Here is a 191,795-nt window from a genome sequence, read left to right as displayed (position 1 = left end):
TACGTAATGACATGGCAGATCTCTCATTCCACGGCATAAGCAGCTCCACTCAGAAGTACTCATACCTATGTTGTAAGTGTCTACCATGTCCCCGAACAAGTGTTCATGATGTCCTCGGTCTGTACAGGGAGAGGGTTGGGGTGAGGGGAACTGACGCCAATACACCTCACCAGTTACACCATCACACACAGCAACTTAGTCAATCTGCGGTGCATTTAAGGCAATCAGGCGCTTTTCGCTACGTTATCCACCAGCGACATCTCTTCGCTGCTCAGCAGCTTTTCGATATCCACCAGGATCAGCATACGTTCACCGAGCGACCCCAGACCGGTGAGATATTCCGTTGCCAGCGTGACCGCAAACTCGGGGGCCGGGCGGATCTGATCCGCCGTTAACGACAGCACATCAGACACGCCATCCACCACGATCCCCACCACCCGCTGGCCAAAGTTCAGCACGATCACCACGGTGTTTTCATCATAAGAGACGTCCTGCTGGGCAAACTTCACGCGCAGATCGATAATCGGCACGATCACCCCACGCAGATTGGTCACGCCCTTGATAAACGCCGGGGTGTTGGCGATGCGCGTTACCTGATCGTAACCGCGGATCTCCTGAACCTTGAGGATATCAATGCCATACTCTTCGTTACCCAAGGTAAAAATCAGGAACTCCTGACCTACCGTTTCGCCCGCCAGTTTGCTGACGGCTGCCAGTCCTGCCATTTCGATCACCTTTAAATCAGTCGGTTAATAATTATGCGGCAGCGTCCGTCAGACGCTTTTCCCGGTTCAGCGTTTGCAGCGCCGAAACATCTACAATCAGCGCCACGCTGCCATCCCCCAGAATGGTGGCAGCCGAAATACCCGGCACCTTGCGATAATTGCTTTCCAGATTTTTCACCACCACCTGGTGCTGACCGATCAACTGATCGACCAGCAGCGCATAGCGGCGGCCTGCGCTTTGCAAAATCACGACGATGCCCTGGGTGGCTTCGGTTTTGGCACCGTCAACCTCAAACACCCGGTACAGCTCGACCAGAGGCAGATACTCACCGCGTACCTGAAGCACACGCTCCCCACCGGCCAGCGGATGCAAATCCTCGGCCTGCGGTTGCAATGACTCCATCACGGCATTCAATGGCAGAATGAACACTTCCTCATTCACCTTGACCGACATGCCGTCAAGAATGGCCAGCGTCAGCGGCAGTAATATGCGGATTGAGGTGCCCTTCCCTGCCTGGAAATGGATTTCGACATGGCCCCCCATCTCCTGAATATTTCGCTTCACCACGTCCATACCCACTCCGCGCCCGGAGACGTCGGTCACCTGCTCGGCGGTGGAGAAACCCGGGGCAAAGATCAGCATGCCGACCTCTTCATCGCTCATGTTGTCACTCACCGCCAGCCCCTGTGAGGCAGCCTTGGCGAGAATTTTCTGGCGGTTGAGACCAGCACCGTCATCGGTGACTTCAATGCAGATATTGCCGCCCTGATGTTCGGCGGACAGGATCAGATTACCGACTTCGGCCTTACCGGCGGCCAGGCGCGCAGCAGGTTCTTCAATACCGTGATCCAGGCTGTTACGCACCAGGTGCGTCAACGGATCGATAATGCGTTCAATCAGGCTCTTGTCCAGTTCGGTAGAGCTGCCCCGTAGCGTCAACTCCACCTGCTTGTCCAGCTTGCTGGCCAGATCGCGCACCAGGCGTGGGAAACGGCTGAAAACGTACTCCATCGGCATCATGCGGATCGACATCACCGACTCTTGCAGGTCGCGAGCGTTACGCTCCAACTGGCTCATGCTGTTGAGCAGATCGCCGTGGTTGACCGGATCCAGAGAGCCGGAACGTTGGGCCAGCATCGACTGAGTGATCACCAATTCCCCCACCAGATTGATCAGTTGATCGACCTTTTCTACCGCCACGCGGATGCTGGTGGACTCGCTAGCCTTGGCTTTGGGCTTCGGCGCTTCAGCCACCGTCGCGGGTGCGGCAGGTGTGACAACGGCAACGGGTTCCGGCGTACTGATCTTCTCCACGGCCTTCGGCGGCGTTGAAAAGGCAATCTGCTCCGGTTCCAGCACAAAGCACAGCACCGCGCTGATATCCTCCTCACTGGCAGAGGTCAGTAAAGTGACCTCCAGGCTGGTCTCGGTCTGCTGCGGGTTTTCCACCTCGCCCAGATTGCCCAACTCTTCCAGCATCAGAGGAATTTCATTCGGCTTCAGACCGCTCAGGCTGATCCGCATCCCGCCTTCAATCGCAGCCGGAGCAGCGGCATGAACCACCGGTGAGGTTACCGTTACCGCCGCCGCAGGAGCATCCTGCTGTTGCGCTTCCAAAGCCAACTGCCGCAACGCCTGACAAATATACTCAAAGCTCTCGCTATCAGGCTGTTGCGACGTTTTATAGGCGTCCAGTTGCTCCTGCATAATGTCTTTGGTTTCCAGAAACAGGTTGATAATTTCGGTGCTCAGGCTCATTTCCTGACGCCGGGCACCGTCCAGCAAATTCTCCAGCAGGTGGGTCGTTTCCTGCAGTACGCTAAAGCCGAAAGTGGCCGCTCCGCCCTTGATCGAGTGGGCAGCGCGGAAAATCGCGTTCAGTGGTTCAATATCCGGGGCCAGCGGGTCCAGCTCCAACAGATGTTGCTCCATATCGGCCAGCAGCTCGTCTGCCTCATCAAAAAAGGTCTGATAAAAAGCGCTAATGTCCATGCTCACGGGGTCACCTCTGCTGTGAGTCGCTGTTAGTCGGTGAAGTGGCGGAAGGTGCCGCCGGAATAGCCGCTGTCGGCCCGGTGCCTGCGGCTTTCACCGCTGCCGGAGGTTGCTCTGGCGTACCCTGCGTTGCCGGCAGTTCGGCGGTTGGAGCAGGCGGCGACGGCGGTAATTCCGGTGTCGCTATTGCCGGTGGCGTCGCCTGCGGAGCCAGCTGCTTCAGGCCTTCCGGCTGATCGATTTCCGTAGCGCTGCTCTCCGCATTCTCGTGTTCTATCCCCTGCTGGGTTGCTTTGTTCAGCACCAGAATGGTGATCCGTCGGTTAACAGCATCATCACCGCCGTGCTGTTTCAGGTTCATGGTCGAGGCCATCCCAACCACCCGCAATACTTTGCCTTCGGCCAAACCACCAGCGATCAGTTCACGCCGCGAGGCATTGGCACGATCTGCTGACAGCTCCCAGTTGCTGTAGTAGCGCTCACCAGTGGCATAAGGCAGATCGTCGGTATGGCCCGACAGGCTGATTTTGTTCGATAATCCATTAAGGATCGGAGCTATCCCGCGCAGGATATCGCGCATATAGCTTTCCACCTGTGCGCTACCGGTCTTGAACATCGGCCGGTTCTGGCTATCGATAATTTGAATGCGCAATCCTTCGTCCATCATGTTGATCAGCAAATGCGGCCGCAGCGCTTTCAGGCGCGGGTCCGACTCAATCAGCTCATCGAGTTTCTCGCGCAGCTTGTTCAGGCGCAGCTCTTCCGCACGCTTTTCCGGTGAATCCATCTGCTTTTTGACCAACCCTTGCTGCTGGGTTGGATCGTCCCCACCGCCCGGGATTGGGCTGCTTTCCGAGCTGCTCTTGTCGCCGTTGGTCAACGCCACCTTCAGTGGGGTACGGAAATATTCGGCTATCTGCGTCAACTCCTGCGGGCTGGCAATCGCCAGCAGCCACATCACCAGAAAAAACGCCATCATCGCCGTCATAAAATCGGCATAGGCAATTTTCCAGGAGCCGCCGTGATGACCGGCATGATGGGCTTTGCGTTTTCTGACCAGAATAACCGGGTGATTCTGTTTCATGCGTCCTGCTCTTCCGTCGCCTGCTGTGCTGGGGCTTTCACCTTACGCACATGCTCTTCTAACTCAATGAAGGAAGGGCGCTCCGTGGTGTACAACGTTTTACGGCCAAACTCGACCGCGATCTGTGGGGCATAACCATTCAAACTCGACAGCAGGGTAACCTTGATGCACTGCATCATTTTGGTGGTTTCCGCACTCTTCTGGCGCAGCAAAGTAGCCAGCGGGGAGATGAACCCATAGGCCAACAGAATGCCGAGGAATGTGCCCACCATCGCATTGGCGATCAGTGCCCCCAATTCCGCCGCAGGCCGGTCAGCCGAAGCGAGTGCGTGCACTACCCCCATCACGGCGGCCACGATGCCGAAAGCCGGTAATGAATCGCCGACCATCGCCAGGCTCCCTGCGGGTACCTCGCTTTCCTGTTCGAAGGTTTCGATCTCTTCATCCATCAACGCTTCGATCTCAAAGGCGTTCATATTGCCGCTCACCATGAGTCGCAAATAGTCGGTAATAAATTCCACCAAGTGGTTATCGGCAAGAATGCGCGGATAATTAGAGAAAATTTCGCTTTCCTGCGGATTATCGATATCAAACTCAAGCGACAGCATGCCCTGCTGGCGGGATTTGGCCATCAGCCGATACAGCAGCGCCATCAGATCCATATACAGTTCTTTGTTGTATTTTGAGCGGCGCATCAGTTTGGGAAGAGCGCGTAGCGTGGATTTGATCGCTTTACCGTTGTTGCCGACGATAAAGGCCCCCACACCAGCCCCCCCGATGATCAAAAATTCGGCAGGCTGATAGAGTGCGCCGAGGTGGCCCCCGACAATCATATAGCCGCCAAACACGGTTCCCAGAACCACGAGATAACCCAAAATAACTAGCACACGTATTCCTTAAATTCACAATATGGGTGGAAGGTGAGTCAGCGCGGGTGAAATTCGGCAACAGCACGGGTCGCCCAGAGAGCCCGGAGTACCGAGCCCTTGAGTTTCACCAGTCTGTGTTGCTGTATAAGCCTGCAAGCAGGCTCAGACTGCGCGTTTAACCTGCTCTTCCAGCAGTTGTGGAATAATATCGGCCAATTTCGGCGAAAGTTTACGTCTTTTTACTGCGCGGGATGGGGGTTGGCATAAACTGCAGACAAAACTGTTAAGCGGTTGGTGTGCATGGGTGATAAAAGCCCCACCACAGCAGCTGCAGGCGGATAGCTGCAACATACCGCTGTCAACAAAACGCACCAGCGTCCAGGCTCGTGTCAGCGCCAATAACGGGGGTTCGCCTGGCTGCTGCGGACACTGTTCCAAATACAGCCGATAGGCTTTGACCACGGCCTCAACCCCGTGGCACTGACCGCATTTGAGCAGGAACTGATAAGCATTGAAAAACATCGACGAGTGGATGTTTTGCTCCCAGGTCATGAACCAGTCGGTCGAGAATGGCAGCATCCCTTTGGGCGGTGGACTGCCGCGTAATTCTTTGTACAGTTTGATCAATCGCCCACGGCTGAGCTGCGTTTCACTCTCCAACATCTGCAAGCGCGCGCCCAGCGTGATCAGTTCCATGGCGAGTTGAATGTCCTTGGCTTCCTGAACAATACTTTTCTCACTCATCATCAGGCTCTTTTCTTCGTCACACTACCGCCTTTACCCTGTAGTTCTTTGAGTAAATGGCTCGATAGTAAAATGCCGGTGTGGATCTGTTGCAGATCGTCCACGCGAGATTCTTTCGTCAGGTGCTCGATAGTATTGTGGTCGTTGAAACGGAAGTGGCAAACCAGCTGATTAGTTTCTGCCAGTTTTACCATTTGTGGCAACGTGAGTTGCGACAGCGCATCCGCCATTGAGTTATCAATACCCAGACGGAACATTGCTGACGCTTTTTCATCGTTAATCAGACGCTGTGCCAGAAGCAAATATGACAAATTAATGTCATAAATATGTTTAAGTAGTTCAGACGTACCCATATTCCCATCCCGACAGACTATGTTTAAAAACATACGCTGGGTGATAAATTATCGCCCATGACCTGGGTTCATTCCCAAAGTTGGCAAACAAATCCCTGTACGCCAGCCGCGACAACTGCGCGACTATACACATTTCGGGTTGTTACTCAGTATTTTGATACACATGCAATTGCATGTATGGATATACAGCATCCTGCTTCAAAAGTGTGTTTTTCGTAAGACGATTTTTACAAATATAATAAGATTAATCTTAATAACAGCGCAACTCTACCCCCGATCACTTAGCCCACACAACGTAAGCGACCTGCAATTTTAAAAACAATGTGACACACATCACAAAAATAAAAAATATCCAGCTTAAAAAGGCCAAAATCTGACCACTTATTATCCCCCAAGCTGTGCAATAAATGCACTAAAGTAAGAAAAGGTCTTAAAAACCAGGTTTTATAGCCTAAAAATACCCATTTTTAGATCAATTCGAACAAAAGCTTAACTAAAGCCAAATCACAGAGAAAAAATCTGCCACCCTGCCACTAGAGCAGCTTAAAATACTGATTGTCATTTAAAACCAGCTCGTTATGAATAAAATTACTTGCTAAAATCTCCCCGACTGAAAAGTAAGATTTAACTTGGGTAGCTGTTTCAATTTTCGACAGAGCGACTCATGCGGTTAAAGGTGCAGTATTTTGGGTTGAACAAGTTAACAGAAGTAACAATGTGTTTCGTGGCGAGGGAGTCGACAGTGGACAAATCAGAAAAGATAATGCCAACTAGCGTTGCTCGGAAAGGAAAGTCCAAAAATGATTTTTACTTAGCATTTTAATTATTATTTGAGGCATCCGATCTATTATACGGAAAATTCCTAATCCCCATGACGAAGATCAAAAAGTGCATTAGGTCATCCATGCTTTATTGCCTGGCTATTTTTTCAGCGCTGGCGAGATTATGCTTGAGCCTTACACCTCTTCTGCAAAATTTTTGAATGCGCTCATTGAAAATACATCGCGCATCCACTTTACGGCGTTGCCGCCAAAACCACTGCCATTATCATTTTCTTTACTATAGGCAAAGATACACAGCGCCATGCTGGCAAACGTCTACTAAGCTAATAAGGTAAGATTCCCCCTAATTGACGGTTTATCTGTCAAGATATATTGCCCAGATGCTCGGCACATATTATCATTCGGGGGTGCCTCCTCCCCTATCAGGGGTATTTTGGCCAAGCGTGTTCCATTTACTCACTTTTCTTTTATTTTGCCTGACGACATCTCTTCAACTTGTGGCGATTTCTGCGAATATGTGAGATTTTTCTTTCCGCTTTAATACTATTAATAGGCTATGTTTTAACTATGACAAGTACTATCGATTACCTGATGACGTTTCGCAAATGTTCCAGCTTGGACAGTCTGGAAAAAGTCTACGACAAGCTGAATTACTCACTGACGGACGACAATGAAATGAGCAACATGTACCGTGCTGCGGATCATCGCCGTGCGGAACTGGTCTCTGGCAAACTGTTTGACCTGGGTAGGGTGCCAAAGTCACTCTGGGCACAGGTGCTTTAATCCCCCAGACAGTGATGCGCGCATCTTTTTATCTTTTATGGCGGAATTTCTTCCTTGCCCTGGGGTTTAGCGTTGCGCGTGATACAAACCACATTTATTGCGCAGGCATTGCTCTACCCTTTAAGCACACATTCAGGCAACGGGAGTAGAACATGGGTTATCACAACGTTCTGGTTACGGTGGCAGTCGCTGCGGACAGCCACCGGCTGGTAGAGAAAGCCGTCTCTATCGTGCGTCCCTGTGATGGGAAAATCACGCTAGTCAGCATCATTGCCAATGCCGAGATTTTCCCCGCCCCCATGCTGGGTGACCTGCGTGCGTTGATGGAGGAAGAGACGCTGCTGTTTATGGAAGAACTGTGCCTACAGGCAAACTATCCCAATATCGCTACGCGGATCATTCACGGCGAGTTGGGTGACTGCCTGGCCTACGCCAACCAGAAGCAACCCTTTGATCTGGTCATCTGTGGCAACCACAGCGATAGCATGATGAATAAAGTGGCCTGCTCCGCCGCACGCTTTATCAATACCAGCAGCATTGATGTGCTGATCGTTCCGCTATAACGCACAGTCATCACCTCAGTTGACTATTCAAGGTGGGCTTCTTTTTTCTTCGAACAAATTAAGTGAGTCGTAAGCAATACCTGCTCGCCAATAAAACATCGCTTATTCTACAACTTGCCCTTAATATCATCCTCACCATCACTATATGACATCGGAATTATCGTGCCTCTAGCAATATACCCAATCTCGAATATCACTGTTACCTATGGTTGACAACCAGATTTCGGTCGTTATTTTTCATCACGATATAAGGCAGTGTTCAACAAATATTCCGCAACCACAGCTATTACGCCCTATTTTTCAACACGGTTCCCGCTACGCTTTTTACGTTATCGCATAAGTGCGCACATAACGCTATTTTCCACTGCGACAGATTAACTAGACTAGCCAGTACCTGAACGCCTTTCGTTCAACACCGTCGCCAAGGAGTCATCGATGTCTCAGCAAGCGCATAACCGCCGTTTTGTTTTAGCTTCACGCCCGCACGGGGAACCGCAGGCAGACAATTTCCGCCTGGAAACCAGCCCCATCCCACAGCCCGCCGCCGGGCAGTTGTTGCTGCGCACAGTTTATCTTTCATTAGATCCCTATATGCGTGGCCGTATGAGCGATGCGCCCTCTTATGCCCCCCCGGTACAGATAGGCGAAGTGATGGTCGGCGGCACAGTTTCCCGCGTGCAGGCTTCACAGCATCCGGACTTTAACGTTGGAGATTGGGTGCTTGGTTACGACGGGTGGCAAAGCCATGCGCTGTCGGACGGCAGTGGCCTGCGTAATCTGGGAGCCAAACTGGATCACCCTTCCCGGTTCCTTGGCGTATTAGGTATGCCCGGGTTTACCGCCTATATGGGGCTGCTGGATATCGGCCAGCCACAGGCGGGCGAAACCTTGGTGGTCGCGGCAGCCAGCGGAGCCGTAGGTTCCGTGGTAGGCCAGATCGCCAAGCTGAAAGGATGCCGCGTGGTGGGCGTGGCGGGTGGCGCAGAAAAATGCCGCTATGTGGTGGAGGAGCTGGGATTTGATGCCTGTATCGATCACCGCTCGGCCGACTTTGCGGCCCAACTGGCGGCAGCCTGCCCCCAGGGCATCGATATTTACTACGAAAACGTCGGCGGCGCAGTATTCGATGCGGTTATTCCTTTGCTCAATACCAAGGCACGTATTCCCGTTTGTGGCATGATCGCCCACTACAGCGCGACCGAGTTACCACCAGGCCCAGATCGCTTGCCGTTATTACAAGGCCTGATCCTGCGCAAACGCATCAAGATGCAGGGTTTTATCATCTTCGATGATTACGCAGAAAACTTCGGCGAGTTTCTACAACAGATGGGGGAATGGGTCAGCCAGGGCAAGATCAAATTCCGCGAGGACGTAGTCGACGGGTTAGAGAATGCCCCTCAGGCCTTTTTCGGGCTGCTGAAAGGGAAAAACTTCGGCAAGCTGATTATCCGCGTCGCCGAGGAGTGATCCTCTGTTCAGGGCGCGATGCGCCCTGAACCCTTTACGCAGCCTTCAGATCTTGGTTACCGACTGGCAGATCTCCAGTTCAAAGTAGCCATCAGCCACGCAATCATTGAGATAATGCTCATAGCAAACGCCCTCAGACGGCCGATAGCCGCTGGCGGGTAACATCTGCTGGTAAAAATTACGCCAGGGGGTGGCGAAATCCCCATCGGTGATCCGCACCCGGTACACGGCGTACTCCCCTGCGGGCAGGGTTTGTATCACCATGTTTTCACTGCCGGCAGGCAGCACAAAATCATCGGCAACGGTAAACACCACGTCGGCACGCAGCTTTTCCGCTGCGACCTGGTTCGGATCGTCCCAGTAGAGTACCAGCCATTTCCCCACGGGAATGCTTTGCTGTTGTTGCCAGGCCATCAGTTGCTGAAAACCCAGTGGGACTGATTGTGCATAAGGCCCCACAACCCGCACGCCAACGGCCTTTTCTGCCGGTTTTTGCTCAATGCTTACCGCCATTGTCATCACTCCTCTCGCCTATGTCCGGAACAGTAGAGTCAAGCGCCAATTTCGGTTCGTACATCCAGCAATTCAGGGAAAAATGTCAGTTCTAGCGCCTTCTTCAAGAAGCTGACACCGCTGGAGCCGCCGGTACCCGATTTAAAACCAATGATCCGCTCGACCGTTTTCATATGGCGAAAACGCCATAGATGGAAGCTTTCCTCGATATCCACCAGCTTCTCGGCCATTTCGTAGGCCGCCCAGTAGGTTTGCGGATTATCGTAAATCAGTTTGAACACCGGTAACAGCTCTGGATTGCGCTGGTACGGCTGGGTCCAGTCTCGCTCAATGCATGCCTGAGGTACCGCAAGGCCGTGGCGGGAAAGATAGCGGAGGAATTCGTCATACAGACTCGGGGCTTCGAGGATCGCTTTCAGCGCGGCATGTTTTGGCGCATCGTCGCTAAAGACGGCCAGCATGGCGGCATTTTTGTTACCCAACAAAAACTCGATCGAACGATATTGATGAGATTGGAAACCCGACGAATTACCCAGCACGCCACGGAACTCCACATATTCCGACGGAGTCAGCGTTTCCAGCACCGCCCATTGCTCAAACAGCAAACGCTGGATCTGCTTTACCCTGGCCAGGATCTTGAAGCAGTGGCTGAGCTTATCCTGCTGCACCAGTGTCCTGGCCGCCTGCAGTTCATGCAGCATCAGTTTCATCCACAGTTCCGAGGTCTGATGTTGCACCACAAACAGCATCTCATCATGATGCTGCGGGTTGGAAAGTGGCTGCTGACAATCCAGCAGTCGATCCAGGCACAGGTAATCACCATAGCTCATGCGCTTGGAAAAATCGGTAACGATGGCGCTTTCTAGTTCCCGCTGATTCATGTTCTCTCTCCGTGTCGCTCACGCCTTTGGCAAACGTGACGCGCGTTGCTGGTTCGCAAGTGAAGAGAAGACAATAGTCCATTACGGCAACATTAACGTAACAATTAACGAGAGCTGCTTCGCAGATCCGGTGCTGACATCGGATTTAACGGGCGCAGCAGCGCTCCTACTCCAGAGACTCAAAGCACATCCAGCAGCCATTTTTGCGCCGGGGTCAGTCGGCTGGCCGTTTCCTCCTTCAGCCAGCGGCGCTGATCCTGCTGGGCGGTATCTGCACGGTCAATATAGAGAGCGTGCAACACCCGCCGCCGGGTACCGATCCTATTCTGAGTACCTCCATGCCAGGTGTGCGCGTTGTAGATCATCACGCTACCGGCAGGGGCTGCAAAAACAATTTCATCGGGATGTGCCAAGTCGGGATCGGCCAACACATCTTCCGGCAGTTCTGGCCGCAGGTGCGTTCCGGCGATAATCCGCGGCGCGCCATTTTCCGCACTTAGGTCGTCAATCGCCCATATCGCATTGACCAAATGTACTTTGGGAAAATCGGGGCGCGGCTTTTTCCAGTCGGCATGCAGAGGCTGATGGCCGCCACCGTGCAAGGCTTCTCGGGCATTGAGGCTCGAGACTTTGAACTCACCGTTGAAAATATAGCGGCAGGCAGACAGGATCAGCGGATGCGACCACACCTTTTCCCACACCACACCTTTATTCACCATGTTGGCAATGCGCGTTGCCGTCGCTTCCTGATGGTGCTCAATGGCCAGGTTATCCCCTTCTTTCTCCACCAGCTCATCGATAAGATTACGCATCGCCACCAGCCAGTCAGGATCGGCCACGTTGTGCACCACGGTATACCCCAACGTATCAAGCTCCTGCTTCATCTGTGCCGTTAACTCGATGCTGGCTCCTAAAGCCTCCAGGTATATCTCGGATTGACGCTGCATCATGATTTCTCCATTTACTTTTTGATAACATAACGGCAAATTTACTGGAAGCCTGGGCCAAAAACAGGGGGCTTTTACTACGAAATACTGGACACAGATGTACGCCAGCCAAAAATGTGACCTGGGTCATAAATGCGTAAAGCTCCTTGAACGCCAGGAAATAACACCTTAATTGCACTGCCCGCCTGGGTTTATCATCATTCTTAAATGCATCGTTAACCGCCGAAGCGCACTGGAGATCGCGATGTCTGAAACGCTAGTTGCCCTGCTTGAACAGCTGATTTCCCATCAGAATGCGATCCAGGTAAGGTTTCCTGAGCCCACTTTTCCCGCCCCGCCTTTGGCCTTCTGCGTGCCTTTTCCACGGCTTGAAATAGTGCTCGAAGGGGAAGTTGAAGATCAGTGTCTACCTTTGGCAAATAACACGCTCTCCAGCTATCAGGTGCTTTATGTTCCTGCGGGCAAATGGAGTTTTCCCCAATGGACCCAACCAGCCACCACGCTGAGCATCTTGTTCAGTAAGCAAAAGCTGGGTTTCAGCCTGCAAAGATGGGACGGGCAAACGCTGTGTGAAACGCAAAAACAGCACGTTGCGCGGCGTGGGCCCAGAGTCGGCTCATACCTGCTGCTGGCGATGAATGAGGTTTTGCTGCAACCTGATGCATTGACCTCGCAGCTGATCTTTACCGGGTTGGTCAGCCACTGCCTGGAACAGCTCGCAGGCCAGGGGCAAACCGTCAGTAAAAGCCAGGAACTGCTGCTGGCCATACAGGATTACCTTGATGACCACGCCGGGTTGCCGTTAACACGGGAAGGCGTTGCCAAACGATTTCATATTACCCCTAACTATCTGTCCCACCTGTTTCAAAAGTCAGGCCCAGTCGGTTTCAATGAGTACATCACCGGGGTGCGCCTCGAGCGGGCGAAAAATCTATTGCGTGGCTATGATCTGAAGATCAAAGAGATCGCTCATAACTGTGGGTTCGACGACAGTAACTATTTTTGCCGGATATTCAAAAAGCATACCGATCGTTCCCCCTCTGAATATCGCAGGCATTGCCGCAGCCTTTAGTCGCACGCGCGAGCACGTGCTGAATGTATAAGAGGGCTGCACATGTTCGACCTCAGGGGCTGCTCCCCTACGCATCGGGCCTATTGAGGTTTATCACCGGGCGTAACGCCCGGTGATAACGTAGATTAGAACCACTTGCCAAAGCGGCGGATGTAGAAACGCTTCATCAATTGCGCCACCACACAGTAGCTGACCAGCGTGGCCACCAGCCAAGGGAAATACTCCCACGGCAGCGGTTGCAACCCGACCCATGCCCCAAGCGGCGAGAATGGAATATAGATACCGAGTGCCATAATAATCCCGGTGGTCAACAACACCGGCAGCGCCGCGGTGCTCTGAATGAACGGGATCTTCTGGGTACGGAGCATATGCACTACCAGCGTCTGAGACAGCAGTCCTTCTATAAACCAGCCGGACTGGAACAGAGCTTGATGCTCTACGCTATTGGCGGCAAACACAAACCACATCAACGCATAGGTAGTGATGTCGAAAATCGAAGACGTCGGCCCAATCCACAGCATAAAGCGACCAATGTTCTTGGCATCCCATTTGCGGGGTTTACGCAGGAACTCTTTGTCCATCTTGTCCCACGGCAGGGAAAGCTGGGAGATATCGTACATCAGGTTCTGTAACAGCAGGTGGATCGCCAGCATCGGCAGGAACGGAATAAACGCACTGGCCACCAGCACCGAGAACACGTTGCCGAAGTTGGAGCTGGCGGTCATGTTCAGATACTTGATGATATTGCCGAAGGTTTCACGCCCTTTGATCACCCCTTCTTCCAGCACCATCAGGTTCTTTTCCAACAGGATGATATCGGCGGATTCCTTGGCAATGTCGGTACCGGTATCGACAGAAATGCCCACGTCGGCATCGCGTAACGCCGGGGCGTCGTTAATGCCATCCCCCAGGAAGCCCACGGTGTGGCCATTAGCCTGCAACATTTTCAGCACGCGTGATTTTTGTAGCGGCGTCAGCTTGGTGAATACCGTACGTTGCTCAACCTCACGCATCAGATGGGCATCGTCCATCTGTTCAATCTCCAGGCCGGAGAGCGGCGTTCCCGGTTCCAGGCCAACGTCACGGCAGATTTTACAGGTGATTACCGGGTTGTCACCGGTCAGCACTTTCACCGCCACGCCATTTTCCTGCAGGGCAGCAATCGCTTCACGAGCGCTCTCTTTTGGCGGATCGAGGAAGGTCAGCAGGCCTTCGATCACCAGGTCGCGTTCATCCACAATGCTCAATGGCAGAGAGCAACCTTCCAGACCCAGATCTCGCGTTGCCAGCACCAGCACGCGGAAACCATTTTCATTGTACTGGCAGGCCAACGCCTGCAAATCGGCACGGCGAGCCTCGTCAAGCGTCAACACCTCTTGCCCGACACGGACGTGAGTGGCAATCTCCAACATCTCTTCAACTGCACCTTTGCAAATCAGCAGTTGGCGCTGTTGTTCATCCTGTACCACTATCGACAAGCGACGACGTATAAAATCAAACGGCAGCTCATCAACCTTGCTATAGCGCCCCAACGCCTCAACGCCTGGCTGGCCCTGGCCAAAACGGATCACCGCCTGATCCATCAGGTTCTTCATGCCGCTCTGATGGAAGCTGTTCAACCAGGCTAAATGCAGCACGTGGTTATCCTTGCTTCCATTCACATCCAGATGGTGTTCCAGAATGATGCGATCCTGCGTCAGGGTGCCGGTTTTATCGGTACAAAGCACGTCCATCGCGCCAAAGTTCTGGATCGCATTCAGCCGTTTGACCACCACCTTGCGGCGCGCCATGGCAATTGCGCCTTTCGCCAGGTTCGAGCTGACGATCATCGGCAGCATTTCCGGCGTCAGCCCCACGGCGACCGCCAAGGCAAACAGCGCCGCCTCCGTCCAGTCGCCTTTGGTAAAACCGTTAATCAGCAAGACGATCGGCACCATCACCAACATAAAGCGGATCAGCAACCAGCTAACGCTGTTTACTCCACGGTCAAAGGCAGTTTGCGAACGGGAACCGACGATCGACTTAGCCAGGGAGCCAAAGTAGGTGCGGCCACCGGTCGCGACCACCACCGCCGTCGCCGTTCCGCTGGCCACGTTGGTGCCCATCAGGCAGATATTGGCCAACTCCAGCAGTTCGCTTTCACTGGAGGCATCAATCTCGCTGGACTTTTGGCTCACGCCGGCCAAGGCATCGTATTTTTCGATCGGAATAGCTTCGCCGGTCAAGATGGCCTGGCTGATAAACAGATCGCGTGAGCTGAGCAAACGGAGGTCCGCAGGTATCATGTCCCCAGCGGAGAGCTTGATAATATCGCCCGGAACCAACTCACGAATGGGAATTTCCACCGCTAACGCCTGGGTGCTGAAATTACTGCGGCGCAGCACCGTTGCCGTGGTACGCACCATCGATTTGAGTGATTCGGCCGCTTTATTGGTGCGGTATTCCTGCCAGAAGCGCAGCAACCCGCTCAACGTAACCATAATCAGGATAATGATGACGCCGGTAAGATCGGTTTCCTCACCGTTTTGCATGGGCAGCCAGTAATCGGTAAAGAAACTGATCCCTGCCAGCACCATCAACACAAAGATAAACGGGTTGTTAAACGCGCTGACTAACTGTACCAGTGCATGCGGTGCCTTCTCATGGGCAACCTGATTACTACCGAAATACTGCAAACGCTCCTGGGCATCTTCCTGAGTTAATCCGATGCGGTTACAGTTTAAATTAGCCAACGTTTGATCGAGGCTGTTCTTTGCCTCGAGAGCAATGGCATACGGCTCGCGCTGTTTATCACGGCGACGGCTATTTTCTTTAATATGGGTCATGACGCTATTCTCTTTTTTTACTTTGCACACAGGGTTACCCCGCCCGTAATAACGGGTGAACATGCACAAAGTGGAATTTATTTGGTTTACTTCATTAACGTAATGTTTATTCCATTAATATACCTTTGGATTTCAAGTTTTAGCTAGGCGACAAGCTTACTCCTCCCCAGGAGCTTACTTTTGGGTAAGTGACTGGGGGTGAGTAGCTGCTGGAAACAACGCTACAGCTTGAAAGACGACGGGTATACGCAGAATAATAAAATCTCTGGGGGGTGCTTGCATAACACATCCTTATCACCTTATCGGTGAAGGTTATTTATCGTTAAACGGGTAATTCTGACGCCACGCGCCAATGCACGGCACTCACGCTGCGTTCTAAACTAATACGGCAGACAATGCCCTCAATCTCTTTTTGCGCGGCCGGATTAGCCACAATTTCCGCACAGACTTCCAACTGACCAGGAATGGCAATATCGGCGCTACGCAGCGATTGCAGACGTAATGCCACGCCGTTCAATGCCTGTAGGATCAGGGTACGAACCAGGATTTCATCCTGCTCCCCGCAGGTGACCTGGACGCGATAACGCAGCTCCAGATCCACCGCCTGCTGCTGGGGTTGCAGGTTAATGCGCTGCGCCGCTTCACGCAGCAGGATATTGGCACACAGGATCACCAGGGTGGCGCAGACAGCTTCCCAATGCTGCCCCAGGCCACATAGCACGCCGATAGCCGCAGAGCACCACAAGGTGGCCGCCGTATTCAGGCCGCGGATATTCAGCCCTTCCCGCATAATCACGCCAGCACCAAGAAAACCGATACCGGAAACGATCTGCGCCGCAATACGCCCCGCGCTGGAAGGCTCGGTGTCAAAAGAGCTCAGGATAAAAACGGCGGCTCCGGTCGCAACCAAAGAATTGGTACGTAAGCCCGCCATACGCTGACGCCATTGACGCTCGGCACCAATAACGGCACCCAGGCCCATTGCCAGGAATAAATTCAGGATAAAAGGAGTCATAGCCATGATCTTCCCCTTAATTAATCATTGAGGTTGAATCATGTGCCGTTAAGCACACGCGAAATCGCGCCGATAATTAATCAGCGGGTCAGCGTTTGGGTGCCCGGAGGGAAAAGGCCGTGGTGATGGTTAAATACCATAATCATATCCGAATCAATACGCCCAATGCGCGAGCGCCTCGGGGACAACAATCATGTTCGGGTTTGCACAGCTCGGAATAACGAGAGAGGGGTGCTGCCCGCCGTGTTCGGCAAGCAACAAATCACAGGAGATTGGTCAACTTGCCTTTATTATTTCGCTACTACTGCAACTGTCCAATTGGTTTTCTCCACGGTAATTTTGGCTGGAGTATAATGACATGAGGTTGTGAAGTAAAGGTTATATTATTAAACGAAGACTAAACCGAATATTCCCCTTAAATAAATACTGTTATAGGTACAATAATAGTCGGCCGAAGCAGCGCCTCTTCGTAGTGAGCAACGTGGGTTAATTTGTAGGGTGACCCAAGACGCAGCACGAGTGATCCGGTTGAGCGATTTAGTTTAGCTGTTGCTGTAACCAGTTCAGTAACGCTGCCACCTCAGACGTTAAACCGGCGGCTTGTGGCCACGCCAGATAGATATCGCTATCGTTCAAATGCAGCGCGGCTGCCAAAGGTACCAAGCGCCCTGCTGCAATCGCATCCTGCGCCAACACGGCCTTCACCAACGCAATACCAAACCCCTGCTCGGCTGCACGCAGCAGTAACCCCGCGTCGTTGAACAGCGCCAACTGCTGCCCACCACCCATTCTCCCTGCGGCACTAAACCAGCTATGCCAGGGAGTAACGTCATGCTCAAGCAGCGGGATCTGTGGATCTCCAGCATCAAATGCCTCCTGCCACTGCCTGGCCAGCTCCGGGGTCGCTACCGGCAGCACGACTCCTGAAGCGATACGCTGAGCCTGAACGCCTGACCATTGGCCATCACCAATGCGGATCGCGGCATCGAATCCTTTACGGCCGAGATCCTGAATCGCCAGCGAGGCGTCAATATCCAACCGGATCCCAGGGCAAGCACGATGAAACTCAGCCAACCTGGGCAACAACCAGTAATGCGCAAAGGAAGGCAGCACGCTGATGCGCAACATCTGGCTGACCGCTACCCGTCTGGCTCGGTCAACGCCTTGTTGCAAAGCGAGTAAAGCAGGCTCAGTTGCCGCCAGCAGTTCGCGCCCTGCAGCATTCAGCCGTACCCCACGCCCGAAGCGGTCAAAGAGTGGGTAGCCAATAGCCTGTTCGAGCTGCTGAATTTGTTGGCTAACGGCACCGTGAGTCAGGCTGACGCGTTGCGCCGTGGCACGCAAATTCTCCAACCGCGCAGCGATCACAAAGGTTGGCAAAATATGCAGGGGAAGACGCTCATTCATTGCTGGTTAGCCTTACTATCCAAAAGGGTCATTTTTTATCGATATTAGCACTAATCAGGATCGCCTATAGTGCAAACCTACTGGCCCCTAATCCAAGGCATGACCATGCACCCACGTTTGCAGCAGGATCTCGACGATTTACCCCGCATACTTGACCATACCAACCAATTGGCGCAGGGCTTCCTTGCCAGCTTGAGCCAGCGCCCGGTATGCCCCCCCTTGGCCGCACAGCAGTTGCAAACCGATGACGATCGGCTGGCCGAAGAGGGTTGCGGGGCGTTAGCGGCGTTAGAAGCGTTTTGGCAACGCTATGAGGCTGGCCTTTCCGGCAGTGCCGGGCCGCGTTACTTTGGTTTTGTTACCGGCGGTAGCACCCCTGCGGCGCTGGCTGCCGACTGGTTGGTTAGCACTGCCGACCAGAATAGCCAACTGAGCCACGATACCGTGGCGGCCGCGATCGAGCTGGCGACAATTGAGCAACTGAAAACCTTGCTGCAACTGCCCGCCGACTTCAGCGGTAGCTTTGTCAGCGGTGCAACCATGGCCAACTTCACCGGGATCGCCATCGGCCGCCAGTGGTTAGGGCAACAGCGCGGGATCGATGTGGCACAGTCTGGATTGGCCGCCTTGGGGCCGATTCAGGTCCTTTCCGCCAATGCGCATGCCAGCAGCGTGAAAGCGCTCAGCATGCTCGGTATTGGGCGTGATGCTTTAAAGCCTATCGCCAGCCAGGCTGATTGCGAAGCTATTGATATCGATGCGCTGGAGCGTCACCTTGCCGCCACGCCAGATATCCCAACGATAGTGCTCGCCAGCGCAGGCACGGTAAACACCGGCGTTTTTGACGATCTACCCCGCCTGCTGGCACTACGGGCACGCTATCCCTTCTGGTTGCATGTCGATGCCGCCTTTGGTGGGATCGCGGCCTGTTCTCACCGCCTAGCCCATCTGCTGGACGGTTGGCACCAAGCGGACTCAATCACCGTAGATGCCCATAAATGGCTGAATGTCCCTTATGACAGCGCCATTCAATTTACCCGTCACCTGGCATTGCAGATGCAGGTGTTCCAGAATCACTCGACCTATCTGGAGGCCCCCACGTTGCGCCCAGACAACTATTTGCACCTGACGCCCGAGAACTCGCGGCGTTTTCGCGCCCTGCCCTTGTGGATGGCATTGAAAGCCTACGGCAGCAGCGGTATGCGAGAGATCGTCGAGCGTAACGTGACGTTGGCGCGACGTTTAGGTGACGGATTGGCGGCCAGTGAAGGCTTCCGCGTGCTGGCCCCAGTGGAGCTGAACATCGTATGCTTTGCGCTGAAGGGCGTTACAGGCGATGCCACCGCCGCACGCAACCGCTTCATCGAACGCTTGGATCGGCACGGCATGGTGCGCTGTACGCCCACCAGCTACGCGGGCCAACCGGGTATTCGGGCAGCCCTGGTGAATTGGATGACTGAAGAGCAGGATATTACTTTGGCGCTGGCATCAATGCAGGCCTGTCGGGCAGAGGTCTGAAAGTGGCGAGGCTTCGCTTCTGCTGGCCGTCGGTTGTGATATTCAACGGCGATAGCCAGGCGGTAAACGCCTCGCGCAATACCGGCCATTCACCATCGATGATGGATAGCCAGTCCGTGTCGCGGTTGCGCCCCTTTCTGGTCATCGCCTGACGAAAAGTCCCCTCAAAGGTGAAGCCCATACGCAGTGCAGCCTCACGAGAGGCGGCATTCAGACGATCGCATTTCCATTCGCAACGGCGAAAGCCCAAGTCGTCAAAAGCGTGCTTGAGCATCAGAAAGATGGCTTCACTCCCCATCGCTCTGCGCTTCATCAAAGGTGACCAGTTGATCATCCCCAACTCGACCACCCCGTTGGGTTGGTCGATGTTCAAGAAAGCACAGGTGCCGACCGCTTTACCGGTAGTCGCATCGATCACCACCAGGGTGTTTCTACCCTGGGTTGCCAGCTGTTGCTGCAAATACTGCTGGAAAACAGGCAGCTCCATGGGGCGTTCACTAGACAGATAGGTCCAGTCGCGCCCGTCTTCCGCCAGTTGATAGGCATGAAATAACTCATCAGCACGGCGCGCGATATCCATCGGCTGCAAGCAGCAGAAACGCCCTTGGAGACTCTGTTTTCCCGGTTCACCCGCAGGTTGCCAGCCCTCAAGCGCTGTACCAATGGGTTGCCCAAACTGATTGTGATCCACCCGTCCTCCTGATTGTGAGTTGAAATCGCATCTAGCAGCATTTCGTTGTCTCTGCGCAGTAAGATACGTCAGGAAAATCGATATGTCGCGGATAAGTTATTCACTGACGAATAATTAACAAATGAAATAATTTAACATTGTTATTGAATTAACGACCACTTGGTTAGCAGAACTACTTATTTTGACTTGATTCCGATCATAAGCTCCTTCCTCAAGCGCATGAAAGTAACTAAGAATCGTTACCATTTGAGCCAATACATTGATACAATCAATTGAATAAGCATACTTAATGACGTTTAGTGATGAATCAGCAGCTACACTATCGGTTACAAAACCGCCAACTCTGGCGTCATTACGAGCTATAAGAGGCTCTTAAGAATCATCTGATTAGCGGGAAATAGTACCACGATGAAAATAGCTAACCATAGCAGCAAATTTAAGGCTGATTACCCGGCGTCCACTGATAATTTCCAGCCGCAAAATCGCCACAGCATAATAAGTCGACTTAAGCTAAACTGATGCTTTTGGTAGATTAAAAAATATAATTCGAAAAGACGTTGAGTCATGCCGGTTTTATTGATAGAAAGTTGCATTCATAAGATGTGATTTTTTTATAACTTTTAGCCTTTTATCTTCGGGCTTTTGTTTTTATAACCGCGTGGAAACGGACTTAAGTGGGAGGCTCTATGCCAATAATCATTATGGATTCATGCAGTTACACTAGATTAGGATTAACCGACTACCTGACGTCGCACGGGATGAAAAAGCGTCAGATTAGCGCTGTCCATCATATCGACGGCCTGCATGAGAAGTGCGCAAAACTTAAGCCTAATATGGTATTCCTGAATGAAGACTGCTTCATTCATGAAGCGGATGCGACAGAAAGAATAAAACGCGTGATATCTCTTAATCCCGATACTTTATTCTTTATTTTCATGGCCATCACCAACGTACATTTCGACGATTATTTATACGTCCGCAAGAACGTGATCATCTCGTCAAAATCGATTAAACCGCAAACCATGAGTCAGTTGCTCAACCACTACCTCGAAAGAAAGCTGGTTCGCCCGGAAAAAAGCTCGCTGGATCAGACACCTGTCACACTAAGCCAAACCGAGTCAAACATGCTGCGCATGTGGATGTCCGGCCAAGGCACCATCCAGATCTCCGATCAAATGCAGATCAAGGTGAAAACCGTCTCTTCCCACAAGGGAAACATCAAAAGAAAGATCAAAACCCACAACAAGCAGATCATCTACCATGTTGTCCGCCTGACCGACACGCTTACCAGCGGCATTTTCGTCAACAGCCGTTGATTAAAGCGACAGCAGAACACGTTGGTTTAGAGTACGACAGAAAAACGCCCGTTTTCAGCGGCATGCTGCCGCTACGGGTATTTTGGCAAGTTTTCAACACCGCGTAACTGTGCGGCCAGGTTTCAGCCCACCAACCAGACCGGCGGCAAGCTGTTAATTGCGGCAAAGATTTAATCCTGTTCAGCGCTACGCAGTTCTACAAAGGTGCCATCGCGGCTATCGATCTCATTGAAGAACCACACGCCCGCCGGGTAATCTTCCAGTGACACCAGATACATCGTGCCTTCATTAAACACTTCAACTTCCAGCACTACCCCTTCCCGACGAGGGCCGCCGTCGGTCTTTACCGTCACCAGATCGTTAACTTTCATGCTCTACCTCGTTATTCATTCCGGATATCAGTCTATTACAGCTGACGAAAAGAACCCACCATTGCGTAATTCGTTGCCCCTCTGAGCCATCTTACGACGATGACTATTAAAGCTTAGCAGAATGTCAGGCTGATCTTTCAGAGCTCCTGGCACACCACCGTGAACGGTTTTTCCGCCCACTGGCTCAAATCACAGACACAAAAAAACCCGCCTTGGCGGGTTTTTGTTAATCAGCGAGATGCCGATTAGATAGCGGTAACGTTAGCCGCTGACGGACCTTTAGCACCGTTCTCGATAGAGAACTGTACGTTCTGGCCTTCAGCCAGGGTCTTGAAGCCTTGATCCTGAATTGCAGAGAAGTGTACGAACACGTCTTTGCTGCCGTCTGCAGGAGTGATGAAACCAAAACCTTTAGACTCGTTGAACCACTTCACTTGACCTTTGATCATGTTAGACATGTTGAATTCCTTCAATAAAAAATTTAAGCCACCATGGGCATGAAATAGCCGGTCATCAGTTACTTATGGAGGCACTAGAAAGGAAATTCGTCAGTGAAGAGCTATCAAGGATAACGCTTTAAATTTGAACTACTTTACTCAAAATGTCGTGCATAAATAGGTCTGTACCACAGGCCGAGAATCATTAACTCATGTCGGGGGTATAATAGCAACTCTTTTTATCTCGTGAGGCTGGAAAGGGAGATCGAACGCACATAATTTGCTCCCCGCTGGCGAAATTATCGGCGTTATCTTGCGGATTTCACTGACAATGGTGGCAACGCCGCGCCACAATATTTACAAAACTTCGCCTCGGCTTCATGCCCGCCACGGTCGCATTGTGCACAATGGCGCTGTTCCCGATAGCGCTGCATCTCCTGCGACATGTAGGCGGTCAGGATCCCCGTAGGCACCGCAATAATCGAATACCCTACCAGGATCAGCACCGAAGCCAGCATCCGCCCTAATGGCGTGTGGGGCACAATATCGCCGTAGCCCACGGTGGTTAACGTGACTACCGCCCAGTACATCGATGCACCAAGGCTGGTAAATCCACCACTGCCGCCTTCCACCGCGTACATCAAGCCACCAAATACGCACAGCATCACGCCGACAAAGCCAAAGAACAGGGTCAGCTTATGGCGCGCCAGCTTGATACTGCGCCAGACAATGCTCATCTCACTCATGTAGCGCAACAGTTTTAACACCCGCAATACGCGCAGGATCCGCAGTACACGCAGCAGAGCGATATACTCCACCGCCATATGCGGAAATATCCAGATAATATACATCGGCAACATCGTCAGCAGATCGACGATGCCGAAAAAGCTGATGGCATAGCGCTCTTTACTCGGGGTGCACCACAGCCGCAACAGATACTCCACAGTAAAAAGGGTGGTGAAAAAGACCTCCGCCAAAAACAGCTGATAAAGCACTTGAGCATTGGGGGTATACAGCGAACTGCCGCCGGGTTCGATAAACAGCAACAGCACACTAAGCAGCGCCGTGCTCACCCAGAATAACTGCATCCTGCGTCCAGTACGGCTTTGATTGCTGAACAACAGCTGATAGCTACGCTGGCGCAGGGTCTGTTTTCGCACTTTGTTGGTCATAATCCAATGTCTGGTCAATAGGTTTGCGCTCATACTAAATCCGAACCTGCGCACCACCAAATTTAACCCATGACTGGATCATGAGAAAACGGGCGCCAAGCCGCAAAATGACCCTGCGTCATATTTCCATCACAAAAATGTCACAATCCAGCCATATGATGGCTAGCGATTATCCGCTCCGGGTTAACACCAAGGATTTCGCCTATGAACACCGTAAAAGCCATTAATCACCAGCAGGCAGAGACGCTGATCCGTTCAGGATCGGCGAAAAAGATTGAGCTGGCCTATGACATTGACAGCGACGATTTTTTCCAGCTCGCCAGCCTGTGGTGCGATCAGGGTGCCAAGATTTCCAAAGGCAAAAAGCACTTTATCGTCTCGCTGAAAGGTTTTCGTATTCCGCCAAACGACTGATCCTCTGCCCCCTCTGCGGCGGTATCTCTGCTTGTCTAGACAAAACCGCCCTTTCGCACACATGCCAACTCTGTTATCCCTATATGATAATCCAGCCGGGAATACCCCGAATACGCAGATTGATCAAGGAGAACGGCATGTCAGCCAACGCACAACTACCTGAAAACATGAAGGTCATCGAAATCAGCCAGCCGGGCGAACCAGAAGTTCTGGTGAGTGCGGAGCGCCCTTTGCCGGTATTGGCCCAGGGTGAAATACTGGTGAAAGTCGCTGCCGCCGGCGTCAACCGCCCAGATGTTATGCAACGCCGTGGGCAATATGCCCCACCTCCGGGCGCCTCGGACATTCCCGGGTTGGAAATTGCTGGCACGGTGGTGGCCGTTGGCGTTGGGGTACAACGCTATGCCCCTGGTGATGCCGTATGTGCGCTGATCGCCGGTGGGGGCTATGCCGAGTACTGCAAGGTGCATGAAAGCAATGCGCTGCCGGTCCCTCAAGGCTTCAGCATGATAGAAGCCGCCGCCATGCCAGAAACCTTCTTCACCGTTTGGGTCAACGTATTTCAACGTGGCCACCTGCGGGCCGGGGAAACCGTGCTGATCCACGGTGGCACGTCTGGCATTGGCACGGTTGCTACCCTGTTGGCCAAAGCCTTCTGCGCCTATGTCATCACTACCGTTGGCTCTGAAGAGAAGCGTGAGGCCAGCCTGGCGTTGGGTGCCGACGTCGCCATCAACTATCGCACCGAAGATTTTGTCGAGCTGACCAAAACCGCTACCAATGGGAAAGGGGCCGATGTCATCGTCGATCTGATCGCGGGGGATTACGTGGAGAAGAACTACCGTGCCGCCGCAATGGACGGGCGTATCGTTCAGATCGGCACGCAAAACGGCGTAGTGAAAGAACTGAACCTGATGCCATTGCTGCTTAAACGCCTGACCCATACCGGCTCAACGCTGCGGGCGCGCAGTGTGGAAGATAAAGCCCAGATCGCTGCCGAACTGGAGCTGAAAGTGTGGCCGTTGCTGGAACGCGGGGAGTTAAAACCACAGATTTTCCAGACGTTCCCATTGGAACAAGCCGCGCAGGCCCATGCCTTGATGGAGTCCAGTGCGCATATCGGTAAAATTATGCTGACGCTGTAATGGCAACCCTCCGGCCAGAAACCGGAGGGTTAGGCTGTGTCCCTCAATTGACCGTGGTGCCTTGCAACGCGTCCAAATGACCTCCAGCGGCACTCACGTGCAATTAAGGGACACCGCCTCATATCAGCCGAACAGTTTACCTTTCAGCAAATCCATCCCGGCGCTCATCAGATCGCCGCCCTGCGGTTCCTGACCATTGGGTGACAGTTTGTCAGTGATCATCGGCAAATACTGGGCAATCAGGGCAGAGGCCTGCGCCGGATCGATACCCAATTTGCCAGCCAGTTGTGCAATGGCATCGGTACTTAACGCCTGCTCAACGTGTTCACCACTGATTGGCTGATTTTCACCCGTCCCGATCCAGGAGGCGACCACGTCCGCCAAATTTCCCTGGCGGAATTTGTCCAGGATGGCCGGCAAGCCCCCTTGCTGTTCAACCCACTGCAAAATGGCGCTGTAATCCATTCCTTTGCCACCGCTCAATGCCCCGACTAACCCATCCAGTAATCCCATCGCTATCCCCTTTTCAAACGCTGTACGTTTGTCGCATTTAAAAGAAAAGGGCCGCCGCAGCGACCCTCTGTTGATCGAACCCGGCTTAGCTTCTGATCTTTCTGTAAACAAAAAGCACCACCAGAGCACCGATAACGGCAACCACAAAGCTGCCCAGGTTAAAGCCATCAACCCGGCCCATACCGAAGAAGGTACTGATATAGCCGCCGACAACCGCACCCACCACACCCAGGATCACGGTCATGATAAAGCCGCCGCCGTCTTTACCCGGCATGATCCACTTGGCCAGAATACCGGCGATTAACCCAAAAACGATCCAGGAAATGATACCCATTTTGACTCTCCCTCATTGACCCGTTGTCTAAACTTGCTGGCAATGCCATTATCAAGACGTTCTCCGTCAGCGACCACCCGCTGACAGAATTAACGCCTCTGTACCTTACTACTATAGTCAAAAATCAGCGGGTTACCTACCTCTTGTAGTCTGAAAAACGGCGCATGAAAATTGTGCAATTTTCATCCAGCTGTCATATTGTGTGGCAATAATCAGCTATACTAAATAATGCTCAACTGAACTTCGACCGAGGATAGCGCCATGAGCAACCCCCCTTTCATGCTGTTTTTGGTTTTGGTTTATACCTTGGCCGCCGTGTGGGATGGTTCCGCTGCGCAGTTGTTTATGTGAAAGCCGTCGGCCAAGCAGTCATTAACCATTCCTGACCAAGGCGTTCTTATTCTCTTTCGGCGCTCCTCGGCCCCGCAATCAAGCGGGCGCAGCATACAGCGCTCCTTAGGTCGAACATCTTCACCCCCCTACAAATTCAGCAACCTTGCAGGGCATGGGATCCAAGAGGAAGAACTATGTTGATTCAACCCTATCTGTTTTTTACCGGTAACTGTGAGCAAGCGGTGAATTTTTATGCTCAGCAGCTAAACGGCAATATAGAAATCATGATGCGTTACAAAGATATCCCGACAGAAGAGCAGCAGAATGGGCCGCCCAATGCCGATCCTGACGCGATTATGCATGCCAGGCTGGTGATCGGGGATAACGTGATTATGGCATCGGATGGGTGCCCGGCCGACCCTACTGGCCCGGCACATAGCGGTTATTCACTGTCGATCCGCAGTGAGAACGTCGAGCAAGGTCGCGAGGTATTTAACCGGCTAGCCCTGGGTGGCAGCATCACCATGCCTTTCCAACCCACCTTCTGGGCCAAGGGCTTTGGCATGCTGACCGATAAGTTCGGTGTCAACTGGATGGTCAACGTCGAGTAGCCACATGATGCAGTGCCTTGCTGTGAGGGTAGGCACTGCCCAGCGCTAACGATGCCAGCTAGAAGCCACCAGAGAGAACAAGACAAACAACACCAGCAACAAAACCAGAGCCAACCGCCAGAACGGTGTTTTACGCCGCTGGTAAGCGATAATCATCAACCCGGCCAGCGCCAGGAGCGTTAACGGGTAATATACCGCCAGCATCAGTAAAACCTGCATAATAGCGTCAGATAGTGCTGCCATGCGCCTCCCCGGCACCAATTTATGCTGAACATATCCTGGAAATATAACGGGACATGCAAGATGGAAATAGAAGGGTTAAGATTGTTCGCAATACCCGTCCCCAACTGATTCCATGACAGGAATGCTATGCCAGCACCCCAGCTCCCGCCCCAAAAACAGCCATTACCCGGGAAAAACAAAAACTCGCCGTTACTCTATCAGGCTGGCGTGTTTGTTATTATCGTCGTGCTTACCCTGATCATGTTCAACGCCTGGCAAATCTGGAACGCTCATCATCGCAACCTGCAAATTGCCGAAAATGACTCGCAGAATCTGGCCCGATCGCTGGCACAGCATGCCGAAGATACCTTTGCGCAGGTAGACAGTAACCTGGTCGATCTTAGCGAACGCATTGAAACCGATGGCTTAGGCCAATCCCAGCGTTTACGCCTGCAAAAAATCATGCAGAGCCAGGCCAGTAACTTTCCGCAACTGCATGGCAGTTTTGTCTATGATGCCCAGGGCAACTGGATCCTGACGTCCAACGGTAAACCCCTCAGCCATACCAATAATGCCGACCGGGCGTACTTTAAATACCACGTCACTCATAACAATAATACGATTTATATCGGCGAGGTGATCCGCAGCCGCTCGACCGGCGATTTGGTTATCCCGGTGTCACGCCGCCTGAACCATGCGGACGGCAGCTTTGCCGGCGTGGTCATTTCGACGCTGTATGTCGATTATTTCCGCCAGTTTTACAACACATTTGCCCTTAACAACGACGCCTCACTCAGCCTGATACTGGCCGACGGCTCCATTTTGTACCGCCGCCCTTACAATGAGGATGCCATCGGGAAAAACATCTCCCATAGCATTTTGTTCCGCGAAGTTCTGCCGCATTCACCCTTTGGCAACGTCACCATGGTCTCACAGTTTGACAATGTAGAAAGGGTTTATGGCTATTCGCAGGTGGAGCGTTATCCGCTGGTGATCACCGCCGGGCTGTCGAAAAAAGACGTTCTGGCCGACTGGCGTAACGATGCGTCACTTTTTGCACTCGGTGGAGGAGTCCTGCTGTCCATACTGCTGGCCCTGGGGTTGGTGTTGATACGTCAGATTAACCAAAGCGTACAAACCGAAGTCGAACTGGTACGCACCCGTGATCAACTGACGCTGATGAACCACACGTTGGAAGAACTGGCTTTGCTAGATGGCTTGACCGGCCTGGCCAATCGCCGTCAGTTTGATATCGCGCTAAAAAACGAAATGACACGGGCGGCGCGCAACGATCGCAACGTAGCCCTGTTGATGCTGGATATTGATTATTTTAAACAGTTTAACGATATCTACGGCCACGTGGCTGGGGATCAGTGTTTGCAGCAGTTGGGCCGCATGCTGCAAGGCATGGTCAACCGCCCTGGCGATCTGATGGCGCGTTACGGCGGTGAGGAGCTGGCAATTATTCTGCCGGATACCGATCTTCAAGGCGCAATCGCCTTTGCCGAACGGGTTCTGGAGGGCATCCGGCAGTTGAAGATCGCCCACACAGGCAGCCCGCTGGGGATTATCACCGCCAGCATTGGTGCCAGTGCTAAAGTCCCGCATCCGTATAACGATACGCCGCTGAGCCTGGTCAACCTGGCGGATAACGCCCTGTATACGGCGAAAAAAAGCGGTAAGAACCGGGTTTGCAGCCTCTAGGCTCAGACTTGTTGCGCAACCATGGTTTCACCCTGCTGTTGAGTGAGCTGGTAATGCCTAACGGCACAATGCTCGGCAATCAAATCCGCCAGTAACGGAGAATGGCTGGTCACCCACAGCTGGCTGTAACGGCTGGCTTCAGCAATTAGTTGTGCCAACGCGGGCAACAAATCTGGGTGCAGACTGTTTTCCGGCTCGTTCAATGCCATAAAGGCCGGAGGTCTTGGGCTGAGCATAGCCACCGCCAGGCACAGAAAGCGCAGCGTACCGTCGGAGAGTTCTGCCGCTTCAAGCGGCCGCAGGATCCCCTCACGATGCATCAACAGTTCAAAACGCCCCTGCGGTGCCTGTACCTCAAACTCAGAATCAGGGAATGCCCGCCGCAGAATGCCGCACAATAAATTACCATTGCCAATCTCGATGATGGTCCTGAATGCCGCCGCCAGATTACTACCATCGTGCGCCAGCACCGGGGCACGAATACCAACCTGTGGGACACGCAGCGGTGAACCAGGCCAAACCGCAAACTCATGGTAAAAACGCCATTGCCGCAGAATTTCCCTGGCCTGTGATAACTCGGGATAGAGATGCGGATCGGACAACTGACCAAATACCGATTCTTCCGCATATAACGCTCCGGCGTAAGCCGCCCTTTCCCCCTGAATATCGGTGAGAAATGCGGTTTGATTAACGCGTTCCAACAGACGCATCGAATTCCGACGCCTATGCCCACTCAGCCACAGCGACTCCTGCTTGACCAGTGGATCCAGCGTAAATAGGCTTGGCTCGGAACTATTATCGGGAGGGGGAAAACCAAGCTGGATTTCATAATCAAAATCCTCCAGGGTGGCCGAAAGGATCATCCGTTTGGGATCGCCGCGTTTATCGCCCAGGCGTGCTCCACCCGCCCACATCGCATTTTGTATGCCCCCCTCTTCTGCCAAGGCGAGCGAAAGCCGCCCACTGGCTGCTTCATGGATTAATCGCACGGCTTTGTACAGATTGGATTTACCACAGCCGTTTGGGCCGCTGATCACATTTACACGGCCAAGAGTAAGCTGCACATTACGGATGGAACGAAAACCATTGAGGGTAAGCTGTTGAATAGTCATGGGTAGATCATTTCAGCAAATAATGGGGCATCTTAACATGATGCCCCCGACGATCCAGCCTTAGTGCACCGTGTTGAAATCCCCTTCCTGGCGCGCCACCAGCGTTAGAATGCTATACAGCGCCACGGCCTGCTGATGCTGGTTAAGCACCTGTACATCCCAGACCACCACGCCATGCGGACGATCCTCAGCAGTTTTTTGCGGCTTGCGGATTTTCTTTTTACAGGTCAACCTCACCTGAATGGTGTCGCCAATTTTCACCGGCTCGATAAAACGCAGGTTTTCCATGCCGTAGTTGGCAATCACCGGCCCGACGCCCGGATCGACAAACAGTCCGGCGGCGGCAGAAACCACAAAGTAACCGTGGGCCACTCGCTCACCAAACAGTGACTCTGCCGCGCCGATCTTGTCCATATGCGCGTAGAAATGGTCGCCGCTCAGGCAGGCAAAGTTGACGAGGTCGGCTTCGGTAATGGTACGGCGGGCGGTCAGCAAGCTTTCGCCAATCTGCAACTGCTCAAAGTATTTGCGGAACGGGTGTACCTGTTCCTCCACCACGTCGGCACCCCGGACCCATTCACGGCTGATGGCCGCCAGCATCGACGGGCTGCCCTGGATCGCCGTGCGCTGCATATAGTGTTTTACCGCCCGTAACCCACCAAGCTCTTCCCCGCCGCCAGCTCGCCCTGGCCCGCCATGCACCAGCAAAGGCAATGGTGAGCCGTGGCCGGTCGATTCCGTAGCCGCATGGCGATCCAGCACCAACATACGGCCATGGGCGCAGGCGGTTGCTCGAATAAACTGTGAAGCCAACTCCGCATCAGCCGTCACCAACGATCCGGCCAGGCTACCTTGCCCCAGTAACGCCAATTCAATGGCCTGTTCGGTAGTTTGATAAGGCATCAGCGTCGCCACCGGGCCAAACGCCTCGGTACCATGTACGGCCTGATGGCGGAACGGATCGGCACAGTACAGCAGAGTGATCGGATAAAAAGCGCCTGATTGCGCGCCATCGCCTACCACTTCTAACTTATCCAGCGTTGCGCCGCAGAGTGGTTCACAGCCATTGCGCAGCAGGAATTCCACCTTTTGCTGCACGTCGTCGCGCTGTTCCTGATTGACCAACGCCCCCATCCGCACCTGCTCCAGCTGTGGATCGCCAATCTTTACGCCAGCCAGGCGCTGCAACAGCGCTTGCTGTACCTCGGCAATGCGGGCCGCCGGAACGATAATGCGCCGGATAGCGGTACACTTTTGCCCCGCCTTGCTGGTCATTTCGCGGCTGACCTCTTTGATAAACAGCGCAAACTCTGTCATTTCTGGCGTCACATCCTCCCCTAGCACGCAGCAGTTAAGCGAATCGGCTTCCATGGTAAAGGCGATGGATTTTTCCAGCAGGCGCGGGTGGGAACGCAGTTTCTGCCCAGTTTGCGCCGAGCCGGTAAAGGTGACCGCATCCTGATAATCGAGGTGATCGAATATATCGCCCACGCCGCCGCAGATCAGTTGCAACGCCCCTTCAGGTACCAACCCGCTGTCGATAATCAGCTTCACCATCGCCTGGGTTAGCTGTGCCGAAGCGGTGGCGGGTTTGATGATGGCCGGCATGCCCGCCAGCCAGGTAGGTGCCAGCTTCTCCAGCATTCCCCAGCAGGGGAAGTTAAAGGCGTTGATATGCAGTGCGACACCGGGGCGAGAGGTCAGCACATGGCGTGCGGCAAACTGCGACTGCTTGGAAAGTGGGATCAGCTCATCTTCCGGCCACAGCGTGTCGTCCGGCAGTTCGCGCCCTGCCAATCCCGCATAGGAGAACAGCGTGGAGATACCGCCTTCTATATCCACCCAGCTGTCATTACGCGTAGCACCGGTTTGATAGGAGATCTGATATAGCGCTTCTTTATTAGCCAGCAGGTGTTTAGCCACCGCTTTCATCATCTGAGCGCGCTGCTGAAACGTCATCTTTGCCAGCGCCGTGCCGCCCAGCTTGCGGGCATAGCTCAGGCTGGCGGCCAACGGCAGCCCGTCGGAGCAGACCTGATACAAAGGCTCGCCGGTAACGGCATGCTGGATCTCGCGGGCTTGACCCTGGCCGTACACCCAAGCGCCAGAAAGGTAACTGGTTAACTGCTGCATTTGCTCCTCCGGAATTCATAAATAGACACCATTAAGATTAATGATGTATCACATAAATCCCACTCCGCGCCAGGTTAAAATTTAACAAAAGCAAAACAAAATCATCAAACCGCTGAGTTAACACCCGCGTTATCGATAAACACTAAAAATAAATAACAAACAAAATCAATGTTATAACAAAATACATTGTGATACTCATCGCAAAACCACAGTATTTGCATTTGATCTTGTTGTTATCAACTTGTAGCTTTACGGTTAGTTAAAGTGATTCACATTTTTGGTATTAATGTGAAAAACATGAATCACCAAGAGGCAAGCATGACAACTGACGCACAATTTCAGCAGCACTTTGACGACAAGATCGCCGCCGATATCTCCATCGAAGCCAAAGACTGGATGCCGGATGCCTATCGCCGCAATCTGATCCGGCAAATCGGCCAGCATGCGCATTCCGAGGTGGTCGGCATGTTGCCAGAAGCCAATTGGCTGACCCGCGCCCCTTCCCTGCGGCGCAAAGCGGTGTTACTGGCGAAAGTCCAGGATGAGGCTGGGCACGGCCTTTATCTGTACAGCGCGGCGGAAACCCTCGGCTGCACCCGACAGGATATCTACCAAAAGATGCTCGCCGGTCAGATGAAATACTCCTCCATCTTCAACTACCCAACGCTGAACTGGGCTGACATTGGCGTGATCGGCTGGCTGGTCGACGGTGCCGCCATCGTCAATCAGGTAGCCCTGTGCCGTGCCTCTTACGGCCCCTATGCCAGAGCGATGGTGAAAATCTGTAAAGAAGAGAGCTTCCACCAGCGTCAGGGCTATGAAGCCGTGATGGTGATGGCCCAGGGCAGCGAAGCGCAAAAGGCCATGCTACAGGACGCCATCAACCGTTTCTGGTGGCCAGCGCTGATGATGTTTGGCCCCAACGATAGCGATTCCCCCCACAGCGCGCAGAGCATGGCCTGGAAGATCAAACGCCACAGCAATGACGAGCTGCGGCAGAAGTTTATCGACAACACCGTACCGCAGTTGGAAGCCCTGGGCATGACCGCCCCCGATGCCGATTTGGCATGGGATGAGGCCAGCGGACATTACCGCTTTGGCGAGATCGACTGGGCAGAGCTGCACGAAGTGATCCAGGGACGTGGGCAGTGCAACCACGAACGTCTGCAAGCCAAGCGTAAAGCCTGGGACGACGGCAGTTGGGTGCGGGATGGTGCCATGGCACATGCCAGCAAACGCGCGGCAAATGCAGCTTAATCGAGGAGAGAAAAATGACTCACGCCGAATGGCCGTTGTATGAAGTGTTTATCCGCAGCAAGCAGGGTTTGGCCCATCGTCACGTGGGCAGCCTGCATGCAGCAGACGATCAGATGGCGCTGGAAAACGCCCGCGATGCCTACACCCGCCGCAGTGAGGGCTGTTCGATCTGGGTGGTGCAATCCTGCCACCTGATCGCCTCTCAAGCGGAGGATCGGGCGGCATTCTTCGATCCTTCCGACGATAAAATCTACCGTCATCCCACGTTCTACACCATCCCCGACGGCATCAAGAACATGTAGAGGCAGGCCATGACGATGAATAACGCAGCAACAATCAGCTATGCCCTGCGCTTGGGCGATACACCGCTCATTCTGGCACAGCGCCTGTGCGCTTGGTGTGGCCATGCTCCTGAGCTGGAGATCGACCTGGCACTGGCCAATATTGGCCTCGATCTGCTGGGTCAGGCACGTAATTTCCTGGCCTATGCCGCCGAGCTTTCCGGCCCGCAACACAGCGAAGACAGCCTGGCCTTTGGCCGCGACGAACGTGAATTTCACAACCTGCTGTTGGCAGAACAGCCCAACGGCGGCTTTAACGACACGCTGGTACGCCAGTTCCTGCTCGATACCTACCACGTGCTGCTGCACCGGGAATTGAGCCGCAGCAAAGACAGCCAACTGGCTGCCATTGCCGCCAAATCGCTGAAGGAAGCAGATTATCACCTGCGCTTCAGCCACGGCTGGATGATCCGCCTGGGTGACGGCAGTGAAATCAGCCACCAGAAGATCCAACAGTCATTAAACGATCTGTGGCGCTTCACCGCCGAGCTGTTCCACGCCGATGAGATTGAACTGCAACTGGCCGAACAGGGTATTGCCGTCGATCCGCGCCAATTGCAGGCACAGTGGCAAGTCATGGTGAACGACACGCTGCAACAGGCCACGCTCGCGCTGCCTACCGAGCAGGCATTTCGCCACGGCGGTAAGCAAGGGCGGCACACTGAACACCTCGGCCCGATGCTGGCAGAGATGCAGTTTCTGCCACGCGCTTACCCGAACTGTAGCTGGTAGAGGCAATGATGAATATCACCCGACTGCAACCAGCCGAGATCCCGCAGATCTGGCACTGCTTACAGCAGATCAGCGATCCCGAACTGCCGGTACTGTCCATTACCGATCTGGGCATGGTACGTGACGTGGAGCGCGACGGTGCAGGCTGGCACATCACCTTTACCCCAACCTATTCCGGCTGCCCGGCGACCGAGTACCTGCTCAACGCCATTGAACAGACGCTGAACGAGGCGGGTTTCAGCCCGGTGAAGATCACCATCAGCCTCAGCCCGGCCTGGACCACCGACTGGATGAATGCGGACGCTCGCCAACGCCTGCGTGAATACGGCGTGGCGCCACCGCAGGGGCAAACCTGTGAGAAGCCTTTAGCCCATGGCCCGGTGCAGTGCCCCCGTTGCGGCAGCGAGCACACGGAAAAGATCAGCGAGTTCGGTTCCACCGCCTGCAAAGCGCTTTACCGCTGCTGCGAATGCCGGGAACCGTTCGACTATTTCAAATGTATTTAGGAGCACTGAAAACCATGACGGTCTTTCATCGCCTGAATGTCGCAGCCATCGAGCGCGAAACGCCGGACGCCGTAGCCATCACGCTGCGCGTCCCGGACGAACTGAAATCCCATTACGGCTATACCCCCGGCCAGCACCTGACGCTCAAGGCGCGGGTCAACGGCGAAGAACTGCGTCGCTGCTATTCCATCTGTAGCGCACCGCAGGACGGCGTATTGCAAATCGGCATCAAGGCGATCCATCAGGGGCGTTTCTCTTCGTTTATCAACCAAAGCCTGCAGGTGGGTGACGAGTTGGAAGTGATGCTGCCGCAGGGCCGCTTTGGTTATCAGCCGCAGGCACAAACCCAGGGCAACTATCTGGCGATCGCCGCTGGCTCCGGCATCACGCCGATGCTATCGATCATCAAGGCGACGTTGCAATTGGAACCCAACAGCCAGTTCACGCTGATTTATGGCAACCGCACCAGCCGCTCGGTGATGTTTAAAGAAGCCCTCTCGGATCTGAAAAACCGTTATCCACAGCGCTTCCAGCCGCTGTATCTCTTTAGCCAGGAAAATCTCGACAGCCCGCTGCTCAGTGGCCGCATCGATCGTGACCACCTGACCGCGCTGGGTAACACGTTGGTGGACTTCAACGAGTTCGACCACGCCTTTATCTGCGGCCCGGAAGCGATGATGGACGACGCGCATACCGTGCTGGAGCTGGCCGGTATGCCAGCCGGGCGTATTCACAGCGAGCGTTTCAACACCAGCGGCATCGTCGCCCGCCTTGCCAATGCAGGCAGCCGCAACGCGACTCAGGTAGAGATCCGGCTTGATGGCCGCAGCCTCAAAATCGACGTCGGCAGCGAGGATGACAGCATTCTGGATGCCGCATTACGTCAAGGGGCCGATTTGCCCTACGCCTGCAAAGGCGGCGTCTGCGCCACCTGCAAATGCAAACTGAAGGCCGGTGAGGTGGATATGGCGATCAACTACAGCCTGGAGCCGGATCAACTGGCGGCAGGCTATGTCTTGAGCTGCCAGTCCTGGCCACGCGGTGAAGGCGTGGTGCTGGATTTTGACGTTTAGGAGCCGACGATGGAAACCCCTTGGATCCTGCGCGAACAGCAGCAACGCGTGGTCACACTGACGCTGCACCGCCCCGATGCCCGCAATGCGTTGAGCACTGCCTGCCTGGAGCAGTTGGTTTATCAACTGGAACAGGCCGACAGCGATGCCGACGTCGGTGCGGTGGTGATCGCCGGTACCGCCCGGTTCTTCGCTGCCGGTGCCGATCTGCGCGAATTACAGCAGCAGGATGTCGCCGCTACCCAGCTCGATCACCGCCCTTTGCTATGGCAGCGGTTGGCTCAGTTCAGCAAACCCTTGCTGGCGGCGGTCAACGGTTACGCGCTCGGTGCTGGCTGTGAGCTCGCTCTGGCCTGCGACATTACCCTTTGCGGCGAAAGCGCCCGCTTCGGCCTGCCGGAAATCACTTTAGGCCTGATCCCCGGCGCCGGTGGTACCCAACGCCTGATCCGCAGCGTGGGCAAGTCCCGCGCCTATCAAATGGTGCTGACCGGTGAAGCCATCGACGCCCGCTGCGCACTGCAAGCCGGGCTGGTAAGCGAGGTTTGTGTCGACGCATTAACGCTGGAGCGTACTCAACAACTGGCCCACCGCATCAGCCAACAGGCACCGCTGGCGCTGCGCGCGGCCAAACAGGCACTAAAACAGGCACAGGAAACCAGCCTCAGCCAAGGCTTGCAGATGGAACGCCAGCAGTTCGTCACTCTGGCCGCTACCGAAGATCGCCGGGAAGGCATTGCCGCCTTCTTCGAAAAACGCACACCGAACTATCAAGGGCGCTGATTTATGGAAAACGCATTAATTCTTAGCCACATCGAAGCCGGGGTGTTGACCATTACCCTGAACCGCCCCGATCGGCTCAACAGCTTTAACGATGAAATGCACCACCAGCTCAGCGAGGCGCTGACCGTAGCCGAGCGCGATGACAACGTGCGTTGCGTGCTGATCACCGGTGCCGGGCGCGGCTTCTGCGCCGGGCAGGACCTGAACGATCGTAACGTGAGTGTGGATCAGGCTCCCCCGGATCTTGGGCTGTCCGTAGAACGTTTTTACAACCCGCTGATCCGCCGCCTGAGCGCCCTACCCAAGCCGATTGTCTGCGCGGTCAACGGCGTTGCTGCCGGAGCGGGTGCCGCGCTGGCAATGGCCTGCGACATCGTGGTGGCCGCCGACAACGCCAGCTTCATCCAATCCTTCTGCAAACTGGGCCTGGTGCCAGACTCCGGCGGCAGTTGGTATCTGCCACGCCTGGCCGGACATGCGCGAGCCATGGGTATGGCGCTGCTGGGGGACAAAATCAGCGCTCAGCAGGCATTGGAGTGGGGAATGATCTGGCAGGTCGTGGCTGCCACCGAGCTAGCCGACCACACCCAAAGCATGGCCAAACAGCTTGCCACTCAACCTACCTACGGCCTGGGGCTAATCAAAAAGGCCATGTACAGCTCGGCCAGCAATACGCTCGACCAGCAGCTCGATTTAGAACGTGATTTGCAACGCCTGGGTGGGCGTAGTGCCGACTATCGCGAGGGCGTCAGCGCATTCTTCGCCAAACGCCCACCGAACTTCAGCGGGAAGCAGTCTTGAACGGGATACAACCATGAGAGAAAAGATGGCGGTAAATGCCATAACCACCTCCGCAACGGTGGCCGTGATTGGTGCCGGAACCATGGGGATCGGCATTGCTCAGGTGGCCGCCGCGGCAGGGCATCAGGTCAAGCTGTTCGATATCGCCCTGCCCGCCGCCTCCCGCGCACTTGAGCAGCTCGGGCAACGCCTGCGCAAGCGGGTCGAGGCAGGTAAAGCCGATGCCCACAGCACTGAAACCCTGCTGGGTCATATTCAGTTGACCCGTTCGTTGAGCGATCTGGCCGACTGCAGCCTGGTGATCGAAGCGGTGGCAGAAAAGTTGCCGATCAAACAGAGCCTGTTTCGCGATCTGGAGGCGATATGCTCTAGCGATACGCTGTTTGCCAGCAATACCTCGTCACTCTCTATTACCGCCATCGCCAGTGCGCTGCAGCATCCGCAGCGCATGGCGGGCCTGCACTTCTTCAACCCGGCTCCGCTAATGAAACTGGTGGAGATCGTCGGTGGTTTGGAAACCAGCCCGGAAACGCTGAGCAGCCTGCAAACCTTGGCTCAGCAGTGGGGTAAGCACAGCGTCGTGTGCCGTTCTACGCCAGGCTTTATCGTCAACCGCGTAGCCCGGCCTTTCTACGGTGAAACCCTACGCGCTCTGGAAGAACAGATTGCCGATCCGGCCACCCTGGACGCCGTACTGCGTGATGCTGGTGGCTTCGCCATGGGGCCACTGCAACTGACGGATCTGATCGGTCAAGACGTCAACTATGCCGTCACCGAATCGGTCTATCACGCCTTTTATCAGGACAGCCGCTTTACTCCTTCGCTGGTGCAACAGGAACTGGTGGCTGCCGGGCATTTGGGCCGCAAGAGTGGCCGGGGTTTCTACCGTTATGAAAGTGAGCAGACCGTACCGTCAGCAACTTTTGCTTCCGCGGTAACGGCGGACTTGCCTCAGTCCGTCACGTTGCACGGCGGCTGGTCGGCCATCGGCGAGTTTGCACAGTTGCTGACGGGAAATGCGGCGGCGATCAAACATCCTGGCCAGACCAGTCCGTTTGCCCGGATCGATGAAGTTACATTTATGTTAACAAATGGTAAAACAGCAAGCCAAGTCGCCGAAGAAATCGGATCGCCCGTGGTTCTGTTCGACCTGTCCGTCAACTATCAGCACGCCCCCGTTATTGCCATCAGCAGCGCCGAGCAGAACACGGTGCCGCACACGGCCAAGGTCATCCGCCTGCTGCAATCGCTGGGTAAACAGGTGATCCACCTGCCGGACTACCCGGGCCTGCTGGTGATGCGCACCGTCGCCATGCTGGCTAATGAAGCCCTGGACGTGGTGAACAAAGGCGTGGCCAACGCCGCCGATACCGACGATGCCATGCGGTTTGGCGTCAACTACCCACAAGGTCCGCTGGCCTGGGGCAGCAAGCTCGGCTGGCAACAGATCCTCACCACGCTGGAAAACCTGCAGCGTTATTACGCAGAACCCCGCTATCGCCCAATGCCGCTGCTGCGCCGTTATGCCGCCAATTATTCAGGAGCCCAATGCTGATGAATGCCAACACTCCCCGCGCGCTGGCCCAGCGCTGCGCCGAACAGATGTTTAGCCAAGATACTTGTGCACAGGCAATGGATATGCGCATTGATGCCGTGGATGCTGGCATGGCCAAAGTCAGCATGACTGTCGGCCCGCAGATGCTCAATGGCCACCAGACCTGTCACGGTGGCCAACTGTTCAGCCTCGCGGATACCGCCTTTGCTTATGCCTGCAACAGCCAAGGGTTGGCGGCGGTCGCTTCTGGTTGCACCATCGATTTTATCCGCCCAGCGCTGGCTGGCGACCGTCTAACCGCCTGCGCTGAAGTGCGCCATCAGGGTAAAACCACCGGGTTGTACGACGTTGAGATCGTTAACCAACTAGGGAAAACCGTTGCCTGGTTCCGTGGCCGCGCCCATCGGTTGGGCCATCGCATTTTAGGAGAGCAGCCATGAATCAGGCCTTTATTTGCGATGGCGTCCGCACGCCGATAGGCCGTTACGGCGGCGCGCTGGCAAACGTGCGGGCCGACGATTTAGCCGCCCTGCCGCTGCGTGCTCTGCTGGAGCGCCACCCCAACGTGGACTGGTCGCGGGTGGATGACGTGATCCTCGGCTGCGCCAATCAGGCAGGGGAAGACAACCGCAATCTGGCCCGTATGGCGGCGCTGCTGGCCGGACTGCCACAAAACGTCTCCGGCACCACCATCAACCGGCTATGCGGTTCGGGGTTGGATGCGTTGGCGATGGCGGCCCGCAGCATCAAGGCCGGAGAAGCCAGCCTGGTCCTGGCCGGAGGAGCCGAATCCATGACCCGTGCCCCGCTGGTCATGGGCAAGGCGGACAGCGCCTTTAGCCGTCAGGCACAGATGTTTGATACCACCATCGGTTGGCGGTTTGTTAACCCGCTGATGCATAAGGCTTTCGGTACCGACTCGATGCCGGAAACCGCCGAAAACGTCGCGGCGCAGTTTGGCATCAGCCGTGCCGATCAGGATGCCTTTGCTCTACGCAGCCAGCAGCGCACCGCCCTGGCACAACAGCGGGGGATCCTGGCACAGGAAATTATTCCGGTGAGCCTCAGCGGCAAGAAAGGAGTCATTACTCAGTTCAGCGAAGACGAACACCCACGCGCAGAAACCACGCTGGAGCAGTTACAGAAACTGAAAACACCGTTCCGTCAGCCGGGTTGTATCACCGCCGGGAATGCTTCTGGCGTCAACGACGGTGCGGCGGCGCTGATTGTCGCTTCCGAAGCCATGGCCTTGCAGCAAGGTCTGACGCCACGGGCACGCATTGTCGCCACCGCCACCTGCGGCGTGGAACCGAGATTGATGGGGATCGGCCCGCTGCCCGCGACCCGCAAAGTTCTGGAAATCGCCGGGTTAAGCCTGGCGCAGATGGACGTCATTGAACTTAACGAAGCATTCGCCGCACAGGCGTTGGCGGTGTTGCGCCAGCTTGGTCTGCCGGATGATGCCGAACAGGTCAATCCCAACGGAGGTGCCATCGCTCTTGGCCATCCATTGGGCATGAGCGGTGCGCGCCTGGCGCTGGCCGCCCTGTTTGAGCTGGAACGTCGCGCTGGCCGCTACGCACTGTGCACCATGTGCATTGGCGTCGGTCAGGGCATTGCCATGATTATTGAGCGTGTCTAACACCTGCGAGGCTAAAAAGATGACTACAAATCCACGGCCCATCGACGCGATTGAATTTGCTTCACGCGACGAAATCGAAGCATTACAACTGGAACGCCTGCAATGGACCCTACACCATGCCTACAACAACGTACCGATGTATCAACGCAAGTTCGATCAGGCCGGCGTTCACCCGAGCGATCTGAAGCAACTGAGCGATCTGGCGTTATTCCCTTACACCACCAAGCAGGATCTGCGTGACAACTACCCGTTCGACACCTTTGCCGTGCCGATGGAACAGGTAGTACGCATTCATGCTTCGTCTGGCACCACAGGCCGCCCAACGGTAGTAGGTTATACCCAGCGGGATATCGATAACTGGGCCGATATTGTCGCCCGTTGCCTGCGCTCTGCCGGTGCCACGGCCAAAGACAAAATCCACGTTGCTTACGGTTATGGCCTGTTTACCGGCGGGCTGGGTGCGCACTATGGCGCAGAACGCCTGGGTGCGACGGTGATCCCGGTGTCCGGCGGCCAGACGGAGAAGCAGGTGCAGCTGATACTGGATTTCAAACCCGACGTGATCATGGTGACCCCGTCCTACTGCCTGACGTTGATAGACGAACTCGAACGAAAAATGGGGGGCGATGCGCGCAACTGCTCCCTGCGTTTGGGCGTGTTCGGTGCAGAACCCTGGACAGAGTCCCTACGTCATGAGATCGAGTCACGCATGGGGATCAAGGCGCTGGATATCTACGGCCTTTCCGAAGTGATGGGGCCAGGCGTAGCGATGGAGTGTGCCGAAAGTGGCGGCGGGCCGACCATCTGGGAAGACCACTTCCTGCCGGAGATCATCAACCCGGAGACTGGTACGATACAGACTGACGGCGAGCATGGCGAACTGGTTTTCACCACGCTGACCAAAGAGGCTCTACCGGTGATCCGCTATCGCACGCGCGACCTAACCCACCTAATGCCAGGGGATGCCCGCAACATGCGCCGGATGGGCAAAATCACCGGCCGTTCCGACGATATGCTGATCATTCGCGGCGTGAACGTATTCCCTTCACAGGTTGAAGAACAGATTATGCAGTTCGAGCATCTGTCGCCGCATTATCAGCTGCAGGTGAGCCGTGCCGGGCATCTGGATACCTTGGCCGTGCGGGTGGAGCTGAAAGAGTCGGCGTTGACGCTCAACCACCAGCAGCGTTGCGATATTTGCCACCAGCTGCGTCACCATATCAAATCGATTGTCGGGGTCAGCACCGACGTCAGCATTGCCAACTGTGGCGATATTCCTCGCTCGGAAGGCAAGGCCCAGCGGGTGATCGATCTGCGACCACGTTAAGTTTTGTCCCCTCACCCTAACCCTCTCCCACAGGGAGAGGGAACCGATCGAGTGTGCATGAAATTAGAGTGATTCACCTTAGATTGGGAGGCGATCACGTTTGCGGAGGTTACCTCTTTACTTCCAAACGAGCGGGGGCAATCAGCTCGCTCTCCCTGTAGGGGGACCGATCGAGTTTGCTTAGATTACTTCTTTACCTCCAAACGAGCAGGGGCTATCAGCTCCCTCTCCCTGTGGGAGAGGGTTGGGGTGAGGGGCAAGCCGTCGTCGTTTATGCTAATGTCGTGTCTCAGCAAAGGCTTACCCAGGGAAAAATATGGAACATAAACTGGACGACTTTATCCGCCATGCATTAAGCGCCCAACCGATCAGCGGCACCTCGCTGATCATCTCACTCTACGGCGATGCACTGAGCCATCGCGGTGGTGAGATTTGGCTGGGCAGCTTAAGCGCACTGTTGGAAGCCCTGGGCTTCGGCGATCGTTTTGTCCGTACCTCAGTGTTTCGTTTGCAAAAAGAGGGTTGGCTGGACGTAGAAAAGATTGGGCGGCGCAGTTATTACCGTGTTACCGAACAGGGGATGCGCCAGTTTCGCCATGCAGAGTCCAAAATCTACCTCAGTGAACAGCCGCAATGGGATGGCAAGTGGGAGCTACTGCTGTTGGAAAGTGCGGAAAAAACCGAGCGTGCACGCCTGAAAAAAGAGCTGGGCTGGCTGGGCTTTGGCCAGATCGCCAACAACCTGATGGCCGCCCCTACCCATGCGCAAACCGACGTCACCGCCCTGCTTGGCGAGCTCAACGCCAGTGAACAGGTGATCTACTTCCGTGCCGACTATCCCTACAACCGTTCCGAACAAACGCTGCGGCAAATGGTCGCCAACTGCTGGTCGTTAAGCGAGGTGGCCGGTTACTACCATGAGTTTATCGTCTCCTTCCGCCCGTTGATGGCCCTGCTACGCGAAGCCGACGAGCAGGAACTGACGCCACTGCGATGCTTTCAGATTAAGCTATTATTAATCCACTTTTTCCGCCGCGTGGTGTTGAAAGATCCTCTGCTGCCGGATGCCCTGTTACCCGCTCAATGGGAAGGCCAAATAGCCCGCAACCTGTGCATCAATATCTATCAGCGAGTGGATCGCGCCGCGACGGAATATGTCAGCGCCTTGGCAGAAACCTCCATCGGCACCTTACCTGCACCCAGTGCCGGTTACTATCGCCGCTTTGGCGGACTGCCGCGCGATCCCACTACATTTTAAGGAGTTTGCGCTATGCCCGTGTATCAGATTGACGGTTTGACGCCGGTGGTCGATCCCAGCAGCTATGTTCACCCCACTGCGGTACTGATTGGCGACGTGATTATCGGCAAAGGCGTCTACATCGGCCCCAATGCCAGCTTGCGCGGCGACTTTGGACGCATTGTGGTCGAAGACGGTGCCAACGTGCAGGATAACTGCGTGATGCACGGCTTCCCGCAGCAAGACACGGTGGTGGAACAAGATGGGCATATCGGCCACAGCGCCATACTGCACGGCTGCCGGGTGCGCCGTAACGCGATGATCGGCATGAATGCCGTCATCATGGACGGTGCGATCATTGGTGAGAACTCCATCGTCGGCGCGGGTTCCTTCGTCAAGGCCGCCGCAGAGATTGCTGCCAACCAACTGGTGATCGGCAGCCCGGCAAGGGTGATCCGCGAGCTGACCGAACAGGAATTAGCCTGGAAACGCACTGGTACACTCCAGTATCAGGAGTTGGTCTTACGCTGCAAAAACAGCCTGAAAGAAGTGGCCCCTCTCACTGAACCAGAGCCAGGGCGCCAACGCCTAAACTTCGGCGACCACATCATTCCCAAAAGCCAGCTTTAGTTGTTGGCCGGGCCGCAGCCCGGCAACATTACTCCATACCCTGCACCGGTGCTTCAGTTGCAACCGATGCTTGCCCTCGTCGACTGTAGAAATAGATGGCTACCAACAGCGCGGTGAACGGGATGCCAAACCACAGCGTCATTCTAAAGAAGTCCGTGAACAACGTGGTTATCATCAAGCCGGCCATCAGCAACGCCCCCGCCAAGGTAAAGTAAGGATAACCCCACATGCGAAACTTGAGATGCGTCTGCGTATGCTGGCGGCGGAAGAACAGGTGGGTAACAAAGATCATCAACCAGGTGAAACAGGCACCGTACACCGAGATCGACATCATCACCGCGAACGATTTCTCTGGAGCGGCAATACTCAGCACGATAGAGACAATAATCCCCACGCAGGAGAGCGCCAACGCGTTGACCGGAATACCCCGTTTGCTAAGCCGCCCCAGCGCCGCCGGAGCCTGCCCGGCACGGGACAGCGAAAACATCATCCGGGTGGTGATATACAGCTGGCTGTTCATGGCAGACAGTGCCGCAATCAGTACCACAAAGTTAAAGATCCCGGCGGCAGCTGGCAGATGGATCACGTTCATCGCCACCAGGAACGGGCTTTCACCGGTGCCAGACTGCCGCCACGGCACGATGGCCAGCATCAGCGCTATCGACATCATATAGAAGATAAACAGCCGCAAAATGGTGCCTTTAAACGCGCTTTTCACGGCAACCACCGGGTTTTTCGCTTCCCCTGCGGCAACCGCGATCATCTCAATACTCAGATAGCTGAATATCGATACGATCACCGCAAACCACATGCCTTTCACCCCAAACGGGAAAAAGCCGCCGTTGTCGGTGAAGTTACGGATGCCGAAGGTCGGGTTAGCGGAAAACGCCAGGATACCGATACCAATCATGATAAAGGCTGAAATGGCCACCACCTTGACGGTAGAGAGGGCGTACTCCACCTGGCCAAAAGACTTGACCCCAACTACGTTGACAACGATCACCGCCGCCGAGAATAACAGCACCCACGGCCAGATTGGCGTGCCTGGGAACCAGAACTGCATATACATGCCGATGGCGGTCACTTCGGTGCCCACCGCCAACACCACGCAAGACCAATAGGAATAGCGCACCAGAAAGCCAAACAACGGGCTGAGATAGAACTCGGCATAGTCACCGAACGATCCTGGGGTTGGGTGCTCAGAGGTCATTTCCGCCAGGCATCCCATCAGCAGTAGCGCAATCACCCCGCCGATAAAATAGCTCAGCAGTACGCTTGGCCCAGCCATCTGGATCGCGTAAGCACTCCCCAGAAACAGGCCGGTACCGATGGCCCCACCGATCGCCAGCATCGACATTTGTCCGGCGGTCAGGTGCTTTTTCAGCCCATCCTGCCGCTGGGCGATAGCGTCAAAACGTTTCGCATCTTTCATGGTTGCTCACCTTTTCTATGCGGTACGGGTAACGTCAAGGATGGCGGCGGCCACATAGTCCAGGTTTTGCTGGTTCAGGCCAGGCAGACACATCCTGCCGGGCGCCACCAGATAAATGGAATATTGCTGCCGCAGTTGGCCGAGCTGGCGTTCATTCAACCCGGTGTAGCTGAACATGCCCTTTTGATCGCGAATGCGGGTGTAGTCCAGCGTGGTACCGCCCTGCTCCAGGCCAGCAGCCAGGCCAACGCGCATCTGTTTGATGCGTTGACGCATGGTGGTCAACTCACTGGCCCACAGTTGGTATAGCTGCGGGTCTGCCAGCAGGGTTTCCACAATCTGGCTACCGTGAGTCGGCGGGCAGGAATAACTGCGACGGATCAGCGTCTTCAATGCGCCCTTCACGTTCACCGCAGCCTCAGCGGTAGCACAGCGCACCGATAGCCCCCCTAAACGCTGGCCATACAGCGCCACATTCTTGGAAAAGGAGTTGCTGACCAGAAAATCCACGTCGGTTTTCAACATCGCCCGCAGCGCGAAACAGTCTTCGTCCAGCCCGTCGCCAAACCCTTGATAAGCGATGTCAAAGAAAGGCAGCAGCCGACGCCGTTGCACCACCTCGATCACCGCTTGCCATTGCGCTGGGCTGAGATCGGTACCGGTGGGGTTATGGCAGCAAGGATGCAGTAGCACCACCGCCCCTTCCGGCAAGGCAGAGAGCGTGTCGAGCATGGCTGCAAAACGCAGTTCACCAGACGCATCATCAAAATACGGGTAGGTATTCACCTTCAAGCCAGCCCCTTCGAAGATCGCCCAGTGGTTGGCCCAGGTCGGATCGGAGACCCAGATTTCGCGGCGCGCCAGATAGTGATAAATAAAATCGGCACCCAGCTTCAGCGCGCCAGAGCCACCTACGCTTTGCACTGTGGCAATACGGTCCACCGGTTCACCAAACAGCAGCGTCTGGATCTGGCGGGCAAACAGTGCAGAACCTTCGATTGGCGGATAAGTATGTGGCCGCTGTTGTTCCAGTAATCGCTGTTCGGCAATATGTACGGCCTGCATCAGGGGAATATTACCCTGATGATCGTAATACAGACCAATACCCAAGTTAACCTTTTGCGGATTAGCATCCTGCATATAGGCTTCCATCAGTGACATAATTGGATCGGGCGTTGACGGGGTAATATGATCGAACATAGATTATCCTTAACTCATTATGTAATGAATCAGCAGGTGAATATTATTTTATGAGAATTAATTACGCTGTAGCGCTAACGGTGATTTCTATTTTCATCCCCGGCACCACTAACTTATCAACAATCACCGTGGAGCGGTTGGGATACGGATAATTAAAATACTGTTGGTAGATTTTATCGAGCAGCTTAACGTCATTAACATCGGTAAGATAAACAATAACCTGTAATACATTATCACTATGGCTATTGGCAGCTTTCAGCGTGGTAGCTAAATTATCAAACGTCAGCGTAATCTGTTTTTCCGGGTCGCCAGTTTCAATAGTGCCATCCTGGCGGACCGGGCCATGGGCGGTGAATAACATCCCGCCACCTTTGGTTGCCCAGGAAAAAGGTTGCCCGATCTCTGGCAGGCCGGTTTCAATGACTGTGCGCATCAAGGTACTCTCCATCGGTAAGCAGGAAACGGTGCAGAGCGCCATCGGCAGCAAAGACCGCATCCAGCACGCTGTAATGATTAGCACCGGGGAGAGCATAGCGGCTAACCGGCAGCCCCTCTTCCCGCAATGCGGAATAATAATATAGCGATTGCCCAATCAGCTCCGGCAGCTCTGCCGCGCCGTAAAATAGCACCATCGGTTTCAAAGATGGCGGCATATTACGCGCCGGGCTTAAGGCCTCTATCTGCTGAGTGGTCAGCTTTAGCTGCTGGTTTACGTAGCTCGCCAGTAGCGGCTGCAACTCAAAAATACCGCTGATGGGAAACACCGCCTGCACCAGCGGATGGTGTTGCCAATACGCCGCCAGATGCCCACCAGCAGAATGACCGGTGAGATAAACCGGCTTATCGCCACGCGGCTTCAGCCGACGCTCGATGGCATCCAGCGCCGCCCCTATTTGCTGGCAAATATCGGCCAGGTTAGCCGCCGGTGCCAAGGTATATTCCACCAGCACCACATCAAAACCCAATGACAATGGCGTACTGGCAATAAAGGCAAAATCCTGTTTATCACAAAATTGCCAATAGCCGCCGTGAATAAATATTATCGTGCCTTTATATTCTTCAGTTGAATAAAGCCAGTCAAAAACTTCACGCGGCGCATCCCCATAAGCCATATTCAACTCATGACGTTGCTGTTGGTAAACTCGCTGACTGCGGGATTGGAATGAGAGCAAGATCTCGTTTTCATCAGCCACCGTCGTAGCGTTATCGTAACTGCCCGCTAGAAGTTTCATATATTAAACTTTGTTTATTATTTAAGATGTGAGTTAACTATTAGCAACATGTTAAAATATTGTCAAGACAGCTGATGCGGCAATGCGTGATCGGCGATATAAATTTATTTTTTCGGACAATAAGTTTCACTGGTTAAACATTTCGAGGTTATTTTAAAGTTTCATCCATGAAACTCGAAAATAAATTGATGGTAAAGAAATAAGTGGGCACAGCATACGCCGCCCCTACGGGCGAGCCGGTTGTATTTGCGCAATTTGGCTGAGGTGCTGATAGGCGTAATCCCAAAAGGTACGCACCTTCAGCGGCATGTATTGCACGTTATTCGCCACCAGTTGCACCGGCAATGGCAGGGGCTCGTAGGCGGCCAACAACCGCACCAGCGTACCATTGGCCAGATCGTCCGCCACCTGATAAGACAGTAGCCGGGCAATCCCCTTTCCTGCCCGCACTGCCAACAGTTGAGTTTCCACCTCGTTCAACAACAAGCGCGGCGTCAAACGTACTCGCTCACCGTTTTCGTTAGGCCCAAAGCGCCATTCTCCTGACGTCGGACGTAGAGTGCCGACAATAGTGTCATGATCGCTCAACTGCGCCGGTTCCAGCGGCTCCCCGCGTTGCGCCAGATAGGCTGGGCTAGCCACGGTGACGCGTGTCACCTCTCCGAGCTTACGCGCCACCTTGGAGGAATCTTGTAAATGCCCGATGCGCACCGCCACGTCCAGCCCTTCATCGATCAGCTCCAGATTGCGGTCATTTAACTGCATGTCGATCTGGATTTGCGGGTAACGTTCGAGAAAAGCCATCACCATCGGTGCCACGTGCTTGCGCCCGAACTGCACCGGCGAAGTAATACGCAGCAACCCGCTCAGTTGAGCCTCTGCGGTATCCATTACCGCGTCTTGATAGTCATGCAACAGAGCACGCGCGCGTTCGGCTAAGCGCAACCCGGCCTCCGTGGGTGCCAGACGCCGGGTCGTGCGTTCCACCAACCGCGCACCAAACCGCTGCTCCAAAGAAGCGATAGCTCGGGTCACCGCCGGAGCGGAACGGCGCAGCTTGCGGGCCGCACCGGCCAAACTCCCTTGTTGGATCACCGCCACAAAAATCGCCAACTCATCCAAACGATCCATAGACTATTCCGCCAAGTGAAATTATCAATTGCCATCTTCCCGGATACCCATCATCTGGCGCAAGAGTATTCTGATCAGGAAGACTAGATAAGGAGACTCACTATGCAAACGTTGAAACTGTACGGCAACCCGGCCTCTGGCCATTGCCACCGCGTCGAGCTGCTGCTGCGGATGCTCGAGCTGCCTTATGAGTATTGCGAAGCCCCAGCAACGGTGCGCCAAAGCGAGGCGTTCCTGCGGCTTAATCCCGTTGGGCAGATCCCGGTATTACTGGCCGATGGGCAGGTATTGACCGACAGCAACGCCATCATGGTGTACCTGGTGAAACGCTATGCGCCAGATAGCCACTGGTTGCCAGAAGATCCGTTGGCGGCCGCCCAGGTGCAAGCCTGGCTTTCCAAAGCGGCCGGAGAGGTGCGCTATGGCCCCGCATCCTGTCGGATGGTGGTGCAATTTTCTGCGCCAGAGAACTACCAGTCTGCACAAGCCATCAGTGCACGCTTTTTAGCCCAATTAGAGCAACACTTGGCAGAACGCGAGTTTTTGGCAACGTCTTTGCCGACGATTGCCGATCTGGCCTGTTACAGCTACGTGGCGGTCGCCCCAGAAGGTGGGCTTTCCCTCAAGACCTTCTCGGCAATCCAGCGCTGGTTAGAACGTATTGCCGCTCTGCCCGGGTTCTTCCGTATGCCTGCGTTACCCCTGCCTGACCAGGCTGTAGGCCAATAACATGTCTCCCTCCATGTTTCACCCCGATGAGCAGTTGGCTCAGGATCTGGCCGGTTTTGATGCGGTGAGCGGGAATATCTACACCGCCATGCCTGAGCAACATCGCGAGTTCTTCGCTCATCTGCCCTACCTGTTTGTTGCCACTCTGGATGAGCGGCAGTGGCCGGTTGCTACGTTGTTCAGTGGCCCCGCCGGTTTTTTGCGATCGCCGGATGAAACACATTTGCGGATCGTTTCGCCACGCCGTGCGGACGATCCTGCTCAGGCAGCACTCTATCCCGGCCAGCCCGTCGGCGCATTAGGATTAGATTTCAGTAACCGCAGGCGCAACCGGGTTAACGGCGTCATTATCCGCACGGACAAAAACCGCGTGGAGATTGCGGTGCAACAAAGCTTTGGCAACTGCCCGCAGTACATTCAACGGCGAGAGCTGTTCGCCGAGCCGAGCGTTGCCGCACCCATTGAGCCGTTGAGTTCGTTAGATGATCAGGCCCGGCAGTTGATCCAACAGGCGGATACCTGCTTTGTGGCCAGCTATGCTCACGGTGATTTAGCGCAAGGTGGCGTGGATATCTCGCATCGCGGTGGTAAACCGGGGTTCATCCATCTGGCTGGCGAAACCCTGTGGATGCCGGATTTTCGCGGTAACCGCTATATGAACACGCTGGGTAATCTGTTGGCTCAGCCACGGGCTGCACTACTGTTTATCGATTTTACACACGGGGACATTCTGCATTTGCAGGGGAAAACCCAGATTTTATGGCAGGCAGAAAATGCAGCCGTCGAAGGTGCCGAGCGCTACTGGCGGTTTGATATCACCAGTGCGTGGCGTTTTCGCCAGGCACTGGGCTGGCGCGGCAGAAACGTTGAGTTCTCTCCGGCAACGTTACGCACGGGTATTTGGCAAAATCACGTAGAAAGCTAAGCGGGCGCAGTATGCGGCGCCCATCCCCATTCAGCAACATTGCCACGCTGTCATCAATCTGCACAGCAGGATCTATTTTTGCTAGCTAGCGCCATTTTAAATAAATCCACGCTGGGTTACAGTGAAAGTGGAGAAGCCCTCCAGTGTACAGTTTGACTCAAAGGAGCTTGAGTATGTTTCCAGAATACCGTGAGTTAATATCGCACCTGAAATCAAGCCACCCCCGCTTCCAGTCATTGTTTGATAAGCACAACCAACTCGACCACCAAATCTCCAGGTTAGAAGGACCGGCAGGCAACGGCTACTCTGACGAGGTAGTCCGCTTGAAAAAAGAGAAGCTACATATCAAGGATGAGTTACACAAAATACTAAAGGCAGAGGAAGCCGCAGCCAAGTAGCGCACGTCGATCCCCGCGCTACTGCGGGGATCACCGCTGCTTTTAGCTAAACGTCACGTATCGCCTTACCGTGCTCATCAAACACCAGAATATTCTCGCAGTAGGTACCGATGCTTACCTCTTCACCGGTGGCAAGCTTCAGCTGATAAGGAACCTTCATTTGTAAGGTGCCGTATTGCTTAGAGCCAAGCAATACCACCGTGGAGTCACCGTGCATTTCGGTAAGCTCGTTTCTCACCTTCAGGCAGAGCTCGGCACTATCGGTTAAGGAGAAATGTTCGGGCCGGATACCTAATGTCAATGCCGTGCCTTCTGCCAAATCAGCATTCGCCAGCTGCGGAATAAAAAGGCTGTACCCATTGATTTTCACCCGGCCGCTATGTTCATAGGTGACGGCAAACAGATTTATTTTCGGCGCACCAATAAATCCGGCGACAAAGATATTGGCCGGATGGTTATAGACTTCTTCCGGCGTTCCCACCTGCTCTATTCTTCCCTGGTTCAAAATGACGATTCGATCGGCCAGCGTCATGGCTTCCGTTTGATCGTGGGTCACATAGATGGTGGTTTTACCTAGATTGTCATGCAGTTTGCCGATCTCCTGCCGCATCTGGATACGCAACGCGGCATCGAGGTTGGATAGCGGTTCATCAAACAAAAACACGTTAGCGCAGCTGACTATCGAACGCCCGATCGCAACACGCTGGCGCTGGCCACCGGATAAGTGCTGTGGCAAACGTTCCAGGTAATTATCAAGTTGCAAGATCGCGGACGCATTGGCGATCCGCGCGGCGATCTCCGGCTTCGGTGTTTTGATGTTTTTCAAGCCAAACGCCAGATTTTCACGCACGGTCATATGGGGATACAGAGCATAAGACTGGAACACCATCGATACGCCACGCTCCCCGGCATTCATATGGGTAACGTCCTTATTGTCTATCTTTATTTCACCCCCGCTAACTTCTTCAAGGCCAGCAATCATTCTAAGTAACGTAGACTTTCCGCAACCAGAAGGGCCGACCAGCACAATAAACTCCCTGGAGGCAACCTCAAGATTTACGCTATTAATCGTTTTGATATTTCCGTAAGACTTTTCGACATTTTTGAGAGAAACGCTCGCCATTATCTGCTCCAACATTGCGCTGTCATCTATTCAGCTTATCCACGGATAATTTTAATTAACCATGATATCTACAGGCGTTAAATTACGGCAAAGATAAACGCCAAAGAATAAGCCGTTTGACTATAACTTTATCGCCGCAGGCGATGACTAATCGGTAATAAATTGAATAAGTTTGGTCAACTGCGTGATTTTTTGCTCCAACAACTGAATATCCCCGCGGGTTTCAATATTTAACCGTAGCAGGGGTTCAGTATTGGAGGCGCGCAGGTTAAAGCGCCAGTGATCAAACTCCATGCTCAGGCCGTCAGTTGCCGTGCTCCGCAGCACGTTATCGGCATAAAACTGTTTGATTTGCCGGATGCTGGCATCAGTATCCTCAACGGTAAAGTTTAGTTCCCCCGAAACAGGGAAGTGCGCTTTGCTGGCTTCAATCAAGGAAAATAGCGATGTTGCCTTGCGCGACAGTAATTCGATCACCAGCAGCCAGGGGATCATACCGCTATCACAGTAACCAAAATTGCGGAAATAGTGGTGGGCACTCATTTCGCCACCGTAAACGGCATCATGCTGGCGCATGGTGTCTTTGATAAATGCATGGCCCGTCTTTGATTCGATCGCGGTGCCATTCAGCGCCTGCACAATCGCTTGGGTATTCCAGACCAGTCTAGGGTCGTGGATGATTATACCGCTGTTGTCAGCACGCAGGAACGTTTCCGCCAGTAAGCCGACAATGTAATAACCTTCAATAAAGTTGCCTAGATGATCGAAGAAAAAGCAGCGATCAAAATCCCCATCCCAGGCAATACCTAAATCCGCCTGGTGCTCAAGCACCGCCTGGCGAGTGACGTCCTGGTTCTCAGGCAGCATAGGATTTGGGATCCCGTTTGGAAAAGTGCTATCTGGCTGATGGTTGATTTTAATCATGCGGATCGGTAGCTGGCGTTTTGCCATTGCCGCTTCGAGCGCATCCAGAGTCGGGCCCGCTGCGCCGTTGCCAGCATTGACCACAATCTTCAACGGCGTTAACACGCCAGGATTGATGTAGCTTAATAAGTGCTCAATGTAGTGTTCACGGTTAGACTGAACGGAAAGCTGCCCAGGGGTGGCTGACGGCGTAAATTGATTTTCATGGGCCAGTTGCTGGATATCATACAGTCCGTTATCCCCGCTGACGGGCCGAGAATCCTGTTTAACCAGCTTCATGCCGTTGTAGTCAATCGGATTATGGCTGGCGGTAACCTGAATGCCGCCATCGACGCCATAAAAGCGGGTGGCGAAGTAAACTTCTTCGGTGCCCACCATGCCGATATCAATCACATCGGCCCCGCCACTCATCAGCCCTTCTGCCAGCGCCTGCTTCAAAGCGGCACTAGTTGCCCGAGCATCTCCACCTACCACCACTTTCTGTGGCTTTAGCCACTGGCAGTAAGCCCGGCCAATGCGCCAGGCGATCTCTTCATTGAGTTCCGTACCCAACTTGCCCCGAATATCGTAAGCTTTAAAACAGGTTAACTTTTCCATTTCCTTTCCATGTGGTTATGCCGAATCCCGGACAATAAGTTCATAATCGAGAAAGATATCTTCGGTTATTTGCCCCGCAATCAACGCCCGGGCGGCATGACGCCCTTTGGCGACAATAGGTTGGCGGATGGTGGTCAGCGCGATCGGTGGATCCTGAATATCAATATCGTCAAACCCGGTGATCGCAATCTGTCCAGGAACCGTAATATGCTGACTCTGGCAGTAGTGGTAAACGCCGAAGGCAAAGCGATCGGACAGACAGATGATGGCCGAAATACCCGGTTCGCGGGTAAGCAGTACCTTGGCCGCCTCTTCTCCCCCGGTTTCGTCATGCAGTTGTTCCACAACGTGGCTGGTGGTTAAATCAATACCGGCATCGGACAGCGCCTTGATGCATGCGCTAACACGCCCAAAGGCGACGCCGTTGTCAAATTCGCTGGAGAATTCAGCCAGTGATGACAGCACGCCTGCTTGCTTTTTCACCGGGAAAGCAACAATGCCGAATTTTTTATGCCCAGCCGCCAGCAGATGCTGGCAAATGGCCTTCATAGCGGCAGCGTCATCAATGGAAACACAGGTGAAGTCCTGCAGTTTGATATCGGTGGTGACCACCGGCAAGCCGCTGGTTAATGCCGCCTGCACAATCTCATCATTGCTATAGGTGGCATTTAAAATATAGCCATCGACGACGGCGCTTAGCATGCGTTTTTTAAATTCGTTATTCACTCTTAGTGGCATCAGCGCGATGTTAATTCCATTCTTCTCACACTCCTCGGCAATGCCACGCATCAACGCAATGTCATGACGATCGGAGAAAACATAACTCAAATTATCGTTAAAAATGACCCCAAGCGTACCGCTCTTACCGGTACGTAAAAAGCGCCCGGCCCCTGTCGGGCCATGGTAATTAATGGATTCTGCGTAGGCTAAAATTTTCTCTCGCAGTTCTGGGGAGACCTTTTCGGGCCGATTAAACACATTCGAGACGGTGGTATGCGTAACGTTTAGCGCCTCAGCAATGGTTTTAAGTGTTTCGCGTTTTTTACCAGTGGTCATGTCAAAAGCTCCGGGAAGATAAAGTTACCAAGTTGCCCATACTATATCCCAATCCGCCGTAGGAAATGATTGGTCCTCACCACCAGGAAAGGTATGTTACCTCACTTTTAACGTTAAAATTGCAACGCACGTCACCATTTTAACGTTAAAATAAAAATAATGAGATGTGAGAGCACTCACAGAATCCCTGCATCTTCGCTGCTATTTTAACGTTAAAAATTGGCCTACCAGCCTTTCTTCCTACTGACGAATAGTTCACAGGTAATCAAGCCATGCTAAAGAAAATCAACCATACCCTGCTCTCTCTGGCGATTGCCGCCAGTTGCATAGTGCTTACGGGCTGTGATGACAAAGCGGTGTCGGGTGATAATGAAAAACAGGAAATAACCCTGTGGATCGCACCAAATAACGTCCAGGAAGCATTCTGGAGCGAAGTCGTTGGCGAATGGAATCAACAAGCCGACAAAAAGAAAGTGGTCTTTTCCACCATCCCGGCGGCAGGCAGCTCAGAAGAGGCGATCATGAACGCCATAGCCTCTGACCGCGCACCGGATATTTCGGAGAATATTTTCACCGGCTTCGGTACTCAGCTGGCTGATTTGGGCCAAATCGTCGATCTCTCCTCGCTCGATGGCTATGAATCCTTAATTCATGCCCGGCAGATGGGCGATATCATGAAGAACTGGGGCTATAACGGCAAAAATTACATTCTGCCGATTTACATGAATCCGGTGCTGTTCTGGTGGCGCGGCGATTTATTAGTGGAACAGGGCTTTAGCGGTATCCCGAAAACCTATGACGAGGTATACGCCCTCAGTGAAAAATATACCATCGAGAACCAACGTTATGCGGTGCAAGCAACATCTGGCCGCAACTGGTGGGACCGCTGGTTTGATTTTATCGCCCTCTATTACGCTCAGAGTGGCGGTAAGCCTTATATCGCCGACAAGCAAGCCACCTATGACAACCAGGCTGGGCGCGACGTCATCGGTTTCTTAAATACGCTGTTTGAAAAAAAATGGACGGTCTACGACTTTGGCCAGGATGACCCATTGGTGACAGGCAAAGTTATGGGCGCAGTCCGCGGCCCCTGGGATATCAGCCGCTATCAGCAACAGTATCCGGAAATCCTCAAGCAGATAAAGATTGGCCCGATGCTGGTCAAAGATAAACAGGAAATGCCTTACACCTTTGCCGATGGTAAAGGGCTGGTCCTGTTCAGCCATTCCAAGGTCAAACCCGAAGCGTGGGAGTTTATCCAGTGGGTGTTCAGCCAGCCCAAGTTCGATAAGCGCTGGGTTGAACTGACGGGTATGCCACCGGCCAGAGCGGATTTGCTTACCAACCCACTGTTTACCCAATATTACCAGGATAACCCTTACGCTGCTGCCTACGCCAAATATGTCAACGTGGCAATACCGCCTGCATCCAGCAGTGAAACGGTGGAAATTCAACGCAGTATGACGCAAATGCTGGAGAAAACCGTGTTTAAAACCGTAACGCCGGATGAAGCTTTGCGGCAATCCGCGCAGGAGGTGAACGCGCTGTTAAAGCCCTAATTACTACATCTTATTGATTTCTCGTTTTATGCTTCATCTGAGGGTGGCCGTTAGTTATGATTTTTCCAAAGCTTAAAGATAAACATGTAGGCGGTATTCTGGCGGCCTCCTATCTGGGATATACCAGTATATTCTGGCTGTACCCCTTTGTTTGGCTCGCAGTGTTATCGCTGACTGAATGGCGTTTTGTGGGCATTCCTTCGTTCAACGGCGTGCAAAACTTTATTATGGTGCTGCAAGATCCGTTGTTCTGGAAATCGATGTTAAACGTACTGCGTTTTTTAATGTACTACCTGCCGGTCGTATTCATTTCTTCGCTACTGTTTGCGTTTGGCTTACAGAAATTGAAGTATGGCAGAACCTTTGTTGGCCTGAGTTTTTTATTAGCCAACGTCTCTTCCGGCGTGGCCTATTCCATCGTATTCTCCAAGATCTTTAGCCAGAATGGGCCGTTGAACACCTTTCTGAATGAATGGTTCGGCTTTTCTCTGCCCTGGCTCACCAGCCCGGACTTCGCCATGTTGTCCATCTCGCTGGTGGTGACCTGGAAGTTTGTCGGCTATTACGGGCTGATACTCTTTTCTGGTCTGAACAGCATCCCCAAAGAAATTTACTCGGCAGCGGAACTGGATAACACCCGGCCGCTCAAGCGATTGTTCCGTATCACATTACCGCTGATCAACCCGCAATTGATTATGGTGCTGGTATTAGCCATTACGGTCTCTTTTGCGATCTTTACCGAACCCTATCTGATTACCGGCGGTGGCCCATTAAACAGCACCACGACGCCGATGATCGTGATGTATGAGGCCGCATTCATGAAAATGCAACCCAGCTGGGCAGCCACCATGTCTATTTTTATCGCACTGATTAGCTTCACCCTGATCCTGATCGTCAGAAAGCTGCTGGAAAGAAAGGTGGAAATCGTTTAAATGAAAAAATCTATCAACAGCCTGATTATTCATCTGGTTATGTTCTTTTTGGCGCTCTCGTGGCTTTACCCTTATATCTGGATGGTGCTTTCCTCCTTCAAACCAACCGCCGATATTTATACCAGCGGGATGTTTGAAGGGGCTTATTCACTCGATAACTATCGTTTTCTGTTTGAAAGCACCGGGCGGATAGAGAAACCCTTTTTAAAAACCTTGCTTAACTCGTTGTTTATTTCTACTACGGTGACGGTAGCGGTTACCCTCAGTTCAATGTTTATCGGTTTTGCGCTGGCTAAAATGCAGTTTACCGGCCAACGGTTATTTAAAAACCTACTGTTTTTACAAATGGTGTTCCCGGCATTTATGTTTATCATCCCGCAATTTGTTCTGGTACGAGAGTTGGGGCTGTTAAACACTTACAGCGCCATGATTGTGCCGTTCCTGATGAGTGCCTGGGGGATCTTTATGATTTCACAAAGCTTTCAGGGTACGCCTAACGACTATATTCATGCAGCCAAGATCGATAACGCCAGTCTGTGGCAAATTATGATCTACCTGATGATGCCGCTGAACAAGGCAATTATCGCCATCGTGGCGCTGTTCACCTTCGTCGGTACCTGGGACAACTTCCTGTGGCCACTGATCGTTATCCAGGACGAAAGCAAAATGCCGCTGTCAGTGTTGTTGGCCACCTTCAGTAAATCCTATGGCGTCTATGTTGGGCCAGTGATCGCCGGTGCCGTGCTCCAGACCATCCCGATCGTCGTGCTGTTTATCTTATTCCGTAAGTACTTTATGCAGGGCATGTCCCTGTCGCTGAAATAAGGGACTCGTGCAATGACTGATCAAGCGTGGTGGCGTGAAGCCGTATTCTATCAGGTTTATCTACCCAGTTTCCAGGACGGCAACGGAGATGGGATAGGCGATCTTCATGGGCTGATTGATCGGCTGGATTACCTGCAGGAACTGGGGATTGGCGGGTTATGGATCACCCCTTTCTACCCTTCCCCTCTGGTGGATAACGGTTATGACATTAGCGATTATCTTAATATCGCTCCGCAGTATGGCACGCTGGCGGTTTTCGAGCGGTTAATCGCCGAAGCTCATCGGCGTAATATTCGGGTGATCATTGATATGGTGCTTAACCACGTCTCTACCGAGCATCCGTGGTTTAAAGACGCGCTGAATAATCCGCACAGCCAATATCGTGACTATTTTATTTTCACTCGCCAACCCAATAACTGGCAGTCGTTTTTTGGTGGATCGGCATGGGAGCCTGAAGCTACTGGCGGTGAATACTATTACCACAAGTTTGCCATTGAGCAGGCCGACCTGAACTGGGCGAACCCGGCAGTCGCAGAGCTTGCCAAGGGCGTACTGGACTTCTGGCAAGCCTTGGGGGTGGATGGTTTCCGGCTGGACGTGATCAACTTCCTGTCATGCAGCACCCGGCGAACAGATAACCCTACGCTGGAAAACGGTGAACAGCAGCACCTGTACGATATTAATCAGCCCGGTATCGAGTCATGCCTCGCTGATTTAATCGCGCATGCGCGGGCCAAAAGCCCCTGCTTTATTGTCGGAGAGGTGGGCAGTGACAAGCTCGAGGAACTGGCACGCTATAAGTCCGCCGACTTATGCGATGTGGTTTTCAATTTTAACCTAGGCAGCCTGCCCGCCTTCGATTTGCCGCAGATCGTTGAGCAGTTGAAGCTGATGAACGACCTGCCAGGCAATGTGCCGACACTGTTTTTCTCTAGCCACGATATGCCCAGGATGATCAGCCGCTTCGGCGAGTTCGCTGGCAACATTGCCAGGGCGCGAGCGGTGGCTTGCCTGCAATTAATGGCCCATGGTGTGCCGTTTATTTATAACGGCGAAGAGCTGGGCATGCAGGACTATGTCGCCACCGAAGCGGGTGCCATTTACGACATTCAGGGCAGGACACAGTATCAACAGAAGCTGGCTGCATGTGGCAACCCGGAGGAAGCACTTCAGTTTGCGTTAACCAAAAGCCGTGATAATTCACGCTCGCCCATGCAATGGTCTGCAGCCCCCTTTGCCGGTTTTAGTACCCACCAGCCGTGGATGCCGGTCAATGAAAACTATCGCCAGATCAATGTGGCGGCTGCGCAAAATGCGTGCCATTCCCTTTGGCATGATTATCAACAACTCATTGCCCTGCGCGCTCAATATCCCGTGTTTCACTACGGCGTCTATGAGCAATTGAGGCAAGTCAAAGACACCCTGATATTCAGCCGCCGTTATCGCCAACAGCGCGCCACCGTAACCATCAATTTTGCGGGGAATTATTTATTGCAGGTACCGCCCCACGGGAAGGTTTTATTTGATACACGCACAGTGCCCGGCCAATTGACTCACAATGATATCGTAATTTTTATCGAGGACAGTAATGATTAGATTTTCTGGTAACCCATTAATTACCCCCCAGGACATAACGCCAAGTCGTCCGGGATTTAAGGTTGAATGCGCTTTCAATGCGGGCGTCACCCGGCTTGGCGATGAAACCATTATGTTGGTCCGCATTGCGGAAAGCGTGATCCCCAAGAACGAAGGCACCACCGTGGTACCTTGGCTGCAAGAAACCCCCGCGGGCTGGCAGGTGACTACCCGGGAGTTTTGGCATAACGACCCTGCCTATGATTTTAGCGATCCACGGCTGATCACCTACAAAGCAGATCCGGCGATCGTCTATCTGACTTCACTCTCTCATCTGCGGGTGGCGAGAAGCGGCAATGGCGTGGATTTTGTCGTTGATACCCAGCCGCTGATCTTCCCGGCCAACGGCTATGAAACCTTTGGCTGTGAGGATGCCCGTATCACCGAGATCGAGGGGGCTTTTTATATTAACTATTCCGCCGTCTCCTCCAAGGGTATCTGCACGGCGCTGGCGGTAACCAAGGACTTCACCACTGTTGAACGCCTGGGATTGATTTTTTGCCCGGATAACCGTGACGTTTGCCTGTTCCCGGAAAAAGTGGGCGGCAAGTACATGGCTCTGCATCGCCCGGCGCCTAAACACTTTGGTAAACCCGAGATTTGGCTGGCCAGCTCCAACGATTTGCTGCACTGGGGACAGCACCAACATCTGCTGGGCACATCGCAAGATCCTTGGGATGCGTTAAAGCTGGGTGGCGGCGCACCCATGCTGAAAACAACAAAAGGCTGGCTGCAAATTTACCATGGGGTAGACGTGGATCAACGTTATGCCCTGGGTGCCATGCTGCTCGATTTGGACGATCCTACCCGTATTCTCGCCAAATCGCCGGTTCCCTTGTTGCAACCGCAAGCGCCTTACGAGCTTTACGGCTTCTTTGATAACGTCGTCTTTACCTGCGGTGCGTTAATTGAGAATGATACCCTGCGGGTCTACTACGGCGCCGCTGACGAAAGCATGTGCCTGGCTGAAATGCCTCTGGCCCAACTATGGCAACACCTGTCGGTGTAATGAGGGAAAATACGAAATGAAGACTAATTCTCCGGCCAGCGTGGCACAACTTATTGCCGACTATCACCAGCGAACGTCGGGTATCACCTTCACCACTGACCGGCTCGAATTCACCGGTGTAGGTGACAAGGATGTTTACAACATTACCGCTCCCTTTACCTCTGCCGGGCTGCAAGTCATCGCCGGACGGGTTGAGGCCAGGGACTCTGAGCACTCGACCATTGTTTTCTTCCAAGAGCAGCAAGGAAAATGGGCTCCGGTGGAAAATGCACCCACGTTCCCGTTACAGGATCCCTTTTACTGCTTTATCGCTGGTGAACTCATATTTGGTGGCGTCGAGATCAACCCCCATCCCGAGCACCCAGGGCAGCTTATCTGGCACACCGTGTTTTATCGCGGGCGTGACATCCTGTCATTAAACCGTTTTGCTTGCGGCCCTTCAGGCATGAAAGATATCCGCCTATGCCAGATCCAGCCAGGGCGCATCGGGGTATTTACCCGGCCACAGGGCAACATCGGCGGCAGGGGAACCATCGGATACGTTGAAATAAGCTGCCTGGAGGAACTCACGCCAGACACTATCGCCAATGCGCAACTACTCGATCGACAGTTCAACAGCGACGAATGGGGCGGCGTCAACGAAACGCATTTACTGAGCGACGGCACTATCGGCTTACTGGCCCATATTGCCTGTTTTGATCAACAACAAAGGAGGCACTACTACCCGGGCGTCTTTATCTTCAATCCGGACACTAAAAACTACAGTCCCATAAAAATAATCGCAGCAAGAGGTAATCTGCTACCAGGCGATGCTAAACGCCCTGACTTGGTAGATGTCATTTTCCCAGGCGGCCTTATCGCATTAGCCGATAATCGTTGGCGGTTATATGTCGGTGCCAGCGACGCACAAGCGCACTGGATTGATATTGAGGATCCTTTTATCGGGATTTAATTCGCAAGCAATCGAAATTGCGCTTTTAACTGGCTTAATGGAAAAACTAATATTAATAATATTGGATGGTATTGCTATTGCCAAAAACCAGGCAATACCACCAGTTTAGAAGGGATTATAATGAAATACTCTAAAATTTTTTCTCTGCTGTTGCTGGTTGGTCTCAGCTCTACCGTTCATGCGGAGAGCACACTAATTAAAGGTAAGACCTCAAGTGCTGAAAGTCGCCCTATTTTCGCCGGCGACAAGATTAGAATAATTAAAGAAAATGGCGAGACGGTGGAAACGGTAGTAGAACTCAGCGATGATAGCGTAGGCATTATTCGTCTACCAAAGGATGAACGTTCTTATTTCCACGGTAACTGGTTGGCAGAGTATAAAATAGAGCATTTCCGCAATGAAGGCCGCAGCACCAACTCTCGTCCGGTGCATGAAATAGTCTTCGCAGATGGGCGGGTCAACTTTGGTGACACCGGCTGGAACACCGGTTTCATACTCAAGCAGGTGCACTTTACCAACGACTCACGCAATGACAGCCAGCATAAAGTCGATTTTCGCATGATAGAAATGGAAATTCGCCCGGCATGGGCGAAAAGTATAGATAAACACTGGTTTATGCTGGAAGGGATCTACCTGGGTAAAACCGGCTATGAGAAGAACCGTACCACCGGCAGCAACAACAATATTGGCGGTGATGGTTATGGCTTCCGCCCATACTACCGTTATCAGGTATCGGACAACTTCAGCGTCAACACCGATATTAAAATGCTGGTAGAAGACAAGGATGCCCGCGGTGCCGATAGCGGACGTTTCCAGTTTTATGAAGCGTTAGTGAATTTTAACTATCACATAGCGGATCGGGTGAACGTCGGATTTGAAGTGTTCCGCAAAGAGGGCCAGGACTTCAACCACGATGGCGACAAGACGGCGAACGTGCTGGAACAGGAATTTCGCCCATGGGTTGCCTGGAGTATGGGTAAAAGTAACTTCCTGCTTAAGATGGAGCCTCAATTACGCCGCATTGGCGGGCGTGATGGCTACAAGGAAACCTCAAGAAGCGAGAAATATATCTTTAACTACAGCTACCCGATCACCGATAGATTTTATGCCGTGGCCGAGTACTTTTACCGGGTAGAGCACGACAAAAAATTCTGGGATCACAACGTTCGCGACCCGAATGCATATAAAAATACTGAGACCAATTTCGGCAAACTGGGTGTGAACTATGTTTTCTAAGTTGAAAGCAATAACTCAATAAAAATAAGGTAACAACATGAAATTATTAAATACCCTGGTTTGCATCATCGGATTAACCACATTTTCTGCCGCTGCCGCCCTGGTTAACCAAACGCATCTGGATGCACTGTACCAAAAGATCACCCTAGCCAATAAAACGGAATTGGGTCTGATCCATATCTATAGCGAATACCCGGATTACCGCTGGGTTAAAGATCCCATCGAGGGCGTATCGGCAATCGATGATGTCGCACGGGCTGCGGTCTTTTATCAGCGTCAGTATCAATCAAATGGCTCTGCGGCAGACCTGGAAAAGGTTAAATCACTGGTTCAATTCATTCTCCACCAGCGAGCGGATAACGGCTATTTCTATAACTTTATCTACCCCGACCATTCCATTAATAGAACCTACAAAACCAGCGTAGCAGAGCCCAACTGGTGGACATGGCGTGCCCTATGGGCATTGACTGAGGTTTACCCAACCCTGGCAAAGACGGATGCAACGCTGGCAAAAAATGTGCATGAAACCATTTTCGCCACCACCGATGTCATTTATAAAGACTTTAACTTCAAGCAGACACGCGGTGAAAAAGACGGTATCGCGGTCGCTGAGTGGTTGCCGCAGACCGCAGGCGATCAGACGGGCGTATTGTTGATGGGCCTGAGCAATGCCTACTCGCGGGGCTCCAAGCCAGAAATTGAAAAAATGATGCGCGCATTAGCGGCGGGCATCATGCTGATGCAGGTTAAGGATACCTCCTCACCGGTAAACGGCGCGTTTTTAAGCTGGCAAAATATGTGGCACGGCTACGGTAACAGCCAGGCTTATGCTCTGCTTACGGCGGGCGAGAAGTTAGGCGACCGGGATATGATCAAGGCCGCGTTTAACGAACTGGATCATTTCCAACCCGCGCTCATCAAAAAAGGGCTGGCAAACTGGTTCACCGTTCAACAGAAAGGTGAAAAAGTCACCGTGATCGAGGAACAAAAGTTTGCCCAGATAGCCTATATCATCCGCCCGATGGTGTTTGCCAACGTCAAGGCCTGGCAAATATCACGTGATACCGCTTACCTGCAGCAAGCCGTTGATTTATCCCTGTGGCTGTTTAAGCAGAACCCGGCAAAAGCGCAAATGTACTTCCCTGCCACGGGGATCGCATTTGACGGAATAGATTCCCCCGCCAAGGTGAATAAAAACTCGGGGGCAGAGTCCACCATTGAAGCCTTGCTCACACTGCAAATCGTGGAATCCATCCCTGAGGCTAAACGTCTGCTGGATGCCGCGTTAACAAAACTGGATATTGAGCGTTAATCCCAACCGACTGACCATGGGGCGCTGCATACGGCGCCCCAACGGCCAAACATGCGCGAACCTTACCAAACCACATTCTAAAAATACGGGTCTGCTTCCGCTTAGATTTTCTATGTGGGCGTTTGATCACAGACAAACTTAAGCGTAAGTGATTGAATAGTAGCGCAGAGCAAGGTTTTAATCCGCATAGCGGGTAGCCTTGAGACGGTTTGTAAGGCCGTCCCGTTCGCCACCCCGTTATCTCTGCGTGAAACGCTTGCTATAGAGCCCCCTTTTGCGGCATGTTGACGCTATCAGCCCCAGCCGAATGTTCCAGTGACCCTTAGAGCAACGCAATGATTAAATGGCCGTGGAAAGCAAATCAAGCGCAGGCGGAAACGTTTGCCGACTGGCAGGAAGCTCTGTCCATCCCCCTGCTCTCACCGTTGGATGAGCAAGAGCAGCGGCGTTTGGTAGCGGTTGCCAGCCAGATTTTGCAAAATAAACGCATCGTGCCTTTACAAGGGTTGGAACTGACATCCCTGATGCAGGCGCGTATTGCTCTGCTGTTTGCATTGCCGGTGATGGAGCTGGGGGCAGAATGCCTGGACGGTTTTAACGAAGTCCTGCTCTACCCAACCCCCTTCGTGGTGGAAGATGAATGGCAAGATGATATTGGTCTGGTGCATTCCGGGCCGGTGGTACAAGCGGGCCAAAGCTGGGAGCAGGGACCTATCGTGCTCAACTGGCTAGACGTGCAAGACTCCTTCGACCTTTCCGGCTTCAACCTGGTGATCCATGAGGCGGTGCACAAGCTGGATATGCGTAATGGCGGCACCGCTACCGGCGTGCCCCCAATCCCGCTGCGCGATATCGCCGCTTGGGAATACGATTTACACGCCGCGATGGAAAACCTGCAGGATGAAATCGATATGGTGGGTGAAGAAGCTGCCAGCATGGATGCCTACGCCGCCAGCGATCCGGCAGAGTGCTTTGCCGTGCTTTCCGAGTATTTCTTTAGCGCCCCAGAGCTGCTGGCCAACCGCTTCCCCGCGTTGTACGAGCACTTCTGCCGCTTCTACAAACAAAACCCGCTGGCCCGTTTGCAGCGTTGGTATGCAGACAGCGAGCCACAACGGGACTGAGTTTGCTCAGATGATGAGCTGTCGCACCCCCAGAATCAATTTTGCGTTGACACGATCTGAACGGCTGGATATGATGCGCCCCGTTCACACAATTCCTCTGTAGTTCAGTCGGTAGAACGGCGGACTGTTAATCCGTATGTCACTGGTTCGAGTCCAGTCAGAGGAGCCATATTTAGAAAAGCCCGCTTAGGCAACTAAGCGGGCTTTTTGCTATCTCTGAAGCAATGCCACCCCGAATCGAATCGCCGATGACGTGGGCAAGCTGGCACCGTCTGGAAGTCTGAAGACATGCATCATGGTGCAATCTTGCGTTCACCGTGGTGCATGATAGTGTGCCTAATAGTATAAATATAGATAAATCAATAAATTGAAAACTGGCATGATTCCTGCGTGATCGCCTTGCAGTTATTTTACGACAAGGAGAAAACGTTATGTCAACACACACTGTGGTAAATGCACAGCGTCGTCAATTCTTAAAACTCTCGGGAGCTCTAGCTGGCACCGTCACATTGGCAGGCCTTAGCCACCCTACATTGGCAGAAAAACTACCCGCAAGTGATTCCTTCGCTGTTCCTACTGCCGATAAACCCATTCGTATTAACTTTAACGAAAATGCGCTCGGCATGTCACCCAAGGCACAGGCTGCCGCGCGTGATGCCGTCACCAAAGCCAATCGTTATGCCAAAGAAGAAATAATCACCCTAAGGCACAAGCTAGCCAATCAGTATCAGATACCAGAAACTGGCATTTTACTGACAGCGGGTTCTTCAGAAGGTATACGTGCGTCGATAGAAGCGTATGCCACACCGGACTCACAGTTGGTGATCCCGGAGCTGACTTACGGCGACGGTGAACATTTCGCCGTCATTGCGGGTATGAAAATCACGAAAGTACCGATGCTTGATGGGTGGCAATTTGATATCAATGGATTAAAACAAGCCGTGGAAAAGCATAAAGGCCCATCGCTAGTCTATTTGGTCAATCCCAACAATCCGACTGCAACGATTACTCCGGCCGATCTGATCGAACCCTGGATTAATAGCAAACCGGCTAACACGATATTTATTGTTGATGAAGCCTATGCGGAATTTGTTAACGACTCCCGTTTTCGTTCAGTTTCACCATTGGTAAAACAGGGTGCCGATAATGTGATTCTGTTGAAAACCTTTTCGAAGATTTTTGCCATGGCCGGAATGCGTGTCGGTTATGTGGTAACACACCCGACAGTGATTGCCCGTCTTGAAAATTATGTTGCAGGAGAAAAGATCAACTTCTGTGGGGTAGATGCCGCTTTAGCTTCAATGGATGATCAAGCCTTCATCCGCTACAGCAAAAAAAGCAATGATACCTCGCGACAAATTTTGCTACAGGCCCTGGATACGCTGCAAATCCCTTACCTGCCTTCCGAGGGAAATTTTGTATTTCATAAGTTGGATGTATCACTGAAAGACTATCAGCAGCACATGAAAGATGCAGGGATTCTAATTGGTCGGGCATTCCCACCTGCGCAAAGCTGGTGCCGAATTTCGCTAGGGACACCTCAGGAAATGGCGTTTGTTGCAAAAACCATGCTCGACTTCCGTTCCAGAGGCTGGATATAACGAATGGCCCAGAAGCAATCAGGTTATTGCTCCTGGGCCAGATCCCCCCTCTGCGACGGATTCTGGGGCCCCAGGTTCACTGGTTTTTCTGACCATGGATATGTGTATAACTCAATGACCTTTACCATATATCATTTTTATAACCGTTAAACTTCAAACGTAATAATTCATCATAATCACAAATAAATACTTCAACACTAGCCGTTTAAAATAGTTGTCTTTTTAGACAGTGCATAGTAATTCTCCCTATCTGGAAATTCATATTTTTCAAATCCAAGCCCCACCAGCGAATCTATCCTTCCTTTAGCTAACGGAATAGCCTTTGTGATTACTCTTTCAACACCAAATTCTTCAAAGAAATTTTCTGCACACAAGAGGAAAATTTCATTTAGGTATTCTTCATTTTCATAGCATGACAATATATCTAATCTCAAAACCCCTGTATTAACCTTATAAGCACCAACCGATCCAAACATTTCTATAGTTCCTACCGCAAGGTTTTTTTCTTTATTCACTATTGAAAATCTTACAAACTCCTCACGATCATAACAACCAAGCCAACCTATTATTGAATTTTTCATTTCTTCTATCGTCTTAAAATTGAAGTTACCAGAACACATATCCGAATTGAAATGAGGTCTAGAGTTCACATCCGAATAGCATTTCAACAAACTTTCTGCATCATCTATTGAAATAAGGCGTATAATAAAATTAGATGTTTCATACGTTTTACATTCTTTGTATGGATTGTTCATTGTTAACTCCTTTGTATTGTCAAATTTATAATATACCTGATAATTTTCAAGATACATGTGACTTTGTTGAATAAATCGGCGTTAAAAGTTGACTACTGCGTCACCTGATGATGGGCTTTGTTGTTGATGCTTTTCCACTATTTAGATAACCAAATGTAAATAAATTGTTTCCCCCAGCCTGCCCGGCGTTCCAATAATAAAACCATGTTAATTGGAACGAGTGTATGACATGTCTTATCGAATCAGCCTGCTGGATAAAAGCCCGGTTGCAGCAACGGAAACCGCGTCTGATGCCTTGCAGCGCACGCTGTACCTGGCAAAACAGGCCGAAACCTGGGGTTATCATCGTTTCTGGATTGCTGAACACCACAATACTCCTCACCTCGCCAGCCCTTCACCGGAACTGGTGATTGCCTGGATCCTTGGCCAGACTCGCCATATCCGCGTGGGTTCAGGCGGCGTAATGCTACAGCACTACAGCCCGTATAAGGTGGCTGAAAACTTCAACCTGCTGGCCTCGTTGGCACCTGGCCGTATCGATCTTGGCGTGGGTAAGGCCCCGGGCGGATTGCCATTGGCAACTCAAGCGCTGCAACAAGGTCTTCATCAGCAAGAGAAAGGCTCGTTTGCCGACCAGCTTGCGCAGCTTGATAACTGGCTCTCTTTGCCCGCCACAGACGAAGGAGATGAAGCCGTGCGAGCCACCCCCACCCCGTCGCATATTGCAGACCGTTTCCTGCTAGGAGCCAGCAACGAGAGCGCTTTGCTGGCGGCACAGCTGGGCTGGAATTTCGTTTTCGCGGCTCATCTTAATGGCGATAAGTCCCTGATGAGGGAAGTCCTTACTACCTGGCGAAACCACAGCCAGCGCGACACGCTGGTGGCCGTGCAGGTGATTGTGGCCGCGAGCGAAGCTGAGGCAACCGCGCTGGCGGCTCAGGTGGAGATATGGGGGGTTGAGCTTGAGAATGGTCAGCGTGTGACCGTGGCCAGCGAAGCTCAGGCCCAGGCCTTTGCACGCCAGGCGGGTAGCCCAGCCCGACTGATTGAACAACGTACCCGCTCGCTGATTAAAGGCACCGCCACAACCGTCCGTGCAGAGCTTTCCGCCTTGCAGCAAACGTTTGGAATTGACGAATTCATCATTGATGCACCGATCGCCGAGGGAGCGGCGCGGATCGCTTCATTACGCCTGCTCGCAGAAGGTATTGCGAACTACGCCACCGAAAATGAATCCGCCTAAAGGGTAAAAGATGACATTTGGACAGCAACTCATTGACTGGCGGCGCGAACTGCATCGCAACCCGGAACTTTCCGGACAGGAAATCGCCACCACCGCGCGGCTGCGCCACTGGCTCGAATCCGCCGGGCTGCGTCTACTGCCGTATGATCTCGCTACGGGTGTTGTGGCCGAGGTCGGCCAAGGCGAGAACGTCATCGCCTTACGTGCGGATATTGACGCCTTACCGATTGAGGAAGCGACAGGAGCCCCTTTCAGTTCTCGCAATAAGGGGGTTATGCATGCCTGCGGACATGATGTTCACAGCAGCGTGATCCTGGGGGCGGCATTGCTGCTGAAAGCACGTGAAGCGCAGCTTACTGGCCGGGTACGGTTGCTGTTTCAACCTGCGGAAGAAAACTTCACTGGTGCCAGGATGTTGATACAGGCTGGCGTTCTGCAGGGCGTGAGCGCCATTTTTGGCATGCATAATGAACCCGGCCTGCCGGTCGGAACCTTCGCCACCAGAGGGGGGCCTTTTTATGCCAACGTCGATCGCTTCGTGATTGGCGTGAAAGGCAAAGGAGCCCATGCGGCCCGCCCTCATGAGGGCGTAGATGCGATAGTACTGGCCAGCCAACTGGTGACGGCGTTTCAGAACATCACCAGCCGCAACATTAATACGCTGGAGTCCGCCATTGTCAGCGTAACCCGAATTCAAGGCGGTAATACCTGGAACGTGTTACCCGAAAAGGTTGAGCTAGAGGGCACGATACGCACGCACTCTGCCGATGTTCAGCGCCAGGTTGAAGGGCATATCCGGCAGATTGCAGCCGGGTTGGCTGCCGCTTTCGGCGCAGAGATTGAGGTGGTGTGGTTTGCCGGACCGACCATGCTGATCAACGACGAAAAATGGGCAGCCTTTGCAACCGAAGTCGCTCAGGCTGAAGGGTATAAAACCCAGACCGCCGCCTTGCATATGGGGGGCGAGGATTTTGCCGCCTATCTGCACCAGATCCCCGGGGCGTTTGTCAGCATCGGCAGCGCCAGTGAATACGGCCTGCATCACCCGGCATTTAGCCCTGATGAAGCCTTGATTGAAGATGCCGCACGCTATTTTTCGGCGTTGGCCGAAAGAGCGCTGCAAGCTATCTGACAGAGTAAATCAATATCAAGGGGATCTATATCCCTTGGAAAATCTATTGTCTGAAAATGAGGGGTAAACATGTCTTTAAAACGACAACTGCGCCTGGGTTCAATATTACACGGCGCGTCTGGCAATATGTCCGCATGGCGACACCCGGCAGCACAGGCAGATGCCAGCATTAATTTTGACTTTGTGAAAAATACGGCCATCAAGGCCGAAGAGGGAAAGCTTGATTTCCTGTTTGTGGCTGACGGCCTTTACATTAATGAGAAATCCATACCACATTTTTTAAATCGCTTTGAGCCACTGACGGTATTATCTGCACTCGCCGCCATTACCAGCCGTTTGGGATTGGTGGGCACCGTATCGACTTCCTACAGTGACCCCTTCACCGTGGCTCGTCAATTTTCCAGCCTGGACCATCTGAGCAATGGCAGAGCTGGCTGGAACGTAGTGACCTCACCGCTGGAAGGGTCGGCGAAGAACTTTTCCCGCGAAAAGCATCCTGAGCATGCATTGCGTTACCGCATTGCCGATGAATACCTGGATGTGGTGAAAGGACTTTGGGATTCTTGGGAAGAAGATGCATTTACTCGCGATAAAGCCACAGGCCAATATTTTGATCCTGCTAAATTACACACGCTGGATCACCACGGTGATTTTTTCCAGGTGGCTGGTCCACTGAATATTGGCCGCACGCCACAAGGTCGCCCCATTATATTTCAGGCTGGCGCTTCGGATGATGGAAAGAAATTAGCGGCGCACCATGCTGATGCTATTTTCACCCACCATGAAACGCTGGAGGCGGCACAGGAGTTTTATCGTGACGTAAAAAGCCAGCTTGAACGCTTTGGCCGCAGCCCGGAGGAACTGCATATTTTCCAGGGTGTCAGCCTGATTGTCGGAAAAAATGCCGAGGATGTTGAACGCCAGTATCAGGTGACCGCAGCCCTGGTTTCCATCAAAGACGCGCTCAACTACCTTGGCCGTTATTTTGAGCACCACGATTTCAGCCAATACCCTCTGGATGCGCCCTTCCCCGATGTGGGTGAACTCGGGCAAAACAGCTTTCGCAGCACCACCGATGAAATCAAGCGTAATGCCCGCGAACGTGGCCTGACGTTGCGCCAGGTAGCGCTGGAAGCCGCAACTCCCCGCCCACGCTTTCACGGTACGGCGCAACAGGTTGCCGATGGCCTGCAACACTGGTTCGAAACCTTTGCAGCAGACGGTTTTATTATCCAGGGCGGTACGCCAGATACCTTCCCGCGTTTTGTCGATGAAGTGGTGCCCGTACTGCAAGCGCGCGGCCTTTTCCGTACGGAATACCCGGGCACGACATTGCGTGAAAGTCTGGGTCTGACTTCGCCGGCCAACCAGTTCGCACCGCAATAAACCAATAACGATAAAAGAGACAACGCTATGCAGAAAACCCTATTACTCCTGGCGCTGGCGCTTAGCCCTGCCGCCTGGGCACAAAGTGTGACGATTAACGGCGCGGGCGTCAGCCTAGAGGCGAACAAAGCGCCGATCAATACCAAGATCAATCCGCAGGCGGTGGCCCAATTGCCGCAGGGTTATCACTTTGCCGTCCCTGGTAAATTCACCGTCGCGGTGTCAGCGCTCAATTCGCCGCCGCTGACTGTGTTTGCCGAAGATAACAAAACGCTATTGGGCAGCGAGGTCGATATCGCCCGCCTGGTAGCGGATAGCCTGGGGCTGGAACTTAACGTCGTTCCGACTTCCTGGGAGGATTGGCCACTTGGCGTTTATTCCGGCAAATATGATGCCGCTATCAGCAATATTACCGTTACCAAGGAGCGCAAAGAGAGGTTCGACTTCGCCACTTACCGTAAAGATTCCCTCGGGTTCTACGTTAAGTCCGATAGCCCGATCAAGTCCATTGAGAAGGCAGAAGACATTGCCGGGCTGCGCATTATCGTCGGTTCTGGCACCAACCAGGAAGCCATTCTTCTGGCCTGGGATCAGGCAAATCAGCAGAAAGGGTTGAAGCCTTTTACCCCAATTTATACCAAAGATGACGCAGCCCAAACGCTGGCACTGCAGTCTGGGCGCGCCGATGCCTTCTTTGGCCCGAACGTGACTGGAGCCTGGAAGGCGGCACTCACTGGCAAAACCCGTCTGGCCGGGAGTGTGGACGGTGGCTGGCCAAAAGCGGCACATATCGCCGTGACGCTGAAAAAAGGCAGCGGCCTGGTAGCACCGGTACAAACCGCGCTGAATGGCGTTATCCACAATGGGGATTATGAAAAAGTGCTTAACCGCTGGGGAGAAGGCATTGAGCGCCTTTCGGCCTCCGAGATCAACCCGGCAGGATTAGGCGATTAAGGGGGCCACATGAGTGACGTATTTCGTGATGTTTCGCCTGAAGCCAAAGAGTTGCAACCGATTATCAACGGATTATTCGGCGAATATGCCGCCCGCTATGGCGACTATTTCTCCCGCGATGCCGAAGTGGAGCTGGTGCAATGGTATCTGCCGCCGCAGGGGTTGTTTCTGGTGCTGGAGCGTGATGGCGAAATCATTGCGACCGGTGCTTACAAACCTTTTGACCCGCATACCGCAGAGCTGAAACGTATCTGGACACATCCGTCACTGCGTCAACAGGGCCTGGCGGGCCGTGTGGTACGGGAACTGGAACGTCGTGCCTTGCTGGCGGGTTATAGCCGCGTCTATCTCACCACCGGATTTCGCCAGCCGGAAGCCGTGCAGCTTTATCTGGGGCAAGGATACGAACCGCAGTTCGACATTCACCGCGACCATGAAGAGTACAGCGTACCGCCCTATGACGGCCGCCTGCGTTTTATCAAAACGCTGACCTTCGCCAGTCAAAGCAATATTGCCTGAGGAACCCACCGATGAATTCATCTTCCAGCATTAAAGTGGTTCCGGCGCGTTATCCGCTTCGCACCGCTGGGGCCGTCGTGGCGCTGTTTGTATTGGCGATCGTCGTCCAGTCGATCGCCTTCAACCCTCGCTGGGAATGGGCGGTTTTTGCCCGCTGGTTCTTTGATCCGGTGATCCTCTCGGGGGTAGCGCAGACCTTGCTGCTGACGCTGCTAGGCACCGTACTCAGCCTGATCATCGGTGGTGCGCTCGCGCTGTCGAGGCTATCGTCCTCCTGGCTGTTAAACAGCCTGGCATGGGGCTATATCTGGCTGTTCCGTTCTCTACCGCTGATCGTGGTGCTGATTATTCTGTACAACTTTTCTTACCTGTACGAGCGGCTTTCCATCGGCATTCCCTTTACCGATATTGCTTTCGGCAGCTTTGCCACCATCAACGTGCTCGGCCAGTTTTCCACCGCGGTGGTGGGGTTAACGCTGGTACAAAGTGCCTATACGGCAGAGATCATTCGCGGTGGTTTTCTGGGTGTCGATCACGGTCAATATGAGGCCGCAGCTGCGCTAGGCTTACCCGCCTGGCGGCGTACCCTGCGTATTATTCTACCTCAGGCGCTGCGTACCATTCTGCCTGCCGGTTTCAACGAAATTATCAGCCTCGCCAAAGGGACCGCGATGGTTTACGTCTTAGCCATGCCTGAGCTGTTTTATACCATCCAGATGATTTACAACCGCACTCAGGAAGTGATCCCCCTATTGATGGTGGGTGCCGTCTGGTATCTGGCAATCACCAGCGTGTTATCGCTGCTGCAACACGTCGTCGAGCGCTGGTTGGCACGCAGCGAACGCCGCTCCGCCGTTAATCAGGAAGCGGGCAAACAGAACCCATCGCATCAGACTGCCCCATCTGCACCGGAGGTGATCCATGTCCCCATCGCATAACACCCAAGGCCATATCTCCATTACCGGCGTCAGCAAGGTTTTTGGCCGTCATAAGGCGCTGGATAACGTTTCTCTGGAAATTCCACCCGGGTCGGTAACGGTGATCCTCGGGCCGTCCGGCTCAGGAAAGTCGACGCTGTTACGCACCATTAACCATCTGGAGCGCGTTGATGAAGGCTTTATTCAGATTGATGGCGACTACATCGGCTACCGTCTGTCGGGCGATAAGCTTTATGAACTGAAGGAGAAAGAGATCCTGCGTCAGCGCATCAACGTAGGGTATGTGTTTCAGAACTTCAATCTGTTCCCGCACCTCACCGTGCTGGAAAACCTGATTGAAGCCCCAATCGCTCATGGTCATCTGAACCGCCAGGACGCCATTAAGCAAGCGCTTGAACTGTTAGATGTGGTGGGCCTGCGCGATAAAGCCGATTCCTGGCCGCGTCATCTGTCTGGCGGCCAACAGCAACGCATTGCGATTGCACGTGCACTGGCACTGCGCCCGCGCGTCATGCTGTTTGACGAACCCACCTCTGCACTGGACCCGGAGCTGGTGGGGGAAGTGCTTGACGTTATCAAGAAGCTTGCCCGCTCCGGTACCACGCTGGTGGTGGTAACGCACGAGATTGGTTTTGCCCGGGAGGTAGCCGATCAGGTGGTGTTTATGGTTGATGGCAAGATCGTTGAACAAGGCCACAGCGAGGCGGTGCTCAAACGCCCGCAGCACCCTCGCACCCGTCAATTCTTATCTAAAGTCCTTTAAGGGAAAAAATGAAATATACATTTCTGGCGCTGGTCTGGTTCAGTTCCGTCGCCTTGGCACAAGGGAATATCGATCTGGTTGCCAATGAACAACCGCTCCGCACAGCTAAAAATCCGCAGGCCATCAGTAAGATCCCAGCAGATTACCGCTTCGTAGAGCCAGGGACGCTGACGGTAGCCATCTCCGCGCTCAATTCACCACCGCTAGCGCTGTTGGCCAGCGACAATAAAACGCGCATCGGCAGCGATCCGGACGTTGCGCGGCTACTCGCCGACAGCCTGGGGCTAAAGCTGAAGTTGATCCCAACCGCTTGGGAAGACTGGCCACTGGGGATCACTTCTGGCCGCTATGACGTTGCGCTAGTCAACATTGCCGTCACGGAACAGCGCAAGACCAAATTTGATTTTGCCACTTATCGCGCTGACTCACTGGCGTTCTCGGTCAAATCGACCAGCGATATTCAATCTATCAGTAAGCCCGAGGATGTGGCGGGGCTGCGGGTGATTGTCGGCTCCGGTACCAACCAGGAGAGAATTCTGCTGGGTTGGAACGAGCAGAATCAACGTGAGGGCCTGAAACCCGCACAGCCGATTTATCTGACCGATGACGCCTCAGGCAATCTTTATATTCAGTCTGGACGGGCAGATGTCATGTTCGGCCCGCAGTCGGTAGCCGCCTACAAAGCAGCGCTGACGGGCCAAACCCGCGTGGTCGGGCTGGGGCCAAAGAAAGCCTATGTGGCCACCACTACCAAAAAGGGCAACGGGCTGGTTCATGCCCTACAGGCAGCGCTAGACGGTACGATAGCGCAAGGTGAGTATCAACAGGTGCTGGCGCGCTGGGGTGAGCAAGGGGAAGGCGTTGCAGTATCCGAAGTAAATCCCCCCGGGATCTCATACTAAGCCAAGTGGGCGCTGCATGCGGCGCCCCCTACGCTGGAACATGTTCGTCCCCTAAAAGTCAACATTGCCACTTTGTCCGTCACCCTCCCCCCACACAGCCCACGCTTGACTTATTTTGTCTAATTTGTATTTTAAGGACATGCACACCTTTTTGATTATCGTCCCCGAAGGGGGCATGTTATTCGAGCCTACGGGCATTGCCGATATCCTGATGCAAGCCAACCGCTTGAGGCCGACGGATGCCGCGCAACCACCGTATCGGGTGTCGATTGCCACGACCCAGGCGCACCGCGTGATCCATGGGGGCTCGGGGCTGAATCTACTGGCCGATCATCGTCTCGCTGACCTTGACCCTACGCTGCCGCATGACACCATTATGATCACTGGCAGAGGTATGAGCGTTGAGGAAAGCGATATCGTCGTCAATTGGCTGCGTCAGGCTGCGCCGTATGCACGGCGGATCGTATCGATTTGCGGCGGTGCGTGGCTATTGGCTGAGGCCGGTCTGCTGGATGGGCGCCGTGCCACCACGCACTGGCGGTTACTGGAAGCGATGCAAGCTCAATTCCCCAGCGTCCACGTTGAGAAAGGCCCGATTTATCTTCAGGACGGCAATATCTGGACCTCCGCAGGCGTCAGTTCGGGCTTCGATCTCACCTTGGCTTTAGTGGAAGACGATCACAGCTTCACGTTAGCGCGCGATGTCGCCCAAGACTTGGTGATGTTCCTGCGCCGCCCCGGAGGACAATCTCAGTTCAGCCGTTTTCTGCTCAGCCAAGCCTGCTCGCCTGGCCCAATCCGTGACCTGCAAACGTGGATACTGCAAAATCTGTCCGGCGATTTATCCGTTGAAAGGCTGGCGGAACACGTGGCCATGAGCCCAAGGAATTTTACCCGCGTTTTCACCCGTGAAACCGGGATCAGCCCCGCCAAGTATGTGGAAGAAGTCCGCCTCGACGTAGCACGGCAACACCTGGAACAAAGCTCGGATAAGCTCGAACAAATCGCCAGCGCCACGGGTTTTGGCAACAGCCTCAACCTACGTCGCGTGTTTGAAAGAAATCTACAACTCACACCGTCAGATTATCGAGAGCGTTTTCACGCTCGCAACATGTCCTAAATTGATTGTTTTTTGTCATTTACGCCAAATCACCCACGCACTATTTTGGAACCAGATAACTCACCTAGGAGCACATCATGGTCAAAGTAGGCATTAATGGATTTGGTCGAATTGGCAGAAACGTACTGCGCGCCGCGCTGGGTCGCAATGACTTTCAGGTAGTGGCAATCAATGACCTGACCGACAGCAAAACCCTGGCTCATCTTCTGAAATACGACTCGCTGCAAGGCACATTGGCCGCCAGTGTTGAAGCCTCTGAAGGGCAGTTACTCGTGGATGGCCAAACCATCCACGTCTTCTCCGAGCGCGATCCAGGCGCTATTGCGTGGAGCAGCGTGGGAGTTGATGTAGTTATCGAAGCCACTGGATTCTTCACCGACAAAGCCAAAGCTGAAGTACACATCACCAAGGGTGGCGCAAAGCGGGTGATTTTATCTGCGCCTGGTAAAGACGATGACATCACGGTCGTGATGGGTGTCAACCATGAGAAATACGATCCCGCCTTGCATAAAGTGGTCAGCAATGGCAGTTGTACAACTAACGGTTTGGCACCGGCAGCACAGGTTCTGCACCAAAGCTTCGGTATTGAACATGGTTTGATGAACACCACCCATGCCTATACCAACAGCCAGGCCTTGCACGATCAACCGGAAAAAGATCTGCGCGGAGCCCGTGCTGCTGCGCTTTCTATCGTGCCATATTCTAGCGGTGCGGCTAAAGCGCTCGGTAAAGTGATTCCGGAATTGGACGGACGCCTGACCGGCTATTCACTGCGGGTGCCAGTACCCGTGGTGTCTATTGTTGATCTGACCGTCACGCTCAAACGTGAAGTGACGGTAGAAGAAGTGAACGCGGCATTTCGCAAAGCGGCAACCTCAGGTCCGTTGCAAGATATCTTGGGCTACAGCGATGAGCCTTTGGTATCGAGCGACTATCAGGGTGACCCTCGTTCATCAATTATCGACGGGCTGTCTACGCTGGTCATCGGCGGCAATCTGGTGAAGATCCTCGCATGGTATGACAACGAATGGGCCTTCTCTAACCGTCTGGTTGATCTGGCTGTTTTGATGGACCAACGCGGTTTGTAATTTCTCTAAGCGGGCGCTCTATATGCAGCGCCCCTCCTCGTCCCCCTCCTCTCCATCCGCTCCACAAACCAGCCAATGAATTTTAACGATTACCAGAAAAGCGCCAGCCATCGGCTAGACTTTAACTTGTCAGGGCAGTACTGCTGATGTGATACCTATAAAGAAAAAAATTGCGTCGTAAACAGAATAATATTGGCCATTACTCATCAAAGGAGCACGCTATGCGGACGTTTCTTGCAGTGGTCTGGACGGGGCTGTTGTTGCTAACCACGCCAACTCATGCAGCAGAACCGGAACCCAGCACCGGGCGGGTCTCGGGTTGGTGGAACTCTTTAACCAGCGGTGTCGCACAAACCTGGGAGGACCCGCAATACCACGATCTTTATCTGCCGTTTATCAGTTGGCACGCCCGTTTTATGTACGACGAGACGGACCATTACAATGAGATGCCATGGGGCGGCGGCTTTGGGATATCCCGCTATAACGAAGAAGGCGACTGGAGTGCCCTGTACGCGATGATGTTTAAAGACTCCCACAATGAGTGGCAGCCGATTGTCGGCTATGGCTGGGAAAAGGGCTGGTATCTGGATCAGAATCAAGATTTCCGCCTTGGGTTTGGTGTAACGGCGGGGATCACCGCACGTGAAGATTTCGGCAACTACATTCCATTGCCGATCGTGCTGCCACTGTTCTCCGCTAGCTATAAGCAGGCAACCGTTCAGTTCACCTATATCCCTGGTACCTACAACAACGGCAACGTGCTGTTTGCCTGGTTACGCTTTAGTTTTTAGTTTGGCGTCATTATATGAGTGGGCGCAGCATTCAGCGCCCCTACGTCACGAGCCAATTGAGGTTTTTCAGTAATAAAGCTCCCTGAACCTTATCGCTACTTCGCGCGAGTCCTACCGCAGATAGATTCATTCGGCCAACGCTTTACGCTATGCTGGGGTATCGCAAGAACCGAGGAAAAACAATGAATACCCCTGAAAAAAAGTCGCTGACTGCCCTGCAAGCCCTCGACCAACTCGAAGTACTGTATGACGCATCGGTCAATGCCTTACGCGCTGCCATCAAACAATTTATCGCGGATGGCACCCTGCCAGAGGCGCAGGCCCGAGCCTCGGGGCTGTTTTCCTACCCGGAACTGCGCGTGCGTTGGGACGGTGAGCATCCCGATCATCCAAGAACCCGCGCCTATGGCCGTTTTACCCGGCCCGGCAGCTACACCACCACCATCACCCGGCCGCAGTTGTTCCGCCCTTATCTTGCCGAACAGCTAGCCATGCTGACCAGTGAATATGCCGCCGTAATCGAGGTGGTTCCCTCTCAACAGGAGATCCCCTTCCCTTATGTGATTGACGGCTCCGATCTGGCCTTGGACAGAACCATGAGTGCCGGGCTTACCAAGCATTTCCCCACTACCGAGCTGGCGCAGATTGGCGATGAAAATGCAGACGGCCTGTCTCCTTTTGCCAACCATTTTCCACTCTCCCATTTCGACGCACTGCGGACCGATTTCTCGCTAGCCCGCCTGCGGCATTACACCGGCACGCCAGTGGAACATTTTCAGCACTTTGTGTTGTTCACCAACTACACGCGCTATGTCGATGAGTTTGTCCGCTGGGCGTGTAGCCAGATCGCGGATCCGGCCAGCCCCTATATCGCCCTGTCTTGCGCCGGTGGAAACTTTGTAACGGCAGAAACGCCAAATCCAGAGCAGACGGTGTCCGATCTGGCTTGGAAAAACCACCAGATGCCTGCCTATCACCTGATCGCCAACGATGGCCAAGGGATCACGCTGGTCAATATCGGTGTTGGCCCTTCCAATGCCAAAACCATCTGCGATCACCTGGCAGTGCTGCGGCCCCATGCCTGGCTGATGATTGGCCACTGCGGCGGCCTGCGGGAAAGCCAGTCGATTGGCGATTACGTGTTGGCCCACGCCTACCTGCGTGACGATCATGTTTTAGATTCAGTGCTGCCACCGGATATCCCAATCCCAAGCATCGCGGAAGTTCAGCGCGCGCTGTATGACGCCACCAAAACGGTAAGCGGTATGCCGGGAGAAGCGGTAAAACAGCGCTTACGCACCGGTACGGTGGTCACCACCGACGATCGCAACTGGGAGTTGCGCTATTCGGCTTCCGCACTGCGCTTTAACCTCAGCCGCGCCGTCGCCGTCGATATGGAAAGCGCCACCATCGCAGCGCAGGGTTATCGCTTCCGGGTGCCTTATGGCACGCTGCTGTGCGTGTCTGATAAACCGCTACACGGCGAGATCAAACTGCCAGGGCAGGCCAACCGTTTCTACGAAGGCGCGATTTCGGAACACTTGCAGATCGGGATTTGTGCCATCGACCTGCTGCGAGCTGAGGGTGAACACCTGCATTCACGCAAACTGCGCACCTTCAACGAGCCGCCGTTCCGCTGATCCAAAGGCTGGGCGCCGAATGCGGCGCCCCTACAGCGCCAAAGCCAGCACTCGCGTCGGTTGATGATGGCTGGCGGTAATTTCCAGCAGGATCTCCCTCACCGCTCCCGCTGCCGCAGTGAGCGGCTTTTGGCCGCAAACCACTAACGCCAGCGGTATCGAAAGCGCCTGAGCATTGAGGCGGATCATCCAGGCCTTGGCAGGGCCGATAATTGCCCTGGCAATCGATTCTGGCAGGATCGTCGCACCCATCCCGCTAGCGATTGCAGCGCAAAGCATGCTGTGTGATTCGATCTCACCAATCACATTCGCCGTGAGTTGGCGCAGCGCCAGAGCCTCATCGACCAGGTCGCGCACCACGTCCCCCTCACGTGGCAAGAACAGATTAAACCGGCTCACCGCCGATAAATCGATGCTGTTGCCCGGATGAGGGATACTTCTCGCTGCGACCAGATACAAATCTTCTTTCGCCAACGCCGTAACGCTCAGATTCGGTGGCATATTCTGCCCGTACATCACCGCCATATCCAGAGCCTGCGTCGCCACCTGTTGGCTCAACGTATTACCAATATTTTCATGCAGGCTCAGCAAAATCCCAGGGTGCCGATCGCGTACCGCTTGCAACAGCAGCAGCGCCAACTGCGAGGCCGCACTACCTTGCACCAGGCCGATCGCCACCTGCCCAGCCAGCGTTTCCCCACTGCTGATCACCGCTTGTTGGGCCTGCTCACACTGCTGAAGAATGGTTTGCGCATGCGCATAAAGAATATTGCCAGCCTCTGTGGGCATCACTCCTCGTTTGGTTCGGATTAGCAATTGCTGTTTCAGTTCCCCTTCCAGGGTGGCAACTTGCTGGCTCAGCGCAGGCTGCGCAATATGCAACACCTCCGCCGCCTGGGTCAGGCTGCCGATATCGACGATCTTTACGAAATACTTCAAGCGTCTGAAATTCATCGTGGCTCCTAGCTGCGGTTAACTGCATTTAATATCAACTATTGCAACTACAGCAAAAAACGGGCCAGGCAGAATAAGCGGTGTGTTATCAGTCTAAGTGATTAAAAAATAATGAAAGGTAGCGATAAGGCGGGATTGGATGAAGGGGTAAAGCCTGACGATGCACCACGCTGGGGCATTACCAGTCCCCAGCGTGGTTCAGCTAAAAAAACCCGCCAATCGTCTGGCGGGTTTGTTATTGGGTTACGGAGCTTTTTGCTCGGAGGCCGGTATCACATCCAGTATGCGTACGTTGTAGACCATGGTCGCGCCCGGTGGAATATCCGGTGCCATGCCTTTCTCGCCATAGGCCAGTTCAGGCGGCACCACCAGCGTCATGTTACCGTGGTTCTTCAACTTGCCTAGCGCTTCGCGGAACAGCGGTGGGTAAGCGCTCAGCGGCTGCGAAATTGAAGTGCCAGCCAAATCCATATCCTTGATCACTTTACCGTTGGTCAAGCTCTCTTTAACCACCACGGCGACGGTATCACCCTCACCAATCACGCTATCGCCAACATAATCGATGCGGTAATAGAAGCCTTGCTTAGACTGAACAACGCGTGGCTGCTTCTTGAACTTATCGATATAGCTGCTGCCTTGCTTTTCGTTCTGCTGTTTGATCTTTTTATGCTGATCGTTCAGCTCCAACTCACTTTCATACAAGGCTTTGGCAATCTGTTCTTTGGCCAGTTTGGTCTGGCCATTGATCACATCGGTCACGCCTGCCAGCGCCAGTTGGCGGTTCACGTCTACACCCTGCGTCTTTTTGCTGTTGAGCAAATCCAGGATGTCATTACCCAACGCGGTGCCGATCGCATAATCGCGTTTTTCAACCTGCGTTTTAGGCTCCTTGACCACCGACATGCCAGCCGTTTGCTTTTTCTCGGCTGCGGTCAGCTTTTGCTGTAGCTGGGCAAGTTCCTGCGCCTTCTGCTCATTGTCTTTGGTTTGTGCCGCCAACTGCTCTTGCAGCTTGGCACTCTCCTGTTGACTCGTCTGCTGCAACTGAGCGATTTGCTGGGCTTTCTGCTCACTGTCTTTGGTCTGAGCGGCCAACTGTTCTTGCAGTTTGGCTGTCTCCTGCTGACTTGCCTGCTGCAACTGGGCTATCTGCTGGGCTTTCTGCTCGCTGTCTTTAGTCTGAGCGGCCAACTGTTCTTGCAGCTTCGCACTCTCCTGCTGACTCGCCTGCTGCAACTGGGCGATCTGCTGGGCTTTCTGCTCGCTGTCTTTGGTCTGAGCAGCTAACTGCTCCTGCAGCTTGGCGCTCTCCTGTTGACTCGCCTGCTGCAACTGAGCGATCTGCTGGGCTTTCTGCTCACTGTCTTTGGTCTGAGCGGCCAACTGTTCTTGCAGTTTGGCTGTCTCCTGCTGACTCGCCTGCTGCAACTGAGCAATCTGCTGCGCTTTCTGCTCGCTGTCTTTAGTCTGAGCGGCCAACTGCTCCTGCAGCTTGGCACTTTCCTGCTGACTCGCCTGCTGCAACTGAGCGATCTGCTGGGCTTTCTGCTCGCTGTCTTTAGTCTGAGCGGCCAACTGCTCCTGCAGCTTGGCACTCTCCTGCTGACTAGCCTGCTGCAACTGGGCAATCTGCTGCGCTTTCTGCTCACTGTCTTTGGTCTGAACGGCTAACTGCTCCTGCAACTTCGCCAATTCCTGCTGGCTTTGCTGGAGTTGTTTAACCTGCTGAGCCTTCTGATCGTTATCTTTGCCATAAACCGTCAACTGTTCTTGCAGCTGCTTTATCTGCTGCGCTTTCTGTTCACTGTCTTTGGTCTGCACGGTCAGTTGATCTTGCAGTTTCGCCAACGTCAGCAGCTCTTGCTGCAATTTCTTCATTTGCTGAGCTTGTTGCACGAAATCTTTGTTATTCAGCGCCAATTGCTCCTGCAACTGCTTGGCCTGTAGCGCTTTTTGTTCGCTATCCTTGGCCTGTGCAGCCAGTTGAGCCTGCAACTTGGCCAACTCTTGCTGGCCTTGCTGGAGTTGCTTCACCTGCAAGGCTTTCTGCTCATTATCCTTACTGGAAGCGGCTAACTGTTCCTGCAGCTGTTTGACCTGCTGCACTTTCTGCTCGCTGTCCTTGGCCTGAGTAGCTAACTGAGCCTGCAGCTTGACCAGCTCTTGCTGGTTTTGTTGCAGCTGTTTCAGCTGTAGCGCTTTCTCATCATTGGCTTTGGTTTGTGCGGCTAGTTGCTCTTGCAGCTTGCTACTGGCCTGTTGCAACTGCTTCACCTGCTCGGCTTTTTGCTCGCTGTCTTTGGTCTGGATAACTAGCTGTGCCTGCAACTCTGCGACGGTTTGCTTATTTTGTTGCAACTGCATCACTTGCTGCGCTTTCTGCTCATTATCTTTGGTTTGCGCGGTCAACTGCTCCTGCAGCCTGGCGCTGGTCTGCTGCAGCTGCTTCATCTGTTCGGCTTTCAACTCACTGTCTTTGGTCTGAGCGGCCAGCTGTTCTTGCAGTTTTGCCAACGACTGTTGGTTTTGCTGCAGTTGTTTTAACTGCTGGGCTTTTTCATCAAGACCCTGGGTTTGCACGGTCAGCTGCTCCTGCAACTTGGCGCTCGCCTGTTGCAACTGCTTCACCTGTTCGGCTTTCTGCTCGCTGTCTTTGGTTTGGGCAGCCAGCTGTTCTTGCAGCTTCGCCATCGCCTGTTGAGTCTTCTGCTCGTTCTCTTTGCTGCGCGCCGCTAACTGATCTTGCAGTTGTGTTACCTGCAGGGCCTTTTGCTCACGCTCTTTGGTCTGAGCGGCCAACTGTTCTTGCAACTTGGCCAACGCCTGCTGGTTTTGCTGTAGCTGTGTAGCCAATTGGGCTTTTTCATCGTTAACTTTGGCTTGTGCCGTCAACTGCTCCTGCAACTTGGCGCTCGCCTGTTGCAACTGCTTCACCTGTTCGGCTTTCTGCTCACTGTCTTTGGTTTGGGCAGCCAGCTGTTCTTGCAGCTTCGCCATCGCCTGTTGGGTCTTCTGCTCGTTCTCTTTGCTGCGCGCCGCTAACTGATCTTGCAGTTGTGTTACCTGCAGGGCCTTTTGCTCACGCTCTTTGGTCTGGGCAGCCAACTGTTCTTGCAACTTCGCCAACGCCTGCTGGTTTTGCTGTAGCTGTGTAGCCAATTGGGCTTTTTCATCGTTAACTTTGGCTTGTGCCGTCAACTGCTCCTGCAACTTGGCGCTAGCCTGTTGCAACTGCTTCACCTGTTCGGCTTTCTGCTCGCTATCTTTGGTTTGGGCAGCCAGCTGTTCTTGCAGCTTCGCCATCGCCTGTTGGGTCTTCTGCTCATTCTCTTTGCTGCGCGTCGCTAACTGATCTTGCAGGTGTGTTACCTGCAGGGCCTTTTGCTCACGCTCTTTGGTCTGGGTAGCCAACTGTTCTTGCAGCTTCGCCAATGCCTGCTGGTTTTGCTGTAGCTGTGCAGCCAACTGGGCTTTTTCATCGGTAGTTTTGGTTTGAGCCGCAATCTGTTGCTCTTGCAGCTTGGCGCTGGCCTGCTGCAACTGCTTAATTTGTTCGGCTTTCTGCTCGCTGTCTTTGGTTTGGGCGGCCAGCTGTTCTTGCAGCTTTGCCATCGCTTGCTGGTTTTTTTGCGCCGATTCTTTGTTGCGTGTCGTCAGTTGTTCTTGCAGTTGTTTGACCAGTTGGGCTTTGTATTCACTGTCTTTGGTCTGTGTGGCTAACTGCTCTTGGAGCTTCGCCAACGCCTGCTGATTTTGCTGCAGCTGTTTGGCCTGCTCGGCTTTTTCATCGTTAGTTTTAGCATACGCCGTCAGTTGCTCTTGCAACTTGGCACCAGCCTGCTGCAACTGCTTCACCTGTTCGGCTTTCTGCTCGCTGTCTTTGGTTTGGGCAGCCAGTTGCTCCTGCAGTTTCGCCATCGCCTGCTGGGACTTCTGGTCATTCTCTTTGCTACGTGCTGACAGTTGATCTTGCAGCTGTGTTACCTGCAAGGCTTTTTGTTCACTGTCTTTTGCCTGGGCAGCCAACTGTGCTTGCAGTTTCGCCAACGCCTGCTGATTTTGCTGCAGTTGCTTGGCCTGCTCAGCTTTTTCATCGTTAGTTTTAGCATACGCCGTCAGTTGCTCTTGCAACTTGGCACCAGCCTGCTGCAACTGTTTCACCTGCTCGGCTTTCTGCTGGCTGTCTTTGGTTTGGGCAGCCAGTTGCTCCTGCAGCTTCGCCATCGCCTGCTGGGACTTCTGTTCATTCTCTTTGCTACGCGCTGACAGTTGATCCTGCAGTTGGGCTATGGCCTGCTGATTTTGCTGTAACGTTTGCTGCAGTTGCTTGATCTGTTGCGCTTTTTGTTCGTTATCTTTGGTTTGCGCTGCCAACTGTTGCTGCAATTGCGAGCTGTTACGTTGCTCCTGCTGTTGCAGCTTCATTTGCTGCATCTGCCGCTCGCTTTCCTTGGCCTGTGCGGCAAGCTGCTGCTGCAGCCGCGTATTTTCCCGCTGGCTTTGCTCAATGGCCTGTTGCAGACGCGCCAACTCTGCAGAAGAGCCCGCTGACCGAGATTGCGCTTTACGCAACTGCTCAAGAGCCGCTTCCTGGCTGGTGACTTTGGCTTTCAGCTGATTGATGGTTGCCTGCAGCGTCTTCATCTCGCGAATACGCTCACTGCCCCTCTCGTCCGCCGACTTTGCCAGTGCGTTAGGCTTGCTGCTGGCAGGTTTACTGCTTTTGGGTCCTGCAGGTTCTGCTGTATCCAGTTGTGAAGGCGTTAGAAACAGTAGTGCCGGAGCCTCATCCACCTGGCGTGTGATCGCTTCCAGTGAATTCAACGCATGGGCATCGGGAGTAACCACCTCCTCAGCCCTTACGACTCCTAGCGGTAACGCCAACGTCAACAAGGCACCGCAATATATCCTGCGTTTCATTTCACGCTTTCCCCTCTCTGGATCAAGCCTTGCAGGACGTCACGTTCGATCTCGGCACATAACTGATTGGTCTTGTATTTGTACAACGCATCAAGGGTGTCTTTGGTTGTCGAATTGACATCGCCGCGTACCGCGCTATAAACCGAGGCATTGTTCACCAGACGGTTAAAGTTGGCCTGCTTGACCGCGTAAGCCTTCGGATTAACCTGCTTGAGTGACGCCAACTCGCTTTGGCAAAGGCCAATTTTGCTGGTTTTGGCTTCTACGGCAGCCGGTTGGGGTGGCGGGGACACGCTGATCTGCTGAGGGGGAGCTTGTACGGTGGTCGCTGGCGAGTCTTCTTGCGAACGGGTCTGTGCGGTTTTCTGGCATCCTGCCAACAACACACCACTGCACAGTATTACGCCTAAACAGAGGTTCTTTTGGGTGCTTATCATCGAAAATTCCTTTCAAAAAATTCCGTTACCGATAGTCAACTCAGACAAGATCGGCTATATCCTGGATAAATAATATGTGCATTTTTCTGCAATGATATAGAGGTGGCTCTTTAGTAGCAAACATTCACTGGAACTATACTATGGCCGCTCATTGCCCCGACGCTTGCAACGTTCGCCATGGCCAATTAACTTAACGAATACTTAACCGGGTTTCATCGGTGACCTGCATAGCGCAATAATGCGCCTGCAATTTGCCCGCGATTTAACATGCCCACGACGTTTATGAAGTGCAAAATAATACTGGTATTTTTTATATCCAGCAACTCCGCAAGCGAGCTTGAACGCCGAGTTGCGGGGCAAAAACGGCGCTTGCCGCCAGGAAGGACCAAGACACTCTCCCGCATACAACAGCATTCACTCTGGTTTTTGGGTAAAAAAAACCGCAAAACCATAAAATAAATAATATTAAAAACAATAACATATATGGAGATCTGACGATATTCACCGCTATCATCGGAACCCCATTTTTCCGAATGGAAATGACTATTACCCATGATTGAAAATAGATGTTTATATTATTAAAAACGCATTTTTTGGCAATTTACTCCACTCGTACCCGGATGACTTCCTATAGCAACAGCGCAATCTAAAGATTTATCCGAGGCTCTCTGATTGTTGTATTAAAAATACAAGGCTCGATGATAATCCTTAAACAGACTTTTCCTCCGATCATTAGGAACAATCCACACAAATTACAGGAAATATCCTAGAAATCACCCCTACTCCCCTGCCTTATAAATAGGAATTTTCTTGGGTTTGTTCTTTGAAATATCAACACCCCGCAAAATTCGGCATTAACTCACAAAATGTGCTCGGCCTGCAGTGATGGCGACCTGCCTGCCAGTGATAAAGTTTAACCTGATGGAAAATAAGCCAATTTGCTCACAACCTCGACAAACGGAACATTTGTGCATTTTCATGCTTTACAAGCCCCATCGGCACCGCTATTATTCGCCCCGTTCACACGATTCCTCTGTAGTTCAGTCGGTAGAACGGCGGACTGTTAATCCGTATGTCACTGGTTCGAGTCCAGTCAGAGGAGCCATATTTAGAAAAGTCCGCTTAGGTAACTAAGCGGGCTTTTTGCTGTTTAAACACCGTGTGACTCAATCGTCATAAGGTTCGCCGAGCGTGAGCATCAAGCGGTTGGCCCAGGCAAAGAAGGCCGTCGCCTGCACCAGGTCCAACAGTTCCAGTTCGCCCAACCCTTGTTCGCGTAACGCAGCCAACTGAGCCGCATTGGCCTGCGGTGGCGTAGCCGAAAGCGCGGCGGCAAAGTCTATTTGCGTACGCCAATCCTCACCCTGCCCCTCGCTCAAGATCCCTCCAGGCGCGACATCCAACAGGCGCTGCACCTCTTCTGCCCTTTTGGATAACTGCGCCGCTTTACGCGCATGCACCGAAGCACAGTAAATACAGCCGTTCACCTTGCTGGCCACCGCCGCAGCCAACTCCCGATCCTGGCGGGCCAGACCACCAGCGGTGAAGAAAATGGCCCTATCCGTGATGGTTCGTTGTTCCAACACCGCATGATCGCGCGCCAACAAACGGAAATAGTCAGAATCCGCGTGACCGAACTTGGTCAGCAAGGCTTTTCCCGGCTCGTCAAACGCCTCCAAGGGTTTAGCAGCAATCCAGGGCTCCCATCCCAACTCCTGGCTGGTGAACGCAGGCGGTGCATGGCGGCCACTGGCTGTATGGCTCGCTGTGCGCCAAGCGGAGGCTCGGACGGGAGCACGACCGCTGGTCGCTACCGGCAATCCAGCCAGCAAGCGGTAGCCGAACAACAGACGGCTCTGGAAACTGACAAAGGCGATCAGTTGTGAAAGCGTGACAATGTCATCCAACGACCACCCCGCCTGTTGCAAGGCCTGTAAGTGTTTGGCTTCGGCCCCGGCAGGCTTGAAGGCCAGGCGTTCTGCATGATCCAATGCAGCCTGCAAACGTGGGCCGTCTGCGGGCTGAGCTTGTTGCAGTTGGGCATAATGCGCCGCCAGTTGCCGATCGCCGTGCCATTCACTGATACGTTGTGCCAACAGCAGGCGCTCCGCAATCCCGAAACCGCCCACATCCTGTGGCGCGAACAGCCTCTGATAGCTGGCCTCAATCCCGTCGGTGGCCGCCTGACGTGTTGCTCTGGCCTGTGCCAAAGGAGAGTCTGGGGCGATTTCAGCCAGTCTGGTCAAGTGATCCTGGGTGTCGGTCATACGTTTTCCTCTGCGTGATGTGAATAAGCCAACGTGGCAGGATTGCGCCGCTGCCAGCCCAGTGCCGGTGCAACGTCGCGAGCAATCAGCTCAATAGAGCGCAAAATATAGGCGTGTGGCGGATCGATAGAGTGCACCTGAAATGCCAAATCGGTGACGCGGGCCAGCGCGCTATCGAGTTGCAACGAGGCGATCACCTGCTCTGGCGTACCGAGATGCACGTCAAAAGCGCGGATCAGGCCGTCGAGCGACTCATCCTGCACCTGATGCCCACTGGCGCGTAAACGTTCCAATCCGCGGCTAAGCCCTTGTGCAGCAAAATCACGTGCACGGTTCTGATCTTCGGTTACAAAAGCGGTACGCGATCCCATGATGCGCGGCTCTACCCCTGGTGGCAGTGCGGCAAGATAGGCGTCAATAATCGGATTTTGCAGCTCATCAAGTGGCGTATCTGGGGCAGTTAGTGGCCTGGGTTGAGTGCGTGACAGCATCAGCCCATCCCCAGCCTTACCGGCCCGGATCCCACCTTCAATAGAGAAGGTGGCTTGCCAGACGCGTTTTTTCAGTTGGGGAGCGGCCGGATAGAGTCGGTTGGCGGCATTGCCGAGCGCTTCGCCACCCCAGGCGTCCAGCAGAATACGTAAATTATCGTTAAACGCCGCATTGCGCCGCTCGGCATCAATACCAAAAGCGCTAAACGAAGACGGGGTTCCACCCGCCGCCAGCCCCACTTCCAACCGGCCACCAGATAGCAGATCCAACACTGCCGTATCTTCCGCCACGCGAACGGCAGACTCCATCGGCAAAGTGATTACTCCAGTCCCCAAACGAATATGCCGGGTGTGCGCCGCAGCCTGAGCCAAAAAAACCAGGGGTGAAGGCAGCCCGCCCTCATCCTGATGAAAATGGTGCTGCGCTACCCAGGCGGTGTCGAACCCGGCGCGTTCGGCATGGACAATTTGCCTGGTGGCCAGCCGGTAACGTTCCTGAGCACTGCCGTTATCCAGCAGGCGGGTAAAAAAACCGAGACGTTTAGCGCTCATGAGGCATCCTTCAAAGTTTGGTACATCGCACGGCCAGGAATGGCCGCAATCAATTGGCGGGTATAGTCACTGCCCGGCTGGGCAAATATCTTGGCGGTAGTGCCCACATCTACCTGCTCCCCACGGCACAGCACCGAGACGCTGTGCGAGATTTGCCGCACCGTCGCCAGATCGTGCGAGATAAACAGGTAGGTCAGCCCCAACTCTCGCTGTAGCTGCTCTAATAAGTGCAGGATTTGCGCCTGCACGGTCACGTCTAGCGCCGAGGTGGCTTCATCCAATACCAGCACTCGAGGTTGCAGTATCAGAGCACGGGCGATGGCGACCCGTTGGCGTTGGCCACCAGAAAGCTCACGCGGTTTGCGCGTCAAGAGCTCGGCAGGCAGAGCAACTCGCTCGAACAGTTCCCGCACCCGCCGGTAACGCTCAGCCTTGGCGACAGGCTCAAAGTTGAGTAACGGCTCTTCGATCGCCTGATACAAGGTTTGCGCCGGATCGAGCGAAGCAAAGGGGTTTTGATAGACCAGTTGGATACGCCGCCGAAACTGGCGCAGCGCCTCGCCCTTTAGCCGGGTAAAATCGACGCCGTCGATGATGATTTGCCCAGCATCCGGCCGCTGAAAACCCAGCAGGCAGCGGGCCAAGGTGGTTTTACCGGAGCCAGACTCGCCGACAAGCGCATGCGTGGTGCCACGCTGCACGCTGAACGACACCCGATCCAAAGCGCGGAACGCCTGCCCGCCTCTGCCAGCAAAACGGAAATCCTTCACCAGTTCGTTGACGACGATAGCCGGTTCTACCTTACGGGCGATCGCTGGCGGAGCGACGGAGGCCAGTGAAGGCACATCGGCAAACAAGCGGCGGGTATATTCATGCGCCGGTGCCTGCAATACCGCCGCCGTTTGCCCCTGTTCTTGTACCCTGCCATGACGAAATACCAGCAGCCGATCGGCCCGTTCCGCCGCCACGCCCAAATCATGGGTGACGAACAGCACCGCCGTGCCAAACTCCTGACGCAGTTCGTCGATCAGATCGAGAATGCGTTTTTGCACCGTTACGTCTAGCGCGCTAGTCGGTTCATCGGCAATGATCAACGCGGGCCGTAACGCAATAGCGATAGCAATCAGCACCCGCTGCTTCATGCCGCCGGAAAGCTCATGCGGATACTGGCGCGCCCGCAATTCCGGGTGAGTCAACCCCACGCGTGTGAGTAACTCCACTACCCGAAGCTGTACCAGCTTGCGTGGCAGGCGTTGGTGAATATTAATGATCTCGGCAACCTGCTCACCGATGGTTTTAACCGGGTTCAGCGAACTGGCGGGATCTTGCGGGATCAGGCTTATCTGCGCACCACGCACCGCATCCAACTGGCGCGGTGACCAGTGCGCAATATCGGTGCCATTAAGCCGGATCGCCCCTTGCTCCAGGCGACCATTTTCCGCCAGCAGGCCGATAATCGCCTGGGCCGTGGTGGTTTTCCCCGATCCAGACTCCCCAACCAGGGCAACGACTTCCCCCGGCTGAATGGTAAAAGAAACGTTGTGCACTACCCGCTGGCTGCTGTTGCCCTGCTGATAGGCGATAGAAACGTTATCCAGTTCCAGCAGTGGCACAGGTGAAACGGTTGTCTGTGGGTTCATCGGCGCGCGCTCCCTAATGCATGGCTGATTCGGTTGGCGGCCAGCACCACGGCAACCACCACCAGGCCGGGGAAGGTAGTCAGCCACCAGGCCGTTGAGATGTAGTTACGCCCTTCGGCGATCAGCAAGCCCCATTCCGGCGTGGGCGGTGGCGTGCCGTATCCCAGAAAACTCAGGGTGGCAATCGCCAGAATGGCATTGCCAAACTGCAGGGCAGAGAATGCAATCACCGAGGTCAGCGAATTAGGCAGAATATGGCGCCATAGCACCGCCCAAAAGTGTCCGCCGCTGCCGTAGGCCGCTTCAACGTAGTCGCTGTGCCGCACCCGCAGCACCTCCGCACGTGCCAGACGCGCAAAGTTGGCCACCGACGAGATCCCCACCGCCAGCGCCGCATTCACCGTGCCGAAGCCCAGCAGGATAATTACGCTCAAAGAAAGCAGCAGCCCAGGGATCGACAGCAAAACATCAACCAAGCGCATCACAACATCATCGACGATGCCGCCTAAAGCCCCGGCGACCAGGCCCAGCGACGTCCCCACAACCAGCCCCAGCGCTACGGCAACTAGCGCTGCGGATAAAGTGTGCGATGCGCCATAGACGATCCGGGCGTAGAGATCGCGCCCCAGCGGATCGGTGCCTAGCCAGTGTTCACCACCGGGTGCCAGACGTTGTGCTCCGGCAATCCCTTCCGTGCCGCTGTACGCAGTAAAGAGTTCTGGGGCGATCGCCCATAGCACAGCGATCCCAAGCACGATCCAGGCTAGCCACAGGCTAAGCGGATAACGCCGCTGAGCGCGCCTGGCTGTGCGTACACTCCCTTCGGCTTCCCCACCGGACAGATCGCGTTCCGGCATCACGGATTTTTCCAACGGAATACTGCTCATCGGGTCGCTCCTGCATAGGTTTTCAGTCTGGGATCGAGCAACGGGAAAAGCAGATCGACCAGCAGATTGAGGGAGACAAAGGCGGCGGCAGAGATCATCACCACCGCCTGTAACACCGCCACATCCTGGTTCACGACCGCCTGCTGTGTCAGTTGCCCCAGGCCACTGCGGCCAAATACGGTTTCGGTGATCAGCGCTCCGGCGATCAGTTCGCCAAACAAAATACCCGCGATAGTCAGCACCGGCAGCATGGCGTTGCGCGCCACATGTCGCCACAGCACTCCGCTACGGCTAGCCCCTTTGGCACGCGCCACCGCCACAAACGGCTGAGTTTGCACGCTATCAATGCTGCGGATCAGGATCTGCGCCAGCGGTGCAGAGATTGGGATTGCCAAGGTGGCGATCGGCAACAGTAGGCCAACCCACTCGCCTGGATTAATGATCGGCACCAGCTTCAGCCGGAATGAGAAGATCTGGATCAACACGATGCCAAGCCAGAAGGTGGGAACCGACACAAACAGCGCAGGCAGCGATTGCAGCGCCGATTTCAGCCAGCCAAAACCGATCAGATTGGAGACAAAGGCAATGACCAGTGCCAACAGCAAGGCCAGGGTGAAACCCAGCACCGCCAGTTGCAGGGTGGCAGGCAGGTTGGCAGCCAGCAAGGCACTCACCGGCACGCCGTTCTGGATCGAATAGCCCAAATCACCGCGCAGGAAATTCCCCAGCGTATGCAGATATTGCTGCCACAGGGGGATATCGGCACCGTAGGCGGCACGCATGTCGGCAATCTGCGCCGGACTAAGGCCCATATCCGGGTTCTGAAATTTAATCAGGATCGCATCGCCTGGCAGTACCTGCAGCAAGATAAACGACAGCGTAAATGCCGCCCACAGCACCAGCAACGCCTGCCCGGTTCGGCCACTCAGGTATTTCAGCATCTTTATCTCCTCGAATATGGCGTTACCGTTTCTCTAACCACGCGCCATAGAAACTTGGCCGACCCACGGCTTCAAAGTTGACACCTTTCAGATAGGGTGCACCGGCAAAGACCTGCGGCTCTTCAAAGAACGGGATCACATAGGCCTGATCCAGCAGATACTTTTGAGCCTCACCGGCAATCTGTATGCGCTTGGCCGGGTCCACTTCAGAGGCGATCCCCAGCAGCAGTTGGTTCAGCGAGTTGTCGATAAATTTACTGTTCTGGCTGGTGCCACCCTGCTGCAACAGGCCATCACGATTGGTGGGATAAAACTGGCTTTTAATCACATCGGGATCGGCACGGCCCACTTCTACCACCGAAGCTGGAGTCTTTTGCGGATCGAGGTTATCCGCCACCCGGCTACCTGCATCGCCTGCCAAGATATTCAACCGCCCCCCCACCTTGCCCCACTGCTGCGAGACCAATTGCAGCACCGCCTTGTTTTGCGGCTGTGGCAGCGACTCGTACACCGTTAACAACAGCTTCTTACCCTCCTTCTGGCGCAGGCCGTCGCTGCCCTTTTGCCAACCGGCTTCATCCAGCAGGCGGTTGGCCTTCGCCAGATCGAAGGTCAACTTGTCGGAGAGATCGACAAAACCGGCTGCCGAGGAGGCAATCACCGATTTGGCTTGTGGGTAGTTGGCAGAGAACAGCGTATCGACGATCTGTTTGCTGTCGGTGGCATGCAGCAGCGCTTGCCGCACGCGAATGTCGGCCACCAGCGGATTGTCTGGTCTGAAGGCAATGCTGTCGTTGACGCCACGGGTTGGCGCGGCATAGATCGTAAAGCCCTGATCCTGGGTTTGCTTCTCATCGTAAGCCTGGATCTGGCGAATAAAGTCCGCCTGTCCGGCCTGCAACGCACCAATTCGCACGCTGTCTTCCGGAGTGACGATCACCTTGATGGCATCCAGATTGGACCGCCCTTGCTGAGCCAGCTTGGCCGGTCCCCAGTGATAGTCTTTACGTACGCTGAGATCGACCTCGCGCCCCAGGGTTTCACCGCTCACCACAAACGGGCCAGAGCCGATAATATGGCGCGCATCACCCAGTTCATCGTATTGGCGGTTCAGCGTACTGAGCGATACCAGCCCGGAACCGATGGTCGCCGTACCTTGCAGGAAACCTGGGGACGAGCGTTTGAAATAGAATTTGACCGTCAGCGGATCGATGACCTCACTGTGGTCATAGTTATTGATCACCTCGGAAACCGGCAAGCGCAGCGATTTATTGCCCAAACCATAGGTATCAAAGTTTTTCGCTACCGCGTTGGCATCCAGCGGCGTCCCGTCGGAGAACGTCACGCCGGGGCGGAGTTTGAAGGTATATTCCGTTTTATCGGGGTTGCTGGACCAGGACTCGGCGATCCAGGGTTCGATCTCCAGCGTCTTGGGGTTCTGGTAGGTCAGCTTGTCGGTGATCTGGTTAAGGATACCGCCGTTGGGATAAAACCCGCCGGAAGGGGGATACAGATTGGTATGGGCCTGCTGCTCCAGATAGATCAGAGTGCCGCCCTGCACCGCCGCAATGGCCGGGCTCGCCGCAGCGGCAGCGCCTAAGACCACTGCCAGTCCGCTGGTTAACGTCTTGAAAGGAAAATTAAACATGGGTGCCGTGCCTTCTTTATGTCGGTTTGTTATGGGTTAGATAACAAACCAAAACGGCACGGAGTTGAACGAACTAATTTCGCTAACTAATGATGAAAAAAGCAGTAACGCGCCAAGCAGTGGCCAGGCACGCCTACAGGCCCCATCAATCCACCTGATACTGCACAATCAACTGCCCTTTCTTCATCTTGACGGCGGTGATTTGCACCTTGCCCAACTCCGCCAGCGAACGCACATGGGTGCCACCGCAGCCATAAGCTGGCAGATCGCCAAACCCGACCTGACGGACGCCTTGCTGCTCTTGCTGCCTTCGTGGCAAATCGGCGGCGATCAAATCCATCAACCGTTGCTGCAAGTATTCCTGTTCCAACACTGTTGTCTGCGCACCCGGCGCAAAGGTGATACGCCCTTCCCCCGGCCAGTGGTGCGCTTTCACCGGCTGCCAGCCTTGGCCCTCCCCCAGCCAGCCAATCAAATGCCCGGCAGAATGCCAACGGGTATGCAGGTGTCGTTGTTCACCGTCGATCTCCAGCGTGACCAGGCCACAAGGCAATGGCTCGGCCAGATAATGGAGTAATTGATCGCCCTGCGCGGCAACTCGTAACACCGCTACGCCGCCGATCGTGCCGCTATCGCTTGGCTGCCCGCCGCCCTGTGGGTGAAACAGTGTCGCATCCAACTGCACCGCATAGCTGCCATCCTCTTGCGCCGTGCAGGACAATACCCGTGCCTGGAGTTGCAAATCATCGTGATAATAATAAAGTCGTTCGGTCATGGGCTCTCTCCTGGTTAACGCCGTTATTATATTCGTGCCATAATCGGCTGATAATCCGTCTTCATCACAATGGACCTTTGCGCCGTGAGCACAAATCTTTCCAGCGCACTGCTGGTTGAAATGGCCGTTTTTGTTCAGGTGGTGGAAAGCGGCAGCTTCTCCGCCGCCGCCCGCCAGTTGGGCAGTTCCCCTTCTGCCACCAGCCGCAGCGTTGCCAGGTTGGAACAAGCGCTGAACGTACGGCTGTTGCACCGTACCACCCGCAAACTGCGCCTAAGTGAGCAAGGAGAGGCCGTGTTTCAGCGCTGCCGCATCATGCTGGATGCCGCCAACTCAGTGTTGACCATCAGCGGCCAGGGCAGCGCTGAGCCGGAAGGGACGATCAGCGTCAGCGTGCCGAAGGCCGTCGGGCACTTTGTTCTGCATCCTCACATGCCGGCGTTCTTGCAGCGCTATCCGCAGGTGGATGTTCATCTACGGTTGGAAGACCGCTACATGGATTTGATCGACGATCGGGTCGATCTGGCACTACGCATCACCGACCGCCCGTCACCGGGCCTGATCGGCCGCCCGTTGATGACCATCGAACATTTGCTCTGCGCCACTCCGCATTACCTGGCCCAACAGGGCACGCCGCGTCACCCAAGAGACCTGACGGAGCATAGCTGCATTTATCTGGGGGAGACGCCCAGCGACGCACGCTGGCGTTTTCGCCGCAACGGCAAGACGGTTTCGGTCAATGTCCGGGGGCGCTATGCCGCCAACCACACAGGAGTTCGGTTGGACGCGGTGAAACAGCATATTGGTATCGGCAGCCTGCCCTACTTTACCGCCCACCAGGCGCTGGCCAGCGGTGAGATTGTGCAGGTGTTGCCAGAATGGGATTTCCTCAGCAGCTATCATGGCGATCTGTGGCTGCTGTATGCCCCAACTCAGCATCTGCCCCCCAAGCTGCGGGTGTTTATTGATTATCTGGTGGCCAGTTTAGGCCAGGAACCCGCGTTAAAGCGCCTTGCGCAGGGTGATATTGATGCGGTGTGACCCCACCAGTGAATGATAACCCTCTTTCACCGGCATGATGCCGTGGAAACATAATCGCGACGGGCCGCCCCAGACCACCACGTCACCGTGGGCCAGAGGGATACGCTGCGTTCTGTCGCTGCGTTGCAGGCCACCAAACTGAAAAACGGCCGGTAGCCCCAGCGATACCGAAACGATCGGTGCCGTAAAATCATGCTCGTCAATATCTTGATGCAGCGAAAGCTTGCTGCCCGGATCGTAGCGATTCATCAGGCAGGAATCCGGGACGTAATGACCAAACCCGGCCTGCAAAGCCGCTTCATCGGCCAAAGCCAGCAAAATTGCCGGGATTTCTGGCCAACTTTTGCCGGTTCCGGGATCGCGCTGCGAATAGCGGTAGCCATTACTGTCGCTGTTCCAGCCGTTGCCGCACCAGCTCATTGCCACCGACATGGTGAAACCGCCCGGCGTGGTCATATGCCGCCAAGGCACCTGTGCCACCACGCCGTTGACCGCCGCCAGCAGTTCCGGCCCGTGATCGCGAACAAAACCGTGCAATACCACCGCCCCCGGCGCGATTTCCTCACGCCAGGGCGGTGGCAGCGCATCTTCAAACAGATCGATTGTCATCGCCTTTGCCTGGATAAATACACAGGTATAATTCTAACCGCTTGGCCGTTGTTGTCCAGTCCGGCGTAATTCATTGTTGTTAGAGCTAAATAACCTTAGAGTAGCCGCTGGATCTTAATCTATACCCTATGGATTTCAAGCTTCAGCTAGGCGGCCAGCTTGCTCATCCCTAGGAGCTTACTTTTAGTAAGTGACTAGGGTGAGCAAGCGCAGTCAACAACGCTGTAGTTTGAAAGACGACGGGTAAATAATCAGGAACGCTGGTGATCAAGGGCATCATACTTTCCGTCGTCGCTTCCCTGCTGTTCGGCGTGATGTATTACTACACCTCAATGCTAACCCCACTCGACGGCGAGGAAATCTATGGCTGGCGCACCCTGCTGACGCTGCCGTTTCTGACGCTGTTTATGCTGTTCTCCGGCGACTGGACGCGGGTGAAGGAAATGCTGCACTGGCTACGCCTGCGCCCGCAACGCATGCTGTTGCTGCTGCTCACCACCTCCATACTGGGCGTCCAACTGTGGCTATTCCTGTGGGCACCGCTGCACGGCATGGCACTGGATGTCTCACTCGGCTATTTCCTGTTGCCGCTGACCATGGTGTTGGCAGGGCGAGTTTTTTTCCGCGATCGCCTGTCTGTGCTGCAAAAGATGGCGGCCCTATGTGCATTGGTTGGCGTGGGTAATGAGCTGATCCTGGTGGGCGGGGTTTCCTGGTCGACGCTGGTTGTCGCGCTAGGCTATCCCGTTTACTTTATTCTGCGCCGCCGCTTGGGCACCGATCATCTGGGCGGACTGTGGTTTGAGCTGACACTGATGCTGCCGGGCGCCGCGCTGTTTGCACTTGGTGGCTCAGAACCGCTGGCGGCGCTAACGGCCAAACCGCTGCTGTATTTGCAGATCCCTCTGTTGGGCATTATCAGCGCGCTGGCGCTGGTGTGCTATATCCTGGCCAGTCGCCTGCTCCCGTTCAGCCTGTTTGGCCTGCTGAGCTATGTTGAGCCGGTGTTGTTGGTGATCGTCGCACTACTATTGGGTGAAACCATTAACGCCAACCAGTGGCTAACCTATATCCCGATCTGGCTGGCGGTCATGTTGTTGATGCTGGAAGGTGCACGCCACCGGCTACGCAGAAGGTAGTAAAATACTGATTTTAAAAATAAATCAATGTCGTGACAGCGTCACCTTGCTGCCAGAAACGCCCACTAAAGCGGCGGCCTGAGTGGCAAAGCGGCGTCAGCGTCTTTTGCAATTCAAGCTCGAAGGTCTGCGCCTGCATATCCAGCTGGGTCACCCGCGCATCCATAAAATCAAAGTAGCAGCGCACCTGCGGGTAAAGCGCCTTGAACAGGCTTTCCTTGGCGGAAAATACCAGCGTCAACAGCAGATTAAAGGGTTGTGGCCGTTGGCGTAACCACTGGCATTCGTCCTCATTGACGATGCCGCTCCACAACTCTTCTGCCCGTACAGATGGGATCTGCGTTTCCACGTCAATACCCACGCCACCTGCCCCACTCTCATGCTGAGCAGCGCACAGCGCTGTATCGCTGTTGTGACTGATCGCCCCGGCAATCCCAGCGGGCCAGAGCGGTTCACGTTTCTCCCCGCGCAATAAAGTAAAATCCTGATGCCCCAACTCTGCCAGCACCCAGCGTGCCAGATAGCGCCCGGCCAGATATTCCGCCTTACGTTTGGCGACTGCTGGTGCGACATGTTCAGGGAAATCGATACCGGCGGCAGCAAACAGATCGTCGTGGTAATCCGCGACAGAGAAGTGACACTGCGCGATCAGGCCAGCAAAGCCGTCAACCGGCAATAATTCAGCATTGAGAATAAAAGAAGAGAGCACGTTTCATCCGTGATAAGGGGTCCGTTGAGACAGTATATACCGCGCGGCTGGCCGGGGCGAAACGGTTCGCCCCGGCAGCACTGTTAATGCAAGACGTCCTTCATGGTTTTTTCAAAGTCGCTCCAGGCGCAGAAGCCATCTTTATCGACCGGGCAGCCTTCCAGCGCCAGTGTGACGCGCTGCGGAGGGGTGTTCAGCGTCAGCGGTTCGGCATTACGCAACTGTTCGGTTGATTGGTAGACATACTCAATCTTCAACAGATCGCGATCGCCTTTGCCATCGTGCCAACGTTGGAACACCAGCTTGCCGCCAATCGGGGTCTTCTCATACTGCTTCGGCAACGCATACGGCTTGAACTTCATCGCTGACAGCAACGAAGCGATGTTGGAATCATGCCCTACCAGCACGGTCAGCTTCGGTGAATCCGCCTTGCGCTCACTAATCAGCGCCGAGTTGATATAGGTCAGCAGCGGTTTGGCAACGTTCTGGGCGACGACCGACGAGGTGAACAGCGAATCCTGATAGCCATCTTTCAGCTTGGCCAACTGCTGCCACTGGTGCGGCGTCACAATCTTGCCCCAGGCCACGTCTTTCATCGGGAAGCCTTCGTAATACTGCAGCATAAAGGCATCCACCAGCGAGTTACCCACTTTCAGCGGGCCAGAAACGCCTGGCTCTTTCCCCGGCACCGCGCTCATTTTGTTCGGTTCAGTGGCCAGGTTGCACTGCTTGTCAGTCTTGCAGGCGGGAGAGTCTTTGTAGTCGATGATCTGCTCGAGCTGTTTGTAGGAGGCGTCCAGCTTCAGCGATGCCAGCTCGGCATTCATGGCGCTCAACGCCTGATGGTTAAAGGTTTCGCTGCTGTTGGTGATAATCGGGTTGAAGGTCGGATCCATCTCCCCCATTTTCTCCTGATGATGCACGCTGATGTCGCAGCCTGGGAATGCGCCGTTGGTAAAGAACTGCGCGGTGGCTACCGTGCGTTGCAGGCTGTTGGCATACACGTAAACGCTGTCAGCGGCTGGGCAACCTTCCTGCGGCAAAATGCCCGCTTGCTTGAGCCACGCGTTGAAATAGTGGCCCATATACACTTCCAGCACGCCGCCCTTGGTGGTCAGCAAGCCACCTGGCGTATCCCACTGTGGCCAGGCTTTCGGCGTGGACTGGGCCAGCACGCTACCGTTGTTCGCCAGCGGTGCGCGCAGGTTATGGCGGCTCATCACCAGCACCTGTTCCAGTTGATAACCGTCGTTCTCGGCAAAGGCGGTGCCGCTGAACAGTAAAGGCAGGCAAAGGAGTAACGTTTTTTTTCTCATCCGCAGAGGTTCCCTAAATATGATTGTTATGAGTAGGTTAACGTTGGTTTTGTATAATGACGGCGTTCGACATGAAAGTGTGTGACGGGCGTCACGGGCGAAGGGATTGCAACAGCGGCCATCCGTGGATGGCCGCCGATTAACTTAATACCACAGGCTAAGAATTGGCCAGCCGATCAACAGCAGCGCCGCGATATACACCACGCCGAGGATACCGCCAAGACGCCAGTAGTCTTTCGACTTCACATAGCCGCAGCCATAGATGATTACCCCAGGGCCAGTGGCATATGGGGTCAATACCCCCATGATACCGATAGACAGCACCAGCAGGATGGAAAGGTGTTCCATCGGCACACCTGGCAAGCCTTTACCTACCGCCAGGATCATCGGCAGCATGGTCGCGGTGTGGGCCGACAGGCTCGCAAACAGGTAGTGCGCGTAGTAGAACACCAACACCAGCAGAACGACCGTCATCTTCGGTGAGAAACCGTCCAGATGGGTGCTCATGGTGGTGGCAAACCAATCGATAAAGCCGGAGCGGCTCAGGCCACTGGCCATCACCACCAACGTTGCCAGGTTAACCAGGGTATTCCAGGCGCTGGAGTATTTGGTGATGTCTTTCCAACTGACCACGTGCAGGGCAAGCATCAGCGATACCGCCAGCAAGCACACCGTTGTCGCATCCAAAATTTTACCGCCGAACACCCACAGACACAGGCTGAGTAACACCAGGCCGATCAGGGTATATTCTTTGCGGGTCAGTTTCCCCATCTCCCCCAGTGCCGTATTGGCCCAGCCAGCCACTTCATCGCTGTGGGTAACGCCTGGCTTGTACAGGTAGTAGGAAATCAACGGCGCAACGATCAGCAGCAGCAACCCAACCGGCAGGAAGGCCAGGAACCATTGCATCCAGGTGATATTGATCCCGGCAATCTTGTTGACGAACTCGATACCCAACACGTTAGGTGCAGCACCGGTCACAAACATGGAGGAGCTTATGCTGGTCCCCACCACCATCATCCACATCAGGTAACCACCGATGCGGCGCGAGGAAGGATCGTTCGGGAAGGAATCAAACAGCGGCGGCAGGTTCTTCACCACCGGGAAGACGGTGCCACCGGTACGCGCGGTGTTGGACGGGGTAAACGGCGCCAACATGATATCGATGATCACCACCGCGTAGCCCAGCGTCAGGGTGCGTTTGCCCATGAACTTCACCAGGAACAGCGCGATGCGTCGCCCTAACCCGGTGGCTTCATAGCCCAGCGCGAAGATAAAGGCCCCAAACACCAGCCAGACGGTGGTACTGGAGAATCCGGCCAGCCCCCATTTGAGCGCCTCTTTACCGGCTTTAAAGCTGGGATTGGCCAGCTCTTCGGCGCCAAACAGCACCCAGTTGGAACTGAGCACGCTGACGGTCACGGCGATAAAGCTGATCGCCGTGGCCGGGATCGGTTCCAGGATCATACCGACGATCATCGCCACAAAGATGGCAAAGTAACGCCAGGCTTGCGGTGGCATTCCCTCCGGCGTGGGTATCATTAACAGGACGGCAAGCACCACCAACGGGGCGATCGCTTTCCAGATTTTCTCTTTGGTTTCGGACATGGACACTTCTCCTGAAGGCTTCGTTATTTTTTTAAGCCCCCGTCTGCGGCAACTGCGCCAACAGCCAGGTAACTATCAATAAATCGGCACTACCGCCGGGGCTGAGATTGCGTGCGATGCACGCGACGTCGAACTGCCGCAAACGAGCAATTCCTTGCGCCGTACCTGCCCCTCCCTGTGCCAATAACTGGCTGGCATAGTGTTGTAACCAGCGCAGCCCTTTGATGCCGCCCCGCGAGGCGACGTTGGTATCATCGTTATGCGCCATCAGCCACAGCAGGCTGTCCAGCAGCGCGACCTGCTCGCCACAGCCACTGGCCATCCTCTGGCGATACAGCGGCAACGAGCCGCCAATCACCCGCTGAAAGCCGGATTCAGCCTCACCACGGGCACCGCTCAGGCCAAACTCGGCAAATAACCGTTGCCCTGCCGTCTGGCCCGCGTTGTTGCGTTGCAGCTCCCGGCTGACCAACCCTCGGCACATCTGGGCAACTTCACCACACAGGCTTTGGGCGTCAGTCTGCCGTTGTTGTTGCTGTAAGCGGCCAAAGGCGCAGCACAACAGCCCTAGCGAGAACACGCTGCCTTTATGGGTGTTGATACCGCCAGTAGCACGGAACATCTGTTGTTCACAGGCCATGCCCAATGGGCGCAGGCGCGCAAGCTGCTGCTCGGCGGGCAAAGCGGCGTCGGCCATACCCTGGCGGATAAAATAGGGTAGCCACCTGCCAATCGCCCGCGAGCTGCGGTAGAAATGGCCAATATCCATGTCGCGATGCGCGCCGTTGTTGTGGCGATCGACCAACCCCGGTTTCGGCGTCAGGTTGACCTCCACCAACAGCGCTCGATAGGCGTCGCGGGCAAAGCGCTGGCTGTGCGAAAGATCTGTAACCGCCGGCTGCCAATCAGGCTGGGAGTGCATCATTGAGCATCCTTTCCATTGCATTGAGCAGTTGTTCGGTGCTGTGGCTCTGTTGGCGGGCGCAAATCTTGGCTGGCTGATTGCACAGCAGACAGCTGCGTTCAGGCAGACCAAGTTCGCGCCGCGACAGGATCTTCCCTTGCGGGGTCAGCACATCGATATCCCACAGACGGCCAATCGGCTGCTGGATTTCCAGCTGAATGGCCGCCTCTTTCACCGCACGGGCATCGGCTTGCAGCGCCAGATAGCCTTCGCAGCCAGTGGGCAGCCCCAGGGTCTTCTGCTGCAAACAAAGCCAGCCTTGTTGGCGATACATCTGCTGCAAGGCCTGCCTACCCAGGTTGAACACGCGCCGCGTCATGGGGCTGTCTTTCACCGCCCCCGGCACCACCAGAGTGAGCACCACCAACGTGGCGGTAGGATGGCGCGCCAGCCACGCCTGTTGCCTTGCCTGCCGGCATTCACGGCTGGAAAGCAGTTCGGGCAAACTTACGGCGCGGCTGGCGGCCAATTCGGGGGAGATGTAAGCCATGGCGTTACTCCGCGACCTGATGTACGACGTCAATCACCGAACCGTCGCGATAGCGCACCACGGCCACCACGTTATCGGTAAAGGCGATCGGTTTCGGTTCGCCGGTCAGTACCAGCGCACGCTCACGCAGCCATTCGATGGTGACCACCTGCAGGCCAGCCTCGCGTAATCTCTGTGCCAGTTCTGGGCGCGCAGGGTTAACGGCAATACCGTGGTCGGTCACCAGAATGTCGATGCTGGAGCCCGGCGTCACGCAGGTAGTCACCTGCTCAACCAGCGTAGGAATGCGGCCACGTACCAACGGCGCGACAATAATCGCCAACCGCGCCGCCGCTGCGGTATCACAGTGGCCACCGGAAGCGCCACGGATCACCCCGTCGGAACCGGTCAGCACGTTAACGTTAAAGCCGGTGTCAATTTCCAGCGCGCTCAGCACCACCACGTCCAGGCGGTCAACCGACGCGCCCTTAGAGCTGAAGTTGGCGTATTGATTAGCGCTGATCTCGATGTGGTTTGGATTGCGAGCCAATGACATGGCCGCCGCGCGGTCAAAGCTCTGCACGTCCAGCAGTTTGCCGATCAGGCCTTTCTCATGCAGATCCACCATGGTGGAGGTGATCCCGCCCAACGCAAAACCGGCGCGGACGCCACGGGCACGCATCTTGTCTTCCAGGAAGCGCGTTACGGCCAGCGAAGCACCGCCGGTGCCGGTCTGTAAGGAAAAGCCTTCGGTGAAGTAACCAGAGTCAACGATCACCTCGGCAGCACGGCGGGCAATCAGCAGCTCACGCGGGTTGGAGGTCATACGCGTGGCATCGGCACCGATCTTGTCCGCATCCCCTACTCGCTCCAACTGCACGATCAGATCGACCTGATCCTGTGCCAGGCTGGCGGGATGATGCGGATAAGGCACGATTGCTTCGGTCAGCAGCACCACGCTACGGGCCGCGGCGGCATCCACCTTGGCATAGCCGAGGGAACCGCAGCAGGCATCACCGGTGTAGCCATTGGCATTACCGAACTCATCGCAGGTCGGTACCCCGAGGAAGGCAACATCGATCTGCAACTCACCTGACTCGACCAGGTTGACCCGGCCACCGTGCGAGTGAACCTGCACAGGCTCTTTCAGCAAGCCGCGCGAAATAGCATCTGCCAAAGGTCCACGCAGGCCAGAGGTATAAATACGGCTCACCACACCATTGCGGATATGGCCGACCAGCGGCGCATGGCAATCGGTCAATGAACTGGAGGCCAGCGTCAGGTTGCGAAAGCCCATCTTCGCCAGCACATCCATCACCTGGTTGAGGGCCAGATCGCCACCACGGAATGCGTGGTGGAAAGAGATGGTCATACCGTCCTGCAGGCCGCTGCGGCGGATCGCCACTTCCAGCGACTCGCAGCGTTTGATATCGCGCGGTTTACGCGCCTGCAGGTTGGCCTTGGAGGCTTCCTGATAAAGCCGCATCTCGGCGTGATTGTTCAAGGTCATCAGGCGTTGTTGGCGTTTCATCATGCTTCCTCGCTGTGGTTCGGTTCTTCACGCACGCCGGAAAGCGCTGCGCGTTGCAGTACCAGACGGGCCCGCTCAATCACCGGGCTATCGACCATCTTGCCGTTCAGCGAAACCACGCCGCGCCCCTCTTTTTCTGCCGCTTCTGCCGCATCGACCACTCGCTGGGCATGAGCCACTTCTTTGGCGGTTGGCGCATACAGGTTGTGCAGCAGTTCGATCTGGCGTGGGTTAATCAGCGATTTACCGTCAAAGCCCAGCTGTTTGATCAGCGCCGCTTCCTGTAGGAAACCCGCTTCGTTGTTGGCATCGGAATAGACGGTATCGAACGCCTGGATCCCGGCTGAGCGAGCAGCCTGCAGCAATGAGCAACGGGCAAACAGCAGTTCAATACCTTCCGGCGAGCGCTCGGTACGCAGATTTCGTACATAGTCTTCGGCACCCAGTGCAATCCCAATCAACCTTGGGGAAGCCTGTGCAATCGCCACCGCGTTGGTGATGCCCTGTGCGGACTCGATCGCAGCCAGCAGGCCAGTGCTGCCGACCGGACGCCCACAGGCACGTTCAATGGCGGCGATTTCACGCTCCATATCCACCACGTCCTGCGCGGTGTCGGTTTTTGGCAGACGGACGATATCCGCTCCGCCACGCACCACCGCTTGCAGATCCGCCAGGCCATAAGCCGAATCCAAGGCGTTAACGCGCACAATGGTTTCTACTTCCTGATACAGCGGGTGTTGCAGTGCGTGATACACCAGGCGACGGGCCGCGTCTTTCTCACGCAGGATCACCGAGTCTTCCAGATCGAACATCAGCGCATCGGCCTGATAGATAAAGGCGTTGCTGACCATGGCGGCATTCGCCCCCGGCACGAATAGCATGCTGCGGCGCATACGGTGTTTATTCAGCGTTTTCACGGCGTTCCTCCCAAGGCAGCGTGGCGGATTCGCTGGCACGCATCAGCGCGGTTTCCAGCCGTGCACGCAGCACACAGTCCAGTGCGCCTTTATCGTCGACAATCACCTGCACCGGCGGCACGTCGTACTGCTGCAAAACCTGCAACAGGGTGTGGCGGATGGCATCGCCGAACTGTTTTTCCACGCTGCTGGCAATCAGCAGATCGTGTTCCGGGCCTTCTGCTGGCGCGATACGGACCATGACATCGCTGGATTCCAGCGTGCCGGCCATTGCTTCTCGGATTATTTTCATTGTTCACCTGATTGTGCGGACTCAAATTCTTGCGGTATTGGCTTGGCCCGGCGCTGTGCCTGCAGATCCTGCAGGTAGTACAGCGTGTCTTTCGGCACCAAAGGCGCGGCGGCATGGAAGTCTCCCGCAGCCAGCAGCTTGCGTACCCAGGAGGCAGAGATCGCCGTGCCCTGGTACTGCAAGCGCTCAATTTCCACCAGATCGATCGGTGGGCTAGGCAACGCCGGAGTTTCCAGCCAGTAACGCATGTCGCGGTTGTATTTCGCCGTGACGGCGCAGAACGGTTCGTTGCCGACAAATCGATGCGTGATGCCCAACGCGGGGGCCAGATACTGGCGGAAAATTTTCAGATCGATTTCGGTGTAACAGTCGTCGGCAACCCCCTGCTCTTTAATGAAGTAGCAAGGGAAAGTGGCGCGGGAGATCACGTATTGAGACCCCTCATGCACCGTCAGATTGGTGATCCCCTCGGTGCCCTTCAGTACCAGATTGCGGCGATCTTCATACGGGAAGCGCGAGGTGTTTTCTTTCACCAGGAACAGATGCAGCCAGTCACAGCGGGCGGCAGCTTCCCGCACCAGATATTGATGGCCGCGGGTAAAGGGGTTGGCATTCATCACGATGCTGCCAATGGTGTCGCCCGGCTGGCGCTCGCTGGCCAGTTGTGCGGCGTAACGCTTCAGGCGGCACGGGCTGTTTTCCATCAGCACCACGATGCCCGGCACGCTGGCAATCGGGTAGAAACCACACTGGCGAAACAGCGCCTCATTCTGCACTTTGGTGTAGATAAACAGCTGGGTGTGATGGCGCTCATAGGCCAGATTCACCAGTTCGGTCGCCAATGATAACGCCAAGCCTTCACCGCGCATTTGCGGGCTGATGGCCACGCATTTGATAATATTTTCGGCGATACCTCCGCAGGCAACCAATTGCTCGCCCTGGGTCACGGTGATAAAAACCTCGACCGTGGTATCAATATTCAGATCGTTACTACGCAAAAAAGCATTAATTGCCGCTATATTTTTGTGATCCGATCTTTTCACCCGATTAAATACGGCATCGCCCAGCATGTCAGTCTCTCTAAAATAACTTATCAATAACATTTGAAATACAAAATCCCATTACAGTTAACATTAAGGTGTAATAAAAACCTTAAAAACCATTGAGTTGAAATGGTCCATAACACGAACGGGGTATTTAATGGCGCCATGTTAAACACAAATAACTCCCTGATTATTGACCTATTTCACAATCTACCCGCAGTAAATAAGTTGTTTAATGGTTTTTATTTACTTAATTATTTTTATAGTTTTTATTAGCGACATAGTGTTTAATTAAATAACCATCTCGCTGAGATTTAATTAGCAGCATAATTAAGCAACGGGGAATTAACATGGAGTGGCTAAATATTCTGATTGTTGAGGATGAAACGCCGTTGGCAGAAATGCATGCGGAATTCATCAAGCAGAATGGCGGGTGTCGGCAGATTTGGCTGGCAGGCACCCTGGCACAGGCACGTACGATGACCGAACGTTTTAAACCCGACCTGATCCTGCTGGATAATTTCCTGCCGGACGGCCAGGGCATAGAACTGCTGCGCGAGTTGACGCTACAAGGCTACGGCGGTGGCATTGTGTTTATCACCGCCGCCAGCGATATGGACACCGTGGCCGAAGCGCTGCGCTATGGCGTGTTCGATTACCTGATCAAACCCCTGGCCTATGACCGCCTGGCGCAAACCCTGCAACGCTTTAGCCAACGGCGCGAAGCGCTGAAAGACACAGCGCGGGTCAACCAACGCCGTATCGATGAGATGTTCAATACCTACGCCCGCGGTGGCGATCAGACCGCGTTGCCCACCGGCATTGATGAGCTTACGCTGATGAAGATCCGCGCTTTGTTCGAAGATCCGCAAGTGCGCCATACGGCAGAAAGCGTGGCACAACAGATCGGGCTGAGCCGCACCACTGCCCGGCGTTATCTGGAGTTTTTCAGCGCCAACGATCAATTAGTGGCGGAGATTATTTACGGCAAGGTGGGCAGGCCCCAGCGGATCTATCGTTCTGCAAGCAATGGCTAAACAGGAGCGCCCAACATACCGTGATGTAGTGGGCTGCTCCTGGGGCTGTCGAACCAGTTTGGTGAACTTGCACTATCACTGCAACGGCTTGTTCTGCCTTAAGAAACGCAATGCCGGGACTTTTGCACCTTTGACAAAGATAAACGCCAGCAGTAGCGATCCCCACAGTGCCATGGTGATATAGCTACTGACTCCCATGATATTTAGCCCGCTCTCCAGCATTTGTAACAGGAACAGCGCTAGCACAATGCCGAACACCTTGCCAAATCCACCATCAGGATTTACCCCGCCTAATACCGTCGCCAGGATAGTGATAAGCAATAGTGACTCACCGTAGGAGGCTTTGGCCGAGTTGAGTTTGGACATCATCAGCAACGCCGCGACGGCACACAGTAACGAGGAAATGACATAGACCCAAATCAGCGTGCGGCGGGTATTAATCCCAGAGAAAAAGGTGGCTTTTTCGTTGGAGCCGGACAGGTATATCTGTCGGCCCAGCGGGGTCTTGGCCAACATAAGCCAAAGCAGCAACGCCACCACGGCAAACAGATAAAGCGGTACTGGAACCCCGAGGAAATAGCTGCGATCCAATGCCAGTACATAGCTCGGAAAGTTAGAAATCGCCGAGCCTTTGGAGATCAGCACGTTCACCCCTTTGAGCAAGGTCATGATGCCCAGTGTCGCCAGAATTGGGGATACCCGAACCACCGAGATAAGCACCCCATTGATGATCCCAACCACCAAGGCAACCGAAACCCCAGCCAACAGCATCACTATCAATGAACTGAACGTTGGCTCAAGATGGGTGCACACCCAGGCCATCACCAGCGCACTGGCGTTCGCAGTGGCAATAATGGATAAGTTGATGCCACCGGTCAGCATGGTGATCGCCATCGCCAGCGTCAATATCCCCGCGACGGGGATCTGTGAGGCGATGGATTGAAAATTGGCCGCAGACCAGAATACCTGTGGGATCAGCACACTGAACACGCCCGCCACCAGCACCAGCAGTGCCACTAACCAGCACTCGGTATGATCACGTTGAGTTGTTTTCGACATGGTTATATCCCTACCTTATGACGTTGGCCCCAGGCTGTCACACTGATACTGATGACGATCACCAGACCGATCACCACGCTATGCCAATACGACGAAATACCCAGTAAATTCAAGCCATTTTGTAATATTGCCAGCAGGATCACCCCGAGCAGAGTCCCGGTTAGGGTACCCCGCCCGCCGACAATACTGGTCCCGCCCAACACCACCGCCGCCAGCACGGTGAGTTCATAACCGAGCAACGAGTCCGGTGCCACCGTCAAGACGGTATAGGACTGCACCACACCGGCAATACCGGATAAAAACCCCATATAGCCATAAACAAACAGTTGCAGCTTAACAATGCTGAACCCCATGCGGGATGCCGCTTCCTGATTACCGCCCAACGCATAAATTTGCCGGCCAATGCTGGTGCGAGTCATCACCAAGGCAGTGACGATAATCGTCGCCAGCAAGGTCAAAATGGGCAGCGAAAGGCCATAGTCATAGCCATCAGCGGCGGTGAAAGAGAACAGCATTGGCCCATGTTCGAACCATTCTGGATAGGTATACAGCCAGACACCCCGGCTGAGATACAACAGCAACCCGTAGAAGATATTCAGCGTGGAAATGGTAATAATGATGGACGGCACCCGCAGGCGATTAACCAATAGCGCATTGATCACCCCCAGCAACAAGCCGATGCCTCCCGCCAGTGCGAAAGCCACCGGGAAATTACCACCAAACTTCACAATGAATGTCACCATGACATATTGCGAGATAATGGTCATCGCCGGGAATGAAATGTCAATACCGCCAGAAATCAAAACGATAAAAAAACCACACGCCAAAATGGTTAGCATGGCGTAGTTATTTATCAAGTCATAAATATTGGCGAGCGTCAGAAATTCTGGGCTGGTGAAAGCAAGATAAGTCGAAATAATCAATATGGTAAAAGCCAACATAACTTCATGGCGTTTCAGATGCTCTTTATTGAATAAGCCTGTTTTTCCTACATCAGATTTATTGAGTACATGGGGATTAGCCATTGACTACCTCCGCAATGGCAGCTTCGCTGCTGTTACTTGGCAAGAACTCCTGCACGAGCCGCCCGGACCGCATAACGATAATACGGTGGCTATTAAAGTAAGCTTCATCAATCTCATCACAAACCATTAATACCGCAATCCCACGAGCCGCCAATGCATTGATAATATTATAAATGCCGGCCTTGTTGGCGATATCGACCCCAACGGTCGGCGAGTCGAGGATCAGTATTTTCGGGTCGGTTGCCAGCCATTTGGCGATGGCAATGCGCTGCGCATTTCCACCGGACAACGTATTGACCGGCAAGTCGCTATTACCGATTTTGATCGACAGGTGTTTCACCATGTCTTCGACCAGTGTGTCGACTCGCTCGGCCCGCATCAGGTGAAAGGCATTTTTAAGCCGGTGTAATACCGTGGCACTGATATTGTCGCGGATCGATTGCTCCATAATCAGCCCGGTGCTCATTCGGTCTTCCGAGACATAGCCCACACCGGCGGCAATGGCATCGCGGTTACTGGCGAACCGCATTGGCTTATCATTGATACGAATGCTGCCCGACTCGGGTTTCGTTAAACCAAATAGGCTGAGGCACAGCTCTGTGCGGCCAGACCCCAGCAAACCAACCAACGCGACAATTTCGCCAGGATGCAAAGCCAGTGAGATATTCTGGTATTCGTTGCCGCGGGAAAGCGCTTCCACTGCCAGCACGACCGGACGCGCTGCGCGGTAAGGCGGTAGCACCTGAAAATCAAATTTCATATCCGTCATCAGCCAGGCCAGCCGCTGATTATCCACTTCAGCAGCGGGGTAGGTTCCAACCCACTGGCCATCTTTCAGCACGGTAATACGGTCTGAAATCTCCAGCACTTCGCTCAACCGGTGACTCACAAATACCACGCAGATATTGCGTGATTTCAGCTCATGCACCACCCGTAGCAAGCCGTTAACTTCTTGCCGGGTCAGCGACGCGGTTGGCTCGTCCATCACAATGAGGCGGGCATCTTGTGCAAGCGCACGGCAGATAGCGACTAATTGTTTCTGAGCGATAGATAAATTCTCAACCAATTCGTCCAGATTAAGGTGGGCATCAATGCTGTTAATGACGCGCTCGGCGGTCTCCCGCATCTGACGTTTATGCACCCACAGCTGATGGTGATAATGGTTCATGGCGATATTCTCAGCCACGGTCAGGTTCGGGAATAATGATAAATCCTGATAAATGACCTGGATCCCCAGGCGGACAGACTCAATAGGCGTGAGGGTTGAATAGGTTTTGCCATCAATAATAATGGCGGCATCTCTATCGGGTTGGTAAACACCAGAGATAATCTTGATCAGTGTTGATTTGCCACAACCGTTCTGCCCAGCAAGGCAATGTACCTCACCCGGTAACAGGGTCATGGCCACCTTATTCAGCGCTTTGACGCCATAAAAGGTTTTACTGATATTTTCCAGGGTAATAAATGGCTGCATACATCCTCTTACTCCAGGCGGGCATTGTTCACAGAGCCGAACAAGGGGTCCGGCTCTGCGGTAATGCGGGGGAATTAATACAGAGAATCCACGTTATCTTTGGTGACTCGCAGCACATTGTGGAACTGAATCAGGTGCTTATCCTGATCAACTTCCGCTTTACCCACCCCTGGGATCTCCATGCCTGTTTCGATTTTCTCACCTTTAAGCACTTTGTCAGCAACGGCAGTCAGTGCATAACCGGCAGAACCTGGGTCATACGTGACGCCCATGGCGATATCACCACTTTTAACCAGCGAGGCTGCCTGAGAGGGGATCATCATGCCGAACACGTGAACATTGTTTTTCGCGCGTTTCTCTTTCACTGCGCGCCCGGCGCCAATTGGGCCTTGTGAACCGAAGGCCACAATACCTTTCAGGTCGCTATGTGCTTTCATCAGATCCAGTGTGGTGCGGCGTGAGTCATCAATGCTCTCGGCGACAGGCATACGGCTGGTCACTTCAAACATTTCCGGATAATGCTCTTTCTGGTATTTAACAAACAAATCTGCCCACAGGTTATGTTGTGGCACGGTCAGGCTACCGACATAGATGACATACCCCCCTTTTCCGCCCATCGCTTTTGCCATTTCTTCCACGTTGTCGGCGGCAAATTTGGCGTTATCGATGATTTCAATATCCCAGTTAGCGCTAGGCTGCCCTGGTGATTCGTTGGTTAATACCACGATACCGGCGTCACGCGCTTTCTTGAATACGGGTTCCAATACATCGGCATCGTTCGGCACAATACTGATGGCACTGACTTTCTTGGCGATTAAATCTTCAATAATTTTAACCTGTTGTGGGGCGTCGGTACTGGATGGGCCAACCTGATAGGCCTTGATCCCCAGGCCTTTACCGGCACGTTCCACACCTTCACCCATGCGGTTGAACCAGGGCATTCCGGCGATTTTCGAAATATTGACGACTTCCACTTCTTGCGCCAATGCACCGCCCGAGCCCACCAGCATGCTGAACAGGCTAGCTGCCAATAACGTTTTCACACTCAATTTTTTCATCTAACACTCCCGGATCTAATGTAGGTTGAGGCATAACAGCCCAATAGCGAGGTAACACATTGGTATTATTTATATTTTATTGTTAGTGACGATTTACCGGGATGCCGTTTTTACATCTGCACAACATTCCCGTAGAGGGACTCTACAGCCTCGATAGCGATTTCCCCCATATCTTTGAATGCTATTTATATGGACAAACTTGCAACCTTCCCGGTTTGCGACGGGGGTCATGCTACTGAGGGGATAAACGAAGCGAATTGCGTAAAATAACCGCAGGAAGGCAATAACAGCGCTGGTTACAGGGATACTCTGGGTCGATGCGGCAGGCCATTTTAATGCCAATCTGTTAACTCCCTTCCATTTTGCAGCGCAACAGTTGCCAGCCAGGGTTTTCCTGCGCATGATGCGGAAAATCTCACACTTTGTTACAGGCTTATGATTAACGTTGCGCTGATAGACGACCACGTGGTGGTTCGTTCCGGATTTGCCCAGTTACTGTCGTTGGAAGAGGATATCCGTATCGTCGGCCAGTTCGACTCGGCGGCACAGGCATGGCCACACTTACTGCGCGATCCGATCGACGTGGCGGTGCTGGATATCGCCATGCCGGATGAAAGCGGCCTCAGCCTGCTCCAGCGTTTACGCCAACAGCGCCCCACCTTTCGCGCCATTATTCTCAGCATCTATGACACCAATGCCTTCGTGCAAAGCGCGATTGATGCCGGGGCCGGTGGTTATCTTACCAAACGCTGTGGCCCCCATGAATTGGTGCAGGCGGTGCGCGCCGTCAGCAGCGGCGGGCTTTACCTGTGCGCGGATGCCTTACGGGCACTGCGCCATACTCCGCAGCCACCGAAAGAATTGCAGGTACTCACCCCGCGCGAAAAAGAGATCTTCGATCTGCTGGTCAACGGCCTGAGTGTCAAAACCATCGCCCAACAGTTGACCTTAAGCCATAAGACCGTACAGGTGCACCGCGCCAATATCCTCGGCAAACTGCATTGCGACACGACCGTGGAACTGGTGCATTTCGCACTGCAACATCAACTGCTTGCCGGGAGTTAACCGGTGCCGCCAATGGTGCGCCGCCTGGCGCTTTCGCTGTTTCTGGCGCTGTTTTTTGCCCTCAGTTGGCTGGCCCTGTGGACCATTAGCCTGCACCTGAGCCATAACGGTCAACAGGCCGTACTGCTGTTTCCTCAAGGGCTGCGGCTGGCGCTGCTGATCCTGCTACCCCGGCGTTACTGGCTCACGCTGTTACTGGCGGAAGCCGCCACGCTGTTATGGCTGCATGACCAGCAATTGCTGAGCGATCGCTCGGTGCTGTTGCTGCCGTTGTTAAGCCTGCTACCAGCCTGGGCCACTCAGCGGCTGTGGTATCGCTATCACCTGTACTGGCAACGGTTATCGCTATTGCTGGCGGCCATCGCTGCCAATGCGCTGCTGTGTGGATTATTGGCGGGGATCTGGCTGCCATCCAGTATCAGCCAAACCTTGCTGACCAGCTTTACCGGCGGCGTGCTGCTGGTGCCTTTCGTCTATCTGATTTATACCTACCTGCGCCAGCAACTGGTGACGTCGATGCCCGTTCCGCGCCCCTCAACACCACAGCTACGTACCTCGCTACTGCTGTGGTGTTCACTGTTTCTCACCATGGGGATTTGCGTGCAACTGGCGATCGCCCCGGAGATGGAGCGGCTGCTGTTGATCTTTATCTTTCTGCCCAACGTGTTTATGGCTTATCGCTTTGGCTGGCAAGGGGGCGTACTGGCGGCGCTGTTTGGCAGCGTGATGATCACCCTCACTCGCCAGGCCGGTGGCGCGTTTCAGGATCTGCAAGAGTTGGAGCTATTCCTTTCTACCCAGGCGCTATTGGGAATTGGGTTGGGGATTGCCATCAGCCGTCAGCAGCAATTGGCGCAAAAGCTACAGCGCTATCGCCAGCAGTTGGAGCAAGAGCTGGCGGCCAAAAGACACCTGATGGAGCGGCTGGTGGGTACCGAAGAAGAGGTGCGCAAAGCCATCGCACGCGAGTTACATGATGAAATCGGCCAGAATATTACCGCCATTCAGATCCAGGCGATGTTGGTGAACCGCAGCGCCACCGCCCCAGCCACCCGTCTGGCCGCGGAGCAGATTGATTCGTTGTCACAACGCATCCACCACACCACCCGTACCCTGCTACGGCAACTGCGCCCACCGGTGTTGGAAGAGATGGAGCTGGACAAAGCCCTGCACCACCTGGCCGATGAGTTTTCCTTTGCCGAACAGGGGATCAGCTTCCAGCTGGATTACCGCCTGCCAGTCACGCCAGATGATGAAACCCTGGTATTTACCCTCTACCGCGTGGCACAGGAGTTGCTCAATAACATCAGCAAACATGCCTGCGCCAGTCATGTGCATTTAAGCCTGACGCAAACCCATCAGACGATCACTCTGGAAGTCCGTGACGACGGCCAGGGCATGCCGTTGCAGCCCACCAGCGGTTTTGGCCTGCGCGGTATCGAAGAGCGAGTGCGCGCATTGGGGGGCGATTGGCGGCTCCATCGGCGTAATGGCACGCGCATAATTGTTAACCTGCCCACAAAACTGAACAAAAACCCCGTCTGACTAGGACTTAGTCTTAGGTGCCTAAAACCTTGTCTCATCCAATCCTGTTTTCTGCACCCTACACTGCTCTCACTGTCTGGAGGACCCCATGGCATCGGCCACGTTAACCGCAGAGCAAATCAGCGCTCGTTACCGCTACTGGCGACCACGCCTGATGTTTTCGATGATCGTCGGCTACGGCGCATTTTATCTGACACGCAAAAGCGTCAGCTATGCGATGCCGGTGATGCAGCTCGAACTGGGGTTGGATAAAGGGGATATCGGCCTGCTGGGTACGCTGTTTTACCTGGCCTATGGCGGCTCTAAGTTTGTCTCCGGCATCGTCAGCGATCGCAGCCAGGCGCGCTGGTTTATGGGCGTCGGGCTATTTATCACCGGCGTGCTGAACATCGTGTTTGCCTTTTGTCATTCGCTGACAGCATTGCTGGTGGTCTGGACGTTAAACGGTTTCTTTCAGGGCTGGGGCTGGCCGCCCTGCGCCAAGATGCTCACCAGTTGGTATTCGCGCAACGAGCGTGGCTTCTGGTGGGGCACCTGGAATACTTCGATCAGCCTGGGCGGTGCGGCCGTGCCATTGCTGTCCGGATATATGGCTTCGCACTACGGTTGGCAGGCTGCGCTGTTGCTGCCGGGAGCCATCGGGATGCTGATTGGGCTGTGGTTGTGCTGGCAACTGTGCGGTAAACCGCAGCAGCAAGGATTACCCAGCGTAGGACACTGGCGGCGCGATCCGCTGGAGCTGTGGCAAGAGCAGCAAAGCCCGGTAATGCCGATGCGGCGGATGTTGTTTGACACCATATTGCGTAATCCGACCATCTGGTTGCTCGGTGTGTCCTACATCCTGGTGTACCTGATACGTATTGCGCTGAACGATTGGGGCAACATCTGGTTGGCGGAGAGCCACGGCGTCAACCTGATGAAGGCCAACGCCACGTTGTCACTGTTTGAACTGGGTGGGCTGTTTGGCGCGCTGTTTGCCGGGTGGGGATCGGATCTGCTGTTTCGCGGCCTGCGAGCACCGATGATCCTGCTGTTCTCCATCGGACTGTTTGTGACGACGACCGCTCTGTGGCTGGCCCCACTGCACCATTACGGGCTGCTTTCGGCCTGCTTTTTCGGCCTCGGCTTTTTTGTGTTTGGGCCGCAGATGCTGATCGGGCTGGCCGCCACGGAGCACTGCCACAAGGACGCGGCCGGGACCGTGACCGGGTTTCTTGGTCTGTTCGCCTATCTGGGGGCCGCGCTGGCCGGTTGGCCGCTGGCGCAGGTATTGCAGCATTACGGCTGGTATGGCTTTTTTGCCCTTCTGGCACTGGCAGCCACCTGCGTCGGCCTGCTGTTGATGCCGCTGCTGATGGCCGGGCAGATACGGCAACAGTAAGACATGATTTTTACAGGGTGATGAGGGTTTTTAGTCGGTGCAATCCCCCTCACCCTAACCCTCTCCCACAGGGAGAGGGGACCGAATGTGCAACATATTATCTTCTGCGTCGGACGTCAGATCGCAGGGACTGGAGCCAGAGGATAAAAAGTGCCACAGATTGATCCTCGCACCCAATAGCAACACCGGATCAGCTCCCTCTCCCTGGGGGAGAGGGTTGGGGTGAGGGGAAATTGGTTTGCTTTACCCTACAAAGACAACAACAAAAAGGACAACACCATGAAATTGACACCTCTCAACACCCTGCTGGCCACCACGCTGGCGCTGACTGCCCTGGCCGGAACCGTGCAGGCCAAAGGCCGTCTGGTGATCTATTGCAGCGCCACCAACGCCATGTGCGAGGAAGAAGCCAAAGTCTTCGGGGAGAAATATGACGTCAAGACCAGCTTTATCCGCAACGGCTCTGGCAGCACCCTGGCCAAGGTAGACGCGGAGAAGAAAAACCCGCAGGCTGACGTCTGGTATGGCGGCACGCTGGATCCTCAATCGCAGGCTGGCGAAATGGACCTGTTGGAGCCTTACGCTTCGCCGAACCTGGAGCAAATCATGCCGCAGTTCCGCGATCCGGCCAAACGTAAAGGCAACTACTCCTCTGCGGTGTATATCGGCATTCTCGGTTTTGGCGTCAACACCGATCGTCTGAAAGAGAAAAATCTGCCTGAACCCAAGTGCTGGAAGGATTTGACCAACCCGATCTACAAAGGGGAGATCCAAATCGCCGATCCACAAAGCTCCGGCACAGCCTATACCGCACTGGCCACCTTTGCGCAGCTGTGGGGCGAAGAAGCCGCCTTTGATTACCTGAAACAGCTGAACGGCAATATCTCACAGTACACCAAGTCCGGCATCGCCCCGGCCCGCAACGCCGCGCGCGGTGAAACCACGATCGGTATTGGCTTCCTACACGACTATTCGCTGGAAAAAGAGAAAGGTGCCCCTCTGACTCTGGTTTCCCCGTGCGAAGGTTCTGGCTATGAAATCGGCGGCATCAGCATCCTCAAGAACGCCCGCAATATGGAAAACGCCAAGCTGTTCGTGGATTGGGCACTGTCAAAAGAGGCTCAGGAGCTTTCCTGGAAGAAGGGTCAGTCTTACCAGATCCTGACCAATACCACGGCAGAGACCTCCCCTAACTCGCTGAAGCTGGATCAACTGAAACTGATCGATTACGACATGGATACCTACGGCGCTTCCGACATGCGTAAAAAGCTGATCACCAAATGGGTTAACGACGTGAAGATGGGCCACTGATCCCATCCAGCATCTATCGGGCGTAGGCTCTACGCCCGCTTCATTTTCGTTTATTCCGGGGAATATCATGTCTGAAACCATCACCTTGCGCACAGCGCAGGGGCGGGATCCCATTTTCTACTGGTTGCTGCTGGCGCTGGCAGGTTTCGCCCTACTGCCTTCCTACAGCCTGGACTACGGGCTGCTGGAGGCGACCAGCGAAGAGCTGCTGGCGGCCTACGGATGGTCACATGCAGGCCTGGCTGTGCTGTGGTTTGCCGCCCCGCTGCTGCTGGCTGTGCGCCCGCAGATTGCCACTGGTCGCGAGCAACGCAACCGCCACCTGTTTGATGCCGGTTACGCCCTGGCCTGTGGGCTATTAGTATTTATCAGCGCCGCCGCGACCGGTACCGGGATGGGGTTCGCAACCTTGCCACTGCTGGTGGCAATGGGCGCAGTGATCACCCTTGCGCTCTCAAGGCTGGAATGGCTGGGTGGCGATCGCTTCGTACTCGGATCGCTGGTGGCAGTGATCGCCCTGATCGTGTTGTTTATCATTTACCCCAGCATCGCCATCTTTATCCCGATGTTCACCGATGAGGCCGGTGCCTTCGCCCCGTTAGCGTTTATGCAAACGCTCGGGCAGGCGCATATCCTGCAGGTGATCTGGAACTCCTTCCTGCTGTCAGTGGCCGTCGGGATTGGCTGTACCTTCTTTGGCATGGTGCTGGCGATTTATACCACGCGTATCGCCCGCCGTTCGGCGGTGATTGGCCGTATCTTCTCGATCCTGCCAATCGTCACACCTCCGTTTGTGGTTGGTTTGGGCGTCACCCTGATGATGGGCCGCTCCGGCTACATCACCGAGCTGATGGTGACCTGGTTTGGCCTGACCAATACCAACTGGCTCTACGGCTTTACCGGGATCTGGTTGGCCCAGGTGCTGGCCTTTACGCCCATGTCATTTATGATCCTTGATGGGGCTATCAAGACCATCCATCCGTCGCTGGAAGAGGCGTCCTACACGTTGCGCGCCAACCGCTTCCAGACCTTTACCCAGGTGTTTATGCCGCTGCTGAAACCGGCACTGGCCAACTCGTTCCTGATCGTCATTGTTCAATCGTTGGCGGACTTCAGTAACCCCTTGGTTCTCGGCGGCAACTTCGACGTATTGGCCACGCAGATCTACTTCTACATTACCGGTGCGCAGCTTGATTATCAGGCAGCCAGTACGCTGGGCGTGGTGCTGCTGATGTTCTCGCTGCTGGTGTTCTGCGTGCAATACATGTGGATCGGCAAGCGTTCCTACGTGACCATTTCCGGCAAATCCAACCACGGCGACGTTCAGCCGCTGCCGGTGACGCTGGTGTGGGGCGTCTCGCTGATGCTGTATGTCTGGATCGCCTTCAACATCTTGCTGTACGGCAGCATTTTCTACGGCAGCTTTACCGTTAACTGGGGCGTGGACTACACGCTGACGCTGGACAACTTCAGCAAGCTGTTCGGCCAAGGCTTCAGCGACGGCGCATGGCCTTCCCTGATCGACACCTTGCTGTATGCCGGGATTGCCGCACCGATCACTGCCATTTTCGGCCTGCTGATTGCCTACATCGTGGTACGCCAGCAATTCCAAGGCAAGAAGGTGATCGAGTTCAGCACCATGCTGTGTTTCGCGGTGCCAGGAACCGTGGCCGGTGTTTCCTACATTCTGGCGTTTAACAGCGCGCCGGTTTACCTGACCGGAACGGCAGCCATCGTGATCATTTCGATGGTGATGCGCAACGTGCCGGTGGGGATCCGCGCGGGTATCGCAGGTTTGGGACAGTTGGACAAGTCGTTGGATGAGGCCTCCCTCAGCCTGCGTGCCGGTTCGCTACGCACCATAGTGTATATCCTGCTGCCCTTGCTGCGCCCGGCGATCCTCTCGGCGTTGGTCTACAGCTTTGTCCGTGCCATGACCACCGTGAGCGCCATTGTTTTCCTGGTTACGCCAGATACGCGCGTCGCGACGTCCTACATCCTTAACCGGGTCGAGGACGGCGAGTATGGCGTGGCCATCGCCTACGGCTCGATCCTGATCGTAGTGATGCTGGCGATTATTTTCCTGTTTGATGCCCTGGTTGGCGAAGCGCGGGTCGCGCGTTCCAAAGCCCGGAATGCGGCCTGATACCCGGCGGAGAAGGATGAACAACATGTCTGACATTCAAGATAAGAAGCACTTTGTTGAACTGAAAAACGTCGCCAAGCGGTTTGGCAACAACACCGTGATTGAAAACCTGAGCCTGGCGATCCCCCGTGGGGATATGGTGACGCTGCTTGGCCCTTCCGGCTGCGGTAAAACCACGGTCCTACGTCTGGTCGCCGGACTGGAGAAACCCAGTGGCGGGCAGATCTTTATCGACGGCGAGGACGTGACCGATCGTTCCATTCAGCAGCGAGACATCTGCATGGTGTTTCAGTCCTACGCGCTGTTCCCCCATATGTCGCTGGGGGATAACATCGGCTATGGTCTGAAAATGCTGGGAAGGCCCAAGGCGGAGATCCGCGATCGGGTACGTGAAGCCCTGATGCTGGTCGATCTGGAGGGGTTTGAAGAGCGCTATGTCGATCAGATCTCCGGCGGCCAGCAGCAACGTGTCGCCCTGGCACGTGCGCTAATCCTCAAACCCAAGGTGCTGCTGTTCGATGAACCGCTGAGTAACCTGGATGCCAACCTGCGCCGCAGCATGCGTGAGAAGATCCGCGAGTTGCAGCAGCAGTTCAACATCACCTCACTCTACGTCACCCACGATCAGAGCGAAGCCTTTGCGGTTTCCGACACCGTGCTGGTGATGAACAAAGGAGAAATCATGCAGATTGGCGCGCCGCAAACGCTGTACCGTTACCCGGCCTCGCGCTTTATGGCCGGATTCATGGGCGATGCCAACATCTTCCCGGCCAAGGTAACCAGCAGCGGCGTAGAGATCTTTGGCTACCCGGTGCCACGCCCGCAAGGGTTTGCCCCCGGTTTGCAGCAATGTACCGTGGGCGTACGCCCGGAAGCGATTACCCTCAGCCAACATGGGGAACCGAGCCAGCGCTGCACCATCAGTAAAGTGGCTTACATGGGGCCGCAATATGAGGTGCTGGTGAACTGGCACGATCAGTCGCTGCTGCTGCAGGTAAACGCTACGCAGTTACAGCCCGAACCGGGCGACAGTTACTTCCTGCAAATCCATCCGTTCGGCATGTTTGTCCTCGCCGACGAGTAAGCTGAATTTACCCCGCTCGTCGTTCCGGGCGGGGTATTTCTCGATGTCTATCCCCCTGTTCCATCTCGGTTAATCCGCCGCGGGTCTCTGAAGATAATCCGAACGGCGGCTATTCCCGCAGTTTTAGCGTTGATGCCGAGTGGTCGGCTGAGTTTGAAACAGGCATCCATGGGATAAATCTGCCAAAAGCTCAACGGGTTGCGCATTCTATAAGCAAACAAACGCAGAATGCGTAATCCCCTTTGACTTCCCCCCGGCACCCCGTTATCATTCCGCCCGTTCACACGATTCCTCTGTAGTTCAGTCGGTAGAACGGCGGACTGTTAATCCGTATGTCACTGGTTCGAGTCCAGTCAGAGGAGCCATATTTAGAGAAGCCCGCTTAAGGAAACTTAGGCGGGCTTTTTGCTTTTCGAATTGGCAATCTGATTACTGTAGCATGCCTTACATAAGTGAATATGACTTCCCTGCGAGATCCCCACCGCCTCATCTTTAGCAGCAGCAATGTCGCGTTCTGATTCACTAGCCAACATATCCTGTGAGCGCTTTCCACCCAAGAAACCGTTGGCTGGAGGAACCTGTATGCAAGGCCCCAGCTATATTTATGTTCACCGAGAACGTCAAGCACAGGTTTCAATGCCTTGCGTGGCCTATATCCCGGTCAAGCCCGTAGCCAGGGAAGTAAACAACACCGTTATGTGTGATGGCAAATATCTGCTTCTGGCATTTCCACTTGTTGGGCTGGGTACCAGTGCATTCGATTTTCTCTATACAGAATACGATCATTCTTTAGAAAAATTGAGATCAAGGCTTAACCCAGAAGATTCAAAGCATCGTTGAACTAACGGATTAACAAAACAGTCAGCTACTGATTTAATCCCCATGTAACACAACGAGACACCACTATTTAGACTGTGAAATACACTATATAAAACCGGGTTCTAGTCGGCCCAGCTTGATAATACCTTTACTCTATCTGTGGGATTCGAGCTTATTCCTAGACGCCCCCTCATCACCCAATCATATTGATGAACGAGAAAAAATCACGTTTCACTGCATTCAGGTAAAACTGAGATAATTATAGCCTGCTTCAATAACGGTTAACTCTCCTGCACAAAAACTCTGCCGCTTTAGCTCACCTCGCTCATACCAACAGCAATGCACCCATCCCTTATCAGAAGTGGTTCCACTGATGACCATAATTACACGTCGGTTACGTAAGCGTACAAGCATCCCTGGCATAAACATTAAATATCTCCGGGTGAGAGCGAGCTATTAATCTGCCCCGTCTTTAATACACTCATCATGATAAATTCGTTTGCCTGCTTGAGGTGAACAAAGTCAGGCTTGACCTTACCATAAACACGCATTCCTTCAAGCATCATAAAAATGCTTTCAGCCATAATCTCTGCCTTAACATCCAGCCTGAATACGCCTTTTTCTTGGCCCTGCCTAATTATACTCATCAGGTTTTTTTTAATTCCGCTGAACATATAACTGACTTTTTCGTAGACATCCTTATCCCCTGGAAGCAACTCACTTGCCGTTGCAATGGTGAAGCACCCTCGTATGCCATCTGCGTCGGTAGACAATAAAGCACAGTAATCCAGCGTTTCTCTTAGGGCTTTTTCAGGATCCTGCTCACCTGCACGTTTTTCCATTCTCCGCAAACCATCATCCATATACTGCGTTAGCGCAGCCAGAAAAATGGACCTTTTATCAGGATAGAGCTTATAGATGCTCGCGCTGGCTAAACCTGATACCTGCATTAAATCAGCCATTGATGTGGCGCGAAAACCTTTCATCCAAAACACGCTAAGCGCAGCATCAAGAAAATCCTGCGGGTGGAACTCTCGAGGTCTACCAAGATTTTTTTTCATGTTGTCTGCTATTTTTTACACTTTACGCTATTGGGTCTGCATTGATTGTAGATTGATCATTCTATAAGTCAATAAATACATCAACCCACTACAGCTGACTAACCAAGAGCCTCACACCCAGCCCCTCAGAACCCACCGCCAGATCACACCCTCGACATTTAACATGAAAAGTACAATTTTTTACCTGAATGTTACATTCCATTAAAATATCCTTCCCCCATACTCATCCCACGCCCACCCCTACCGAGGGAACCAACTGATGAATACTAGCAACCCGATGCTGGAAAAATTACTGCCCATTCTGCCACTTATCGCTGCCAATGCCGCACAGGCGGAAAGCGAACGAAAAGTACCGGATGAGAATATCCGTTTGTTAAAAAGCATAGGTATGCACCGGGTGTTCCAACCGAAAAAATTCGGTGGCCTGGAAATCTCCCTGCCAGAATTCACCGATTGTGTCGCCGCGCTGGCCGGCGCCTGTGGCGGAACCGCCTGGGCTTTCAGTTTGCTATGCACCCACAGCCATCAGATAGCGATGTTTTCCCCCAAACTGCAACAAGAGATCTGGGGCGATAATCCAGATGCCACCGCCAGCAGCAGTATTGCCCCGTTTGGCCGTATTGAGGAAGCCGAAGGCGGCGTCTATCTGAGCGGTGAAATGGGCTGGAGCAGCGGTTGTGACCACGCCGAATGGGCGATTGTCGGCTTTCGCCGCAAAAACGCCGACGGTGAGTTGCTCTACAGCTTTGGCGTGATCCCACGTAGCGATTACGAAATTCGTGATGACTGGTTTGCGGTTGGCATGCGCGGCAGCGGTTCCAAAACGTTGGTCATAAAAAACGCCTTCGTGCCGAACCACCGCATTGAAGCCGCCCAGGATATGATGCACGGGCGCTCTGCGGGTTTCGGCCTCTACCCAGACAGTAATATTTTCTACTCGCCCTATCGTCCCTATTTCGCCTGCGGTTTTGCCGCCATCAGCCTTGGCGTTGCGGAGCGTATGCTGGTCGCCTTTAAAGAAAAAACCCAAAACCGCGTGCGAGCCTATACCGGAGCCAGCGTGGGAACGGCCACCCCGGCGCTGATGCGTCTGGCAGAGTCCACCCATCAGGTTGCTGCAGCCCGTGCCTTTTTGGAAAAAACCTGGCAGGAGCATGCCGAACACGGCCGCAAGCACCAATATCCTTCTCACCAGACATTGACGTTCTGGCGTACCAACCAGGCCTACGCAGTCAAAATGTGTATCGAATCGGTTGATCGCTTGTTCAGCGCCGCAGGGGCAACCAGTTGGATGGAAAGCAATGAGATCCAGCGATTGTTCCGCGACTCACACATGACCGGGGCACATGCCTATACCGATTACGATGTCTGTGCACAGATATTAGGCCGCGAGTTGATGGGGTTAGAACCCGATCCGACGATGGTGTAACGAGCAGGAGAACCTATTTAATGACACATCACACAGAACCTGCTTTGGATCCCCGCGCATTTCGCCGCGCGCTGGGTAATTTCGCCACCGGCGTGACGGTAGTGACAGCAGCAACCGCAGATGGCACCCGCGTGGGAGTCACGGCCAATAGCTTTAACTCGGTATCACTGGATCCGCCGTTGGTATTGTGGAGCATTGATAAACGCTCCGGCAGCTACGCGATCTTTGAACAAGCCAGCCACTTCGCCATTAACGTGCTGGCCGCCGACCAGATGGATATTTCCAATCGTTTCGCCCGCCCCAGCGAGGATAAATTTGCCGGGATTGAGGTGGAGGTCGGCGCGGGTGACGTGCCTTTGCTTACCGACTGTGCCGCACGATTTCAGTGTGAGAAATATCAGCAGGTTGACGGCGGTGACCACTGGATCCTGATTGGTAAAGTGGTGGCGTTTGACGATCTTGGCCGCGCACCGCTGGTGTATCACCAGGGATCCTATTCCATGGTGCTGCCTTACCCGCAGGTGGCGGAGCGCGTTGCACAGAACGCAGTAGGCAGCGCCAGGCAGGAGCGCCTGAATAACAATGTCTTCTACTTGCTCACCCAGGCGCTGCGCAGCTATCAAAGCAGCTACCAGCCCAAGCAGCTCTCCACCGGGTTGCGGGCCAGCGAGGCCAGAATGCTGCTGGTGTTGGACAGTGACGCCTGCCTTGATAAGGCCTGCCTACTGGCAGAAATGGCGATGCCAACCAGAGAAATCGAAGAGGCGCAGGAAGCGTTGTACCGCAAAGGTTTGGTGTCCAGCACCGAGAATGGCCATCACTTGACCGAGGCAGGAGAACGCCAGGCCAGCGTGCTGAGAGATATTGCTGCCAAACAGCAAGAGCAGGTCCTGTCCGCCTTCACGGCAGACGAAGTGGGCATTTTGAAGAAGCTGTTGCGCGGAATTATTGCCAATAGCCAGTGAGTTTACTCGGTAAACCTCATGCGCATTGTCGGCAACGGCAATGCGCATGAAAACTTCACCACTACATCCTACCTATTCATGCAGCCGTGAACCTATTCGCGCCACAGACATCCTCTGCCCTACCCAACCTAGCGCCGCGCAGACGGCCATCACCAACGTCATGGCAAACGGCGTGTCATCCTGCGACCAGGAAACGGCCAGGCTTGCCAACGCCCCCATACCAAACTGCAACGATATCGCCAGGGCACTGGCACTCCCAGCCTGTTGACCACGTTGTTGCAACAGTAGCGACAGGCTGTTGGTGCCAATAGCATTCACCAGCGACATAAACAACACCACCAGAATCACCAGGATGGAGAGGCTCTGCTGATGGAACACCAGTAGCAACAGCCCAAACAATACCTGGGCGCTGCTTTGTATCATCAATAAGCGCGGCAGGCTGTAGACCTTCAGCATCCGCACGTTCAGCAGCAGCACGGCGATCATGCCAATGACGTTGCAGCCAAACAGCAGTCCGTAATACTGAGCGGGCACCTGGAAGTAGCTGATGTAGACAAAGGGAGAGCCGCTAATAAAGGCAAACATCCCCGCGAAGGAAAACGCCAGAGTAGCAATAATACCCATCGCTTCTCTGTCACGGACCAACAGGCAATAGTTATGAAACGCCTTCAGGATGCTGCCTGACTGCCCTGGTGGAGTTTTTAACGTCTCCGGCAGTACCCAGAACACCAATAACCCGCTGATACAGCCCACCACCGCCAACAACATGAAGATGGCTTGCCAGTCGAAGACCATCAGCAAAGCACCGCCCAACAACGGGGCCAGCAGCGGTGCGATCATGGTAACCAGCGTCATTAGCGATAACACTCGGGGAAGCTCTTCCGAGGCATAAACATCCCTGGCGATGGCGCGCGCCATCACCACCGCGGCCCCGCTACCAAATGCCTGTAACGCCCGCAATACCACCAGTTGCTCAACCTGCGTGACCTGCGTACATAGCACGCTGGCAATCACAAACAGCAGCATGCCGCTCAGCAACAGCTTTCGCCTGCCTAGCCGATCGCTAAGCGGCCCGTACAGCAACATACCGATGCAAAAACCGGCAAAGAATGCCCCCAATGAATGCTGCATCTGCCCCTGTGTGGCATGCAGTTGTTGCCCCATCGCGGGTAACGCAGGCAGATACATATCAATCGACAGCGGGCCAAAAGCCACCAGCGATCCCAGTAGCGGGATCAACCAACGTGGCGGCCGGTTAGTAAAGGCAGGTGGCATAGCGGCTCCTTTATCATCAATAACGCCTCAGCGGCTGTGGGCGTGAGTCTTGGTGATTATTCGTTAACATATTAACAATCATCTTATGAGATGGACACATTTAAGACAACATTTGTCTCTTTCCTGACGAGAATGGATTTTATTAATACATTAAAGAAAAGAAGACTGGCGTTGATACGCAGAAGGCTGAGAATGCTGGGAGGATGTATTTTTAGCGGGAACCCAAAGCTCCCGCAGAGGTTACTGTTGTCGGGTTGCCTTAGATCGCATTCAACTTCGCAATAGCCTCGCCCGGCAGTTTGAGTTGGGCTGCTGCAAGATTTTCTTTCAGATGTGCCAGGGAAGATGTCCCTGGGATCAGCAGAATGTTTGATGAACGCTGCAGCAACCAGGCAAGTGCCACTTGCATAGGCGAGGCTCCCACCTGCTGCGCAACGTCCGACAACGTCGTAGACTGCAACGGCGTGAATCCACCCAGCGGGAAGAACGGCACGTAGGCAATGCCCTTGCCAGCCAGTTCGTCGATCAGTGCGTCGTCATCCCGATGTGCCAGGTTGTAATTATTCTGTACGCAGACAATCTCACAAATCTTCTGCCCTTGCGCAACCTGAGCCGAGGTGACATTGCTCAGCCCGATATGGCGAACCAGCCCCTGCTGTTGTAGCTCGGCTAGCACGGAGAGTGGCTCTTCAAGCGACCCTTCTGCCGGGCCGTGTGCATCAAACATGCAGCGCAGATTGACCACATCAAGCACATCCAACCCCAGATTACGCAGGTTATCATGCACTGCCTGGGTCAGCTCCGCCGGAGAAAACGCAGGCAACCATGCGCCTTGCTCATCGCGGCGAGCACCGATCTTGGTGACAATGACCAGATCGTCGGCATAAGGATGCAGTGCCTGGCGAATGATTTGATTGGTATAGTGCGGGCCATAAAAATCGCTGGTATCAATATGGTTGACCCCGTTGGCAACCACTTCACGCAGAACGGCGATGGCCGTTTCAGGATCCTTCGGCGGACCGAAAACTCCCGGTCCGGCGAGCTGCATGGCACCATAGCCGAGCCGCTTGACGGTATGCGTGCCGAGCGAAAAGGTACCTGATAGATGAGTGCTGGACATAATCAAACTCCTGATGAGATGGCGCAAAGTTCAGACGCTGCTGTTGCCGACGATAGGCAAACAATATATACCCGTCGCCTGGCAAGCTACAGCGTTCAAACCTATCCGCGACAGATTTAGGGTTGAATCATCGAGCCAGTTGATTAAATAACAAACCCGTAGTGCGAACCATCCGGCAGCTCGATATCCAGACGCAGCTTGCCCCCCGCAGCCTCGATATAGCGCTTGAGCGAGGAGAGTTTCAGATCGCGGCCAGGCTTTTCCATACCCGCGACGGTGGGTTGTTTGATGCCAAGCGCCTGCGCCATTTCAACCTGGGTTTTCTGCACCCGCTCACGAAGCTCGGCCAGGTGAATATTGAGCAGCGTATCCGCCGCAATGCGCTCAGCGCTGGCCGCTACTTCAGGTTTTTCTTCCGCCAGGATTTGTTCCAGTGTTCTGCCCATGGCCTACTCCTTGTTCTCTGATGTATTCAGAAATTGGGTAAACTCCCGATCGGCAATCGGGATCATCACCTCATAAAAACGCTTCTCATTACCGGCCTTGTTACCAGCACAAAGCAAAATACCGTGACGACGTGGATCAAAGGCAAAGAATGCCCGTATCGGTATGCCTCGGCTTTGCACGCGTAATTCCTTCATGTTGCTGTAGCGCGATCCCTTTGCCGTGTCGGCATAAGGTCTGGGCAACTGAGGACCTTTTTCACGTAGTACAATGAGTGACGCCAGCACAGAAGCTCTGTCAGTGTCCTCCAACCGGCTGAACCACTCATCAAACATATCCGTTGTTTTAATCTCCCACACATGTGCTCCTTAACAATATAGGTCAAAAGCTATATAGGTGTAAACCTATAAATTGCATTATGTCGGAGCTTGGTACGAGAGACAGCGGCCACAATGATGAAGCTGGGGGCCGATCCCAGCATTTCGATGACGGTGAAACATGAGCGTTGATATTTTGCGTATCTGGTAGCAAAACATGGCGGCAAGATGGGAGCAAAAGAGAGGGTACGTCTTAGATAGCCCTTGATTGCCGGGCCCGGCAATCAAGGGAACGTGGATCAGGCCCGATGGTGCTGCAAGCGTTCGCTGCGGTAGAAACTCAATATACACCAGCCGAGGGCGATCAGGGCCAGCGGCGCACCGACAAAGCCAATGTTTGGCATTCCCAGATGTAGGCTGACCTGGTTGCCCAGCAACGCCCCACCGCCGATCCCAAAGTTATACAAACCGGAGAAGATCGCCATCGAGACATCGGTCGCATCCGGTGCCAGACTTAGCACCTTCGCCTGCATTGAAAGACCAATCGCCATGATGGCCATGCCCCAAACCACACACAGCAACGTCAGAGTCGTTTCATTACCGGAGGCGGGCAACAGCAATAACAGGCTGAGGGCCAGCATACCAATTGCCCCGATGAAGAAACCCGACGGGAAACGTTCGCTGTAGCGGCTGAACAGCAGGCTGCCGACAATACCCGCAGCACCAAACAGCAACAGCATCAAGGTGGTGAAGTTGGCAGATAACCCGGCCACGGTCTGGATAAAGGGCTCGATGTAGCTGTAGGCAGTAAAGTGCGCGGTCACCACAATGATGGTCAACATATACAGGCTGACCAGCTCCGGGCGTTTGAACAGCAGGGGAACGCTGGCCAGTGAACCGGAATGCTCGCTTTTCAGCACCGGCAGCAAGCGCCACAGCATCACCAACGCCAGGGTGGCGCACACGGCAATGCCAATAAACGTCATACGCCAACCGAGTAGCTGCCCCACCACTCGCCCTAACGGTAAGCCCAACACCATCGCCAGCGCGGTTCCCCCTGCCAGCATGCTCAATGCCTGTGCCTTCTTGCCTGCAGGTGCGACACGAATGGCCAATGACGCGGTGATTGACCAGAACACCGAGTGCGCCAGCGCCACACCGGCACGCGAGATCACCAAGGTGGTAAAGTTCCAGGCCACCGCGGTGAGCACATGGCTGGCAATAAACAGGATAAATACCCCGATCAGCAGCTTACGCCGCTCAATCTTGCTGGTCAGCAACATACAAACCAGCGACATCGTGGCAACGATCCAGGCATAAATGGTGATGATCAGCCCCACCTGCTCGGTTTGCATCCCAAAGCTTTGGGCAATATCACTCAATAATCCGACAGGGATAAATTCGGTGGTATTAAAGATAAATGCCGAAATGGCCAAGACGACCACGCGCATCCAGGCGGTCGAGCGGGAAGTACTGATTTCATCCATCGTAAGGTGTTCCGGAACAGGGGCTGGCAGTGGCGCCATTTTAACTAACCCGTAACCAGAATGCGACCTAGATCACGTTTTTGTGACGCTGTTTTTTTCAACAGCAGGGGCACACATGCTGCGCCCCTTCGATCAAGGATGTCAATGCGCCCCTCATCGGGGCGATTGCCTTTATGCGCCCCCCAGATAAGCCTTTCTCACCTCCTGATTGCTCAGCAGTTCCGCGCCGCTGCCGCTCAGGCGGATTTGCCCATTGACCATCACATAACCCCGATCGGACAGTTTCAAGGCATGATTGGCATTCTGCTCCACCAGGAAAATCGTCATGCCGCCGTTGGCCAGTTCACGCAGAATGCTGAAGATCTGTTTGACGATGATCGGTGCCAGCCCCAAGCTAGGCTCATCCAGCAACAGCAGCTTTGGCCGACTCATCAGCGCACGGGCTATCGCCAGCATTTGCTGCTCACCGCCGGACATGGTCATCGCCCGCTGGTTACGCCGCTCTTTCAGGCGGGGAAACAGCTCATACATCCGTTGCATATCTTCAACAGCATGATGGCTGCCGAGGGTAATAGTGCCCATCAGCAGGTTTTCTTCCACGCTCATGTCAGGGAAAATCCGCCGCCCTTCCGGGGCCTGGGCAATACCGCTACTGGCCACAAAATGCGTCGACCGCTGGCTGATATCCGTCCCCTGAAACAGGATCTGCCCACCGCTGATGCGGGGTTGGCCAAAGATTGACATCAGCAAGGTGGATTTCCCCGCCCCGTTGGCCCCGATCAACGCTACGGTTTCCCCTTGCCTGACCTGCAATGACACCTGTTGCAGCGCCTGGATCGGGCCGTAATGGACATCCACCTCGCGAAATTCCAGCATCACCTCGCTCATCCCGCCAGCTCCTCTTCGTCTGCGCCCAGATAGGCGGCGATCACGCTGTCATTGTGTTGGATCTCCTGCGGCGTTCCCTCGGCGATCACATTGCCGTGGTCCAGTACGATCACCCGGTCGGAAATCTCCATCACCATTCCCATATCATGTTCGATCAGTAGCACGGTAATTTCATGATGCTGGCGCAGAAAGCGGATGATCCGGCTCAGGGTCGCGGTTTCCACCGGGTTCAACCCGGCGGCAGGTTCATCCAGGCAGATCATTTCCGGGGTGGTGCACATCGCGCGGGCAATCTCCAGCCGCCGCTGCTGGCCGTAGGACATCTCCCCCGCCAGCCGGTTGGCACAGTCCACCAACTCAACCACCTCCAGCCAGTAAAATGCGCGGTCCAGTGCTTCATTTTCTGCCCGGCGATAGGCAGGCGTATTGAGCACGCCAGCAATCAGGTTGCGGTTACTCAAACGGTGTTGTGCCACCAGCAGGTTCTCCACCACCGACATCTCACGGAACAGGCGGATATTCTGGAAGGTGCGGGCCAATCCGGCACGGTTCACCAGATGTGTGCCACCAAACATTTTGTAGTACAGACGCGACCCCAGTTGCGCGGGGTTAATCCAGTCCCCGGCACGGAATTTCTGGCCGAGGATACGGATCACATCAATCGGCCGTTTGTGGGTATTGAGCAGGATCGCCCCGCCGCTGGCACGGTAAAACCCCGTCAGGCAGTTGAACACCGTGGTTTTCCCCGCGCCGTTCGGGCCGATCAACGCGGTGATCGACCCACGCTCCACTTCGAGATTCACATCGTTCAGCGCTTTGATGCCGCCGAAGTGCATCATCAAATGTTCAACGCGCAAAATGGCATCGCTCATGGTGCTACCCCCTTGCGTGGCGTAAAGCTGCTACGGCTGATACGCACCAGGCCGCGTGGCCGCCAGATCATCATCAACACCATCAGTACGCCAAACAGCAACACTCGATATTCGGCAAAGCTGCGCAGCAGTTCCGGGGCCACCGTCAGGACAAAGGCCGCCAGCACGACACCGATAGTCGATCCCATTCCACCCAATACCACGATCGCCAGGATCAGCGCCGATTCAAAGAAAGTGAATGAGGTAGGATTGACGAACCCTTGATAGGTGGCAAAGAACACCCCGGCGATACCCGCGGTGGAAGCCCCCATCATAAACGCCGAGAGTTTGACCAGCACATGATTAAGCCCGAGCGAACGGCAAGCGATTTCATCCTCCCGTAACGCTTCCCACGCCCGCCCTATCGGCATCCGCGTCAACCGATGTTTGACGAACAGCACCAGCAACACCACCAGGCACAACACCGCGTAGATGAAGATAAACTTCAGGTTGGGGTTATAGGTAATACCGAGGAACTCATGGATCGGTACTCCCCCTTCCTTGGCTCGGCGGCCAAACTCCAGGCCGAACAGGGTCGGTGCAGGAACCGAAACGCCGTTTGGCCCTCCGGTTAACGATACCCAGTTGTTCAGCACCAGGCGGATGATCTCACCAAAGCCCAGCGTCACAATCGCCAGATAGTCACCGTGCATACGCAGCACCGGGAACCCCAGCAATGCCCCGGCCAGCGCCGCCATTAGCGCCCCCAACGGCAACATCGCCCAAAAACCCAGGCCCAAATACTGATAGCCCAGCGCCAGACCGTAGGCACCAATGGCATAAAACGCCACGTAACCCAGATCGAGCAGCCCGGCCAGCCCCACCACAATGTTCAATCCTAGCCCTAACAACACATAAATCAGGCCGAGGATCGCCACGGTCAGCAGGTATTTGGTCGCCATAAACGGGAACAGCAATGCCAACACCGCCAGTAGTGGCAGGATCCAACGCAGGCTCGTTCTGGCGCCGACTGGCCGAACATAGACACCGTCATTGCCCCCCTCAAAACGCGCCGACACCTTGCGCCCCAGCGGCGTTTGCAAAAACAGGCTGAGTAACAACCGCCCCGCCATCACTACCGCAATAATCACCACGAGGCGGCGTGGCTCAAAGTTGAAACTGTAGCCGTCCAGCACGATGCCGACGATCGGGCCAAACACAATCAGCGCGATCAGGCCCGCGAGAACCGCATCCAACAGGCTGCGTTTAACACTCAGCCCTTGATGAACAGTGGATTGAGACATAGTTTTCCCTCACACCTTAGCGACCATTGGCCGCCCCAGCAGGCCCTGAGGGCGGAAAATCAGGATCACCACCAGCAGACCGAATGAAAACACATCCTTGTAATCCGAGTTCACCATGCCGGCGAACTGTGCCTCTGCCACCCCAAGCAGCAAGCCTCCGAGCATCGCGCCGGGTAATGAGCCAATGCCCCCCAGCACCGCTGCGGTGAAGGCTTTGACGCCGATAATAAAGCCCACGTAAAAATCGAAGGTGCCGTAGTTCATGGTGACCAGCACCCCTGCCAGCCCGGCCATCGCCGCGCCGATCACAAACACCAGCGAGATCACCCGATCGGTATTGATGCCGAGTATCGACGCCATCTTGCGATCCTGTTGGGTAGCCCGGCAGATACGCCCCAGCCGCGTGCGTTGGATCACGTAGGTAAGCACCGCCATACCCAATAGTGCAGCGACCAGAATAAATACCTTGGTGTAGGTAATCTGGATCACACCGCCATCAAAATTGAGCCGAAAAACGCCGTCCAGCAGCGTGGGGATCCCCTGCTGGCGCGGCCCTTGGCTGATCTGCGCATAGTTTTGCAGGATCAGCGACATACCGATGGCAGAAATGAGCGGAGCCAGACGCGTGGAGTTTCGCAGCGGTTTATAAGCGATACGTTCAATCACCCAGCCATAAACACCGGTGACCACTATGGTGAATACCAGGGTGCCCAGGATCAACAGCGGGAAAGAGTGGAGACCAAAGAAAGAGAGCAGCGCCAGGCCAATTGCACACAGATAGGCAGAAATCATATACACCTCGCCGTGGGCGAAGTTGATCATGCCAATAATGCCGTACACCATGGTGTAGCCGATGGCGATCAGGCCATACACCGCGCCAAGGGTCAGGCCGTTAATCAGCTGTTGCAGGAAGAATACATCCATAATAAGCAATCTCACCTGATGGGCGAGCCGCAAGTTCAGCACCACGCGGCCCAAAGGGGGTTAAGGAACGGATCCGCCATACGCTCGGATCCGTTGATCTTTACATCAGAGCTGGTGATATTTGCCTTTGTCATCCCATTGGTAGACCACGTAGTCTGATACCTTCAGGTCACCTTTTTTATCCCAGGCTTTTTTCCCCATCACGGTATCCACATCGTGAGATTTCAACCACTCGCTGGCCTTGGCGCTGTCTTTACCGCCGGTGGCATTGAACGCAGCGGCGATGGCCTGGATCGATGCGTAGGAGTACAGCGTGTACCCTTCTGGTTCAAATCCACTCTCGCGGAACTTGGCAATCACCGCCTTCCCTTCTGGGATCTGACGCGGATCGTTACCGAAGGTCATCAGCACGCCAGTGGTGTACTGTGGTCCTCCGGCCGCCGTTACCAGCTCCTCGGTAACAATACAGTCGCCGGAGAAGAATTTTGCTTTCACACCTTGCTCACGCATCTGGCGCACCAGCGGACCTGCCTCTGGATGGCAGCCGCCGAAATACACCACGTCTGGATCCACCGAGGCGATTTTGGTCACCAGGGCGTTAAAGTCTTTCTCACCGCGCGACAGCCCTTCATACATCACTTCCTTCACGCCACGTTTGTTCATTTCTGCCTTGGCGGCATCTGCCAAGCCCTGGCCATAGGTGTCCTTGTCATGGATGACGGCAATCTTTTTCGCCTTCAGGGTATCCAACATGTAATTGGTGGCGATAACCCCTTGCTGATCGTCGCGGCCGCACATGCGGAACATGTTATTCATGCCACGTTCGGTGATTTGCGGGTTGGTGGAACCGGGTGTGATGGCAATGATCCCGGCTTCGTCATACACCTCTGAAGCGGGCATGGTGGAAGACGAGCAGAAGTGCCCCACCACCGCAGCGACGTGATCCTGATCGACCAACCGGTTAGCTACCGAGACTGCCTGCTTAGGTTCACAAGCATCATCGCCTTGCACCAGCTTGATTTTTTCCCCTTTAATCCCCCCGGCCGCATTGATGTCTGCGGCAGCCTGCGAGGCCCCACGCCAGTATTGATCCCCATAGGTAGCATTTGGGCCGGAGAATGGCCCGGCGACGCCAATCACGATATCGGCATGTGCAGAAAAAGCCGTACTAAAACAACCAATAAGCAGAGCAGCAAGCGGGGTTTTTAGCAATCTCAATGACATTTTGCATTCCTCAGCACTGTTTTAGCGAAAGACCGTAGACCCGGCCAGGTGCAAATTGCGGCCAATAACGGCGGCAATTGCAGGACGACGGGTAAATGACGTGGAGCAGTCACTTTATGTGTAGTCGGGGAAAATAATTTGCGCGAGAGCGCAACCGATTTACCCGCGTTTATCCAAGCAAAAATCTAGCCATTGTGACGGCGCATACAAAAATAGAGCCGATTTGCTGGCGCTCTCAGCCGTAAAAATGAGGAGGTTCACTGGTTTTAGCGGGCAACGAGCGTTAGAAGAGAACAAGAAGAATTTGCTGGCGCACCTTGCTGGTGCAACTGGAGGGCATTTTGGATGAGCAGAAAACAAAAACGCTCCCTAAGAGAGCGTTTCTGGTACAACACCATGTATTCCCGGAATATCTGAATACGGGGTATGCGCGTTAGGCGCCAGTCACACGCTCGATCAAGGCATTGGTCAGATCGGTGCTGATACGGTTACAGGTTTTGGCAATGCGGAACTGATAGGCGGCATCCATGATTTGATGGATTTCGGTGCTGACATTGTCACGAATGCGCATGTAAAGCTTGGCCTGCGCCACAATATCGTTCAATTCTACGCTACGGGTTTGATACAACCGCGGGCTAACCTGTTGCAGAGCATTCAGCTCTTTCATGCAGGGATACATGATGTCATCGGTACCGACAGAAGCCATCGGCTGAGCTGGCTGCGTAACGGTAGCGCTTGGTGTAACTGGGGTTGGTGCAGGGACACCGGCGGCGGTGGCAGGTTTGGTTTTCGCAGTCTGGCACCCTGCCAGCAACACACACAATGCGGCTATGGCGATTGTTTTTTTCATTACTAAAAAACTCCGGGAAACAAAGGAACGGCGTGGTTTACCGCTATAAAAATGGCTTGGCGTAGCATAGAGTAATAAAGCAAGCATTGACAAGATCTGCGAGAGCTTCATTACTGGCATCAGCATAGAATGCCCTCCAGAGTAACATAGAAGAATCTTAAAAAAAATCACTTATCGTCAGGCGCTTAGCGCTATTATTTTGATTTATATCAATTTTATTAAAAAAACCAAGCATCCTAACGCTGAAAACTAAAAAAACAATCTCGATCACAGTTTGGTAAAAAATAAGCAAATATTTTGGGGTTTCGTTGGTGGCCCCATCCAGATGGCGTTAAGACCCTTCCTGATTAATTTATATTCGATGAGTAGTATTTTAGTGGGATCGCTTTATGGCGGTACTGCTTAACATTCTGTCATGACAGGGGAATGGCGAAATGGGCAACCAGCTCACTTTGTGGGGGCTGCATACTGCGCCCGTTTAGCTGTATGTTGAACCCGTTACTCTTTGTCATCCCTATAGAACCGCATTTTTCGCGTTGTTCATCAAAGCAAAGTGCCGAAAAACGAGCCAATATGCTCAATCTGGCAGCAAACGCACTTTTCCCTCACTTTAGTGCTTTGACAAACCCAATACGCCTCGCTATTATTCGCCTCGTTCACACGATTCCTCTGTAGTTCAGTCGGTAGAACGGCGGACTGTTAATCCGTATGTCACTGGTTCGAGTCCAGTCAGAGGAGCCATAAATTTAATGCCATGGACAGCCACTGTTGTCCATGGTGTCTCAAAGTAAGATCCCTTTTTTCAAATCAAATTATACTCTGTTCCATATTGGTATACTGGCATCCAACATTTTGGGGGCTTCATTGGGACTCGAATCGGCTAAATTATGGTATCCTTGGCTATGCCATTTCTAGCGCCATTATCCCAATAATGTCATCAGTTTAGACCGATCAACTTGCAGAACATAGCCAATCCGAGCTCACGGAACAAATTAGAAAATCCCACTTAGTTGCCTAAGCGGGATTTTTGCTTTTCAGTGCCCGGCTAACGGTCTAAAATTCGGGTATCTCTGAACTGCCCCCACTGATTAACTGAACGATGGCGATCCCACTATTTTTGCGAATTTTCATACCGAACCAATTAACCTTGCCAATGTGAATAAATAGCCCCTGTAAACCGCATCAGAGATGCAAATAAAATGGTAATAGCAAAGAAGTCAAAATAGAAAAAAACCGTAGACTCTTCAAAATTAAAAAAGGCAAAATCGACTTGAAGAAGCAAATAGGGTAGTAAATTGCGGCAAATGAAAGCATGCAGTCCATACACCGTAATACTGAAGAAAATAGCGGGCATCAATCGCGTTGAGAGAAACGAGAGAGGTGAAATATTCCAGACCTTAGCAAAAAAATTGGCCAGCATTTTCCAGTGCATGCCCAAATGGACGGCAATGATGATTTGCCCCCAATGAACACTGGTCATGTGGACCTTTCTGACCAGATCAGAGGAACTGTGAATGGGTAAATCAGGCAAGAGATGTTTTGATAACATCAGTCCACTGATAATGGCAGATAACAGTAGCAGTACCAGTAAGAGATTTACGCTGACTTGCATGAACCTGAAAGCAGAATACCTCCCCTGAACCAGTTTTCTAAACCAGTGAATATTTAGCCCATTATGGAGAAAAAGGAACATTAAAAAGACCATACCCAACCATTCATGAATACTTTCTCCCCACAGATGAAATCCCATCAGCGACAACAGGATAATCATCATTACTATATCCTGCACAACCTGAAATTTATATTTTGCTTTCATTCACTGACCTGCTATCACGGCCTATTCGGTAATTTGCTTAACCAGTTGATAATCTCCGTTGGAGTATCATCATCAGTCACATCATTTCTTGAGATGGCGAGGCCTTGCGTGACCAACTGTGCATTGGGTTGCAGACGTTTGATTTCGCGCAGCGAGTCAGAGAAACGACTGCCACCATGGGTAGTAAAGGGGATAAGCATTTTTCCACTAAAATCATGCTGTTCAAAAAAGCTGTACATCGCCATCGGCATTTTGTACCACCAGATGGGATAACCAATAAATATCTGGTCATAATCGGCAAGATTTTCTATTTTTCCTTTCAATTCGGGCCGAGCCCCATTTTTCACTTCTTGTTCTGCATATTTCAACAGAGGATCATGCTGATTAGGATAGGGTTTAACCGTTTCAATACGGAATAAATCGCCGCCGGTTTCCTTCTGGATAATCTGTGCCACATACTGGGTACTACCCAGAACCACACTGTTTTTTTGCAATACGCTCGCCCCCGATATACCATCGACCCCGTCTAATTTTACATCCTCAGGTTGAGAGAAATAGACAATCAGGATCCGTCGCGTATTGCCATCTACTGCCTCATCTATTGCATTTACACTACTGACAGTGAACGCCAGAAATAAAATCAGATATTTTATCAGTGAAGTGAGCCGTAATGTATTCATAGCGTTCTCCTAGAGGTAACGTGAGTCATCCGTGATCATCAATGCCTTCGCTGGGCAGGCTGATACTGCTGCCATAAAAATGACTATGGCAGCGGCATAACAGACAAAGTGATACTTCTATCCGCATGTATTGACGCAAGATAAGAGAGGGGGTGAGTCGTTTTATTCTTACAAGTTTTTCCCGTAAAACTGATCCAGTTTCCCCATAGCCTGATTCACATATTCCGGCTTCCAATAGGTTTCAATATGGGTTGCACCGTCAATCAGGAACAGTTCCTTATCTTTCGCGTTGCTCGCGCCTTTAAACGCTTTTTCACTCATATATAGAGAGTCGGCTTTACTGCCTGCTATCATCAATAGCGGCTTATTAATTAAATCCATATTGCTTGCCGCATCGAATCTCATTAAGTCAAGCAGACTGCTGGCGGTGTATCTGAAGGTCGAGTTGGGGTGTGCGTGAGTCTTGCCGTAGTACTCAAAACCCTGCCGATAGAGGTCAAACGGCAGTTTGGCAATTTGTTCATCCGTCAGCTTTGCATCTCCCAGATAAATAACCTCACCGCCAGAGGCCTCCTGTGCTCGCGCATCAGAGGCTTGCTTTAGACGTTCTTGTATCGTGGCGAGTTGTGAATCTTGATAACCGTTGCGTCTTACCAGGCCAGAGTCAAACATGCTCAACGTAGCAATGGCGTTAAATCGTTTGTCGGTTTGCCCTGCCTTCAAGGAGTAGCCTCCTCCTCCGCAGATACCCAGCAGGCCTAAACGGACAGTGTCTACGCCAGGATACTGGGTGATGAAATCTGCCATGCCGTGAATGTCTTCAATCCGGTACGCCGGTTTGTCGACATTACGGGGCAAACCACCGCTCGCGCCCTGATACGCCGCATCAGCAGTAATGGTAATGTAGCCCTGTTCTGCCAGACGCTGGGCATACAAGCCAGCAACTTGCTCTTTCACACCGCCATTGGGGTGAGCCACAACGACTGCCGGGTATTTTTTAACGGGGTCATAATTCGCCGGGGTATACACGTTGGCTGCAATGTCCAGCCCATTCAACTTGTAAGTGACCGGGTGAATATTGACTTTTCCTTTCACGTTTTCAGTAATCGCGCCGTCATAGGTCAACGTAAACGGATTTAATTTATAATCTGCTGCCATTGCGCCCCCAGATGAAAGAGTGATCACTGCCGCTAATAATGTTGTTTTAAAAACGTTGTATTTCATTTCAAGAATTCTCCAGATATCTAAAATAAACAACGTATTACCCCGACACGCCTTTTGGTCTTTTTTGCGAGGGGGTAGGCTTGCAGGTAGTCTACGGGGGGGATGCTGACATCAGCATGACGGCCAGATAACATTTCTGTCAGTTAGAAAAATACTTTTCTGACAAAAATGTCAGGAAAATGTCAGCCTGGTGTTGGTCATGAACCGCTAAGATACGTGAAATAAGACGTTTATTGCCCTGATGGGTAAGGGAGATACGAACATGCGGTTACTGTTGGTAGAAGATGAGGAGAAGACGTCTTCCTATATCAATCGCGCACTCAGCGAACTGGGTTTTACCGTAGATGTGGCAGCCAACGGTACGGACGGATTGTACCAGGCCCTTGAGTATGATTACGATGCGATTGTGCTGGATGTCATGTTGCCTGGCATGGATGGTTATAGTGTTCTGGAAGGTCTTCGCGCCAGCAAGCAAACCCCGGTGCTGATGTTATCTGCTCGCGGTTCGGTTGATGAACGTGTCAAGGGTCTGCGTCAGGGTGCGGACGACTATCTGCCTAAACCTTTTTCGCTGATTGAACTGGTTGCCCGTATCCAGGCGTTGTTGCGGCGACGTCCGAGTGATGGCGTAGATGTTACTCAATTGCACATTAACGATCTGCATCTGGACCTGCTGGCAAGGCGTGTCACAAGAGCCGGTGAACGTCTTGAACTGACCGCAAAAGAGTTCGCTCTGTTAAGCCTGTTAGCCAGACATCAGGGAGAGATCCTGTCAAAAATGATGATTGCAGAGCAGGTCTGGGACATGAATTTTGACAGCGATGCCAATGTGGTTGAGGTCGCGATAAAACGCCTGAGGGCGAAAATTGATGCACCCTACCCGGTCAAACTGCTGCATACGGTGCGAGGCATGGGATATGTCCTTGAAACCCGCCCCGAACGCCAGGCTAAATAGAGAAAGTTATCATGATTAAGCGTTCTATCTCTGGACGATTGGCGCTGATGTTTGCCTTGGCCTCCATACTGATCGTTTCCGTTCTGGGTATTGTGCTGCGGAGTTCCCTGCATGATTCATTGCAAAAGCAAATGCATAACGAATTGCAGTTCAGGGAGTCGCTGATGGCACCCTGGATCCTCTCCCGCACCACGCTAGACGGCTGGCAAACGCTGACGACCAAATTTACCGATTTGGCCACGGCTGAGGGTGGCCGCGTACAGTATTGGATCCTCAGTGAGGATCCCCGGCTTCAGGTGGGTGGCCCGCCACCTAGCGGTGTAACCTGGGCTTCGCTGAGCAAAGGATTCAGCAAAGTTCCCGGTGCCACAGAAGAGTCATGCTCTCTGTTTATATTGATGTCGGAAATTCCTGCCCAAGGGGAGCGCCCCGCACTGCGCTATGTAGTGGCCATCGACTCTACACCGTATATGGGTACCCTGAATGAATTTACCCGTACACTGATCTTCATCAGCGCAATCGGTGTTTTATTAGTGGCCCTGTTGGGGTTTGTGATTGCCAGAATAGGCATGCGCCCTGTCAACAAACTCAGCGCCCAGGCCCATCACCTTGCACCGGGAAATTACGGGCAGCGCCTGGATACCTCAACGCTGCCGGATGAACTGCAAAAGCTGGCCGTGGCATTCAATGGCGTACTCGAACGGCAGGAAATCGCCTGGCGACAACTTGAAAGTTTTAACGCCGATGTGGCTCATGAACTGAGAACCCCGCTGACCAACCTGATGGGGCAAACGCAACTCGGTCTGTCACGGCAACGCGAAACGCATGAACTCGAGGAGTTACTGGAGTCCAATCTGGAAGAACTCGAGAGAATGACCTCTATCGTCAACGATATGCTGTTCCTCTCCCATGCTCAGGCTGGGGAGCATGCAACCCAGTTAACCGACGTGTCTCTGAGTGAAGAGACCTACAAGACCACGGAGTATGTGGAGCCGTCATTCGCTGAAAAAAACCTGTCTATTCATGTCGAGGGAGATCTCACGGCACGCATTGATCGGCGACTTTTCCACCGCGCTCTAGCGAATTTACTGGAAAACAGCGCCCGACATGCTGTTCCTGGTACCACCGTGAAGGTGACGATCGGCAGAGAGAATAATCTGGCCTCCATCGCGGTCGCCAACATTGGATCAGCCATCTCAGATGAGCACCTGAAACGTTTGTTTGAACGCTTTTATCGTGCTGATCCTTCCCGTACACGCAGTGATACACACCATGGACTCGGACTTTCCATCGTCAGGGCGGTGGCGATAATGCATCGTGGCGATGTGTTTGCCAGTAGCCAGAATGGGATCAATACCTTCGGGCTGACTCTCGCCATAAACAGTGAACTCGCTGAAAAAGAGGCACATCGTTATGTGAGGTTTGGCATCGCAGGTTAAAAATTAAGAACGTCTAATTATGGCTTAACTCGCTTTGCTTAAGGGGTAATCAATCACCGTATAACCTGTATTCACTCGATATTCGCGTTGTCACAGGCCTTCGCTTATCGAAAAAACCTCCCTTTCCTTTGGTGAAAATAGCTTCAGTACCGATTCTGACAAACTTGTCAGGCAGCGGTCAGCCTGGTGACATGAAGCATTCTGTAAACTCACGTTATCGTCACCGACATAACCCTCCCATCTTTAATCGTGCCGATAACAAAGGAAATGGATGATGAAAAACAAGATTCAGCAGTACCTGCTCTGCACCGCTCTTACCTTTGCCGGTTCAATGGCCACCCTTGCTCACGCGCAGGATGCGGCGAAAAATAAAACAGAAAAACCGTCTCGGGCGCAACAATTGATGGGGGATATCGCCCCCAAGATGGCGCAACTCACTGACGATGTCCTGTATGCCGATATCTGGGAACGACCACAGCTCTCAAAACGTGATCGGAGCCTGGTGACCGTCAGTGCTCTGGTGGCGATGGATCGTCCTGACCAGTTGCGTTCTCATCTACGTCTGGCTCGCCAGAACGGTGTCACTGAGGAAGAGTTGGTCGAAACCATCACCCAGCTTGCTTTCTATTCAGGGTGGCCAACGGCAGTAACAGCGATATCCATTGCAAAAGAAGTGTTTAAAGAAGGGAAATAGTTTTTTTCTACAATGGATTAATTGGTATTTCTCTCGTTAATGGATTGAATAGATATGAAAATCTTCCTTATCACACTAGCGGCGCTTTTACTGCCCGGTTCGCAGGCTATTGCCGCAACGCAGGAGGCAGTGACCGTGAGCCCTGCGGGCTCACAACCCACGACGTTGGGTGCTCCTGAGTACTTTACCGGCACGGCCAAGGTTGACTCACGGTTTAAAGGCTCTCCCCCGGCCCGAATTTCTGGGGGAACCGTCTCATTTGAAGTCGGAGCACGAACAGCCTGGCACACGCATCCCCTTGGACAGACACTCATCGTCTCTTCCGGCACGGGTTGGGTACAGGAATGGGAAAGATCGGCCCAGCCAATCAAAACTGGCGATATAGTCTGGATCCCGCCGGGTGTCAAACACTGGCATGGCGCATCCGCAACAGAGCCGATGGTGCATATTGCTGTTTCAGAATCACAGGACGGTAAAACCGTGACGTGGATGGAAAAAGTCACGGACGACCAGTACCCACGATAATGAAATACAGCTTTTGCCTTTTCGCTGAAACAGGGCTTCACTGAGATATTAATGGACGGCAGACGAGTGAAATACACTGAGCTCAAAAATATTATTGATATCAGATGCAAAAAGCCTATCCGTTAATTAGCCCTGCTTATTAACTCATTCGTTTTAACAGCATAGTCATTTGTGAAAATCTCTCTATGATTCAGTTATCCGTGATGACATGAGGAAAATATCTTGAAAGCCTTACTGAAAACACTCACCGCCTGTATGTTGGTTGGCGGATTGGTTTCTCAATCTGCCTTTGCTGCCCCCACAACCCCCTTGGTTATCCAGTCTCAGGGAAGTTTTGCCGCAGGTGGTGCTGTCGTTACGACACCAGGGCAGTTTGATGCGAAAAAACCGCTGGATCCGACAGGCCAGACCTATCATGGCGATCACGCCTCTGTGTTTTATCAGATCCCAGAGAACCCACACAAATATCCCATTGTGATGCTGCACGGTGCTGGACAGTCCGCCAGAACATGGGAAAGCACACCGGACGGCCGCGAGGGTTTTCAGAACATCTTCTTGCGCCGTGGTTTCTCGACCTATCTGGTTGATCAACCACGTCGGGGGAACGCCGGTCGCAGTATGGTGGAGGGAACCGTCAAACCGGTTGCCGATGAGCAACTATGGTTTAATCAGTTCCGTCTGGGTGTCTGGCCCGATTTCTTCGAGGGTGTACAGTTCTCCCACGATAAAGAGACATTAAACCAGTACTACCGTCAGATGACCCCCAACACCGGCCCCTTTGATATCAATGTGATTGCGGATGCCATGTCAGCCGTCGTGGATAAATCCGGCCCGGCCATTCTGTTTACCCACTCTCAGGGGGGCGGCCCCGGCTGGTTTACAGCGATGAAGAATGCCAACGTAAAAGGGATAGTCGCGTTTGAACCTGGCAGCAGCTTTGTCTTTCCACAAGGCGAAGTCCCGCCGCCAACCAAGAACGCCTTTGATACCGTAAAAGGGGAATCGGTGCCTCTGGATCAGTTTATGGCACTGACTAAAATTCCTGTGCTGATTATCTACGGCGACAATATCCCGGATAAACCGACGGCCTTGCCTGCACAGGATAGCTGGCGCGCCCGGTTGGCTGTTGCGCGTCAATGGCGGGATGTAGTGAATAAACATGGCGGAGACGTGACGGTTATCCATCTGCCGGAAATCGGTATTAAAGGAAATACTCATTTCCCCTTCTCTGATTTGAATAACGTTGAAATCGCCGATCTGGTCTCAAAATTCCTGAAAGATAAAAATCTTCAGTGATAAATAAATAGTGGAGTCGTTGGTGACTCCACTATTGCTTATAGCGGAGCGCATTCAACAGCAACGTAAACGCAGGGGAAGTATGCTGCCGATTAGGATAGTAAAGGTGATAACCCGCAATAAACGGACACCAATCTTGCAGAACGGTGATTAATCGTCCGGCTGCAATATGCTCGCTAACAATATCCTCGGGTATGTAGGCAAGACCGATACCGCACAGTGCGGCATTAAGCCGTAAGGTTATATTATTAAAAACTAACTGCCCATCCACCCGAACTTTAATTTCCCTTCCCTCTTTTTCAAATTCCCAGGGGAAGATGCCACCATAGGTCGGTAATCGAATACTAATACAATTATGTTGAGTCAGTTCCTGAGGATGCTGCGGCACTGGATGGGTAGAAAAGTAATCCGGTGAGCCGACGACGACCATGCGAATATCCGGGCTGATGCGTACCGCGATCATATCCTTGGCTATCTCCTCTCCGAGCCGGACACCGGCGTCATAGCGCTCCGACACAATATCTGACAGCCCGTAATCGACCATCAGTTCGACACGAATATCAGGGTATTCCGCCAGAAACGCCGACAGCGCAGGCTGAACGATATACACCGCTGGGTGTTCCCCCGCAGTTATGCGAAGAGTACCTGCCGGGCGTTCCTTCTGTGCTTTTAGCCGCGCAATTTCGGTTTCAATTTCCTCAAGCCGCGGTGAAAGCAGATTAAGAATTTGTTCTCCAACTTCTGTGGGAGAAACGCTACGCGTTGTACGAGTGAGTAACCGCAAGCCCAGTTTCTCTTCAAGCACCCTGATAGTCTGACTCAGGGCTGACTGAGAGACACCCAGCTTCGCTGCTGCCCGGGTGAAGCTACGCTCTTTGGCGACCAGTGCGAACGTGGCCAGATCATTGTAGTTTTCCATTCTATTTATTAGTCCAACTAATAAAGGCATGCAGATTATAGCATCTAATCTTATTATCGCGCGTGCGTTATGCTTCCTGGTATAGGTACATTTACACAGGACAAGACCATGAACACGGTAACATTGAATAACGGTATTCAGATGCCGTTGCTGGGATTTGGTGTTTTTCAGATGACAGACCCCGCCGAATGCGAGCGGGCTGTTATTGATGCCATAGCGACCGGATATCGTCTAATAGATACTGCCGCCTCTTACCAGAATGAGGCACAGGTGGGTAATGCCCTGAAGCAAAGCGGCATTGCACGCAATGAACTCTTTGTTACCACCAAACTCTGGTTGCAAGACACCAACTATGCAGGTGCAAAAGCACAATTTGAGCGCTCACTGAATCGTCTACAGCTTGATTACGTTGATTTGTATCTGATTCACCAGCCCTACGGTGACGTTCATGGTGCGTGGCGTGCAATGGAAGAGTTGCTTGCTGCCGACAAAATCCGAGCGATTGGGGTCAGTAATTTTCATCCCGACCGCCTCGCGGATCTGATGGCGTTTAACACCATTCCCCCCGCAGTCAATCAGATCGAGGTTAATCCGTTTAACCAACAACTTCATGCCGTGCCTTGGATGAGCAGTCGGGCTATCCAGCCTGAGGCTTGGGCACCTTTTGCTGAAGGCCGCAATGGTCTGTTTCAGAATCCAATTTTGACAGAGATTGGCAAGAAATACGCCAAGAGTGTCGGCCAGGTCGTCCTGCGCTGGATCTATCAACGTGGCATCGTTTCACTGGCTAAATCCGTTCGCAAGGAGCGCATGATTGAAAATTTCAACATCCTGGATTTTGAACTCAGTGCGATGGAGATGACACAGATAGCTGCAATGGATACGGCCACCAGTGCCTTCTTCTCTCATCGCGATCCGGCAATGGTTGAGTGGCTGGCCAACCGCAAACTGGATGTTTAAGCATCCACATACTCATAGTAGTTCTAAAGTGAATAGTCTCTCCATTATGGAGAAACACCGGGCTCTCACTGTCGTGTCACCATTAAAATGAGATATCCATCACAATTATTACATGCAAATATTTTAGGGGCTTTACTGGGGGCCCAGCCACCAATAAACGTCAATTTAAAATAATAAAATCAAATACTTAAATAAAAGTTCAACTCCAGTCAGAGGAGCCATATTTAGAGAAGCCCGCTTAGGCAACTAAGCGGGCTTTTTGCTTTTCAACGGTGTCTCAGCAGTTCGCCCTTACCCCTATTCCCTATACTTTCACATGCTCCCGCCGTAAATGGTAATCCACCTGGTACTCGCTGGCATTTCTGAACATCACCGAGTAATTCACGAAATCGCCGCTGTCGCTGTATGACAGCGAGGTGATACGCAGAATAGGTGTCTGCTCATCGACATTCAGCAGCTTCGCCATCTTTTTATCGGCCAGTACAGGCGTGAGACTCTCATAATTGCCGCGCACGATGATGTGGCATTCATCTTCGATATAGCTGAATTTTGACCCCTCCAGGTGGGCAACGGACAAATTGCGATAGAGCTTCGCGGGCATATAGCTGTCTTCTACCATCAGAGGCTTGCCGTCGACCGAACGAACCCGGCGCGAGTAGTAGATCCGTTCATCAATCTTGATGCGCAGCTGGCTAGCGATAGCGGGTGGCGCGGGCATAATAGTAAACTCCAGCACGTCGCTTACTACTTCCTTGCCCTGATTGCGCATCACCTCGATAAATCCGGTCAGGTTGGTGGTTTCATGATGCACATCTTTCTTCGCGACATAAGTGCCGCTACCGTGGCGACGCTCCACCAATCCCCACCCCACCAGCAGATCTATCGCCTTGCGAATGGTCATACGCGAGACGCCAAACTCTTCCGCCAGGCGAACCTCCGCAGGCAATGGGCTGCCAATATGATAATCGGCGGAATTGAGCCGAATGCGTAGCCTGTCGGCTATGGATTTGTAGATCACTGATAGACCTCTCTGGCGTTTCGCACTGCGCTTAAATAATCCACGTCCTATAAATTAATAGGCTGTTTTTATTGAAGTTGCAAACAACCTCATCAGGTGAAAATTTCAAGTGAAATCGTCGTGTACAGTTTTATGACGAAAAGTAGACAACTTGGTGCAAACAAAAACCATGAATGCGATCACGAATCGGTGCGACGGACAAAGATAACCCCTCACGTACTCCCTACTCTGCTTCTCAGACCCGCGTTAAAGAATAAGGTCACTTCCCCTACAGGTTGTTACATGAGGATTTAAAATGCTCAGTCAAATACAACGTTTTGGTGGCGCAATGTTTACCCCGGTCCTGCTATTCCCGTTTGCCGGGATTGTGGTCGGTATCGCCATTATGCTGCGCAACCCGATGTTTGTCGGCGAAGCGCTCACTGCACCCGATAACTTATTTGCGCAAATCGTCCACATTATTGAAGAAGGCGGCTGGACGGTATTTCGTAATATGCCACTGATTTTCGCCGTGGGTTTACCTATTGGCCTGGCAAAACAGGCTCAGGGCCGCGCCTGCCTGGCCGTACTAGTCAGTTTCATGACCTGGAACTACTTCATCAACGCAATGGGAATGACTTGGGGCCAGTACTTTGGCGTTGATTTTAACGTTGACCCGGTGGCGGGAACCGGGCTCACGATGATTGCCGGCATCAAAACGCTCGATACCAGTATTATCGGCGCGATTGTGATTTCCGGATTGGTCACCGCTATCCATAACCGCTATTTCGATAAACAACTTCCCGTTTTCCTCGGTATTTTCCAAGGCAGCTCATTCGTGGTCATTGTTGCCTTCTTCGTCATGATCCCTTGCGCGTGGCTAACCCTGTTTGGCTGGCCAAAAGTACAGATGGGGATTGAATCACTGCAGGAATTCCTGCGCAGCGCGGGATCGCTCGGCGTGTGGGTTTACACCTTCCTTGAGCGCATCCTGATCCCAACGGGGTTACATCACTTCATCTATGGTCCATTTGTCTTTGGCCCGGCAGTCGTGGAAGGCGGAATTCAGGTTTACTGGGCGCAGCATTTGCAGGAGTTCAGTCAAAGCACGCTGCCGCTGAAAACGCTGTTCCCAGAAGGGGGCTTTGCGCTGCACGGTAACTCGAAGGTGTTTGGCTGTCTGGGGATTGCGCTGGCTCTCTACGCCACCGCTTCACCTGAAAATCGAGTAAAGGTGGCAGGCCTGCTGATCCCCGCCACGTTAACGGCGATGCTGGTCGGCATTACCGAACCACTGGAATTTACCTTCCTGTTTATCTCGCCGGTACTGTTTGTCGTCCACGCATTTCTGGCCGCTACCATGGCGACGATCATGTATATGTGCGGCGTGGTGGGCAACATGGGCGGTGGTCTACTTGACCAGTTCCTGCCGCAAAACTGGATCCCGATGTTCCACAACCACGCATCAATGATGTTTATTCAGATTGGCATTGGACTTGCCTTTACCGGTATCTACTTCCTGGTGTTCCGCACCTTGATTCTACGTTTCAATCTGAAAACGCCGGGCCGCGAAGAGGCTGAAATCAAGCTCTACAGCAAGGCGGACTATCAAGCATCCCGCCAGCAAACTACGGCAGCGGCCGCGAAAGAAGCCAAACAAGGCCAGGCTGCCGGTTTTCTCGAAGCACTTGGCGGAACCAACAACATCCTGAGCGTTAACAACTGTGCGACCCGCCTGCGCATTACCCTGGTGGATATGTCGCTGACGCAAAGCGACGACATTTTTAAAGCGCTGGGTGCCCACGGTGTGGTGCGACGCGGCAACGGTATACAGGTAATTGTGGGGCTGAACGTCCCGCAGGTCCGCGACCAGATCGAAAACCTGATGAAAGACGCTTCTTCGAGCGAACTTAAATCCATGACGGAGGCAGTATCATGAATAAATTCTCTGTAGTTGTAGCTGGCGGTGGCAGCACCTTCACTCCTGGTATCGTACTGATGTTACTGGCAAACCAGCACCGTTTCCCGCTGCGCGCCTTGAAATTCTATGATAACGATGGTGCGCGCCAGGAAACCATTGCCGAAGCGTGCAAAATTATCCTGAAAGAGCAGGCGCCAGACATCGAATTTAGCTACACCACGGACCCCAAAGTGGCATTTACCGATGTGGATTTCGTGATGGCACACATCCGCGTAGGCAAATACCCGATGCGTGAAAAAGACGAAAAAATCCCTCTGCGCCACGGCGTGCTCGGCCAGGAAACCTGCGGGCCAGGGGGAATTGCTTACGGTATGCGCTCCATCGGCGGCGTGCTGGAAATTGCCGACTACATGGAGCAATACTCGCCAAACGCCTGGATGCTGAACTATTCCAACCCGGCGGCGATTGTGGCAGAAGCAACCCGTCGTCTGCGCCCAACGGCGAAAATCCTCAACATCTGCGATATGCCAATCGGCATTGAAAGCCGCATGGCGCAAATTGCTGGCCTGAAAGACCGCAAAGAGATGCGCGTGCGTTACTACGGGCTTAATCACTTCGGCTGGTGGACGTCTATTGAGGATCTTCAGGGCAACGACTTGATGCCTAAAATCCGCGAATACGTGGCTAAATTTGGCTACGTTCCCCCCTCAGATGAACATGGTACGGAGGCTAGCTGGAATGACACCTTTGCCAAAGCGAAAGATGTCTGGGCATTGGATCCAGAAACCTTCCCAAATACCTACCTGAAATACTATCTGTTCCCGGACTACGTAGTAGAGCATTCCAACCCAGAGCGTACCCGCGCTAACGAAGTCATGGATCACCGCGAGAAGCACGTATTCGGCTCCTGCAATGCCATTATCCAGGCGGGTAAATCCTCGGCAGGTGAGTTGGAAATCGATGAGCATGCCTCCTACATCGTCGATCTGGCAACCGCCATCGCCTTCAACACCCAGGAGCGCATGCTGTTGATTGTGCCAAACAACGGCGCTATTAATAACTTCGATCCGGAAGCCATGGTCGAGATCCCCTGCCTGGTTGGCAAAAGTGGCCCGCAACCGCTGGTGGTTGGCAATATCCCGCAATTCCAGAAAGGGCTGATGAGCCAGCAGGTGGCGGTAGAAAAACTGGTAGTCGATGCCTGGGAACAGCGTTCTTATCAGAAACTGTGGCAAGCCATTACGCTGTCGAAAACCGTACCTAGCGCATCAGTTGCCAAAGCGATACTTGATGACTTGATTGAGGCGAACAAGGACTACTGGCCTGAGTTGAAGTAAGTAAGGATAACGTTATTCCCCTCCCTTAATCCCTGTACAGGCCGAGGAGGGGAAGATTGGAACAGGAGTTAAATGGGCGCAGCAGCGCCCCTACAAAACCGCGTTTTACCAACGTAGCACGTTGCCTGCATAGTCAATAAAGTGATGCCCTCCTTTGCCTCGCCAGGCCAGCACCTGGCTCACAATGCCAGAGCAGCTTTGTTCGACAGTCAGCGTGGCATTCGTTCCGCCCATATCCGTTTGTACCCAGCCAGGATGCACCGACAGCAAAGTCAACTCCCGCCGTGCGGCGGTATCACGCAACCCGCGCGTTAACATATTCAGAGCCGCCTTGCTGGCGGCGTACAGCGGGTAGGTCGCCGCGTCGTTCTCATTTAAACTGCCCAACTCCGATGTCATCAACGCCATCACGCCGGTGTGCGGTTTCACCAGCGGTATTAACGCTGCCGCACAGCGAACCGGGGAAAAGGTATTGGTCATAAACAGTTGAACAATCTCATCGTCATTCGCCTGGGTAACGTCCTGATGGGCTGGCCCGTAAACACCGGCGTTGATAAAGATAAGATCGAATTGTTGCGGCGACAGCCGCTCTTTCAGGGCAATCCTTTCATCCTGATGATTGATATCTAGCTTCAGCCATTGCGTATCCGCCGGGCTATCGGCAGGCACCGCGCCGCGACAGGTTGCAACTACCTGCCAGCCCTGCATGGATAGCTGCCTGACAATGCCTAAACCTATGCCGCGTGACGCACCGATGATCAGTGCCGAGAATGGAGATGTCATGATTTTCTTCCTTATGTCGATAGCTGTCGGTTTACCCCCCCTGAATTACTCTGGGTCCACGTGGGTCATTTTGCCCATCACAAAGGCTAAATTAGCCGCCGCGATCAGTGCCGCAGCGTGGGCATCGGTACTCATCTGTTGCGCATAGAGCAGACCATTGGCAGCCTCGTTGGCCACGGTGATGGTCCCCACGCCGTTGCGATAAGACTCCAGCGCGGCGTCGTAGGTAATAAACGCGGTTTTTACCAGGTTCAAGGCTGCCTGGTTGGCTTCTAGCGCGGATTGCAACGTATCGGCAGCCACGATAATCTCTCGAACAGCAGCCTCCTGCGTCTTTTGGAAAGTCTCGTTTGCCACGGCGGCACGTGATTCGGCCTCTTTCACACGGGCAGCTCGTATTCCACCATCGTAAAGCGGTACGGTAACGCCCAAGAGAATGCTAGAGGAGGACGTTTGCTGACCAATCGGCGGCAATCCCTGCATATCGAAGCGCCCATCGCCACCCGCGACCGCGCTGGCAAGATAGACCTTAGGCAGAAAGTCCGCCTCTGCCGCCTTGATGCCTGCAGTTGCAGCCTGAGCAGCTGCATAAGTTGCCAATACGTCTGGCCGCTGGGAGAGCGCCAGTTTAATCATCTGTTGAGTTGGCGCACTGGCCGTTTGCGGCAAGGGTTTATCCTCGGCATAGCCTATTTTGATTTGCGATGAGGCTGAGATACCCATGGCTGCCAGTAAGGCCTGCCATGCGTCACGTTCCGTTCCCTGCGCCACAACGCGATTCAGTTCCGACTGCGCGACCTGCTGGCGTGCCTGCGCGACTTCCACCGTTGTCGCGACGCCATTTTTGTTACGCGCCAAGGCGGCATCGAGGATTTTCTGGCTATTGCGCAGCGTCTCCTGCGCTATTTTGCGGCGTGACTGGGCTGCACCGTATTGGTAATAGCTGCGCGTAACATCGTAAATAATCTTTTGATGCATGCCGTTAAAGGCGACGTTGGCGGCATAGGAGGTGTGCTTGGCCGCCTGTTGCAAAGCGCTACGCTGACCAAAATCGAAGATTAACCACTGCAATGCCAGTGCCGGTACAACCGCGCTGCCGGTGGTATCCAGATCGTGTTGGCCGTCAATGTCATAAGGCAACGGCGTGCGCGTTCTTTGATAGCCGCCGATAACGCTGGCTGAAATCATCGGCAAAAATGTCGCTTCAGCCATACCTACGCCCAGCGCAGCCTGCCGCGCCTGCTGCCAGGCGATGCGGGTATCTGGGTTTTGCATCTGGGCGATGTCGATAAGCTCGGGTAACTGGTAAACCTGTTCCTGGTTGATCGCTGGCGGTGCAGGGAGTTCCGCTACCGCCGGGTTGGCCGGAACAGCAAATTCATGACTGCTGATGCCGTCAGGTGTCCAGGGAGAGGAAGGGCTAGCCGGGGCCAATGCCAATTGGTCCGTGGCACAGCCTGCTAACAGACACAGCCCCACTGCCGTGCTGAAAGTTCGTATTTTGAAAGTCTGAGTGCGCGGCTTCATCCGAGAAGTTCCTCAAGTCGCCTGATGCTTTGTTGGATCTCAAGTTCAACGGCGGGTGGCAAACCGTTATTGCTGCCTGTTGGTACTGAGGGATTAGTCACTCCACCGCTCGAGGAAAGTCGGCTGAGCCGTTCCACATCGGAGGAGGACTTATCAAAGGGCAAAAACAGCGCCGGACAGAGGTTTTCCATTTCGCCAAGGATAGCTTGCAGACGCCGGTATTCTTCGGGAGACGGGCGTAGCGATCTTGGCTCAAAAGGAACCAGCCTTAGCGCCTCCCGTGCCGTAGTCAGTTCTTCTTCAACCTCTGCCGCCTGTCTTATCGCTGCCGGGCGTTCTGTTGGTGCCAATGCGGCCAGATTGCTTAACCCCGTGACCAGGCTGCGGATGCGAGTGCGGACAAAATCAGCAATGGCGACGGGCCACACGTAAGTGAATATCAAATACACCACCAGATTCCCCAGCAGGATCCCCAGCACCCTGTCGAGCGCGACGCCCAAATCCGTGCTCGGCCCAAAGCCATGTAATACGGTCAGTAAAAATGCCAGTCCGATTTGTATTCCCGCATAGGCAATCCGCTCATTGCCGCTCGATACCCAGGCACTGAGCAGCAACGCGCCGAACACCAGCGCCATTAACTGGCCGATATCACTCAGCGACGGAACAATAAAAATCAGCGAAAGCACGCCCATCAATGCGCCTATCAGGCAGCCAACGATGCGCAGCGTCAGCTTGTGTACCGTCTCCCCCGCCGTGCCGAGCGCAGCGACATAACAGGTGATCATGGCGGTATGAATATCTTGCCAGTCCAGTGCGGTATAGACGAGATAACAGATCACGCTGGCCGCCGTGGTCTTTAAGGCAAATTGCTGATGGACGGGATTGGTAAAGGCGTCTGCGGCTAAAAACGAGGCTTTTGGCGCACTGGTGTCTACCGCGTTATCTGGCGTTGCAAGTTGCACCAGCGCGTGGGTGACTTCGTCATTTTTCCCACTCTGATTAAACGCAGGGGGTTCAACCACCTGGCCTGTGGTAATGGCCTCGGCGGCAGAACTGCACCAGTCTGCCAGTTCAGGGCGAGTTAACGCCGGTACGGTTTTATTGAGGGCTGAAATTGCCAACAGTAACCGATAGCTGCTGTTAACGGCGGCGGTTAGCCAGGCGGCCTCTGCGGCAGGCCGCAGATGGAAAATGCGCACGAGCATAGCCCGCTGTTGATGTTCGCTCTGCCCTTCCCGCAGCAGCTCCTCCACTTTACGCAGGCTGGGGGCATCCGGGTGGCGTAATGCCGCACCGGCAACCTCTAAGCGCTCTGCCAGACTTGCGCGTAACAGTTTCCAGGGTGGCCGCCCGATGAAAAGATTAAATGCCACTAATAGCAGCATCGGTGATGCGGCCATCAGCCAGGCATACAGCACCGCGCGTACCGCCAACTCTCCATTCGGCGCATCGCCAAGCAGCGACATGATAAAAGCGATCACCAGCGCAATAATGCTGCCCACCGGCCCGAGCTTGCTCGCCGAGCCTAGCCAGAGAAAGGCAAACGAGCTAAGGGCCAGCACCGCCATGCGTAAAGGCGCAGATTCCAGGGTATAAGGCAGGATCAGCAAGATCAGCCCCACCACTATGGAAACGAGCAGTGTTACCGCAATGGCCATCGCCATACTTTCGGCGGCGTCTGGTTTCATCACGAACAAAATCAGATAGCAGCTAATCGCTGATTCGGGGATACCGTACAGCATGGCAACCAACGTCATCAGCGCACAAAGCGCACCGACCCGCCAGGCCATCGCCAATCGGCCAGGGAAATAGGCCAAATCGCGCTTCACCTGGCGCAGCATTCTGCCCCAAGGGCTGTCAGCAACCATGGTCGTCTCGTACGATTGCCACCGCGCTGGCACCAATTCGCATCAACTCAGCCGGCGGATCTTTAAGGTTGATCCGCACCGGGAAACGCTGTTCGACCCGCACCCAGTTCAGCGATTTCGGGACATAAGGCAGATTTCGTGGAATGTTAAACTGCTCCTCGGAGCTGATCCCCCAGCCAATGCCCTCCACTCTGCCCTGAATCGCACGCTGGCGATCGGCCATAACATAGACCGTGGCGCAGTCCCCCGGTTTGACGTGCGCCAGCTCTGTTTCGCGAAAGTATGCAGAGGCGTGCCAGTGGTCGCTATTAATCAGCGTAAATACCGCCTGGTCCGGCATCACAAATTCCCCCGACGAAACATTAAGCCCCACCACCAGGCCATTGTGCGGTGCTCGTATCTGGGTATTCTCCAGCTCTTGTTCGGCAATGGCCAATGCGGCGCGGCGAGCACTGAGCAAGGCCTCAGACTCCGCAGCGCTGCTGATTAATGCCTGCGAAGCGACGGTTTGCTTCAGCGCCTGTTTCAGGCTGATTTCCGCATCGTGTTTGGCGGTCTGGGCATCATCAACCTGCTGGGCGGTGACATAGCCCTTGCCCAGCAGCGGCTGAATGCGTGCCAGCGTTTGAGTTGCCAGCTTAAGGTTGGCCCGCGCCCGGTTAACCTGCTCATCGGTGATCGCCGCGTTAGATTGTTCTGCGATCATCGTGCGGTGCTGCGTATCCCAGGCAGCTTGCGCCATCTGCAGTTCCGCCCGCGCCTGCTCGACCCGCAAACGGTAAATCGTCGGATCGAGAGTGAACATCACCTCACCCCGTTGGACCTTGCCGTTTTCTGTTACGTTAATTGACTGGATACGCCCAGGAACGGAGCTGCTGACGTTCACCACGCTGGCACCGATGACCGTATCTTGCGACGTGGGATTTAACGAGTTTTGACGCAGCGTCAGCCACCCTGAAATAGCGGCAGCAATAACGATAACCACCCCGATGACGATCGCTATCCGACGTTTATTGCCCTGTTGTTTTAACCTGTTCATTTTTAGCGCACTTAGAATAAAAGCAATGACATAAATGCTACGGCGAGCGCCAGGCAGGTATAGACGAAGAGTCGCCACGGCAGGACTTCGTCAATTCCCGCAAAAATCAGCAGAACGCGAGCCCCTATCGCTACCGCGAGGCCAATCGCTGCACAGGCTAGCCAGGCAGGGAAATAAGAGCCGAGCAAGGAAAATGCTGGCGCACCAAAGTCACGACACCCGATGAGGCTAAAGGTGCTGACCAGCAATAAGGCCAACGCTCCATAGCGCGTATGGCCTGAACGAAACAACAAAGGCCACCGGCGCTGACGAAAAGAGTGTGCGCTTGCCATTTTATCTCCCAAAACCGCATTGCGGCGCTGTACTAAACCGCGCTGTTTTCCAGCGTATTTTTATAAATTTGCCCGTTCTTCATGATCATCTGGAACGCGTCCTCAGGCTGGGCCAGCAGTTGAATATCCGTTAGCGGATCGCCGTCGACGATGATCATATCGGCCAGAGCGCCTGCTTCTATCACCCCAAGCTTCTCGGGATAAGGGTTACGTGGGCCGGAGAGCGCGCAAAGTTCAGCATTAACGCTGGTAGCCATTTTAAGAATTTCGAGAGGCGTATACCAGCGGATCAGCTTGGCAAGTTGCGCTCCTTGACGTGTGGCAAGCCGGGCGTCGAAGAGTGTGTCGGTACCCCAGGCAGTTTTAATGTGGTGCTTTTTCGCCAGTTGGTAGGCGTTATCGGTTCCAGCGGACATCACCAGTTGCTTGGCGCGTGAGGCCGGATTCGCCATAGGTACGGCATCTTCATCGTCCAGGAAAGGTTGCAGGCACCACCACAGATTCTGTTGCGCCATGAGCTCCACGGTCTGTTCATCCACCAACTGGCCGTGTTCGATACATTTCACGCCGCCTTTGATTGCCATGGTGACAGCGCGGGCCGTGTAGGCGTGAACGGTCACGTAGGTACCCCAATTTTCAGCAGCGGTCACCGCCGCCTGGATTTCGGGCACGGAGCCTTCCGTCACGTCGATGCCGTCATAGAGCGAGGCTACTCCGCCACCGGCCATAAATTTGATCTGGGATGCTCCCCTCATCAGCTGTTCCCTGGCGCGTAACAACACCTGATCGGCACCATCGGCAATGGCGGTTATCCCCACCCTCTCGATATAGCTCAGAGAGTCCGCGGGGGCGCGAGGGACTTCGCTGAGCATGCGAAAATCACCGTGGCCGCCGGTCTGGGAAATGAACGCCCCGGACGGGTAAATGCGCGGGCCAACCGTAATCTGCTCATCAATTGCGCGCTTCAAGCCAAACACAGGCCCACCCATATCGCGGACCGTAGTGAACCCACGCAGCAGCGTTGCTTGCGCTTCGGCAATCGCCAGCGCCTGGATATAGTTAAAATCGGCCGTCATCGCTGTCATCATGGAAGGGCGAGCCATGATGGCATGCCAGTGAGCATCAATCAGGCCAGGCATCAGCACGCCACCGTTACCGTCTATCACTTTTGCTTGCGCAGGCGGAGGCGTATCAGCAGGTTCAATCGATTTGATTTTGTTGCCTTCAACGATAACCTGCATCCCCTCGCGCAGTTGGTCAGAAACCCCATCAAAAATCCGTACGTTGATAAACGCTTTCAACTGCGTAGCGCTGGCGGCTGCATTGGAATGTGTGGATTGCCCTGCGGGTATTGCTGCTGCGACCGTGGCCGTCGTTATCGGCGGCGCTTTCGCCGCCTGGCGGGTTAGCACCGTATTAATACGTAAAAATGCCGGGCTGTGGCATAGGCATGCCTCAGAATGTTCGTGGGCAGGCAGAAACATGGTCTTTTGCTGCATAACTCATCACTCCTGATCAAATCAAACCGACTTCGCGGGTAACTGCAGGTTTTGTTTAGAGTAATTGTAGAACGTAATCCTCACAATGCTTTATTTTTCAATAATTTTATATCCTCATTAATAAACCATCAGGTTGCAGTGGATAATATGGGAATTAGCTTATCAATAGAGGGAAAAGTCTCATTAACAGATTTAATGTTATTATAACCATGCCGTAACAATGATTAAATTACTGTCATAAAAATCCGAGTGCGACTAGATCTATGAATCACCACACCCTTGCTTAAAAAACACTGGCAAAACGCTCAACAAGCAAAGCCTCCTTCCCACTGATTTTACTGGGAAATTACTATATTTAAGATGATTTCCTATCTTTTCCAGAAAATGTTCTAGAATTAACGCCAAGACTTGATGGCGTTAGTAGAGCACAGGGGACGGTTTTACATGGTCCTGCCGAGTATATTGACATATAAAAATCAAGAGGGTTTTTATGAGTAACAGCAACCAGAAAAATAACAGCAATGTTAATGATGATGTTTATTCTTCGATCGATTTAGCTATTTCACTACCGAAATCTGGGTTTCCAGACGCAGAGCGAAATCCTCGCCACGTATTTAGTGCCATCCGCGATGAATTAATGTTAGACGGTAACTCACGGCAAAACCTGGCGACATTCTGTCAGACTTGGGTTGATGAAGAAATTCGCGACCTGATGGATCTGTCCATCGACAAAAATATGATTGATAAAGACGAGTATCCACAAACGGCCGAAATTGAAGCCCGCTGCGTGCGCATGCTGGCCGACCTATGGAAATCGCCGTCGCCGGACACTACGCTGGGCTGCTCCACCATTGGCTCGTCAGAAGCCGCTATGCTGGGTGGGTTGGCGTTGAAATGGCAATGGCGCAAAAAACGTGCCGCACAGGGCCTGACAACCGATAAGCCCAATATGATCTGCGGGCCGGTGCAAATTTGCTGGCACAAATTCGCGCGCTATTTCGATGTAGAATTGCGAGAAATCCCTCTGGAAGGCGATCGCCTGATCATGAGCCCGGAAGAGGTACTGAAACGAGTCGATGAAAATACCATAGGTGTAGTACCCACCCTCGGGGTGACCTTTACCTGCCAGTATGAGCCGGTAAAAGCGGTCAGTGACGCACTCGATAAACTGCAACAAGACACCGGGCTGGATATTCCTATTCATGTCGACGGTGCCAGCGGTGGCTTTCTCGCCCCATTCTGTGCCCCTGATCTGGAATGGGATTTCCGCCTGCCCCGCGTAAAATCCATCAATACCTCAGGCCACAAGTTTGGGCTGGCCCCTCTGGGGGCGGGCTGGGTGGTATGGCGTGAAGCGGCAGACTTGCCAGAAGAGCTTATTTTCAACGTCAACTATCTTGGCGGCAATATGCCTACCTTTGCGCTCAACTTCTCACGCCCTGGTGGGCAGATCATCGCCCAGTACTACAACTTCTTACGCCTTGGTCGCGAAGGCTACGCCAAAGTCCATAACGCTTGCTATGCCACGGCCCAGTATCTTGCCGACGAGATCGGTAAGCTCGGTCCGTTTGAAATTCTGTTTGATGGGGACAGTGGTAAAGGCATCCCGGCGCTGGCCTGGAAACTGAAAGAAGGCGCCAATATCGGTGGCTACACGCTGTATGACCTCGCCGATAAGTTACGCTCACGCGGCTGGCAGGTACCTGCGTACTCCATGCCAGCCAATCGGGAAGATCTGGTGATCCAGCGTATTCTAGTACGCCACGGAGTGAGTTTTGACCTGGGTAGCCTGTTGCTTGACGATCTGAAACGAGCACTTGAGCATTTCGAAAGTCATCCGGTCGTTAATCCACTTTCGGAAGATGAAGCGGCCGGTTTTAACCACGGCTGATCCGCAGTTGGCCTGTTAATGGAGTGGCATGCTCACCGCCACTCCTGTTAACCATAAGAAATCAACTGGCAAGCATCTTCGCTTGTCCCAGGAGAATTGCCATGGCTACCACTCAAATCATCGCTGCGCCAAAACAACTCACGCTGTTGGGCTTTTTTGCCATAACGGCATCAATGGTGATGGCGGTTTACGAATACCCAACGTTTGCAACCTCTGGTTTTTCACTGACCTTCTTCCTGATCCTTGGCGGCTTGCTGTGGTTCATTCCAGTAGGATTGTGTGCCGCTGAAATGGCAACGGTTGAGGGTTGGCAGGAGGGCGGCGTGTTTACCTGGGTTTCTAAAACCCTGGGTGAGAAATGGGGTTTTGCCGCTATTTCGTTTGGCTATTTGCAAATCGCGATAGGCTTTATTCCGATGCTCTACTTCGTGCTAGGTGCGCTGTCCTATATTCTTAACTGGCCCGAACTCAATAACGATCCGATAGTTAAGACCGTCGCCGCACTGATTATTTTATGGGGTCTGGCCTTGACTCAGTTTGGTGGCACCAAGAATACCGCTCGCATCGCCAAGATTGGCTTTTTTGCCGGTATCCTGCTGCCAGCCGCAATTCTGGTGATCCTGGCCGTCACTTATCTGCGTTCTGGTGCTCCTATTGCGATTGAAATGAATGCCGAAACCTTCTTCCCGAACGTCACCAGCATGAGCACGTTAGTGGTGTTTGTGGCCTTCATCCTAAGCTATATGGGGGTGGAAGCATCCGCTACCCACGTCAATGAGATGAAAAACCCGGGCCGCGATTATCCGCTCGCCATGCTGCTGTTGATGTTTGCGGCGATTTGCCTCAGTTCAGTCGGCGGGCTCTCCATTGCCGCCGTGATACCCCATGAGCAAATCAACCTCTCTGCGGGCGTGATGCAAACCTTCACGGTGCTGATCAACCATTTGGGGACGGGTTTCGAATGGGCTATCCGCGGTATCGCTGCGCTGTTGCTCCTGGGCGTGCTAGCTGAGATCGCGGCATGGATAGTCGGGCCTTCCCGTGGGATGTTAGTGACGGCACAACAAGGGATCCTGCCTGCCCGTTTTGCCAAAATGAACAAAAACGGCGTACCGGTGGTGCTGGTCATTTCCCAGTTACTCATCACCTCGGTGGCACTGATTGTGCTGACCAATACCGGGGGTGGCAATAACATGTCGTTCCTGATTGCGCTGGCGCTGACGGTAGTGATTTATCTTTGCAGCTATTTCCTGCTATTCCTGGCTTATATCCAGTTGATCCGCAAACAGCCGAACAACAAACGCACCTTTAATATACCGGGAGGCAATGGGGTTAAAATTGCGGTTGCTGTCGTCGGGCTGCTGACCTCTCTGGTAGCCTTTGTCGTCTCCTTCTTCCCTCCTTCGGGGCTACCGGGTAGAGAAGCTAACGACGTCTATGCCGGTTTACTGGTCGTTTGCTTCCTGGTGGTACTGGTAATCCCCTTCATTATTTACGCACTGCATAATAAAGCGGCTGGAGCGAAAAATATCACGCTGGTGCCAATCAACACGGATAGCGCTCAGGAAGGGCATTTCTTCATCCATCCGAAGGCACGTAGCCCGCACCACATCATTGTTGATGGTAAAAAGCTTCACTGATCGTCGATTATCAGGTGGATGTGCGGCAACGCCATCCACCCCTTTACACCCCGGTTAAACAGCCTTCAAACGACTCAACTGCGTAATTTTGCCAGCGCTAAAGGCGTCATCGCCAACAGCGGATGGGTTTTCATCAGCTCAAATGACCAATCCACAAAGCTTCTCACCCGAACCGACAAATGCTTGCCGGTGGGGTAGATAATATGAATTGGCCGTGGGGCAAAGTGCCACTCGGGCAACACCGGCTGCAAGAGCCCACTCTTCACATAGCTTTCCACCGCGAAGGGTGCTCCGGAGCAGATGCCCGCCCCGCTAAGGCAGGCACTCATAGCCACATCGGGATCTTCGATCAGTAAACTGCTGTTGCCTACTACCGCAATGCTCCGGCTTGCCGATTGCAGATGCCAGCTAAGTTGCTTACCTCGCTGAATGCCAAAACCCCCAACCCATCGATGATGCTGAAGATCTTCAGGCTGCCTGATAGCTCGCGCTGAGCGGAGGTAATCAACTGAGGCATACAAGCCCATCTGCACGTCGCAAACGTGCCTGGCCACCAGCGTTGAATCCTCCAGTATGCCGCCACGGATAGCGCAGTCGATACCCTCCTCAAACAAGTTGCTGATGCGATCGCTGCTGGCAAGCCGCACCACGATCTCTGGAAAATGCGCCTGAAAATCATGCAACTGAGGTGCGAGGATCCAACGCGCAATAGAGGCCAAAGCCTCTATACGGATCTTGCCGCTAGGCGTTATCACCCCGCCACTGAGCCCCCCTTCCAACTCATCAATTTCCGCGAGAATATGCTGGCAACGCTCGAAATAGGCGCTGCCATCCTCCGTCAGGCTCAACGCCCGGGTCGTTCGATGCAATAGGCGCACGCTCAGGACGCGCTCAAGATCGCTAATACGCTGGGAGATCCGCGCTTTGGGAAGCCCCATGGCAATAGCCGCGCGGGTGAAACTCCCGGTTTCAACCACTTTGACAAAAGTGGCCATGGCTGCAAGTTTGTCCATTTGTTCACAAATATTGAACAGAGTTAGCTTTTATAGTCTATTTATTAATTTTTGCTGTCAAATATCATGATGACTGCGATCTCAACCAAGCTTGGAGTTTCATCATGATGCAATGCGATCCCACCACCGGCAGTTGTCTTCTGCCTGACGAGCCCTCTGATGCACAACGGCAACCCACTACGCCCAGCGATGTAGTCATTCGCTACGTCGGCGATCCGATGTGCTCCTGGTGCTGGGGCATTTCACCCGTGGTAAAGAAACTGGCGGAGTATTGCGAGCAACATGGCCTGAGTTTTGTGATGACCATGGGTGGCTTGCGCGCTGGTGGCGGCGATGCTTGGAACTCGGCATTCAAAGACTTCTTAAGGGGGGAGTGGAGTCACATCCAGAAAAAAACCGGCCAACCCTTCGGTTTCAGCCTGCTGGAAGCTGAGCAATTCAACTACGATACCGAGCCGGCCTGCCGGGCGGTCGCAACGGCTACTTTGCTGTTGGTTGAGCGGGGTTTACGTTCCTCGGCAGCGTTGCCGTTTCTCTCTGCCACTCAGCATAAGTTCTATGTCGATGGGCGAGATCCTAAAACCGAGGCGTTTTATCGTGATATCTGCGATCAGGTGGGCCTGCCATTTGAAGAATTCAGCCAAACCTTTACGTCACAACGGGCCAGAGAGGCGGTTAGCCAGGACTTTGCGCTGTGCCGCCAATGGGGCGTTCGCTCCTTCCCCACCCTATTGCTAGAACGCCATGGTGAGATTTCCCTGCTCTCTACGGGTTACGTGGACACCGAGACCTTGCTTAACCGTCTCAACGCACAATTACCGCAGGTTGCAGAACGCGCCACGGAATAACCCTGTTTCATATACAACCACTCGCCACGAAAAGGAGCACAATATGAGTGTCATTTTACAGATTGATTTTAGTTTCCCTGCCGACCAGCTTGGTGCAACCCTGTCCAAAAATGCGCAATCGCTGGCCGAAAGCATCAATCTCGAGCCGGGTTTTATCTCCAAGATATGGACTGAGAATGAGCTTACCGGCGAGGCAGGCGGGATATACTTTTTCGAAAACCGAGCGTTTGCCGAAACATATGCCGAACACCACGTCAAAAGGGCTGAGGCGATGGGTGCTAAAAATATCCATCTGAAAATATTCGACATCAACCTTCCCCTGACCAAAATCAACCATGGGCGTTGTGATTAATTTTGTGCCTATCTGTTCCCCCTTCCTTTTGGAAGGGGGGATACTGATTGAGTCAGCGAATTTGCTGTCTGCCTGAACGCCTTGCTTTTCGCCAATACCAAAAGCCGCCCAACAAACATACCATCACCAATGTCCCTATGGTCATTAGCCAGTTTATGTATCGCATTATAAACGGAGGCTCCCCACCATCACGAAGGGTCTGTACATCCTGCGCAGTCACTTTGTCGTCAATACCGGCAAAACGACTGCGAACATAGTTACTGACTGAGGCAATTTGCGCGTTGTTTAACTGGTCAGAAAATGCGGGCATGCTGATATCAGAGTTACTGGTTTTACGTTGGATACCTTCCACGATGACCATCACCAAATTCTGCGGACCCAATGCGGAAACCGCACGGTTGCGAGTTAATGCAGGATAAAAGTTATCGTCGGTTCCCTGACCGTCATGCCCATGGCAACTCGCGCAAGCATTTTCATAAAGTTTAGCGCCGTCCGTTGTTGAGCGGTCTGTCAGGGTTCCCTGCCCGGTGAGAACGCTGTTGATATCAACCCCAAGCCGTGGCGATTGAAGCCCAATGTCGGCAACCGCCGTAGGAATGGCTGGCACCTGCTTAACCCATGAAGCGATCGCATTCAAATCATCATCCGTCATCAAGCTGAAGCTGTTTTGAACGGCTTCCGCCATCGCACCTGCCGCCTGTGCCTTACCAACCAGATGCCCGGTTTTCAGGTAGGTGACCAAATCCCGCTGGCTCCAATCGCCAATGCCACTCTTATCTGGGGTAATATTAGGGGCGTACCAGCCACCCAGCGGGCTACCGGAAAGGTTAAGGCTGCTCTGCTCTGCCATCATAATATTGCGTGGGGTATGGCAGGCGCTGCAATGCGCCAACACTTCAACCAAATACTTACCGCGCTCCAATGAACCAGGAACCGCCTCTGCCTTATCAGCGGAAGCGCCGCTGAGATACAACAGATTCCAGCCCCACATAATCTGCCGGATATTAAACGGGAAACTCAGATCGGTACGTGCCGAAGGGGGAATATCTGCGGGTTCAACCCCCTGCATAAAGTAGGCATAAAGTGCCTGTACATCCGCCGTCGTCATATCACGGTATGACGTGTATGGCATAGCTGGGTAGAGATTCTTGCCATCAGCGGCGATCCCCTCACGCACAGCCTTGGCAAACTGCTGTTCGCTATAATTACCGATGCCATACTGTTTCGAGGGGGTAATATTACTGGCAATGATACGCCCCATCGGTGACTCAATCGCATATCCCCCTGCAAAGGGAACACCATTATTGATAGCCTGGCGATGGCAGGCACCGCAATCAGCAGCGATCGCAATATATCTCCCACGCTCAACCAACGCCTTATCGGCGGCAAATACAGCCAAAGAGTGGCTAAACCCAATAAACAACACGGTTACAGCGAGAAACCTGAAAAGTATTTTCATATTCAAATCTCACGCTCAATGATTTCAGCTGCGCGAATACTCAGAGCGACGCCCGTCAGCGTGGGATTGACGACTCCCGAAGCGGGGATCACCCCAGTCGTCGCGAGAAACAGGTTGCTATGATCCCAGCACCGGCACTCGTGGTTTACCACTGAATCTTTTGGGTTATCGCCCATGATGACGGTCCCCATTAAATGGTCACGGTTTTGCCAGCCAGTATTGTCATTAATGACGGTGCCCCCCATCAGAGCGACGAATCTTTTGTAATCTGCCTCCACCACGGGTTTTGCCGCTTTGACATAGTCATCGACTTCGTAATTCACCGTCAGCATCGGAATGCCCAATGCATCTTTGCGTGTAGTACTTGGACGTACGGTATTGCTTGCCTGGGGGAGGGTTTCAAACACCGTTGAGATATCGACCCAGCGTGCCGCCTGATGGCGGATCTGTTTGTCCAGTTCGCTACCTATGACGCCTTTAGCTATCAAACGTTGCGCTACGGCCATATTGGGGACATTGTTAGCAATGGCGTGCTTGATTGCCGCTCTTGTTTTACGAAAATCGCCGTCGCGAGAGTTGAATATTCCCCCTTGCTGTACGGCGCCTCGCCCCGGCCAAAGAGGTTCATCGGCCAGAAACTGCAGGCCCATGCCGGTGTGATCCATTAAATTACGCCCCACCTGATCGGAACTGTTGGCGATATCCGACATTAACAACAGTTTTGCCGTTTCCAGCCCGTGTGCGGCAACGATAAAGTATTTTGCGGTTAACCGCGTATCGACACCTTTAGAACTGCGAACATGGGCTGCGACAATTTTATCATCAACGCCTTTTTCCAGTTTCCACACGGTTGAATCCGTGAATAAACGTGCACCGGCATCTTGCGCATGCTGGGCATGTTGATCACCGCTGTACATCGCACCAATCGGGCATACCGGCATACAGTTATTATTACCGCTGCAGGCGGGGCGACCATCATACGGACGAGTAGCACGCCCATTGGGTTCATGGATAAAATGATAACCTGCCGGAGCCATTCGGCTTTTCAGCCGCTGGAAGAGATAGGTTTCACCTTCAGGTAACATCGGATACGGCTGTGAACGCGGAGGAAAAGCGCTGCCGCCCTGCCCACTCTGATCGTCGGTATCACTGCCGCAAACCCCCAAAGCCACTTCGGCCTGGTGGTAGAAAGGCTCCAACTCGTGGTATTCCAGTGGCCAATCGCGCCCCACGCCATACAATGTTTTTAGCTTCATATCACTAGGCAGATAGCGCCAGCAAGCGGCCGCCCAATGCCAGGTTGTCCCCCCCACAAGTTTCAGCATGCCGGGGCGGAAATCAAAGGAACCGGTATTCTCTATGTATTGTTCGTCATAGGAGTGATGGGCCCAAGGCTCGTTGGGATAAGGGGAGTTATAGTTGGATTTTTTCGATGAGTTTCTGAAATTTTCGACGATCTTCCAGCGCGGTATTTTCTCTCCAGCTTCAAGAATAATAACCGCCTTGCCACTGCGAGCCAGCAAGGTTGCGGCATTACTGCCCAATGCGCCAGAGCCAATGACAATCACATCGGCATCATAGTGTTTACTCATGATATTGCTCTCATTTTCAACGGGAACTAGTCGCTGTTGAGGGTTATAGGTGGCTGCACCCAATAGTTTGTCTTGCCACGGGAATAAGTGGGGATCACGGTGGCGTCCAAAGTTGGAGCATAGGCAAAGGCATCGGTATAGCTGACAAAACGCGTGTTATCTGACGCCCGTAGCGATACAGGTGTTCCTGTATAACCAAGATACCAGGCAGAAATGATTTTCTTGGCGGTGTCGCCAGTGGGGCTAGCCATAATCAAATGATTATTCAGTTCATCGGCCGAGAGAATATTTGCAACTCTCAGCGCATTGGCCAGCAACTGCATTTTCTCCTGAAAGGAAGGATCCTCTTCCTGCAAACAATTCAAGGCACGCAGTGCTATTAATGGGCTCATTTCTTTCCCGTTGGTTAATAGCACTGAAAGCTTAATAAAAATGGCAGCGTCGCTGCTTTCACTAGGCATTCTTCCCCAGGATAAGGAAGGTTTGAATACGGCAAAGCCCGTCAGGGCAGCACCTACGGTTAGAAAACGCCTTCTCGAATACATAAATTACGGCCTGATTAAATAAGTACAGCGAATGTCCTCCAATAACCCTACAATGTAAACAGATTAATTTTTCCCTAAATTTATGACCAAGTTGAAATTATCTTTTTTTGACATTAAAAAACAACTTAGGCATGTATATTGATGACCAATTGTAAATACCCCCATCAATTAGGAGACTGCTAGTGGCAAGCTATCACCTCTCGGTTTGTGCAGAAATGGTGTTTTTGGATTTACCCTTTATCGAACGTGTGGAGCGCATTCATGCACTGGGCTTTGGTGTTGAAATCTGGAGCTGGGCCAATAAGGATATCGATGCACTGGTGGCGACAGGAGCTCGTTTCACCTCAATGACCGGTTATCTCAGCGGCAATCTAACCGATGAACAAGAGATCGCGCAGTTGCTGCAAAGTGCAGAAACCTCCCTGATGATAGCCGAACGGTTGAACTGCCCCTGCCTGAACCTGCACGGTACCGGCCTGGATCCTCAGGGTTTACCGGTGAAACCGGTTGAGAGGGTGACGGGTAACATGTGGCTGAAGGCTGCCGATACGCTTCGTTGTTTAGCACAACTCGGTGAACGGGCTGGGCGTATCTTCACCCTGGAGAACTTGAACCTGACGGTTGATCATCCCGGCACGCCTTTTGCCCGCGCAGCTGACACACTGGCATTGGTGGAGACGGTCAATAGCCCAGCGCTTAAGATGAACCTCGACCTCTATCACGCACAAATCGGTGAGGGCAACCTGATTGAACTGATCCGCCGCTGCGGCACACAGATAGGCGAGATCCAGGTAGCGGATGTGCCTGGTCGTATGCAGCCTGGGACCGGGGAAATCAACTATCGCGCCATTGCCAGAACGCTGCAGGTGATTAATTACCAAGGAGCGGTAGCACTCGAAGGCTGGGCCTCCGGGGACAGTAGTGAAGCACTGGCACAGTTTCGCGAGAGCTTCACGCTGTGATGTTTTGCCCGCCGAGTATTGGCTCTACTCACTTTTTCAAGGTCACCACATACTCCGATAGCACAGCGATATCCTCGTCACTTAAACGCGCCTTGGCCTTATTGCCAGCGCCCACGATCTCGCCTGCTTTGCGGGCTCTTAGGCCCTCTGCGATTTCCTGCTGGGTTAAATCTTTCAGCGGGCGGGCTTTGCCTAAGGCATTTTTTTCACCATAGCGGCCATGACAGGAGGCGCAGCTATTTTTATAGATCACATCAGGGCTCTGGGCCAATGCCGGGCTGAAGCCTGCCAAGAGCGTTAATAATAGTGCTACATGATGCTTGTTCATCAGTTAATTACTCTACCGTTTTAATACCTGGTCATTGCAGAAATGGGCTAACGGCTACCCTTTCTGTCGGGACTGTTCGAAGATCGCCTTGAGATCGGGTTCATTCAGCATGCCAACATACTGGCCAATCAGCTTGCCCTGCGGGTCGATCAGATAGGCGGTTGGCGTGCCGATCACCTGATAACGCTCCTGGGTGATCGCCAGTTGGTCGCGCACGTTGGGGAATGATACCTGGCGTTCATCCAACAGCGCCTGGATATTCATCTCATCCTTATCCGTGTTGATGCCCACCACCACGATGCTGTCGCCAAACTCTTTACTGAGTTTTTCCAGAGCAGGCATTTCGGCCAGGCAACCACCGCAGTTCGACGCCCAGAAGTTCAGGAACACATGTTTGCCTTGCCACTGGCTCAGCGAAACCTGGTTGCCTTGCAAATCGTAGGCCGCCAGCGCAGGGGCCGCAGCGCCGATCTCGGCCTTCTCTTCTTTACAGCCGTTAAGCAGTAACGCGGCCCCGATTAAAAAGATACCGCCGAACTTTTTAGCATTAGCTAACATGCTCCACCTCATGCTCGTTAAGCTCTTCGCCCTGATACTTGCCGTGCTGCAAGCGCACGATGCGATCGGCAAACTTGCCCAGTTCCGGGTTGTGGGTAACCATCACGATGGTGCGCCCAAGCTTGTGCAGTTCGGTTAACAAGCCCAGCACCATCTGCTCGTTTTGTTCATCCAGGTTGCCCGTTGGTTCATCGGCAAAGATCACCGGGGGTTCATTGACCAGCGCCCTGGCAATACAGACGCGCTGCTGTTCCCCCCCGGAAAGCTGACTTGGCAAGTGATCGAAACGGTGGCCTAAGCCAACCTGATCCAACACCTTGCGAGCGGCCACTTCATCCACCACGCTATGGTAGTGCTGGGCTAGCATCACGTTCTCTAACGCAGTCAGGAACGGGATCAGGTGGAACTGTTGGAATACCAAGCCAATCTTGTCGGAACGGAAGGCTCTGCGCCCTTCTTCATCCAGCCCAGCGGCGTCTACACCGTCCAGTAGCACCTGACCATCACTGACGGTATCCAGACAGGTCAGGATATTCATCAGCGTCGTTTTGCCTGAGCCCGAGGCTCCCATGATGGCAACAAATTCGCCACGCTTGATCTTGAGGTTAATATCCTCGAGTGCCACCACCTGGCCGAAGCGTTTGTAGAGATGACGGGTTTCAATCACCCAAGGTGAGAGTTGCTGCTCGTTGGTCGGTTGCTGTTGAGTCACCGTTACTCTCCTTTTAACACTTTGGCCGGTTCGATATTCACGGCGCGATAGGTTGGCAATGCGGCTGCAATCAGGGCAACCAGTAATGAAAGAATGACCGTCAGTGGAATAACCTGCGCCCGCAGCCCGATAGAGGCAGAGAACACGGTATGCCCCAGAACCTGTGCCAGGACATAACCAGCAATAATGCCGACCACCACGGCGAACAGCGCGATAATCAGGGTCTCGGCCATAATCTGGCGCACGATGTCGCTGCTTTTGGCGCCTAACGCTTTTTGTAAGGCAAACTCCCGCGACCGTTCGCTGACGATCGCCATCAAGGTGGTATTCACGCACAGCGTTGATAGCACCAGGATAACCACCGATACCAACCCCATCAGCCCTTTGATCTTGTCCAGCACCTGGCCCTCCGAAGCCGAAACCTTGCGGATCGGGCGGATTTCCAGATCGGGATAGCGTTTTTGCAACTGCTCGGCAAACTGTTCCACCTGGCCGCGTTCGTTGTTAACACTGAATAAGGCGTGGCTGATCAGGTCAGGTTGATGTAGCCAACTCTGGGCCAGCGGCAGGTTGATAATCAGCACGTTATCCGTGGCGTCACCGGCTTCGACAATGCCTTTGATCTGCAATTTTTTCTTCTGATCCCCCTCCACCAGCACCACCGAGTCCCCCACCTTGAGTTCAAGGCGGTTTGCCAGCTTGTAGCCGATCATCGCATTGCGATCGTCGAAGCTGACGCCAATCCAGTTACCCGTCACCTGCCAGTAAGGAACGATCTGCTTGAGCGATTCGAACCACACGCCCATCACCACTACCTTTTCCAGTTCGGTTCGCGCCATGCCGTATAGATACGGGCTATTGGCCGTCACCAGCCCTGGCGGGGCGTTGTCGACAATCTGCTGATAGCTCTTCTCCGCCATAGAATTACCCATCCCTGGCCCAACATAAAAGTTGGCGCCGAAGGTGCGTAGCTCCTGGCTCATTTTGGCATTGATATCAAAATACACCGCAGACATCGCGGTGACGATCGCCGCCCCTACCGCCAACGCAGCAAACACCACCGACACCCGCTGCATCCGTAAGCGCAGTGCGCGGAACACCAGGCGCCAGAACATGCTCTGAGAGGAATTAACGGCCATACAACACCTCCACCGGATAGAGATGAGCGATGCGGCGAGCCGGGAACCAGGTCCCTGCCAGCGCAATCAGTACCGATAACACCAGCACGCAAGGCACCACAATCCAGGCAAAGCTCAGCGGCGCACCGAACAGCATCAAACCTATCCCCCTGGCCAATCCCCAACCGGCAATGCAGCCCAACAGGCCGCCAATAATGCCGCTCATTGCCGCCTCCAGATAGAACAGCATCATGATCTGCCACTTTCTGGCCCCCAGCGCTTTCATCAGGCCAATCTCTTTGGTGCGCTCCATAATATTGCTAGTCATCAGCGAGGCAATGCCCATGGCGGAAGCCAACAGCGCAGCCAGCGTCACCACCGCCAACAACAGTTGGATCTTCTCGATCACAATCCCTTCTGAGGCGGCCACCTGCCAAATTGGGCGAACGCCGGAACCGGATATCGCCTCTTCCAACTGATGGGCGATGGACGAGACATACGCGGTGCAATACCACAGGTCGTATTCTTCTGCGTCCAGTGACTCCAGATCGGCCCTGGCCTTGCGTGACAGCTCGTTCTCCGGCACCGTCAGCGCGGAGACGCGGATGGCCTGCACTTTGCCCTTCAGCCCCAGCAAGTTTTGAGCCTGCGCCAAAGGCAGCACCAGTTGCTGTTCTTCATCGCCGCCACTGGCCAGTATGCCGCTGATCGTCACCACCAACGCCGCTGCTGGACCTTTGACAGTAATGGTGTCGCCAATCTTCCAGCCGCTCTGTTGAGCCAACTGTTGGCCAACCAGTGCCTGATTGGCCGCGCCGCTTTCATCAGGCCACTGGCCGGTCACCTGCCAATAAGGGCTGATAATCTTCTGGCCGGTCTGATAGTTCTCTTCATCCGGTACGTTGACCTTCTGCTCAAAGAAGGTACCTAACACCGGTATTACACGTTGCTGTACGCTGACTTCACCGCTCAGCAACGGGGCAAAACCGATGATGTTATTGCGCCAGAAGATGTCTTTGATATTGGGTAGTTCGGCCTCGTCGAGAAAATCCTGACCGGCCAGCGGGTTGTTTTTCTCACCGAACAACGAGGGCAAGGTCGCCTGCCCGGCCGGTTCTATCAGGATGTTAGCGCCATAGGATTTCATCTCCCGGGCCATCTTGTCGCCGATATCGATCGACACGGCCAGCAGGGCAGAAACCAGGCCCGCTGCCAGAAAAATGGTGATCACCGCCAGCGATTTTTTGCGGATATTGCGATACCACGACTGTTGCAGCATGCGCCATAACATGGTTATTCCCCTTCCTTGATGAATTTCTCTGGCGTGTCGCGGAAGGCTTCATAGTTGGCCGCGCTGGAGAAGAAATAGGTTTTACCGGCGTAGTTGTAGCGATGTTCCGCTTTGGTGTTGGTCAGCTTGCTACCGTCAACCGGGTCGGTGACTTCCAGCGTAATGATGGTGCTGAAATAGTTAAGGCCGGATTCCAGCGATTTCTTGCTGATAACCAAATCCGTGGCGGTCATATCCCACTCTTCGATCGGCACCGGGTTACAGCCGCCTGGCTTACCGATCGACGGGATAAATATCCGTACGTCGCAGGCCACGCAAATCACCTGGTTGCCTTCCATCACGTAGCCCTGATCGCCGCACAGCAGGCAGGCATCAAACACCACGCCCAGGCGCAGTTTGTCTGGGTAGCGGTTGATCACAAAGAAGCGCACGGCTTTACCGTCGTCTGCCACCCAGACAAAGCGGTGCAGTTTGCCATCCTTGACCTGTTCTATCGGGATATGGACCAGCCCATCGGCATTCAGCTTCACCGGCAAGGCTTCAGATAAACGCGGGGGCTGGGAGGCAATTTTGTCCCAATAAAGTTGGGAACCGGCGGCAATCACCGCTAGCACTAAAGTCATCACCAACACGCGCCGGGAATTTTGATAGTGGGCAACGGCCTTACGGTGTTCGATGGGCCGCGGTTCCACCTGCGCCCGACGGCGCGGTATGACGACTTTCAACAGGTAAACCAGAGCTGTCAGCAGCAGCAAACCGCCGCAAAAATAGTTAATCAGGCCGTTGGCATTGGTGACTTTTGCCACATAGCTCAGCAAGGATTTGGTGAGTTCCAGCACCTGAAGCTTCATTAATGCCAGCATCAGTTCGCCGGAGAGTGGTGCCAGTAGCAACAACGCCAACAATAGCAGCAACGGCCAGCGCAGAGTGCGAACCTGACGCACGCAGGCGGCCAATAGCGCCCCGGCAAACGCCACGATAATAATGCCAGCAATCACCGCACTAATATTGAGCAGTAACTCGGTGTTGATGACGTCGGTGGCGGTGATCGCCCCCAGGTTAGGCGTTTTCCCCCAACGCAGCGAAGCCAACAGCACCAGGACAAACTGCCAGACATACCCCGAACGCGAACCAGAGGTAAACTGGTTAAGCAGGAACAACAGGATCAGAGCGATTTGTAGGCCGGTAAACCACAGCGCCCATTGCTGTGAATCAGGCAGATGAGCCGCGGTAAAGGTACCGCCAAAAAAGCCGATCAGGCTCAGCAGCACCATCGGACGCACCAGGGGAGTTTGGCGTATTGTCCAACTCAGCCCCAGCAGCAGGGCAACGGGCAGGAAAGATTGCAGTACCGAAACAAGAAAATAGCTCATGATGACTGTACACCCCGCTCACTGACAAGCTCAGCCTGAGCGGCAATTGGGTATAAACCGTTATCCGTTAATGATGAGCTTGTCCAATCATGGCAACCAACGGAGAACGTCGCGTGGCGTTGGCATTTAAACGCCAACGGCCGGGGAAACATTGCTGCCTGCCCGGCCTGTTGATAATGAAACCTTTACGGCTAAATCAGTTCAGACCAACATATTTGAAGTCGAAGCTGACATCGAAAGGTTTCCACCAGCGGCCAACGCCGGTGTCACTATCGGTATGGCGATGCAGGCCTGCTTTGGATGGCGGATCGATATGATAGGTCACCTTATAATTGCCCACGCCCATCATCTTGATGTTGGCACCGTAGTGTGGGCCATCGCTGGCAACCATTGGCATAAAGGTGCCTTCCTGTTTCTCACCGGTATCGGTGTTGGTCAGGGTATAGGCGATGGTCAGGTAAGGCATCCATTCGCCCGCGCCAAAACCGTTCTTGTTGCCCTCAACCGAGTGGATATCCGCTTCCAGGTGGATGTCGGCTTTAGCCGCTGGCAGCCCCATGCCACGCGGATCCATATCGATCGGTTGCAGGTAGACGGCGGCAATCTCCAGCTCGTTCATTTTTACCGGCTCGCCAGCAGGGTACTCTTTGAAGGCAAACGCCGCTGGTGCGGTGAAGATCCCGGCGATCAGTGCGCCACTGATTAATTTTTTGTTCATAGCCATGTTGTTATCATCCTCGCTAAATCATCAATTCGATTAAAAATCATCCCAGAAATACTGCGGGGTGTTACCCCCGACTTGTTGCTACGGTTCCCCGCCTCATGACCCACAGGGCAAATACGGCGGCAATCAGCAGGATCGCCTGCGGTATCAGCGTTTCGACATAAGGGTAAATACCCAGCCAGGAAATTTCTGGCACACCGCTCAGCAACGTTGGCTCAAACAGTTTGCCCTCGATCAGCTCCAGCACACCTTTGCCAGCAAACACAAAGGCCATCAGGTACATAAAGCTGCCGGTAAACATAAAGAACGGTTTGAGAGGTAATTTGACGACGCTGTAGCGCATGATCAGGTAGGCGATCAGCAAGATCACACAGCCGATCAGGAACCCGCCCAGAATGGACAGGTGTCCTTCCATCGAGCTGGAATCCCCCATCAGGGCAAAATAGAACAGCACCGTTTCTGCCCCTTCGCGGTAGACCGCCAGGAAGCTGGTCAGCCACAGGCCAACCATCGATCCACTGCTTAACGAGTGCGAAAGCTTACCTTCCAGATAGGCTTTCCACTGTTTGGCTTCCACTTTCGACAGCAGCCAGTAGCTCATGGAGAACAGCATCACCACCGCGATCAGCATGGTGAACCCTTCCAGCAGTTCACGGCTAGCACCAGAGTTAGAGAACAGCCACTGGAAAATCACGGCGGTGATCACGCTGGCCAGTAGTGCGACATACACCGACTGACGGATGAGCGGCAGTTTGTCGTGATGATTGTTTTTCACCAGATACGCGACGATAGCCGCGACGATCAGCAAGGCTTCCAGGCCTTCGCGCACGATGATTAACAGGCTGTAAATCAGCAGGCTCCAGTTGGTCTGGCCGCCGGTGCCCAACATCTCTACCGCCGCCACCAAATCGGTTTGCAGCGCCTGAGACTGCTCCTTCACCGTATCAAGCGGTTGCCCGGCCTTGATCTGGCTGACCATGCGCGTGAAGTAACCTTCGATACGGGTTTTAAAGGCCGAGTCCCGCGAGCCGATCTTGTTCTCCATGCCGCTGGCTTCAAACAGGTCGAAGTAAGCATCCTGGATCGCCATCATGGCGCCTTTGGCATCACCGCTGGCGTATTGCGCAATAGCGGTATTAACCGCTTTATCAATATCGTGGGTTACTTTCTGCCAGTCCGCATCCACCGCGGCGTCATTGGCGTCAGGCGTGGCCGCAACGACTTGGTCATCACGGGTGGTTGGCAGCCCAGGCAGCAAGTCTTCAAGATCCTGCAATAAGGTGGTAACACGGTAGCCGACCTCGTTCATCTGGTCCGGTTCGCCGCTCAGTTTGATCAGCTCAGAGAACTGGCGGTTGATATCACCGGCCTGCTGGGAGGAGCGATTTTGCCGCAGCGAAGTTTCCATTTCGGAATTTTTGAAGCCGTCATACTGCGCCTGCTGCACCTTTTTACTGGCTTCGGCGTAGCTGTTGCTTTGATACAGGCCAACGGCTTCGGCCAGCAGGTCATCAATGGTTTTAAAGCTCTGCTGCCAATAAGGTGCGATTTGTTCGTTGTCATAAGCGCCGTGCTGCTGCTCCGCCGTGAGTTTGTGCCCACCGCTCAATACCGGCAGCACGCCGTTTAACTCGTTTTTCAGCCAGGCTATTTTGGCATCGACCTCCGCCTGCGGCTTGCCATCGCCAATCATCTTGCGGATTTCGCCAAAGGCAGCCTCCATCTGATAGCTTTTTTGCGCGGAAATATTGATGCGGATCGGGCCTTCGAGGTTTTCGAACACCTCAAAATAGGCCATCTGTACTTCACTGCGGGCTTCAGCAATCTGTTGTTGCTGGTAGAACTGCGAGGTTTTATCCAGGCGTGACTGAATGTCATCGCTCAACTGTTGGTAATCTGCGGCAGCCAGGGCGACAGAGCTGAGAAGAAACCATCCGGCGCAGAAAAACAGGATCCGTCCAATAATACGCATGGTCATGATAGGCATTCTTATAATGGGAGTAATTCTCATTATGATGGGCGCATCAAGACGATACTCTGATCGAGGTCAAACTATGACGACGATTTATTGCTCTCGTTTAGGAAAACGTGAGGAGAGGCATAACCAATACGGGCGCATCTGCGCCCGTTTAACAACATGCAGTGCTAGCGTTTTGCGGCTGCGAGGTACTTGGCCATCTCTTCCTCAGGCACCATACCGCCACCGGTTGCCCAAACCAAATGCGTCGCATTAGCGATCCGTTGGGCATCGATCTGATGGCTGTCCAGATATTGAGGGTCGGCGCAGACTCGAGCGGGCCCCGCCATGCCAGCCAACGCAGAAGGCTCCAGCTGAATGCCCTCAACAGCGGCGAGCAAGCCAAGCAAGTCGTACATCTCCTGATCGCTCAAGGTGTAGAAACCATCCAGCAGGCGTTCCATGGCACGCCCGACGAACCCGGAGGCCCGGCCAACGGCCAAACCATCCGCCGCCGTGACGTTATCAATCCCCAGGTCCTGCACCGCAATGTGATCGTGCAGCCCTGTGTGGATCCCAAGCAGCATGCAAGGTGAGTGCGTCGGCTCGGCAAAGATGCAGTGCACATGGTCACCAAACGCCAGCTTCAGGCCAAACGCCACTCCACCAGGCCCGCCGCCTACGCCACAGGGCAAATAGACAAATAACGGATGATCCTGATCAACCTGGATATTCATCTGTGCAAACTGCTTTTTCAGGCGACCACCGGCCACCGCATAGCCGAGGAACAGGGTTTGCGAGTTCTCATCATCGATAAAGAAACAGTGCGGGTCAGACTCCGCCTGCTTACGCCCTTGAGCCACCGCCACGCCGTAATCCTGTTGGTACTCCACGACGTTAACGCCGTGCTCACGCAGTTTGCGCTTTTTCCAGGCGCGAGCATCGGCAGACATATGCACGCTGACGCTGAACCCCAGCTTGGCGCTCATGATGCCAATCGACATCCCCAGGTTGCCAGTTGAGCCCACGGCGATGCTGTACTGGCTGAAGAACTGGCGGAATTTGTCGCTAAACAGGATACTGTAATCATCATCTACAGACAGCATGCCCGCCTCGATGGCCAGTTTTTCCGCATGAGTCAGCACTTCATAGATGCCACCACGGGCCTTGATGGAGCCAGAAATCGGCAAATGGCTGTCCTTTTTCAACCACATTTTACCCGCGATGGCCTGCTCATAACGCTGCTCCAGCGCGCCCTGCATCGCCGGGATTGCCACTACCTCAGACTCGATAATGCCGTTCGTTTGCTGCGTTTCAGGGAATGCCAGGCACAGATACGGAGCAAAGCGTTGCAAGCGCGCTTCGGCTTCGGCGACATCATTTTGCGTCAGCTCGACGTACGGTAACCCTTCCACCAGCGTGGTCGTATTGGGGTTGAACCAGGTCACCGCTTCCAAATCCATCAGCCGTTGCACCAAAGGAAATTTCACTACCAGGTTTTCAATGTCTAACGTATTCATAATTAGTCTCTTTTGGTCTAAATGATATAAGAAAGCAGGAATGTGGTTCCCAGCGCAATCAGCGAAGCAATAAAGGTGGCCGAGGTATAATACTTAAACATCTCGCTGAGCGTCGCGCCGCAGTATTGTTTAACCAGCCAGAACAGCGAGTCGGTGACGATGGTGCAACCGATGGCACCCGAGCCGATGGCCAACGCGATGATCTCCGGGCTGACGCCAGGGTAATGCGGCAGCACGGGGGCAACAATGGCCGTCGCTCCCATCATGGCCACGGTGGCCGACCCTACCGCCGCATGCAGGCAGATAGCCACCAGCCAGGCCAGCAAGATCGGATGCATGTCCATATTCGACAGGATCACGGCCAGCGTATCTGCCAGCCCACTGGCTTTTAATATGCCGTTGAATGCACCACCAGCGCCGATAATCAGCAAGATGTTGGCGATGGAAGAGAAGCCGTTTTCCGTTTTGGTCAGCAAGGTGCCCATGCCCATATTGCGGCGAATACCCAGCACGTAGTAGGCCACGAAGGCGGCGATAAACATGGCGGTGATCGGGTTGCCGATAAACTCCAGGAAGGTATACAGCGCGCTGTCTTTGGCCATATAGAGTTCCGCTGCGGTTTTCACCAACATCAGAATGATCGGCAATAGCACGGTAAACAGTGTGGCACCCAACGAAGGCAAGTCCTGCTCGTTACGCACCTGCACGGAGGAAAACTCGGCGGGTACCGGCTTGAACGGCAGGCGCTTACCGACCAGCTTGAGGAACAACGGCCCACCAATCAGCGAAGCAGCCAGCCCGACAATCAAACCATACACAATCACCGAGCCCACATCGGCACCCAACTTGTTGGTGACAAACAGCGCCGCTGGATGCGGAGGAACCACACAGTGCACGGCCATCAATGCGGTACACAGCGGGATCGCCAACTTCAGCAAGGAGGTATTGGTTTTTTTGGCAATCGAGAACGCCAGCGGGATCAGTAACACCACGCCCACTTCAACAAACAGCGTAATGCCGCAGACCAGCCCCACAAGCACCATGATCACGTCAGCCGACAGCCAACGGCACTTTTGCAAGGTGATGCCAATGCGTTCTGCCGCCCCGGACACTTCCATCATGTTGCCCAGAATGGTGCCTAAACCAATCACCGCCGCCAGGAAGCCCAAGGTCCCGCCGATGCCGCCTTCAATGGCATTGACCATTTCCAGCGGGTTCATGCCCATCAGGGCCCCCACATAAAAACTGGCCAGCAACAGCGCCAGGAACGGGTGGATCTTGAATTTTACGATAGTGAGAATAATGATAATGATGCTGCTTAATAACGTAGCGACTACCCAGATCTGCGAGTCCATGTTCAGCGTCCTTCCAGGATAAATTTCACTCCTATTGGAAACTAACGCCCCAGCGCTGACAAACGATCAAAACGCCTCTTCACATGAGCCAGATTCAATCAATCAGGTGATTTCGGTCAACATTTGGCACTATTTCTGTCTTTGACTCACATTGCTTCATCTTTAAGTCTCCGGCTTCGATATAATCTGGTTTATTTCACAGGCGATAACCATGTACGACGAAAAGCACCAGCTCGCCCGCAACAGGCACCTGAATGGCTATCAGCTAGCCAAGCTGCATACGTTTGAGATTGCCGCGCGGCAAGGCTCGTTCGTGCTGGCCGCCGAAGAGTTGGCGATCACCCCCAGCGCCGTCAGCCATCGGATCAACAACCTGGAAGCCGAGTTGGGTTTCAAGCTTTTCCAGCGCTTTCACCGCCGGATCGAACTGACCCCCGAGGGCGAGCGGTTATTCTGGGTGTTGAAATCGTCACTCAGCTATCTCAATCAGGAAATACTGGAGATTAAAAGCCAGGAGCTGTCTGGTACCCTGACCATCTACTCACGCCCGTCGATTGCCCAATGCTGGCTGGTGCCCAAGCTGGCGGACTTCGATCGCCAATATCCGGCCATCAGCCTGAATATTCTCACCGGCAACGAGATGGTGAACTTCCACGGTGCGGGGATCGATCTGGCGATCTATTTTGATGACAAAACGCCGGAGAAACTCGATTGCCAGCATTTGATGGATGAGTCGATCGTGCCCGTATGTAGTCCGGAATACGCCGAACGCCATGAGCTATTTGGCAACCCCGCCAACCTGCGGCGCTGCACGTTATTGCACGATCGTCAGGCATGGAGTTACGACTCGGACATCGGGGAGTGGAATACCTGGGCCAAACACTTTGATCTGGAATTTGCCGAAGGGCAGCGCGGCATGGGGTTTGATCGTTCGGATCTGGCAGTGATCGCGGCCATGAACCACGTGGGAATTGCCATGGGCCGCAAGAAGTTGGTGAGTAAGCGCCTGGAAAATAACGAACTTATCGCGCCCTTCCCCGGCATGGAAATGCAATGCGCACAGCGCTACTACATTTCCACGCTCTCGGACCGGCAATGGCCTAAAATCAACGCCTTTATCCAGTGGTTAAAGGCCATGGCCGACGAGTCTTAATTAGCCGCCTGCTGGCGCGCCCATGCCAGCGTCTGCGCTGCCAGTTTATCGCTGGCCAGGCCAAAGGCCTGCACGACGTTGTCCATCGAGGTACCGTGGATCGGCTCGCGCACCGTAAAACTTTGGCTGGCCATCACTCGGCGATCGGATGTGCGAACCAGGCGAGCATCAAAGCGGATCACCACTTCGCCCCGATCTCCGTTATAGACCCCCTGGAAGGAGGACAAATCGCCGCCTAGCTCAATATCTGCCTGCAAATTGTCATCGTCGCTGCTCACCGAGCGGAAATGGCCGTTAGTGCGGAACTCCTGGATCAGGCGATTACGCAACAACAGCGGGGCCGGATCGCTCCAGCGTGAACCGCTAAAAGAGGTGATCTCCGCGCCCTGAGGCTGCACAGCAATACGCGTACCGTTCAAGAACTGGCTGGTATTGGGCTGCACGATACGTACCGAGCGTTCAGACGCCTGGCCCCCGGCCACGGCCACTGGCTGGGCAGGCAGCAAATACACCTGCTGTATCGGGCTTTCCGGCAAAATAGTGCAGGCGGCCAGCGGCATCACGGCTACCAGCACCAACAACCGTAGCGTCTGGCGAAGTTTTAGCTTAATCATTTAGGGGTAAACTCCTTGGTACGTTCGCGGCCCCTGAGCAAGGCGGACGGGTTCTCTTCCAGGCGGCTCATGGCACCGCGTAAGGTCAATAAGGTTCTGCGTAATTCATCTACCGCCGGGCCAAGATCGTTGAATCCCTGAATGCCACTATTCAGTGACTGCTGATTTTCGCCAATCAGCTTGTTGAGTAGCGCGGTGGTTTTCTCAAGCGATGCCATGGTATTAGCCGCATTGGCGACCAGTTGCTTGCCCTGCCCGTCCAACAGCACGTTAGCATTGCGCACCAACCGATTGGTTTGTGCCAGCGTATCATTGCTTTGCTTGGTCACCAGCGCCAGCTGCTGCAAGATGGTGCGGATATCTTCACGTTGCCCGGCTACGGTAGAAGTAATCTGTTCCAGATTATCCAGCGTATTCACCAAACGCTGCTGATTGTCCGGCGTCATTAGCTGATTCAAACGCACCAACACCTGGTTGACATTGCTCATCACATCTTCGCCATTGGCGAGCAACTGAGTCAACGGCGATGGCGTGGCGATAATCACCGGGATAGCCCCATCCTCTCCTGTCAGCATCGGGCTGGTTTCGCTCCCACCGCTGAGCTGGATATTGGACGTACCGGTAATGCCAGCTATTGCCAGGCGAGCCTGGGTATCCTCACGGATCGGTGCAGAGGCCGTGACCCGAATGCGCGCCCAGACTTTGGTCGGCACGTTGGGATCCAAGCGCAGCATCGTCACTTCCCCCACGCGGATCCCACTGTAATTGACCGTGCTGCCCTGTGACAGGCCACTGACGGCTTCATTAAACACGATATCGTACTGCTTGAACTGGCGATCGGTGCCGGACTTGGTCAGCCACAGGCTGAACAGCAGCACGGCGGTGAAAATAATCAGCGTAAATAAACCAATCAAGACATGATGCGCACGGGTTTCCATTTGTTATTGCCTCTCTGGGATATTCGTTACGGCCTGCTGTGCCGCCCGCCCACGCGGGCCGTGGAAATATTCTTGGATCCAGGCATCGTCAGTAGCGGCTACCACCTCCAGCGTATCCACCACCAGCACCTTCTTCTGCGAAAGTACCGCAACCCGGTCACAGATTGTATAAAGCGTATCGAGATCGTGGGTGACCAGAAACACCGTTAACCCCAAGGCATCGCGCAGCGTGCGGATCAGGCTGTCAAAGGCTGCTGCGCCGATGGGATCGAGCCCGGCCGTTGGCTCATCCAGAAATACGATTTCCGGATCCAACGCCAGCGATCGGGCCAACGCGGCACGCTTGACCATGCCGCCAGAAAGCGAGGCCGGATACTTGTTGCCAGCACTGGCAGGCAGCCCGGCCAGCGCCAACTTCACCTGTGCCAGTTGCTCGGCATCTCGGCGCGGTAAGCCTGCGTATTCAATCAGCGGCAGCGCCACGTTTTCCGTCACCGTCAGCGAACTGAACAATGCCCCTCTCTGAAACAGCACCCCAAATCGCCTTTCCAGCACGGAGCGTCGCGTACCGGAGAGCGCCATCAGATCCTCACCAAAGACGTGGATCTGGCCAGCGGTTGGGCGACGCAGACCAACGATGCTGCGCAACAGAACGGATTTGCCGGTACCCGAACCGCCGACCACGCCCAGGATTTCTCCTCGGCGCACGTCCAGATCGAGGTCCACATGCACGCATTGGGTGCCAAAACAGTTTCGCAATTTACGGATGCGGATAATGGCTTCCGGGGTCGTCTGGCTCACACGCCCATCTCCATGAAGAACAGTGCGGCGACCGCATCCAGCAGGATCACCACAAAGATTGAATGCACGACGCTGGCGGTGGTATGTGCCCCTACCGACTCGGCGCTACCGCTGACTTTAAACCCTTCCAGACAGCCGATAATGGCGATCAGGAATGCAAATACCGGCGCCTTGCTCATCCCCACCAGGAAGTTCTGAAAACCGCCACTGCTCTGCGTGATGGTTAAAAACATGGTCGGTGAGATATCCAGCGTCAGGGCGCAGACGACCATGCCGCCAAAGATGCCGCTAATCATGCCGATGAAGGTCAGCATCGGCAACGCCAGGAGCAGCGCCAGCACGCGCGGCAGCACCAGCAGTTCAACCGGGTTCAACCCCATCGCCTGAATAGCATCTATTTCCTCGTTGGCCTTTATCAGCCCGAGCTCTGCGGTAAAGGCGCTGGCGGTACGGCCCGCCATCAAGATGGCCGTCAGCAGCACTGCGAACTCTCGCAGGAAGGAAAACACCACCAGTTGCACGGTAAAAATGCTGGCACCGAAGGTAGACAGGACGGTTGATCCCAGGAAAGCGATGACAGCGCCCACCAGGAAGGTCAGCAGCATAATGATCGGCACCGCGTTCAGGCCGATTTGCTGGAGATTGGCCACCAGCGAGGTGATCCGCCAGCGCGTAGGGCGCAGCAGATTGGCAAACAGGGTTTGCAACGTCAGGCCGATAAACCCCAGCAGGGCTACCAGGTTGTGCCAGAAATTTTCCATCGACCGGCCGACGTTGGCCAGTAGTTCGATTGCCAGACCGGGCGGCTTTTCTGCCGGTGGTGGCGTAAATCCTTGCAAAGCACGGCCAACGGTTTCCAGCAGCACGCGGCGTTCCACTGGGAGCGTAGGGGCTAACTGTTTGAGATCGGATATCCGTTGGTCACCCAGCAGATTGACCAGCAAGGTGGCACCTGCCGTATCCAGGCTGCCCAGTTGGCTGAGATCGAACACCACATCGGCCGGCAAGCGGGCTTGCAATTGCCCAACGGCGGTTTCCAACAGGCGGTAATGTGCCAACACCCAATCCCCAGATGCCAAGATACGGGGAGGATGGAGCGTCTCATCCAGGTTGAGAAAGGTGCTGAGTTGCGGTTCTGCCATCGATGACAGCCTCTGCTGGCGAAGAAATTTATCCCCGTCGTCCTTCAAGCGACAACGTGAAAGCGATTGGGCAAAGTCTATTTATAACATTAGCGTAGCGGCTTTAAGCAGATTTGCTATAGCACGGTAACATATCGTTATTCTTTAAGGTCGTTCAGGGCGCGGTGCCCCTGAAAAGACGCAGGGCCGGGAGATCCCCCAGCCCTGCTTGACGCGAATTACTTCACTTCGCCCATTGCTTTCAGCTTTTTGGACAGCTCGCGGCGTTCTTTCGACAGATCGGCATTTTTGATGATGTAATCATCAACGCGATCTTCATAGTCACCGCGCATGTTGGCGATGATGCCCTGAATGTCTTCAATGCTCATGCCCGGTTTGATGTACTCGCTCAGGTTGTCGAGCAGCAGCACACGCTTCTGGTTGTCACGAATTTTCTTTTCGTTGTCGACAATTTCACGCTGTAGCTTGTTTTTACGGCGGAACATACGCACAAACTCCAGAACGTCCTGGAAACTCGGCTTATTTGCATTATCCATCTTTATACCCTTGCTTTAGTAATACACAGATTCTATTTGCTTACGGCCACAATGATACCAAGATACAGGGTTGTGGCCGTCAGACACAACTGTCATTGCCTTATCTTACCCACTTTAGCGCATTGACCCTATCCTGATGCGCCTGCTTCATGATCTGATCCACTATTCCTGAGTATTGGCCGTACAGACCTTGAGCAGATCGCCCAACTCTTCCAACTGCTGTGCCAGTTCCATACTCAGCCAGACATAGCCATAGATAGGGGCTTCGCTGAGTTGAGCGGCACTGGCCTCTTGCATTAATGTCTTCAGCTCTGCGGAAATATCGCTCAGTTCTCCAGCAACGACCTGCGCATGCAGGGGCTCGCCATCTCGCATAATATTCGCCAGCGATTCGATAGCACGCTGCGTCAACAACTGTGAACTACGCAAGGTTTTGGCATTGAGCATAATAAAATGGGTTTCACGCGAGGCCCAGTAAGCATCGGCTAACAGCTCCAACGTGCAAACCAGATTGCGGCTCAGGGTCTGTACCGCTTCAAAGACCGGTTTGGCGATATGAGTCTCTTTGCTGGCGGGGGCGATCAGTGTGCGTAGCTTCACCACATCGCCCAGCAAGTTTTTGAGCCGAGGCTCCAACCGGGGCCGCTCAATCATGTTGGGTGAAAGGTAAGCGCCGTAGATCTTCCCTACCGTCTCCAAGCAATCCGCCATTTTCATTCGCCACAACACATAAGCTCGCTGCGGGTAGATGCTGGTAAACAGCAGCGCCAGCAACGAACCAAAAATCACGTCGCCACTGCGCCACAGTGCAATAGAGATATCGCCAGCCCCGGCACCGATGACCACCGCCAGCGTAATGCCCACCAGCAAGGCCATATAGGGCCGTTTGCCCAGCGTCAGATAACCACAGGCAAACATCACTACCCCACACCAGGCCAGCATCACCGGCAGCGAATACAGCTCCAGGTATAGCGCAATCAGGCCAGAGGCGGCGCCAAACACCGTACCGGCAATACGTTCCAGCGCCCGTTGCAGCACATTACCCCAAAAAGAGATCGGCCCCATCACAACGATCAGCGTGATCAACGGCCAAGTACCTTCCGGCACCGCCAGCAGACGGATCAGCAGGAAGGTCAGGATAAAGGCCAACCCGATCCGTACCCCGTGGACGATGCGGTAATTACGGTAGATCAGATGTTCAAAAGAAGAGATTTTTCTATCCAGACGCACGCTTGTCCCCACCAACCCTGCTGTAAAACCCTTATTTTAGTGGAACAATGCGGCTGACGTACAACACAAGCTGTTGAAAGATGTTTTCTGGCTAGGAGAGGTTTAAGTTTACGCTAAAGATTTTAGCGGTAAAGGATTTACCTTTTTGCTAAAGAGTGAGACCATCGGCGCATGGAAACCAAAGAAATCAGGCGCAACAACCTGCGCGATCTGATGGCACGTTTCGCCCGGCAAGGCACCAACCAGAATGAGTTTGCCATCCTGGTGGGATCTTCTGCGCCAACGCTGAGCCAGATCACTGGTGAAAAATCCTCCCGCAACCTGGGCGACAACCTCGCCAGACGCATTGAGGCCAAACTCGGCTTGCCCAAAGGCTGGTTCGATGTATTCCATGAGAAGGCGCTGGAACAGCCGTTTGCCAACGTGGCGGCCGAATCGGATTTCCAACCGGCACGGCTCAAACCCGTGGTATGGGAAGATACCGAGCAGGACAAGGAAGAGTTTGTGGAGATCCCATTGCTGGATATCGATTTCTCCGCCGGTGACGGCTGCTACGAAATTGTCGATAGCGAAGAGTTCTCGCTGATCTTCCGCCGCTACTATCTGCACAAGATGGGGGTGCCGGTGAACGCGGCACGCATTATCCGCATCTCAGGTTCCAGCATGGAACCCCGATTGCAGGATGGCGATGTGGTGGGTATCAATACCGTCGATACCCGCATCCGCGAAGGGAAAACCTATGCGATCCGCCACGGCAATCTGTTACGGGTCAAGATCCTGATTGAGCAGCCCGACGGTGGCGTGGTCATTCGCTCTTTGAATCGGGAAGAGTACCAGGATGAACGGCTCAGCTATCCACAGCGCAAAGAGCAACTGGTGGTGCTGGGCCGGGTATTCTGGTCATCCTCCTCCTGGTAAGATCCTGAAAGCGGGCGCAGCATGCGGCGCCCCTGCGTCACGCCCCCCCAGCCGCTATTTAAAATCAACCGCCATTTGCTGCGGTATCGACAACCCGCGGGTTGATTGCACGCAGCGGCCAATATAATCGGTAAAGCGTGGCGGCTTAGGCATGCCTAACTTGAGGATTTTTTCGTTGCTAAAGCGCACGTTCAGCATCGCAAAGGAGCCGTACAGGCGCATCGCTTTCAACATCAGGCGCTCATTGCACGGCCCGAAGATATCCTTCAACTGTTTGCGCATTTGCAGCAGGGCTTCGTAGCTGACCTGCGCATAGCGATCGCCCACCGGTGGCTCCTCTAGTGCGGCAGCGATGGCATAATCGATATCCGCAAAACTGACGCTGCTCTCCTCCCCCGCTGAGATATGGTAAACATCGTTATCCAAGCTATCTCGGTTGAGCAGCATCACTAACGCATCGGCGCAATAGTCCACCGGGATCACATCAATACTATCTTGCAGCGAACACATAAACTTACGCAGCATCAACGCCATACTGAACACCCAGAAAATACTGCTGGAGGGTTTGCAACCCAACTGCGTATGCCCCACCACGATCGAGGGCCGGGCGATCACCAGCGGCAGTTGCGGGCAGGTTTGCCGCATCAGTTGCTCGATGGTCGATTTGGAGCGGGTATATTCCACCAAGTGTTCGGCAGTTTCTTCAAACTCGGCGCTTTCTGCCACCAACGAACCCACCTGAGGTGCGCAAGACATTGCCGTGCCCACATGCAGAAAACGTTTTAATCCAACCACCTGAGCCATTCGCTGCGCAAATGCCAGCGTGCCTTCAACGTTAACCTTCCAAATAAGTGGGTTATTACCAAATGACGCCACCGCGGCACAGTTAACAACATGAGTTACCTTGTTAATACGGGCGTCAGACAAAAAATATTCAGGCTCGCTTAAGTCACCCAGTAAAATATTCTTTACCGTCAGCTTACTCAGAATGTTTTTATCTATATTGAACTTTTCCATATTAGTGAAAATACGGTTTAAGCCCTGTTCTTCGGTTTCCGCACGCACTAATAATAGATAGTTAACCTTTTGATTTTCTGTCAGTAACTTTTCAAGCACCGCACCACCAAGAAAGCCAGTCGCCCCAGTCAACAGTAACGTTTTCATCTTACACACCTACATTTGCATTGAATGAAGTGGAGTGTATGCCTATATTTATAAACCAGAAGTAAATAGAAATTAACTGATTACGTAACGACTTCCACTAATATTGCCTTAATGAATATCCTGAAACACTCACAGGCAATTAGTAACAGCTCAGCGCATCTTTTATTCCGTTTGTTTAATTAACATTTATGTTGTCTCTGATTTAATTAACGAGATTAATCCCATGCACTTTTTAGGAGCTATCATGAGCTACAACCAAAAGGTCTGGCTGACTGTATTAACCGTTTGCACGCTATTCTGGCTGGCTCTGATTAGCGGTCTGTATACCTATGCAAAATCTCTGGATCATCAGCACGATCATGGCCAGCAAGAACAAGCGATGAGCATCAAGCCAGTAAAGCACCATCCCACTCTGGCACAGGCCCTGTGAAGGTTCTGCCCAGAATGAGGTAGCGACAAATTCTCTTTAGCCTCATATTATGCGCTATCGAATAGGGAGAAAGACATGCCACGACCACTGGATGGCCTACCCCAGCAAGAACGTGAAAAGATCCAAACCGATTTGCTGGCACTAAGAGTTATTTATAGCGAACGCTACGGCTGCGCCGCCGAGTGGGAAAGCGCCGAAACGCACGTCCCCACACATCTACGCGGCTACTTTCAGCAACGGCTGAACTTCTATCGCACTGCACAGCACCACTCAATTTAACGTTAAGCATTAACCAATACTTGGCATCGGTGATCGCGCCGTTACAATAGGGCTATTCCCTACGCCAACAAGAGATGCGACTTTGAGCAGCAAGGCACCGGCCACATTCTACATCCACGACTACGAAACCTTCGGCAAAAGCCCGTCAATGGACCGCCCGGCGCAGTTTGCCGGAGTGCGTACCGATATGGATTTCAACATTATCGAAGAACCGCAGGTGTTTTACTGTGCGCCAGCCGATGACTACCTGCCCGACCCCGAGGCGGTGATGATCACCGGCATCACGCCTCAGTTGGCGCTGGCCAAAGGCGTTAACGAGGCCGAGTTTGCCCGCCGTATTCATGAAGCGTTCAGCGTCCCTGGCACCTGTATTCTGGGTTACAACAATATCCGCTTTGACGATGAAGTCAGCCGCAACATCTTTTACCGCAGCTTCTACGACCCTTACGCCTATAGCTGGCAAAACGGCAATTCGCGCTGGGATCTGCTAGACGTGATGCGTGCCTGCTACGCCCTACGCCCGGAAGGCATCATCTGGCCAGAAAATGAAGATGGCTTCCCCAGCTTCCGTCTGGAACATCTGACGCGTGCCAACGGCGTTGAACACGAGCACGCTCACGATGCAATGTCCGATGTCCATGCCACCATTGCCATGGCCAAGCTGGTCAAACAGGCGCAGCCAAGGTTATTTGACTACCTGTTGCAGCACCGAAACAAACACAAGCTCAATGCGCTGATCGACGTCGCGGAAATGACGCCATTAATGCACGTTTCCGGCATGTTTGGCGCGGCACGGGGTAACACCAGTTGGGTTTCACCACTGGCCTGGCACCCAGACAATAAAAATGCGGTGATTATGTGCGATCTGGCAGGGGATATTACCCCGCTGCTGGAGCTGAATGCCGATGAGCTGCGCGAACGCCTCTACACCCGCCGCGATCAATTGGCAGCCGATCAGGCCCCGGTGCCGATCAAGCTGGTGCATACCAATAAATGCCCGGTGCTGGCTCCGGCCAAGACGTTGCTGCCAGAAAATGCAGACAGGCTAGGCATCGATCGTCAGGCGTGTCTGGAGAATCTGAAGGTGCTGCGCCAGCACCCGGAGATCCGTGAAAAAGTGGTAGCCATATTTGCCGAAGCCGCTCCTTTCACCCCTAATGATGATGTAGATGCCAAACTGTACGACGGTTTCTTCAGCGATGCCGACAAAGCGGCGATGAGGATCATTCAGCAAACCAAACCGCAGAATCTACCCGCGCTGGATTTGACCTTCAGCGATGGCCGGATGAAAGAGCTGCTGTTCCGCTTCCGGGCCCGTAACTACCCCAATACGCTGGACGACGCCGAGCAGCGCCGCTGGTTGCAGCACCGCCAAGAGGTGCTGAGCGCCGAACGGGTGCAGAGCTATATCTTGCAGCTGGAGTCGCTGTACAACCTGCACGAAGGGGATAAAGAGAAGATGGCGTTGCTGAAGGCGCTGTTTGATTACGGTAAACAGTTAGTGGGATAGCCCTGTGCTTTTCCATTGATTAACGGGCGCAGCATGCGGCGCCCCTACACAGCGAGTCGGATAAGATTTGTTAGTAATAAAAAGGGTTCCAACTTGTGGAACCCTTTTTGCTATCGCGAGGCAGGCGAGTGGATTAAGCCACGTCTTCGCTTGCTTGTGGCACCGGCAGGCTGAAGCTGCGGGTGACAAACGTCAGATACAGCAGGCCAATCGCCGCCCAGACCAGGCCCAGCGTCATCGAGCTGACTTCCAGGTTGACCCACAATGCACCGACGGTTAACGCCCCCAACACCGGCAGGATCAGGTAGTTGAAGGTGTCTTTCAGCGTACGATTACGTTTCTCGCGAATGTAGAACTGCGAGATCACCGACAGGTTAACGAAGGTGAACGCGATCAGAGCACCAAAGTTGATCAGTGCCGTAGCCGTGACCAAATCGAACGAAACGGCAGACAGCGCAATCGCACCAACCAGCAGCACGTTCAGCGCTGGAGTACGCCATTTTGGATGCACATAACCGAAGAAACGCTCCGGGAATACGCCATCACGGCCCATGACGTACATCAGGCGGGAAACACCCGCGTGAGATGCCATACCGGAAGCCAGTACGGTTACGCACGAGAACACCAGGATCACCGACTGGAAGAACTTGCCAGCCACATACAGCATGATTTCCGGCTGTGATGCGTCAGGATCTTTGAAGCGCGAGATATCCGGGAAGTACAACTGCACGAAGTACGACACCACGATAAAGATCACGCCGCCGATCAAGGCCGTCAGGAAGATGGCTTTCGGGATCACGTTTTCTGCATCTTTGGTTTCTTCGGATAACGAGCTGATGCCGTCAAAGCCGAGGAACGAGAAGCACAGAATGGTCGCACCGGTGATCATCGGCACCACGTGCGCGTTGTCAGACCAGAACGGACGGCTGCTCACCAGCGTACCGGCACCCTCACCGTGAGAGATACCGTTAATCACCAGGCCCAGGAACACGATCATGATTGCCACCTGTACCACCACGATAATGGAGTTCAGGTTGGCTACCAGCTTGATGCCACGCAGGTTGAACGCCGTCATCAAGGCAACCAGTGCCGCAACGAAGATCCACGAAGGCACTCCTGGGAAAATGGCTTCCAGGTAAATTTTTGCCAGCAGGATGTTGATCATCGGCATGAACAGGTAGTCCAGCAGTGATGACCAACCCACCATAAAGCCGACGTGCGGGCTGATGGCTTTCTGGGCATAGGTATAGGCAGAACCGGCGGAAGGGAATTTCTTCACCAGTTTGCCATAGCTCAGGGCGGTAAACAGGATCGCCAGCAGAGCAAAGGCGTACGCGGTCGCGACGTGACCGTCGGTCAGGCCGGAGACGATGCCGAAGGTGTCAAAGATGGTCATGGGCTGCAAATAGGCCAGACCCATCATGACGACCGGGACTAAAGTCAGTGTTTTACGCAGTTGGGCGCGTTGGCCGGCAGCTGGTGCGGCGGTGATGATGTTATCGGACATCGCGTAGCCCCCCCTTACCTTCAGTCTTGCGGATAATAGACACGCCAAGACTCAAGGTTGCGGGGAAACTTCGCAACGTGCGACTGAATTCTAAAAGGGGGATGAGGGAAGCTGGATAACTAGGCACAAAAG

General features: G+C 53.8%; 176 protein-coding genes, 4 tRNA genes and 1 pseudogene. 81 read left to right on the top strand and 100 right to left on the bottom strand.

Annotated elements, in window-relative coordinates:
- Positions 1 to 224 precede the first annotated feature (224 nt).
- The 7 genes from cheW to A6U95_RS31655 form a co-directional block, all read right to left on the bottom strand.
- Positions 225 to 725: a chemotaxis protein CheW gene (cheW, locus tag A6U95_RS02755; protein WP_024528913.1), complete on the bottom strand. Its 501-nt coding sequence runs from the start codon at positions 723 to 725 to the stop codon at positions 225 to 227.
- Between the two features lie 31 nt (positions 726 to 756).
- Entirely contained in the window at positions 757 to 2,724 is a 1,968-nt protein-coding gene (cheA, locus tag A6U95_RS02750) for a chemotaxis protein CheA (RefSeq protein ID WP_065683360.1), read from the bottom strand.
- Between the two features lie 4 nt (positions 2,725 to 2,728).
- The gene (motB, locus tag A6U95_RS02745) at positions 2,729 to 3,805 is read right to left on the bottom strand and encodes a flagellar motor protein MotB (RefSeq protein ID WP_065683359.1); all 1,077 of its coding nucleotides are present in this window, start codon (positions 3,803 to 3,805) and stop codon (positions 2,729 to 2,731) included.
- Positions 3,802 to 4,692 carry a flagellar motor stator protein MotA gene (gene motA, locus A6U95_RS02740; RefSeq protein WP_021180921.1) on the bottom strand — a complete coding sequence of 297 codons (891 nt, stop codon included), beginning with the start codon at positions 4,690 to 4,692 and terminating at the stop codon, positions 3,802 to 3,804. The genes motB and motA overlap by 4 nt, the downstream gene beginning before the upstream one ends.
- A gap of 144 nt (positions 4,693 to 4,836) precedes the next feature.
- Positions 4,837 to 5,421, bottom strand: coding sequence for a flagellar transcriptional regulator FlhC (gene flhC, locus A6U95_RS02735; RefSeq protein WP_151901044.1), 585 nt, complete (start codon positions 5,419 to 5,421; stop codon positions 4,837 to 4,839).
- A complete protein-coding gene (gene flhD / locus A6U95_RS02730) occupies positions 5,421 to 5,771 on the bottom strand; it encodes a flagellar transcriptional regulator FlhD (RefSeq protein ID WP_065683357.1) in 351 nt (116 codons plus the stop codon). The genes flhC and flhD overlap by 1 nt, the downstream gene beginning before the upstream one ends.
- A 956-nt stretch (positions 5,772 to 6,727) precedes the next feature.
- Positions 6,728 to 6,856 (bottom strand): hypothetical protein, encoded by a 129-nt coding sequence (locus tag A6U95_RS31655; protein ID WP_256388576.1) that lies wholly within the window; start codon positions 6,854 to 6,856, stop codon positions 6,728 to 6,730.
- Between the two features lie 264 nt (positions 6,857 to 7,120).
- Here A6U95_RS31655 and ydgT point away from each other — a divergent pair, with 264 nt between their 5' ends.
- The 3 genes from ydgT to A6U95_RS02715 all read left to right on the top strand — a co-directional run bounded on the left by ydgT (position 7,121) and on the right by A6U95_RS02715 (position 9,366).
- Positions 7,121 to 7,336, top strand: a complete 216-nt coding sequence (ydgT, locus tag A6U95_RS02725) for a transcription modulator YdgT (RefSeq protein WP_024485780.1) — start codon at positions 7,121 to 7,123, stop codon at positions 7,334 to 7,336.
- 152 nt (positions 7,337 to 7,488) lie between these two features.
- Positions 7,489 to 7,899 (top strand): universal stress protein UspC, encoded by a 411-nt coding sequence (gene uspC, locus A6U95_RS02720; RefSeq protein ID WP_065683356.1) that lies wholly within the window; start codon positions 7,489 to 7,491, stop codon positions 7,897 to 7,899.
- A 435-nt stretch (positions 7,900 to 8,334) separates the two neighbouring features.
- On the top strand, positions 8,335 to 9,366 hold the full coding sequence (locus tag A6U95_RS02715; protein WP_065683355.1) for an NADP-dependent oxidoreductase: 1,032 nt from the start codon (positions 8,335 to 8,337) through the stop codon (positions 9,364 to 9,366).
- A gap of 45 nt (positions 9,367 to 9,411) precedes the next feature.
- On the opposite strand, the gene sbmC is transcribed toward A6U95_RS02715, so the two are convergent.
- The 3 genes from sbmC to A6U95_RS02700 all read right to left on the bottom strand — a co-directional run bounded on the left by sbmC (position 9,412) and on the right by A6U95_RS02700 (position 11,707).
- A complete protein-coding gene (gene sbmC, locus A6U95_RS02710; protein ID WP_065683354.1) occupies positions 9,412 to 9,879 on the bottom strand; it encodes a DNA gyrase inhibitor SbmC in 468 nt (155 codons plus the stop codon).
- Positions 9,880 to 9,917: 38 nt separating this feature from the next.
- Positions 9,918 to 10,760, bottom strand: a complete 843-nt coding sequence (kynA, locus tag A6U95_RS02705; RefSeq protein ID WP_065683353.1) for a tryptophan 2,3-dioxygenase — start codon at positions 10,758 to 10,760, stop codon at positions 9,918 to 9,920.
- Positions 10,761 to 10,939: 179 nt separating this feature from the next.
- Positions 10,940 to 11,707 carry a phytanoyl-CoA dioxygenase family protein gene (locus A6U95_RS02700; protein ID WP_065683387.1) on the bottom strand — a complete coding sequence of 256 codons (768 nt, stop codon included), beginning with the start codon at positions 11,705 to 11,707 and terminating at the stop codon, positions 10,940 to 10,942.
- A 244-nt stretch (positions 11,708 to 11,951) separates the two neighbouring features.
- On the opposite strand from A6U95_RS02700, the gene A6U95_RS02695 reads away from it, so the two are divergent.
- On the top strand, positions 11,952 to 12,779 hold the full coding sequence (locus A6U95_RS02695; RefSeq protein WP_065683352.1) for a helix-turn-helix domain-containing protein: 828 nt from the start codon (positions 11,952 to 11,954) through the stop codon (positions 12,777 to 12,779).
- A gap of 125 nt (positions 12,780 to 12,904) precedes the next feature.
- Here the strand turns inward: A6U95_RS02695 and mgtA are convergent, their stop codons facing one another.
- The 3 genes from mgtA to A6U95_RS02680 form a co-directional block, all read right to left on the bottom strand.
- Positions 12,905 to 15,604 (bottom strand): magnesium-translocating P-type ATPase, encoded by a 2,700-nt coding sequence (gene mgtA, locus A6U95_RS02690; protein WP_065683351.1) that lies wholly within the window; start codon positions 15,602 to 15,604, stop codon positions 12,905 to 12,907.
- A gap of 322 nt (positions 15,605 to 15,926) precedes the next feature.
- Positions 15,927 to 16,625 (bottom strand): MgtC family protein, encoded by a 699-nt coding sequence (locus A6U95_RS02685; protein WP_021180910.1) that lies wholly within the window; start codon positions 16,623 to 16,625, stop codon positions 15,927 to 15,929.
- A gap of 531 nt (positions 16,626 to 17,156) precedes the next feature.
- Positions 17,157 to 18,026 carry a LysR substrate-binding domain-containing protein gene (locus tag A6U95_RS02680; RefSeq protein WP_065683350.1) on the bottom strand — a complete coding sequence of 290 codons (870 nt, stop codon included), beginning with the start codon at positions 18,024 to 18,026 and terminating at the stop codon, positions 17,157 to 17,159.
- A gap of 105 nt (positions 18,027 to 18,131) precedes the next feature.
- Between A6U95_RS02680 and A6U95_RS02675 the strand changes: the two genes are divergently transcribed.
- The gene (locus A6U95_RS02675) at positions 18,132 to 19,544 is read left to right on the top strand and encodes a pyridoxal-dependent decarboxylase (protein ID WP_065683349.1); all 1,413 of its coding nucleotides are present in this window, start codon (positions 18,132 to 18,134) and stop codon (positions 19,542 to 19,544) included.
- On the opposite strand, the gene A6U95_RS02670 is transcribed toward A6U95_RS02675, so the two are convergent.
- Complete coding sequence (locus tag A6U95_RS02670; protein ID WP_065683348.1) at positions 19,498 to 20,235, bottom strand: GNAT family protein; 738 nt, start codon at positions 20,233 to 20,235, stop codon at positions 19,498 to 19,500. The two genes, A6U95_RS02675 and A6U95_RS02670, sit on opposite strands and share 47 nt — an antisense overlap.
- Positions 20,236 to 20,921: 686 nt before the next feature.
- Here A6U95_RS02670 and rcsA point away from each other — a divergent pair.
- Positions 20,922 to 21,551 carry a transcriptional regulator RcsA gene (gene rcsA, locus A6U95_RS02665; protein ID WP_065683347.1) on the top strand — a complete coding sequence of 210 codons (630 nt, stop codon included), beginning with the start codon at positions 20,922 to 20,924 and terminating at the stop codon, positions 21,549 to 21,551.
- A gap of 170 nt (positions 21,552 to 21,721) precedes the next feature.
- Here rcsA and dsrB read toward each other — a convergent pair whose 3' ends face one another.
- From dsrB to A6U95_RS02650, 3 genes are all read right to left on the bottom strand, one after another.
- Positions 21,722 to 21,922, bottom strand: a complete 201-nt coding sequence (gene dsrB / locus A6U95_RS02660) for a protein DsrB (RefSeq protein ID WP_021180904.1) — start codon at positions 21,920 to 21,922, stop codon at positions 21,722 to 21,724.
- A gap of 245 nt (positions 21,923 to 22,167) precedes the next feature.
- Positions 22,168 to 22,380, bottom strand: coding sequence for a transcription antiterminator/RNA stability regulator CspE (cspE, locus tag A6U95_RS02655; RefSeq protein WP_004946278.1), 213 nt, complete (start codon positions 22,378 to 22,380; stop codon positions 22,168 to 22,170).
- A gap of 287 nt (positions 22,381 to 22,667) precedes the next feature.
- On the bottom strand, positions 22,668 to 23,564 hold the full coding sequence (locus tag A6U95_RS02650) for an ion transporter (protein ID WP_226906510.1): 897 nt from the start codon (positions 23,562 to 23,564) through the stop codon (positions 22,668 to 22,670).
- 171 nt (positions 23,565 to 23,735) lie between these two features.
- Here A6U95_RS02650 and A6U95_RS02645 point away from each other — a divergent pair, with 171 nt between their 5' ends.
- Both A6U95_RS02645 and A6U95_RS02640 read left to right on the top strand, forming a co-directional pair.
- Positions 23,736 to 23,945 (top strand): hypothetical protein, encoded by a 210-nt coding sequence (locus tag A6U95_RS02645; RefSeq protein ID WP_021805739.1) that lies wholly within the window; start codon positions 23,736 to 23,738, stop codon positions 23,943 to 23,945.
- 137 nt (positions 23,946 to 24,082) lie between these two features.
- Positions 24,083 to 25,090: an NAD(P)H-quinone oxidoreductase gene (locus tag A6U95_RS02640; protein WP_065683345.1), complete on the top strand. Its 1,008-nt coding sequence runs from the start codon at positions 24,083 to 24,085 to the stop codon at positions 25,088 to 25,090.
- A gap of 123 nt (positions 25,091 to 25,213) precedes the next feature.
- On the opposite strand, the gene A6U95_RS02635 is transcribed toward A6U95_RS02640, so the two are convergent.
- On the bottom strand, positions 25,214 to 25,603 hold the full coding sequence (locus A6U95_RS02635; protein WP_021180899.1) for a YidB family protein: 390 nt from the start codon (positions 25,601 to 25,603) through the stop codon (positions 25,214 to 25,216).
- 85 nt (positions 25,604 to 25,688) lie between these two features.
- Complete coding sequence (locus A6U95_RS02630) at positions 25,689 to 25,937, bottom strand: GlsB/YeaQ/YmgE family stress response membrane protein (protein WP_021805741.1); 249 nt, start codon at positions 25,935 to 25,937, stop codon at positions 25,689 to 25,691.
- 527 nt (positions 25,938 to 26,464) lie between these two features.
- Between A6U95_RS02630 and A6U95_RS02625 the strand changes: the two genes are divergently transcribed.
- Complete coding sequence (locus A6U95_RS02625; RefSeq protein WP_065683344.1) at positions 26,465 to 26,881, top strand: VOC family protein; 417 nt, start codon at positions 26,465 to 26,467, stop codon at positions 26,879 to 26,881.
- Positions 26,882 to 26,926: 45 nt separating this feature from the next.
- Here A6U95_RS02625 and A6U95_RS02620 read toward each other — a convergent pair whose 3' ends face one another.
- Complete coding sequence (locus A6U95_RS02620) at positions 26,927 to 27,124, bottom strand: hypothetical protein (RefSeq protein ID WP_065683343.1); 198 nt, start codon at positions 27,122 to 27,124, stop codon at positions 26,927 to 26,929.
- A gap of 126 nt (positions 27,125 to 27,250) precedes the next feature.
- Between A6U95_RS02620 and A6U95_RS02615 the strand changes: the two genes are divergently transcribed.
- On the top strand, positions 27,251 to 28,807 hold the full coding sequence (locus A6U95_RS02615) for a GGDEF domain-containing protein (RefSeq protein WP_065683342.1): 1,557 nt from the start codon (positions 27,251 to 27,253) through the stop codon (positions 28,805 to 28,807).
- A gap of 2 nt (positions 28,808 to 28,809) precedes the next feature.
- On the opposite strand, the gene A6U95_RS02610 is transcribed toward A6U95_RS02615, so the two are convergent.
- Positions 28,810 to 29,919 carry an AAA family ATPase gene (locus A6U95_RS02610; RefSeq protein WP_065683341.1) on the bottom strand — a complete coding sequence of 370 codons (1,110 nt, stop codon included), beginning with the start codon at positions 29,917 to 29,919 and terminating at the stop codon, positions 28,810 to 28,812.
- 60 nt (positions 29,920 to 29,979) lie between these two features.
- Entirely contained in the window at positions 29,980 to 32,052 is a 2,073-nt protein-coding gene (gene paaZ, locus A6U95_RS02605) for a phenylacetic acid degradation bifunctional protein PaaZ (RefSeq protein ID WP_065683340.1), read from the bottom strand.
- A 318-nt stretch (positions 32,053 to 32,370) separates the two neighbouring features.
- Here paaZ and paaA point away from each other — a divergent pair, with 318 nt between their 5' ends.
- The 13 genes from paaA to paaY all read left to right on the top strand — a co-directional run bounded on the left by paaA (position 32,371) and on the right by paaY (position 43,936).
- Positions 32,371 to 33,309: a 1,2-phenylacetyl-CoA epoxidase subunit PaaA gene (gene paaA / locus A6U95_RS02600; RefSeq protein WP_065683339.1), complete on the top strand. Its 939-nt coding sequence runs from the start codon at positions 32,371 to 32,373 to the stop codon at positions 33,307 to 33,309.
- 14 nt (positions 33,310 to 33,323) lie between these two features.
- Positions 33,324 to 33,611, top strand: a complete 288-nt coding sequence (paaB, locus tag A6U95_RS02595) for a 1,2-phenylacetyl-CoA epoxidase subunit PaaB (protein WP_021180891.1) — start codon at positions 33,324 to 33,326, stop codon at positions 33,609 to 33,611.
- 9 nt (positions 33,612 to 33,620) lie between these two features.
- Positions 33,621 to 34,382: a 1,2-phenylacetyl-CoA epoxidase subunit PaaC gene (gene paaC, locus A6U95_RS02590; protein ID WP_065683338.1), complete on the top strand. Its 762-nt coding sequence runs from the start codon at positions 33,621 to 33,623 to the stop codon at positions 34,380 to 34,382.
- A gap of 8 nt (positions 34,383 to 34,390) precedes the next feature.
- Entirely contained in the window at positions 34,391 to 34,888 is a 498-nt protein-coding gene (gene paaD / locus A6U95_RS02585; protein WP_065683386.1) for a 1,2-phenylacetyl-CoA epoxidase subunit PaaD, read from the top strand.
- 14 nt (positions 34,889 to 34,902) lie between these two features.
- A complete protein-coding gene (gene paaE / locus A6U95_RS02580; protein ID WP_065683337.1) occupies positions 34,903 to 35,961 on the top strand; it encodes a 1,2-phenylacetyl-CoA epoxidase subunit PaaE in 1,059 nt (352 codons plus the stop codon).
- Positions 35,962 to 35,970: 9 nt separating this feature from the next.
- Entirely contained in the window at positions 35,971 to 36,744 is a 774-nt protein-coding gene (gene paaF / locus A6U95_RS02575) for a 2,3-dehydroadipyl-CoA hydratase PaaF (protein WP_065683336.1), read from the top strand.
- Between the two features lie 3 nt (positions 36,745 to 36,747).
- Entirely contained in the window at positions 36,748 to 37,545 is a 798-nt protein-coding gene (gene paaG, locus A6U95_RS02570; protein ID WP_065683335.1) for a 2-(1,2-epoxy-1,2-dihydrophenyl)acetyl-CoA isomerase PaaG, read from the top strand.
- A gap of 13 nt (positions 37,546 to 37,558) precedes the next feature.
- Positions 37,559 to 39,100, top strand: coding sequence for a 3-hydroxyacyl-CoA dehydrogenase (locus A6U95_RS02565; RefSeq protein ID WP_241810607.1), 1,542 nt, complete (start codon positions 37,559 to 37,561; stop codon positions 39,098 to 39,100).
- Complete coding sequence (gene paaI, locus A6U95_RS02560) at positions 39,100 to 39,540, top strand: hydroxyphenylacetyl-CoA thioesterase PaaI (protein WP_065683385.1); 441 nt, start codon at positions 39,100 to 39,102, stop codon at positions 39,538 to 39,540. Before A6U95_RS02565 ends, paaI begins: the two co-directional genes overlap by 1 nt.
- Positions 39,537 to 40,742: a 3-oxoadipyl-CoA thiolase gene (pcaF, locus tag A6U95_RS02555; protein WP_065683333.1), complete on the top strand. Its 1,206-nt coding sequence runs from the start codon at positions 39,537 to 39,539 to the stop codon at positions 40,740 to 40,742. Before paaI ends, pcaF begins: the two co-directional genes overlap by 4 nt.
- A 19-nt stretch (positions 40,743 to 40,761) precedes the next feature.
- On the top strand, positions 40,762 to 42,069 hold the full coding sequence (gene paaK / locus A6U95_RS02550) for a phenylacetate--CoA ligase PaaK (protein WP_065683332.1): 1,308 nt from the start codon (positions 40,762 to 40,764) through the stop codon (positions 42,067 to 42,069).
- Positions 42,070 to 42,385: 316 nt separating this feature from the next.
- Positions 42,386 to 43,327, top strand: a complete 942-nt coding sequence (gene paaX, locus A6U95_RS02545) for a phenylacetic acid degradation operon negative regulatory protein PaaX (protein ID WP_065683331.1) — start codon at positions 42,386 to 42,388, stop codon at positions 43,325 to 43,327.
- A gap of 12 nt (positions 43,328 to 43,339) precedes the next feature.
- The gene (gene paaY / locus A6U95_RS02540) at positions 43,340 to 43,936 is read left to right on the top strand and encodes a phenylacetic acid degradation protein PaaY (protein ID WP_065683330.1); all 597 of its coding nucleotides are present in this window, start codon (positions 43,340 to 43,342) and stop codon (positions 43,934 to 43,936) included.
- A gap of 28 nt (positions 43,937 to 43,964) precedes the next feature.
- On the opposite strand, the gene A6U95_RS02535 is transcribed toward paaY, so the two are convergent.
- The 5 genes from A6U95_RS02535 to A6U95_RS02515 all read right to left on the bottom strand — a co-directional run bounded on the left by A6U95_RS02535 (position 43,965) and on the right by A6U95_RS02515 (position 48,931).
- Positions 43,965 to 45,368 (bottom strand): amino acid permease, encoded by a 1,404-nt coding sequence (locus A6U95_RS02535; protein WP_065683329.1) that lies wholly within the window; start codon positions 45,366 to 45,368, stop codon positions 43,965 to 43,967.
- A 15-nt stretch (positions 45,369 to 45,383) separates the two neighbouring features.
- A complete protein-coding gene (locus A6U95_RS02530; protein WP_065683328.1) occupies positions 45,384 to 46,568 on the bottom strand; it encodes an amino acid aminotransferase in 1,185 nt (394 codons plus the stop codon).
- Positions 46,569 to 46,629: 61 nt separating this feature from the next.
- The gene (locus A6U95_RS02525) at positions 46,630 to 47,001 is read right to left on the bottom strand and encodes a RidA family protein (RefSeq protein WP_021805760.1); all 372 of its coding nucleotides are present in this window, start codon (positions 46,999 to 47,001) and stop codon (positions 46,630 to 46,632) included.
- Positions 46,985 to 47,800, bottom strand: coding sequence for an alpha/beta hydrolase (locus A6U95_RS02520; protein WP_065683327.1), 816 nt, complete (start codon positions 47,798 to 47,800; stop codon positions 46,985 to 46,987). The genes A6U95_RS02525 and A6U95_RS02520 overlap by 17 nt, the downstream gene beginning before the upstream one ends.
- A 225-nt stretch (positions 47,801 to 48,025) precedes the next feature.
- Positions 48,026 to 48,931 carry a LysR family transcriptional regulator gene (locus tag A6U95_RS02515; protein ID WP_065683326.1) on the bottom strand — a complete coding sequence of 302 codons (906 nt, stop codon included), beginning with the start codon at positions 48,929 to 48,931 and terminating at the stop codon, positions 48,026 to 48,028.
- Positions 48,932 to 49,033: 102 nt separating this feature from the next.
- Between A6U95_RS02515 and A6U95_RS02510 the strand changes: the two genes are divergently transcribed.
- From A6U95_RS02510 to A6U95_RS02500, 3 genes are all read left to right on the top strand, one after another.
- Entirely contained in the window at positions 49,034 to 49,660 is a 627-nt protein-coding gene (locus A6U95_RS02510) for a glutathione S-transferase (protein WP_065683325.1), read from the top strand.
- 1 nt (position 49,661) lies between these two features.
- On the top strand, positions 49,662 to 50,585 hold the full coding sequence (locus A6U95_RS02505) for a pyridoxamine 5'-phosphate oxidase family protein (RefSeq protein WP_065683324.1): 924 nt from the start codon (positions 49,662 to 49,664) through the stop codon (positions 50,583 to 50,585).
- Positions 50,586 to 50,758: 173 nt separating this feature from the next.
- Positions 50,759 to 50,983: a YdcH family protein gene (locus A6U95_RS02500; protein ID WP_021180872.1), complete on the top strand. Its 225-nt coding sequence runs from the start codon at positions 50,759 to 50,761 to the stop codon at positions 50,981 to 50,983.
- Between the two features lie 46 nt (positions 50,984 to 51,029).
- Here the strand turns inward: A6U95_RS02500 and ugpC are convergent, their stop codons facing one another.
- The 3 genes from ugpC to A6U95_RS02485 form a co-directional block, all read right to left on the bottom strand.
- Positions 51,030 to 52,106: a sn-glycerol-3-phosphate ABC transporter ATP-binding protein UgpC gene (gene ugpC / locus A6U95_RS02495; RefSeq protein ID WP_065683323.1), complete on the bottom strand. Its 1,077-nt coding sequence runs from the start codon at positions 52,104 to 52,106 to the stop codon at positions 51,030 to 51,032.
- Between the two features lie 147 nt (positions 52,107 to 52,253).
- Entirely contained in the window at positions 52,254 to 53,627 is a 1,374-nt protein-coding gene (locus A6U95_RS02490; RefSeq protein WP_065683322.1) for a phosphomannomutase/phosphoglucomutase, read from the bottom strand.
- A gap of 15 nt (positions 53,628 to 53,642) precedes the next feature.
- Positions 53,643 to 54,683: a LacI family DNA-binding transcriptional regulator gene (locus A6U95_RS02485; RefSeq protein ID WP_065683321.1), complete on the bottom strand. Its 1,041-nt coding sequence runs from the start codon at positions 54,681 to 54,683 to the stop codon at positions 53,643 to 53,645.
- A gap of 272 nt (positions 54,684 to 54,955) precedes the next feature.
- Between A6U95_RS02485 and A6U95_RS02480 the strand changes: the two genes are divergently transcribed.
- The 11 genes from A6U95_RS02480 to A6U95_RS02430 all read left to right on the top strand — a co-directional run bounded on the left by A6U95_RS02480 (position 54,956) and on the right by A6U95_RS02430 (position 66,868).
- Positions 54,956 to 56,242 carry an ABC transporter substrate-binding protein gene (locus A6U95_RS02480; protein ID WP_065683320.1) on the top strand — a complete coding sequence of 429 codons (1,287 nt, stop codon included), beginning with the start codon at positions 54,956 to 54,958 and terminating at the stop codon, positions 56,240 to 56,242.
- A gap of 56 nt (positions 56,243 to 56,298) precedes the next feature.
- Complete coding sequence (locus A6U95_RS30490) at positions 56,299 to 57,174, top strand: sugar ABC transporter permease (protein WP_065683319.1); 876 nt, start codon at positions 56,299 to 56,301, stop codon at positions 57,172 to 57,174.
- Positions 57,175 to 57,999, top strand: coding sequence for a carbohydrate ABC transporter permease (locus A6U95_RS30485; RefSeq protein WP_065683318.1), 825 nt, complete (start codon positions 57,175 to 57,177; stop codon positions 57,997 to 57,999). It abuts the gene before it with no gap.
- 12 nt (positions 58,000 to 58,011) lie between these two features.
- Positions 58,012 to 59,595: an alpha-glucosidase gene (locus A6U95_RS02465; protein WP_065683317.1), complete on the top strand. Its 1,584-nt coding sequence runs from the start codon at positions 58,012 to 58,014 to the stop codon at positions 59,593 to 59,595.
- Positions 59,588 to 60,643 (top strand): glycoside hydrolase family 130 protein, encoded by a 1,056-nt coding sequence (locus tag A6U95_RS02460; RefSeq protein WP_065683316.1) that lies wholly within the window; start codon positions 59,588 to 59,590, stop codon positions 60,641 to 60,643. Before A6U95_RS02465 ends, A6U95_RS02460 begins: the two co-directional genes overlap by 8 nt.
- Positions 60,644 to 60,659: 16 nt before the next feature.
- Positions 60,660 to 61,595, top strand: a complete 936-nt coding sequence (locus A6U95_RS02455; RefSeq protein ID WP_065683315.1) for a DUF1861 family protein — start codon at positions 60,660 to 60,662, stop codon at positions 61,593 to 61,595.
- A gap of 120 nt (positions 61,596 to 61,715) precedes the next feature.
- Positions 61,716 to 62,831 (top strand): hypothetical protein, encoded by a 1,116-nt coding sequence (locus A6U95_RS02450; protein ID WP_065683314.1) that lies wholly within the window; start codon positions 61,716 to 61,718, stop codon positions 62,829 to 62,831.
- A 655-nt stretch (positions 62,832 to 63,486) separates the two neighbouring features.
- Positions 63,487 to 64,143, top strand: coding sequence for a sugar phosphotransferase (locus A6U95_RS31765; RefSeq protein WP_343227114.1), 657 nt, complete (start codon positions 63,487 to 63,489; stop codon positions 64,141 to 64,143).
- A 335-nt stretch (positions 64,144 to 64,478) separates the two neighbouring features.
- Complete coding sequence (gene mtfA, locus A6U95_RS02440) at positions 64,479 to 65,267, top strand: DgsA anti-repressor MtfA (protein WP_065683312.1); 789 nt, start codon at positions 64,479 to 64,481, stop codon at positions 65,265 to 65,267.
- 93 nt (positions 65,268 to 65,360) lie between these two features.
- Positions 65,361 to 65,436: transfer RNA gene (locus A6U95_RS02435), tRNA-Asn, on the top strand.
- Positions 65,437 to 65,698: 262 nt separating this feature from the next.
- On the top strand, positions 65,699 to 66,868 hold the full coding sequence (locus tag A6U95_RS02430) for an aminotransferase class I/II-fold pyridoxal phosphate-dependent enzyme (protein ID WP_065683311.1): 1,170 nt from the start codon (positions 65,699 to 65,701) through the stop codon (positions 66,866 to 66,868).
- 197 nt (positions 66,869 to 67,065) lie between these two features.
- Here the strand turns inward: A6U95_RS02430 and A6U95_RS02425 are convergent, their stop codons facing one another.
- Positions 67,066 to 67,623: a GNAT family N-acetyltransferase gene (locus tag A6U95_RS02425; protein WP_065683310.1), complete on the bottom strand. Its 558-nt coding sequence runs from the start codon at positions 67,621 to 67,623 to the stop codon at positions 67,066 to 67,068.
- 229 nt (positions 67,624 to 67,852) lie between these two features.
- On the opposite strand from A6U95_RS02425, the gene A6U95_RS02420 reads away from it, so the two are divergent.
- From A6U95_RS02420 to A6U95_RS02365, 11 genes and pseudogenes are all read left to right on the top strand, one after another.
- Complete coding sequence (locus A6U95_RS02420; RefSeq protein ID WP_065683309.1) at positions 67,853 to 68,866, top strand: LLM class flavin-dependent oxidoreductase; 1,014 nt, start codon at positions 67,853 to 67,855, stop codon at positions 68,864 to 68,866.
- A gap of 10 nt (positions 68,867 to 68,876) precedes the next feature.
- On the top strand, positions 68,877 to 69,998 hold the full coding sequence (locus tag A6U95_RS02415) for an amidohydrolase (RefSeq protein WP_065683308.1): 1,122 nt from the start codon (positions 68,877 to 68,879) through the stop codon (positions 69,996 to 69,998).
- A 69-nt stretch (positions 69,999 to 70,067) separates the two neighbouring features.
- Positions 70,068 to 72,338, top strand: a pseudogene (locus A6U95_RS31160) (NtaA/DmoA family FMN-dependent monooxygenase).
- A gap of 9 nt (positions 72,339 to 72,347) precedes the next feature.
- Complete coding sequence (locus A6U95_RS02400) at positions 72,348 to 72,857, top strand: GNAT family N-acetyltransferase (RefSeq protein ID WP_065683305.1); 510 nt, start codon at positions 72,348 to 72,350, stop codon at positions 72,855 to 72,857.
- Between the two features lie 11 nt (positions 72,858 to 72,868).
- Positions 72,869 to 73,795, top strand: a complete 927-nt coding sequence (locus tag A6U95_RS02395) for an amino acid ABC transporter permease (RefSeq protein WP_024530901.1) — start codon at positions 72,869 to 72,871, stop codon at positions 73,793 to 73,795.
- Complete coding sequence (locus A6U95_RS02390; RefSeq protein ID WP_024530900.1) at positions 73,779 to 74,558, top strand: amino acid ABC transporter ATP-binding protein; 780 nt, start codon at positions 73,779 to 73,781, stop codon at positions 74,556 to 74,558. The genes A6U95_RS02395 and A6U95_RS02390 overlap by 17 nt, the downstream gene beginning before the upstream one ends.
- 8 nt (positions 74,559 to 74,566) lie before the next feature.
- Positions 74,567 to 75,460: an ABC transporter substrate-binding protein gene (locus A6U95_RS02385; RefSeq protein WP_065683304.1), complete on the top strand. Its 894-nt coding sequence runs from the start codon at positions 74,567 to 74,569 to the stop codon at positions 75,458 to 75,460.
- Between the two features lie 139 nt (positions 75,461 to 75,599).
- Positions 75,600 to 76,580, top strand: a complete 981-nt coding sequence (locus A6U95_RS02380; RefSeq protein ID WP_065683303.1) for a GlxA family transcriptional regulator — start codon at positions 75,600 to 75,602, stop codon at positions 76,578 to 76,580.
- Between the two features lie 77 nt (positions 76,581 to 76,657).
- Positions 76,658 to 77,668, top strand: a complete 1,011-nt coding sequence (gene gap / locus A6U95_RS02375; protein ID WP_065683302.1) for a type I glyceraldehyde-3-phosphate dehydrogenase — start codon at positions 76,658 to 76,660, stop codon at positions 77,666 to 77,668.
- Positions 77,669 to 77,889: 221 nt separating this feature from the next.
- A complete protein-coding gene (gene pagP, locus A6U95_RS02370; protein WP_083196292.1) occupies positions 77,890 to 78,459 on the top strand; it encodes a lipid IV(A) palmitoyltransferase PagP in 570 nt (189 codons plus the stop codon).
- A 182-nt stretch (positions 78,460 to 78,641) separates the two neighbouring features.
- Positions 78,642 to 80,099 carry an AMP nucleosidase gene (locus A6U95_RS02365; protein ID WP_065683301.1) on the top strand — a complete coding sequence of 486 codons (1,458 nt, stop codon included), beginning with the start codon at positions 78,642 to 78,644 and terminating at the stop codon, positions 80,097 to 80,099.
- A gap of 30 nt (positions 80,100 to 80,129) precedes the next feature.
- Here A6U95_RS02365 and nac read toward each other — a convergent pair whose 3' ends face one another.
- From nac to A6U95_RS02350, 3 genes are all read right to left on the bottom strand, one after another.
- Positions 80,130 to 81,053, bottom strand: coding sequence for a nitrogen assimilation transcriptional regulator NAC (gene nac / locus A6U95_RS02360; RefSeq protein ID WP_065683300.1), 924 nt, complete (start codon positions 81,051 to 81,053; stop codon positions 80,130 to 80,132).
- Positions 81,054 to 81,296: 243 nt separating this feature from the next.
- Positions 81,297 to 85,973, bottom strand: a complete 4,677-nt coding sequence (locus A6U95_RS02355; RefSeq protein ID WP_083196291.1) for an FKBP-type peptidyl-prolyl cis-trans isomerase N-terminal domain-containing protein — start codon at positions 85,971 to 85,973, stop codon at positions 81,297 to 81,299.
- Positions 85,970 to 86,410, bottom strand: coding sequence for a hypothetical protein (locus A6U95_RS02350; protein WP_065683298.1), 441 nt, complete (start codon positions 86,408 to 86,410; stop codon positions 85,970 to 85,972). Before A6U95_RS02350 ends, A6U95_RS02355 begins: the two co-directional genes overlap by 4 nt.
- A 1,029-nt stretch (positions 86,411 to 87,439) precedes the next feature.
- Here A6U95_RS02350 and A6U95_RS02345 point away from each other — a divergent pair.
- Positions 87,440 to 87,515 (top strand) — tRNA-Asn (locus A6U95_RS02345).
- A gap of 61 nt (positions 87,516 to 87,576) precedes the next feature.
- Here A6U95_RS02345 and A6U95_RS02340 read toward each other — a convergent pair.
- The 7 genes from A6U95_RS02340 to A6U95_RS02310 form a co-directional block, all read right to left on the bottom strand.
- Positions 87,577 to 88,677 (bottom strand): alkylhydroperoxidase domain protein, encoded by a 1,101-nt coding sequence (locus A6U95_RS02340; protein ID WP_065683297.1) that lies wholly within the window; start codon positions 88,675 to 88,677, stop codon positions 87,577 to 87,579.
- The gene (locus A6U95_RS02335; RefSeq protein WP_065683296.1) at positions 88,674 to 89,720 is read right to left on the bottom strand and encodes a putative FMN-dependent luciferase-like monooxygenase; all 1,047 of its coding nucleotides are present in this window, start codon (positions 89,718 to 89,720) and stop codon (positions 88,674 to 88,676) included. The genes A6U95_RS02340 and A6U95_RS02335 overlap by 4 nt, the downstream gene beginning before the upstream one ends.
- Positions 89,717 to 91,360 carry an ABC transporter ATP-binding protein gene (locus A6U95_RS02330; RefSeq protein WP_065683295.1) on the bottom strand — a complete coding sequence of 548 codons (1,644 nt, stop codon included), beginning with the start codon at positions 91,358 to 91,360 and terminating at the stop codon, positions 89,717 to 89,719. The genes A6U95_RS02335 and A6U95_RS02330 overlap by 4 nt, the downstream gene beginning before the upstream one ends.
- Entirely contained in the window at positions 91,357 to 92,247 is an 891-nt protein-coding gene (locus A6U95_RS02325; RefSeq protein WP_065683294.1) for an ABC transporter permease, read from the bottom strand. The genes A6U95_RS02330 and A6U95_RS02325 overlap by 4 nt, the downstream gene beginning before the upstream one ends.
- A complete protein-coding gene (locus tag A6U95_RS02320; RefSeq protein ID WP_065683293.1) occupies positions 92,244 to 93,188 on the bottom strand; it encodes an ABC transporter permease in 945 nt (314 codons plus the stop codon). Before A6U95_RS02320 ends, A6U95_RS02325 begins: the two co-directional genes overlap by 4 nt.
- 22 nt (positions 93,189 to 93,210) lie before the next feature.
- Positions 93,211 to 94,836 carry a TIGR04028 family ABC transporter substrate-binding protein gene (locus A6U95_RS02315; RefSeq protein WP_065683292.1) on the bottom strand — a complete coding sequence of 542 codons (1,626 nt, stop codon included), beginning with the start codon at positions 94,834 to 94,836 and terminating at the stop codon, positions 93,211 to 93,213.
- A 145-nt stretch (positions 94,837 to 94,981) separates the two neighbouring features.
- Positions 94,982 to 95,611: a hypothetical protein gene (locus tag A6U95_RS02310; RefSeq protein WP_065683291.1), complete on the bottom strand. Its 630-nt coding sequence runs from the start codon at positions 95,609 to 95,611 to the stop codon at positions 94,982 to 94,984.
- Positions 95,612 to 95,695: 84 nt separating this feature from the next.
- Here A6U95_RS02310 and A6U95_RS02305 point away from each other — a divergent pair, with 84 nt between their 5' ends.
- Positions 95,696 to 96,652, top strand: coding sequence for a LysR family transcriptional regulator (locus A6U95_RS02305; RefSeq protein ID WP_198927284.1), 957 nt, complete (start codon positions 95,696 to 95,698; stop codon positions 96,650 to 96,652).
- Here A6U95_RS02305 and alkB read toward each other — a convergent pair.
- Entirely contained in the window at positions 96,614 to 97,261 is a 648-nt protein-coding gene (alkB, locus tag A6U95_RS02300) for a DNA oxidative demethylase AlkB (RefSeq protein ID WP_024528142.1), read from the bottom strand. The genes A6U95_RS02305 and alkB overlap by 39 nt on opposite strands.
- 263 nt (positions 97,262 to 97,524) lie before the next feature.
- On the opposite strand from alkB, the gene rarD reads away from it, so the two are divergent.
- Positions 97,525 to 98,400, top strand: coding sequence for an EamA family transporter RarD (rarD, locus tag A6U95_RS02295; protein ID WP_065683289.1), 876 nt, complete (start codon positions 97,525 to 97,527; stop codon positions 98,398 to 98,400).
- Between the two features lie 13 nt (positions 98,401 to 98,413).
- Here rarD and A6U95_RS02290 read toward each other — a convergent pair whose 3' ends face one another.
- The 9 genes from A6U95_RS02290 to citC all read right to left on the bottom strand — a co-directional run bounded on the left by A6U95_RS02290 (position 98,414) and on the right by citC (position 107,276).
- Entirely contained in the window at positions 98,414 to 99,109 is a 696-nt protein-coding gene (locus A6U95_RS02290) for a 4'-phosphopantetheinyl transferase superfamily protein (protein ID WP_065683288.1), read from the bottom strand.
- 83 nt (positions 99,110 to 99,192) lie between these two features.
- Positions 99,193 to 100,425 (bottom strand): bifunctional glucose-1-phosphatase/inositol phosphatase, encoded by a 1,233-nt coding sequence (agp, locus tag A6U95_RS02285; RefSeq protein WP_065683287.1) that lies wholly within the window; start codon positions 100,423 to 100,425, stop codon positions 99,193 to 99,195.
- 144 nt (positions 100,426 to 100,569) lie between these two features.
- Positions 100,570 to 102,033 carry an anion permease gene (locus A6U95_RS02280; protein WP_024528138.1) on the bottom strand — a complete coding sequence of 488 codons (1,464 nt, stop codon included), beginning with the start codon at positions 102,031 to 102,033 and terminating at the stop codon, positions 100,570 to 100,572.
- Positions 102,034 to 102,064: 31 nt separating this feature from the next.
- On the bottom strand, positions 102,065 to 102,955 hold the full coding sequence (gene citG / locus A6U95_RS02275) for a triphosphoribosyl-dephospho-CoA synthase CitG (protein WP_139102308.1): 891 nt from the start codon (positions 102,953 to 102,955) through the stop codon (positions 102,065 to 102,067).
- A complete protein-coding gene (gene citX / locus A6U95_RS02270; RefSeq protein ID WP_024528136.1) occupies positions 102,939 to 103,487 on the bottom strand; it encodes a citrate lyase holo-[acyl-carrier protein] synthase in 549 nt (182 codons plus the stop codon). Before citX ends, citG begins: the two co-directional genes overlap by 17 nt.
- Positions 103,488 to 103,491: 4 nt before the next feature.
- Positions 103,492 to 104,997 carry a citrate lyase subunit alpha gene (gene citF / locus A6U95_RS02265; protein ID WP_065683285.1) on the bottom strand — a complete coding sequence of 502 codons (1,506 nt, stop codon included), beginning with the start codon at positions 104,995 to 104,997 and terminating at the stop codon, positions 103,492 to 103,494.
- Complete coding sequence (gene citE / locus A6U95_RS02260) at positions 104,997 to 105,914, bottom strand: citrate (pro-3S)-lyase subunit beta (protein WP_172413978.1); 918 nt, start codon at positions 105,912 to 105,914, stop codon at positions 104,997 to 104,999. The genes citF and citE overlap by 1 nt, the downstream gene beginning before the upstream one ends.
- Positions 105,898 to 106,206: a citrate lyase acyl carrier protein gene (gene citD / locus A6U95_RS02255; protein ID WP_024528134.1), complete on the bottom strand. Its 309-nt coding sequence runs from the start codon at positions 106,204 to 106,206 to the stop codon at positions 105,898 to 105,900. Before citD ends, citE begins: the two co-directional genes overlap by 17 nt.
- Positions 106,203 to 107,276: a [citrate (pro-3S)-lyase] ligase gene (gene citC / locus A6U95_RS02250; protein WP_065683284.1), complete on the bottom strand. Its 1,074-nt coding sequence runs from the start codon at positions 107,274 to 107,276 to the stop codon at positions 106,203 to 106,205. The genes citD and citC overlap by 4 nt, the downstream gene beginning before the upstream one ends.
- A 323-nt stretch (positions 107,277 to 107,599) precedes the next feature.
- Here citC and dpiA point away from each other — a divergent pair, with 323 nt between their 5' ends.
- Positions 107,600 to 108,286, top strand: a complete 687-nt coding sequence (dpiA, locus tag A6U95_RS02245) for a two-component response regulator DpiA (RefSeq protein ID WP_024528132.1) — start codon at positions 107,600 to 107,602, stop codon at positions 108,284 to 108,286.
- 75 nt (positions 108,287 to 108,361) lie between these two features.
- On the opposite strand, the gene A6U95_RS02240 is transcribed toward dpiA, so the two are convergent.
- The 4 genes from A6U95_RS02240 to A6U95_RS02225 all read right to left on the bottom strand — a co-directional run bounded on the left by A6U95_RS02240 (position 108,362) and on the right by A6U95_RS02225 (position 112,854).
- Complete coding sequence (locus A6U95_RS02240; RefSeq protein ID WP_065683283.1) at positions 108,362 to 109,345, bottom strand: ABC transporter permease; 984 nt, start codon at positions 109,343 to 109,345, stop codon at positions 108,362 to 108,364.
- 2 nt (positions 109,346 to 109,347) lie between these two features.
- On the bottom strand, positions 109,348 to 110,286 hold the full coding sequence (locus A6U95_RS02235) for an ABC transporter permease (protein ID WP_029711009.1): 939 nt from the start codon (positions 110,284 to 110,286) through the stop codon (positions 109,348 to 109,350).
- A 76-nt stretch (positions 110,287 to 110,362) separates the two neighbouring features.
- On the bottom strand, positions 110,363 to 111,844 hold the full coding sequence (locus A6U95_RS02230; RefSeq protein WP_065683282.1) for a sugar ABC transporter ATP-binding protein: 1,482 nt from the start codon (positions 111,842 to 111,844) through the stop codon (positions 110,363 to 110,365).
- Positions 111,845 to 111,918: 74 nt separating this feature from the next.
- On the bottom strand, positions 111,919 to 112,854 hold the full coding sequence (locus A6U95_RS02225) for an autoinducer 2 ABC transporter substrate-binding protein (protein ID WP_241810611.1): 936 nt from the start codon (positions 112,852 to 112,854) through the stop codon (positions 111,919 to 111,921).
- Positions 112,855 to 113,337: 483 nt separating this feature from the next.
- Between A6U95_RS02225 and A6U95_RS02220 the strand changes: the two genes are divergently transcribed.
- From A6U95_RS02220 to A6U95_RS30480, 8 genes are all read left to right on the top strand, one after another.
- Complete coding sequence (locus A6U95_RS02220; protein WP_021805795.1) at positions 113,338 to 113,967, top strand: response regulator transcription factor; 630 nt, start codon at positions 113,338 to 113,340, stop codon at positions 113,965 to 113,967.
- Between the two features lie 12 nt (positions 113,968 to 113,979).
- Positions 113,980 to 115,512 (top strand): MASE1 domain-containing protein, encoded by a 1,533-nt coding sequence (locus tag A6U95_RS02215; RefSeq protein ID WP_065683280.1) that lies wholly within the window; start codon positions 113,980 to 113,982, stop codon positions 115,510 to 115,512.
- Between the two features lie 88 nt (positions 115,513 to 115,600).
- Entirely contained in the window at positions 115,601 to 116,893 is a 1,293-nt protein-coding gene (gene uhpC, locus A6U95_RS02210; RefSeq protein ID WP_065683279.1) for an MFS transporter family glucose-6-phosphate receptor UhpC, read from the top strand.
- 279 nt (positions 116,894 to 117,172) lie between these two features.
- Positions 117,173 to 118,204, top strand: a complete 1,032-nt coding sequence (locus A6U95_RS02205; protein WP_024486073.1) for an ABC transporter substrate-binding protein — start codon at positions 117,173 to 117,175, stop codon at positions 118,202 to 118,204.
- A gap of 67 nt (positions 118,205 to 118,271) precedes the next feature.
- Positions 118,272 to 120,350 carry an iron ABC transporter permease gene (locus A6U95_RS02200; protein WP_024528122.1) on the top strand — a complete coding sequence of 693 codons (2,079 nt, stop codon included), beginning with the start codon at positions 118,272 to 118,274 and terminating at the stop codon, positions 120,348 to 120,350.
- Positions 120,351 to 120,375: 25 nt separating this feature from the next.
- The gene (gene fbpC, locus A6U95_RS02195; protein ID WP_037375424.1) at positions 120,376 to 121,434 is read left to right on the top strand and encodes a ferric ABC transporter ATP-binding protein; all 1,059 of its coding nucleotides are present in this window, start codon (positions 120,376 to 120,378) and stop codon (positions 121,432 to 121,434) included.
- A gap of 289 nt (positions 121,435 to 121,723) precedes the next feature.
- A tRNA-Asn gene (locus A6U95_RS02190) sits at positions 121,724 to 121,799 on the top strand.
- A gap of 217 nt (positions 121,800 to 122,016) precedes the next feature.
- Positions 122,017 to 122,274, top strand: coding sequence for a hypothetical protein (locus A6U95_RS30480; protein ID WP_139102304.1), 258 nt, complete (start codon positions 122,017 to 122,019; stop codon positions 122,272 to 122,274).
- A 407-nt stretch (positions 122,275 to 122,681) separates the two neighbouring features.
- Here A6U95_RS30480 and A6U95_RS02185 read toward each other — a convergent pair whose 3' ends face one another.
- Positions 122,682 to 123,314: a TetR/AcrR family transcriptional regulator gene (locus A6U95_RS02185; RefSeq protein WP_065683278.1), complete on the bottom strand. Its 633-nt coding sequence runs from the start codon at positions 123,312 to 123,314 to the stop codon at positions 122,682 to 122,684.
- 259 nt (positions 123,315 to 123,573) lie between these two features.
- Here A6U95_RS02185 and A6U95_RS02180 point away from each other — a divergent pair, with 259 nt between their 5' ends.
- The gene (locus A6U95_RS02180) at positions 123,574 to 124,743 is read left to right on the top strand and encodes a p-hydroxyphenylacetate 3-hydroxylase oxygenase component (RefSeq protein WP_024528107.1); all 1,170 of its coding nucleotides are present in this window, start codon (positions 123,574 to 123,576) and stop codon (positions 124,741 to 124,743) included.
- A 20-nt stretch (positions 124,744 to 124,763) separates the two neighbouring features.
- Positions 124,764 to 125,708: a p-hydroxyphenylacetate 3-hydroxylase reductase component gene (locus tag A6U95_RS02175; protein ID WP_065683277.1), complete on the top strand. Its 945-nt coding sequence runs from the start codon at positions 124,764 to 124,766 to the stop codon at positions 125,706 to 125,708.
- Positions 125,709 to 125,780: 72 nt separating this feature from the next.
- On the opposite strand, the gene A6U95_RS02170 is transcribed toward A6U95_RS02175, so the two are convergent.
- The 11 genes from A6U95_RS02170 to A6U95_RS02120 form a co-directional block, all read right to left on the bottom strand.
- Positions 125,781 to 126,983, bottom strand: coding sequence for a Bcr/CflA family multidrug efflux MFS transporter (locus A6U95_RS02170; protein WP_083196290.1), 1,203 nt, complete (start codon positions 126,981 to 126,983; stop codon positions 125,781 to 125,783).
- Between the two features lie 259 nt (positions 126,984 to 127,242).
- Positions 127,243 to 128,103, bottom strand: coding sequence for an aldo/keto reductase family oxidoreductase (locus tag A6U95_RS02165; protein WP_065683276.1), 861 nt, complete (start codon positions 128,101 to 128,103; stop codon positions 127,243 to 127,245).
- Positions 128,104 to 128,246: 143 nt separating this feature from the next.
- Entirely contained in the window at positions 128,247 to 128,549 is a 303-nt protein-coding gene (locus A6U95_RS02160; protein ID WP_065683275.1) for a helix-turn-helix domain-containing protein, read from the bottom strand.
- Between the two features lie 3 nt (positions 128,550 to 128,552).
- Positions 128,553 to 128,906: a type II toxin-antitoxin system RelE/ParE family toxin gene (locus A6U95_RS02155; RefSeq protein ID WP_065683274.1), complete on the bottom strand. Its 354-nt coding sequence runs from the start codon at positions 128,904 to 128,906 to the stop codon at positions 128,553 to 128,555.
- A gap of 257 nt (positions 128,907 to 129,163) precedes the next feature.
- A complete protein-coding gene (locus A6U95_RS02150) occupies positions 129,164 to 130,351 on the bottom strand; it encodes a sugar transporter (RefSeq protein ID WP_065683273.1) in 1,188 nt (395 codons plus the stop codon).
- 171 nt (positions 130,352 to 130,522) lie between these two features.
- Positions 130,523 to 131,239 carry an ABC transporter ATP-binding protein gene (locus A6U95_RS02145; protein WP_065683272.1) on the bottom strand — a complete coding sequence of 239 codons (717 nt, stop codon included), beginning with the start codon at positions 131,237 to 131,239 and terminating at the stop codon, positions 130,523 to 130,525.
- The gene (locus A6U95_RS02140) at positions 131,236 to 132,111 is read right to left on the bottom strand and encodes an ATP-binding cassette domain-containing protein (protein ID WP_024528101.1); all 876 of its coding nucleotides are present in this window, start codon (positions 132,109 to 132,111) and stop codon (positions 131,236 to 131,238) included. Before A6U95_RS02140 ends, A6U95_RS02145 begins: the two co-directional genes overlap by 4 nt.
- Entirely contained in the window at positions 132,108 to 133,394 is a 1,287-nt protein-coding gene (gene livM / locus A6U95_RS02135; protein WP_024528100.1) for a high-affinity branched-chain amino acid ABC transporter permease LivM, read from the bottom strand. The genes A6U95_RS02140 and livM overlap by 4 nt, the downstream gene beginning before the upstream one ends.
- Before the next feature lie 9 nt (positions 133,395 to 133,403).
- On the bottom strand, positions 133,404 to 134,318 hold the full coding sequence (locus tag A6U95_RS02130; RefSeq protein ID WP_021180268.1) for a branched-chain amino acid ABC transporter permease: 915 nt from the start codon (positions 134,316 to 134,318) through the stop codon (positions 133,404 to 133,406).
- 105 nt (positions 134,319 to 134,423) lie between these two features.
- A complete protein-coding gene (locus A6U95_RS02125) occupies positions 134,424 to 135,542 on the bottom strand; it encodes a branched-chain amino acid ABC transporter substrate-binding protein (protein WP_021805814.1) in 1,119 nt (372 codons plus the stop codon).
- Positions 135,543 to 135,975: 433 nt separating this feature from the next.
- On the bottom strand, positions 135,976 to 136,392 hold the full coding sequence (locus A6U95_RS02120) for a hypothetical protein (protein ID WP_065683271.1): 417 nt from the start codon (positions 136,390 to 136,392) through the stop codon (positions 135,976 to 135,978).
- Between the two features lie 665 nt (positions 136,393 to 137,057).
- Here A6U95_RS02120 and A6U95_RS02115 point away from each other — a divergent pair.
- Positions 137,058 to 137,133: transfer RNA gene (locus A6U95_RS02115), tRNA-Asn, on the top strand.
- 400 nt (positions 137,134 to 137,533) lie between these two features.
- Here the strand turns inward: A6U95_RS02115 and A6U95_RS02110 are convergent.
- The 3 genes from A6U95_RS02110 to A6U95_RS02100 all read right to left on the bottom strand — a co-directional run bounded on the left by A6U95_RS02110 (position 137,534) and on the right by A6U95_RS02100 (position 140,112).
- On the bottom strand, positions 137,534 to 138,208 hold the full coding sequence (locus A6U95_RS02110) for a DUF4405 domain-containing protein (protein ID WP_065683270.1): 675 nt from the start codon (positions 138,206 to 138,208) through the stop codon (positions 137,534 to 137,536).
- Between the two features lie 14 nt (positions 138,209 to 138,222).
- On the bottom strand, positions 138,223 to 138,888 hold the full coding sequence (locus A6U95_RS02105; protein WP_065683269.1) for a flavodoxin: 666 nt from the start codon (positions 138,886 to 138,888) through the stop codon (positions 138,223 to 138,225).
- A gap of 168 nt (positions 138,889 to 139,056) precedes the next feature.
- Positions 139,057 to 140,112, bottom strand: coding sequence for an alpha/beta hydrolase (locus A6U95_RS02100; protein WP_065683268.1), 1,056 nt, complete (start codon positions 140,110 to 140,112; stop codon positions 139,057 to 139,059).
- A gap of 262 nt (positions 140,113 to 140,374) precedes the next feature.
- On the opposite strand from A6U95_RS02100, the gene A6U95_RS02095 reads away from it, so the two are divergent.
- The 5 genes from A6U95_RS02095 (at position 140,375) to A6U95_RS02075 (ending at position 145,021) form a co-directional block, all read left to right on the top strand.
- On the top strand, positions 140,375 to 141,067 hold the full coding sequence (locus tag A6U95_RS02095; RefSeq protein WP_065683267.1) for a heavy metal response regulator transcription factor: 693 nt from the start codon (positions 140,375 to 140,377) through the stop codon (positions 141,065 to 141,067).
- Between the two features lie 11 nt (positions 141,068 to 141,078).
- On the top strand, positions 141,079 to 142,506 hold the full coding sequence (locus A6U95_RS02090) for a heavy metal sensor histidine kinase (protein ID WP_065683266.1): 1,428 nt from the start codon (positions 141,079 to 141,081) through the stop codon (positions 142,504 to 142,506).
- Positions 142,507 to 142,777: 271 nt separating this feature from the next.
- Entirely contained in the window at positions 142,778 to 143,200 is a 423-nt protein-coding gene (locus A6U95_RS02085; RefSeq protein ID WP_065683265.1) for a carboxymuconolactone decarboxylase family protein, read from the top strand.
- Between the two features lie 54 nt (positions 143,201 to 143,254).
- On the top strand, positions 143,255 to 143,725 hold the full coding sequence (locus A6U95_RS02080) for a cupin domain-containing protein (protein ID WP_065683264.1): 471 nt from the start codon (positions 143,255 to 143,257) through the stop codon (positions 143,723 to 143,725).
- A gap of 222 nt (positions 143,726 to 143,947) precedes the next feature.
- Positions 143,948 to 145,021: an alpha/beta fold hydrolase gene (locus A6U95_RS02075; protein ID WP_065683263.1), complete on the top strand. Its 1,074-nt coding sequence runs from the start codon at positions 143,948 to 143,950 to the stop codon at positions 145,019 to 145,021.
- Between the two features lie 31 nt (positions 145,022 to 145,052).
- Here A6U95_RS02075 and A6U95_RS02070 read toward each other — a convergent pair whose 3' ends face one another.
- The gene (locus tag A6U95_RS02070) at positions 145,053 to 145,940 is read right to left on the bottom strand and encodes a LysR family transcriptional regulator (protein ID WP_065683262.1); all 888 of its coding nucleotides are present in this window, start codon (positions 145,938 to 145,940) and stop codon (positions 145,053 to 145,055) included.
- A gap of 108 nt (positions 145,941 to 146,048) precedes the next feature.
- On the opposite strand from A6U95_RS02070, the gene A6U95_RS02065 reads away from it, so the two are divergent.
- Positions 146,049 to 146,900, top strand: a complete 852-nt coding sequence (locus A6U95_RS02065; protein WP_065683261.1) for an aldo/keto reductase — start codon at positions 146,049 to 146,051, stop codon at positions 146,898 to 146,900.
- Between the two features lie 304 nt (positions 146,901 to 147,204).
- Here A6U95_RS02065 and A6U95_RS02060 read toward each other — a convergent pair whose 3' ends face one another.
- Positions 147,205 to 147,918: a GntR family transcriptional regulator gene (locus A6U95_RS02060; protein ID WP_021805816.1), complete on the bottom strand. Its 714-nt coding sequence runs from the start codon at positions 147,916 to 147,918 to the stop codon at positions 147,205 to 147,207.
- 295 nt (positions 147,919 to 148,213) lie between these two features.
- Between A6U95_RS02060 and A6U95_RS02055 the strand changes: the two genes are divergently transcribed.
- Complete coding sequence (locus A6U95_RS02055) at positions 148,214 to 149,836, top strand: alpha-glucoside-specific PTS transporter subunit IIBC (RefSeq protein ID WP_065683260.1); 1,623 nt, start codon at positions 148,214 to 148,216, stop codon at positions 149,834 to 149,836.
- A complete protein-coding gene (locus tag A6U95_RS02050; protein WP_024528097.1) occupies positions 149,833 to 151,155 on the top strand; it encodes a 6-phospho-alpha-glucosidase in 1,323 nt (440 codons plus the stop codon). Before A6U95_RS02055 ends, A6U95_RS02050 begins: the two co-directional genes overlap by 4 nt.
- A 105-nt stretch (positions 151,156 to 151,260) precedes the next feature.
- Here A6U95_RS02050 and A6U95_RS02045 read toward each other — a convergent pair whose 3' ends face one another.
- From A6U95_RS02045 to A6U95_RS02020, 6 genes are read right to left on the bottom strand one after another with little or no spacing between them, the layout of a single operon-like run.
- Positions 151,261 to 151,938 carry an SDR family oxidoreductase gene (locus A6U95_RS02045; RefSeq protein ID WP_065683259.1) on the bottom strand — a complete coding sequence of 226 codons (678 nt, stop codon included), beginning with the start codon at positions 151,936 to 151,938 and terminating at the stop codon, positions 151,261 to 151,263.
- Between the two features lie 45 nt (positions 151,939 to 151,983).
- Entirely contained in the window at positions 151,984 to 153,465 is a 1,482-nt protein-coding gene (locus tag A6U95_RS02040; RefSeq protein ID WP_065683258.1) for a TolC family protein, read from the bottom strand.
- Positions 153,462 to 155,333, bottom strand: a complete 1,872-nt coding sequence (locus A6U95_RS02035) for an FUSC family protein (protein ID WP_237657334.1) — start codon at positions 155,331 to 155,333, stop codon at positions 153,462 to 153,464. Before A6U95_RS02035 ends, A6U95_RS02040 begins: the two co-directional genes overlap by 4 nt.
- Positions 155,323 to 156,372, bottom strand: coding sequence for a multidrug transporter subunit MdtN (gene mdtN, locus A6U95_RS02030; protein WP_065683256.1), 1,050 nt, complete (start codon positions 156,370 to 156,372; stop codon positions 155,323 to 155,325). Before mdtN ends, A6U95_RS02035 begins: the two co-directional genes overlap by 11 nt.
- 11 nt (positions 156,373 to 156,383) lie before the next feature.
- On the bottom strand, positions 156,384 to 156,704 hold the full coding sequence (locus A6U95_RS02025; RefSeq protein ID WP_083196289.1) for a YtcA family lipoprotein: 321 nt from the start codon (positions 156,702 to 156,704) through the stop codon (positions 156,384 to 156,386).
- 32 nt (positions 156,705 to 156,736) lie between these two features.
- Positions 156,737 to 158,203, bottom strand: a complete 1,467-nt coding sequence (locus A6U95_RS02020; RefSeq protein WP_065683255.1) for an amidohydrolase family protein — start codon at positions 158,201 to 158,203, stop codon at positions 156,737 to 156,739.
- Positions 158,204 to 158,693: 490 nt separating this feature from the next.
- Between A6U95_RS02020 and A6U95_RS02015 the strand changes: the two genes are divergently transcribed.
- Entirely contained in the window at positions 158,694 to 160,094 is a 1,401-nt protein-coding gene (locus A6U95_RS02015) for a glutamate decarboxylase (protein ID WP_065683254.1), read from the top strand.
- Between the two features lie 101 nt (positions 160,095 to 160,195).
- Positions 160,196 to 161,734, top strand: coding sequence for a glutamate:gamma-aminobutyrate antiporter (gene gadC / locus A6U95_RS02010; RefSeq protein ID WP_065683253.1), 1,539 nt, complete (start codon positions 160,196 to 160,198; stop codon positions 161,732 to 161,734).
- Between the two features lie 74 nt (positions 161,735 to 161,808).
- Here gadC and A6U95_RS02005 read toward each other — a convergent pair whose 3' ends face one another.
- Positions 161,809 to 162,747 (bottom strand): LysR family transcriptional regulator, encoded by a 939-nt coding sequence (locus A6U95_RS02005; protein ID WP_065683252.1) that lies wholly within the window; start codon positions 162,745 to 162,747, stop codon positions 161,809 to 161,811.
- 104 nt (positions 162,748 to 162,851) lie between these two features.
- On the opposite strand from A6U95_RS02005, the gene A6U95_RS02000 reads away from it, so the two are divergent.
- Positions 162,852 to 163,595: a DsbA family protein gene (locus tag A6U95_RS02000; RefSeq protein WP_065683251.1), complete on the top strand. Its 744-nt coding sequence runs from the start codon at positions 162,852 to 162,854 to the stop codon at positions 163,593 to 163,595.
- A gap of 43 nt (positions 163,596 to 163,638) precedes the next feature.
- Positions 163,639 to 163,947: a monooxygenase gene (locus A6U95_RS01995; RefSeq protein ID WP_065683250.1), complete on the top strand. Its 309-nt coding sequence runs from the start codon at positions 163,639 to 163,641 to the stop codon at positions 163,945 to 163,947.
- Between the two features lie 52 nt (positions 163,948 to 163,999).
- On the opposite strand, the gene A6U95_RS01990 is transcribed toward A6U95_RS01995, so the two are convergent.
- Genes A6U95_RS01990 through A6U95_RS01980 form a run of 3 tightly spaced genes read right to left on the bottom strand, consistent with a single transcriptional unit; the run spans position 164,000 to position 167,543 of the window.
- Positions 164,000 to 165,406, bottom strand: a complete 1,407-nt coding sequence (locus A6U95_RS01990; protein WP_065683249.1) for a cytochrome c — start codon at positions 165,404 to 165,406, stop codon at positions 164,000 to 164,002.
- Positions 165,407 to 165,408: 2 nt separating this feature from the next.
- Positions 165,409 to 166,998 carry a GMC family oxidoreductase gene (locus A6U95_RS01985; protein ID WP_065683248.1) on the bottom strand — a complete coding sequence of 530 codons (1,590 nt, stop codon included), beginning with the start codon at positions 166,996 to 166,998 and terminating at the stop codon, positions 165,409 to 165,411.
- Between the two features lie 26 nt (positions 166,999 to 167,024).
- Entirely contained in the window at positions 167,025 to 167,543 is a 519-nt protein-coding gene (locus tag A6U95_RS01980; protein WP_065683247.1) for a sugar dehydrogenase complex small subunit, read from the bottom strand.
- A gap of 182 nt (positions 167,544 to 167,725) precedes the next feature.
- On the opposite strand from A6U95_RS01980, the gene A6U95_RS01975 reads away from it, so the two are divergent.
- Complete coding sequence (locus tag A6U95_RS01975) at positions 167,726 to 168,505, top strand: TIM barrel protein (protein ID WP_065683246.1); 780 nt, start codon at positions 167,726 to 167,728, stop codon at positions 168,503 to 168,505.
- 28 nt (positions 168,506 to 168,533) lie between these two features.
- On the opposite strand, the gene A6U95_RS01970 is transcribed toward A6U95_RS01975, so the two are convergent.
- From A6U95_RS01970 to dsdX, 10 genes are all read right to left on the bottom strand, one after another.
- Positions 168,534 to 168,833, bottom strand: coding sequence for a c-type cytochrome (locus A6U95_RS01970; RefSeq protein WP_065683245.1), 300 nt, complete (start codon positions 168,831 to 168,833; stop codon positions 168,534 to 168,536).
- A gap of 54 nt (positions 168,834 to 168,887) precedes the next feature.
- A complete protein-coding gene (locus A6U95_RS01965; protein WP_065683244.1) occupies positions 168,888 to 169,391 on the bottom strand; it encodes a TlpA disulfide reductase family protein in 504 nt (167 codons plus the stop codon).
- Complete coding sequence (locus tag A6U95_RS01960; RefSeq protein WP_065683243.1) at positions 169,381 to 170,103, bottom strand: ABC transporter ATP-binding protein; 723 nt, start codon at positions 170,101 to 170,103, stop codon at positions 169,381 to 169,383. The genes A6U95_RS01965 and A6U95_RS01960 overlap by 11 nt, the downstream gene beginning before the upstream one ends.
- Before the next feature lie 2 nt (positions 170,104 to 170,105).
- Positions 170,106 to 171,218 (bottom strand): FtsX-like permease family protein, encoded by a 1,113-nt coding sequence (locus A6U95_RS01955; protein ID WP_139102306.1) that lies wholly within the window; start codon positions 171,216 to 171,218, stop codon positions 170,106 to 170,108.
- A gap of 13 nt (positions 171,219 to 171,231) precedes the next feature.
- Positions 171,232 to 172,512, bottom strand: coding sequence for an ABC transporter permease (locus A6U95_RS01950; RefSeq protein WP_065683241.1), 1,281 nt, complete (start codon positions 172,510 to 172,512; stop codon positions 171,232 to 171,234).
- Between the two features lie 2 nt (positions 172,513 to 172,514).
- Positions 172,515 to 173,885: a Fe-S-containing protein gene (locus A6U95_RS01945; RefSeq protein ID WP_065683240.1), complete on the bottom strand. Its 1,371-nt coding sequence runs from the start codon at positions 173,883 to 173,885 to the stop codon at positions 172,515 to 172,517.
- Positions 173,886 to 174,081: 196 nt separating this feature from the next.
- Complete coding sequence (locus A6U95_RS01940) at positions 174,082 to 174,609, bottom strand: iron transporter (protein WP_024485920.1); 528 nt, start codon at positions 174,607 to 174,609, stop codon at positions 174,082 to 174,084.
- Between the two features lie 64 nt (positions 174,610 to 174,673).
- Positions 174,674 to 176,581, bottom strand: a complete 1,908-nt coding sequence (locus tag A6U95_RS01935; protein ID WP_065683381.1) for an FTR1 family protein — start codon at positions 176,579 to 176,581, stop codon at positions 174,674 to 174,676.
- A 173-nt stretch (positions 176,582 to 176,754) separates the two neighbouring features.
- Complete coding sequence (locus tag A6U95_RS01930; RefSeq protein WP_065683239.1) at positions 176,755 to 178,086, bottom strand: D-serine ammonia-lyase; 1,332 nt, start codon at positions 178,084 to 178,086, stop codon at positions 176,755 to 176,757.
- A 17-nt stretch (positions 178,087 to 178,103) separates the two neighbouring features.
- Positions 178,104 to 179,441, bottom strand: coding sequence for a D-serine transporter DsdX (gene dsdX, locus A6U95_RS01925; protein ID WP_024485917.1), 1,338 nt, complete (start codon positions 179,439 to 179,441; stop codon positions 178,104 to 178,106).
- A gap of 211 nt (positions 179,442 to 179,652) precedes the next feature.
- Here dsdX and dsdC point away from each other — a divergent pair, with 211 nt between their 5' ends.
- A complete protein-coding gene (gene dsdC / locus A6U95_RS01920; protein WP_065683238.1) occupies positions 179,653 to 180,594 on the top strand; it encodes a DNA-binding transcriptional regulator DsdC in 942 nt (313 codons plus the stop codon).
- Here the strand turns inward: dsdC and A6U95_RS01915 are convergent.
- The 6 genes from A6U95_RS01915 to A6U95_RS01890 all read right to left on the bottom strand — a co-directional run bounded on the left by A6U95_RS01915 (position 180,591) and on the right by A6U95_RS01890 (position 185,855).
- Positions 180,591 to 181,208, bottom strand: coding sequence for an ABC-type transport auxiliary lipoprotein family protein (locus tag A6U95_RS01915; protein WP_065683237.1), 618 nt, complete (start codon positions 181,206 to 181,208; stop codon positions 180,591 to 180,593). The genes dsdC and A6U95_RS01915 overlap by 4 nt on opposite strands.
- Positions 181,205 to 182,146, bottom strand: a complete 942-nt coding sequence (locus tag A6U95_RS01910; RefSeq protein ID WP_065683236.1) for an MlaD family protein — start codon at positions 182,144 to 182,146, stop codon at positions 181,205 to 181,207. The genes A6U95_RS01915 and A6U95_RS01910 overlap by 4 nt, the downstream gene beginning before the upstream one ends.
- Positions 182,147 to 182,149: 3 nt before the next feature.
- Positions 182,150 to 182,947 (bottom strand): ABC transporter ATP-binding protein, encoded by a 798-nt coding sequence (locus A6U95_RS01905; protein WP_065683235.1) that lies wholly within the window; start codon positions 182,945 to 182,947, stop codon positions 182,150 to 182,152.
- Positions 182,944 to 184,089, bottom strand: a complete 1,146-nt coding sequence (locus A6U95_RS01900) for an ABC transporter permease (protein ID WP_065683234.1) — start codon at positions 184,087 to 184,089, stop codon at positions 182,944 to 182,946. Before A6U95_RS01900 ends, A6U95_RS01905 begins: the two co-directional genes overlap by 4 nt.
- Positions 184,090 to 184,307: 218 nt before the next feature.
- The gene (gene tmaR / locus A6U95_RS01895; RefSeq protein WP_021805836.1) at positions 184,308 to 184,625 is read right to left on the bottom strand and encodes a PTS system regulator TmaR; all 318 of its coding nucleotides are present in this window, start codon (positions 184,623 to 184,625) and stop codon (positions 184,308 to 184,310) included.
- Between the two features lie 162 nt (positions 184,626 to 184,787).
- On the bottom strand, positions 184,788 to 185,855 hold the full coding sequence (locus tag A6U95_RS01890; RefSeq protein ID WP_065683233.1) for an FUSC family protein: 1,068 nt from the start codon (positions 185,853 to 185,855) through the stop codon (positions 184,788 to 184,790).
- Positions 185,856 to 186,026: 171 nt separating this feature from the next.
- Here A6U95_RS01890 and A6U95_RS01885 point away from each other — a divergent pair, with 171 nt between their 5' ends.
- Positions 186,027 to 186,773 carry a helix-turn-helix transcriptional regulator gene (locus A6U95_RS01885; protein WP_065683232.1) on the top strand — a complete coding sequence of 249 codons (747 nt, stop codon included), beginning with the start codon at positions 186,027 to 186,029 and terminating at the stop codon, positions 186,771 to 186,773.
- A gap of 54 nt (positions 186,774 to 186,827) precedes the next feature.
- Here A6U95_RS01885 and A6U95_RS01880 read toward each other — a convergent pair whose 3' ends face one another.
- Entirely contained in the window at positions 186,828 to 187,937 is a 1,110-nt protein-coding gene (locus A6U95_RS01880) for an SDR family oxidoreductase (protein ID WP_065683231.1), read from the bottom strand.
- A 244-nt stretch (positions 187,938 to 188,181) separates the two neighbouring features.
- Here A6U95_RS01880 and A6U95_RS01875 point away from each other — a divergent pair, with 244 nt between their 5' ends.
- The 3 genes from A6U95_RS01875 to sbcB all read left to right on the top strand — a co-directional run bounded on the left by A6U95_RS01875 (position 188,182) and on the right by sbcB (position 190,156).
- Entirely contained in the window at positions 188,182 to 188,367 is a 186-nt protein-coding gene (locus A6U95_RS01875; protein WP_065683230.1) for a hypothetical protein, read from the top strand.
- Between the two features lie 75 nt (positions 188,368 to 188,442).
- Positions 188,443 to 188,646, top strand: a complete 204-nt coding sequence (locus tag A6U95_RS01870) for a DNA polymerase III subunit theta (RefSeq protein WP_065683229.1) — start codon at positions 188,443 to 188,445, stop codon at positions 188,644 to 188,646.
- 82 nt (positions 188,647 to 188,728) lie between these two features.
- Entirely contained in the window at positions 188,729 to 190,156 is a 1,428-nt protein-coding gene (sbcB, locus tag A6U95_RS01865) for an exodeoxyribonuclease I (protein ID WP_065683228.1), read from the top strand.
- 133 nt (positions 190,157 to 190,289) lie between these two features.
- Here the strand turns inward: sbcB and A6U95_RS01860 are convergent, their stop codons facing one another.
- Complete coding sequence (locus tag A6U95_RS01860; RefSeq protein ID WP_065683227.1) at positions 190,290 to 191,663, bottom strand: APC family permease; 1,374 nt, start codon at positions 191,661 to 191,663, stop codon at positions 190,290 to 190,292.
- Between the last annotated feature and the right edge of the window lie 132 nt (positions 191,664 to 191,795).

The organism is Serratia sp. 14-2641, assembly GCF_001692375.1.
In the GTDB taxonomy this organism is placed as follows: Bacteria; Pseudomonadota; Gammaproteobacteria; order Enterobacterales; family Enterobacteriaceae; genus Chania; species Chania fonticola_C.
Note: the sequence above shows the minus strand (reverse complement) of the source record. Positions and strands in the feature narration are given on the sequence as shown.

Excerpts from the sequence above, each read along its gene's own strand:
- A6U95_RS01880 (WP_065683231.1), bottom strand. The coding sequence starts at position 187,937 with ATGAAAACGTTACTGTTGACTGGGGCGACTGGCTTTCTTGGTGGTGCG.
- pcaF (WP_065683333.1), top strand. The coding sequence starts at position 39,537 with ATGAATCAGGCCTTTATTTGCGATGGCGTCCGCACGCCGATAGGCCGT.
- citF (WP_065683285.1), bottom strand. The coding sequence starts at position 104,997 with ATGAAACGCCAACAACGCCTGATGACCTTGAACAATCACGCCGAGATG.
- A6U95_RS02240 (WP_065683283.1), bottom strand. The coding sequence starts at position 109,345 with ATGTCGAAAACAACTCAACGTGATCATACCGAGTGCTGGTTAGTGGCA.
- A6U95_RS02165 (WP_065683276.1), bottom strand. The coding sequence starts at position 128,103 with ATGTCCAGCACTCATCTATCAGGTACCTTTTCGCTCGGCACGCATACC.
- A6U95_RS02340 (WP_065683297.1), bottom strand. The coding sequence starts at position 88,677 with ATGACCGACACCCAGGATCACTTGACCAGACTGGCTGAAATCGCCCCA.
- A6U95_RS02635 (WP_021180899.1), bottom strand. The coding sequence starts at position 25,603 with ATGGGATTACTGGATGGGTTAGTCGGGGCATTGAGCGGTGGCAAAGGA.
- A6U95_RS02455 (WP_065683315.1), top strand. The coding sequence starts at position 60,660 with ATGAAGACTAATTCTCCGGCCAGCGTGGCACAACTTATTGCCGACTAT.
- A6U95_RS01985 (WP_065683248.1), bottom strand. The coding sequence starts at position 166,998 with ATGAGTAAACACTATGATGCCGATGTGATTGTCATTGGCTCTGGCGCA.
- agp (WP_065683287.1), bottom strand. The coding sequence starts at position 100,425 with ATGAGAAAAAAAACGTTACTCCTTTGCCTGCCTTTACTGTTCAGCGGC.
- A6U95_RS30485 (WP_065683318.1), top strand. The coding sequence starts at position 57,175 with ATGAAAAAATCTATCAACAGCCTGATTATTCATCTGGTTATGTTCTTT.
- A6U95_RS02520 (WP_065683327.1), bottom strand. The coding sequence starts at position 47,800 with ATGAAACTTCTAGCGGGCAGTTACGATAACGCTACGACGGTGGCTGAT.
- motB (WP_065683359.1), bottom strand. The coding sequence starts at position 3,805 with ATGAAACAGAATCACCCGGTTATTCTGGTCAGAAAACGCAAAGCCCAT.
- A6U95_RS02480 (WP_065683320.1), top strand. The coding sequence starts at position 54,956 with ATGCTAAAGAAAATCAACCATACCCTGCTCTCTCTGGCGATTGCCGCC.
- A6U95_RS02610 (WP_065683341.1), bottom strand. The coding sequence starts at position 29,919 with ATGACTATTCAACAGCTTACCCTCAATGGTTTTCGTTCCATCCGTAAT.
- A6U95_RS02385 (WP_065683304.1), top strand. The coding sequence starts at position 74,567 with ATGAAATATACATTTCTGGCGCTGGTCTGGTTCAGTTCCGTCGCCTTG.
- A6U95_RS02105 (WP_065683269.1), bottom strand. The coding sequence starts at position 138,888 with ATGAATACATTACGGCTCACTTCACTGATAAAATATCTGATTTTATTT.
- A6U95_RS02200 (WP_024528122.1), top strand. The coding sequence starts at position 118,272 with ATGTCTGAAACCATCACCTTGCGCACAGCGCAGGGGCGGGATCCCATT.
- paaY (WP_065683330.1), top strand. The coding sequence starts at position 43,340 with ATGCCCGTGTATCAGATTGACGGTTTGACGCCGGTGGTCGATCCCAGC.
- A6U95_RS02335 (WP_065683296.1), bottom strand. The coding sequence starts at position 89,720 with ATGAGCGCTAAACGTCTCGGTTTTTTTACCCGCCTGCTGGATAACGGC.
- A6U95_RS30490 (WP_065683319.1), top strand. The coding sequence starts at position 56,299 with ATGATTTTTCCAAAGCTTAAAGATAAACATGTAGGCGGTATTCTGGCG.
- A6U95_RS02625 (WP_065683344.1), top strand. The coding sequence starts at position 26,465 with ATGTTGATTCAACCCTATCTGTTTTTTACCGGTAACTGTGAGCAAGCG.
- citD (WP_024528134.1), bottom strand. The coding sequence starts at position 106,206 with ATGAAAATAATCCGAGAAGCAATGGCCGGCACGCTGGAATCCAGCGAT.
- A6U95_RS01980 (WP_065683247.1), bottom strand. The coding sequence starts at position 167,543 with ATGTATTCGAGAAGGCGTTTTCTAACCGTAGGTGCTGCCCTGACGGGC.
- A6U95_RS01990 (WP_065683249.1), bottom strand. The coding sequence starts at position 165,406 with ATGAAAATACTTTTCAGGTTTCTCGCTGTAACCGTGTTGTTTATTGGG.
- dsdX (WP_024485917.1), bottom strand. The coding sequence starts at position 179,441 with ATGGACTCGCAGATCTGGGTAGTCGCTACGTTATTAAGCAGCATCATT.
- A6U95_RS02140 (WP_024528101.1), bottom strand. The coding sequence starts at position 132,111 with ATGAGCGATGCCATTTTGCGCGTTGAACATTTGATGATGCACTTCGGC.
- paaC (WP_065683338.1), top strand. The coding sequence starts at position 33,621 with ATGACGATGAATAACGCAGCAACAATCAGCTATGCCCTGCGCTTGGGC.
- A6U95_RS02170 (WP_083196290.1), bottom strand. The coding sequence starts at position 126,983 with ATGCCACCTGCCTTTACTAACCGGCCGCCACGTTGGTTGATCCCGCTA.
- uspC (WP_065683356.1), top strand. The coding sequence starts at position 7,489 with ATGGGTTATCACAACGTTCTGGTTACGGTGGCAGTCGCTGCGGACAGC.
- A6U95_RS02000 (WP_065683251.1), top strand. The coding sequence starts at position 162,852 with ATGATGCAATGCGATCCCACCACCGGCAGTTGTCTTCTGCCTGACGAG.
- cspE (WP_004946278.1), bottom strand. The coding sequence starts at position 22,380 with ATGTCTAACATGATCAAAGGTCAAGTGAAGTGGTTCAACGAGTCTAAA.
- A6U95_RS02505 (WP_065683324.1), top strand. The coding sequence starts at position 49,662 with ATGTCTCCCTCCATGTTTCACCCCGATGAGCAGTTGGCTCAGGATCTG.
- mdtN (WP_065683256.1), bottom strand. The coding sequence starts at position 156,372 with ATGAACAGGTTAAAACAACAGGGCAATAAACGTCGGATAGCGATCGTC.
- A6U95_RS02350 (WP_065683298.1), bottom strand. The coding sequence starts at position 86,410 with ATGATAAGCACCCAAAAGAACCTCTGTTTAGGCGTAATACTGTGCAGT.
- A6U95_RS02050 (WP_024528097.1), top strand. The coding sequence starts at position 149,833 with ATGAATAAATTCTCTGTAGTTGTAGCTGGCGGTGGCAGCACCTTCACT.
- dsrB (WP_021180904.1), bottom strand. The coding sequence starts at position 21,922 with ATGAAAGTTAACGATCTGGTGACGGTAAAGACCGACGGCGGCCCTCGT.
- dsdC (WP_065683238.1), top strand. The coding sequence starts at position 179,653 with ATGTACGACGAAAAGCACCAGCTCGCCCGCAACAGGCACCTGAATGGC.
- A6U95_RS02530 (WP_065683328.1), bottom strand. The coding sequence starts at position 46,568 with ATGTTCGATCATATTACCCCGTCAACGCCCGATCCAATTATGTCACTG.
- mgtA (WP_065683351.1), bottom strand. The coding sequence starts at position 15,604 with ATGACCCATATTAAAGAAAATAGCCGTCGCCGTGATAAACAGCGCGAG.
- A6U95_RS02020 (WP_065683255.1), bottom strand. The coding sequence starts at position 158,203 with ATGCAGCAAAAGACCATGTTTCTGCCTGCCCACGAACATTCTGAGGCA.
- A6U95_RS02630 (WP_021805741.1), bottom strand. The coding sequence starts at position 25,937 with ATGGGTATCATTTCCTGGATCGTTTTTGGGTTAATCGCCGGTATTCTG.
- A6U95_RS02460 (WP_065683316.1), top strand. The coding sequence starts at position 59,588 with ATGATTAGATTTTCTGGTAACCCATTAATTACCCCCCAGGACATAACG.
- A6U95_RS01995 (WP_065683250.1), top strand. The coding sequence starts at position 163,639 with ATGAGTGTCATTTTACAGATTGATTTTAGTTTCCCTGCCGACCAGCTT.
- A6U95_RS02235 (WP_029711009.1), bottom strand. The coding sequence starts at position 110,286 with ATGTTGGCTTTTACCATATTGATTATTTCGACTTATCTTGCTTTCACC.
- A6U95_RS01945 (WP_065683240.1), bottom strand. The coding sequence starts at position 173,885 with ATGAGCTATTTTCTTGTTTCGGTACTGCAATCTTTCCTGCCCGTTGCC.
- paaA (WP_065683339.1), top strand. The coding sequence starts at position 32,371 with ATGACAACTGACGCACAATTTCAGCAGCACTTTGACGACAAGATCGCC.
- A6U95_RS01950 (WP_065683241.1), bottom strand. The coding sequence starts at position 172,512 with ATGTTATGGCGCATGCTGCAACAGTCGTGGTATCGCAATATCCGCAAA.
- A6U95_RS01965 (WP_065683244.1), bottom strand. The coding sequence starts at position 169,391 with ATGTTAGCTAATGCTAAAAAGTTCGGCGGTATCTTTTTAATCGGGGCC.
- livM (WP_024528100.1), bottom strand. The coding sequence starts at position 133,394 with ATGTCTCAATCCACTGTTCATCAAGGGCTGAGTGTTAAACGCAGCCTG.
- A6U95_RS02230 (WP_065683282.1), bottom strand. The coding sequence starts at position 111,844 with ATGCAGCCATTTATTACCCTGGAAAATATCAGTAAAACCTTTTATGGC.
- A6U95_RS31765 (WP_343227114.1), top strand. The coding sequence starts at position 63,487 with ATGGGCCTGAGCAATGCCTACTCGCGGGGCTCCAAGCCAGAAATTGAA.
- A6U95_RS02685 (WP_021180910.1), bottom strand. The coding sequence starts at position 16,625 with ATGGCTATGACTCCTTTTATCCTGAATTTATTCCTGGCAATGGGCCTG.
- A6U95_RS02640 (WP_065683345.1), top strand. The coding sequence starts at position 24,083 with ATGTCAGCCAACGCACAACTACCTGAAAACATGAAGGTCATCGAAATC.
- A6U95_RS02100 (WP_065683268.1), bottom strand. The coding sequence starts at position 140,112 with ATGAAATACAACGTTTTTAAAACAACATTATTAGCGGCAGTGATCACT.
- A6U95_RS02095 (WP_065683267.1), top strand. The coding sequence starts at position 140,375 with ATGCGGTTACTGTTGGTAGAAGATGAGGAGAAGACGTCTTCCTATATC.
- A6U95_RS02485 (WP_065683321.1), bottom strand. The coding sequence starts at position 54,683 with ATGACCACTGGTAAAAAACGCGAAACACTTAAAACCATTGCTGAGGCG.
- A6U95_RS02620 (WP_065683343.1), bottom strand. The coding sequence starts at position 27,124 with ATGGCAGCACTATCTGACGCTATTATGCAGGTTTTACTGATGCTGGCG.
- A6U95_RS01930 (WP_065683239.1), bottom strand. The coding sequence starts at position 178,086 with ATGAATACGTTAGACATTGAAAACCTGGTAGTGAAATTTCCTTTGGTG.
- A6U95_RS02330 (WP_065683295.1), bottom strand. The coding sequence starts at position 91,360 with ATGAACCCACAGACAACCGTTTCACCTGTGCCACTGCTGGAACTGGAT.
- A6U95_RS02205 (WP_024486073.1), top strand. The coding sequence starts at position 117,173 with ATGAAATTGACACCTCTCAACACCCTGCTGGCCACCACGCTGGCGCTG.
- cheW (WP_024528913.1), bottom strand. The coding sequence starts at position 725 with ATGGCAGGACTGGCAGCCGTCAGCAAACTGGCGGGCGAAACGGTAGGT.
- A6U95_RS01970 (WP_065683245.1), bottom strand. The coding sequence starts at position 168,833 with ATGAACAAGCATCATGTAGCACTATTATTAACGCTCTTGGCAGGCTTC.
- A6U95_RS02395 (WP_024530901.1), top strand. The coding sequence starts at position 72,869 with ATGAATTCATCTTCCAGCATTAAAGTGGTTCCGGCGCGTTATCCGCTT.
- A6U95_RS02535 (WP_065683329.1), bottom strand. The coding sequence starts at position 45,368 with ATGAAAGATGCGAAACGTTTTGACGCTATCGCCCAGCGGCAGGATGGG.
- A6U95_RS01875 (WP_065683230.1), top strand. The coding sequence starts at position 188,182 with ATGAGCTACAACCAAAAGGTCTGGCTGACTGTATTAACCGTTTGCACG.
- A6U95_RS01940 (WP_024485920.1), bottom strand. The coding sequence starts at position 174,609 with ATGGCTATGAACAAAAAATTAATCAGTGGCGCACTGATCGCCGGGATC.
- A6U95_RS02700 (WP_065683387.1), bottom strand. The coding sequence starts at position 11,707 with ATGCAGCGTCAATCCGAGATATACCTGGAGGCTTTAGGAGCCAGCATC.
- A6U95_RS02715 (WP_065683355.1), top strand. The coding sequence starts at position 8,335 with ATGTCTCAGCAAGCGCATAACCGCCGTTTTGTTTTAGCTTCACGCCCG.
- A6U95_RS02645 (WP_021805739.1), top strand. The coding sequence starts at position 23,736 with ATGAACACCGTAAAAGCCATTAATCACCAGCAGGCAGAGACGCTGATC.
- gadC (WP_065683253.1), top strand. The coding sequence starts at position 160,196 with ATGGCTACCACTCAAATCATCGCTGCGCCAAAACAACTCACGCTGTTG.
- A6U95_RS01860 (WP_065683227.1), bottom strand. The coding sequence starts at position 191,663 with ATGTCCGATAACATCATCACCGCCGCACCAGCTGCCGGCCAACGCGCC.
- A6U95_RS02120 (WP_065683271.1), bottom strand. The coding sequence starts at position 136,392 with ATGAAAAAAACAATCGCCATAGCCGCATTGTGTGTGTTGCTGGCAGGG.
- A6U95_RS02110 (WP_065683270.1), bottom strand. The coding sequence starts at position 138,208 with ATGAAAGCAAAATATAAATTTCAGGTTGTGCAGGATATAGTAATGATG.
- A6U95_RS01935 (WP_065683381.1), bottom strand. The coding sequence starts at position 176,581 with ATGCGTATTATTGGACGGATCCTGTTTTTCTGCGCCGGATGGTTTCTT.
- A6U95_RS02490 (WP_065683322.1), bottom strand. The coding sequence starts at position 53,627 with ATGGAAAAGTTAACCTGTTTTAAAGCTTACGATATTCGGGGCAAGTTG.
- A6U95_RS31655 (WP_256388576.1), bottom strand. The coding sequence starts at position 6,856 with ATGGCGCTGTGTATCTTTGCCTATAGTAAAGAAAATGATAATGGCAGT.
- paaX (WP_065683331.1), top strand. The coding sequence starts at position 42,386 with ATGGAACATAAACTGGACGACTTTATCCGCCATGCATTAAGCGCCCAA.
- A6U95_RS02510 (WP_065683325.1), top strand. The coding sequence starts at position 49,034 with ATGCAAACGTTGAAACTGTACGGCAACCCGGCCTCTGGCCATTGCCAC.
- A6U95_RS01885 (WP_065683232.1), top strand. The coding sequence starts at position 186,027 with ATGGAAACCAAAGAAATCAGGCGCAACAACCTGCGCGATCTGATGGCA.
- A6U95_RS01955 (WP_139102306.1), bottom strand. The coding sequence starts at position 171,218 with ATGTTCTGGCGCCTGGTGTTCCGCGCACTGCGCTTACGGATGCAGCGG.
- citC (WP_065683284.1), bottom strand. The coding sequence starts at position 107,276 with ATGCTGGGCGATGCCGTATTTAATCGGGTGAAAAGATCGGATCACAAA.
- paaK (WP_065683332.1), top strand. The coding sequence starts at position 40,762 with ATGACTACAAATCCACGGCCCATCGACGCGATTGAATTTGCTTCACGC.
- paaG (WP_065683335.1), top strand. The coding sequence starts at position 36,748 with ATGGAAAACGCATTAATTCTTAGCCACATCGAAGCCGGGGTGTTGACC.
- tmaR (WP_021805836.1), bottom strand. The coding sequence starts at position 184,625 with ATGGATAATGCAAATAAGCCGAGTTTCCAGGACGTTCTGGAGTTTGTG.
- A6U95_RS01915 (WP_065683237.1), bottom strand. The coding sequence starts at position 181,208 with ATGATTAAGCTAAAACTTCGCCAGACGCTACGGTTGTTGGTGCTGGTA.
- A6U95_RS02525 (WP_021805760.1), bottom strand. The coding sequence starts at position 47,001 with ATGCGCACAGTCATTGAAACCGGCCTGCCAGAGATCGGGCAACCTTTT.
- A6U95_RS02145 (WP_065683272.1), bottom strand. The coding sequence starts at position 131,239 with ATGAGCGAGGTGATGCTGGAATTTCGCGAGGTGGATGTCCATTACGGC.
- A6U95_RS02130 (WP_021180268.1), bottom strand. The coding sequence starts at position 134,318 with ATGGATGTATTCTTCCTGCAACAGCTGATTAACGGCCTGACCCTTGGC.
- A6U95_RS02180 (WP_024528107.1), top strand. The coding sequence starts at position 123,574 with ATGAATACTAGCAACCCGATGCTGGAAAAATTACTGCCCATTCTGCCA.
- nac (WP_065683300.1), bottom strand. The coding sequence starts at position 81,053 with ATGAATTTCAGACGCTTGAAGTATTTCGTAAAGATCGTCGATATCGGC.
- paaF (WP_065683336.1), top strand. The coding sequence starts at position 35,971 with ATGGAAACCCCTTGGATCCTGCGCGAACAGCAGCAACGCGTGGTCACA.
- A6U95_RS02500 (WP_021180872.1), top strand. The coding sequence starts at position 50,759 with ATGTTTCCAGAATACCGTGAGTTAATATCGCACCTGAAATCAAGCCAC.
- A6U95_RS02225 (WP_241810611.1), bottom strand. The coding sequence starts at position 112,854 with ATGCTGGTGGGCTCGGGCGGTGCATTGGCGCAAGAAGTGGAAGTCGTC.
- flhD (WP_065683357.1), bottom strand. The coding sequence starts at position 5,771 with ATGGGTACGTCTGAACTACTTAAACATATTTATGACATTAATTTGTCA.
- uhpC (WP_065683279.1), top strand. The coding sequence starts at position 115,601 with ATGGCATCGGCCACGTTAACCGCAGAGCAAATCAGCGCTCGTTACCGC.
- A6U95_RS02185 (WP_065683278.1), bottom strand. The coding sequence starts at position 123,314 with ATGAAAAAAAATCTTGGTAGACCTCGAGAGTTCCACCCGCAGGATTTT.
- dpiA (WP_024528132.1), top strand. The coding sequence starts at position 107,600 with ATGGAGTGGCTAAATATTCTGATTGTTGAGGATGAAACGCCGTTGGCA.
- ydgT (WP_024485780.1), top strand. The coding sequence starts at position 7,121 with ATGACAAGTACTATCGATTACCTGATGACGTTTCGCAAATGTTCCAGC.
- A6U95_RS02420 (WP_065683309.1), top strand. The coding sequence starts at position 67,853 with ATGTCTTATCGAATCAGCCTGCTGGATAAAAGCCCGGTTGCAGCAACG.
- fbpC (WP_037375424.1), top strand. The coding sequence starts at position 120,376 with ATGTCTGACATTCAAGATAAGAAGCACTTTGTTGAACTGAAAAACGTC.
- paaI (WP_065683385.1), top strand. The coding sequence starts at position 39,100 with ATGAATGCCAACACTCCCCGCGCGCTGGCCCAGCGCTGCGCCGAACAG.
- ugpC (WP_065683323.1), bottom strand. The coding sequence starts at position 52,106 with ATGGCGAGCGTTTCTCTCAAAAATGTCGAAAAGTCTTACGGAAATATC.
- paaZ (WP_065683340.1), bottom strand. The coding sequence starts at position 32,052 with ATGCAGCAGTTAACCAGTTACCTTTCTGGCGCTTGGGTGTACGGCCAG.
- sbmC (WP_065683354.1), bottom strand. The coding sequence starts at position 9,879 with ATGGCGGTAAGCATTGAGCAAAAACCGGCAGAAAAGGCCGTTGGCGTG.
- A6U95_RS02430 (WP_065683311.1), top strand. The coding sequence starts at position 65,699 with ATGTCAACACACACTGTGGTAAATGCACAGCGTCGTCAATTCTTAAAA.
- A6U95_RS02365 (WP_065683301.1), top strand. The coding sequence starts at position 78,642 with ATGAATACCCCTGAAAAAAAGTCGCTGACTGCCCTGCAAGCCCTCGAC.
- A6U95_RS02415 (WP_065683308.1), top strand. The coding sequence starts at position 68,877 with ATGACATTTGGACAGCAACTCATTGACTGGCGGCGCGAACTGCATCGC.
- A6U95_RS02615 (WP_065683342.1), top strand. The coding sequence starts at position 27,251 with ATGCCAGCACCCCAGCTCCCGCCCCAAAAACAGCCATTACCCGGGAAA.
- A6U95_RS02390 (WP_024530900.1), top strand. The coding sequence starts at position 73,779 with ATGTCCCCATCGCATAACACCCAAGGCCATATCTCCATTACCGGCGTC.
- A6U95_RS02325 (WP_065683294.1), bottom strand. The coding sequence starts at position 92,247 with ATGAGCAGTATTCCGTTGGAAAAATCCGTGATGCCGGAACGCGATCTG.
- gap (WP_065683302.1), top strand. The coding sequence starts at position 76,658 with ATGGTCAAAGTAGGCATTAATGGATTTGGTCGAATTGGCAGAAACGTA.
- A6U95_RS02005 (WP_065683252.1), bottom strand. The coding sequence starts at position 162,747 with ATGGACAAACTTGCAGCCATGGCCACTTTTGTCAAAGTGGTTGAAACC.
- paaD (WP_065683386.1), top strand. The coding sequence starts at position 34,391 with ATGAATATCACCCGACTGCAACCAGCCGAGATCCCGCAGATCTGGCAC.
- A6U95_RS01870 (WP_065683229.1), top strand. The coding sequence starts at position 188,443 with ATGCCACGACCACTGGATGGCCTACCCCAGCAAGAACGTGAAAAGATC.
- A6U95_RS02160 (WP_065683275.1), bottom strand. The coding sequence starts at position 128,549 with ATGGGCAGAACACTGGAACAAATCCTGGCGGAAGAAAAACCTGAAGTA.
- mtfA (WP_065683312.1), top strand. The coding sequence starts at position 64,479 with ATGATTAAATGGCCGTGGAAAGCAAATCAAGCGCAGGCGGAAACGTTT.
- kynA (WP_065683353.1), bottom strand. The coding sequence starts at position 10,760 with ATGAATCAGCGGGAACTAGAAAGCGCCATCGTTACCGATTTTTCCAAG.
- A6U95_RS02015 (WP_065683254.1), top strand. The coding sequence starts at position 158,694 with ATGAGTAACAGCAACCAGAAAAATAACAGCAATGTTAATGATGATGTT.
- A6U95_RS02650 (WP_226906510.1), bottom strand. The coding sequence starts at position 23,564 with ATGAGCGCAAACCTATTGACCAGACATTGGATTATGACCAACAAAGTG.
- pagP (WP_083196292.1), top strand. The coding sequence starts at position 77,890 with ATGCGGACGTTTCTTGCAGTGGTCTGGACGGGGCTGTTGTTGCTAACC.
- A6U95_RS02085 (WP_065683265.1), top strand. The coding sequence starts at position 142,778 with ATGATGAAAAACAAGATTCAGCAGTACCTGCTCTGCACCGCTCTTACC.
- paaB (WP_021180891.1), top strand. The coding sequence starts at position 33,324 with ATGACTCACGCCGAATGGCCGTTGTATGAAGTGTTTATCCGCAGCAAG.
- citX (WP_024528136.1), bottom strand. The coding sequence starts at position 103,487 with ATGGCTTACATCTCCCCCGAATTGGCCGCCAGCCGCGCCGTAAGTTTG.
- A6U95_RS02280 (WP_024528138.1), bottom strand. The coding sequence starts at position 102,033 with ATGTCCGAAACCAAAGAGAAAATCTGGAAAGCGATCGCCCCGTTGGTG.
- A6U95_RS02070 (WP_065683262.1), bottom strand. The coding sequence starts at position 145,940 with ATGGAAAACTACAATGATCTGGCCACGTTCGCACTGGTCGCCAAAGAG.
- A6U95_RS02220 (WP_021805795.1), top strand. The coding sequence starts at position 113,338 with ATGATTAACGTTGCGCTGATAGACGACCACGTGGTGGTTCGTTCCGGA.
- A6U95_RS02680 (WP_065683350.1), bottom strand. The coding sequence starts at position 18,026 with ATGAATGAGCGTCTTCCCCTGCATATTTTGCCAACCTTTGTGATCGCT.
- A6U95_RS02320 (WP_065683293.1), bottom strand. The coding sequence starts at position 93,188 with ATGCTGAAATACCTGAGTGGCCGAACCGGGCAGGCGTTGCTGGTGCTG.
- rcsA (WP_065683347.1), top strand. The coding sequence starts at position 20,922 with ATGCCAATAATCATTATGGATTCATGCAGTTACACTAGATTAGGATTA.
- A6U95_RS02040 (WP_065683258.1), bottom strand. The coding sequence starts at position 153,465 with ATGAAGCCGCGCACTCAGACTTTCAAAATACGAACTTTCAGCACGGCA.
- A6U95_RS02355 (WP_083196291.1), bottom strand. The coding sequence starts at position 85,973 with ATGAAACGCAGGATATATTGCGGTGCCTTGTTGACGTTGGCGTTACCG.
- A6U95_RS02150 (WP_065683273.1), bottom strand. The coding sequence starts at position 130,351 with ATGGATGAAATCAGTACTTCCCGCTCGACCGCCTGGATGCGCGTGGTC.
- A6U95_RS02215 (WP_065683280.1), top strand. The coding sequence starts at position 113,980 with ATGGTGCGCCGCCTGGCGCTTTCGCTGTTTCTGGCGCTGTTTTTTGCC.
- A6U95_RS02035 (WP_237657334.1), bottom strand. The coding sequence starts at position 155,333 with ATGGTTGCTGACAGCCCTTGGGGCAGAATGCTGCGCCAGGTGAAGCGC.
- citG (WP_139102308.1), bottom strand. The coding sequence starts at position 102,955 with ATGCACTCCCAGCCTGATTGGCAGCCGGCGGTTACAGATCTTTCGCAC.
- A6U95_RS02450 (WP_065683314.1), top strand. The coding sequence starts at position 61,716 with ATGAAATACTCTAAAATTTTTTCTCTGCTGTTGCTGGTTGGTCTCAGC.
- A6U95_RS30480 (WP_139102304.1), top strand. The coding sequence starts at position 122,017 with ATGCAAGGCCCCAGCTATATTTATGTTCACCGAGAACGTCAAGCACAG.
- A6U95_RS02515 (WP_065683326.1), bottom strand. The coding sequence starts at position 48,931 with ATGGATCGTTTGGATGAGTTGGCGATTTTTGTGGCGGTGATCCAACAA.
- A6U95_RS01900 (WP_065683234.1), bottom strand. The coding sequence starts at position 184,089 with ATGGCAGAACCGCAACTCAGCACCTTTCTCAACCTGGATGAGACGCTC.
- A6U95_RS02045 (WP_065683259.1), bottom strand. The coding sequence starts at position 151,938 with ATGACATCTCCATTCTCGGCACTGATCATCGGTGCGTCACGCGGCATA.
- A6U95_RS02055 (WP_065683260.1), top strand. The coding sequence starts at position 148,214 with ATGCTCAGTCAAATACAACGTTTTGGTGGCGCAATGTTTACCCCGGTC.
- A6U95_RS02310 (WP_065683291.1), bottom strand. The coding sequence starts at position 95,611 with ATGACCGAACGACTTTATTATTATCACGATGATTTGCAACTCCAGGCA.
- A6U95_RS02065 (WP_065683261.1), top strand. The coding sequence starts at position 146,049 with ATGAACACGGTAACATTGAATAACGGTATTCAGATGCCGTTGCTGGGA.
- A6U95_RS02695 (WP_065683352.1), top strand. The coding sequence starts at position 11,952 with ATGTCTGAAACGCTAGTTGCCCTGCTTGAACAGCTGATTTCCCATCAG.
- A6U95_RS02465 (WP_065683317.1), top strand. The coding sequence starts at position 58,012 with ATGACTGATCAAGCGTGGTGGCGTGAAGCCGTATTCTATCAGGTTTAT.
- A6U95_RS02025 (WP_083196289.1), bottom strand. The coding sequence starts at position 156,704 with ATGGCAAGCGCACACTCTTTTCGTCAGCGCCGGTGGCCTTTGTTGTTT.
- A6U95_RS02425 (WP_065683310.1), bottom strand. The coding sequence starts at position 67,623 with ATGAACAATCCATACAAAGAATGTAAAACGTATGAAACATCTAATTTT.
- paaE (WP_065683337.1), top strand. The coding sequence starts at position 34,903 with ATGACGGTCTTTCATCGCCTGAATGTCGCAGCCATCGAGCGCGAAACG.
- A6U95_RS02090 (WP_065683266.1), top strand. The coding sequence starts at position 141,079 with ATGATTAAGCGTTCTATCTCTGGACGATTGGCGCTGATGTTTGCCTTG.
- A6U95_RS02675 (WP_065683349.1), top strand. The coding sequence starts at position 18,132 with ATGCACCCACGTTTGCAGCAGGATCTCGACGATTTACCCCGCATACTT.
- A6U95_RS02400 (WP_065683305.1), top strand. The coding sequence starts at position 72,348 with ATGAGTGACGTATTTCGTGATGTTTCGCCTGAAGCCAAAGAGTTGCAA.
- flhC (WP_151901044.1), bottom strand. The coding sequence starts at position 5,421 with ATGATGAGTGAGAAAAGTATTGTTCAGGAAGCCAAGGACATTCAACTC.
- A6U95_RS02380 (WP_065683303.1), top strand. The coding sequence starts at position 75,600 with ATGCACACCTTTTTGATTATCGTCCCCGAAGGGGGCATGTTATTCGAG.
- A6U95_RS02565 (WP_241810607.1), top strand. The coding sequence starts at position 37,559 with ATGAGAGAAAAGATGGCGGTAAATGCCATAACCACCTCCGCAACGGTG.
- A6U95_RS01910 (WP_065683236.1), bottom strand. The coding sequence starts at position 182,146 with ATGGAAACCCGTGCGCATCATGTCTTGATTGGTTTATTTACGCTGATT.
- A6U95_RS02175 (WP_065683277.1), top strand. The coding sequence starts at position 124,764 with ATGACACATCACACAGAACCTGCTTTGGATCCCCGCGCATTTCGCCGC.
- A6U95_RS02315 (WP_065683292.1), bottom strand. The coding sequence starts at position 94,836 with ATGTTTAATTTTCCTTTCAAGACGTTAACCAGCGGACTGGCAGTGGTC.
- A6U95_RS02125 (WP_021805814.1), bottom strand. The coding sequence starts at position 135,542 with ATGTCATTGAGATTGCTAAAAACCCCGCTTGCTGCTCTGCTTATTGGT.
- A6U95_RS02080 (WP_065683264.1), top strand. The coding sequence starts at position 143,255 with ATGAAAATCTTCCTTATCACACTAGCGGCGCTTTTACTGCCCGGTTCG.
- alkB (WP_024528142.1), bottom strand. The coding sequence starts at position 97,261 with ATGACAATCGATCTGTTTGAAGATGCGCTGCCACCGCCCTGGCGTGAG.